We start from the raw sequence: 230,686 nt of genomic DNA on the forward strand, positions 1-230,686 counted from the left end.
AGGGCGACTGCACGCTCGCCGACGGCTTCGGCGCGGTCACCATCGGCGCGATCGAGAAGAACATCGTCGACCTCGCCTTCAAGCAGGGCTGGCGGCCGGACCTGTCCAAGGTGCGGCCGAGCGGCCGCCGCGTGGCGATCGTCGGTGCCGGCCCGGCCGGCCTGTCGGCGGCCGACCGCCTCGTGCGCGCCGGCGTCGCCGCGACCGTGTACGACCGCTACGAGGAGATCGGCGGCCTGCTCACCTTCGGCATTCCGCCGTTCAAGCTCGACAAGGACGTCGTGCGACTGCGCCGCCAGGTGCTCGAAGGCATGGGCGTCGAGTTCCGCCTCGGCGTCGAGATCGGCCGCGACCTGCCGTTCGCCGACCTGCTCGGCGGCTACGACGCGGTCTTCCTCGGCACCGGCGCCTATCGCGAAGTCGCCGCCGATCTACCCGGCGACGACCTGCCCGGCGTGCTGCCGGCGCTGCCGTTCCTGATCGCCAACGTGCGCCGGCTGCTCGACGGCGGCGCGCCGACGGACGCGCAGCTCGACCTGCGCGGCAAGCGCGTCGTCGTGCTCGGCGGCGGCGACACCGGCATGGACTGCAACCGCACCGCGATCCGCCTCGGCGCCGCGTCGGTGACGTGCGTCTACCGCCGCGACGAGGCGAACATGCCGGGCAGCCGGCGCGAGGTGAAGAACGCGCGCGAGGAAGGCGTGCGCTTCCTGTTCAACCGCCAGCCGCTGGCCGTGCTCGGCGCGGAGCGCGTCGAGGGCCTGCGCGTGGTCGAGACGCGCCTGCTCGCCGACGGCCGCGGCCGCGCGCGGCCGGAACCGGTCGCCGGCAGCGAGGAAGTGCTGGCCGCCGACGTGGTCATCGTCGCGTTCGGCTTTCGCGCGAGTCCGCCGCCGTGGTGCGCCGAGGCCGGCATCGAACTCGACGACAGCGGGCGCCTGCTCGTCGGCGGCGCCGGCCGCCTGCCGTTCCAGACGACCCATCCGCGCGTGTTCGCCGGCGGCGACACCGTGCGCGGCGCCGATCTGGTCGTGCGCGCAGTGCACGACGGGCGCGAGGCGGCGGCGGCGATGCTGGAATTCGTCACGGAGTCGGCGGCGAAGCGTCGAGCGAAGCCGATCGAAGTTCCGGCCGCCTGAAGCGCGATCCGAAAGACGTCGTCATTCCCGCGAATGCGGGATGACGACGATCGACGTTTTCCGACTTACCCCGAAACCGCTCAGGCAGCGCCGGCGGCCTGCGGCGCGAACTCCAGCGCCGCCGAGTTCAGGCAGTAGCGCAGCCGCGTCGGCGGCGGCCCGTCCGGGAACACGTGGCCGAGGTGGCCGTCGCAGCGCGCGCAGCGGATCTCGGTGCGCACCATGCCGTAGCTGGTGTCGCGCACCTCGCGGATGTGCGCCGGATCGAACGGCTCGTAGAAGCTCGGCCAGCCGGTGCCGGACTCGAACTTCGTCGCCGAGCGGAACAGCGGCAGCGCGCACAGCCGGCACTGGTAGACGCCGGTGCCTTTTTCCTCGAGCAGCCCGCCGCAGAACGGCGGCTCGGTGCCGTGGTCGATCATCACGCGGCGCTCCTCCGCGCTGAGACGCGCGGCGAGGCGCTCGCGCTCGGCGGCGGACAGCGGGGTGAGGTCATAGCCCGATGCGGAAACGTTCGTCGCGGACGTGCTCATGCCAGACCTCCGTCGCGCGGGCTGTCGCTGCGCAGCCAGTCGCCGAACTGCTTGCGCAGCTTGGCCACCTTCGGCGCGGCGACCGCGGCGATGTAGGGCTGCGCGGGGTGCTGCGCGGCGTAGTTCTGGTGGTAGGCCTCCGCCTGGTGGAACGCCTCCAGCGGCACCAGCTGCGTGGCGATCGGCGCGCTGAAGGCCTTCGCCTCGTCGAGCTGGCGGATGTAGGCGGCGGCGATCGCGCGCTGCGTCTCGTCGATGTAGAAGATCGCCGAACGGTACTGGCGGCCGCGGTCGGCACCCTGGCGGTCGACCTGGGTCGGGTCGTGCGCCACGGCGAAGAACACCTTCAGCAGCTTGGCGTAGCTGATCCGCGCCGGATCGAAGCGGATCGAGATCGCCTCGGCGTGGTCGGTCCTGCCGCTGCACACGGCCTCGTAGTTGGCGCTGGCGGCGTTGCCGCCGCTGTAGCCGGAGGTCACGCCGAGCACGCCGTCGAGCTCGCGGAACACCGCCTCGACGCACCAGAAGCAGCCGCCGGCGAGCACGGCGAGCTGCTCGCCGGACGTCGCCGGCGCCGGATCGAAGGCGGGATCGGGGAACTGGCTGCGCTCGATCGCGAGCGCGGCGCCGGGAAGATCGCAAGTCTCGTTCATGGCTGGCTCCTTCGCAGGGGGAAACCCGTCGGCTGTCGCCGCATGCGCGACGGACAGGACAGGCGGAACGGGGATGTTCTTGCAGATGGCGGCGGCGGGGCTGGACGCAAGAGCGGAACTCCGCCGCGTCGGCCGGCCTCCAAGGCGGCGGCGCGGAGCATGTAAAGACGGATTTACTCGGCTGCAACGCCGTTTTCGCCGCGCCGCTGCTAGCCTTCACCTGCCGCTCTGCAAAGGACTCGCCCGCATGTCGCGTTGGAAAATCGCGCTCCTCGTCGTCGTTCTGCTCGTGCTCGGCGCGATCGGCTGGCGCCTGTTCCACGGCAGCGCCGGACCGGGACCGGGTACGCGCGGCGGCATGGGCGGCGCGGACGCGCCGGTGCCGGTCACCGTCGTGCCGGTCGAGCAGAAGGACGTGCCGGTCTATCTGAGCGCGCTCGGCACGGTGCAGGCGCTGAACACGGTGACGGTGAACTCGCAGGTGACCGGCCAGCTGAAGGCGCTGCACTTCACCGAGGGCGAGGAGATCGCGCAGGGCGCGCTGATCGCCGAGATCGACCCGCGCACGTTCCAGGCCGCGGTCGACCAGGCGGTGGCGAAGAAGAACCAGGACGCGGCGCAGCTGTCGGCCTCGCGCAGCACGCTCAAGCGCTACGAGGAGCTGATCGGCAAGCACTTCGTCTCCGCACAGGACCTGGAGAACCAGCGCCAGACCGTGCGCCAGCAGGAAGCCCTGGTCGCCGCCGACGATGCGGCGATCACCTCGGCGCGCACCCAGCTCGGCTACACGCGCATCACCGCGCCGATCGGCGGCATCGCCGGCATCCGCCAGGTCGACGTCGGCAACCTCGTCACCGCCAATGGCAGCACCGGCATCGTCACGCTGACCCAGGTACATCCGATCAACGTGATCTTCACGCTGCCCGAGCAGAACCTCGGCGAAGTGCGTGCCGGCCAGGCCGAGGCGCCGCTCGCCGCCACCGCGCTCGACCGCACCGACGCGCATGCGCTCGGCGACGGTGTGCTGAAGGTGATCGACAACCAGATCGACACCAGCACCGGCACGTTCAAGCTGAAGAGCGAATTCCCCAACGCGAACAACGCGCTGTGGCCGGGCCAGTTCGTCAACGTGCGGTTGCAGATCCGCACCGTCAAGAACGGCCTGGTGGTGCCGGCGACGGCGCTGCAGCGCGGGCCGGAAGGCAACTACGTCTATGTGCTGCACGCGGACGACACCGTGGCGATGAAGACCGTCGTCACCGCCGGCGAAGCCGCCGACAACGGCGTGCTGATCGGCAGCGGCGTCGCCGCAGGCGAGAAGGTCGTCACCGAAGGCCAGTTCCGCCTCAAGCCCGGCAGCAAGGTGGTCGCGCTGGCGCCCGGCCAGGCGGCGCCGGCGACCAGCGAAGCGGAGCTGTCGAAGCTGAAGGAACAGGACAAGGGCCAGCAGCGGCGCGGTGGGCGGCGTGGCGGATAGCAGCGCCTCCTTCCGCGTTCACCTCTCCCTCGCGCGGGAGACGGCGAACTGCGGCGAAGAACCGAAACCGACGGCAATCCTCCTCCGCTCGACGTCCAGGGCCGAACTCCCGTGAGCTTCTCCTCGATCTTCATCCAGCGCCCGATCGCGACCTCGTTGCTGATGGCCGCGCTGCTCCTGCTCGGCGCGATCGGCTATCGCGCGCTGCCGGTCGCCGCGCTGCCGGACATCGACGCGCCGAGCCTGGTGGTCACGACGCAGTATCCCGGCGCCAGCGCCTCGACCATGGCCGCGCTGGTGACCACGCCGCTGGAACGCCAGTTCGGCCAGATCTCCGGCATCGCGGCGATGAGCTCGGACAGCTCGGCGGGACTGTCGACGATCGTGATCGAGTTCGACCAGGAACGCGACATCGACGCCGCCGGCCAGGACGTGCAGTCGGCGATCAACGCCGCGCGCGGCACGCTGCCGAACAACCTGCCGTATCCGCCGATCTACAACAAGGTCAATCCGGCCGACGCGCCGATCCTGACCCTGATGCTGACCTCCGACTCGCGCCCGCTGCGCGAGGTCAACGACTACGCCGACAGCATCCTCGCGCAGCGCCTGTCGCAGCTCTCCGGCGTCGGCCTGGTGTCGATCGCCGGCAATGTGCGGCCGGCGGTGCGCGTGCAGGTGAATCCGGCCCAGCTCGCCGGCCTCGGCCTGACCCTCGAAGACGTGCGCAGCGCGCTGACCCAGGCAAACGTCAACGCGCCGAAGGGCAGCCTCAACGGCACCGTGCAGAGTTTCTCGATCGGCACCAACGACCAGCTCGCCGACGCCGCCGAGTACCGCTCGACGATCATCAGCTACAAGAACGACGCGCCGGTGAAGCTGTCGGACATCGCCCAGGTCATCGACGGCGTCGAGAACGACCAGCTCGCCGCCTGGGCCAACTCCAAGCCGGCGGTGCTGCTCGACATCCGCCGCCAGCCTTCGGCGAACATCGTGCAGACGGTGGAGGAGATCCGCAAACAGCTGCCGAGCCTGCAGGCGCTGCTGCCGGCCGACGTGCATCTGGAAGTGTTCTCCGACCGCACCGTCACGATCCGCGCCTCGGTCGAGGACGTCGAGTTCACCCTGGTGCTGACCATCTGCCTGGTCATCGCGGTGATCTTCGTGTTCCTGCGCCGACTGTGGGCGACGGTGATCCCGTCGGTGGCGGTGCCGCTGTCGCTGCTCGGCACGTTCGGCGTGATGGCCTTCGCCGGCATGTCGCTCGACAACCTCTCGTTGATGGCGCTGACCGTCGCCACCGGCTTCGTCGTCGACGATGCGATCGTGATGATCGAGAACATCGTGCGCTACATCGAGCAGGGCAAGCAGCCGAGGGAGGCCGCCGAGATCGGCGCGCGCGAGATCGGCTTCACCGTGCTGTCGCTGACCGTCTCGCTGATCGCGGTGTTCCTGCCGCTGCTCTTGATGCCCGGCGTGACCGGGCGCCTGTTCCATGAGTTCGCCTGGGTGCTGACGATCGCGGTGGCGATCTCGATGCTGATCTCGCTGACCCTGACGCCGATGATGTGCGCGTACCTGCTCAAGGCCGACGCGCTGCCGGCGGGCGACCACGTCGAAGGCGAGCGGCCGGCGCAGCGCGACCTGTGGACGCGCATTCTCGACGGCTACGGCCGCACGCTCGACTGGGTGCTCGCACGGCAGCCGCTGATGCTGCTAGTCGCCTCGGCGACGGTGGTGGTCACCATCGCGCTGTACATCGCGATTCCGAAGGGACTGTTGCCGGAGCAGGACACCGGCATGGTCACCGGCGTCGTGCAGGCCGACCAGAACATCGCCTTCCCGGCGATGGAGCAGCGCACCAAGGCGGTCGCCGACGCGCTGCGCGGCGTGCCCGGCGTCGCCGGCGTCGCCGCCTTCATCGGCGCCGGCTCGGTCAACCCGACCTTGAACCAGGGCCAGCTCAGCATCGTGCTGAAGCCGCGCAACCAGCGCGGCGGGCTCGACGTGGTGCTGCCGGCGCTGCAAGCCGCGGCCGCGCCGATTCCGGGCGTGGCGCTGTACCTGAAGCCGGTGCAGGACGTCACGCTCGACACGCGCGTCGCGCCGACCGAGTACCAGTACGCGCTGTCGGAGGTGAACTCCAAGGAGCTCGCCGGCTTCGCCACGCAGATGACCGAAGCGCTGAGGAAGCGCCCCGAGCTGGCCGACGTCGACAACAACCTCGCCACGCAGGGCAACGCGCTGAACCTCACCGTCGACCGCGAGAAGGCGAGCCGCCTCGGCGTGCCGATGCAGACCATCGACGACACGCTCTACGACGCGTTCGGCCAGCGCCAGATCTCGACCATCTTCACGCAGTTGAACCAGTACCGCGTCGTGCTCGAGGTCGCGCCGGAGTTCCGCACCAGCTCGGCGCTGCTGAACCAGCTCACCGTGCGCGGCAACGGCAACGGCGCGCTGACCGGCAGCAACGCGACCACGCTCGGCCAGGCCACCTCCAGCAACTCGGCCACGCCGTCCGGCATCGGCAGCACCGGCAACGTCGGCATCGCGCTCGGCGGCGGCGGCACGATCCCGCTGTCGGCGCTGGCCAGCGCCGAACAGGGCAATGCGCCGCTGGTGGTCAGCCATCAGGACCAGCTGCCGGCGGTGACGATCTCGTTCAATCTCGCCGCCGGGCACTCGCTGTCCGACGCGGTGCGCGCGTTCCGCGAAGTCGAGGCGCAGCTGAAGTTTCCGCCGCAGGTGCGCGGCCAGTTCATCGGCAAGGCGGCCGAGTTCTCCGCCTCGCTGACCGACGAGGTCCTGCTGCTGCTCGCCGCGGTGATCGTGATCTACATCGTGCTCGGCGTGCTGTACGAGAGCTACATCCACCCGATCACGATCATCTCGACGCTGCCGCCGGCTGGCGTCGGCGCGCTGCTCGCGCTGATCGTGTGCGGCATGAGCCTGTCGGTCGACGGCATCGTCGGCATCGTGCTGTTGATCGGCATCGTCAAGAAGAACGCGATCATGATGATCGACTTCGCGATCGAGGCGCAGCGAGCCGGCATGCGCGCGCACGATGCGATCCGCCGCGCCTGCATCCTGCGTTTCCGCCCGATCATGATGACCACCGCCGCCGCGCTGCTCGGCGCGCTGCCGCTCGCGCTCGGCAGCGGCATCGGCTCGGAGCTGCGCAAGCCGCTCGGCGTATCGATCGTCGGCGGCCTGCTGCTGTCGCAGCTGATCACGTTGTACACGACGCCGGTCATCTACCTCTACTTCGAGCGGCTGTCGGACTGGATCGCGGCGCGGCGCGAGCGGCGCGCGCTGGCGCACGGCAGCGCGACATGAATATCTCCGGCCCGTTCATCCGCCGCCCGATCGGCACCTCGCTGCTGGCAATCGGCTTGTTCGTGCTCGGCATGATCTGCTACTTCCTGCTCGGCGTCGCGGCGCTGCCGAACCTGGAGTTCCCGGCGATCTTCGTCACCGCGAGCCAGCCCGGCGGCAGCGCCGACGTGATGTCCTCGACCGTCGCCGCGCCGCTCGAGCGCCACCTCGGGCAGATTCCCGGCATCGACTCGATCAGCTCCTCGAGCAGCGAGAACAGCGCCTCGGTGTTCCTGTCCTTCGACGGCAAGCGCACCGTCGACGACTACGCGCGCGACGTGCAGGCGGCGATCAACGCGGCCGCGCCGGACCTGCCGTCCGGCCTGACCAACGCGCCGACCTACCGCAAGATGAATCCGAACAACCAGCCGGTGCTGATCCTCGCGCTGACCTCGGACACGGTGCCGCTGTCGAAGCTGTACGACTACGCCGACTCGCTGCTCGCGCAGCGCATCCGCCAGTTGCCCGGCGTCAGCGACGTCGAGGTCGCCGGCGGCGCCACGCCGGCGGTGCGCGTGGATCTGAACTTACGCGCGCTGAGCTCGATGGGCCTCTCGCCGGACCAGCTGCGCAACGCGCTGATCGCCGCCAACGTGACCTCGCCGCAGGGATTCCTGTCCGACGGCAAGACCACCACCGCGGTGGTCGCCAACGACGCGCTGCGCACCGCCGCCGAGTTCGCCGACGTGGTGATCTCGGCGAAGAACGGCGTACCGGTGCGGCTGAAGGACGTCGCGCGCGTCTACGACGGCCAGCAGGACCAGTACCAGGCGGCCTGGTTCGGCACGCGCCGCGCGATCTTGCTGTTCGTGCGCAAGCAGGCCGACGCCAACGTGATCGCCACCGTCGACAGCGTCAAGGCCGACATCCCGCTGATGCAGACCTGGCTGCCGGCCGGCGTCGAGCTGGACGCGTTCTTCGACCGCACGCCGATCATCCGCGCCTCGGTCGACGAGGTGCAGGTGACCTTGCTGATCAGCCTCGGCATGGTGATCCTGACCATGGCGCTGTTCCTGCGCCGACTCGCGCCGACGCTGATCGCGGCGACCGCGGTGCCGCTGTCGGTCGCCGGCGCGTTCATCGTGATGTATCTGCTCGGCTACACGCTGGACAACATGTCGCTGATGGCGCTGGTCATCGCGATCGGCTTCGTCGTCGACGACGCGATCGTGGTGATCGAGAACGTGATCCGCCACGTCGACGCCGGCATGCCGCGCCTGGAGGCGACCCTGCTCGGCGCGAAGGAGATCGGCTTCACGATCGTCTCGATCACCGCCTCGCTGGTCGCGGTGTTCGTGCCGGTGGTGTTCGCCGGCGGCATCACCGGCATGTTCTTCAAGGAATTCACGGTGACCTTGATCGCGGCGATCGTGTTCTCGGCGATCGTCTCGCTGACCTTGACGCCGGCGCTGTGCGGTCGATTCCTGAAGCCGCACGCGGAGGCGACGCCGTCGCGCTTCGGCCGCCGGCTCGACGCGTTCCACGCCGGCATGCAGGACCTCTACCGCCGCGCGCTCGACCATGCGCTGCACTGGCCGCGCCTGACCGCGCTGCAACCGCTGCTGCTGATCGTGATCACGATCTTCCTGATGCGCTTCGTGCAGGGCGGCCTGTTCCCGCAGCAGGACACCGGCATGCTGTTCGGCCGCACCACCGCGGGTTCGGACGTGTCGCCGTCGCGCATGATGGAGCAGCAGCAGAAGATCGCCGCGCTGGTGATGAAGGATCCGGCGGTGGCCAGCGTCGGCTCGCGCCTCGGCGGCGGCTGGGGCGGCGGCGGCGGCGGTTCGGGCCAGCTCTACATCAGCCTGAAGCCGCTCGCCGAGCGCGGCGGCGAGTCGACCTTCCTGGTCATGACGCGCCTCAACAAGATGGCCGGCGAGGTGCCCGGCGTGCGCCTGCGCCTCAGGCCCGTGCAGGACCTGCCGAGCGGCGGCGGGGGCGGTGGCGGCGGTACCGGCGGCCAGTACCAGGTGCAGCTGAAGGGCAACGACATCGTCAGCCTGCAGGAATGGACGCCAAAACTGGTCGAGGCGCTGAAGAAGCTGCCGCAGCTGCGCGACGTCGGCAGCGACGTCGACGAGGCCGGCCCGCGTCAGCTGCTGCGCATCGACCGCGACACCGCCGCACGTCTCGGCGTCAGCGTCGGCGCGATCGACAGCGCGCTGTACGACGCGTTCGGCCAGCGCCAGGTGTCGACGATCTACTCGGACATCAACCAGTTCAAGGTCGTGGTCAGCGCATTGCCGAACCAGGCCACCGACCCGGCCTCGCTCGAGCGCATCTACGTGCGCGCGAGCGGCGGCAACATGGTGCCGATCACCGCGGTGACGAAGATGGTCGACACCGTGGCGCCGACCGAGATCGAACACGAGGACCAGTTCTCGACCATCAGCCTCAGCTTCAATCTCGCGCCGGACGCGACCATGAGCCAGGCGCAGAAGCTGATCCAGGACACCATCGCCGGCCTGCGCCTGCCCGGCGACATCCGCATGGATTTCGCCGGCGACTTCCGCAACTTCCAGAAGCAGCAGGGCGACAACTCGATCCTGATCTTCGGCGCGATCATCGCCGTCTACATCGTGCTCGGCATGCTCTACGAGAGCCTGATCCATCCGGTCACGATCCTGTCGACGCTGCCGTCGGCCGGCGTCGGCGCGCTGCTGGCGATGGTCGTCACCGGCACCGAGCTGTCGGTGATCTCGATGATCGCGATCGTGCTCCTGATCGGCATCGTCAAGAAGAACGCGATCATGATGGTCGACTTCGCGCTGGTCGCCGAACGCGAACGCGGCCTGTCGCCGTTCGAGGCGATCCGCGAAGCCTCGCTGGTACGCTTCCGCCCGATCATGATGACCTCGATGGTGGCGATCTGCGCCGCGCTGCCGCTGGCGATCGGCTTCGGCGTCGGCTCGGAACTGCGCCGCCCGCTCGGCATCGCGATGATCGGCGGCCTGATCGTCTCGCAGAGCCTCACCCTGCTGTCGACGCCGGCGATCTATCTGCTGTTCGCGCGCCTCAGCGAACGGCGGCGCAAGCGCAAGGAAGAGAAGAAATTGAGAAGCGCGGCGATCGGAGCCCGCGGCTAGGTCGCCCGAAGCCGGAAGACGGGGAACTCGACCGCGTTCCGGACAGCAAAGGCCTCGGACGGCCCGCGAACGAAAATCGTCGGGCCAAGCCTGACGGACCAGCCATGGGAAGCGGGACATTCCATCGACGCGCCCTGTCCGCGAACGCGGGCACCGCTTTCCTCACGAACCGTCCGGCGGCAGGTCCTGCGTCCCGTCGCCGTAGGGCGTATCGAAGCCGTCCTTGAACACCACCAGTGTATTGGTGTCGATCAGCGGCGCGGCCCCGACGGCGATCACGCCGAGCATGGCGGTCGTCTCCGGCGTCTCGGCCACGGTCGGCACGCTGACCACCCAGCTGACGCGCGCGCCGGGCGGCAGCACGGGCGTGTCGTGCAACGGGCCGCTGCCGCTCGCCGTGCACGTCGCGCCGTCGGCGCCGGGATAGCACACCCAGCTCGCGCCGGCCGGATCCAACGCCGGCGACAGCTCCATCGACAGCGGCGTGGCCGCGGTCGCATCGCCGTCGTTGGTCAGGGTGACGATGTAGTCGAGCGTCTGACCGTAGCGCACGAAGTCATGGCCGTCGGCGAGGGTCAGGGTGAGCGCCTGGCCGGCGGTCGCCGCCGGCAGCCACGCGGCCAGCACGCAGGAAAGAAGGCGGAGAGACGTCATCGGTTCACCTCGCAAGGATCGTGTCCTGTACACCGTCGAAGCCGTCGCGGAACAGCACGATCGTCGCGTGGTCGACGACGGGGTCCAGGCCCTCGGCGGAAAATTCGAAATCCAGCGTGCCGGCCTGCGTGGCCGTCGCCACCGGTACGTGGATCAGCCAGGTCATCGACACGCCCGGCGGAATCGTCACGGCATCGTCGATCGGGCCGTTGCCGGCCGTGGCGCAGGCCGCCTCGACGCTGCCGGCGATGCATTGCCACGTCGCCGCGCCGACGTCCGCGCCGCCGCCGAAACTCGCCTGCACGGCATGGCCCGTCGCCGTCGCGCTGCCGCTGTTGCTCAGCGTGACGACGTAGTCGACGATCCGGCCGTAGGTGACGTAGTCCGGACTGCCTTGCGTCAGGGTGAGCGTCAGGTTCGCCGTCGACGACGACTGCACCACGCCCGCGCCGAGGTAGGTCAGCTGATGGAACGGGTACGCTGCGGCCAGCGTCACGCCCGCGCCGCCGACATGGGCGACGGCACCGGCCGCGAGGCCCGGATCGGCGAACCACGTCGGCGCGCCGTCGACCCAGGCACCGGCGTCGTTGCCGTCCTGGTCGACGACGGAATACGAATCCACGGTCACCGCCGGCACGCCCTGCGTCACGTGCGCGCCGTGCGCGAGCACGAGCACGTAGGGAAAACCGTTCAACACCGGATACGGATATCCCGGGACCCAGCCGTTGGCCGGGTTCCACAGGCCCGTCGCGACCGGGCCCTGCGAGAGCCAGCGTGAGCTGGAAAGTCCGGCGGTGCCGGCGCTCAGGCCGCCCGCGGTGTCGGCCGTGCCGACGCCTTGCCCGACCAGATCGATGTTCCAGAAGCCGTTGCCGATCAGTCCGCCCGACGCATCGGCGTTGTAGCCGACCAGGCCGGCGGCATTGGGGCCGGACACGCTGCCGGTGGCGTAGACGTCGTGGAGATTGCCTGCGTTGCCGCCCAGCACGCCGCCGACGTAGGGGCCGGTGCTGGACACGTCGGCGCTGGCGTAAGCGTTGCTGAGGCTGCCGCCCTGCATCGCGCCGATGATGCCGCCGACCGCGCCGGTGCCCGATACGCTGCCGGTGACGTAGACGTTGCTGACGACCGCGCCCTGGCTCAGGCCGATCAGGCCGCCGACCTCTTGCGTGCCCGTGATCGAGACGTGGGCCATCCCCAGATTCTTCACGATAACTCCGCCGGTCTTGCCGAACAGGCCGACCCAGGAGTCGATCGCCGGCCGGTTGATCGTGAGGCCGCTGATGACGTGGTACTGCCCGTCCAGGCTGCCGAGGAACCGCGACCCGTCGGTGCCCACGCGCATGAAGCCGGTCTGCGCCCACATGCCGTTGCTGTTGGCGGCCGTGCCGTCGTTGCGGCCGGTTTCGCCGGCGTCGACGTGCCTGCCGAGCACGTAGGCCGCGTCGAGCTTCAGGCTCATCAGCTGCAGCTGGTGCGCATTGGTCAGCGTGGTCTGCCATTCGCCTTGCAGGAACGGGCGCGTGCCGTCGAACGCCGTCCAGGTGCCGCCGAAATCGAGGCTGGCGTAGGCGCCTTGCATGAAGGCGTAGTTGGCCGCGGCGCTTTGCGCCGGATCACTGGTGACGGCGGTGATGTTGCTGACGTTAGCGCCGGCGCTGACGACGCCCACGCCATCGCCTTGGCCGGTGCTGAAACGGTCCCAATGGCTGTCGGTGACCGTGCCGTTCATGGCCAGCCCCACCAGGCCGCCGACGTTGCTGCCGCCGCCCGTCACCGGGCCGCTGGCCCAGACGTGCCGGATTACGCCACGATTGCCGCCGGTCAGGCCGCCGGCGTCTTCGCCGCTAACCGTTACGCTGCCGGTCGCGTAGGCGTTGCCGACGTTGCCCGTGGTGAAGCCGACCAGGCCGCCGCCGCTCTCGCCCGCCGCCACGGCGACGGCGGCGTAGGCGTTGCTGATCTCGCCGGCATCGTTGTAGCCGACCAGGCCGCCGACCGCGATGCCACCCGCAATGGCGCCGTCGTCCACGCCCACGTTGCGCACCACGCCGCCGATGCCGAGGCCGCCGAACAGGCCCACGCAGATCGCGTCGACGCGGTGGATGAAGAGGCCGCCGACCACGTGCCCCAGTCCGTCGAAGCGACCGTCGAAGCCGCCGCTGCAGTTGCCGATCGGCACGAAGCCCGCGCCACCGTTCCAGGTGCGGGTGATCGTGGCGTCGATATCGTTGAACAACGCGAAATGGCCCGCCAGGTCGTCGGTGATCGCCTGCAACTGCTCCAGCGTGATCACCGGCGTGTAGACCTGCGCGTCGGCTGCGCTGGCGCTTTCCGCCTTCACGTACACCGCGCCGGGCAGGGATTTGAGGTACGGCGTGGTCCTGCCGTTCTGGTTGGCCCATACGGTCGCGTCGAAACCGCCCGGCAACGCCAAAATCAGGTTCGCCAGAGAAATCGCCGTGCCCACGCCATTGTCCGGGTGAGCGCCGGATGTGTCGCTGGCGAACCAGCCATCGCTGACGCTGCCGCCGGCGCCGGTTTCGTTGTGGCCCACCAGACCGCCGACATAGCTGTTGCTGCTGGCCGAAACACTGCCGGAGGCAAAGACGTGCTCGACGAGGCCTTGGTGGTTGTAGCCCACGAGGCCGCCGACCTCGAGGCTGCCCGTAACATTGCCGGTGGCATAGGCGTTGCGCAGGGTACTGCCGAGGTCGGCGGTTCCCACCAGCCCGCCGATGCTGGACGCGGTGCCCGTCACGTTGCCGCTGGCCCAGACGTTGTCGATGGCACTGCCGGGATAGGTGGTGCCCACGAGGCCGCCGACCGCGCCCGTGCCGGTCACGTTGCCGCCGGCCCAGGCATCGGCGATCAGGCTGCCGCTGCCTTGGTGGAAGCCCACCAGACCGCCGACGAACAGAGTGCCCGAGACGTCGGCCGTGGAATAGACGTGGGCGATGACGCCGGAGCTGTTGCCGACCAGCGTACCGACCCACCCGCCGCCCGACACGCTGCCGCCGCGCACGCCGAGGTTGCGGATCACGGCGCCTCCGTCAGCGCTGGAAAACAGTCCCGTATCGTCGGTATTGCCGGGGATGGCGAGATGGAGCAGCTGATGGCCTAGGCCGTCTAGCCGGCCGCTGCCGCCGAGGGTACCGAGCGGCGTCTGGCTGGCGGCGCCGCTCCAGTCCACATCCGCCGCCAGCGCATAGGTGCCGGTGATGGCGCCGCTGGCCGGACGGATGGCTTCCAGTTCGGCAAGGGTATGGATCAGCGTGTAGGCCGTACCGTTGACGCGGTAGCTTTGCCCGGTTCCCGTGAAATCCACGCGCCCGGTGAAGCCGCCGGCCGTCAGCGCCATGACCACGCCGCCGTCGGCTTCCGACGCATCGGTTTCCAGCGACAGGCCGGCCGAGCCCGAGGCCGTCATCACTGCGTTCACGTTGACGCTGCCCGATGGTGCCGAGAGCGTGAGTGTGTGCGCGCTCCAGTTCACCGTGTCGGCGACGACGACGTCGCCCGACGCCGCGGTGAGCGTGACGTCGCCGTCGGCGAGCTGCGCCGACAGGCGTGCGCCGGAGATGTCGCCGCCGGACGGTGCGATCACGTAGTCGGCGAACGCCGGCGTGGCGACGAGCGCCGCGAGCGCGGCGAAGAAACGCAGGAGTGTGGTCGATCTCACGAAAGCGCCTTCGGAGTTCATTGGCCGGCCCCGTCGAAACCGTCGCGGAACAGCACGATCGTCGCGTGGCCGGTGACCGGGCTCAGGCCTTCGGCGGAGAACTCGAAATCCAGCGCGCCGGCCAGCGTGTCCGGTGCCACCGGCACGTGGATCAGCCAGGTCATGCTGACGCCGGGCGGGATCGTCACGGCATCGTGGATCGGACCGTTGCCGACCGGTATGCAGCTCGCGCCGATGCTGCCGGCGATGCATTGCCATTGCGCGTTGCCGACGTCGGCGCCGCCGCCGAATGTCGCATCCACCGCGAGGTTCCTCGCCGTGCCTTCGCCGTCGTTGACCAGCTGCACGACGTAGTCGACGACTTCGCCGTAGCCCACGTACTCGCGGCCGCCGTCGTCGAGCGTGAGCGCGAGCGAAGGCAGCCCCGCCTCGACCGCGCCGAGGTCGCAGTGCGGCCCCTGCGGCCGCGTCACGCCGCGCTGGTCGTCCGGCGCGCAGGTCGCGTCGTCGCCGGCGTCGACGGCCGAGCTTCCGGCACGCGGCAGGTGCGTCGGTGTGTCGCCGCCGTTGTCCGCCAGCGGACCGAGCACCGGATCGGCGGCGAGGATCGCGCCGCCGCAGGCGACGCCCGTCGGACAGCCGCCCTCGACCACGGCGTGGTCCAGCGTCAGCGCCGCGCCGTCGCTGGCGATCTCCGCACCGGCGCCGCCGGCGCTGTCGCCCCACAGGATGACGTTGCGCAGTGCCGGCGCGTTGACCGCGTCGGTGGCGACGGCTTGGACCGCGCCGCCGTCCAGGTCCGCGTGGTTGTCGCTGAAGGTGATGTTCGTCAGCGACGGATGCAGCGCTCCGGCGGAGGCGGCCTCGACCAGGATCGCGCCGCCGCGGCCGGAACCGGCGCCGTCGCCGGCGCGATTGCCGCTGAACGTGACGTTGGTCAGCCGTGGCGCTCCGGTGCCGCCGCCGGCCACGCGGACGTGCATCGCGCCGCCGCCGGCGAGCGCGACGTTGCCGGCGAACGTGATGCGTTCCAGCGCGGGGCTGCTGCGACCGGCCTCGTTCTCGAACAGTGCGCCGCCGCCCTGGCCGGCGCGGTTGCCGCGGAACAGCGCGGTCCCGATCGTCGGGCTCGCCTCGCCTCCGGCGCCGCCGTCGGCATGCAGCGCCCCTCCGCCCAGCGCCGCGAAGTTGCCGCTGAAGACCAGGTTGCGCAGCGCGGGATTGCACGCCTTGCCCGCGCCGCGGCCGTCGCAGGCCAGTCCACCGCCCTTGCCGTCCGCCGCCGCACCGTCCGCATGGCCCGCCGTGACGATGAAGCCGTCGAGCACGGTGGTGGCGTCGACCGCCAGGTCGGTGCCGTCGATCGCGAGCACGTGGAGGCTGTTGTCGCCGACGGAGGCGTCCGTCGGCACGTCCGGATCCACGCCGTCCACGGCGCCGCTGTCGTCGCCGGCGAGATCGCCCGACAGCACGGTGGGATGGGCCGCCGGATCGCGCGCGTCGAGTGTGTCCTCGCTGCCGGCGAAGCCGCCGTACAGCGCCGTCCGCGGCGGCACCCGGAAGGTGGCTGCACGTTCGGCCGCGGTCACGTGGTCGGGGTCGGCCGGTACGACCGGCCGGTAGATGCCGCGCGCGACCCAGATCTCGGCACAGCCCGCGTCCGCCAGCGCCGGTTGCAGGTCGGTGTAGGCGTCGGCCCAGGAGCTGCCGTCGTTCGCGCCGCTGGCCTCGCGGCGAACGTGGCAGCGGCGCGGATCGACGTAGGTGTAGCGGTCGGCGACCGTCGGCGCGCTGGCGCCGCCGGGTGTCGTCACGACGACGTCGACCGTCCCGGCCGCGTGCGCCGGCGCTACGGCCGTGATCCGCGTCGCGTCGTTCACGACGAACGACGTCGCCGGCGTCCCGCCGAAACTCACCGCGATCGCGCCGGCCAGGTCCGAGCCGCCGATCGTCACGCTCGTGCCGCCGAGGACCGATCCGCGATTCGGCACGACGCTCGTGACGGTCGGCACGGCGACATAGGTGTAGGCGTTCGCCGCGCTGCCGGTGCCGCCGGCCGTCGTCACGGCGACCGCGACGGCGCCGGCCGCGTGCGACGGCGCCGTTGCGGTGATCCCGGTCGCGGTATTGCCCGTGATCGTCGCCGCGGCGCCGCCGAACGTCACCGACGTCGCGCCGGCCAGATTCGTGCCGGTGATCGTCACCGCCGTGCCGCCCGCGGCCGGACCTTGCGCAGGCGCCGCGCTCGCGATCGTCGGCATGGCGACGTAGGTGTAGGCATTGGCCTTGCTGCCGCTGCCGCCGGGCGTCGTCACCGCGACGGTTACCGCACCGGCCGCATGCGCTGGCGCGGTGGCGACGACCTGCGTCGCGGTGTTGCCCGTGATCGTCGCCGCGGCGCCGCCGAACGTCACCGATGTCGCGCCGGCCAGGTTCGTGCCGGTGATCGTCACCGTCGTGCCGCCCGCGGCCGGGCCTTGCGCCGGCACCACGCTCGTCACCGTCGGCGCGGCGAGGTAGGTGTAGGCGTTGGCCTTGCTGCCGCTGCCGCCGGGCGTCGCGACGGCAACCGCCACTGCGCCGGCCGCATGCGCGGGTGCCGTCGCGGTGATCTGCGTGGCGCTGTTGACCGTGAACGCGGTCGCCGCGGTGCCGCCGAACGTCACCGACGTCGCGCCGCTCAGGTTCGCGCCGGTGATGACGATGCTGGTGCCGCCCGCGGCCGGGCCTTGGGTCGGTGCCACGCTCGCCACCGTCGGCGCGGCGAGGTAGGTGTAGGCGTTGGCCTTGCTGCCGCTGCCGCCGGGCGTCGTCACCGCGACGGTCACCGCGCCGACCGCATGCGCGGGCGTGGTCGCGACGATCTGCGTCGCCGTGTTGCCCGTGACCGTCGCGGCCGTGCCGCCGAACGTCACGCTCGTCGCGCCGGCGAGGTTCGTGCCGGTGATCGTGACCGACTGTCCGCCGCCGGCGGGGCCGGCACCGGGCGAAACGCTGGTGATCGCCGGCGCGGCGAGCGCGGTCAGGACGACGTCGTTGCCGGTGCCGCCGACGTAGCTGATCTTGAATCCGGCGCCGCCGGAATTGAACACGGCGCCTTCGGCCAGGCCCGCGAACGTGCCGGTCACGGCGCCCGCGCTCTGCTTGTCGACGATGCGCAGAACGGTGCCGGCCGGAGGCGGCGTGCCGCTGTTGACGGTGAGCTGGGCGCCGCCGAGGCTCATGTTGCCGGCCACGGCGGCCTGGCTGACGGCGGTCCCGTTGACGGTGATCTCGAACACGCTGCCGGACTGCATCGTCAGCGTCGAGCCGAACGCCAGCGTGCCGGTGCCCAACCCGTGCCAGTCGATGTCGTAGGCGCCCGGGTGCAAGACGCCGCCGCCGGCGACGCTGGTCGCGCCGCCGACGTGGCCGGCGCCGGCGAGGGTCGCGCCGCCGCCCACGCTGACGCCGCCGCTGTGGCTGCCTTCGACCACGAAGGTGCCGGCCTGCACGGCGAACTGGCCCGCGCTGGAGCCGCCGGCGAGAACCAGGATGCCGGGCCCGGTCTTGTCGACCGTGGTGGCGCCGGCCGCCATCGCGATGCTGGAGCCGGCCGCCACCATGAGTCCCTCGTCGCCCACCGTCGTGTCGAAGCGCGTGTGGTCGGCGAGGTTGAGCGTGGTGCTGACGATGCGCGCGAGAACGCCGCCTTGCGTTCCGGTCTGGATGTAGGGCGTGGTGCCGCGCAGTTGCAGCGTGCCGCCGTTGCCGGTGAGCGTGAAGTTGCCGCCCGCCGCGTTGATGTTGGTGAAGCGCAGACGGTTGACGGTGTAGGTGCCGCCGGCGAGATCCGCCGCGCCGACGAAGCCGGGCGAGTAGGGCAGCATGCGCGCGTCGGCGGTGGCGCTGTTGGGATAGGTGTTCGGACAGCAGGCCGGCGGGCTCCACACCACCAGCTCGTTCCATCGGCCGGGATAGCCGCTCGCGGGCTGCCAGCTCCAGGTGTTCACCTGCGCCGACAGCGGCAAGGCGCACAAGGAGAGGACGGCGGCGAGGATCAGGCGCGCGACGCGACGCGCAGCGATGCGGATGGAGCTCACGAGTGGTCCTCGATCATGCGCGTGTTTCGGTCGTTCGCGTGCCCGACCATCGCGGCGCCGATCGAAGCCGCGCGGCCCGTCGAGCGGACGATGCGGGCCATGAGACGGCACGATGTGTCGAACGCGGCACCCTGTGCCGAATGTGAAAAAGAGTAAACTCGCCAGCGGTCGGGGCAATCCCACTTTGGAGTGAGTCGGATGCAGCCGGCGGATTCCGCGGACACCGTGCGCAGCCGGTTCGAGCGCCGCCTCATCGACCTGTACGCCGCCGAGCCGGACCTGCACACGCTGCCGCGCGAGGTGTTCGCCTGCATCGAGGCCGCGGCCGATTGCGAGATCGCGGGCTTCTCCGAGTTCCACTACGGCAGCGGCGAGTTCCGCGTCGAGTACTCGCACCCCGATCCCGACCCGCAGCGCCGCGCCACGACCACCGCCGCCTACCTGAAGCACGCCGGCAGCCATCCGTTCTGGGGCAAGGACCCGGCCTTCTTCGGCGAACGCGCGCTGCGCGAGTCCGATTTCTTCAGCGACGAGGAGTTCATGCGCCTGCCGATCGCGCACGAGGTGTTCCTGCCCGCGAACGCGCACCGGCAGATGACCGCGATGATCGTGCAGGAAGGCTACGCGGTGTCGATCTCGGCGCACCGCGTGGTCGGCCGGCCGGCGTTCTCCGACACAGAACGCGACCGCATGCAGGAACTGCGCGGCCACGTCGCGCGCGTGTACCGGCAGGCGCTGGAGCGCACGGTGCAGTCGATGGCGCCGGTGGAACGGCTGATCCATCTGTGTCCCGACCTGTCGCCGCGCCAGCGCGAGGTCGCGCGCTGGATCGCCGCCGGCAAGTCGAACGAGGCGATCGCCGAGCTGCTCGGCATCCGTCTCGACACGGTCAAGAGCCACGTGCGCGGCGTGTTCGAGAAACTCGGCGTCGACGACCGCCTCGGCGCCGCACTGGCCGTGCATCGACGACCGCCGTTCACGCAGTTGCCGCCGATGTGGACGCTGCCGGGCTCGCGCTGGAGCCCGGCGGGACTGCGCACCACCGTCGCGGCGGCGCTCGCCTGACGCACGCCGCCGGGAATCCCCCGCGCCGCGTCAGTCGAAGTCGTCGTGGAAGATCCGGTCGGTGTCGACCGGCATGTCGAGCACGCTGACCGCGATCGTCTCGGTAGCGAGGCCGTCGGCCGAAACCTCGATCGTCGCCGCGTCGTCGACGGTGTCGGCGTCGGGCGCGGCGGCGAAGCGCACGGTCTGCGGCTGCATCCAGTCCGCCGGCGTGAAGGTCAGCGTCGCCCCGCCGAGGACGGCGACGTCGGCGTCGCCGGCGCTGCGCGCGACGGTGACCTCGACCGCCGCGGCCGGTGCCCGCGCCAGGCGGATCGAGGTGGCCACCTTGCCGCCCTCATCCATGCGCAGGTGGCGGTTGGCGACGACGATTCCCTGCGCGTCGGCGGCGAACGCCGCGCGATGGATCGTGTTGGTCGAGTTGCCGATGTAGTACAGCGCACCGTCGGGGCCGGCGGCGACGTCGACCTGACCGGGAATGCCGCTGGCCCAGTGGTCGACGCCGATCACCGCATTGGTCGCCTCGTCGATGCGCGCGCGCATGATGCGCCCGGAATTGCAGTCGCCGTAGAAGAAGTTGCCGCGGTATTCCGCCGGGGCCAGCGTCGCGTCGTAGAACGCGCCGCCGGTGAGGCAGCCGCCCTGGTCCAGCGTGGTCGCCTGGCCGCCGCCGCTGCTCGCGTCCGGGCCCGCCTGCGGCGCGGTGAACGTGGTCGGCGAGGGCACCGAGGCGACATAGAGAGCGGACTGGTCGAACGACGCATCGCCGACGCCGTCGATCGTGAGATGGCTGCCGACGCGGAAGCCGTGCGGTGCGGCCGTCGTGAACGTGACCACGTCGTCGCTGCGCACGGCGTCGATCAGATTGCGCGTGTCCACGCCGTTGGTGCGATAGACGATCTTCGGCATCAGGTAGCCGGCGGGCTGGTTGTTCTCGTAGTCGTCGTAGCCGCCGTGGCCGCGACGCTCGACCACGAACACCTGCTCGTAGCCGGTGCCGACGACGTTGAGCCAGATCTGGCCGGTCGACGGCTGGATCTGCATCGTGAACGGATTGCGGAAGCCGCGCGCGAAGATGTACTCGTTGTTCGGGCCGACGCCGTCGTAGAACGGATTGTCCGACGGCGCCGTGCCGTCGCGATTGGCGCGGCCGACCTTCGACGCGAGCGAGGTCAGATCGTGGTCCACGCCGGTGCCGTTGCCGAGGTCGCCGATCGACCAGTACAGCTTGCCGTCCGCGGCGAAGCCGATGCCGCCGCCGTCGTGGTTGGCGCCGGCGGTCGGCAGGCGATCGCGGATCACGGTGCGCCCGCTGCCGGTGTCGGCGCGACCGCGGTAGCGGATGATCTGCTGCTCGCCGGGGCCGACGGTCACGAAGAAGTAGACGAAGCCGTTGCTGGCGAAATCCGGATCGAAGGCCATGCCGATCAGGCCGCATTCGCTGTTGGTGTAGATCGGGTCCATCGTCGCGAACGTGGACCAGGTCGGCGACGCCGTCGTCAACGCTCCCGACAGCAGGCGCACGCGGCCGCCCTTCTCGAGCACGAACAACCGGTCGCTGCCGTCGGGCGCCCAGGCGAGGCCGGTGTGCTGCTTGGGCGAGTTGTCGTCCGGCGCGTCGCGGTTGATCGAGAAGACCGTTTCGCTCCAGTTCGGATCGTCGACCGCCGCGACGGCAGAGAAACTCGCGCCGGAAGCGGCAATGCAGAGACAGGCGGCCATCGGGCGCATCGGCAGGATCCTCGCTGGAAACCTTCGATCATACGGACGGGCCGCAGGCCTTCGTGAGCGCCGCGTCGGATTTCGGCACTCGCGCACGCATCCAGCGCGACTACGCCGTCACCCCGAGCGCGCGCCGCAGCGGATCGAGCAGCGTGCCGTAGCGTTCGGCCAGCGCCACGCCGCGCTGCAAGGGCCGGCGCACCTGCGCCGCGCTGGCCGTGTGCACTTCGCGGCGTACCTCGTGGAAATTCAGGCAGGCCGCATCGAAGTCGAGGCCGCAGGCGTCGAGCAGCGCGCTCGTGCGCGCCTCCGGCTGCGCCAGCAGCGCCTCGTGCGCATGCGTGTGGATCCAGCCCGGATGACGCGCGTCCCAGGTGCGCATCGCGCGCGCGCAGTCGCGGGAGAATGCGCCGAGATCGGCGAAGTCGTAGGCGAAGAATTGCGCTTCGCCGAAGTGGTGCTTGTAGCAGCTCCATGCCGTCTCCAGCGGATCGCGCACGCAATGCACGATGCGCGCGCCGGGCAGCATGCGGCGGATCGCGCCGAGCGTCTGCCAGTTGGTCAGGGTCTTGTCGGTGAAGTGCGCGCGACCGCCGTGCCAGGTCGCGCAGCGCCGCAGGTATTCCTCGCCGAGACGCCGCCAGTCGGCCGCGTTCGCTTCGCCGACCCAGGTCGGAAAGCGGCGGCCGCGGCGTCGGGATTCTTCCTGCAGGATGCGCGCGACGTCCTCGCGCTCGCCCCCGCTGGCGACCTCCGGATGCGCGGCGAGGATCTGCTCGGCCAGCGTCGAGCCGGAACGCGGCATGCCGACCAGGAAGATCGCGCCGGCGCCCCGATCGGCCTCGTCGTGTTCCTCCTCCGTTTCGTGCGAAGGCGCGAACGCGGCGAGGATGTCGTCGATCAGGGCGCTGACTGCCGCGGCGTTCCAGCGCACGCGCCGGCGCTTGGCGGCATTCGCGGCCTGCAAGGTCGCGAACGCCTCGGCGTAGCGTCCCGCGTCTTCGAGCATCGTGCCGTAGACGAAGCCGAGATCGATGCGCTGCGCCTCGTGCAGATGAGGATCGGCGTACAGGCGCGCCACGGCGTCGAGATCGCCCGGCGCGAGCGCGCGCAGATTGGCCAGCCCGACCCAGGCCGCGACCGTGTCCGGCGCTTCGCGCAGCACCGCGCGCAATGCATCCTCGGCTTCGCGCAGCCGGCCGAGCTGCTTCAGGCATTCCGCGCGCAGGATGCGCGACGGCCGATGCCGCGGGTCGACGCGCAGCGCCTGGTCGAACGCCGCCAGCGCCGCGGCAGCCTCGCCGCGCAGGTCGAGCGCGCGGCCGAGGTTGTAGGCGGCGCCGATCGAGTTCGAGTCGAGGTCGAGCGCGTGGCGGAACGCGGCGATCGCCGCCTCCGACTGGCCGGCCTCGGCCAATGCCGCGCCGAGATGGTTCGCCAGCGCGGCGTCGTGCGGAAATTGTCGATGCAGGTGGCCGAACAAGGCGACCGCGTTGGCGACGTTGCCGCGCCCGCGTTCGAGCACGGCGCTCAGCTGCAGCAGCGCCGGATGTCCCGGCTGCGCCTGCAGAGCCTCGTTGAGCGGCGCCACCGCCTCGTTCCACGCAGCGCGCTCGATCGCGCGCTGCGCGCGCTGCGCGAGCGCGGCGACGTTCGGCGGCAATGGCGGGAAAGCGGAGTGCGCGGCGTTCATCTCACGCAGTATGCCCGGCGGCCGAACCCGACGGCACACGCGCGGCGGCGATCCGGCTAGCGCGACGGGCGCGGATCGCGGGCGTCGTGCCAGATCAGGGTTTCCTCGCGGCGTTGCTCGAAGAAGTCGAGGCAACGATCGTCACCGCCGGCGAAGCCGCCGTCCGGCGTGCATAGACGCCGCCCCTCGGCGTCGTACAACGCGCTCGGCACGTCGCAGCAGCGCGCCGGCACGAAATAGACGAGCTGGCCGCGATAGCGATAGCGCACGATGCTGGCCGGCGGACGACCCACGGGCAGAGCGTTGAAGCCCTCGATCAGACCGTCGACGAACGGCGGCCGCGGCGCGGGCGGTGCCGCGGCGGCGGCGAAGGACAGTGCGGCCACGAAGGGAACGAGGATCGGCGGCATCGGGGCGGACTCCTGGGCGACGGTACCGCTGCAACGCGCGACGCGATCGCCTGGGGTCGAGCGCGCGGAATCGAAGCGCGGGCGCTCCGTGTCATCCGGACGGTCGCGCCTCGTCGCGTGGTACCGGCGCGCGACTCATGTGTTCGTAGCGATGCCCGGCCAGGCGGCGCTCGCCGTCGACGACGAAACCGAGTCTGGCGTAGAGGCGCTTCACGCCCGGCTTGTCGAGATCGACCAGCAGGCCGACGCGGTCGTAGCCGGCCTGCGCCGCTCGTGTGCAGGCCGCCTCGATCAGCCGCTCGGCGTGACCCGCGCCGCGGTGCCGCGGCGCGACCGCCAGCGCGTCGAGGTAGAACTCGTCCGCCGCGCTTTCGGGCTCGTGACGCCAGTCCGCCGCGGGATCGCGAGCGCGGCAGGCGGTGAGCACGGGGGCGGCGAGCGCGGCTTCGTCGTGGCCCGGGTAGGCGAGGATCGCCGCGGCGATCTCGCCGTCCGTTTCGAGCACGAGCACGTGTTCGTGGCTGTAGCGGTTGCCGCGCGCCGCGAAGCAGCGCGCGAAGAACGGCACCGCGCCGGCGTGGTCGTCGGCGCCGCTGAGCTTCAGCGCCAGATGGTTGATCGCCTCGACCAGCAGCGGCACGGCCTGCGCGGCGTCGGCGGGGCGCGCGGAGCGCACGCTCGGATTGATCCCGGGATCGGCGTTCGCACTCATGCGCTTCGGTCTCGCTTGCTCCTTGGTGATTCGCCGTCGCGGAATTCGCGGCGACGCCGCGCGAACTCCTCGCTCACATTCCCAGCATCGCACGCTCGAGCGCACCGGCGCCGCGCGGCCGGGTGTCGAATCGGCGCGACGGCGGCAGCGCGGTGCCATTCGCCAGATGCGCCCACAGCGCGTCGAGCGCGGCATAGCCGTACGGCAGCAGCGGCACGTGGCGCTCGCCGAAACCGGGCAGGGCGAGGAAAGCGTCGAAGTGCTGCGCATGCGGCACGCGCCAGTAGGTCGGCGCGCGGCCGGCCGCGGCGAGCGCCTGCACGTACGGCGCACTCGAGAACATGATCGGCAGCAGACCGTCGCCCTCGCCCTGCGCGATCAGGATCGGCAGATCCGCGCGCGGCACCGCCGCCGCCGTCGCGGCGACCGACGCGCGCAGGCGCAGCGCCTCCGCGCTGTCGCCGCGCCACAGCGCACGCAGGCCGTCGAGGCCGATCCAGGTCGGATCGTCCGAGGCGTCGCTGCCGCCGAGCAGGGCGACGCCGTTGCCGGGCGGAATGCCGGCCGCGTCCGACCACCAGGCCGCGCGCGTCGCCGCATCGGCCGCGACCGCGGTGCCGCGCGCGTCGACGGCGGCGAAACGGAATCCGCACGGCATCGCATCCGCCGGCGCGCGCAGGTAGGCCGAGGTGTAGGTCGCGCCGACCGCGCGCCACAGGTCGAAGGCGGTGCTGCTGGCGGCGGTGGCGAGGGTCGGCTCGTCCCAGCCTGCGGCGAACAGGCGCTCCAGCGCGCTGGCCGATTGCGCGGCGACGTCGCCGCCGGCGACGAGCCCGGCTTCGCGCAGGCGCGCGCCGCGCGCGCGCCAGGCCGGCAGCAGCGTCGGCACGCGCGCGAACGGCGCCGCGTCGAAACGCACGTCGAGCAGGGCGCAGGGCAGGTACAGCGCCGCTTCCGTCACGTAGTCGAACGCGGCGCGGCCGTGGCCGTCGACGTGCACGTTCGGCTCCAGCGCGACCACGCCGGACAGCAGTCCGACCTGATCGAGTCCGGCGGCCTGCAGCACCGCGCCGCCGCCGTTGGACAGGCCGACCGCGATCACGCGCGTGTTCGACGGCGTGAACGGCGCGGCGGCCGGAAATGCGCGGTCGAGCATCGCCAGGCCGAACTGCGCGGCCTGCAGCACGTGCCGGCCCCAGTCGGCTTCGGGATGATCGCCGGAGTGCGCGTGCTTGATCGCGACGCCGTGTCCGGTCGCGGATTCGAATTCCAGCGGTGCGTCGCCGCGGCGCGCGCGCGCGCCGTCGAGACGCACGCCGGTCTGCGAATCGGCATCGAAGTAGCCGGTGCCGGCGCCCTTGTCGGTGTAGACCACCGCGCAGCCACGCGGCAAGCCCCAGGCACCGGCCAGCGCGATCGCGCCGTAGACGCCGCGCGAGCCGGATGCCGGCGCGATCAGCAGGCAACGCGCGCGCGCATCGAATGCGTCGGGGATCTGCGCCAGCACGCGATGCGGCGAATGCGCGCCGGGAATCCACGCGAACGCCTGGTACTCGCGTCCGGGCACGTTCGGCACGCCGCCGTAGAGCGTGCCGTAGCCGCCGAGCGGACCGAGATCGGCGATGCCGTTCCAGTTCGCATGAATCGCACGGCGGCGCAGTTCGTGCGGCGTCGGCGCGGCCGCGTCGGCGAATGCCGGCGGCTTCGCGCGCAGGCCGCTCGAACCGAGGCCGGCGCTGAGCAGGTCGTCGCCGTCGCGGTGCGCGGTTTCGCGGATGTCGCCCAAGGGGCGATGGATGGTCGTCATCGGTGTCGGCAATGCTATCGCGTGGCGCCGACGGAAAGCGCTGCGCGGTGTGCACGTCGGCGTGCGCAGTTCCTCCGCGCGCGGTCATCGTTTCGATACGCAAGACATCGGTGCGCAGACGAAATTCGGCGTCTTTGCCGTACGACGTGCGTGCTAAGCTGCCGCCGTCGACCGGCGACCTCTCCGCTCGCTCGATCCGTCGCCCCGCTCGCCGTGAACGTCGCCGAACTCAAGAAACACTGCCTGCGCCATCCCGGCGCGGAATCGAAATTGTCCGGCCCGCCGAGCAATGTCCTGGTCTATTCGGTCGGCGGCAAGTCGTTCGCCTACTTCAAGACCAGCGAACCCGAGCGCTGGCGCTTCAGCATTCGCGTCACGCCGGAACGCTTCCTCGAACTCACCGACGTGCCGGGCATCAAGCCGGCCCGCTACATGGCGCGCTTTCGCTGGGTGACGATCGTCGACGTCCGTACGGTGCCGCAGGACTATCTGATCGAGCTGGTCGCCTGGTCCTACGACAAGGCGCTGAGCGGCCTGACGAAGAAGCAGCAGGTGGCCATCGCGGCGAACCGATCCCGGCCCGAGCGGCGACCGCGTTCGCCCGACTAGGCATCGGCCGCATCGCCACATGCGCGTGCCCGGCAAGCCGGTTCCGGCGGGTCCGCGCGAACCCGTGCCGGCGGTGAAGTGGTAGCGTGCGCGCTACTGCACCGACTCGAATGGAGACTGCGTGCGCATCGACGGCCAATGCCACTGCGGCAACCTCTCCTTCGTCCTCGACTGGCGCGGCGATGCCGACGCGATTCCGGCGCGCGCCTGCGATTGTTCGTTCTGCCGCAAGCACGCGGCGGTGTGGACCGCCGACGCATCCTCCGCGCTCGACGTGCGCGTGCGCGAGGCGTCCGCGCACTCGCGCTACCGCTTCGAGACCGGCACCGCCGAGTTCCACGTCTGCGCACGCTGCGGCGCGGTGCCTCTTGTAACTAGCGACATCGACGGCCGCCTCTACGCAGTGGTCAATGTCCACACCTTCGAGAACGTCGCACCGTCGCGGCTGCGCCACGCCGAGGTCAGCTTCGACGGCGAGGAAACCGAGGCGCGCCTGGCGCGCCGCCGGCGCGGCTGGATCGGGCAGGTACGTTTCGTGCGCGCGGACGGCTAGTTCGCCTTCGTCGCCGATACTTCGCGCATGACCTCGGCGATCGCCTTCGCCACTGCCTCCGGCCGGTCTTCCTGGATGTTGTGGCCGGACTTCGCCACCGCTTCGACGCGGCCACGCGTCGACAGCGCGGCGATGCGGCGGTGCGCCTTGGCGTAGGCCGCCTCGGCGATCTTGCGGTCATGCGGCTCGATCCATTCGCGATTTTCGGCACTGAGCACGATCAGCGGCAGCTTCGCCAGCGACCGCGTCTGCGCCGCTTTCACCGCAGCGATGTTGGCGGCGTCGGCGGCGCGTTCGGACAGGGCCGTGTCCCAGTAGGTCGTGGTGCGGAAGCGCTGCAGGATCGAATCGCTGAGCTTGTCGCTGAGGCCGGGGATCGGCGGCGGCACGCAGGCCTGCGCGGCCGGGGTCGGCTTGTCGAGATCGCCCTTGCGGGCGGCCTCCGCGCACTGCTTTCCGTAGTCGGTGTTCTTCGCGCTGGCCTCGGCCTCGCGCGCGGCGTAGCCGGGGGCGTCTTCGGCCAGCGTCTCGGAAACCGGATCGACCAGCACCAGGCCGGCCACTTCGCCCGGATGTTCGGCTGCGTACAGCCGCGCGACGTAGCTCGCCATCGAATGCCCGACCAGCACCAGCGGCGGCGCCAGCTCGGCCGCGTGCACCAGCGCGGAGAGATCGGCGGCGGCGGCCTGCGCGGTACGCGGCAGCGGGCCTGGATCGCTGAAACCGAGGCCGGCGCGGTCGTAGGCGCAGACGCGGTTCGTCTTCGCGACCAGCGGCTGCAGCTTGCGCCAGGACATCGAGGTCATGCCCTGGCCGGCGTCGAGGATCACCGTCGGCGCGCCGCTGCCGCTGCAGCGCAGGTTCACGTGCCGGCCGGCGCCGATGTCGATCCGCTGCGCGGGCTCGGCGTAGACGTCCAGCGCGGTGTCCGGCGCGGGCTTCGCCGCTGGTGCCGGCGCGGCGCCGACGAGGGGAGCGAACGACGCGAGCACGACGGTGAGCAGGCGCATGCAGAGCCTCCGGATCGGGAGCACGCATCGTTGCCAGGCGGCGCGCGGGCGTCCAGTCCCGCGGGTCGCGGGGAACGCGCGGCGTTCAGCGCGCGGCCAGCTCGAACGACGACGGCGCCTGCAGCGGCCGCGGCAGGATCGCCTCCTCGTCGGAGCGCATGCGTTCCAGCAGCGCCTGCAACTCCTCGCCGTCCAACGGCTCGCTGAACCAGTAGCCCTGGCCTTCGGTGCAGCGGTGCCGGAGCAGCCAGTCGAACTGGCTTTCGGTTTCCACGCCCTCGGCGGCGACGCGCAGGCCGAGCTCGCCGGCGAGGCCGATCACCGCGTCGACGATCGCCATCGAGTCGGCGTCCATGCCGATGTCGCGCACGAAGGACATGTCGATCTTGATGCGGTCGAACGGGAACAGGCGCAGCAGCTGCAGCGACGAATAGCCGGTGCCGAAATCGTCTAGCGACAGACGCACGCCGTAGTCGTGCAGTTCGTGCAGCGCCGTGCGCGTGGCGACGTCGCGCGCGAGCAGGGCGCTCTCGGTGACTTCCAGATCGAGCCGCTCGGGCGCCAGCCCGGCCTCGCGCAGCGCGGTGACGATCTCGTGCACCAGCCCCGGCTTGCGCATCTGCAGCGGCGACAGGTTCACGCCGATCTTGATCGGCCGCGGCCAGCGCGACGCGGCGAGGCAGGCCTCGCGCAGCACCCAGGCGCCGAGCGGGCCGATCAGGCCCATCTCCTCGACGATCGGCACGAACACGCCGGGCGACACGTCGCCGTGGCTCGGATGGCGCCAGCGCAGCAAGGCCTCGACGCCGATCAGCGCGTTGGTCTCCAGCGCCACGATCGGCTGGTAGACGAGGCTGAACTCGCCGCGATCCAGCGCGCCGCGCAGCTCCTGCTTCAGGCTCAGGCGCAGCTGCACCGCGGCTTCCATCTCCGGCGCGAAGAAGCGGTGCGTGTGGCCGCCGTCGTTCTTCGCCGCGTACAGGGCGAGATCGGCGCGCTTGAACAGCTCGGTCAGCGGCATCGCGCCCGAGCGCGTCTGCGCGATGCCGACGCTGGCGCCGATATTGACGCGCGCGTCCTCGACCTCGAACGATTCGGCCAGCGTGGCGACGATCTGGCGCGCCAGCGTGCTGCCGTCGCGGCCGCCTTCCTCGCAGGTCTGCACGACGGCGAACTCGTCGCCGCTGAGTCGCGCGGCGAACGCGTTCGCGCCGACGCAGGCGGCGAGGCGCCGTGCGACCTGTTCGAGCAGCAGGTCGCCGATGCGATGGCCGTGCAGGTCGTTGACGCTCTTGAAGTCGTCGAGGTCGACGTAGTGGATGTTCAGCACGCAGCCGGACGGCAGCGCGGCCAGCGCCTGCTGCGCGAGGCGCAGGAACTCGCTGCGGTTGGGCAGGCCGGTCAGCGTGTCGTAGTAGGCGAGCTGGTTGATGCGCGCCTGCGTCTCCTCGTGCGCGATGGCGATCGCGCACAGGTGCACGCAACGCTCGACGATCTCGCGCTCCAGCTCGCTCGGACCGCGCGGTTCGCGGTAGTAGAACGCGAACGTGCCGACGACGACGCCCTCGTGCGTCTTGATCGGGCTCGACCAGCAGGCGCGCAGGCCGATCGGCAGCGCCAATGCCCGGTACGAGGTCCACAGCGGATCGTTCTCGATGTCGACCACCTCGACCGGCTCGCCGCGGTACGCGGCGGTGCCGCAGGAGCCTGCTTCCGGACCCATCGGCATGCCGTCGAGCGCCTGCGAGTACGCATCGGGCAGGCTCGGCCCCGACAGCGGATGCAGACGCCCTTGCGCGTCGACGGTGAGGATCGAGCAGATCACGCCCTCGGCCAGGCGTTCCGCGCTGGCGCAGATGTGGTCGGCGATCGTCGCCATCGGCTCGCCGCGCGCGACTTCTTCGAGGATCTGCCCCTGCAGGTGCAGCAGCGAGGCGGTGGCGCTGGCGTCGATCATCGCGCGCACCCTCCCGTCCGCCGGCGAAATCGGCTCGTCGACCGGCGCGGGCGGCTCGGTGCCGCCGCTTCTTCCTGCAACCTTGTCCAGCCTTGCATGACCGATCTCCGGCCGATCACGGCAGACGCGTGACGCTTCCTGCGCTCCCGCTGCGCGGCTTCAACCCGCCGCAGCGCCCTGTGCCGACTCCTCGTCCGGCTCGATCACGAACTGATGCAGATCCACGTGCGCGGTCGGCACCGGCTTGTAGTCCGGCCCGAACGCGACGTCGCCGAGCTTCCAGCCCGCCGGCGTCCACAATGCGCCCCAGAAGCGCCGGAACGCACCCCACTGCATCGCCACCAGGCCGCGTTCGTTGTCGACGTCGACCATCGGATCGCCGACGCCGGTACGCCGCGGCGGCTCGCCGTACAGCGCGGTGCCGAACAGCACGTCCCAGATCGACAGTACCTGACCGTAGTTGCAGTCGTGCAGGCGCGGCCGCTCGGGATCGACGATCATGTGGTGCAGGCGGTGGAACTTCGGATCGACGAAGACCCGTTCCAGCACGCGACCGAAGCCGAAGCGCACGTTCGCGTGCGAGAAATTCTGCACCAGTTCGGCGATGAACAGCAGCAGGGCGAACTGGTCCGGCTCGATGCCGATGAACAGCGCCACCGTCGCCAGCACCATCGACTGCAGGAAACCGTCGACGTAGCTGCCGCGGTCGTTGGTCCAGCAGCTCATCTGGCGCTGGCTGTGATGCATGCTATGCAGCGCCCACCACCACGGGATCGCGTGCTGGGCGCGATGCATCCAGTAGTAGACCAGGTCGTAGATCAGGTAGTAGACGAAGAACAGCAGCAGCGGATGCTGCTGGAACCACGGCACCCAGTGCGAAAGGCCGGTGGCGATCTCGTCGCTGCCGGTCGCCACCGGCACGCCGCCGGCGAACCAGTTCGCCAGCGGCGTCAGCACCAGGTAGGCGAACAGCGGATTCAGGCCGAGCAGCATCACCAGCGTGTAGGTGCGGTCGATGCGGGTGTGGCGGCGGTCGGCCCAGTGTTCGGCCGGCACCAGACTTTCGAGCGGACGGAAGAGCAGGCCGATCACCAGCACCTGCACGATCGCGATCAGCAAGGCCTCGGCGATCTCGCGCGGGTCGCCGGCGAGCTGGTGCAGATGGACGAAGTCGACGAACGGCGTGACCGCGTAGGCGTTCAACGCATCGACGGCGTGGGACCAGAGCTCCTGCATGCGGCGATTGTAGCGCTGCCATGGCGCGGCGCGGCGGGCGTCCGCGCGCGCGGTGCGGGCGTCACCGAACCGTCACGAACCGCGGCTGGCGCCGCTTCAGGCCGCCACCGGCGCGGGGGCGGGCGCCGGCCATTGCCTGAACACCACGCAGACGTCGGTGGCGTCGCGCACGGCGAATTCGAGCGCGCCCCAGGGTTTCTTCGTCACGGTCGCGCTGTCCGGATGCAGCAGGTCCGGCCGGCGCGAGCGGATCTCCACGTGCAGCACGCCGATGGTGTCGGTCTCGATCGCGAACTCCGGCCGGTTCGCGACCGCCTGCCCGGCGCTTTCCACCAGGCAGGCCTTGGCGCCGTCGCGCTCGACCACCACCATGCCCTGGTCCTGGTGCAGAACCTGGAAGCCGAGGCCGTCGACGAAGAAGTCGAAGCCCTCGTCGAGGTGTTCGTAGAAGATCTTCGGAATCAGCTTCTGCAGCATCGCCACGCCTCCTTCATGGCTCGCATCATCCGCGACGGAGCCGGGGCGAAGCTGCGTAAACGGTCGCAAATCCAAATCTCCATTCTTCACAGACGCTTCGCGAACGGGGCTCATGCGACGTCGAGCTGCGGTTCAGTCCGGCAGCGGGCCGATGAAGTCCGTTTTGCCGATCTCCACGCCGCTGTGGCGCAGGATCGCGTAGGCCATGCTGACGTGGAAGTAGAAATTCGGCTGCGCGAAGCCGAGCAGGTAATCCAGTCCGTTCAGGACCAGCTCGCGGCCGCGCACCGGCACCGTGACGTCGCGCTCATCGCTGCCTTCGAAGCGGGCCGCGTCCAGTGACTTCAGGTAGTCGATCGTCTTGGCGATGCGCGCCTGCAGCTGCTCGAAGGTCGACTCGTCGTCCTCGAACACCGGCCGCTCGGCCCCGGCCAGCCGGCCGCTGCCGTTCTTCGCGTGGTCGGTCGCGATCTGCACCTGCCGTGACAGCGGCAGCATGTCCGGATACAGGCGCGCGCCGATCAGTACCGTCGGCTCGATCTTCTTCGCGGCCGCGTGGATAGCGGCCTTGTCGAGGATGGTCGCGAGGTGGCTCAGGTTGCGGATGAAGACGGGGACCGAGGCCTGGTACATCGAGAGCGTCATGGCGAATCCTGTGCTGGGTGGAGCGAGCGACGTTGAGGCCGTCGCGGGTCGTTGCAAGAGCCCGGTCGCTGCTACCCTCGCCTGCCCCGTTCCGCCCGGCCGTCGACGGCCGCTGCCGCCATGAAGATCTGGGTCGACGCCGACGCCTGCCCGAAGGTGATCAAGGAAATCCTCTATCGCGCCGCCGAACGCGTGCGCGTGCCGCTGGTCCTGGTCGCCAATCAGCCGCTGGCCGTGCCGCGATCGGAGCTCATCAGCAGCCGCAGCGTGGCGCAGGGCCTGGACGCCGCCGACCAGGCCATCGTCGACTGGGCCGAGCCGGGCGACCTGGCCGTGACCGCCGACATTCCGCTGGCCGCGCGCCTGGTCGAGAAGAACGTGCTCGCGATCAACCCGCGCGGCGAGCTGTACAGCCGCGAGAACGTGCGCCAGCTGCTGTCGATGCGCGACTTCATGGACGAGCTGCGCGGCAGCGGCGTGCAGACCGGCGGCCCGGCCGCCTTCCACGCCCGCGACCGGCAGGCGTTCGCCAACCAGCTCGACCGCCTGCTGGCGCGGCGTGCGCCTTAGCGCTTTCCCCGCCCCCAGGTCGCCGCGCTGGAAGAGCGTTTGACGCGGATCAAGGCGCATGTACGCGGATAGAGCCAATTTAGTGTCTGCTCCATCCGCGTTTTTCCGCGTCGATCCGCGTCCCGGCTTTCCTGGCCACGCGTGCGCCCGACGCCGATGCTTCGCAACTTCTGAGACGTCGCGGCGCATACTGGCGCGCAGATGAAATCCGCCTCGTCCTCCTTCAGCCCCGACCGCATCGACGCGCCCGCGCGCATCAAGGGGCGCGGCGCGGCCTCGAATCCGGAAGGCCGCTTCGAATCGCTGGAGAAGACGCGCGAGGACGACGGCTGGCACCGCGAGGAAGCCGCTGCACCACGGCCGCCGACCCACGTCACCGAGGAACGCGCGCGCTCGATCATCAGCCGCAACGACTCGCCGGACATCCATTTCACGCAGTCGATCAACGCCTATCGCGGCTGCGAGCACGGCTGCGTCTATTGCTACGCGCGCCCGTCGCATTCCTACCTGAACCTGTCGCCCGGCATCGACTTCGAGACCAAGCTGTTCGCCAAGACCAACGCGGCCGAACTGCTGCGCAAGGAACTGGCCAAGCCCGGCTACGTCTGTTCGCCGATCAACCTCGGCGCGAACACCGACCCGTATCAACCGATCGAGCGCCGCTACCGCATCACGCGCTCGGTGCTCGAAGTGCTGCACGAATGCCGCCATCCGTGCACCGTCATCACCAAGAACGCGCTGATCGAACGCGACCTCGACCTGCTCGTACCGATGGCGCAGGCCGGGCTCGTGCACGCCTTCGTGTCGGTGACCTCGCTCGACAACCGCCTGTCGAGCACGCTGGAGCCGCGCGCGAGCGCGCCGCATCGGCGCCTCGAAGCCGTCGCCGCGCTGAACGCGGCCGGCGTGCCCTGCGGCGTGATGGTCGCGCCGATCATTCCGATGGTGACCGACCGCTGGATCGAGCAGATCCTCGAACGCGCCGCCGCCGGCGGCGCGCCGATCGCCGGCTACACCGTGCTGCGCCTGCCGTACGAGCTGAAGGACCTGTTCCGCGAATGGCTGGACCTGCACGTGCCGCAGCGCGCCGAGCACGTCATGAGCCTGATCCGCCAGATGCGCGGCGGGCGCGAGAACGATCCCAACTTCGGCTCGCGCATGCGCGGCGAGGGCGAGTTCGCCGAGTTGATCCGGCAGCGCTTCCAGCTCGCCTGCCGCAAGCACGGCATCGGTCGCGGGCGTGAAGTGCGGCTCGACACGAGCGCGTTCAAACCACCGCGTGCCGCGTCGCCGCAAGGCGAGCTGTTCTAGGTCTTCTCCATCCGCATCACCGGCGTCGCGATGCCGAGTCGGCGCGCCAGCCACGTGTCGAGACTGGCCTTGCCCGGCCCGGCGATCAGCAGCCAGAAGAAGATCAGGATGTAGACGAACTCGTCGAGCTCGACCAGTTCGTCGAAGCTGCTCACGTTCTTGATCACCACCAGCGCGATCGCGACGATCATGTTGACCGCCATCGCCGCCGCGGTGAGGCGCGTGAACAGGCCGAGCATCAGCAGCAGGCCGCCGACGAAATCGGTGCCGGCCGACAGCGCCGCGCTGAGCGCCGGGAACGGAATGCCCCATTCGACGAAGCGTTCGGTGAAGCCGTCGAGGTGCTGCAGCTTGGCCCAGCCGGTTTCGAGCCAGAAGTAGCCGAAGAACAGGCGCAGGACCAGCGGGCCCAGCCAGTGGACGCGGGTCAGCGCGCGCAGGACGGCCTCGCAGCCGCGTGCGATCGTGTCGGACATGGATGACTCCCGTAGCAGGAATGACGCGGGGAAAACCTGCCGATCGTCGCAATCGCCGGCGGCCGGCGATCGCGGTTGCAACCTATTCACGTTCGGCGTGTACAAAGACCCGGGCCGGCGGGGAGTCCTTTCACGACGGGCACGCACGGCTTCGCTGCGCTGCGGCAAGCGGAGCGTGAAAGGACTCGCGCAGAATGCCGTTCCTCTGCCTGCCGGCCGACAGGCGCGATGCGCGACGGAACGGCGACTTCAGCGGTACACGACAACCATTCGAACCCACTACGGAGTACGTCATGGAAACCAACGTTTCGAAGCTGACCGGCATCGCCCTCGCCACCGCCGTCGCCGGCCTGTTCACCCTGGCCGTCGCCGCGCCGGCCCACGCCGCCGACGAAGCCAAGGTGAAGTGCGAGCATTCCTCGTCCTGCAAGGGCCACGGCGCCTGCGCGACGGCGAAGAACTCGTGCAAGGGCCAGAACGCGTGCAAGGGCGAGGGCTTCACGATGCAGAAGGACGACGCGGCCTGCAAAGCGGCGCAGGACGAAGCCAAGAAGGCCGAAGCCAAGAAGTAAGACCCGTCGCGCTGCGTGACCCGCCGCCGGCGGGTCACGCGGTTCGCCCACCGCGATGTCGAACTCCGATCCCCGCCATCCTCCGCTCGGCTACGGTCTCGGCCTGCGCGTGGAGCACTACGAGGAACTGCTCGGCGGCGATCCGGCCGTCGACTGGCTCGAGGCGCTGAGCGAGAACTACCTGGTTCCCGGCGGCCGCCCGCTCGACTACCTCGCGCGCCTGCGCGAACGCTGGCCGGTGGTTCTGCACGGCGTGTCGCTGTCGATCGGCAGCAGCGATCCGCTGAACCGCGACTACCTCGCGCAGCTGCGCCGGCTGGCCGAGACGGTCGAGCCGGCCTGGATGTCCGATCACTTGTGCTGGACCGGCGTCGACGGCAGCAATCTGCACGACCTGATGCCGCTGCCCTACACCGAAGAAGCGATCGACCACGTCGCCGCGCGCGTGCGCGAAGTGCAGGACTTCCTCGGTCGCCGCATCCTGCTCGAGAACGTTTCCAGCTACGTCGCCTTCCATGCCTCGCAGCTGTCCGAATCGCAGTTCCTCGCCGAGATCGCGCGCCGCGCGGACTGCCTGATCCTGCTCGACGTCAACAATATCCACGTCAGCGCGCACAACCACGGCTTCGACGCGCGCGGCTATCTCGACGAGATTCCGTTCGAGCGCGTGCAGCAGTTCCATCTCGCCGGCCACGAGCACAACGGCGCGCTGATCGTCGACACGCACGACGCCGCGATCGTCGACCCGGTATGGGATCTGTACGCCGATGCCGTGCGTCGCTTCGGGCCGGTCTCGACGATGATCGAGCGCGACGACCGCATTCCGCCGCTGGCCGACCTGATCGCCGAACTCGACCGCGCCCGCGCGATCGCCGAGCCGATCCTGCGGGCCGCGGCATGAGCGCACTGGCCGAACTGCAGCGCGAACTGCAAGCGCACGTGCTCCGCGACGATCCGGCTGCGCTGCGCGCCGTGGTCGCGACGACGGGCGCCGATGCGACGCAGCGCCTCGGCATCTACGCGCATGCGTATCGCGCGCGCCTGCTGGAGGTGCTGCGCGGCGATTTTCCCGGCCTGCTCGCCCTCGCCGGCGAGGAGGATTTCGAGCGCCTCGCGCTCGCCTACGTCGCGGCGACGCCGTCGCCGCACTTCAACGTGCGCTGGTACGGCGACCGTCTCGCCGCGTTCGCGCGCGAACGAACGCCGTGGTCTGCGCGTGCGGAACTGGCCGAGATGGCCGAGCTGGAATGGAAGCTCGGCCTCGCCTTCGACGCGGCTGACGAGGCGAGCGTCGATTTTCCCACGCTCGCCGCGCTCGCGCCGACCGACTGGCCGGCCCTGCGCCTGCGCCCGCACGCCTCGCTGCAACGCGCGCTGTTCATGCGCAACGTCGATACGGTCCGCCGCGCCGTCGACCGCGAGGAAGCCGTGCCGGCACTGGAGACGTTCACCCCGCCGCAAGGCTGGGCCGCGTGGCGCAAGGACTCGATCGTGCGCCACCGCCGCCTCGACGAGGACGAAGCCGCCGCGCTCGACGCGGTCGCGCAAGGCGCGACGTTCGCCGACCTGTGCGCGCACCTGTGCCGATGGCACGCGGCGGAAGATGTCGCCGCGCGCACGGCGACGCTGCTGCGTCGTTGGGTCGAGGACGGCTGGGTCGCGGCGTACGACTTCGCCGTCGGGTGAGTCCGCGAAGCGTCCGAGGCTCGAAGCAGGGTTCTCTCGCAGAGGCGCAGAGAGCGCGGAGAACAGGAAAAACGAACTGCGCGCGCATTGAAGAATTTCGAGCGCCGTCATCCGCGCGTACGCGGCAAGCGCTTTCTTCAGCGATCGTAGGGCTGGTCGTCCACCTGGTCCTCGATCTGACCCACAGCTACATCAAAAGGGTCCGCGCGTTCACGGGGATGACCCCATTGCCGACCGTGCAGAGGGGCTAAATTCTTCTGAGCGCTTTCTTCGCCTTTCTCCGCGCCCCCTGCGCCTCTGCGAGAGAAAGCTTTCTTATGCAAACTCGAGACTCTGCCTCGAGCGGAAGCGCGCTCACCAAGGCCAGAAGATCGCCAGCGCCAGCGCGCCGAGCAGGCCGAACTTCAGCGTGTAGTAGAGCTTCTTGTGCGACTTGCGCAGCCGCTTGGCCCGCGCACGCACCTGGTAGAACGAGGCGAACGCGCGGTTGAGTCCGCCGGTGGCGTCGCCTTCCATGTTCGGCGAAGCGGCGGCGGCGACGAAGCGGCGCGCGACGAAGCGGTTCAGCGCGGTCGCCCAGCGGTACTTCATCGGCCGCTCGACGTCGCAGAACAAGATGATGCGGTCGCGCTCGGTGCCGTTCTCGGCGCGATGGATGAAGGTCTCGTCGAACATCACGCTCTCGCCGTCGCGCCAGCTGTAGCGCTCGCCGTCGACCTCGATGTAGCAGCGGTCGTCGCCCGGCGTGAGCAGGCCGAGGTGATAGCGCAGGGAGCCGGCGTACGGGTCGCGATGCTTGCGCAGCTCGCTGCCCGGTGGCAGTTCGGCGAACATCGCCGCCTTCACGCTCGGGATCGAGCGCAGCAGCGCCGTCGTGCGCGGGCACAGCGTCGCCGCGGACGGGTGCGCGTCGTCGTACCACTTCAAGTAGAAGCGCTTCCAGCCGCGGCGGAAGAACGAATTGAAACCGACGTCGTTGTACTGGTCGGAGGCCTTGATCTGCTGCGCCGCGCGCAGCGCCAGCGCCTCCTCGCGGATCTCCTGCCAGCGCTCGCGCAGCGGCGCCAGCTCGGGAAACTGCTCGATCGGGATGTAGCGGCTCGTCGGCACCCGCGAGCAGGCGTACATCAGCACGTTCAGCGGCGCCATGAAGCTCGAGTGGTCGGTCAGCTGGCGCGACAGGCGCAGCCGCACGCGGCCGCGCAGATGGATGTAGGCGGCGCAGCCCACGAAGATTGCCAGGATCAACCACTTCATCGGGAAAGGACGTCGGATTTCGCAGACCACGTAGTTTACCTTCTGCCCATCGCCGCCGTTATGTCGACGATCCACTAAGATCGAACGCCGTTCAGCCGCCGCGATCGCGCATGTCCGACCACGATCTCCTGCGCCGCATCCTGACCGCGCGCGTCTACGACGTGGCGCGCGAGAGCGAACTCGACTTCGCGCCGAACCTGTCCGCGCGCCTGGGCAACCGCGTGTTCCTGAAGCGCGAAGACAACCAGCCGGTGTTCTCCTTCAAGCTGCGCGGCGCCTACAACAAGATGGCGCAGCTCGGCCCGGAGCAGCGCGCGCGCGGCGTATTCGCGGCCTCGGCCGGCAACCACGCGCAAGGTGTCGCACTGGCCGCGCGCAAGCTCGGCCTGCGCGCAGCGATCGTGATGCCGGTGACCACGCCGGCGGTGAAGATCGACGCGGTGCGCGCGCACGGCGGCGACGCGGTCGAGGTGGTGCTCGCCGGCGAGTCCTACAGCGACGCCTACCGCGCCGCGGTCGAACTCGGCGAACAGCGCGACCTGACCCTGATCCACCCGTTCGACGACCTCGACGTGATCGCCGGCCAGGGCACGGTCGCGATGGAGATCCTGCGCCAGCACCAGGCGCCGATCCACGCGATCTTCGTGCCGGTCGGCGGCGGCGGGCTGATCGCCGGCGTCGCCGCCTACGTCAAGGCGGTGCGGCCCGAGATCCGCGTGATCGGCGTGCAGACCGAGGACTCCGACGCGATGGCGCGCTCGCTCGAAGCCGGCAAGCGCGTCGAGCTGGCCGAGGTGGGGCTGTTCTCCGACGGCACCGCGGTCAAGCTCGCCGGAGCGGAAACCTTCCGCCTATGCCGCGCGCACGTCGACGAGATCCTGCGCGTGGACACCGACGCGCTCTGCGCCGCGATCAAGGACGTGTTCGCCGACACGCGCAGCCTGCTCGAACCGGCCGGCGCGCTGGCCGTCGCCGGCGCCAAGCGCTATGCCGAGCGCGAGCGGCTCGCCGGCGAAACGCTGGTCGCGATCTGCAGCGGCGCGAACCTGAACTTCGATCGCCTGCGCTTCGTCGCCGAGCGCGCCGAAGTCGGCGAGGCGCGCGAGGCGCTGTTCGCGATCACGATTCCGGAGGAGCGCGGCAGCTTCCGCCGCTTCTGCGCGCTGCTCGGCGAACGCAGCATCACCGAGTTCAACTACCGCATCGGCGACCCGCACCAGGCGCGCCTGTTCGTCGGCGTGCAGACCCGCGGCGCCGGCGAGAACGCGGCGATCGCCGCCGACTTCGCGCGCGGCGGTTTCGACGTGCTCGACCTGACCCACGACGAACTGGCCAAGCTGCACCTGCGCCACATGGTCGGCGGCCGCTCCGAACTGGCCGCCGACGAGCTGCTGTACCGCTTCGACTTCCCCGAGCGCCCCGGCGCGCTGGCGCGCTTCCTCGCCGCGCTCGATCCGGCCTGGAACATCAGCCTGTTCCACTACCGCAACCACGGCGCCGACTACGGCCGCATCCTGGTCGGCCTGCAGGTGCCCGAGGCTGACCGCACCGCGCTCGCCGCGTTCCTCGCCAGGCTCGGCTACGCGCACCGCGACGAGAGCGACAACCCGGCGTATCGCCTCCTGCTGCGCGCCTGAATCGCGGGAGCGGCGCCGGCCGACCGGTCCGGCCGTTCCCCGACGTGACACTCGGCGACGGCGTCTTGCGAGTGTCGACCATGCGCGCTCCTTCCCGGGCGCGATTGGGGAACGAACATGAACCGACGGCTTGTCCGGTTCGGGCGGCTGCTCCGCCTCGGCCGCCCGTATCTGATCGCGCTCTTCGTCGCGTCGCACGCGGCGACGGCTGCCGCGCAAAGCTCCGACTACATCCATGCCGACGGCTTCGACGGCGGCCTGCCGTGCGTTCAATTCGCCGCCGGCCAAGGGTGGTCGCACCAATCGCTCCCCGCCCAGCAGGGCGACTTCGCGATCCAGTTCGACGCGACACCCTCGGCGGACCACATCGACTCGGTGATCGGCCTTTCCGACGGTGCCGCCGACGCGTTCGACGATCTGGCCGCCGCCGTGTCCTTCCGGCCGGAAGGACACATCTCCGCGCGCAACGGCAGCGCCTATCCGGGCACGTCCATCGCCTACAGCGGCGGCGGCCGCTACCGGTTCCGCGTCGTCGTCCACCTGAGGCCGAGGGTGTATTCGATTTACGTGACGCCGCCGGGCGGCAGCGAACGGACGCTCGGCTCGAACTTCGCCTTCCGCACCCAGCAGGCGACCGCGTCGCGGCTCGATCAGCTCTCCAGCATCGTCGCCGGCCCCACGGGCTCGACTTCGGTGTGCGGTCTGCGCCTGGAAGCCGCGCCGCCGGCCGCACTCGAATACGGCTACCTGCCTCCGGTGCAGATCGTCGGCGGCGGAACGAACCCCGAGCCGGTGCCGGCCGGCTACATCCACCAGACGGCGTGGGACCTGCGCGACGGCGGGCCGGACATCGAAGGCGTCTACGCCCACGACTTCGGCAATTGGAAGTCGCTGGTCTGGCGCTGGGCCGATACGCGGCGCGTGGATTCGATCCAGCGCGTCCATCCCGGCCCTGGCACCGAGGCGCCGGTGTACCGCTTCGAACTGACCCAGGCCGACCGGCCCTCGTCCGGCACGGACGGCAATCATCCGCGCGCGGAGTTCTTTTCGGTCGATCCGGAAGAGGACCGCCGCGGACGCGTGCCGCCGCGCGAGAACATCATCCGCGACGGCGACGAGTACTGGGCCACCTACGCCCTCTACCTGCGCGGCGATTTTCCGCTGAACCATCAATGGGCCACGCTGGGCCAGCGCAAGTTCCAGAACGGCCGCAGGAATCCGGGGCAGTGGTTCACCTTGAACGTGCACCGCAACAACCTGGACTACAACGTGCCGCTCGGCGGACAAAGCGACTACCACTTCATCGCGAACGTGTCCGACGTGCTCGAGCGCTGGATCCAGGTGACGATCCACGAAAAGGCATCCTCCGGCAGCGACGGCCTGTTCGAGCTGTACATCGACGGCGCGCGCGTGGAGCGACGCGAGGGAGCCACCCTCGACCCCGGCGACATCAACTACAACTTCCACATCGGCTACTACCGCGAGAACGACGGCGGACCTTCCACCAGGCCCGGCACAGGCGTGGTCTACATGACGCCGCTGCTGATCCTGCGCGGCGCCAATCCGGCCGGCATGGATGCGGTGCCGAGCCTGCCGTGATGTAGAGGTCGCAGCCGGCGCACCGTCGCCGCGACGGTGGCGGTGCGCCGAAGCCGGAGCGCGAATGCGCCGTCGTCCCCGCGATCGCGGCGCCGGGCTGGACGCCGGCGCCGCGCGCGCGCAGGATGGGAAGTTTCCCCACCGACCGCATCGCGTTCGCGCATGGACGAATCGACCTTCCGGCTGTGGCTGTCGCAGCGCGCGGAATCCGCGCTGGGCCTGTCCACGCTCGAACAAGGCGCCGACTATCTGCGCCGCGGTCGCGTGCGCCGCACCTGGTACGACCGCAGCGACGCGAAGACCGGCGCGCTGCACGGCAGCGTGCAGGGCAGCGCGCCGGAGCCGTACACCGCCACCGTGCGCATCGCGCTGAACGGCTCGGCGCAGCCGCATCTGTACACGCAGTGCACCTGCCCGCTCGGCGGCGACTGCAAGCACGTCGCCGCGCTGGTGCTGAAGGCGCTCGACGCCGCCGCGCCGGTACCGCTGCTGCCGGTCGATCCGCCGCTCGGTCCGTGGGCGAGCTGGCTGGACACGCTCGAAGCGCCGGCCGCCGCTCCCGCCGAGAAGACGGCGGGGCCCGAGCGCGTGTTCGGTTTCGTGCTGCGCCTCGGCGCCGGCGCGCTGCCGGGCCTGCAGGCGCAGCCGGTCTGGCTGACGCCGGGCAAGCGCGGCGGCTTCGTCGCGCCGCGGCCGATCCAGCCGCATCTGGTCGGCGATCCGTGGGCCGGGCTCAGCGCGGCGCAGTTCGAGCACGTCGCGCAGCTGCGCATGCGCACGCCGGCGTCCGCCGGCGCGTATCTGCTGACCGAAGCGCGCGACGAAGCGCTGCTCGAAGCGCTGCTGGCCGACTATCCGTGCTTCATGGACCGGCCGTCGGCGCAGCGCATCGTGCTCGGCCCGCAGCGCGCGCTCGGCTGGCAGTGGCAGAGCTACGAGGACGGCAGCCAGAAGCTGATGCCGGTATTGGCCGAGGCCTCGCCGAAGGCGCGCCTGCTGCGCATCGGCCGGCTCTGGTACTGGGAACCGGCGCAGCGCGCGCTCGGCCTGGTCGACGCCGACGCCGAGGTCGCCGAGGCCGCGCTGCGCGCGCCGGTGCTGCTGCCCGAACAGGCCGCCCTGCTCGACGAACGCTGGCAACGCAGCCCGCGCCTGAAATCGCTGCCGGCGCCGACGCCGGCGGCGCAGCTGGAAACGCACAAGGTCACGCCGACGCCGGTGCTGACCCTGCGCGCGGTGCCGGCGCAGGCGCTCGGCCAGCCCTACCAGGCCGGCGGCGTGCGCCTCAGCTTCGACTACGACGGCCCGCGCCTGAAGTTCGCCGCCGCCGCCTCGCGCGAGCGGCGCCTGCACGACGGCCGCCTGCTCGAGATCGTGCGCGACCGTGCCAGCGAGATCGCCGCGATCGAACGCCTCGACAGCGTCGGCTTCGTCGACGCCGAACTGCTGCCGCGCATCGCCGGGGTCGCGCGCGGCGCTTTGCGCCAGGGCGACTTCGTCATCGAACACGGCCGCGGCCAGCTCGCCGCAGCGGATCAGGTGTTCGCGCTCGCCTCGCGCCTGCGTGAGCTCGGCTTCCGCATCGAATCGGAAGCCGATTTCCCGTTCGAGCTGGTCGACGAGCCGGACGACTGGTACGCCGAGATCGAGGAGTCCGGCAACGCCTGGTTCGACCTGCGCTTAGGGGTAGACGTCGGCGGCGAACGCGTCGACCTGCTGCCGATCCTGCATCGCCTGCTGGCTGACCCGCAGTTCCCGTTCACGCCGCGCAAGGGCGAGGCCGAGGACGCGGTCTGGCTGGTGCCTATCGACGCGCGCCGGCGCATTCCGCTGCCGCTGACCAAGTTGCGCGAACTGATCTCGCCGCTGCTCGAATGGCTGCAGACCACCGGCAACGAGGTCGCCGACGGCACGCTGCGCCTGCGCCGCTCGCAGGCCTCGGTGCTGCAGCAGCTCGGCCCGGACCTGCCGTGGCGCGGCGGCGAGCGACTGCGCGCCGAACTCGAGCGCCTGCGCGACGCGCGCATGCCGCTGGCCGAGCCGGAAGGCTTCCGCGCGAGCTTGCGCGGCTACCAGCGCGACGGTCTCGCCTGGCTCGGCTTCCTCGCCGACGCCGGCCTCGGCGGCATCCTCGCCGACGACATGGGCCTCGGCAAGACCGTGCAGCTGCTCGCGCATCTGCTCTCGGAAAAGCACCGCGGCCGCCTCGACGGTCCGGCGCTGATCGTCGCGCCGACCAGCCTGGTCGCCAACTGGCGCGAGGAGGCGGAGCGCTTCGCGCCGGATCTGTCGGTGCTGGTCCTGCACGGGCCCGCGCGCGCGGAACTGCATGCGGAGATTCCGCGGCACGACCTGGTCATCACCACCTATCCCCTGCTCGCGCGCGACGAGGACGCGCTCGCCGCGCACACCTACGCCCTGCTCGTGCTCGACGAGGCGCAGGCGATCAAGAACGCCAAGAGCCAGACCGCCCGGTCGGTGCGCAAGCTGCCGGCGCGACGGCGCCTGGCGATGACCGGCACGCCGCTGGAGAACCATCTCGGCGAGCTGTGGGCGCAGTTCGACGCGGTCGAGCCCGGCCTGATCGGCAGCGAGAAGAACTTCACCAAGTTCTATCGCACGCCGATCGAGAAGCGCGGCGACGTCGAACGTCGCGAGCGCCTGCAGCAGCGCATCGCGCCACTGCTGTTGCGCCGGCGCAAGGAAGACGTGCTCGACGACCTGCCGCCGAAGACCGAGATCGTGCGCAAGGTCGAGCTCGACGGCGCGCAGCGCGAACTCTACGAGACGCTGCGCCTGGCCCAGCACGAGCGCGTGCTGGCGGAGGTGCGCAAGCGCGGCATCGCGCAGAGCGGCATCGTCGTGCTCGACGCGCTGCTGAAGCTGCGCCAGGCCTGCTGCGATCCGCGCCTGGTCAAGCTCGAAGGCGCGCGCCGCGTCGACGGTTCGGCCAAGCTGGAACTGCTGCTCGATCTGGTCGACAGCCTCGTCGACGAGGGCCGCCGCGTGCTCGTGTTCAGCCAGTTCACCGAGATGCTCGGCCTGATCGGCGGCGCACTCGCCGAGCGCAAGCTGCGCTGGCAGATGCTGACCGGCGACACGCCCGCGCGCGAGCGCGGCGGCCTGGTCAAGCGCTTCCAGGAAGGCCGCGTGCCGCTGTTCCTGATCAGCCTCAAGGCCGGCGGCGTCGGCCTCAACCTGACCGCCGCCGACACCGTGATCCACTACGACCCGTGGTGGAACCCGGCGGTCGAGACACAGGCCACCGATCGCGCCCATCGCATCGGCCAGGACAAGGCCGTATTCGTCTACAAGCTGATCTGTTCGGGCACCGTCGAGGAGAAGATCCAGGCGCTGCAGCAGCGCAAGGCCGAACTCGCGCAGGCCGTGCTCGAAGGCGGCAGCACGCAGAGTCTGCGCTTCGACGAGGAAGACCTGGCCGAGCTGTTCGCGCCGTTGTAGTACGCGACCAGTCCGATCCGCTGGCGCGAGTCGTGGCCGAACCGATCGCGCTCGCGTCGACGAATGGCGCGATTGGGCACGCCGTTACCCACCTCGAAGTCCGCAAGCGAGAGGCTTGGCCGAGCGATTCGCCTTCGTCGACCGGACGATTCATCAGCGTGAATCGCGACGCAATCGACGCCCGCTGATAACAGCGTGATAACGCCGAGCCGACGCGACGCTCATGTCGCCGGCGCGAGACTGCACCCATCGTGCAACGAAAGGAGAAGCAGCAATGAAAACCTTGCTGAATCGCCTCACCTTGTCGGCCGCCGCGCTGGGCCTGCTGTTCGCCCTGGCGGGTTGCAAGCCGCCACCCGATCAGCAGCCGGCGCCAACACCGCCGAGCGGACAATCCAGTCGCTGACCTCGCATTCGCGACGCCGCCTCAGGCGGCGCCGCGTTCGAGCAGATCGACGTATTGGAAACGCCCGTCGCGCAGCACGCGCTCGCCCTGCGTGAGCGCGAGCGGTTCGGGCCACAACGGTCCGGCGTAGACGCAGGTGTGGAATTCGCCGTTCTCGCCGCAGGGATCGACACCGGGCGGTAAATCTTCGAGCAGGTGAGTGTCGTATTCGCGGCCGCAAAAGTCGGCCGCGAGCTGCCTCGTGTCGACGCAGCACAGGATCGCGCGATAGCCGCGGTCGACGAAATCCTGCGCGAGGCGCGCCGTGTCTTCGCCCCATAACGGAAACACGCCGCGCCAGCCGTGGCGGGCGAGCTGCGCTTCGCGCCAGGCGCGCACGTCGGCGAGGAACAGATCGCCGAATGCGACGGTGGCGAGTTCGGGTTCGACTTCGCGCGCGGTGGCGAGCGCGTGAGCGAACGCCGTCTCGTACGCGTCGTTGTCGGCATCTGCTGCGAGCTCGGCGACGTACAGCGGCAGGGCGAGGCTGGCTGCCTGGCGATGCAGGATCGAACGCCGCACGCCGTGCATGGCGATGCGGCCGTAGTCGGCGGTAACGGTGGTCAGCAGTCCTGCGACGCGATAGCGCGTGTCGGCGAGCAGGCGCTCCAGCGTCAGCGTCGCATCCTTGCCGCCGCTCCACGACAGCAGTACCGGCTCACTCACCGCACGCGACGCCACAAGCGCAGGCGGTTGTTCGCCGGCATCGCCACGTCGTCGACGAGATCGAATCCCGCCGCCGCGGCGAGCGCGTCGACCTCGGCCGCGTCGCGCAGGCCCATCTGCGGCGAGCGTGCCTTCAGCGAAGCGTCGAACGCGGCGTTGCTGTCGCTGGTGTAATGGCCGGCATGGTTGAACGGGCCGTAGATGGCGAGTTTCGCGTCCAGCGTCGTCGCCGCGGGCAGCGCGGCGAACAGCATCTGGACTTCGGGCCAGCTCATGATGTGCAGCGTATTGGCGCTGAACACGGCGTCGTAGGTTTCGCGCGGCCACACCCCGCCGACCTCGAGCGTCAGCGGCGGCGGCGTGTTGGCGAGATTGGCGTCGTCGAGCCACGCCTGCAGACCCGGCAGCGCCTCGGCGCGTTCGGACGTCTGCCAGCTCACATGCGGCAGCACCGGTGCGAAATACACGGCGTGCTGGCCCGTGCCGCTGCCGATCTCCAGCACGCGGCGGCGGTCGGCGAACCAGTCGCGCAGCACGGCGAGGATCGGATCGCGGTTGCGTTCGCAGGCCGCGGAGAAGGGTTTGTCGGGACGGCGGTCGTCGGTCATGCGTCAGTGTGCCCGGGTGGGGGGGGCCACGCGCATCCTACTTCGCTTCGAACTCGCGCTTGGCGGTGTCGAACCACGGCGTGCACAGCATCTTCTGCTTGCCGACGACCTCGAAGGACGCGCGCCACAGCTCGACGCCGTCGATCTTCTGCCGCGAGGAGAACAGCTCCTTGTCGAACGGCGCCACGCCGAGGCAGTAGCGCAGGCGCGCGGCGTCGCCGACGTCCACCAGCACGTCGCCGCCGAGTTCGGCGCCGGCGGCGACCCTCGCCGCGAGCGGCACCGGCGGCACGGTCGGCGCCGGCTTGCGCAGCGGCACGGCGCGGTGCAGCAGCGTCAGGCCGTCCTTGTCCTGCTCGGTCGTCGGCGCGGCCGGCGTGGCGGCCTTGAGCCGTCCCTGGGCGACGGCGAGGCTGTTGCCGCGATCGAACATCGCGACCGCCTGTCGGCTGCCGTTGTGCAGGAGATAGCGCAGGCGCAGCTCGCGCTTGCCGGCGTCGAAGCCGAACTGCGCGGTCAGGCGCAGCGCGCCTTCCTCGACGGTCGCGCTCGGCAAGGTGTCGTCCGTCATCGGCGGCGGATCCGGCAGGCGCTGCGCCGCGGCGGTACTCACCGCCGTGGCCAGCAGCAACGGAATGATCGCGTTCACGCGCCGAGCTTAGACGCGCGAATGTTCAGAGCGCGTAATGCAGGCGCAGATCCAGGCCGAGTTCGGCGCGCAGGCCGTTCTCGCTCAGCGCGACCGGATTGGCGGTTGTCTTCGGCGTGGACGGGTCGCGGTCGAAGTCGAACTTCACGCCGCTGTTCTCCAGGCCGACGGCCTGGCGCTCGGAGTTCGGCACGCCGGCGTTGCGGTCCTGCGCGTCGCTGCCGCGATAATCGCCCGGCTGGAACGTGCCGGTGACCGCGTTGTAGGCGTGCGACATCTCGTGGAACAGCACGCCGACCGGCGCCGGGAACGCGTCCATGTGGAACGAGGGGTTGTAGGCGATGACTGCGTCGTCGCCCTTGCCGGCGCGGCCGCGGGTGATCTCGGTGTCGGCCCAGGTGCCGCCGGCGGCGACGTCGGGCATGGTGTAGCCGTTCTCTTCGTTGGACAGCTCGCGGATCGTCACGCTGTTGCCGTTGGCGGCGGCGCGGTCGAACTCGGCCAGCATCTGGCGGCCGACCGGCGAGGCCTGCAGGAAGTCCATGTCGGCCTGCACGCGCTGCACGAAGGCCGGCGAGCCTTCCAGCTTGACGCCCTTGGCGCCCGGCGAGCCGGTCAGGTCGACGTTGACGACCTGGTTGCTGGCGCCCTTGGCCGCGGTGAAGGTATCCACGCCCTGCTGCGCGTAGACGACGTCCTTGCCGGCCGCGTTGTCGACCGTGTCGGTGCCCGCGCCGGTGTAGACGCGGTCGTCGCCGGCGCCGCTGATCAGGGTGTCGTCGCCGACGCCGCCGGAGAGCATGTCCTGGCCGTCGCCGCCTTCGAGGCGGTCGTTGCCGGCGCCGCCCTCGAGGTAGTCCGCGCCGGCGCCGCCGAGCAGGGTGTCGTCACCGTCGCCGCCGTAGACGACGTCGTTGCCGGCGCCGGCGTCGATGACGTCGTTGCCGCTGTTGCCGAAAACGTCGTCGCTGCCGGCGCCGGTGGAGATCTTGTCGTTGCCGAGGCCGCCGTCGACGATGTCGTTGCCGGCGCCGGTGGTGATGGTGTCGTCGCCCGCACCGCCGTCGACGATCAGGTTGACCTTGACGTCGGAGGCGACGTCGATGGTGTCGTTGCCGTCGCCGCTGCGCACGGTCAGCGCCTGCGCGTCGGCCATCTCGAACTGGTAGGCCTTCCCGTTGACGTCGACGGCGAGCGAGCCGTCGGTGTTGTTCTTCACCGCGATGCGGTCGTCGCCGCGACCGGTGGTCACCACCAGCTGGTCGGAACTGACGTACTGGCCGCCCTGGCCGTCGTCGGCGAGGGTGCGCTCGCGCGCGATGGAGACGTCGCCGTCCTGGTGCAGCGGATCGACCGCGATGGTCTTGCCGTCCGGCGTCTGCCGCGTGGTGCGCGCGCCGCTGTTGCTCGCGTTGCCGTCGATGCGCGTGCTGGTGTCACCGGTCGCGCGCGCCGCGCCGAGGTCCAGATCGCCCGCCTTGGCGTACTGCGTGGCGCTCGGCTGCACTTCGCGGAAGGAGGATTCGTTCGGACGGACGGCGGAAACCGGAGACATGGCGTACCTCGACGTTCGATTCGGAAATTCTGGGGAAACGCCGTCCGCTGGCGAGGGTGGATCACACCGTACGCCCGCGTACTGGCCACGTCAGCCTCGGGCGTACCCGAGTTCGGGTTTTCCCTAGGCCGGGCGAGTCGAGCCGGCGCGGGTGACGCGCGCGCCGCGACCCGCTTAGGATGCCGGCGCGGCGCCTCGCCGCTCGGCGACCGTCTCGATGCTCAACCGTCTCTGGCTCGGCTTCTTCCTGACCGCCACCGTCGCCGCGCTGGCGCAATGGCTGGTCGGCGGCAACGCCGGCGTGTTCGCCGCGATGGTCGGCAGCCTGTTCGAGATGGCCAAGCTGTCGGTCGAGGTGATGATCCTGCTGTTCGGCACGCTGACTCTCTGGCTCGGCCTGCTGCGCATCGCCGAGGCGGCCGGCGTCGTCGACGTGCTCGCGCGCTGGCTCGGGCCGCTGTTCGGGCGGCTGATGCCCGAGGTGCCGCGCGGCCATCCGGCGATCGGGCTGATCACGCTGAACTTCGCCGCCAACGCGCTCGGCCTCGACAACGCGGCGACGCCGATCGGCCTGCGCGCGATGCGCGAGCTGCAGACGCTCAACCCGAGCGCCGACACCGCCAGCAATGCGCAGATCCTGTTTCTGGTGCTGAACGCCTCGTCGCTGACCCTGCTGCCGGTGTCGATCTTCATGTACCGCGCGCAACAGGGCGCGGCCGACCCGACCCTGGTGTTCCTGCCGATCCTGCTCGCCACCAGTGCCTCGACGCTGGTCGGCTTGTTCTCGGTCGCGTTCATGCAGCGCCTGAAGCTGCACGACCCGGTGGTGCTGATCTGGCTCGCCGTGGTCGGCCTCCTGCTCGGCGGCTTCATGGCGGTGCTGGCGACGTTGTCGGCGACGGCGCTGGCGGGGCTGTCCTCCCTGCTCGGCAACCTGACCCTGTTCGCGATCGTGATCGCGTTCCTCCTCGCCGGCGCCTGGCGCAAGGTGCCGGTGTACGAGAGCTTCGTCGACGGTGCCAAGCAGGGTTTCGAGGTCGCGAAGAACCTGCTGCCGTATCTGGTCGCGATGCTCTGCGCCGTCGGCGTGCTGCGCGCGTCCGGCGCGCTCGATTTCGCCCTCGACGGCATCCGCTGGCTGGTGCACGCGTTTGGCTGGGACACGCGCTTCGTCGACGCGCTGCCGACCGCCCTGGTCAAGCCGTTCTCCGGCAGCGCCGCACGCGCGATGCTGATCGAGACGATGAAGACCCACGGCGTGGACAGCTTCCCGGCGCTGGTCGCGGCGACCGTGCAGGGCAGCACCGAGACCACCTTCTACGTGCTGGCGGTCTATTTCGGCGCCGTCGGCATCCAACGCGCGCGGCACGCGGTCGGCTGCGCCCTGCTCGCCGATCTCGCCGGCGTGATCGCCTCGATCGCGGTGTGCTACTGGTTTTTCGGTTGATCGCCGCCGTCGCGCTCAATCGCCGAAGCGACGCTCGCAGTAGGCCATCTCGGGAACCGATTCGAGGTAGCGGCAGAAGTAGAACGCCGCCTTGATCTCGCCGCCGGCGTCGCGCTCGATCGTCCACTTCTTCTTGGACAGCTTGCGGCAGGCATCGGCGACGTAGGCGCTGCCCGGCGTCACGTTCACCGCCTGCCCTTCGGGCGCTCCCTCGTGCACGCTGTGCAAGGTGCAGAAGCGGACCTGGCCGTCGTCGCCCGGGACCAGCTTCAGCACGACCGAGTAGCCGCTTTCCGGCGGCAGGTCCTCGGCGAAGCGGGGCGGCGCCGCAATCGCCGAGGCGGCGACGCAGGTCAAGACGAGCGCAATGCTCTTCATGCGGTTCGGTCCGGCCGTACGAGCGGACGCCAAGGATGCCGGTTCCGGCTAGAACGAGGAACCCGGCTGGCGCAGGAATTCGCTCTCCGCCTCGGTCGAGGCGCGCCCGAGCGTCGCGTTGCGGTGCGGAAAGCGGCCGAAGCGCGCGACGATGTCGCGATGGCGCACGGCGTAGTCGAGATAGTCGTCGCAGCGCGCGCGCAGCGCGGCGGGCGCGGCGTTGCGCAAGGTCGTGAACAACGCGACCGAATGCTGCTGGTCGGCCAGCGATTCGGAATGCTCCAGCGGCAGATAGAAGAACACGCGCTCGCACAGGCGCAGGTCGCGGTCGATGCCCAGGCGCAGGCCGTCGTCGACCCAAGCGCGCGCCAGCGCATCGTGCGCGAACGCGCGCGCAGCGCCGCGGAACAGGTTGCGGGAAAACTGGTCGACCAGGATCACCAGGGCGAGCCGACCGTGCGGCACGGCGAGCCAGGGATCGAGCTCGCCGGCGACCGCCTCGTCGTGCAGCGCGGCGAATCGCGCGCGGATCTCCGCGTCGACGGCCGCACCCGCGCCGAACCACAGCGCGCCTTTCTCGGCGAACACGTCGGCATCGTCGACCGACGTGCCGAACCAGTGGTCGAGCACGTCGCGTGCGCGCGGATCGAGTGCGGCGTCCATGCCGTGCCGCCTCAGCGCGTCGCCGGTCGTCCGCCGAGCAGGCGTGCCGGCAGCAGGATGATCGCGCGCAGCAGCTCGAACACGCCCTCGACGGCGAAGCCGATCAGGCGGAACGGCAGCAGCAGCAACCAGACGATCGGGTACAGCACCAGCGCCAGCAAGGCCAGCGGCCAGCAGAACACCAGCAGCAACACCCAGAGCAGAAAAGTCAGCATCGGCATTCCTCGCATCGATCTCGACGCATCACGACGATGCCCAAAATGGGGACGATGCGGGAGTGCCGAAAGGGGTGCTGCGGCCGCCGTTACGGATTGCTAACCTCGATTCGTCTACGTTACCGGCGAGGACCACGCGCGATGCTCCGACTCGCTACCGCCAGCCTGCTCGCCTTCTCCGCCGCGACGTCGATCGCGGCGCCGGCGAAGGACGACGCCGAGCCGGTACAGGTCGAACTGGTCGCCGAGCACACGGCGCTGGTGCCGGGCCAAGCGGAACAGTTCGGCCTGCTGCTGCGCCACCAGCCGCATTGGCATACCTACTGGGTCAATCCCGGCGATTCCGGGTTGCCGACGACGCTGGAGTGGACGCTGCCGGCCGGCTTCCAGGCCGACGCGATCGCCTGGCCGGTGCCGAAGCGCTTCGAGGTCGGCGGCCTCTACAACTTCGGCTACGACGGCGAAACGCTGCTGCCGATCTCGATCGCGGTGCCGGCCGAGGCCACCGTCGGTTCGACCGTGCGCGCCACGGTCACGGCGAAATGGCTGATGTGCCGCGAGGAATGCATCCCGGGCAAGGCCAGCCTCAGCATCGAACTGCCGGTCGTGCGCGAGGACGCCAAGCCCGACACGCGCTGGATCCGGCAATTCTCCGACGCCCGCCTGGCGCAGCCGCAGGCGACCGCCTGGAAGGCGAGCGCGCGCGAGGACGGCGATCGCTTCGTCGTCACGCTGAGCGGTCCGGGCCTGCCGCCGGCGGCGGCGACACTCGACGCGTTCGTCGCACAGAGGAAGGTGTTCGACAACAAGCCGCCGACGATCCGCCGCGACGGCGACGCGGTGATCGTCGAAGCCGGCAAGAGCGAATACTTCACCACCGCGCCGTCGGACATCGAGCTGTGGCTGACCGCCGACGGCGTCGGAGGACCGCGCGGCTGGCGCGTGCGCGCGCCGCTCGCCGCGAATCCGCCGGCGACCGCGCCGTGACGTCGTTGCCCCTTCCCCGAACGAGAGAACCCTCATGAAAGCGATTCGCCTGCTTTTCTCCACCGCGCTCAGCCTCGCCGCCGTGCCGGCGATGGCCAACGTCGCGGTCGGCCAGCCCGCGCCGGATTTCAGCGCGACCGACAGCCACGGCTACACGCAGACCTTGTCGCAGTACAAGGGCAAGACCGTCGTGCTCGAGTGGAACAATCCCGGCTGCCCGTTCGTGCAGAAGCACTACTCCAGCGGCAACATTCCCAAGCAGCAGGCCGACGCGGTCAAGGACGGCGTCGTCTGGCTGACGATCAATTCGGGCGCGGACGGCAAGCAAGGCCATCTCGACACGAAGGGCGCGCAGGAATTCCTCACGCAATACCACGCCGCGCCGACCGCGTACCTGTTCGACGGCGACGGCAAGATCGGCCATGCCTACGGCGCCAAGACGACGCCGCACCTGTACGTCATCGACGGCAGCGGCACGCTGCGCTACATGGGCGGCATCGATTCGATCGCCAGCGCGGACAAGGAAGATCTCGCCAAGGCGACACAGTACGTGCCGCAGGTGCTGGCCGAGCTGAAGGCCGGCAAGGCGGTCAGCGTGCCGACGTCCGAGCCGTACGGCTGCAGCGTGAAGTACGCCCCCTAGGACCGCACTCGGGGCGACAGAATTACACGGGCGGCTCGGCCGAGCCGCCTGCTTCGAGGTGCGCGTGGCCCATTTCCTGGTCAGGCTCGGCGATGCACGGTCTGAGAAGATGACTCCCTCCCTGGTGCAGGACCACGTCGCCTGGCTTGCCGGCTTGTCGAACGCCGGCACAGTGATCCTGTGCGGCCCGTGCAGCGATGGAACTGCGATCCTCGTGCTGCAGTGTCCGACGCAGGAGGAGGCGGAGAGGATCGCCGGAAGCGATCCTTTCGCCAGGGAGGGCGCGTATGCCGAACGATCCGTCATCGGTTTCCGCCTGGCCTCACCCGAGAACCATTTCCTGCTGGGCTGAGCCGTGAACCGCTCGGCCTTCAGCGCGCCTCGTCGGTCGCGGGCCGCACGTCGAGTTCGGCCTTCTCCGCGACAGCCTCCGGCGCGATCGTCGCGATCGGCATCGCCGGGGCGATCGCCGTCGGCAGCGAGGCGGAAGAACGCGCGGCGAGCAGCCATGCGGCGCCGACCATCACCGCGGCGAGGCCGAAGGTGATGCCGGCCCAGGCGTCGTGCAGGTTCGCGTCGGTGACGGCAGCGAAAGTGCGCGTGAACAAGGTCGGCGCGAGGATGCCGGCGACGCTCGACAGGCTCGCGATCGCGCCCTGCAGGCGGCCCTGCTCGGTCGGGTCGACCTGGTGCGAGATCAACGCCTGCGCGGCCGGACCGGCGACGCCCCACAGCGCGGCGATCGGCGACGCCGCCCAGAACCAGTAGCCGGTCGGCGCGAGGCCGTACAGCGCGAAGCCGAGCGTGCCGCAGGCGAGGCCGATCAGCAGCGTGCGCCGCTCGCCGAAGCGCGCGACGATCTTCTTGACCAAGCCGCCCTGCACGATGATGCCGAGCACGCCGACCAGACCGAGCGTGTAGCCGACCATCTTCGGGCCCCAGCCGAAGCGGTAGTCGGCGTACAGCACGAACGTGCTCGGATAGACGATATGCGCGAGCGCCATCAGGAACAGCACGCCGATCAGACCCCACACCTGCGGATAGCGGCGCAGCAAGCGCAGCGAACCGATGGGGTTGGCGTGGCTCCAGTCGAAGCGCGGCGAGCGTTTCTCCGGCGGCAGGGATTCGGGCAGCACGATCAGGCCGTAGAGGAAGTTCGTCAGCGCCAGACCCACCGCGAGCCAGAACGGCAGCCGCGGATTGACCTCGCCGAGCACGCCGCCGATCGCCGGTGCGATGACGAAGCCGATGCCGAACGCCATGCCGATCATGCCGAACGCGCCGGCGCGCTTTTCCGGCGGCGTCACGTCGGCGACGTACGCGTTCGCGGTGCTGAAGCTCGCCGCGGTGATGCCGGAGATCAGGCGACCGATGAACAGCAGCGGCAGGCTGTTGACCAGCGCCATCATCAGGAAATCGAGACCGAGGCCGAGGTTGGAGAGCAGGATCACCGGCCGCCGTCCGAAGCGGTCCGACAGCGCGCCCTGCACCGGCGTGAACAGGAACTGCATCGCCATGAACGCGGTGGCGAACCAGCCGTACCAGACCGCCGCTTTCGAGACGTCGCCGTTCAGGAAACCTTCGATCAGGTGCGGCAGCACCGGGATGATCAGGCCGAACGATAGGATGTCGATCAGCACGGTCACGAAGATGAAGATCAGCGCGGCGCGCCGCGGCTCGGTGGGGGAGGCGTTCAAGCGGGTATCCGGCGGTCGAGGGCGGCGTGGGCGCGCAGCTTAGCCGATCGCGTGTCGCGCGGATTGTACGAATCGGCGATCGCCGCCCGTGCCGTCGACGCCGTTGCTCGGCACGGCGCGATGCAGTTTTCGCCGCCGGCCGGGCCGGTGCCGGCCGATCGCGGCGCTCCGGAAGTGCGCGGCAAGATCCAAGCGTCGGGCGGCGGCGCCCGACGTGCGGTCAACGGTTGTGGATGTCGATGAAGCGCAGGAACTCGGCGCGCGTGCGCGCGTCCTCGCGGAAGCTGCCGTGCATCTGACTGGTGATCATCGACACGCCGCGCTTGTGCACGCCGCGGGTGGTCATGCACTGGTGCACGGCGTCGACGACGACGCCGACGCCGCGCGGCTTGAGCACGTCCTCGATGCAGTGCGCGATCTGCGCGGTCAGTTTTTCCTGCACCTGGAAGCGCCGCGCGTAGGCATCGACCACGCGTGCCAGCTTGCTGATGCCGACCACCTTGTCGGTCGGCAGGTAGCCGACGTGGGCGCGGCCGATGATCGGCGCCATGTGGTGCTCGCAGAACGATTCGAACTCGATGTCGCGCAGCACGATCATCTCGTCGTAGCCGGCGACTTCCTCGAAGGTGCGGCGCAGGTAGTCGGCCGGATCGGTGGCGTAGCCGGAGAACCAGTCGCGATACGCCAGGGCCACGCGCTTGGGCGTGTCGAGCAACCCTTCGCGCGCGGGATCCTCGCCGGCCCAGCGCAGCAGGACGCGGATCGCGTCCTCGGCCTGCGTCTGGCTGACCGGCTCGATCTTCTTCACGGACGGCTTGGACTTCTTCATGCGGCTGCCTTGCGAACTGCGAGCGCGAAGTCTAGCAAGATGTCGCGCGCGGGCCGCGCCGTCGTTCCCGCCGGCGCGGCCGCGATCAGGCGCTGCGCTGGCGTTTCTTCGGTGCCGCCTCGCCGCGACGCGCCGGGCGCGCGTCGATCGGCGCCAGCACCCACGACAACGCGATCAGGCGCCCGCCGCGCTTCTTGCGCGGTTGCTGCAGCAGGTCCATCAGGCGCGTCAGCAGGCGATTGATCTCGGCGAGGTCGTCCGCGCCGACCCAGCCCTTGCCGCGCGCCGCCCACAGTTCGCGCCGCGGCCCCTCGACGACCGAATCGCCGTCGGCGATCGCGCGCGCGAAGTCGCGTCCGGCCACGCGCAGCACGCTGGCGGCGACGCGTTCGACCGCCTTGGCGTTGGCGGTGGCGCCGGGCCGGTAGCGCAGACGCAGGCGGTCGCCGCGGCGCGTGCGCGTGCGATAGCGCCGGCCGTCGGCGGCGATCTCCTCCTCGATCAGCCCGCCGGCGGCGAGCTGGCGCAGATGGTAGTAGAGCCCGTCCGCGGGACGTCCGAGCTGGGCCGCCAGCTCGGCCACCGAAACGGCGCCGCCGAGCGCCTCCAGCGTGTCGACGATCTCGATGCGCGCCGGCGAGGCCAGCAGGCCGATCTCGTCGGCGGTTTCCAGTACCGCCCGCTTCCTCCGTGCCATCGGTTGGGTTGCCTCTTTTGAAATTTCATTGAATTATTCAAATAACGGCGCCGCTATGCAAGCGCCGCCGAATCACCACGGAGAACGACGATGTTGAAGCACGTTTGTGCGAGCCTGCTGCTGCTCGCGGCGGTTTCCGCCGGTGCGCGGAGCGCGCCGGCGGACGACGCGGCCGCGCTGTTCGCGCGCTACAAGGAAGCCAGCGGCGGCGCGCACTGGGACGCGGCGAAGACGCTCGAAAGCCACGGCAGCCTGAGCGCCGGCGGACTCGACGGCACGTACCGCGCGATCCAGGACCTGGTGCGCGGACGCTCGGCCAGCCAGTACCGGCTCGGCCCGATCGAGGGCGCCGACGGCTACGACGGCCGCATCGGCTGGACCCGCGATCCGGGCGGCGAAGTCGCGCTGCTCGACGCCGCCGAAGCCAGGCGTCGCGCGTCGAGCCAGGCCTGGCTCGACGCGCACGGCTACTGGTATCCCGAGCGCCATCCTGCGCGTCTGGATCGGGCCGAGGTTCGCGAAACGGACGGGCATCGCTACGACGTCGTCACCGCGACGCCGGACGGCGGCGACCCGGTCGGCCTCTGGTTCGATCCGGCCACGCACCTGCTCGCCCGCGTCGTGCAGCGCCAGGGGCAGGACACCGCCACCACCGTGTTCGACGATTGGCGCAACGTCGACGGCCGGCGCCTGCCGTTCCGCTCGGTCACCGATCTCGCCGACGCCGACGGCCGCATCGAGCCGCGCCAGCGCACCGAGGTGCGCATCGAGCGCGTGGCGTGGAACGTGCCGGTGAAGGACGCCGACTTCGCCGCGCCGGCGATGGCGCCGACGGCGCGCATCGACAATGTGGCCGGTGTCACGCGGATCCCTTTCCAGCTGGTCAACAACCACATCTATGTCGACGGCGAGCTGGACGGCAGGAAGGCGCGCTTCCTGGTCGACACCGGCGGCGCGAACCTGCTCACGCCGGCGGCGGCGGCGAAGTTCGGTCTGAAGGGCGAAGGCAAGCTGGCCGGGCGCGGCGCGGGCGACGAAACCGTCGACGTCGCGTTCGCCCATGCGAAGGAAGTCCGCGTCGGCGACGCCAGGCTGGCCGAGCCGGTGTTCATGATCATGGATCTCGGCTCGCTGCCCGCCGTCGAAGGCTTCGAGAGCGACGGTCTGGTCGGCTACGAGATGTTCCGCCGCTTCGGCGTCACCATCGACTACGCCGCGCACGAGCTGATATTGGCCGACCCGGCGAAGTTCACGCCGCCGCCGGCCGCCACCGCGGTGCCGTTCGAGCTGGCCGAGCGCATTCCGATCGTCGCCGGCAAGCTCGACGGCGTGCCGCTGCGCATCAGCGTCGACACCGGTTCGCGCGTGTCGCTGACCATGCACTCGCCGTTCGCGAAGGAGCACGGCCTCGCGGCGAAGTACCGCGCCGCGCCGGAGGCGGTGATCGGCTGGGGTGTCGGCGGCGCGTCGCGCGGCCGGCCGGTGCGCCTGGGTCGGCTCGAACTCGGCGCGGTGGCGATCGACGGCGTCGCCGGCGATCTCTTTCTCGGCGAGAAGAGTGCGTTCGCCGCGGTCGATCCGCAGGCCAATCTCGGCGGCGGCGTGCTGAAGCGCTTCACGGTCGCGTTCGACTACGCGGCCAAGCGCATGTACCTGGCGCCGAATGCGGACTTCGCCAAGCCCGACGCGTTCGACCGCAGCGGCCTGTGGCTGCTCGGCGCCGGCGAGGGACTGAAGATCGTCGACGTCGCCGCCGACAGCGCCGCCGCGCGCGCGCGACTGCGCGACGACGATCTGATCACGGCGATCGACGGGGAAGCGGTCGCGAAGCGGTCGCTGTCCGAATGGCGCCAACGCCTGCGCGATCTGCCGGCCGGCACGCACCTGGCCGTCGACTATCGCCGCGGCGACCGGTCGATGCGCGCGGAGCTGGTGCTGGCCGACCGCATTCCGGCGACGAGTCCCGCTGCCGGCAAGTGAAGCATCGGGAAGTCCTCGTCATCCCCGCTTTCGCAAGGATGACGAGGATCCGGATTTTCCGGTGCGCCGATTACTCGACGCGGCAGAGCGCGGCCTTGAGATAGCGCGATTCGGGCACGTGCGCCTGCCACGGATGATCGGGGCCGGCACCGCTGACCTTGAGCACCTGCACCGTGCGGTTGGCATAGAACGCCGCGCGGCGCAGCATGTCGAGGAACTGCTCCTCGCTGACCAGCCCGGTGCACGAGCAAGTCAGGAAGATCCCGCCCGGCTTGACCGCGCCGAGCGCGAGCTTGTTCATGTCGAGGTATTTCTTCAGCGCCGGAATGACCTGCTCGCGATCGCGTGTCATCTTGGCCGGATCGAGGATGACGACGTCGAACTGCTTGGCGTTGTTCGCCGCCGCGTCGCGCAGCCAGTGGAAGATGTCGGCCTGCACGAAGCGCACGCGCGCCTTGTTCAGGCGCGCGTTCTTCTCGGCGATGCCGAGGATCTCCTCGTCGAGGTCGACGCCGACCACTTCGTCCGCGCCGCCGATGGTCTTGGCGTAGATGCCGAAGCCGCCGGAGTTGCAGCACAGGTCGAGCACGCGCTTGCCGGCGCAGAACTCCGACAGCGTCTTGCGGTTGTCGCGCTGGTCGGCGAAGAAACCGGTCTTGTGCTTGGTGCCCGGCGCGGCGTGGAAGCCCACGTCGTGCTCGCGGATCACCGTCGGCGTCGGCGGCGAGGGAATGCCGCAGTCGAAGCTTTCCTGCTTCTGCACGTGCTCCTCGGCGAACCAGTACAGATTCGCGTCGGGGAAGTGCTCGAGCAGGCAGCGCCGGATCAGGTCGCGCTGGCGGAACATGCCGGCGGAGAAGTATTCGATCACCAGCGTGTCGGCGAAGCGGTCGACGACCAGGCCGGACAATCCGTCGCCTTCGGAGTGGATCAGGCGATAGGCGTCGGTGACCGCGTCGAGCTTCAGCACCTCGCGCCGCAGCGCGACGGCCGCGGCGATGCGACGGGCGAAGAACGCCTCGTCGACGGCCTCGTCCGGATCGGCGGTCAGGACGCGCAGCGCGATGCGCGAATGGCCGTTGTAGAAACCGCGGCCGGCGAACGTGCCCTCGCGATCGACAATATCGACGATCGTGCCAGGTTTCGGCTTGTTCGCCGGCTTTTCGACCATTTTCTGGAAGATCCAGGGATGGTTCGAACGTCGCTCGGTCTTCAGCTGGATCAGGGGCAGGGCGCCCGCGGCGGTATGGCTCATGCCGCGAATGATACCGAAGCGCTCGTTCAGCCGTCCGGAAAGCGGCAGGTCCGGCGTCGCGGCTTAGGGTTTTCCCCAATCCCTCCCGTCTTTTGCTTGCGGTATAAGACCCACTCCACCCGTTCGTTCCGTCCAGACGAGGCCGAAAGTCATGGGCTTAAATGTAGGCCGAGGAGGCGGTATCGATCCCGCCGTCGCCGCTGGGCTCCAGGGAACCCAGCACGTGCCCGACGGAACCCGTTCCGGCGGTGGCGTCCAGAACCAGAACGACCAGGGCCAGAACGTCGACGACGGCGGTACCGACAACGACGGGCAGAACGTCAACCGACAGCCCTCCGAGCGCGACCCCGAGAATTCCAAAGGGGATGTGACGCAGCGCTCGGGCGTGCGGGATACGCCGCGCCAGGAAGGCCGGCCACCGCCGTCAAATCCGTCGAACACCGGTGGACCGCCCATCAACACGGGTGGGCCGCCGGTCAACAACGGCGGAAACATCCCTCGCGGCAACGCCTTCGGCGTGCAGAACCAGATGCATCCGGGTCAGCAGATGGAGACCCTGAGCGGAACCCTGGGCGGCGTCATCAAGACCGTCGGCGGCGTGCTCGATACGACGCTGGAAGGTGTCGGCCGCTTGCTCGGCGGGGGAAACCAGCTCAATCCGGACACCTCCTCCTCCAGGATCACACCGGACGACCAGGGCCAGAACCATCAGGGGCCGAACGGCCACAATCACGGGCATCCGGATACGCCCAGGCCCATCGGCGCGCCGGCCCATTCGGAGCGGACGCAGCCGAATCTTCCGGGCGGGCCGCACAACGAGGGCGGCCCTCCGTCCTCCAACCGCGCGAACGACGGACGGCCGACGACGCCGATGGGCGGCAACGAAGGCGCATCGAATCCGACTTCCAGCCGGGGCGGCAACGTCACCGAGCTGCGCACCGGCCAGCCGCAGGCATCGCCGTCGTCTGCGCAGACCTCGCCCTCGTCCCAGACGTCCCAGCCTGCGCAAACCCAGGCGCAACAGGCGACGAACCGCGCCGCTACGCCGATGGCGCAGCCCGTGCCGTTGAGCGGCTTCGTGGGAACCGGGCAGGCCGCAGGCGTCCTGGCGCAGGCGACCGCGCAGGGTGCACTGCCGTCCTCGATTCCCGGACAACTGGCGAACCTGGCCGCCGGCGCGGCGGGGTTGCTCGGCCAGCAGACCGCGGAAGCCCGCCAGGCGTCGACCACGGCCACTCCGCAGCAATTGCCTGCGCAGAACGAGAACGCGGCGCGCGACCTGCGCAATTCGCCGACGCAGCTGCCGCAGGCGCCGGCCGACGCCAAGCGTCCGCCGGACATGCCCGCCGACAAGGCGCTGACGAAGACCCCGAACGAAGCGCAGACTCAGCAGCAGGCGCGCACGCAGAACGACGCGCAGACGCGGCCGCAGACCGATCTGCGCACCGTCAACCAGCAACGTCCCGCCGACGCGCAGCAGACGCTGCGCACCGAAGGCGACGCTAAGGCCCTGCGCGAGGGATTGGAGAAAACCAAGCTCGTGCAATCGGCCGAAACGGCGCGCACCAGTCCGCTCGGCGAGGACGCGAAAAAGGCCGCTCAATTGGCCACGAACGCCACCGGGCGCGCCGCGGCCGGCACCGTCGAGTCGCTGCGCCAGGCGCTGGACTGGGTCGGCCAGCAGGTGCGCGGCGTCGGCGCCGATCCCAAGACCGACTCCGAAGGCGTCACCGCGATGCGCGTCGTCGCCGGACTGGTCATCGCGGCCACGGTCGTCGGGGTCGCGATCGCCGTGCTGTACGCGATCCGCATCGCCTTCGTGCCGTAACTGGCTGTCCGCGGGCCCGCTCGCGGACGAATAACCCCCTGAACGCGCGTGCCGCCACTGGCACGCGCGTGGAGCTTGCCACGGCACGGTCGCGCCGCTATTGTCGCGACCGCAGAAGGGGAGTAGCTCCCGCTGCCGCGATCGTCAGCACGAGTCTCGATTCTCACGCGAATCGAAAACTCCGGTCCGGCAGGCAGGTTCCAGCGAACCTGCGAGCGAGACCTTCGCGGACTACGGTGAAGGTGCGCCTTGCGAAAACGCAAAGGCCCCGCGTGCCGTCGGTTCGCGGGGTCTCGTCTTTTCGGAGCACGGCATGCACAGCATCGGAACCACCAGTCTCTGGACCGCCTTCACGTTGATCGTGCTGGCGGCGTTGGTCGTCGACTTTCTCGTCCTGCGCAGCGGCGGCCCGCACCGCGTCTCCTTTCGCGAGGCGCTGGTGTGGAGCCTGGCCTGGGTCGGCCTCGCGCTCGCCTTCAACCTGGGACTGTGGTGGTGGCTCGACGGCCAGGCCGGCCGGGCGGTGGCCAACGACATCGCGCTCGAGTTCCTCACCGGCTACGTGGTCGAGAAGTCGCTCGCGGTCGACAACATCTTCGTGTTCCTGATGATCTTCAACTACTTCGCCGTGCCGGCCGAGCAGCGCCAGCGCGCGCTGATGCTCGGCGTGCTCGGCGCGATCGTGCTGCGCGCGATCCTGATCTTCATCGGCGCCGCGCTGGTGGCGAAGTTCCACTGGATCCTCTACCTGTTCGGCCTGTTCCTGATCGTCACCGGCGTGAAGATGCTGCTCGCGGCGAACCAGGAGCCGGATCTGGAAGCCAACCCGATGCTGCGCTGGATACGCAAGCATCTGCCGCTGACCAAGGAATTCCACGGCAGCGCGCTGCGCGTGCTCGACGGCGGCAAGCACCGCTACACGCCGCTGTTCGTGGTGATGCTGCTGATCGCCGTCACCGACGTGATCTTCGCGGTCGATTCGATCCCGGCGATCTTCGCGGTCACCGAGGATCCGTTCGTCGTGCTGACCTCGAACGTGTTCGCCGTGCTCGGCCTACGCGCGATGTTCTTCCTGCTCGCCGGCGCGGCGGAGCGTTTCCACCTGCTCAGCTACGGTCTCGCCGCGGTGCTGCTGTTCATCGGCACCAAGATGCTGATCGCCGACGTCTACAAGATCCCGATCGGCATCGCGCTCGGCGTCGTCGCGCTGCTGATCGGCGCCTCGATCGTCGCCAGCCTGCGCTTCCCGCCGCGCCGCGACGCCGGCTGAACGCGGCGCCGGCTTGAGGCGGCGCGGCCACATCCCCATGATGCCGGCATGGACCTCGCGCGCCCCGTCCCGGAACCGACCGCCACCGTCGTCGCCAACGATCGCGAGCGCGTGCGCTACGCCGTGGTCGGCGCGATGGCGCTGCTCGCCGGCATCTGGGTCGCCTGGGGCCTGGCCTGGCTGCTCGGCTGGCCGCTCGATAGCCTCGGCGTGCGGCCGCGCCAGTTCGACGGCCTGATCGGCATCCTGACCGCGCCGTTCGCGCACGCCTCGTTCGACCATCTGATGTCGAACACGCTGCCGCTGGCGCTGCTCGCGACCTTGACCCTCTACTGCTATCCGCGCGCGGCGCGGCTGGCGCTACCGGCGATCTGGCTCGCCTCCGGTCTCGCCGTCTGGCTGTTCGCGCGGTCTTCCACGCATGTCGGTGCCAGCGGCATCGCGCACGGGTTGATGTTCTTCCTGTTCGTGATGGGCCTGCTGCGGCGCGATCGCCTCGCGGTGGTCGTCTCGCTGGTCGTGTTCTTCCTCTACGGCGGCATGCTGATGACGGTGCTGCCGCGCGAGGCGAACGTCAGTTTCGAATACCACCTCGCCGGCGCGGTCGCCGGCCTGATCGCCGCCGTGCTGCTGCGCGCGCGCGATCCGCTGCCACCGCGCAAGCGCTATTCGTGGGAAGACGAGGAAGCGGTCGAACCGCTGCCCGACGAGGAACTCGAACTGCCGCGCGCGGCGAACGTTCCGGTGCTGTGGCAGCGCAGGCCGGAAGACGACCAGCGCGGCCGCGTCATCGTGTTCCGCCCGCGTCCGCGCGAGGACAGTCCGCCGACCGTGCACTGACGGCGCAGCGCCGGTCGAACCGCGCTAAGCTTCGCGCCTACCCCTGAAAGACGCGGCGACGGACGGCCGCTCCCGATATTCGCGATCACGGACGAGCGCACAGGAAATCACGTCATGAACGCCACGCCGCGCCGCGTCGAACACCAGCAGACCGACAAGGGCTACGTGCCGGTCTACACCACCGCCGTGGTCGAGCAGCCCTGGAACAGCTACTCGCGCACGGACCACGAAACCTGGGCGATCCTGTTCGAACGCCAGCGCGAAGTGCTGAAGGGCCGAGCCTGCCGCGAGTTCATCGACAACCAGCAGCGCTTCGGCATGACGCCGGACGCGATCCCGCGCTTCGACGAACTGAACGAGGTGCTGGCGAAGACCACCGGCTGGGAACTCGTCGGCGTCGAGGGCCTGTTGCCCGAGCTGACCTTCTTCGATCACCTGGCGAACCGCCGCTTCCCGGTCACCTGGTGGATCCGCAAGCCCGAGCAGATCGACTACATCGCCGAACCGGACCTGTTCCACGACCTGTTCGGCCACGTGCCGCTGCTGCTCAATCCGGTCTTCGCCGACTACATGCAGGCCTACGGCCGCGGCGGCGTGAAGGCGCACGGCGTCGGCGCCGAGGCGCTGGTCAACCTGACCCGTCTGTACTGGTACACGGTCGAGTTCGGCCTGATCCGCCAGGACGGCGGATTGCGCATCTACGGCTCCGGCATCGTGTCGTCGAAGGGCGAGTCGATCCACTGCCTCGAATCGGCCGCGCCGAACCGCATCGGTTTCGATCTGGCGCGCATCATGCGCACGCGCTATCGCATCGACACCTACCAGAAGACCTACTTCGTCATCGACAGCTTCGAACAGCTGATCGACGCGACGCGGCCGGACTTCACGCCGATCTACGCCGAACTGGCGGCGCTCGACTCGGTGCCGGCCGGCTCCGTGCTGGACAGCGACCGCGTGTTCCAGCGCGGCAACGGCGAAGGCTGGGCGCAGGACGGCGACGTCTGAACCGAAGCGCCGTGCGACGCGCACCGCTTCCGGTTCTGCGTCGCCTGCTCGGGTTCGCGCTGAGCGTGCCGGCCGCGGCATTCGGCGCCGGTGAACGGAACCAGCAAACGATCGTCGACACGGCCTACGCCGCGCCGCAACGGCTGGTCGACGTCGGCGGCGGACGGCGGCTCAATCTTCACTGCGTCGGCGCAGGATCGCCGACCGTCGTCTTCGACGCGGGACTGGCCAACTGGAGCCAGATCTGGGGCCTGGTGCAGCCCGTCGTCGCGAAGACCACGCGCGCCTGCGCCTACGATCGCGCCGGCCTCGGCTTCAGCGATCCCGCGCAGCGGCCCGGCACCAGCGCGAACATCGTCGACGACCTGCACCGGCTGCTGCAGGCGGCGGCGGTCGAACCGCCCTATGTGCTGGTCGGACATTCCTACGGCGGCAGGAACGTGCGCTTGTACGCGGACATCTATCGCGCGGAAGTGGCCGGCCTGGTGCTCGACGACGGCTCGACCGAGGAGTACCACTGGCACGAGGCGTTTCGAGCGCGTGCGACGCCGGAAAGAATCCAGGCGCGCCGCGCGCGCACCCTCGCGGAAGCGGAGCCGTGCATCGAAGCGGCGCGACGCGGCTTCGTTCCAGGCACGCTCGACCACGCGCGCTGCGTGACGGCCGCCCTCAATGGGCGTTACGCCGACGCGATCAGCCGCGTCTACATGCGGCTCGAGCAAACGCCGAGCTTTCTGCAGGCGCGCCTGTGGGAGACGCTGGCCTACGACGAAGACAGCCCCTATCAGCTGCTGCTCGGATGGCGGCCCTACGGCGACCTGCCGATGATCGTACTCACGCGCGCGCTGTCGGAGACGCCGAGCGGCCTGCCCGACGACGAAGACGGCCGACGCACGCTGGAGCAGCAGCGCAACGTCGCCGGCTTGTCGACGCGCGGCGTCCAGCGCATCGTTCCGAACGCGAGCCACGACATCCATTTCGATCAGCCGCAGGCGGTGGTCGCGGCGATCGAAGAAGTCGTCGCGGCCGCACGCGAATCGGCCGGTGCGGCGCGGCCGAAGCGGCCCTAGCGCTTGCGCGCCAACTCAGTGACTTCGAGCACGGCCGCGATCCGCTCGCCGTCCCAGCGGTAGATCAGGTGCTGCGCCTGCACGCACGGTGCGGCGAGATCCGGATAGAACAACGCGACGCACTCGCCGCCGGCGTGGCGCACGCTGTCGTAGACGACGCCGTCCGAGCCGTCCTCGCGCAGCGTGCGCGCGAGCGCCTGGCTGGCGGCGTAGTCGGTCGGATCGTGCATCGCCTTCCAACCGCCGCGCAGATCGTGCAGGCGGCCGTGGATCGCGGTTCGATAGCACCGCATCTCGACGTCGAGCGGCGCTTCACGGGTGGCGCGCAGGAAGCGCTCGCGGTGATACACCGTTTCCTCGACCGCGGTGGCGACGCTGTGCGCGGCGTAGAACACGCCCCAGCTGCCGTCGGAGAAGCGGCTGCCGTCGGGATTCAAATGCGTGAACGCGGCCATGATCGGCGTCGTGCCGGGACCGCTGACGCGCCGCTCCTTCGGCAGCATCGACAGACTGCCGAGTTCCTCGCGCAGGCGCGGATTGGTCAGCGCCTCGATCTCGTACAGCGCGTCGAGATCGGCTGGATCGGCGACGCGATCGAACACGCCGACCGGCGGAAAGCGGCTCGGCACGATGCGGTAGGCGCGCGTCCAGCGAATGCGCTTCTCGGGCGGCGGCGCCGGCGACATGTCAGTTCCAGCCGCGCTGCGCGTCGAGGTACTGGCGCACGACGTACAGATCGGCGACGTTGCCCGACAGCATGCGCTCCAGCGCGGACTGGCCGCCGAAGGTCGGCGCCTCGTTCGGCTTGCGCACCCAGGCATCGGCGCGCTCGGCCTCCGGAAACAGGATCTGCAGGTTCTTGTAGATGCCGAGCACGTAGCTGATGCGTTCGAGCACGTCGCGCGACAATGCGCCGGCGCGCTCGCGCTTCCACTTGTAGAACGTCGATTCCGGCGGGTCGCCGAGCAGGCGGCGCTGCTCGGCGATGCGCAGGCCCCAGTGCTCGGCGATGGCGAAGAACGCGCGCAGCGCCGGACCGCCGAGGTCGGCGGAAGGGGCCGGTTGGCGCAAGGCCAGGTCGCTCATGCGTGACTCCATGAATGAAGTACGGATTGATATTACTTCATATGGGCAGTTTTCGCCAAGGCACCGCGGCTTGCGCGAAACTATTGCGCCGCGGTGGCGTCCATATAGCGCCCCGAAACATCTGCGGCAATGCGCGGCTCGCGATCCAGTGGCCATGCTCACCCGGCACGGCGGCTTGTGCACTTGATCCGCACCCCAATTCGTAGAATCGCCCGCGCGGCGACTTTCTTCGAAGACACCCCGCCCGACGCGTCGACTGGAATCTTCCGATGAAACGAATCCCGCTCGCTGCCCTGCTCGCCTCGCTGTCCGCCTTCGGCGTCACGGCCAACGCCGAAGTCCGCCAGGCCGCCGCCGACGGCTTCTTCGTCGCCTACTCCGAGCAGGTCGCGGCGACGCCGGCGAAAGCCTACGCGGCGATTGTCGCGGTGCCCGCGTGGTGGAGCGGCGAGCACACCTGGTCCGGGCAGGCGTCGAACCTGAGCCTGAAAGCCGAAGCCGGCGGCTGCTTCTGCGAGCGCTGGCCCGGCGGCAGCGCCGAGCACGGCCGCGTGATCATGGCGCTGCCCGACAACCTGCTGCGCCTGGACGCCGCGCTCGGCCCGCTGCAGGAATTCGCGCTGAAAGGCATCCTGAGCTTCTGGATTCGCAGCAACGACGACGGCTCGACGCGCATCGACGTCGAATACCGCGTCAACGGCGCCGGCGCGAGCGGACTGGACGCGCTGGCGCCGCAAGTCGACGAGATGCTCGGCACGCAGGTCGCGCGGCTGAAGCGCTACCTCGACACCGGCAAGCCCGACGAGCCGCCGCAGGCGGCCGAACTGACCCCGACACCCGACGCGCTGCGCGCCGCCATGCTCGAGCAATGGAAGCGCGAGGCCGAAGCGGCCAAGGCGGGCGACGCGAAAGCGACGCCGGACAAGCCGACGAAGGCGAAACCGTCGAAACGCGATCCGGCGCCGAAGCCCTGATGACCTCGCCGCTGCCGTTGCTGGCGAACATCGACGTCGACGATCTCGACCGGGCCGAGGCGTTCTACGTCGATGCGCTCGGCTTGCGCGTCGGCCGCCGCTTCGGTGGCGAGGTCGTCGAATTGCTCGGCGCGAGCTCGCCGCTCTACCTGCTGCGCAAGGACGCCGACAGCATGGCCGGCGACGCGACCTCGCAGCGGCGCGACTATCGCCGCCACTGGACGCCGGTGCATCTGGACTTCGTCGTCGCCGATCTCGACGCGGCGCTGCAGCGCGCGCTCGACGCCGGCGCCATGCTCGAAGGTTCGCCGCGCACGGCCAACTGGGGACGCGTCGCGACGCTCGCCGATCCGTTCGGCCACGGTTTCTGCCTGCTTCAATTCCTCGGTCGCGGCTACGACGAAATCGCGGATTGACGCGACTCGGACCGAATCGGCACCGACGGAAAATCGCGCGGACGCACATCACCGCGAGCCGCGCAACGGCAAACGCGGAACGATTTTGTAATCCCCCTCGTACATTCCTGCAATGCGCGACAGCTTTGTGCACCTTTTTACAAAGGAACTGTGACGCGCCATACCTTTTTCACCGTTTTTCCGAGGCACGGCGTTTGCTAGCGTTCCGGGCGGCGCCGGGGGAGCGCGACATTCCGTCGCGGACGTGGCGCCGTCAATCACGGAGGAACGACTGATGAGATGCAAAGCGATCGTGTTGGCGTCGAGCCTGGCGGTTTTCGCCGGCGGCGCGCAGGCGACGGAGGCCGGCGACTGGGTGGTCAAGCTCGGCGCGCACCAGGTGTCGCCGAAGTCGAACAACGGCCGCCTGGCCAACGGTGCACTGAAGGCGGACGTCGGCGACGACGCGCGCCCGACCGTTTCGCTGGAGTACTTCTTCACGCCGAACTGGGGTTTCGAAGTGCTGGCCGCGCTGCCGTTCGAACACGAGGTCAAGCTCAACGGCGCGAGAGCCGCATCGGTCAAGCACCTGCCGCCGACACTGAGCGTGCAGTACCACTTCATGCCCGGCGCCCAGGTCTCGCCCTTCATCGGCGTCGGCCTCAACTACACGCGCTTCTTCAGCATCAAGGAAAAGGGACCGCTGGCCGGCGCCAATCTCGACCTGGGGGATTCCTGGGGCGGCGCGGTGCACGCCGGCGTCGACGTGAAGATCGACGAACGCTGGTCGTTCATGGCCGACGTGCGCTGGATCAGCATCGAGACCGACGCCAAGGTCAACGGCGCCAAGGTCGGCACGGTGAAGATCGATCCGTGGGTCTACGGCGTCGCGGTCGGATATCGGTTCTGACGCCGGGTCGGCCTTGAGCGATATCTCGCTTTCGGCAGCGCCGATCCGTTCCGTGCCTTTCCTTCTCCTGCTCGCAGGAGAAACGTCGGCAGCAGGGTGGAAGAACGCCACGCAACCGCCCGAAGGGCGAAGGCCAAGGATGGCCCGCGTGCACATGCTGACGGCGGATGAGGGAAACGGAGCGCAATGCTCCGACTTCCCTCACCCGCCGCGCGTCGCGCGTCGACCTCTCCCGCGAGCGGGAGAGGCGAGTGCGGCGACGCCGTGACGGCGAAGCGCTTCGACGCGAACTGTCCTCTCACGCCTTCTGCTTGGCGATCCACGCATCGATCTGCCGCTCCAGCACCGGCAGCGGTACCGAGCCCAGTCCCAGCAGCGCGTCGTGGAACGCGCGCAGGTCGAACTTCGGCCCGAGCTCCTTCTCGGCGCGCGCGCGCAGCTCGACGATCTTGATCTCGCCGAGCTTGTAGCTGAGCGCCTGGCCCGGCCAGGAGATGTAGCGGTCGACTTCGGTCTCGACCTCGTGCCGGCTCAGTGCCGTGTGCGAGGCGAGGTACTCGATCGCCTGGTCGCGCGTCCAGTTCTTGTGATGCACGCCGGTGTCGATGACCAGGCGCGCGGCGCGCCACATCTCGTAGGTCTCGCGGCCGAATTCCTCGTACGGCGTGTGATAGATGCCCATCTCCTTGCCGAGCTTCTCGCAGTACAGCGCCCAGCCCTCGCCGTAGGCGGAGATGTAGTTCTTGCTGCGGAAGTCCGGATAGCCCTTCTGCTCGTCGGCCAATGCGCCCTGCAGCGAATGGCCGGGCGAGGACTCGTGCAGCGTCAGCGCCGGCAGGTTGTAGAGCGGGCGCGACGGCAGGTCGTAGGTATTGACCCAGTAGGTGTGCGCACTGCCGCGACCGGCGGTCCAGAACGGCGCGATCGAGGCCGGCACCGGCTCGATGCCGAAGCGCCCGCGCGGCAGCAGGCCGATGAACTGGCCGACCTTGGCGTCGACCTGCTTGGAGATCCACGCCGCGTGCATCAGCAGTTCTTCCGGCGTCTTGGCGTAGAACTGCGGATCGGTGCGCAGGAATTCCAGAAATGCCGGGAAGTCGCCCTTGAAGCCGGTCTCCTTCATCGTCGCCTGCATCTCGGTGTCGATGCGCGCGACTTCTTTCAGGCCGATCTGATGGATGTCTTCCGGACTGAGATCGAGCGTCGTGTAGTCCTTGATCTGCTGGCGATACCACGCCTTGCCGTCAGGCATCGCCTCGGCTGCCAGCGTCGTGCGCGCCTTCGGCACGTATTCGTCGCGGAAGAATTTCAGCAGCTTGGCGTAGGCCGGAATCACGCGCTCGCGGATCGCGCGCGCGCCGTCGGCACGCAGGCGCTCCTGCTCGTCGGCCGGAATCGACGCCGGCAGCGACTTCAGCGGCTTGTAGAACTCGCTGTCCTCCGGCGACTTGACCTCGGCGTAGCTCGCGATCGAAACGTCGCGTCCGTTCAACACCGCGCGCGGCACGCTGAAACCGCGCTTCAGTCCGGCGCGCATGTTGACGGTCTGCTGGTCGAAGTAGCGCGGCACGTCCTCGAGCTTGGCGATGTAGTTGCGCGCGGCCTCGGCGTTCTTCAGCGACCGCCGCGTCATGAAGCCGAGGTCGGACCAGAACTGCGAGTCGCTGTTGAACGGCATCTCGTAGTCGCGGAAACGCGGACCGGCGGCGAGGTTCTCGATCTGCGGCCGATACACGGCGAGGTTGACCTGGTTGTCCGCCGACAGCTCGCCCGCCGGGATCGCGTCGAGCTGCTTGAGCACGTCGTCCCAGTAGGCCACGCGGCGGTTCTGCGTCGCCGCGTCGACGTCCGGCAGGCGCCGGTCGCGCGCATTGGACTGGCGGTCCTCGTCGTCGTAGCCGGCGAACTGCTCCTGCCGCCAGCTCCACTCCTTCTTGTACAGCGCCTCGAAGCGCTGATCGGCGCTTTCGGCGTGAACGAAAGTGCTCAAGGCGAGGCCGGCACAGAACAAGGGCATGGACCAGGATTTCATCGCGTCCTCCGTCGACGGAAAACGCGGATGATCGCACCGAATCCCGGCCACGGCAGTGCCAATGGTCAGGCGTCAGCCGGCGGCGAACCAACCGTGGAAGCCGAGCGGGAACGTGTGCGGCAACCACGCCTGCGCCAGCGGCCCGTCCTCGATGCGCTCGGCATCGAGCACGGCCAGGCCGCTGCGACCGCGCCTGGCGTCGAGCAGGGTGCCGAGCAGCCAGCCCTGACCGACGCGGCGGCGGCCGGGCTTGGGCACGAACACGTGTTCCTCGGCGAGCACGTCGGCGCCGTAGCGATGCACGCGGCGGCGGCCGCCGTCGATCGCCGCGACGGCGTTGAAGTACGGCGAGGCGGCAGGCTCGATGCGCAGCGGCGCGAACACGCGCGCCGGCTTCGCCGCCTCGTGGCGATGGTCGAACACCGGAAATTCCAGCCCGTGCACGCCGCGCGCCTCCCAACGCGCCGTTCCCTTGGCCGGATCGATGCGCAGCAGCGCCAGTTCCGTCCGCGCGCCGCCGCCGCGTTCGCCGCGCATCGCCGCGGCCATCGGCGAGCGCATGTCGTCCGGATCCGTGTGTCGCACCGCCTGCACGAGGATCTCGCCGGCGCGCTCGTGCGCGTCGGCGAAGTGGTAGACCGCACCGAACTCCGCCTCGAACCAGCGCGGCGCGTCGAGCGCGTCCTTCGGCACGACCGCGATGCGGCAGGGCTGGTCCGGCGCGAACTGCAGGCGTTCGAAGAACGCCGCCGCGTCGCGATCGGCGATACGGTACGGCGTCAGCACGAACACCAGGTGGCGGTCGGTCATCGCGAACGCGTGCAGATAGCCGCGCCGCTCGTTCGGCAGCAGCGCGGTGCGCAGCGTCTTGCCGTCGGCGCCGATGTGCCAGAGCAGCAGACCGGAACCGCCGAGCAGGTCGAGCGAACCGAAATTCCACAGCGAGCCGTCGCGGTCGAGCAGCGGATGCGCCGAGAACGGCGCGGCGACCAGATCCTCGCGCCAGGTCACCGGCCCGAGCGTGCGCAGGTCCGCCGGGTCGAGCTCGATCGCCGAGCCGCCTTCCCAAAGCGCGAACAGACGGCCGCCGAAACGGATCACGGCGGTGTTTGCGGTGTTGAGGTCGTCGTTGTTGCGGATCGGCACCGCGTCCGGGATCGTCGTTCCCGCGGCGGGCAGCAGAAAACGTCCGGCGGACTGCTCGCGCGTGTACTTGGAGGTCGCGACCATGCGCGCGCGATGCTCGACGCGCCCGCCCGCAAAACGCCACGCGTGCAGCATGCCGTCGCCGTCGAACCAGTGCCGGTAGCGCAAGCCGGCGCGATCGAACAGCGCCGGACCGTTGCGGTACAACGTGCCCACGAGGTCCTTCGGCCAGCGGCCTTCGATCGTGGCGACGCTCGGACCCAGCGATTCGGCGGCAACGCTGTTCCATCCGGCCAGCCACGGTTCGCGCGCGAGCGCTTGCGCGAAGCGCCGGCTGTCGTCGGCGACGGCGACCTCGGCGCGCAGCAGGCGCGGTGCCAGCGCGAACGCGGCGGTGCCGGCGAGGAATTGACCCAGGAAGCGGCGGCGATTCACGTCGGGCCTCAACGCAGATGGATCGTGATCGCGCGACCGGCGGCGCCGAGCTCGACCTTCGCTTCGTCGAAGGTCGGCCTGCGCATCACCTGCGGATCGTTGCTGATGCCGTAGGGCTCGGTCGGCATGCCCATGAAGTTCGTATCGAGCTTGCCGTTGTCGTTCTCGTCCTGCATGACGCGGACGGCATAGGTGCCCGCCGGCAGATTCGGAAAGTGGAACGTCTCGGCGGCGCCGTTCGCCTTGCGCGTGGCGGCGGCGACGGGTTTGGCGCCGCCGTCCCAACCCGCCGCCGAATCGACGACGGCGATCATCAGCGCGCCCCTGGCGGAGCGCACGTCGGCGACGGTGACGTCGAGATCGGCGGCCTGCGCGCCGGTGCAGGCCAACGCGGCGAGGAACAGGGACTTGGCGATCGGGGACATGGCGAACTCCGGGTGCGGTCGAGGAAAGGTGTGATCGAGCGATGCGGATCAGCCGGCGATGGTGCGCGCGGGAGCGTCACGCCAGGCACGGGCGAACAGCAGCCCCCAGCTGACGAAGTAGCCGGCGCTGAGACCGGAAACGACGACGTCCCAGCTGAGCAGACGCGAGGCGGCACCAGGGCTGATGACGGCCGCGACGTGAAGCAGGTAGTGCGCGCCGAAGATCGCCAGATTGCGCAACAGCGGAATCAGGCTGCCCGGCTGGAGGATCGTGCCGGTGGCGCGATCGACGGATGGTGCGGGCTCGATCCGGTGACCGATCGCGATACCGACCGTTGCGCCGACGATCCAGCAGGCCAGCGTCGACGACAGCGATCCTTCGCGCCCGGCCAATCCACTCAGGCCCCAGGCGATGAACAGCAGCGGTGCGATCCAGGTGCTTTGCACGTTGCGCACGCGCGGGCGCAGGCGCCATGCGCCCATCCAGAGCAGATAGGCGAACAGCACGTAGACCCAGATCGGCGTACCGCGCAGGATGTCGACGAGCATGGCGGGAACTCCCTTCGAGAATGGGTCGGTCGGCGCCGCTCACGCGGCGGCGGGTGATGCGAGATCGGACAAGTGCTTGCGCAGCAGCAGGAACAGCGCACCGATCACGACCGCGTGGGCGATGACGAGACCGGGCCAGGCGGCGCTGCCGAGCGACGCCAGCGCGCCGCCGGCAAGCAGGCGATTCGCGCCGGCCAGCCAGGCGATCACGAACAGCAGCGGCAGGCCGTAGAACGCGGCGAACCATCGCGGCCGGTCCTGCGGCACCAATCGACGCCAGGCGACCACCAGCGGCGGCACCGTCAACGCCAGCGCGAGCGCGATCGCCAGCGCGCCTGCGGCACCTCGACTCAGCGCATCGCCGGCGATGCGACGCACGAACGAATACTCGTCGGCGGTCGAGCCGGTGACGAACGCGGCGACGATCTGCGGCAGCAGCCGGCCGAGCGGCAGGCTCGCGAACAGCAGAGCGAAACCGAACGCCTGCGTGTGCGGAACGGCGCGGCCCATCAGCGCGGCGCCGAGCCACAGGCACGCGTACGAGAACAGCGGCGCGGCGATGTCGACGACGGCGAGCCGTCCTGCGGCACAGCCCGGATACGGCAGCACGTTGTCGAACGTGCGCCCGGCCCAGCCGCCGCACAGCGCGCGCGTCGCCAGCGCGTGTACCTGCTCGTGCGCTTCGACCAGCAGCAAGGTCAGGCAGAGGAAGGCGGCGATCGAGGCGAATGCGGAGCGAATGCGCAGCGGATCGGGCATGACGGGTGGACATCGGCACCACGGCGGCGGATGTCGACATCGTCGACGTCGCACCGCGGCGTCGATAGATGCCGCCGGTCACGATTTCGACCTGCCGGAAGTCACCACTTCGCGCCGCGGGCTTGAGTCGGCGCCGGCGAGGCGCTACACCAGCGCATCCGCCCGCCGAGCCAGGCCATGTCCGATCGCCGCCACCGGCTGTTGTCGCCCCTGCACTGCGCCGCCTATCTGACCTGGGCCACGGTGCTGGCTTCGCTGTTCGTCGGCGGCTTCAACGAGCCGGCCGGCGGCGGGCACGGTGTCCGCGTCGCGGTGGTCGCGCTGATGCTGGTGTTCCTCGCCGGCTTCGTCTTCGATTCGTGGTGGTCGTCGCGCTCGCCGCACCGCATCGTCAGCGTGGCGGTGCTCGCGATACAGGTACTGGCGACGCTCGCCCTGGTCGCGCTGACCCGCGACGGCAGCGCGCCGGTGCTGCTGATCATCGTCGTCGCGCAGGCGGTCGAACTGCCGCATCGCTGGCTGATCGCGCTGGTCGTCGCCGCGAATCTCGGCTTGCTGGCGGTACTGCTGTCGGCCTGGCCGCTGCCCAGCGCGCTGATCGTGTGTCTGCTCTTTCTCGGCTTCCAGGCGTTCGCCGGGCTGACCGGCTACTACGCGAAGCAGGCCGAGCGCTCGCGCGACGAACTCGCGCAGGTCAATGCGCATCTGCTGGCGACGCGCTCGCTGCTGGAGGAGAGCGCGCGCGATGGCGAACGCCTGCGCCTGGCGCGCGAGCTGCACGACGTCGCCGGGCACAAGCTGACGGCGATGAAACTGCAGCTCGCCCTGCTCGCGCGCGGCCCGGGCGGTGCGCCGCCGGCCGTCGCGACGGCCGCCGGACTCGCCGGCGAGCTGCTCGACGACCTGCGCGGCGTGGTCGGCCAGCTGCGCCGCCACCAAGGCCTCGACCTGAAGCGCGCGATCGAGGAACTCGCCGCGCCGTTGCCGCGGCCGCGCGTGCACATCGAGATCGCCGAGGACGCGCGAGTCGACGACGTCGTGCAGGCGCAGGCCCTGCTGCGCACGGCGCAGGAAGCCCTGACCAACGCGGCGCGCCATTCCGGCGCGGATCACGTCTGGTTGCGTCTCGCGCGCGAGGACGGGCGCATCGTGCTCGAAGTGCGCGACGACGGCCGTGGCAGCGCGACGATCCGCCCCGGCAATGGACTGGCCGGCATGCGCGAACGCCTCGAAGCGCTCGGCGGCGGCGTGGTGCTCTGCGGCAAACACGGTTTTCGCGTCGACGCCTGGGTGCCGCTGGCATGAGCGCGACGGGCGCGGAGTCGCCGACGCCGGATTCCACGGCGCCCATCCGCATCGCGCTGGCCGACGACCAGGCGCTGGTGCGCGCCGGACTCAAGGCCTTGCTCGAACAGTTCGGCGATCTCCGCGTCGTGATCGAGGCGGAGGACGGCGAGGCCCTGCTCGCCGCGCTCGCCTCGACCACGGTCGACGTGGTGCTGTCGGACATCCGCATGCCGGGCCTGACCGGCACCGACGCGCTGCGGGCCTTGCGCGCGCGCGGCGACGCGACGCCGCTGATCCTGCTGACCACCTTCGACGACAGCAGCCTGCTGCTCGACGCGGTCGCCGCCGGCGCGCAGGGCTTTCTGCTCAAGGACGCCGCGCCGGAGGACCTGCGCGACGCGATCCAGGCGGTCGCGCGCGGCGAGTCGCTGCTGCAGCCGGTGGCGACCGAGCCGGTGCGCGCGCGCTACGCGTATCGCGAGACCGACGCGCCGAAGGCGAACTTCAGCGAGCGCGAGGTGGCGATCCTGCGCCTGCTCGCCGGCGGCTATTCGAACAAGGAGATCGCGCGCTCGCTGTTCCTCGCCGAAGGCACGGTGAAGAACTACGTGTCGGACATCCTCGACAAGCTCGACACGCGCGATCGTACGCGCGCGGTGTTGAAGGCGATCACGCTGCGCGTGATCTGAGCGGACGCTCGCGCGCATCGCGTCGATCGCCTCCCGCGCCGGCTCCCGGCAACCACCATTCGACGCTCCGCGACTGCGACGCAGCGCACACGACGAACGCGCCCGAAGGTGGGGAAAACCCGCAATCGACGAGGGTCCGGAGCGTGGCTAGTCTCGACCTTCGCGCCGCGTCCGGGGAGCTGTGCGACGCGGCCGGCCTTCGCGCGGGGCAGCGTCGTCGCAGTCGGGCGCTCCGCCACGGTGATTCCTGCAACTCCTCTGGATCCTGGAGACGAACGCATGCGCATCAACCGACTTGTGCTTGGATTCGCCCTGCTGTCGTGCACGACCGTTCCGGCCTTCGCGCAGTCGCGCGACGCGACTTCCGCCGAATGGCAGGCCGCCGACGGCGCCGCGCTGACCGCGGCGCGCGCCGGCTGGCCCGCGCTGTTCGACGCGGCCTACGCGCGCTATCCGCAGCTGCCGCGCGGCGTGCTCGAATCGATCGCCTACGTGCAGAGCCGTTGGGTCATGCTCGACGGCGTGCGCGCGCCGGATGCGGAGTCCGCGCCCGCGGTCGGCCTGATGGGCCTCTACCAGGGCGACGGCTTCGCCGACCAGGTCGGCGACGCGGCGGCCCTGCTCGGCGTGTCCCGCGCGCAGGTCGAGCGCGAGCCGCGCTGGAACATTCTCGGTGCGGCGGCGCTGCTGGCGGAAGCGGCGCGACGCTTGCCGCCGGACGCGAGCGAAGCCGACCTGCTCGCGGCGTACGCCGGTTTCGATGCGAGATCGCGTGGCGCGATCGACGCGTTCGCGCGAGAGAGTTTCGCCTACGACGTGCTGCTCACGCTCGACCGCGGCGTCGACGACGGCGGTATCCGCGTCGAGGCGCGCGCGATCGAATGGGAGCGCCAGTTCGCGCCTGCGGCATTGGTGCGCCAGCACGCGCCGTTCGTGCGCCTGGATCTGTCCAAGGGCAGCGTCGAAGCGGACGGCTACACGATCGACGCGCGCGAGGAGACCCTGCACGCGTCCGGCCGCCTCGGCGGCGGCACCGGCGTCGACAGCGGCAACGGCCTCAACAGCACCGACTACGCGCCCGCGCTGTGGGTCGCCTCGCCGTATTTCCATGCGCGCAGCGGATCGACGACGGCGGTCGCGATCCACACCATGCAGGGTTCCTACGCGGGCAGCATCTCCTGGTTCCAGAGCAACCCGTCCTCGGTCAGCGCGCACTACCTGATCCGCAGTTCGGACGGCCAGGTCACGCAGATGGTGCGCGAGGCGCAGGCGGCGCACCACATCGGCAGCGAGAACAGCTACACGCTCGGCATCGAGCACGAGGGTTACGTCGACAACGCGGCCTGGTACACCACCGCGATGTACAACGCCTCCGCCGCGCTGACGCGGCACTTCTGCGCGCGCTATGCGATCCCGTGCTCGAGCGCCTACAACGGCGCCGCCGGCAGCGGCATCAACGTCCTGCCCGCGTCGGTCAAGATCAAGGGACACCAGCACTACCCGGGCCAGACGCACACCGATCCCGGCATCAACTGGGACTGGCGCCGCTACTACACGCTGCTCAATCCGGGCAGCGGCGGCACCGCGCGCACGCTGGACGGCTTCGAGAGCAACGAGGGCCATTTCGACAGCACGCCGGCCTACTCCGGCAGCACCACCGGCATCGCCGCCAGCTCCACCGCGGAGCGCGACTGCACCGTCGCGCGCGTCGGCAGCTGCTCCGAGCATCTGCGCCTCGTCGACAACCCGTCGGACACTCAGCCCTGGGCGGTGCGCTTCCTGTCCGGCAGCGGCACGCCGTCGGCGAACACCAGCGTGGCGCGCGACGGCAAGCTCGGCTTCTGGGTCTACGTCGCCGGCAGCGGCTTCAGCGTCGGGCTCGGCGTGGACGATTCGGACGGCACCGAGCGCTCGACCCTGCGCGCGGTCCCGGCCGACACCTGGACCTGGGTCGAATGGAACCTCGCCGATGCGGCCGTGTGGAACGCGTGGGTCGGCGGCAACGGCGCGATCACCGCGGCGAACGTGACGCTGGATGCGATCTGGCTCGAGCGCGCGCACACGGCCTATACCGTGAATGTCTATCTCGACGAGGTGCGCTGGACGCCGAACTGACGGCGCACACGGCGGCCGGCGCGTCGTGCGCCGGCCGCCGCGCGGATCACGCGTCGAGATCGGGGATCAGCTTGTTCTCGAGATAGGCGATCATGTCCTTGAGCCTGAGCTTGCGCTTCTTCATGCGCGTCAGCTGCAGCTCGTCGCAGCCGGGGCCGCGCGGCATGTTCGCGATGGCGGTGTCGAGGTCGCGATGTTCGATGCGGAGTTCCGCGAGACGGCGGACGATGGCGGCAGGGTCGTCGGTGAACATGAGGGCGCTCGACTGCGTTGCGCGCAGTGTAGCGCCGCGGCACGGCGGCCGGGTTGCGACGCCGGGAATTCGCGGCGCGTTTCGACGCGCGTTCGCGATCGCGTCATCCCGCGCGCGATGCGCGCAGCGATGCGCTCAGCTCGGCGAAACTCGAAATCACCGCGTCGCAGTCGATGTCGCCGATCGGACGGCCCTCGGTGTAGCCGTAGTCGACTAGCACGACCGGCATGCCGGCGGCGCGCGCGGCGCGCGCGTCGTTGGCCGAGTCGCCGAGCATCAGGCAGGCGTCGGCCGCCACTCCCAGGCGCTGCGCGGCGTGCAGCAGCGGCTCGGGCTGCGGCTTGCGTTGCGGCAGCACGTCGCCGCCGAGCGCGAATTCGAAATACCGGTCGAGGCCGAACTGCGCGAGCAGCGCGTCGGTCGGCGCTTGCGGCTTGTTGGTGACGCAGGCGAGACGCAGGCCGAGCGCGCGGAAGGCGTCGAGTCCTTCGACGACGCCGGGATAGAAGCGCGTGCGGCGGCCGTTGGTCGCTGCATAGGCGGCGGCGAACGCGCGGCGCGCCCGCGCGTGCAGGCCGGGCTCGACCTGCGCGTCGAAGCCGCCGCCGAGCGCGCGATGCAGCAGCACGTCCACGCCCTGGCCGACGTAGCCGGCGACGACGCGTTCCTCGAGCGGCGCGCGGCCGAGTTCGAGCAGCACCGCGTTCACCGCCTCGGCGATGTCGGGCACCGTGTCGAGCAGGGTGCCGTCGAGATCGCACAGGATCGCGGCCATGGCGCTCCACGGTGAAGAAGTGGCGGAAATCACCGCTGTCATCGGCTCAAGGAACATTTCTCGCAGAGGCGCAGAGAACGCAAAGAAGAGCTTTTACCTCTGCGTTCTCTGCGCCTCTGCGAGAGATTCGCTTCCGCGCCTCACTCACCCTTGGCGATGCGCGCGACGTTCTCCGGCGTGAAGCCGAAGAACTCGAACAGCTTGCCGGCCGGCGCCGATTCGCCGAAGCGGTCGATGCCGACCACCGCGCCGTCCAGGCCGACGTACTTCCACCACAGCGCCGTGGTGCCGGCTTCGACGGCGATCTTGCGCACGTCGCGCGGCAGCACCTCGGCGCGATACGCGGCGTCCTGGCGGTCGAAAGCCTCGGTCGACGGCATCGAGACGACGCGCGTCGCGATGCCCTCCCCTTCGAGCAGCTTCTTCGCCGCCAGCGCGAGACCGACTTCCGAGCCGGTCGCGATCAGCACGCGCTGCGGCACGCCGCCGTCGGCTTCGGCCAGCACGTAGCCCCCGCGCTCGATGGCGGCGATCTGCGCCTCGCTGCGCGGCACGAACGGCAGGTTCTGGCGCGACAGCGCGAGCGCGGTCGGCGCGTTCTTGCACAGCAGCGCGAGCTTCCAGGCGACCGCGGTCTCGACCGTGTCGCACGGACGCCAGACTTCGAGATTCGGAATCAGACGCAGCGAAGACACCTGCTCGATCGACTGGTGCGTCGGGCCGTCCTCGCCGAGGCCGATCGAATCGTGCGTGAAGACGTGGATCACGCGCAGGTTCATCAGCGCGGCCATGCGGATCGCGTTGCGGCTGTAGTCGCTGAAGGTGAGGAAGGTGCCGCCGAACGGAATGTAGCCGCCGTGCAGCGCGATGCCGTTCATGATCGCGGCCATGCCGAACTCGCGCACGCCGTAGCTGATGTGACGGCCGGTGCCGCCGCCGCTGAGCAGCGGCGCGCCCTTCCACAGGGTCAGGTTCGAGTGCGTCAGGTCGGCCGAGCCGCCGAGCATTTCCGGCACGGCCGGCGCGAGTGCCTCGAGCGCGTACTGGCTGGCCTTGCGCGTGGCGACGGTCTCGGCCTTCGCGTTCGCGTCGGCGACGAGCTTGGCGGCGAGCTCGGCGAAGTTCGCCGGCAGCTCGCCGGCGAGGCGGCGCTCGAACTCGGCGGCCGGCGCCGCGTGCGACTTGCGGTACGTCACGAGACGCTCGTTCCACTGGGATTCGGCTTTCGCGCCGGCGTCGCGCGCGTTCCACGCGGCGTAGAGGTCAGCGGGAATCTCGAACGGCGCGTATTCCCAGCCGAGCGCCTTGCGCGTGGCGGCGAGCTCGTCGGTGCCGAGCGCCTCGCCGTGCGCCTTGGCGGTGCCGGCGCGCGTCGGCGCGCCGCGGCCGATCGTGGTGCGGCAGATGATCAGGCTCGGCTGCACCAGGTCGGCCTTGGCCTGCTCGATGGCGCGGTCGACGGCGTCGACGTCGTGGCCGTCGATCGGTCCGATCACCTGCCAGCCGTAGGCGCGGAAGCGCTCGGCGGTGTCGTCGGTGAACCAGCCCTTGACGTCGCCGTCGATCGAGATGCCGTTGTCGTCGTACAGCGCGATCAGCTTGCCGAGCCGCCAGGTGCCGGCCAGTGCGCAGGCCTCGTGCGAGATGCCTTCCATCAGGCAGCCGTCGCCGAGGAAGACGTAGGTGTGGTGGTCGACGACGAGCGCATCGTCGCGGTTGAACTCGGCGGCGAGCAGCTTTTCCGCCAGCGCCATGCCGACCGCGTTGGCGAGGCCCTGGCCCAGCGGGCCGGTGGTCGTTTCGACGCCCGGCGTGACGTGGATTTCCGGATGCCCCGGCGTCTTGGAATGGAGCTGGCGGAAGTTCTCGATCTCCTGCAACGACAGGTCGTAGCCGGTCAGGTGCAGCAGCGCGTACTGCAGCATCGAGCCGTGCCCGTTCGACAGCACGAAGCGGTCGCGGCCTGGCCACTGCGGATTGGCCGGGTTGTGGCGCAGATGCCGCGTCCACAGCGCGACGGCGATTTCGGCCATGCCCATCGGCATGCCGGGGTGGCCGGATTTCGCCTTCTCGACCGCGTCGGCGGCGAGAAAACGGATCGCGTCGGCCATGCGGCCGGTGTCGACGGAAGAACTGCTGCTCATTGCGCTGCGCTCCGGAAGTGTGCGACGCCCGGCCTGGAGCGTTCGCGGAACGCGGCGGACGTACGACGGAAAGGGGGGCTCGGGATCCATCCCGGTGCGCCGGACGGCGCGAAGACGGCGAATTTTGCCGCATCGGCGGCGGCGGCGAAAGTGAATCTCGGAACTTGAAACCCGTGCGACTAGAATGCGGAGTTTCCCTCTGCGCTCCGCCTCGACCGCGAAGGTCGGGCAGCGACCATCCCATGAACGCGATCCCTTCCCGCAAGCACGAATACGAGGCCGGCAAGCTGGCCAAGCGCCTGCGCCACCAGGTCGGCCAGGCGATCGCCGACTTCAACATGATCGAGGACGGCGATCGCGTGATGGTCTGCCTGTCCGGCGGCAAGGATTCCTACACCCTGCTCGACATCCTGCTGAAGCTGCGCGCGAAGGCGCCGGTGCATTTCGACCTGACCGCCGTGCACCTCGACCAGAAGCAGCCCGGCTACGATCCGGACGTGCTGCCCGGCTATCTGCGCAGCGTCGGCGTGCCGTTCGAGATCCTCGAGCAGGACACCTACAGCGTCGTCAAGCGCGTGATCCCGGAAGGCAAGACGATGTGCAGCCTGTGCTCGCGCCTGCGCCGCGGCTCGCTGTACACCTACGCGGCCGAGAACGGCTACACCAAGATCGCGCTCGGCCATCATCGCGACGACATCGTCGAGACGCTGTTCCTGAACCTGTTCCACCAGGGCACGCTGAAGGCGATGCCGCCGAAGCTGCGCTCGGACGACGGCCGCAACGTGCTGATCCGCCCGCTCGCCTATTGCGCGGAAGAAGACATCGCCGAGTACGCCGGCAGCCAAGGCTTTCCGATCATGCCGTGCAACCTGTGCGGCTCGCAGGAGAACCTGCAGCGCAAGACGATCAAGGCGATGCTCGGCGAATGGGAGCGCAAGCATCCCGGTCGCGTCGAGAACATCTTCCGCGCGATCGGCAACGTCGCGCCGTCGCAGCTGGCCGACCGCACGCTGTTCGATTTCGCCGGACTCGGCACTGCCGTCGGCGGCGCGCGCGCCGACGCGCACGCGTGGCTGGCCGGCGAGGCGCGTGAAACGGCCGAACCTTCCTAGCATTCGCCGGCCGCTCGACGGCCGCCGTCTCGTTCCACGCGCAAGAGCGATTTCCCACCTGCGCGGAACGACCTCCGCGTCGCTTTTCGCTCCACCGAATCACCAATCCCGAATCCCCAATCCCGGCCCTTCCATGCTCTTTCGCAATCTCAGCCTGTTCCGTTTCCCCGAAAGCACCTCCAAGACCCTGAAGAAGCTGGAAAAAGGGCTCGAAACCCAGCGCCTGCGCGAGTGCGGCCCGCTGGAAATGGAGACGCGCGGCTTCGTGTCCCCGTTCGGCCGCGACAGCGAGGCCCTGATGCACCAGATTGGTGAATTCAGCCTGGTCGCGATCGGCGCGGAACAGCGCCTGCTGCCGAGTTCGGTGGTCAACGAGGCGCTCGCCGAGAAGATCGACGCGATCGCCGCCAAGGAGGGCCGCCGACCCGGCGGAAAAGAGCGCAAGCGATTGAAAGAAGAGGTAATTTCTGAACTCCTGCCGCGCGCCTTCATACGCCCGTCACGGCTGTCTGCTTATCTGGACGGCGAGGGCGGCTGGTTCGTCGTCGACAGCGCCAGCCGCAAGGCGGCCGAGGACGCGGTGAGCCAGGTCCGCGAGGCTCTGGGACGCTTTCCGGCCACGCCGATGGCACCGGAAGAGTCGCCGCGGGCGTTGATGACGGACTGGTTGATTAGTGGCAAGCTGCCGGCAGGATTGGTCCTCGGCGACGAGTGCGAACTGCGCGATCCGGCCGAGGCCGGTGCCGTGGTGCGCTGCCGGCGTCAAGACCTTGAATCGGACGAGGTGCGGGAGCATCTGAAGTCGGGCAAGCAGGTGTTTCAGCTCGGCTTGGAATTCGACGAACGGATCAGCTTCGTGCTCGGCGAGGATCTCGTCGTGCGCAAGCTGCGCTTCCTCGACGTCGTGCTCGATCAGCTCGACCGCGACAACATGGAATCGGCGCAGGCCGAACTGGACGCGAGCTTTGCATTGATGACGCTGGAACTGAAGAACGTGTTCGAGCGCCTGGAAGAATGGTTCGGATTGCCCCGGCCGGGAGACCGCGAATAGCGCACCCCACGGGATCGCAGGAGTAGAAGACGGTGGATGTCGCGAACGACTATCTGGAATTGGCCACTCCTGCGGGCGAAACGATCAAGGTTCTGCGCAAGAGCCATCCGCAGGCGCGCCGTCTGCGCCTGACCGTGACCTCCGGCGGCGCGCGCGTGACCTATCCCGAGGGTACGCATCCGGCCCAGGTGTTCGCGTTCCTGCGCAAGCACGGCGAGTGGCTGGAACGCAAACTCGACGAACTCAGTCTCGGCTCCGCGCCGCCGCCGCTGAAGCCCGGCGCGGCGACGGTGATTCCGCTGCGCGGCGAGACCACGCGCCTGTCCTGGCGCGACGGCGCCTACCCGGCGATCGAACAGCAGGACGACCGTCTGCTGCTGACCCTGCCGCGTCCGCACGGCAAATCCACCCTGTCGGCCGCGCGCGCGCTGCTGCGCTCGTTCCTCGAAGCGCAGATCCGCCGCGACGTCAGCCGCTATCTCGCGCGCTACTGCCCCGAACTCGGCCGCGCGCCGACCGCGGTCAAGCTGCGTCCCTTGAAGAGCCTGTGGGGAAGCCTGGATACGCGCGATCGCGTCACGCTCGATCTCGCGCTCGCCTTGGCGCCGCCGGCCGCGCTGCGCTACGTGGTCGTGCACGAGCTCTGCCATCTGCGCATCCGCAGCCATTCGCCGCGCTTCTGGGCGCTGGTGGAAAACCTGTATCCGGAATGGCGCGAGCAACGCGACTGGTTGCGCCTCAACGGCCAGGCGCTGAAGGCGGAACTCAATCGCCTGATCCGCGCCGACGCGGAGTGATCCGCGCGCGCCGCCTTCGTGCGGCGTCCGCGACGACGGCGCGAGACTTGCGCGCTTTCGCCGCGATCCGGTGATATCGACTCCTGATCCCCTTCCCTTCGCTCAGGAGTTTTCCATGCTGCGCATCGCCGTCCGCTCGCTGCTCGTGCTGTCTCTCGCCAGCGCCGCGACCGCTCACGCCGCGGAGGAATGCGGCTTCCTGCCGACCTCCGACGTCGACGCGGCCTTCCCCGAATTCGCTCCGTGGCACACGATGGTCGGCGGCGCGGTCGGCCACTGCACGTTCCTCTCCGACGAAAGCGCGCCGCCGAACTCGGTCAGCTTCATGCAGCAGTTCAAGTCGTCCGCGGCCGATGCCGGCCGCATCTACGACGGGATGCGCCAGGGCCTGACGGGCGAATACGCGATGACCGACGTGGCCGGCCTCGGCGATCGCGCGTTCCGCTATCAGCCGAAGGACGACGCTGCCGAAGGGCCGCGCATGACCTCGATCGTGGCGCAGAAAGGCAAGCTCGTCGTGACGATTTCGCTGATGCTGCAACGCCCCGTGCAGGAGACCGACGTCCGCGCCGCGGCCAAGCTCGGCCAGAGCGCGCTGCGCGGCGCCGACGATGCGGCGACGGCGCGCAAGGCGTCCTCGTGTCCGTGGTTGAACGAAGCCGGCTTGAACAAGCTGTTCGGCGGCAAGCCGCACGAGGTGCAGGTCTACGGCGAGAACAGCTGCATGGCGGCGGACCAGCAATCGCGCGCGCTGCTGGTTTCGGCGATGAAGATGCAGGACGGCTTGTCGCTCGACGCGATGCGCTCGCCGGATTGCCAGTACCGCGACCTGCCGGAACTCGGCCAGGACGCGAAGCTGTCGTTCGGCTGCACGAGCGGCAACCCGCGCGCTGGCGTCGGCTTCGTCGCGAACGGCCTCGCCATCGAACTCACCTGGACCGCCGCCGGCGCCGAGCCGGGCGAGGCGGAGAAAGCGGCGCTGGTGGAACTGGCGAAAACCGCGCGCGCCGCCGAAACCGCGCGCTGAGCGCTCAGCGTCGGAACGCTTGGATCGCCGCGGCGACCGCCTCGGCGTCTTCCAGGTGCAGATGATGGTTGCCGGGCAGCCGCACGACGCGGATGCCGGCGACCTGCGCCGCGCGCGCGTCCATCATCGCGGTCGGCAGATAGCTCGTCGCAGGCGTCGCCAGCACGAGCAGGGTCGGCGCGCGGATGCCCGACAGCATCGCCAGCACCTGCGCCTCGGTGAAGCGCGACGGGCTCGCCAGGGTCAGACGCGGATCGCTGGACCAGACGTAGCCGCCGTCGACCGCGACCACGCCGCGTTCGACGATCGCCCGCGCGGCCGGCTCGCCGAGCCCGTTCGCGGCGACGCGTGCGGCAACGGCCGCCGCCAGGTCGGGGAACACGCGCAAGGGCCGGCGCGTGGCGAAAGCGGCGCGCTGATCGAGCGCGCGGCGCAGCTGCGCGAGTGCGTCCTCCGCCGCGTGGGTCAGCGGGCCGAGCGCTTCGATCAGCAGCAGTTCGCCGACGCGCTCGGGATACAGCGCCGCGAACAGGCTCGCCAGCGTGCCGCCGAGCGAATGGCCGAGCAGATCGGCCCGCGCCCAGCCGAAATGATCGAGCACCTCGCGCAGTTCGTCGAACCGGTCGACGTAGTGATACCAGCCGCCTTCCGGCAGATGCGCGGAGCGGCCGTGGCCGCGCAGGTCGAGCGCGACGACGTAGCGCTCGCGCGCCAACAGCGGCGCGAGCCGGTCGAAACTGCCGGCATTGTCGAGCCAGCCGTGCAGGGCGAGCAGCGGCGGTCGCGCCGGATCGCCCCAGGCCTTCGCCGCCAGCGCGCCTTGCGCCAGCGGAATCTTCAGCTCCTCAGCGCCGCCCATCGCGCAGCTGCTCGTAGCGCTTGTGCGCGGCGATCTGCTGCGCCGAGGCGCGGCCGGCATCCCAGGCCGGATCGAACTCGCTCCAGCCCTGGCCCTGGCGCAGGATCAGCTCCGTCAGCGCGGTGACGTGGTCGTCGCCGGCGTTCAGCGCCGGGATGTAGTCGAAGCGCTCGCCGCCGGCACGCAGGAAGCGCGCGTGATTGGTCAGCGCGATTTCCTCGAGCGTCTCCAGGCAGTCGATCGAGAAGCCCGGACACAGCACCTGCACGTGCTTGACGCCCTCCTCGGGCAGCGCCTCCAGCACGGCCTCGGTGTAAGGCTTCAGCCAGGCCTGGCGGCCGACGCGCGACTGGAAGCTGACGATCAGCTCGTCTTCGCCGAGGTCCAGCCGCTCGCGCAGGCGCCGCGCGGTCGCCTGGCATTGGCAGAAGTACGGATCGCCCTTGCGGAAGTATTTTTCCGGAATGCCGTGATAGGACAGCAGCAACCGCGGCGCGCGGCCGTGGCGCTGCCAGTGCGCCTCGACGCTGCGCGCCAGCGCCTCGATGTAGCGTGCTTCGGCATGATAGTCGGCGACGAAGCGCAGCTCCGGCACCCAGCGCCAGCGCGCGAGTTCCGCGCCGACCGCGTCGAGCACGGAAGCGGTGGTGGTGCCGGAGTACTGCGGAAACAGCGGCACCACCATCAGTTTGCGCGCGCCGGTCGCGGCCAGCTCGCGCAGGGTCTCGCCGATCGCCGGCTTGCCGTAGCGCATCGCGTAGCGCACCGCGATCGGGCCGGGCCGCTGCGCCTTCAACGCCTCCTGCAACCGCGCGCTCAGCGCGGCCATGCCGGTCTGCAGAGGCGAGCCTTCCGGTGTCCAGATCTTCGCGTACAGCGCGGCGGAGCGCGCCGGGCGCAGGCGCAGGATCACGCCGTGCAGGATCGGCTTCCACAACTTGCGCGGCAGCTCGACGATGCGCGGGTCGGACAGGAATTCGGCCAGATAGCGCCGCACGGCGCGCTTGTCCGGCGCTTCCGGCGTGCCGAGGTTGACCAGCAGGACGGCGGCGGACGACTCGCCGCCGTGACGATGTGGGGTAGGTCCGTAATAGCGCGGCATGAGCAGGGGAATGAGCGCGCGGCGCACACAGCGATCGTGCGCCTAAGACGTTGACGAGCTTGGATTTGCTGCTAGACTCCGAAGCGCTACCGCGGACCACCGCGGAGCGACGACTACCATAACGATAACATGCCGCCATGCGCCCACTGACCTGCTTCATCGCGGCAGGGATGCTTGCCGTTTCCGCGTTGCCCGCCTGGGCTGCGCCGACGACAGCCTATGGAGAGGCGTTCGACACCCTGTACAAGATCGACATCGGCGCCCGCCAGGCGACCGAACTCGGTCAGTCCGGCAGTTACCGCGGTCAGCTCATCGGCAACATCAGCGGATTGACCACGACTACCGACGGCGCGCTGTACGCCGCCGCGGGCGGGGTCAAGATGCTGGTCAAGATCGACGCGGGCAACGGCAGCGCCAACATCATCGGCAGCTTCGGCCTCGACGGCCAGGGCGACCCCGCGCGCAACGACGCGCTCGACCTGAACATGGTCGCCGGCTGCGACGACACGCTGTGGCTCTCGTCCGCGTTCGCCGGCAAGCTCTGGAAAGTCGATCCGGCCAGCGGCGCCGCGACCCTGGTCGGCACCACCGGCCGCACCATCACCGGCCTCGTCGCGCACGGCGACAAGCTGTACGGCGCCGGCGGCCGCGGCGACAACACCTTCTACGCCATCGACACGGCGAGCGGAGCGGCGACCCCGATCGGTTCGTTCGGACCCGCCGTGACCCGCTGGGTCAATTCGATCTCGATGAGCTTCGACGACGACGGCGTGCTCTGGGCGGTCATCAACTACGTGCCGCCGCAGGACGGCTCGCAGCCGGTCGTCGACTGGAGCGACCTCGCCACGATCGACCCGGCCACCGGCACGGTCACCATGCTCGGTCCGGTCACCGGTCCGGACTCGCTGCGCCAGATCGGCATGAAGGGCTTCACCGTCGGCCCGCCGCAGTGCACGCGCGGCAGCGTCACGCCGCATGCCGCGCCGATCGGATCGCCGTGGGCGCTCGGCCTGCTCGGATTGCTGCTGGCGCTGGCCGGCGTGTTCGGCGCGCGCCGCGCCCTGCCCTGATTTCCGCAGGCGGCTTCATCGCAGACTCATCTCGGGCTGCTAGCCTGCGCCTCTGACCCGCCCCCGGAGCCGACGATGCGCCAAGCCGCCCTTGCCCTGCTGTTCACTCTGATCGCGACGACGGCGCTGCCCGCGCGTGCCGGCGAGGACGAAGAAAAACGCGCCGAGAACGCCGTGCGCGTGCTGAAGGAAGTCATGGAAGCGCCGGACAAGGCGGTTCCGAAGGATCTGCTGCAGAGCGCGCACGCGGTCGCGGTAGTGCCGGACGTGATCAAGGCCGGCTTCGTCGTCGGCGGCCGCCACGGTTCCGGCCTGATTTCGGTGAAGTCGCGCGACGGCACCTGGTCGAATCCGAGCTTCATCAGCATGACCGGCGGCAGCCTCGGCTTCCAGGCCGGCGTCTCCTCGACCGACGTGATCCTGGTGTTCCGCACCCAGCGCGGCGTCGATTCGATCGTGCACGGCAAGTTCACGCTCGGCGCCGACGCCTCCGCCGCCGCCGGCCCGGTCGGCCGCACCGCGCAGGCCGCCACCGATGCGCAGCTGAAGGCCGAGATCTACTCCTACTCGCGCGCACGCGGCCTGTTCGCCGGCGCCGCGCTCGACGGCACCGCGATCACGATCGACAACGACGCGAACCAGGCGGTGTACGGCAAGGGCGTGACGGCGCGCCGCGTCTTCGACGGCGGCGTCGACAAAGTCCCCAACGCGATCGTGGACTTCCGCGATCGCCTGGAGGAGTACACTACGAAGTAACGTGACGCCTAGCGTCCGCAATTCGTTCAGAGAATCGTTATGGGTGCTTGGGGTATTGGACACTGGTTGGTCGTATTGGCGATCGTGGCGCTGCTGTTCGGCACCAAGAAGCTGCGCAACATCGGCGAAGACGTCGGCTCGGCGATCAAGGGTTTCCGCAAGGGCATGCAGGAAGGCGACGCTCAGCCGCAGCTGAAGGCCGATCCGCCGGCGCAGCCCGGAACCGCGGAAACCAAGTCCGAGCGCGACTCGGTCTGATCTGACGCGGATCGCGCGGCCAAGTCGCGCGATCCCACGAGGCGCCATGTTCGATATCGGCTTCAGCGAGATCGCCCTGATCGCGGTCGTCGCCCTGCTCGTGCTCGGGCCGGAGCGGCTGCCGCGCGTCGCGCGCACCGCCGGCGCGCTGCTGCGCCGCGCGCGCAACAGCTGGCAGGAAGTGCGCGGCGAGATCGAACGCGAGCTGGCCGCCGAAGACCTCAAGCGCACGATCCGCGACGCGCAGCAGAGCGCCGACGTGCGTAGCGAGGTGCGCAACGCCGCCAGCGAGATCGAAAACTCCGTGCGCGGCGCCGCCACGCCGCCTCCGGCCGGCACCGATGAGCGACACTGAACACCCCGACGACGGCGAGCAGTCTCTGATCTCGCACCTGATCGAGCTGCGTTCGCGCCTGCTGAAATCGGTCGCGGCGGTGATGCTGGTGCTGCTCGCGCTGCTGCCGTTCGCCAACAAGCTGTACGGCTGGCTCGCGCTGCCGCTGATCAAGCATCTGCCGCAGGGCGGCACGATGATCGCGACCGAAGTCGCCTCGCCGTTCCTGACGCCGCTGAAGCTCGCGTTCTTCGTCGCGCTGTTCGTCGCGATCCCGGTCGTGCTGTACCAGCTCTGGGCGTTCGTCGCGCCGGGCCTGTATCGCCACGAGAAGCGCCTGGCCGTGCCGATCCTGATTTCCTCGGTGCTGCTGTTCTACATCGGCTGCGCGTTCGCCTATTTCCTCGTGCTGCCGGCGGTGTTCACTTTCATGACCGCGGTCGCGCCGGCCGGGGTCGCGGTGATGCCGGACATCAGCCACTACCTCAGCTTCGTGCTGATGCTGTTCCTCGCCTTCGGCCTCTGCTTCGAGGTGCCGGTGGTGCTGGTGATCCTGGTCGCGCTCGGCGTGGTCACGCCGACGCAACTGGCCGAAGGCCGCCGCTACGCGATCGTCGGTTCGTTCATCATCGCCGCCGTGTTGACGCCGCCGGACGTGTTGTCGCAGACGATGCTGGCGGTGCCGATGTGCCTGCTCTACGAAGTCGGCATCATCGGCGCACGCACGCTGACGCGACGCGACGATTCCTCCGAGCACGCCTCGACGACGAATTGAGCGCGTCGTCGCGACGCGCTCCGCAATTGGCGTACACATCCGCTGCACGGATGTTACAAATCGTCACACTGCATTACGCGAACGTGCCCCGAACGTCGCGGAGCGGGCAGTACACTTATCCACGAGGCACACAATTGACAGCCCGGCAAGCCGCTCAGGGGCAACTATGAAAAAAACCATTGTGGAAAACGACGACGCGCGCGACGCCAGCTTGCGCGTTTCCAAGCGCGTACGCGACAGCCTCAAGGCGGCCGCCGCCGTGATGGGTCGTCCGCTGTACGACGTGACCAACGAAGCGATCAACGACTATCTGTCGAGCCTGAAGCTCGGCGACCCGCTGGCGGCGATCCGCCGCGGCAACCGCTCGCGCAAAGCCGTGGCCTGACGCGCTCGCGCGGCGCCGTCAGCGCCGCCGTTCAGCGACGCCGCAACGCCGTTTCGCGGAAGCGCCGCAGCAATCCCCGCGCCAGCGGCGTCGGCTTGTAGGCTCGCCCGTCGCAGCATGGCGTCGAACAATCGCCGTTCACGGCCGGTCGGCGCGCCTCGAGATAGCCGCGCATGATCTCGACGCTGAATTCCGGATGGAACTGCAGCCCCCACGCGTTCGGCGCGTAACGCACCGCGTGATGCGGATCGTGCGCCGAGCTGGCGAGCACGGTCGCGCCGCGTGGCAGTTCGAGCACGCTCTGCTGATGCGAAGCGTGCGCCGGAAACCGGCTCGGCAGGTCGGCGAGCAGGGCGTCGTCGTTGGCCGCATCGAGCCGCTCGATCGTGATCGTGCCGATCTCGCGCCCCGACGGGTGATAGTCGACCCGACCGCCGAGCGCGTGCGCGATCAACTGATGTCCGTAGCAGACGCCGAGCACCGGCACCTCGGCATCTATCGCGCCGCGCAGCCATGCCGCCGCGTCTTCACTCCAGCGCTGGCGTTCGCTGACCATCGCCGGCGAACCGGTCACGATCACGCCCGCGTGCGCGCCGGCGCGCGGCAGCGCCTCGCCGAGATCGGCGCGCACCACCTCGACCTCGGCGCGCGCGAGGCCGAGGCTGATGCGGAACCAGTGCGGGAAATCGCCGAAGCGCGCGCGGATCCTCGGCAGCGTGCTGCCGGTCTGTACGATGAGCAGCGTGGCCTTGCCTGCAGCACGCGCGAACGGGGAATGGAAGGACATCGACGGTTACCGAGCCGAATGCGGATTCGTAGCCTCGCGTATCGCCCGGTGTGATCGCACCCGAGCGCTGCCGCGCGACCGACGGCACTTTTGGTGTCCGGGCAAGCGCCTGTCAAGAGAATCCGCCGTCACCCCTCCTCGACATCGAGGCATCCGCGTTGCCGGGCGCGAAGCGACCGCAGGCGCTGCGTGACTCGCGCCGACGCAGCACCCGGCGATGTCGCGCCGTCCTACATGGGCTCGGGGAGCGTCGGAATCGACGCATCGACACCGTCGCGGAAGAGCGCGTCCGGATCGAGCTCGAACGCGCCGATGTCGGTTTGACTGCCTACCGTGCGCAGGAACGGATAGCCACGCTGGTCGTACGTCTGCCCGGCCGGCGCGCTGCCGGCATCGACGTCCGGATCGGTCGCGCGCAGGGCATGGGTGGGACTGGAGGCACCGTTGAGCGCGAGCGGCGACAGCTGTATCGCCGTGGTGAGGGTTCCTGACGGCAATGCGAGCGTCGATCCCGATATGTGGTCGTTGCTGCCGGCCAGTACGGCGCCCGAACTGGCACTCAAGTTGATGCTACCGGTGATGTCGGCGGAGCCGGCCAGGTTGCCGGAAATGATCGTCGAGATGATGCTGTGGCTGCCGCTGCCCAGATCCAGGCCACCGCCGACGATGCGTCCGCCGGACTGCCCGTCGGTCGACGTGTTGGCGGTGATCGTGCTGCTGGCGATGACGGTCGGACCGCTGCAGGTGAGTCCACCCACGCGCAACGCGCTGTTGCCCGAGACGGTGGTGTTGGTAATCGCGCTGGCGCTGCTGACAGGCGGATGGATGTGCGCGCCACCCGAGGTGTGCGCCTTGTTGTTGACGATGGCCGAGCCGACGATCGTGACCGCGCCGGCCGTGGTGAAGCCGCCGCCCCAGCTGTTGCTCGTCGACTCCGCCACGTTCGCGGCGATCACGCTGCGATCCGCGTCGACGCCGCCGCTCGCGTACACGCCGCCGCCGCTCGCGTATTGGCCGCCCGTGGACGTCGCCAGGTTGCCGCTCACCTCGCTCAGCCGCAGCGTCGTCAGGCCGGCGGAGAACACGCCGCCGCCGAGGCCCTGCTCGAAGCCGATGCCCTTGGCGGTGCAATGGGTGATGCGCGAGTTGTTGATCGCCACGTCGTTGGCGCCGTAGACGCAGCCGCCTTGCGCCGGTCCATCGCTGCGGTACTTCTGACCGCCGGTCAGGGTCAGGAACTGCAGGTTGAGCTGACCGGAACCCAGATGGCGGATCAGGCCGTCCTGGACGCCGGGGGCGGCGGTGATGATGGTGCGGTCCGCGCCCAGACCGCGGATGTCCAGGTCGGTCTGGCCGAAGATCAACGACGACTGCAGGGTGATCGTGCTGCACGAGAGCGTCGGCGAGGCCCGTACCGAATCGCCGGACGCCGAGGCATTGATCGCCTGGCGCAGGCTGCCCATGCCGTCGTCGTCGCAGTTGGTGTAGAAGCGCACCGTTGCGGTCGGCTCGGTCACCTCGTTGCCGACCAGTGCCAGCGCAGCCGCCGCGTGCGTCGAGGTCGCGGTTGTCGGCAACGGGGATGCCGGGCCGTCCGCAGCCGCGGACGGCCCGGCGATAAGGGCGAAGATGAGACTGGCCAGCGGCAGCCGGCGCAGATCGGGATTGCTGCGGTTCATGACGATCTCCATGCGCGAAGTCCGAAGTCGCGGCCGGCGGTTCGTGCGGACTTCACCGGACGCTCCCTGGCGATAGACGCTGAAACGCGGTCGGCTGTGCCATCGACGGGCGCACGCGGCACCGTGCGCCACCAGCGAGCCCTGGCGGGGAAGGGGGCCGGCTGCCGGACAGCGCTCGCAGCCCGGCGCGCGGCCTGCAGCAACAAGGGGGTGCCGCCCGAGTCCGACCTCGCGCACGCCGGCTTCCGCGGCGAGACGCGTTGCGGAGGCGGGGGCACAGGCCGATCCATGCAGTGCTCGAACCAGCGGCTCAGGTTGGATGGCGGCGGCATGCCGCACTGGACCCGATGAGGCGCGTCAGGCGCCGAACGCGCGCGCGCTCGCCTCGCAGGTCGGGTGGGGCGCACGGTGCGTGCCGGTCAGGGCATCCACTGCTCGCGCAAGCAGGCCGGGCGAACTGCCAGCCGCGGTCGCGGATCGCCTGCGGATCGTCGCGTTTGCACAGGTCCAGATAGACCCTCGTGGAAGAGCGCGGTGGTGTCGAGCGTGGCCTGCGCACCGAGTCGACGTCGCTCGCGCCGCGCCAGGCCGTGCAGCTTCTGGTAGACCGGTTCGAAGGTGGCGTCGCGCGCCGGCGTGCCCGTTTTCGACTCCATCCCGCCGGCTTCGAACCCGGCGCCGCCGGCTCCGTCGGCCGGTCCGGCAGCTGCGCGGGGCCGCTACGCGTTCATTCCGTCGGCGGCAGCACGTGGACGACCTCGGCAATCGTGGTGACGCCGCGCGCGACCTGCGCCGCGGCCGAGGCGCGCAGCGGCTGCATGCCTTCGGCGTAGGCCTTTCCGGTCAGTTTGGAGAGGTCCATGTCGGGCTGGATCAGCGCGCGGATCGTCGGCGATATGCGCAGCATCTCGTAGATGCCGGTGCGGCCGAGGAAGCCGGTCTTGCGGCATTCCAGACATCCCTTCGGTCCGTAGGTCTTCGCCGGCGGCGCCAGGTGCCAGCGATGGGTCAGCGCGGCCCAGGCCTGCACGTCGAGCGCGATCTCGCCCTTGCAGTGCGGACACAGCGTGCGCACCAGACGCTGCGCGACGACGCCGGTCAGCGTCGACTGGATCAGGTAGTTCGGCACGCCGAGGTCGAGCAGGCGCGTCAGCGCGCTCGGCGCGTCGTTGGTGTGCAGCGTCGACAGCACCAGGTGCCCGGTCAGCGAGGCCTGCACCGCCATCTGCGCGGTTTCCAGGTCGCGGATTTCGCCGACCATGATGATGTCGGGATCCTGCCGCATCAGCGTGCGCACGCCGGCGGCGAAATCCAGATCGATCGCCGCGTGCACCTGCATCTGGTTGAACTCGGGGCTGACCATTTCGATCGGATCTTCGACCGTGCACACGTTCAGGTCCGGCGTCGCCAGCACCTTCAGCGTCGAGTACAGCGTGGTGGTCTTGCCCGAGCCGGTGGGGCCGGTGACCAGCACGATGCCGTGCGGACGATCGACGAATTCGCGCCAGGTCTTCTCCTCGGTCTCGGAGAAGCCGAGCTGGCGGAATTCCTTGACCACGATGTCCGGGTCGAAGATGCGCATGACGATCTTCTCGCCGAATGCGGTCGGCATCGACGACAGGCGCAGCTCGACCTCGCGCCCGCCGGCCGAGCGCGTCTTGATGCGGCCGTCCTGCGGCCGGCGCTTCTCGGCCACGTCCATGCGCCCGAGGATCTTGATGCGCGCGGTCACCGCGGTCATCACCGGCGTCGGCAGCTCGAACACCTTGTGCATGACGCCGTCGATGCGGAAGCGGATCGGGCTCGAATCGCGGCGCGGCTCCAGATGGATGTCCGACGCGCGCTGCTCGAACGCGTACTGCAGCAGCCAATCGACGATGTGCACGACATGGCGGTCGTCGGCGCCGAGTTCGCCGCCCTTGCCGAGTTCGACCAGCTGCTCGAAGTTGAGGATCGCGCGGCCGTCGTGGACGTCGTTCTTGGCGTCCTTGGCGCGCTGGATCGAACGCTGCACGCCCCACCATTCGGTCAGGTAGCGGCCGACGTCGAGCGGATTGGCGACCACGCGCTGCACGTCGCGGCGCAGGATGTGACCGAGATCGGCCAGCCAGCGCGTGTCGAACGGTTCGGACGTGGCGAAGACGACCTGCAGCTCGCTCACCGCGACCGGCAGGATGCGGTAGCGCTGCGCGTAGGCGTGGCTGACGACCTGGGTCACCACGGCGACGTCGATCTTCATCGGATCGATCTTCAGGTACGGCAGGCCCGCGCGCGCGGCCAGCCATTGCGTCAGCACCTCGAGGCTGAGCGGCTTGTCCGGCTGGCGTGCGTCGGCGAGCTTGAGGTTGGCGACCAGGGTCAGCGGATGCAGCTCGGTGCGGCCACGCGCGGTGCGCACGTCGGCGCGCACGCGCTTGACGTCGGCCTCGGTCAGCAGGCCGTCGGCGAGCAGGGCGGCCAGGGTCTCGTCGAGTTCGAGCCGGCGATGCAGGCCGAGCGGACTGGCCGCCGAGGTGCTGGAGAGCTGCGTCACGCTGGCCATGCAGAAAAAATCCCGGGCGTCGCCGACCGCTATACTAGCGCGCTTTTCGCGCGCAACTTTGTGAGCTTCCGCATGCCCGGACCGACTTTCCAGGACGTCATCCAGACGCTCAACCGCTACTGGGCCGCGCAGGGCTGCGTGCTGATCCAGCCGCTCGACACCGAGGTCGGCGCCGGCACCTTCCACCCGGCCACCTTCCTGCGCTCGCTCGGCCCCGAGCCCTGGGCCGCCGCCTACGTGCAGCCCTCGCGCCGGCCGACCGACGGCCGTTACGGCGACAACCCGAACCGCCTGCAGCACTACTACCAGTACCAGGTGGTGATGAAGCCGAACCCGGACGACATCCTCGATCGGTACATCGGCTCGCTGAAGGAACTCGGCGTCGATCCGCTCGTGCACGACCTGCGCTTCGTCGAGGACAACTGGGAATCGCCGACGCTCGGCGCCTGGGGCCTCGGCTGGGAAGTCTGGTTGAACGGCATGGAAGTCACCCAGTTCACCTACTTCCAGCAGGCCGGCGGCCTGGAATGCAGGCCGGTGACCGGCGAGATCACCTACGGCCTCGAGCGCCTGGCGATGTACCTGCAGAACGTCGACAACGTCTACGACCTGGTCTGGACGCACGGGCCGCACGGCGCGGTCACCTACGGCGACGTGTTCCACCAGAACGAAGTCGAGCAGTCGACGTACAACTTCGAGCACGCCAACGTCGAGAAGCTGTTCGCCTGGTTCGACACCTGCGAAGCCGAAGCAAAAAAACTCGTCGAGGCCGGCCTGCCGCTGCCGGCCTACGAGCAGGTCATGAAGGCCAGCCACACCTTCAACCTGCTCGACGCGCGCCGCGCGATCAGCGTGACCGAGCGCCAGCGCTACATCCTGCGCGTGCGCACGCTGGCGCGCAGTGTCGCCGAGGCGTACTACGCGCAGCGCGAGAAGCTCGGTTTTCCGGGCTTGCGCAAGACGCCGGCTGCCGCCTGAAACCCACCGAACCCAGCACTGACGTCATGCCCGCGAACGCGGGCGTCCATCGAGAAGCCTTTGGATTCCCGCTTGCGCGGGAATGACGGCAAGGAAAACAACGCCGCCATGAGCCAAGACAACGCCTCCCTGCTGATCGAACTCGGTACCGAGGAACTGCCGCCGAAGGCGCTCGACGAACTCGCGGCCGCGTTCGCGACCGGCGTCCGCGACGGCCTCGGCAAGCGCGGCGTCGCCGCCGACGTCGCCGGCGCGAAGACCTATTGCTCGCCGCGCCGCCTCGCCGTGCTGGTGCCCGGCGTCGCCGCGCAGCAGCCGGCGCAGAAGTCCGAGGTGCTCGGGCCGTACCTCAACATCGGCCTCGACGCGAACGGCGCACCGACGCCGGCGCTGAGCGGCTTCGCCGCGAAGAACGGCGTCGCCGTGGACCAGCTGCAGCGCATCAGCGATGCCAAGGGCGAGCGCTTCGTCGCGCGCAGCGAGAAGCCGGGCCAGGCGACCTCCGCGCTGATTCCGGAGATCGTCGCCGAGGCGCTGAAGGCACTGCCGATTCCCAAGCCGATGCGCTGGGGCGACCACGACTACGCCTTCGTGCGCCCGGCGCACTGGCTGGTGATCCTGCACGGCAATGCGATCGTCGACGGCGAGATCCTCGGCCTGAAGTCCGGCCGCATCTCGCGCGGCCATCGCTTCCATCATCCGCAGCCGGTACACGTCGCCGACGCCGATTCCTGGCTCGACAGCCTGCGCGCCGCCAAGGTGCTGGCCGATCCGGCCGAACGGCGCGCGCGCGTACGCGACGAAGTCGCGCGCGCAGCGAAGCAGACCGGCGCCGTGCCGCGTCTGTCCGACGCGCTGTGCGACGAGATCGCCAACCTGACCGAATGGCCGGTCGCGATCGCCTGCGCGTTCGAGCGCGACTTCCTCGCCGTGCCGCAGGAAGCGCTGGTGACGACGATGGAGACCAACCAGAAGTTCGTTCCCTGCTTCGATCGCGACGCCGCCGACGCCGGCGCCAAGCTGACCGAGCACTTCATCGGCGTCGCCAACATCGACTCGAAGGACCCGGCCGAGATCCGCAAGGGCTACGAGCGCGTGATCCGCCCGCGCTTCGCCGACGCCAAGTTCTTCTGGGACGAGGACCTGAAGGCGAAGCTCGCGGCGAACCAGGAAGCGCTGAAGAACGTGACCTACCAGCAGGCGCTCGGCAGCGTCTGGGACAAGAGCGTGCGCGTGGCGGAACTCGCGCGCGTGATCGGCAACCGCGTCGGCGTCGACGCCGGACTGGCGACGCACGCGGCCGCGCTGTCCAAGTGCGATCTGATGACGCGCATGGTCGGCGAGTTCCCCGAGCTGCAGGGCGTGATGGGCCGCTACTATGCGACCGCCAACGGCGAGAACGCCGAGGTCGCGCAGGCGCTCGACGAGTTCTACCGGCCGCGCTACGCCGGCGATGCGATCGCGCAGGGCAAGGTCGGCCAGGTGCTCGCCGTGGCCGAGCGCATCGACACGCTGGCCGGCATCTTCGCCGTCGGCCTGAAGCCGTCCGGCAACAAGGATCCGTTCGCGCTGCGCCGCGCGGCGCTGGGTCTCGCGCGCACGCTGATCGAGGCGCCGCTCGCGCTCGACCTGCCGGCGCAGCTCGCCGAAGCGCTGGCCGCGCTGCCCGAAGCCGCGCTCGTGGCGGGCCTGCCGAAGGCCAAGGACGGCAAGCCGCCGGTGCTCGACGCCGGTGCGCGCCGTGACGAACTCGCGCGCGAACTCTACGACTTCGTCCTCGACCGCCTGCGCGGCTACTACGCCGATCGCGGCATTTCCGGCGACGCGTTCGAAGCCGTGCGCGCGCTGGCGCCGGCCGACCTGAGCGACTTCGACCGGCGCCTGCGCGCCGTGGTCGAATTCGCCCGGCTGCCGCAGGCACAGGCGCTGGCCGCGGCGAACAAACGCATCGGCAACATCCTGCGTCAGGCCGGCGAAACCGGCACCGGCGCGATCGACGAGAGCCTGCTCGAAGCCGGCGCCGAGCGCGAGCTCGCCGCCGCACTCGGCGCGGCGCAGACCGATGCCGCGCCGCTGATCGCAGCGCGCGACTACGTCGGCCTGCTGACGCGCCTGGCCTCCCTGCGCGACGCGGTCGACCGCTACTTCACCGACGTCATGGTCATGGCCGACGACGCCAGGCTGCGCGCGAACCGGCTCGCCCTGCTGGCGAGTCTGCGCAGGCTGTTCCTGCGCGTCGCCGACATCTCGCTGCTGCCGGCCGGCTGATCGCCGCCGACGGCGGCGAAAAAGCGCGGTTGTTGCAAGGATTGTGAACTTCCCGCTAAGCCGGCGGAAACACGGGTACCGTCGCGCAACCGGCGTAAGCTGCTGCCGCAGGAGGATTTGCGCACAGCGCCGGGGCGGATTATCGTCGTCGCTTCAGGAACGTGCCGGCCGCCCCGATTCCAGCCCGCGGCCGGCGTCCCGACCCCGATGCGCCTTGCGTCGCGTTGATCGCACGGGGCAGGTCGTCGCTCCCGATATACGATTGTCTTCGTCATCAGTTTGGAGGTTTGCCATCATGCGCAGTCAATGGATCGCGGTCGTCGCCGCGCTGGTCTTTCTCGGCGGATGCGATTCCGCGAACCAGAACGGCGCCGGCGCGCCGGGCAAGAACGGCGCACCGGCCGCGCCGGCGATCGCGCCGGGCACCACGATCAACGGCACGGTCACCTTGCACGATCCGATCCCGGTCGCGCAGGGCGCCAAGCTCGACGTCAAGCTGGTCGACGTCGCGCAGCCGGAAGTCGCGATCGCCGAGAAGGAATTCGAGGTCGGCGGCGCGCCGCCGCCGTACACCTTCGCGCTGGATTTCGATCCGGGCAAGATCGCCGCGACGCGCACCTACGTCGTCAACGCGCTGATGACCGACGGCCCGCGCCGCTTCGTGCCGGCGCTGAGTTCGCCGGTGCTGACGCACGGCTCCGGCACCACCGTGCAGGTCGTGATGAATGCCGAAGCGACGCCGGCGGAGAAGCTGAAAGAGGAATACAAGAAGCTGCAGGCGCACATCGGCGGCATGAAGAAGGTCGACGGCACCTACACCACCGACACCGCCTCGATCGCCTGGGACGCCTTCTCCGAAGCCGGCGCGGTGCGCTACGTGCGCGTCAACACCGTGCTCGACGCGGGCGGACGCAGCGCCGTGTTCTACGCGTTCACCAAGGACGGCAAGCCGATGATGGTGCAGCAGAAGGGCGGCTCGGAGGTCGGCTGGGGCGAGGACGGCCACGTGCTCGTCAACGAGAAGTCCGGCGGCGGCACGGTGGCCGACGCCGAGATCAAGTCGATGAGCGAAACCGCGGCCAAGACGCTGCAGATGGCGCAGGAAAAGGTCGACGCGGGCAAGCGCAAGTAAGTCGCTTTTCGGCGCGGCGCTCCGACGCCGCGCCGCTCACTCCCGCTCGCCGACGATCAGCGGGAACAGCAGCGGCAGCAGGTTCAGGGCGATCAGGGTCGCCGACACGATGCCGCCGACGATGACGACCGCGAACGGTCGCTGCGTCTCCGAACCGATGCCGTGCGACAGCGCGGCCGGCAGCAGACCGAAACCCGCCATCAGCGCCGTCATCAGGATCGGCCGCAGACGCTGCGCCGCGCCTTCGACCACCGCCGAGGCGAGCGCCACGCTCCGGCGCCGCAGCGCCTCGATCTGCTCGACCATGATCACGCCGTTCTGCACCGAGATGCCGGCGACCGCGATGAAGCCGACCGCCGCCGAGATCGACAGGTGCAGGCCGGCCAGCGCCAGCCCGGCCAGTCCGCCGATCAGCGTGAACGGCACCGTCGCCAGGATCAGCAGCGCCTTGCGGATCGAGCGGAACGCCCAGAACAGCAGCACGAAGATGCCGACCAGCGACAGCGGCACGATAACCATCAGCCGCGCGGTCGCGCGTTCCTGGTTCTCGAACTGGCCGCCCCAGGCGATGCGGTAGCCCGGCGGCAGCGTCACCGCGTCGGCGACGCGGCGCATCGCCTCGGCGACGAAGCTGCCCTGGTCGCGGCCGAGCACGTTGGCCTTGACCGCGGCGATGCGGCTGCCCGATTCGCGCAGCACGCGCGCCGCGCCCTGGCGCTCCTCGATGCGCGCGATCTCGGCCAGCGGCACGACGCCGGCGCCGCCGGGCAGGCTGACCGGCAGCTCGCCGACCTTCTCGACCGAATCGCGGTACGCCTCGGCCAGCCGCAAGGTCACGTCGAAGATGCGGTTGCCCTCGTAGAAGCTGCCGGTGGTGGCGCTGCCGAGCGCGGTCGCGACCGTCGTCGCGGCGTCGTTGACGTTCAGCCCCAGGCGCGCGAGCGCGGCGCGGTCGAGCGTGACGTCGAGTTCGGTCTGGCCGCCGATGCGCACTTCCTCGACATCGGCCGCGCCGGGCACCCCGCGCAGCACGTCGACGATCTCGCGGCTCTTGGTCGCCAGCACGTCGAGATCGGGGCCGAACACCTTGATCGCGATCTCGCCTTTGACGCCGGACAGCGCCTCCTCGACGTTGTCTTCGATGTACTGCGAGAAGTTCGTCGGCACGCCGGGCATCGCGTGGATCTTCCGCTCCATGTCGCGCACCAGCGCTTCCTTGTCGGGGAAGCGCCATTCGCCGTGCGGCTTCAGGTCGGCCATGATCTCGATGTTGTTCGGCCCCTTCGGATCGGTGCCGTCGTCGGGCCGGCCGGTCTGCGTGATGACCGAGGCGACTTCCGGATACGACAGCAGGATCGTGCGGATGCGCTGCTCGATCTCCTGAGTCTTCATCAGCGCGGTCGACGGCGGCAGGTCCACCGTCAGCCAGATGTTTCCCTCGTCGAGCTTGGGCAGGAATTCGCTGCCGAGCAGCGGCGCCAGCGCCAGCGCGAGCGCCAGCACGGCGACCGCACCGCCGACGACCAGGCGCGGATGCGCGGCCCAGCGCGCGAGGTCGGTGCGGTAGCGCTGCTGCAGCCACGCCATCCAGCCGCTGTGGCGTTCTTCCATGCCCGGCTTGCGCACCGCCCACGACAGCAGCGCCGGCACGAAGCTCAGCGTGAACGCGACCGCGCCGAGCAGCGCGAACGCGAGCGTCATCGCCATCGGCGCGAAGATCTTTCCCTCGACGCGCTGGAAGGTGAAGATCGGCAGGAACGCGAGGATCAGGATCGCCTTCGAGAACACCACCGGCTGGCCCAGCGCGACGGTGGTCTGGCGCAGCGCGTCGAGCCGCGTCGTCGCATCGGCGCCGCCATGCGCGGCGTCCAGCGCGAGGCGCACCATCAATGCCTCGACCAGCACCACCGCGCTGTCGATGATGATGCCGAAGTCGACCGCGCCGAGCGAAATCAGGTTCGCGTCGACGCCGCGCAGGCGCATCAGCAGGAACGCGGTCAGCAGCGCCAGCGGAATCACGCAGGCGACGATCAGCGCGGCGCGCCAGCTGCGCAGGAACACCAGCAGCACCGCGATCACCAGCACCGCGCCGGTGGCGAGGTTCTCGCTGACCGTGTCGACGGTGTGCCGGACCAGCTCGGTGCGATCGTAGATCGGGCGGATCTTCACGCCGGGCGGCAGCTGCGGCTGCAGCTGCGCGATATGCGCCTTCAAAGCGGTGATCACCTTGGCCGGATCTTCGCCCTTGGTCATCACGACGATGCCTTCGACGACGTCGTCCTGGTGGTCGTAGCCGACGATGCCGCTGCGCTGGCGATGGCCGATCGCGGCCTCGCCGATGTCGCGCACCAGGATCGGCTGGCCGCCGCGCACGGCGACCGGCACGCGCGCGATGTCCTCGACACCGCGGAACAGGCCGATCGCGCGCACCACCAGGTCTTCGTCGCCGCGCTTGAGCAGGCCGCCGCCGGTGTTCGACGAATTCGCCTGCAAGGCCTGCGACACCTGCTCCAGCGAGAGGCCGTACTTGCGCAGCAGGTCCGGATGCACGTGCACCTGATACTCGCGGATCGCGCCGCCGAAACCGCTGATGTCGGCCACGCCGGGCACCTGGCGCAGCGCCGGCTCGATCGTCCAGTCCTGGATCGCGCGCACCTCGTCGAGCGGCATCGACGGCGGCGCCTCGACCAGGTAGCGGTAGATCTCGCCGACCGCGGTCGACAGCGGCGCCAGGCTCGGCTGCACGCCGCTCGGCAGCGTGATCTGCGACAGCTTCTCCAGCACCTGCGCGCGCGCGAAGTAGTCGTCGGTGCCGTCGGCGAAGGTCATCGTCACCACCGACAGGCCGCTCATCGAGATCGAGCGCAGCTGGGTCAGCTTCGGCACGCCGTACTCGGTGCGCTCGATCGGCAGCGTGACGACGCGCTCGACCTCCTCCGGTCCCTGTCCGGGCACCAGGGTGATGATCTGCACCTGCACGTCCTGCACGTCCGGGAACGCCTGCACCGGCAGGCCGGCGAACGCGTACAGCCCGGCGATCGCGATCATCGCGGTGATCGCGACGACGAACACGCGCTGCTTCAGCACGAACTCGACCAGCGCGTTCACGCCGCTACTCCGCCTGTCCCAGCTCGGCGTCGAGCAGCAGCGCGCCGCGCGTGACCACGCGCTCGCCGGCGGCGAGGCCGGAACGCACGAAGGCGCGCTGCTCGCCGACCACGCCGAGTTCGAGCGCGCGCCGCTTCAGCACGCCGGGCGCTTCTTCCACGAAGGCGTAGTGGTGCAGGCCGACGCTGACCAGGGCGGAATTGGGCACCGCCACCTGGCGACTGCCGCCGTCGGCGAGCGGACTGACGCGCGCGAACAGCTCGGGCTTCAGGCGCGCATCGCCGTCGAGGAGTTCGACGCGCACGGCGATGCGCCGCGTGGCCGGGTCCAGCGCGGCGCCGATCGTGGTGACGCGGCCTTCGAAGGAGCGGTCGGCGAAGCCGTCGACCTCCACGCGCACCGCCTGGCCGACGCGGACCTTGCCGAGGTCCTGCTCGGCGAGCTCGAAGCTCACCCACAGCCGCGTCGGATCGGTGATCACGAACAGCGGCGCGCTGGCATCGGGCCGCACCTGCATGCCGGGATTGATCGCGCGGTCGACGACGATGCCGGCGATCGGCGCGCGCAGCGCGTAGCGCGGACTGGCGCCGGACGGGTCGAGATTCTTCAGCACGGCGTCGGCGCGCTCGAGCTCGGCGCCGGCCTGGGCGAGGTCGTCTTCGGCGCTCTCCAGGTCCTTGCGCGCGAGCACGCCGAGGTCGGTCAATGCGCGCGCGCGTTCCAGCGCCTTGCGCTTCAGCGCGTGATCGGCCTGCGCCTTGCGCGCGTCCGCGCGCGCCTGCGCGAAGTCCGGCGAATCGAGCCAGGCCAGCACGTCGCCGGCCTTCACCGCGGTGCCGGGCTTGGCCACCAGTTCGCTGACGCGGCCCTGCACCGGCGAGGCGACGCGCACGGTGCGGTCCTCGTCGAACGCGAGCTTGCCGGGCAGGGCGTCGAGCGCCGGCGCCGGAAATTCGGCGGCGGGCTCGATGTCGAGAAAGCTCAGCTGCTCGGCGCCTGGCGGGTAGCGCAGCGTGTCGGCCGGCGCTCGCGGCGGCGCCGCGGCCGCGAGCGGCGCCGGCCGCGAAGCGGCGCGCCAGGCCGCCACGCCGAACACGAGGGCGGCGAGCACAACAATGATGGCGATCAGGCGCGACCGGCTCATGCGGAAGGCTTCTCCATGGAGGCGCTCGCCGCGGCGAGCGCGGCCAGCGCTTCGGCGAAGTCGGCGCGCGCGTCGGTGGCGTCGTCCTCGACCGCCTTCAGCTCGCGCCGCGCGTCGAGCAGTTCGATCAGCGCGAGGCCGCCGCGCGCGTAGGCGGTCTCGGCGGTGCGCTCGACGCGTCGCGCGCGGTCGACCAGATCGCCGTCGTAGCGGCGCAGCCGCTCGTTCGCGCTGCGCACGTCGGCCAGCGCGCGGCCGAGGTCGGCGCGCGCCGCCACCTGCGCCCGCGCGAGCTGCGCGCGGGCGGCGTCGATATCGGCATTGGCGCGCGCGATCTCGCCGTCGTAATGATTGCCGGTGAACAGCGGCACCGAGACGCCGAAGCCGAGCAGCGTGTGGCCGAACGGAGCCGGATTGTGCTCGTAGTTCGCGCTGACGGAGATGTCGCGCTTGCGCTGCGCATGCGCGAGGTCGAGCGCGGCCTGCGCGGCGGCGATGCGGCGTTCGGCCGCCTGGACGTCCGCACGGCCGTTCGCGGCATCCGCTTCCGGCGCGACGAAGCCCGGACCCGGCCAGTCGTCGACCGCTTCGAGCGCATCCGCGTCCTGACCTGCGTCGAGCAAGGCCGCCAATGCGACGCGCGCGTCCTCGCGCGCGGCGTCGGCCTGGCCGGCCGCGTTGTCGGCCTCGGCCGCGCCGATGCGCAGGCGCTCGACGTCGAGCGCGGCGATGTCGCCGTGGCGCAGGCGCGCTTGCGCCGCATCCAGCGAACCGCGCGCGAGAGCGGCGAGGGCATGCGCCGATTCGCTCTTCTGCTGCGCGCGCTTGAGTTCCCAGTACGCCTGCGTGACCACCAGGCGCTCGCGCCGCACCACGTCGTCGTAGTCCGCCTCGCTGGCGTCGCGGTTCGCCGCGGCGGCGGCGAGGCGGTGACGGCGCTTGCCGCCGCGCTCGAACGGCTGCTGGATGCTGACGATCGTGTCGAAACTCTTGTCCCAGAGCGAGCCGGGACCGTTGTGACCGGCCGGGTTGATCTTCGAGGTGCCGTAGCTCAGTGTCGCGTTGGGTCGTTCGCCGGCGCTGATCTCGTCGGCCGCGGCCTGGTCGACGGCGGTCTGCGCGACGGCGAGGTTCGGATCGTGCGTGCGCATGCGTTGCAGCGCCTGCGACAGAGTCAGGCCGGCTGCGGCCTGTTCGGCGAACGCCGTCGGCGTGGCCAGCGAAATCATCCAAAGCAACCGCAGCGCGGTCGACCGGTCCATGTTCGTCGCTTCAGGCGGAAAAGGTTCCAGAGGCTTCCGGATCGCGCACGTCGCGCAGGTGCTCGTGCGGAAAAAAAAGGCGGCCCACCTGGGGAAAATGGGCCGCCTCGGGCTGGTGCGCGAGTCGCCCTCCTGGGGATGAAAGCGACCGGGGGTGCACACCGCGGAGAAAGTCTACGGCGCGGAAGCTTTCAGGAACCTGACAAGTTGCGGACGTTCGTCGCGGCGGTGAATTCGACGCGCACGCACACGCCGCGCGCGCCGGATCCGGTGCGGATCGAGAAGTCCGCCTCGTGCGCGCGCGCGATCTCGTCGACGATCGCGAGGCCGAGGCCGCTGCCGTTGCCGTCCGCGCCGGGCATGCGATAGAACCGTTCGCGCACGCGCTCGCGCTCGTGCTCGGGAATGCCGGGACCGTCGTCCTCGACTTCGAGGAAGGCGCCGTCGAACGGCGCGCCTTCGATCGCCGCGCGGCCGCAGCGTACCGTCACGCTGCCGCCGGCCGGCGTGTAGTTGAGCGCGTTGTCGACCAGGTTCGCGAGCAGTTCGCGCAGCAGCCAGGCGCTGCCGGACACGCGCACCGGAGCGGTGTCGGCACCGAGGTCGATGCGCGCGGCGAGCGCGCGATCCAGGTGCGCGGCGACGGCCTCGCCGACCAGCGCCTCGAGTTCGATTTCCTGGAAGTTCTCCGGCACGTTCGCTGCCGGCTCCGCACGCGCCAGCGCGAGCAGCTGGTTGGCGGTGTGGGCGAGGCGGCGGCTGCTCTGATGCAGCGCCACGATGCGTTCGCGCACCTGCGCGGCGGCCGCATCGCGTTCGAGCAGTTCGAGCTGCGCGATCATGCCGGTCAGCGGCGTGCGCAGCTGGTGCGCGGCGTCGGCCAGGAACCGCTGCTGCGAACGCGCCGAGGCGTGCACGGTGGCGAGCAGGTTGTTCAGCGCACCGACCAGCGGCCGCACCTCGTCGGGCACCGGCGTGTCCAGCGGCGCCAGGTCGCGCGGCGAGCGCTGGCGGATCTGCGCGCCGAGCGCGCGCAGCGGACGCAGGCCGTAGCGCACGCCGAACCAGATCAGCAGCAAGGTCGCGGCGAGCTGCACCAGGTCGGTCAACACCACGCTGGCGAGGATGCGCGTGGTGGCGGCGCCGCGCTTGCGCGTGGTCTCGGCGATCGCGATGACGACGTCGGTGGCGCCGACCTGCGTCGCGTAGCGCGCGACGCGCGCTGCGTGCCCGCGGAAATCGACGTCGCGGAACGAGGGATTTTCCGCGCGCGCCGCGCCGGTCGGCAGATCGGCGTCGCCGCTGATCAGGGCGCCGTCGGCGCCGCGCACGGCGTAGTAGATCGAATCGACGCTGTCGGCGCGCAACACCGCGACCGCCTGCGGCGGCAGGTCGGCGTCGATGCGGCCGTTGCCGTCCTCGTCGCGCAGATGCGCGGCGATCGCCAGCGCGTCCTCGCGCAGCGCGCGGTCGTAGGCGCTGCGGATCGCTTCGGCGCCGGCGCGGTAGTCGATGTAGATGCCAATGCCGAGCAACGCGGTCAACGGCACCAGCAGCAGGAACAGCAGGCGACGTCGGATCGACGGCGCGCCGATCGCGACGGCGTCGTCCGGCGCATTCATCCGGCGTCGTCGAGCCGGTAGCCGAGGCCGCGCACGGTGAGGATCTGCAGCGCGCTGCCGAGCTTGGCGCGCAGGCGCGAGACGTAGACCTCGATCGCGTTCGCGCCGATGTCCGCGTCCCAGTTCGCGATCGCCTGCATCAGCCGCTCCTTGGCGACGACGCGGCCGGCGTTCAGCGCGAGGCATTCGAGCACGGCCCACTCGCGCCGCGTCAGGTTGACCGGCGCGCCGTCGACCTCGGCGCGATGCGCGGCGAGATCCAGGCGCAGGCTGCCCAGCGCGAGCGCCGCGCTGCTGACCGAACGACTGCGCCGGATCAGCGCGCGGCAGCGCGCGATCAGCTCCGGCAGCTCGAATGGCTTGACCAGGTAGTCGTCGGCGCCGATGTCGAGCGCGCTGACGCGGTCGGCGAGGCCGTCGCGCGCGGTCAGGATCAGCACCGGCAGCGCCGAGCCGTTGCGGCGCATGCGCTGCAGCAGGGTCAGGCCGTCGGCGCCGGGCAGGCCGATGTCGACCACGGCGAGATCGAAGCTTTCCGCCGCCAGCGCGCTCGAGGCGTGCTCGGCGGAGTCGACGTGGTCGACCGCGTAGCCGGCCTTGTCCAGGCCGCGGCGGATCGCATCGGCGACCAGCGCATCGTCTTCGACGACCAGGATGCGCATGGCGGCGCGGCGTCAGGCGGCGCGGCGGCCGCCGCCGCGCTTGAGGTGGATCAGCAGCAGCGACACGGCTGCCGGCGTGACGCCGGAGATGCGGCGCGCCTCGCCGATCGTCTGCGGCCGCGCGCCGGAGAGCTTGGCCAGCACCTCGGCGGAAAGGCCGCGCACCTTGGCGTAGTCGAACGCGGCCGGGATCGCGGTGTCGTCGTGGCGGCGGTTGCGCTCGATCTCCTCGCGCTGGCGCTCGAGGTAGCCGGAGTACTTGACCGACACCTCGACCTGCTCGGCGACCGCGACCTCGTCGGCGCCGGGCGCGATGCCGTCGACGCGGACCAGGTCGCGATAGGCGATCTCCGGACGGCGCAGCAGGTCGAGCGCGTTCGTCTCGCGCGAGACGGCGACGCCGAGCGTGGCTTCGACGGCGCGGCCGAGCGCGTTCGCCGGCGTCGCCCACAGTGCGCCGAGGCGCGCGGTCTCGCGCTCGATCGCGTCGCGCTTGCGGCGCAGCGCGTCGTGGCGTTCCTGCGCGACGCAGCCGAGTTCGAAGCCGATTTCCGTCAGGCGCAGGTCGGCGTTGTCCTCGCGCAGCTGCAGGCGGTACTCCGCGCGCGAGGTGAACATGCGGTACGGCTCGCTGGTGCCGTTGGTGATCAGGTCGTCGATCAGCACGCCGATGTAGGCCTCGTCGCGGCGCGGCGTCCACGGCTCGCGCTGCTGCGTCGCGCGGGCGGCGTTGAGGCCGGCGATCAGGCCCTGCGCGGCGGCTTCCTCGTAGCCGGTGGTGCCGTTGATCTGGCCGGCGAAGTAGAGGCCGGCGACGGCCTTGGTCTCGAGCGAGGCCTTCAGGCCGCGCGGGTCGAAGTAGTCGTACTCGATCGCGTAGCCCGGCCGCGTGATGCGCGCGTGCTCCAGGCCGCGGATCGAGCGCACCAGGTCGAGCTGCACGTCGAACGGCAGCGAGGTCGAGATGCCGTTCGGGTAGATCTCGTTGGTCTCCAGGCCTTCGGGCTCGATGAAGATCTGGTGCGAGGCCTTCTCGGCGAAGCGCACGACCTTGTCCTCGATCGACGGGCAGTAGCGCGGGCCGGTGCCTTCGATGACGCCGCCGTACAGCGGCGAACGGTCGAGCGCGCCGCGGATGATCTCGTGCGTGCGCTCGCCGGTGTGCGTGATCCAGCAGCTGACCTGGCGCGGATGGTCGGCGCGCGAGCCGAGGAAGGAGAACACCGGCGCCGGCTCGTCGCCGGGCTGCTCTTCCAGCTGCGTGTAGTCGATCGTGCGGCCGTCGATGCGCGGCGGCGTGCCGGTCTTCAGGCGCCCGACCGCGAAAGGCAGTTCGCGCAGGCGCTCGGCCAGGGCCAGCGAGGGCGGATCGCCGGCGCGGCCGCCGGCGTGCTGGGTCAGCCCGACGTGGATCTTGCCGGCGAGGAAGGTGCCGGCGGTCAGCACCACCGCGGGAGCGCGGAACTGGAGGCCCGATTGCGTCACCACGCCGGCGACGCGGCCCTGCTCGACGATCAGCGCGTCGACCGCCTGCTGGAACAGGTCCAGGCCATCCTGTGTCTCGACCCGACGCCGGATGGCCGCTTTGTACAAAACGCGATCGGCCTGGCAGCGCGTCGCGCGCACGGCCGGGCCTTTGGAGGCGTTCAAGGTGCGCCACTGGATGCCGGCGCGGTCGGCCGCCGCGGCCATCGCGCCGCCGAGCGCGTCGATCTCCTTGACCAGGTGGCCCTTGCCGATGCCGCCGATGGCCGGATTGCAGCTCATCTGGCCGATCGTCTCGATGTTGTGCGTCAACAGCAGCGTGCGCGCGCCGGTGCGCGCGCTGGCGAGCGCGGCCTCGGTGCCGGCATGGCCTCCGCCGACCACAATGACGTCGTAGTTGTACATGGCTGCTGCTCGGTTCGAATCCGGCGCGAGGGCGCGGCGCTTGCGTAAGGGCGTCATTCTAGCAACGCGCCGGCGCGGCGCTGGCATGGAATCTGCTGCATCCCGGAGTACTCCCACCGGCGCCCGACGTATGCGAGCACGTCGCTGATCGGAATTCAGGGGCCGGTTGCGCGTCGGTGGGGGTATTTTTCTTTTTCTTGGCGGCGCCCCTGACTTAGGCGTGCGCGGCCCTTTCCGGTGCAAGGCGATCTCTCGCAGAGGCGCGGAGAACGCCGGGAAAGCCCCCGCCGGAATCCCTTCTCCAATCTTCCTTCAGCTCTTCTCTGCGCTCTCTGCGTCTCCGCGAGAGTTCTTCTGGCGTTTCGCGATTCTGCGATCGCCACGACCGGCAGCGGCAGGACAATCTCACCAACCCTTCCGGCCGCGCTTTCGACCGAGCCGATGCCGGTCCAAGACCGCACTTTTACAAAAGCGCAGGTTTGGAGAAGTTCGGCGTAGGGAGGCTGGCGCCCGGCGGTCGTAGGAACAGGGGGGATCCAAGAGGACCGTTTGCCGGGCGCCAGTGAGCGCTGAAACCTTCGATCTGCAGCGCCCGCGAAGATCGCTTCCGCGGCGCTGGCAGACTGTGACGTGGATCGCGAACTCCTGCCGCTCCCTGCAGCCAGACCGCGCTTGCGGTCAATTTGCGACGAACGACGTCACCACGGTCGCGATGATGCGTGCGCCGATGAGGCTTGGCAACGAATCGGCATGCCCGCGAAACGATTTGTGACGCCTGGCACGCCGCTTGCTATCTCCGTGCAGCAGCAAGATCACCGGAGTCGATCCCATGAATGTCGCCAACGCCAGCTTCAATCCGCTCTTCCTCCGGCACGATCTGATGATCGAACTCGGACGCCTCGAGATGGCCATCGACCAGGCACGCGAACGCGACATCGCCGCGAACGACACCGTCGATCAGCTCGAGACGCGCTGCGCACGCATCAACGAAGCGCTGGCCAAGCTGCCGGCCTGACCGGAACCAGCCTGCCTGAGAACAGGGTGTAGGAACAGGGGCTTTGAGGGCCGCGGACTCCGCGGCCCTTTTCTTTTGTCCTCGAACGAGCCTCCGCGGTCATCGGGACAGGTCCACGCGGAATCCGGCGGCGGCCAACGAGGCCGGGTCGTCCGGCCACCGTCATCCATGCCGCGCCTCCCGGCGATTCAGCCGGCCAGGCTTCGCGCCACGATGTCGGCCAGATCCGGCGACAGGGTCTCTCGCGCCGCCAGCCGCTGCAGCTCGCGATGCATCAGCGCGCGGCGCACGGGTTCGAGGCGGCGCCAGCCACCGAACGCGGTGGCGAGGCGCGCCGCGACTTGCGGGGTCAGAGCGTCGAGCCGGGCGATCGCTTCGGCGACGAAGCGGTAACCGGCACCGTCGGCGCGATGGAACGCGCGCGGATTGCGCAGCGCGAACGCGCCGATCAGCGCATAGACGTTGTTCGGATTGGTCCAGCGGAACACCGCGTGCGCGGTCAGCGCCGCGACCCGTTCGACGGTGTCCGCGCGCGCCTGCGTCGCCTGCAGCGACAGCCACTGGTCCAGCACGAGCGCATCGCCGGCGTAGCGTGCCGCGAACGCGTCGAGGGCCGCGGCGGCGGCGGCGGACTCGGTGCTGAGCAGCACCGACAGCGCGCCGATGCGATCGGTCAGATTGCGCGCCTGCGCGAACTGCGCTTCGGCCAGCGGCAACTGCGCCGCGTCGGCGCGGCACAGCGCGGCGAGGCAGACGTTGCGCAACCGCCGGCGCGCCTGCGCCGCCGGATCGGTCGCTTGCGCGTCCAGCGCGCCGGACAGCGCGCGATAGCGCCGCGCCAGCGGCTCGGCCAGCGCGCGCGCCAGCGCGGTCTCGATCGACGCGCGCGCCAGGTGCACGGCCTCCGGATCGATTTCGGCCAGCTCCTCGGCCAGCGAATTCGCGTCGGCGACGGTCAGCATCTCGGCGGCCAGCGCCGGATCGAGCGCATCGTCGTTCAGGGCCTCGGCGAGGCTGCGCGTCCACACCTCGAGCGAGCGCGCGTCCGAGCCGCCGGCCGCCAGCGCCTCGGCGAACAGGCGCCGCGCCAGCGCGTCGGCGGCGAACCAGCGGTTGAAGCCGTCGTCGTCGTGGCGGATCTGCACGGCCAGATCCACCGCATCGGCGCTCCAGCGCAGGCGCACCGGCGCGGAATAGCCGCGCAGCAGCGAGACGACCGGCCGCACCGGCACGTCGACGAAGCGGAACGTCGCGCGGTCCGCGTGGAGCGGCAGTACCCGTTCCTGGCCGGGCGGCGCGGCATCGCCGTCGAGCCGCAGCGGCAGGCGCGCGCCGTGCTCGTCGAACAGCGCGACCGCGACCGGGATCGGCAGCGCCTGCTTGCGCGGCTGGCCCGGCGTCGGCGCGGTGTGCTGCGCCAGGGTCAGCTCGTAGCGGCGCGTGGCCGCGTCGTAGCGTTCGCTGGCCTCCAGCGTCGGCGTGCCGGCCTGGCCGTACCACGCCAGCCACGGCGAAAGATCGGTCGCGTTGGCCTCGCCGAGCGCGGCGAGGAAATCCTCGACCGTGGCGGCCTCGCCGTCGTGGCGTTCGAAATAGAGGTCGAGCCCGCGGCGGAATCCGTCGCGGCCGAGCACCAGGCTCAGCATGCGCACGATCTCGGCGCCTTTCTCGTACACCGTCGCGGTGTAGAAATTGTTGATCTCGCTGTAGCGATCCGGCCGCACCGGATGCGCGAGGGGGCCTGCGTCCTCGGCGAACTGCGCGCGCCAGAGCATGCGCACGTCCTCGATGCGGCGCAGCGTGCGCGAGGCGAGGTCGGATTCGAATTCCTGCTCGCGGTAGACCGTCAGGCCTTCCTTCAGCGACAGCTGGAACCAGTCGCGGCAGGTGACGCGGTTGCCGCTCCAGTTGTGGAAGTACTCGTGGCCGACCACGGCGAGCACGTGGCGATAAGCGTCGTCGGTGGCACGCTCCGGATCGGCCAGCAGGTATTTCGCGTTGAAGACGTTGAGGCCCTTGTTCTCCATCGCGCCCATCGTGAAATCGTGCGTGGCGACGACGTGGAACACGTCGAGGTCGTAGCAGCGGCCGAAGCGCTGCTCGTCCCAGCGCATGGCGAGCTTCAGGCACTGCATCGCCCAGTCGCAACGGCCGATCGCGTCGGCCTCGGCGTGGATGGCGAGGCGTACGCGGCGGCCTTCGGCGGTGACGAAATGGTCCTCGATCGTTTCGAGCCTTCCGGCGACGAGGGCGAACAGATAGCTCGGCTTGGGATGCGGATCGACGAAGCGGGCCCAGTGGCGCCCGTCGTCGAGTTCGCCGGCGCCGTCGGCGTTGCCGTTCGCCAGCAGCAGCGGAAAACGCTGCCGGTCGGCGCGCAGCGTGACCGTGTAGCGCGCCAGCACGTCGGGCCGGTCGGGGAACGGCGTGATGCGGCGGAATCCTTCCGCCTCGCATTGCGTGAGCAGGAAGCGCGCGTCGTCGCGACCGCTGGTGTAGAGCCCCTGCAGGGCGGTGTTGGTCTCCGGCGCGATGCGCACGCGCGTCTCGACGCGCGCGTGGTCGCCGGCGAGCGGAATCGTCAGCGCTTCCGCGTCGAAGCGGTATTCCTCCGCCGCGAGCGCGCGGCCGTCGATACGCAGCTCCAGCAACTCGACCTGCTCGGCGTCGAGGCGCAGCGGCTCGGCGGGTGCGACGGCGACGGAACGCTCGACGAGCAGGCGCGCGACGACGATCGTCGCGGCGGGATCGAGGTCGAATTCGAGCTCGACTTCGGCGACGCGCCAGGCCGGCGCGCGATAGTCGCGCAGCAGCACGGGCGGCTTGGCGGAATCGGAAGACATGCGAAGAATGTCGAGGAAAGTGACGACCGGCAGGCTAGCATGCGTGCTCCGCGCGCGTGTATCGTCGCGGCCTCTCGCGAGGCTCCTTTCGACCGATGAACGCTTCCTTCGACCTGCCCGAATTCGCCGACGTCGAAGCCGCCGCCGCGCGCATCGCGCCGCACGCGCAGCGCACGCCGGTGCTGCGCTCGCGCTCGCTCGACGCGCTGGCCGGCGCCGAGCTGCACTTCAAGTGCGAGAACCTGCAGCGCGTCGGCGCGTTCAAGTTCCGCGGCGCCTGCAACGCGGTGTGGTCGCTGCCGGAAAACGTCGCCGCGCGCGGCGTGGTCACGCACTCCTCCGGCAACCACGGCGCCGCGCTGGCGCTGGCGGCGAGGACGCGCGGCATTCCGGCGCACGTCGTCGTGCCCGAAGGCGCGGTCAAGTCCAAGCTCGCCGGCATCGAGGCCTACGGCGCGATCCTGCATCGCTGCGCGCCGACCCTGGCCGCGCGCGAGGCGACCGCCGAAGCCGTGCGCGTCCGGACCGGTGCGACCCTGGTGCATCCCTACACCGATCCGCGCGTGATCGCGGGGCAGGGCACGGCCGCGCTCGAACTGCTGCGCGAAACCGGCCCGCTCGACGCGCTGATCGCGCCGGTCGGCGGCGGCGGCCTGATCGGCGGCAGCGCGATCGCGGCGCGCGCGCTGGCGCCGCGGATAGCCGTCCATGCGGCCGAACCGGAAGGCGCCGCCGACGCGTACGAATCCCTGCGCCGCGGCGCGCGCGTGACCGAACTGGTGCCCGACACGATCTGCGACGGCCTGCGCGGCCTGCTCGGCGAGATCAATTTCGCGCTGCTGAAGAAATACGAGGTGACCGTGCTGCCGATCGCCGACCGCGCCACCGCAGCGGCGATGCGCCTGCTGTGGGAGCGGCTCAAGATCGTCGTCGAGCCGTCCTCGGCCGTCGCGCTGGCGGCGATCCTGGCGCATCGCGAACGCTTCGCCGGCCGCCGCGTCGGCGTGATCCTGTCCGGCGGCAACGTGGACCTGGAGACGTATTTCAGCGGTCTTCCCTGATCGCGCGAATCGACAAGCAGCCGTCCGCGGCTATCCCGTTCCACTCACATCGCACGACGTTGCGAGCCCAAGGAGTCCGAGCCATGTGGACCGACGCGATCCTCGCCTACCTGCACTTCGCCGCGATCTTCAGCCTGATCTGGTTCCTGGCCAAGCAGTTGACCCTGCTGCGCGCGGGCGTCGACGCGCTCGATCTCGAACGCGTGGCGAAGGCCGACGCCGGCTACGGCATCCTCGCCGGCCTGGTGCTGCTGACCGGCGCCGCGCGCGCCGTGTTCGGCCTCAAGGGCTGGTCGTTCTACGCGCACAACCCGGTGTTCCATCTGAAGGTCGGCCTGTTCGTGCTGGTCGGCCTGCTTTCCATCGCGCCGACGCGCGCGATCCTGCGCTGGCGCAGGACGCGCCGCGCCGAGCCGGGCTGGCGCGTGCCGGAATCGGAATGGCGCCGTACGATACGTTTCGTATTGATCGAGCTGCACCTGATCGCTATCATCCCCCTCGCCGCGGTCGTGATGGCGCGTGGCCTTCGCTGACAGCCGCCTCCATCCGGGCTGACGGCCCTCGCGACGCACCGCTCCTCCGCATGGCTCCCTCGGGGCCGGGCTGGCCTCGTTTCGAGGAGACGGTCATGAATGCGAAGTCCGTTACTTTGCTGCTCGGTCTCGCGGTCGCCGCCGGTGCGGCGCAGGCGGCGACCGGGCCCATGCGCGCCGATGATCCCGGCATCGTCGACAACGCGGGATTCCTGCGCGCGCACCCCGACCAGCGCCTGCGCCGCTCCGGCATGCAGTCCTACGAGCGCCGGCATTTTTCCGATGCGCTGCGCGACTTCAAGGAAGCCGCCCGCTACGCCGACAAGACCTCCCAGGCGATGGTCGCCGAGATGCTGTGGAAGGGCGAAGGCGCGGCGGCGGATCGGCCGCTGGCCTACGCGTGGATGGACCTCGCCGCCGAGCGCAACTACCCCTCGCTGATCGTGATGCGCGAACGCTACTGGTCGCAGCTGAGCGCGGCCGAGCAGGCGCGTGCGATCGAGATCGGCAAGGGCGTCTACGCCGAATTCGCCGACGACGTGGCCAAGCCGCGCCTCGAGAAGGAGCTGGCGCGCGCGCGTACGGAAGTGACCGGCAGCCGTGTCGGCCACGTCGGAACGCTGTCGATACCCGGATCCGGTGCCGGCGCGAAGAAGGTGGATCAGATCACCGGCCTCAACGACATGAATCGGTTCACCGACGGCTCGAAGTACTACGCGGACCAGTACTGGGATGCGCAGCAGTACTGGCAATGGCAGGACGCGCAGTGGCGCAGCCTCGAACGAGGCAGCGTCATCGTCGGCGCGCCACAGGGCGTGGGCAAGATGAACTAGACGTCTAGGCGAGGGGCCGCGACGGCCTCTCCACGGAGGAAACCATCATGAACGCAGTCTCCCGCAGTGTGTTGCTCGCGATCGCCTTCACCGTCGTCGGCGCTCATGCCTCGCCCGACGGCATGCGCAGCGACGATCCCAAGATCGTCAACAGCGACGCCTTCATCCGCGCGCATCCCGATCTGCGCTTCCGCCGATCCGGCATGGAAGCCTACGAACGCAAGCGCTTCAAGGAGGCCTTCGGCTACTTCCAGGACGCCGCCCACTACGCCGACAAGACCTCGCAGGCAATGGTCGCCGAGATGCTGTGGAACGGCGTGGGCGTGGCGCAGGACCGATCGCTGGCCTATGCCTGGATGGACATGGCCGCCGAACGGAACTACCCGTCGCTGATCGTGCTGCGCGAACGCTACTGGTCGCAGCTGGATGCGACCGAGCAAGCTCGCGCCGTCGAGGCCGGCAAGCCCGTCTTCGCCAAATACGCCGACGACGTGGCCAAGCCGCGCCTGGAAAGGGAGCTCCAGCGCGAGCGCTACAAGGCCACCGGCAGTCGCCTCGGTCGTGTCGGCACGCTGTCGCTGCCGAGCCAGACGCACGTCTCCAAGCAGCAGCCGCAGGTCGACGGCGGAAAGGCGACCGACGCGATGGGCACCTTCAGCAATTTCGTCGACGGATCGAAGTACTACGCGGCGGAGTACTGGAACCCGAAGGAATACTGGCGCTGGCAGGATGCGCAATGGCAACGCCTCGGCGACGGCAGCGTCATCGTCGGTGCGCCGCAGGGCGTGGGCAAATGGAACTGACGCGCGCCTAGCCGCTCAAGAGGCCCGCGGCCGGCGCAGGTTGACGATGACCAGCGCCGCCGCGATCAGCGCGATGCCGACCGCCTCCATCGGCGACGGTCGCTCGCCGAGCAGGATCCAGGCGAACGCGATGCCGGCGATCGGCACGCTGAGGCTCGACAGCCCCACCACGCTGGCCGGCAGCTTGTCGACCACCCACGACCACAGCAGCCAGGCCACCCCGGAAGCGAGCACCGCGTTGTAGGCGAGCGCGCCGAGCAGGTAGTTCGACCACACGATCGGCTTGTGCTGCGTGAACGGCAGCAGCGCGAGCAGCGCGAGCGCGCCGAACGCCATCTGCCAGGTCGTCAGCGACAGCGCGCTGATGCCGCCGCGCCGGAACAGGCGCTTGCTCAGCACCGTTCCGATCGCCCAGCACAGGCCGCCTCCGATCGCCAGCGCCGCATTGCCGGCGCCCTCGATGCTGCGCCACGGTTCCAGCACGAACAGCAGCCCGATCGCGGCGACGGCGAGGCTGAGCCACTGTCGCGGACCCGGACGATCGGCGAGCAGCCACCAGGCCAGCGGCACCACCCAGAACGGCATCGTGTAGGCGAGCAGGGCGGTGCGTCCGGCGCCGCCGTCGACCAGCGCCCATTGCACCAGCGCCTGGAACCCGGCCGTCTGCGCCAGGCCGATCAGCACGGTTTGCCCCAGCGGCGGCGGCCGCAACGACTCGCCGCGCGCGAGCATCAGCGCGAACAGCAGCAGCACGGCGAGGCCGAAGCGCAGCGCGGAGAAGTCGAACGGGCCGATCCAGGTCAGCACCTGCTTCATGACGATCCAGTTGTAGCTCCAGATCAGGATCGGCAGCAGCAGCACGAGCAACGCGCCGCGGCGCGCATCAAGGGAAGCGGACATCAGGGCGTCGCGCCGGGCGCGTGGAAGCGGACGAAGCTTCGTATGATACGCGGGCGAGGAACCCGTCCTCGCCGTCCGCGAATGCGGATCGCGGGGCGGCGAAGGAGCCGATCATGCAGGACAAGACGCGCTGCGCCTGGGCCAGCCGCGAGAACGCGACGATGCAGGCCTATCACGACGGCGAATGGGGCGCGCCGCTGCGCGAGGATCGCGCGTTGTTCGAGTTCCTCTGCCTGGAAGGCGCGCAGGCCGGCCTGTCCTGGCGCACCGTGCTGGAGAAGCGCGACAACTACCGCCGCGCCTTCGCCGACTTCGACATCGACCGCTGCGCCCGCCTCACCGACGCACGCATCGAAAAGCTGCTGACCGACCCCGGCCTGATCCGCAACCGCCTGAAGATCACCTCGGTGCGCGGCAACGCGCGCGCCGCGCTGGCGGCGATCGAGGAGTTCGGCAGCCTCGGCGGATATCTTTGGTCCTTCGTCGACGGCGCGCCGCTGCAGAATGTCTGGCGCGACGTGCGCGAGGTGCCGGCGACGACGGCGGTGTCCGACCGCATGAGCAAGGAACTGCGCAAGCGCGGCTTCCGCTTCGTCGGCTCGACCATCTGCTACGCCTTCATGCAGGCGACCGGCATGGTCAACGACCACCTGGTGGACTGCTTCCGCCACCGCGAGTGCGCGCGGCTGGCCGAGCGCTGACGGTCGGCGCGCGAATGTTCGTCACCGACCCGCGCGACTTCCTCGCCGCGTTCTCGCGCGAGCGCCTTCCCGTGCGTCACGCGGCGAGCGCACGCGCGGCGTTCCTGGTCGCGCCGGCGAGCGACGCGCTGGCCGCCGAATCCGCGCGCGACAACCGCTACATGGCCGCGGCGACGGCGCTCGATCTCGACCGCGCCGCGAGCCAGCACGGCGAACTCGCCCGGCGCCTCGGCGACGACGTGCCGGTGCTGACCTTTCCCGGCGATCCCGCCTGCCCGGACGGGCTGTTTCCGAACAACGTGTTCGCGACCGCGCACGGCCGGCTGATCGTCGGCCGCATGCGCCACGCCGTGCGCCGGCGCGAGGCCGGACGCGGCGACGTGCGCGCGTTCTTCCGCGACGTGCTCGGCTACCGCACGATCGACCTCTCGCAGCGGCAGGACTTGGTCGCCGAGCTGACCGGCGCGCTGGTGATCGATCGCGCGCGCGGCATCGGCTATTGCGGCCTGTCGGAACGCTGCGACCTCGCCGGCGCGCGCGCGATGCACGAAGCCTTCGGGCTCGCGCTGACGTTCTGCTTCGAACTGGCCGCCGGCGAATATCACACCAACGTGGTGTTCGCCCTGCTCGCCGGCCGCCTGCCGCTGCTCGCGGCGGACGGGTTCCGCGACGCCGCGGTGCCGGCCGCGATCGCGCAGGTCTACGGCGACGCGGTCTGGCTCGACGCCGCGCAGAAGCACGCCTTCGCCGGCAACGCGATCGCCCTCGCGCCGCGGCGGGCGTGGATGAGCGCCTGCGCAGCCGCGTCGTTGCAACCGGCGCAGCTCGCCGCGATCGAGCGGCACGGCTTCGCGCTCGGCGAGGCGCCGCTCGATGAAATCGAGAAAGCCGGCGGCAGCCTGCGCTGCTGCGTCGCCGAGATTTTCTAGTATCCGGCAGCGATACCCCGACGCGCCGACTCTCCCTGCGTCGTTCCCGCGAACGCGGGAATCCGGATGACCGCAAGCCGGTGAATCCCCGCTTTCGCGCGGATGCCGTCGACTCGAATCGAGCGTGGCGACGGAACGCTAGCGCCGCGCTTCGCCGCGATCGCGCACCAGGCCGGCGACGAGCCCGACCAGCGCGAACGCGAGCGCCGCACCGACGACCAGATGGCCTTGCTTGGCGACGTCAGCGAGGCCGTCGCCGAGCACCGTGATCGCCAGGGTCGCCAGCATCGTCGCGACCGTGAGCGTGGCGTAGTCGAGCGCGCGCGATCCGCGCCGCAACCCCGGCCGCCACAGCAGCACGAGCAGGGCCAGCGGCGGGATCGCCAGCAGCACCAGCTGCAGCGACGGAACGGCGTGCAACACGCGCCCCACGCTCGGCTGTCCGTCCGACATCCGCGCGAAGTCGCCGCCCTCGACCTGGCCGAGGTTCTTCGCGATCCACGGATCGAGGCCGAGCACGCCCTGCACGGCCAGGCGCAGGGCGAGGTGCGGATGTCTGGCCAGGGTCTTCAGCTCGTCGCCGCGCGAGAATTCCGACAGGCCGTGGCACACGTTCTCCGGCAGGTCCGGAAACTCCCAGGCGTGATGCGCGTTGTAGATCGCGCAGGCCGGGTCGATGCCGAGTTCGGTCAGCAGCGCGGCGCGATCGTCGGCGACCGGCAGCAGCGCCGTGAACACCACGTCGGCGCGGTTGTACTGGTCGATCGCCGCCATCATCGCCCCGTCGCGCTGCAGCTGCGCGAACTGCAGGCCGAAGCCGGCGACGGCGCCGAGCGCGAGCGCGACGCCGCGCCAGGCGAAGCGTCCCAGGCGCAGGCGATCGAGCGCGAGCACCAGCACCGCCAAGGCCGTCGGCAGCAGCAGGTGCTGGATCTTGCTCGTCGCGAGCAGGAAGGCGGCCAGCGCGAGCAGGACGAAGCGACGCCGGTCGTACGGCGCGTCGCGCCACAGCAACGTCAGCGCGAACACAGCGTAGACGGCGAGCAGGGCCGTCCACTCCGCGTAGAACGTGTTCAGGTACAGCGTGTTGCCCGGATCGGCGAACAGCAGCGGCAGCAGCGCCGCGTTCGCCAGCGCCGCGCGCACATCGCCGCGGCGCAGCCAGGCCAGCGACAGCGCGATCGACATCGCCAGCAGCGCGAGCCAGCGCAGCGCGCCGACCCAGCGCACGTCGTGCGTCGCGTTGCCGCCGGCCCATTCGCCGAGCTTCCAGATCGCGGCGGTCGCGCCGGTGAAGACGAGTTCGCTCGACCAGTAGCACATCGGATCGCCGGTGGCGATGAAGCGGTAGTCCGAGTACGGCGCCTGCGGACTGTTCTGCTGCGGCGGGATCGCGTCCGGCCGGTCCGGATAGAAATGGAAGCAGTTGGTGTAGCGCGTCTGGTCGTAGCTGTTGGCGTACGCGTACAGCGGATCGTGCGCCCACAGCGCGAACGCGCGCAGCGTGCCGACGAGCCAGAGCAGGACCAGCAGGGCGAGGATGAATCGTCGCGTGACCGTCGCCGTGGCGTTCATGCGGACAGTCTCCGACGCGGCGGCGCATTCGCCAACCCGGCCAGCGGGATGCACAGGCCGGTCAGCGCGCAGGTGATCGCCAGGTGCGCGTGCTTGCCGAAGTCGACGTCGCCGTCGCCGAACAGGGCGACGACGACGGTGGCGGACGCGCTGACGGCGCACAGCAGCGCGAAGGCGCGCGCCTCGGCTGCGAGCGGCAGCAGCCAGCACGCGGCGACGACCAGCCAGGGCACCAGCAGCAGCAGCCAGGCGATCGCGACGGAACCGCCGAACAGCTGATTCACGCTCGGCGAATACCACGGCAAGGAACCGTGGTCGACGCCTTCGACGACGCCGAGATACGGCGGCTGCCACGGCAGCAAGGAATGGGGAACGTGCAGCAGCGCGCGCGCCAGTGCCGGCGGGTCCGCGACGAGGTGCTTCCACAGCGTGCCCTGGCTCCACTGCGGGAGGCCGGGACACACCGACTCGATCGGACGGGGCAGCACGTACACGTTCTTGCCCGCGTACGACGCGCATTCCGCGCCGATGCCGAGCCGCTGCTCGAGCGCGGGCGCGTCGCTGCTCTCCTTCAGCAGCAGGGAAAGGAGGAAGTTGCCGCGATTGGTGATCGACATGCCTTCCGCCGGCGACGCGGCGCGCCAGCCGTTGGCGATCTGCACCGCGCCGCCGATCAGCCCGCCGACGGCAAGCGCCAGCGCGATCCGGCGTCCGCCGCCGCGCATCGCGAACAGCACGGCGACCGCCATCGCCGCCGGAAGCAGGATGTGTTGCAGCTTGCTCGCGGCGAGGATCGCCGCGCCGAAGGCGATCGCGGCCACGGCGCCCCGCGTCGGTCGCACGAGTGCCGCGACCACGCCGACGGCGGCGAGATACCAGCCGAACACCGCCGAGGGTTCCGCGTAGAAGGTCGCCCAGTACAGCGTGTTGCCCGGATCGAAGCCGACCAGCCCCAGCCAGAGCAGGTGCGCCGCGGCGAGGCCGAAGCGCCGCTCGCGCAGGAAGAACGCCGTCGCCCAGGCCGCGACCGCGAGCCAGGCCAGCAGGCGCAGCTCCGCCAGGCGTCGCACCGAATGGATCGGCCGGCCGCCGAAGGCTTCGCCGATGCGCCAGCCGAGCGCGACGGGCGCCGTGAACAACAGGTCCGAGGTCCACAGGCAATTGCCCGGCGGAATCGGCTGGAAGGCGAAGCGCAGCTGCGGCGCTGCGGCACTGCCGACGCCGGGGTCGACGCCGGGCCGCCACGGCGCCAGATCCAGGCAGGCGGTGTAGCGGATCTGGTCGTAGTTGTTGCCGAGCGCCAGCAACGGCTCGTGGCGAACGAGCAGCAGCGCCCGTCCCACCGCGAGGACGGCGAGGGCGAGCAACAGCAGGCGAGCCCAGGCGGGCAGGCGCGAAAGTACGGGCATCGGACGGGCCGGTCGGCGAACGGCCGAGTGTAGGCGGCGGACTGCGTCAGTCTCAATCTCGGCCGCGATGCCGGCGACAGTCGATCGCCAGGCGCTGGCCGAGGCTGCGCGCGCCGCGATCGTCGACACGCTGCGCCGTCGAGGCGGAACGCGGCTGACGCCGATCGCCGGATGCGGCCGGCGGCGCGATAGCGATTCGCGCCCTTTCGCGTAAGGTGGATGGAGAGCCGGAGATTTCGTTCCTGCCGCAGGAGACCTGCATGCGCATGCCCCGATCGTTCCGCCGCACCGTCGCGCTGCTGCTCGCGCTGTCGGCCGGCATCGCCGGTGCCGACGGCGGCGAGCGGACGAACGGCGCCGCCGTGCTCGCGACCTACGCGTATCCGAAGTACGACCGCGCCGCGGCGCTGCAACCGCTCGCCGACGTGCTCGCGGCGCGGCTGAAGACTCCGGTGACGGTGCGCCTGTTCGACTCGCCGCGCGCGCTGGTCGAGGCGGTGCGCTCCGGCGCCGCCGATCTCGCGGTGACCAACACCTTCGCCGGCCTCGCCCTGCTCGATGCGGCGCAGGCGCAGCCGCTCGCCGTGTTCGAGGTGCCGCGCGCCACCGCCGAACGCTATCGCGGCGTGCTGCTGGCGCGTGTCGGGGCCGGCCCGGACGACGACGGCGCGCTCGCCCGCACAGCCGCGCAATGGCGCATCGCGCAGGCCGTGCGCGGCTCGACCTCGGGCGGACTGGTGCAGGACCTGCACCTCGCCGCGCTCGGCCGCCGCGCGGACTACGCCGCGCTGAACTACGCCGGCACCCACGAAGGCGCGCTTGCCGCGCTGCGCGCGGGCGAGGCCGACGTCGCGGCGCTGGCCGAGACGCCGTGGCGCGACGCGCTCGCGCGCGAACCGGCGCTGGCCTCGCAGGTGCGCGAGCTGTGGCGCTCGCCGCCGATTCCGCCGGGACCGCTGGTCTGCCGCGACGGCGGCCGCCTCTCCTGTCCGGCGGCCCGCGCACTGCTGCTCGAACTCCACCGCGAGGCGCCGGCGGCGCTCGCGGCGCTCGCCGGCGCCTGGTCGGAAGCCGCCGGCGCGACGCGCCTGGTGGCGGTCGATCGCGCCGGCTACCTCGATCTGGCCCAGGGATTCCGCTCCGCCGGCGAGCGGGAAGCCGCGCTGCGCCGCCTGCTGGACTGAGCGGCGGTCGGATCGACGGCGAACGCCTGCGTGGGATCCGGCTGAAACCATCGCGGCGATGACCCACAATCGGCGGCCTGACGGCAAGCCGGATGTCCGCATGACCCGATCGACACGACGCGAACTGGCGATGCTCCCGCTGGCCGCCTGCCTCGCGCTTGCGCTCGCCGGCGCGACCGCGACCGCCGCGGATCCCGCTCGGCGAAGCCTGGCGCGCAGCGTGGACAGCTGCGCCGACGACGGCCCCGGCAGCCTGCGCGCCGCCGTCGCCGCGGCCGCGAGCGGCGACACCATCGACCTGTCGACGCTGACCTGCGGCACCCTCACGCTGGCGACCGGCGCGATCGTGGTCGCGCAGGACGAGCTGACGATCGCCGGACCCGGCGCCGCGGCGTTGACGCTCGACGCCGCGCTGGCCGATCGCGTGTTCCGGCACACCGGCACCGGCACGCTGCATCTGCGCGGCCTCGGGCTCGCGCGCGGACGCACGGATTCGAGCGGCGGCTGCCTCGCCTCGACGGGCAACCTCGAACTCGACCGCGTCGACGTCGCCGACTGCGCCGCGCGCGACCTCGCCGACGGAGCCCTCGTGCGCGGCGGCGGCGTGCACGCGAACGGCGACGTCGTCCTGCGCGACAGCCGCGTGCATGAGTGCAGCGCGTACTCCTCCAACAGCAGCGCACTCGGCGGCGGCATCTACGCGCGCGGCACGCTCGACCTGCAGCACAGCACGGTGTCCGGCAACGACGCGACCTCGATGGCGCCGACCGGTACGCTGATTCCCGGCGGAGCTGCCTACGCCGGCGCGTTCGGCGGTGGCGTCGCGAGCTACCGCGCGCTGACGCTCGTCGCCAGCACGATCGCCGCCAACGACGCGCTGGCGCCGAACAACCACGGCGGCGACCAGGCCAACGGCGGCGGCGTGTTCGTCGCCTACGGCTCGGCGACGGTCCGCGACTCGACCATCGACCACAACCACGCCGACCACCTCGGCGGCGGCGCCGCGTTCATCCATTTCGGCAGTTCGCTGACGCGCATCGAGAACAGCACGATCTCCGGCAACCACGCCGGCGGCGACGCGGCCGGCGTGTTCACGCAGCCGTCGCTGAACCTGACCGGCAGCACGATCGCGTTCAACCACACCGACGGCCCGCGCGCCGGCGGCGTGCTGGTCGGTTTCGACCACACCGGCCGGATCGACAGCTCGATCCTCGCCGGCAACACCGCGGGCTCCGGGCCGTCCGATCTGGGGCAGGACTCGCGCAGCATGCTCTGGGGCGCGCACAACCTGATCGGCGTCGGCGGCGATACGCTCACCGGCACGCTGCACGCCGATCCGCGGCTGGGGCCCTTGCAGGACAACGGCGGCCCGACGCGGACCCATGCCTTGCACAGCGGCAGCCCCGCCATCGACGCCGGCAGCAATCCCGCCGCGCTCGTCTACGACCAGCGCGGCGAGCCGCACCCGCGCTTGCTGGGTGCGGCGGTCGACATCGGCGCGTTCGAGTTCGACGCCGCGGAGACGATCTTCTCCGACGGCTTCGACTGACGAGCCGCGGCGGCGATGCGGAGCGCGAACCGCGCCCGCGCGTCGGTCAGGGCGACGGCGCGTTGCGAAAGCACGGCGCGATCGGGCAGTAGTCCAGGTCGCGCTCGATCGCCACGCGCTCGACGCAACCGACGCGCGACGACGCGGCGGACACCGGCATCGCTTTGAGCCCCACGCGCACGTCGCGACGCGAGTAGTAGACGTAGCCGGGCGGCAGGCCGGCTTTGGCCACGTCGGCCGGCGCCTTCGGAGCGAACTGCATCGCCTTCAGCGCATCCGCGTAAGCCTGCATCGTCGGCGCGCAGACCGCGCCCGGATCGGCGCCGCGCCCGGCGTTGGAGAGTTCGTAGGCGACGGACTTGTTCTCGAACGGATACGCGCGCTCCGGATCGTCCTCGTACACCAGCGCGTAGTGCCAGCCCGACTCGGGCAGGTGCATGGTGAAGCTGTGGAGGTGGGTGCCGGGGCTGGAACCCAGTTCCACGCCGAAGCGTTGTTCGATCCGCGACTGCGACAAGTCGTCGATCCATTGCAGGCTGTCGGCGAGCGTCAGGAGACGCCGGCCCATCTCTTCCGGCGTCAATTCCGGATAGCCCTCGGCGCTGGGAACGTGCGGCCGCACGCTCGCATCCGCATCCGACTGCTCGCTGCCGTGGTTGTCGGCCGCCTGCGGCTCCGGCGCCGCGCCCGGCTCCGGCGACGATGTGCATCCGAGCAGCAGCAGCGCGACCGCGACCGCCATCGCCGCTGCCATCGCCGGGAACCTGCGGTATCCGCTTCGCATCGTCTTCTCCGATCGAGCGCGTTCCGCGACGGCCGCGGACCTACAGCGCCGCCAGGTTCGCGTAGGCGAGCACCAGCCGCTTGCGCCCCACCTCGGCGAAGTTGACTTCCACCAGCGTGTGCGCGCCGGCGCCCTCGTAGCTGAGCACGACGCCTTCGCCGAAGCTCGCATGGCGCACGCGCTGGCCGAGCTTGAACGGTGCCCCCGGTTCCGGCGCGCTCGTCGCGAGGCGGCCGGCGAACGCGGGCCGGCTGACCTGCACGCGCGGACGCACTTCGTGCAGCAGCTCGGGCGGAATTTCGTTGAGGAAGCGCGACGGCCGCGCGTACGACTCGACGCCGTGCAGGCGGCGCGACTCGGCGTAGCTCAGCACGAGTCGATCGCGCGCGCGCGTGATGCCGACGTAGGCGAGGCGGCGTTCTTCCTCGAGACGGCCGGCTTCCTCGGTCGATTTCTGGCTCGGGAACAGGCCGTCCTCCATGCCGACCAGGAACACCAGCGGGAATTCGAGTCCCTTGGCCGAGTGCAACGTCATCAGCTGCACGCAGTCCTGCCACGCCTCGCCCTGGCCTTCGCCGGCTTCGAGCGCGGCGTGCGCGAGGAAGGCGGAGAGTTCGGACAGGTTGGCTTCGAGGTCTTCCGGCGTGCGCCGGAAGCGCGCGGCGACGTTGACCAGTTCGTCGAGGTTCTCCACGCGCGATTCGGCGCTGCCGCGGCTGTCCTTCTCGTAGAAGTCGCGCAGGCCGGAGCGTGCCAGCGCGTGTTCGATCTGTTCGGAGAGAGGCAGCGAATCGGGAGCGTCGGTTTCGTCGATTCCCGATTCCCGATTCCCGATTGCCGGCTTGTCGAGACAATCGCGCGCCAGCGCTTCGATCAATTCGAGGAACGCGCGCAACGCGTTCTTCGCCCGCGCGGCCAGGGCGCCGACGCCGAGCTCCGCCAGCGCCGATTCCCACAACGACGAGGCGTCGCGGCGCGCGCGCTGGCGCAGAAGGTCCAGCGTGCGCTCGCCGATGCCGCGCGGCGGCGTGTTGACCGCGCGCTCGAACGCCGCGTCGTCGTGGCGGTTGGCGACCAGGCGCAGGTACGACAGCGCGTCCTTGATTTCGGCGCGATCGAAGTAGCGCAGGCCGCCGTACACGCGATAGGCGATGTCGTGCTGGATGAGCTGTTCTTCGAAGTTGCGCGACTGCGCGTTGGAGCGGTACAGGATCGCGACGTCGGAGGCCTTGGCGCCTTCGCGCAGGTGCTCGCGGATGCGCTCGACGACGTAGCGCGCCTCGTCCTGCTCGTTGTAGGCCGCGTACAGCTCGATCTCGGCGCCGGCGTCGCCCGCCGTCCACAGCTGCTTGCCGAGCCGGTCCGGGTTGTGCGCGATGACCGCGTTGGCGGCGGCGAGGATGTTGCCGGTGGAGCGGTAGTTCTGTTCGAGGCGGATCGTCTTCGCCGCCGGAAAATCGCGCAGGAAATGCTGCACGTTCTCAACGCGCGCGCCGCGCCAGCCGTAGATCGCCTGGTCATCGTCGCCGACCACGAACACGTTCCCGGTGGTGCCGGCGAGCACGCGGATCCACGCGTACTGCAAGGTGTTGGTGTCCTGGAACTCGTCGATCAGAAGGTGCCGGAAGCGCTCGCGGTAGTGCGCCAGCAGCGCGTCGTTCTGCAGCCACAACTCGTGCGCGCGCAGCAGCAGCTCGGCGAAGTCGACCAGGCCGCCGCGCCGGCAGGCTTCCTCGTAGGCGCGGTAGATGTCGATCAGCACGTGGCTGTCGGAGCGGTAGCCGGCTTCGAGCGCGTCCGGCCGCTTGCCCTCGTCCTTGGCCGAGTTGATGAACCAGGTCGCCTGCCGCGGCGGGAAACGCGACTCGTCCAGCCCCATGCCCTGGATCGTGCGCTTGACCAGGCGCTGCTGGTCGTCGGCGTCGAGGATCTGGAACGTCTCCGGCAGCTTCGCCTCGCGGAAATGCCGGCGCAGCAGCCGGTGCGCGATGCCGTGGAACGTGCCGATGGTGAGGCCGCGCGCACCGCCGACGATCAGGTTCTCGGCGCGACCGCGCATCTCGCCGGCGGCCTTGTTGGTGAAGGTGACCGCGAGCACTGACCACGGCGACACGCGCTCGACCTCGAGCAGCCAGCCGATGCGATGGGTCAGCACGCGCGTCTTGCCGGAACCGGCGCCGGCGAGCACGAGGTGGTGTCCTGCCGGCGCGGTCACGGCTTCGCGTTGCGCCGGATTCAATCCGTCGATGAGGTGGGAAACGTCCATAGGGGGATTGTAGCGGGCGCCGCGCCTGCGCTTGCCGTCACGATGCCACAGGACACATCAGCGCGGCGCATCGCGTGACGTGATGCAGACGCGCCTTTCCCTTGGATGTTGGCCGCGCTCACCGCCGCCGCACAAGCCTCGGAGCATCGCTTGCTCAATGAGCCGAGCGCTGAGCGGCAGGATGCACGCCCTCTCGATACCCTCGATATGAGTATGCATACGCCGATGTCCAGAGAGCCGGGCATCCGGGCGCTTCGTTACTCGAGCGCATGCTTCGCCGCGCTCTTCAGAGGCAATGGTTGCACTGCCGATCTGAAACGCTGTGTCGACTCCATTCCTCGACGGAGGGCGCCACCGAGAACGCGGCGTTAGACTTCACTTGCCAACCACATGGTGGCTTACGGTCACGGGGACTCATGAAATATCTATCGCCTGCCCGACTACTGTTTTTTGCGGCATTCGCTCTGGGGAGGGCCGCGCACGCACAAACGCAGCTGGGCCCAGCCCCGGGCGTCTGCGACGCCCCTCTGACAACGGCGCAATCGCGGGTTGTCGATGCGACAGCATTCATGCTGCCGAACAGTTGGGTCCACCCGAACCCCGATGGGACATATTACATAGACCATTCGCCCTGGACCGTATCCACAGCCGAAAATTCATCCATTCCTGTTTGCACAGACTCTTTATTTTTCGGAATTGAAAGCGCCGGCGTCGGAAGCTCGCACGCAGGACGAACGGCAGTGTGGATAGGTGGGAATAGTTTCGTCACTGCCGCGCACCGCAACGATTTTGATCCGTCCGCATATACAATTGTCTTCGGCCCCCTGTACGACGGCCAGAATTGTCAGGAGTTCTCCTGGAGCAACATCCCCTACAGAAACGTATATACCGCGACGTCCACGGGCGCCGTAAACTTCCTCAACATAGATTCTAGATATGATTACATTACGTTCAACGTAAATAGGTATGTATCCGGCCGAAAACCCGTGAAGATTCGCCGATCTGGCAAGCCGACCCCCGGAGACCCTCTTATTATGGTCGGCCACCCTCAATGGGCAAAGACAAGTGTTGAAGTCGATGGGGAAATGACTGGAATTGCTGACTATCTCCTTGGTAGCTATATGTATACCAACTTGTTCCCACTCCAAGGAAGCTCCGGAAGTGCAATTTACAATTTGCGGGACGAGGTCATCGATACGGGCGTTTCCGCGCCTCTACTGGGTAAATACGATGTCGTAAACGGCTGCGCGGATATTTTTCGCCATGCACCAACCTACTCCGGCAGAACGAACGCGCCGATTGTAGATCTTCAGACAGATATTCCCCGACATGAAATATTGGTTTCTCCAATCGACGAAGTCGTACATATAGGTGATGTCGGCGGCAACTTGACTAATTCGATCACGAACTACGAACTACGAGCCGGCCGGGTTAGCACCCTTTATACTGTCTCGCCAGTATCAGGCACGTCACCCAATGGGCCTTCTTTGACCACGAACCCCATTGCAGGAACCTACTCCCTGAGTCCTACACAGCCATCCTCCCTTACCCTGTCGGCAAGCGCACCGAATGTAACGACCTGCGGTATTTGGGACTACTCCGTAGATGTTCAGGACGTCGGAAATGAGCAGAACAACTATCTTCGACACCGATTCGAGATTGGCATGAAGGAAATCTCGGTCGAGCCGTCCGACGGATGGAGCGTGGAAATCTTTGGCGCTTCGGTGCCGGCGAGCAAGTCCTACAAGGTGACCAATCTGCGACCGACGGCGACCACTGTGCGTGCGCGACTCGTCGAGCGCAGCCCGACGATCGGCCTTCCTTTTTTCCTGGTCGACGGCGCGCGATTGTCCACGTTCACGCTCGCACCGAAGGGCCAGCCCGGCGATCAGAAAGACGTCGAGATCGCAGTCAACAGCGCAGCGACCTTGCCGCCTCCTGGAACGGCCTACAGCGTCAACGCGTCGATCGACATTCCTGATACCGCGTGCGCACTCACGGATCCGTTGACCTTGCCACTCACTCTGAAGACGGGGCATCAGCGGTTCCTCGCCCAGGCTCCTGATGACCAACTCTTTGCCCCTTCGCAAGGACAACCGCTTGGTACACCGGTGATTCTTGATCTCCCGGTGTCCGGAACCGCCGGGTGGTGCGTTGGCAATGCGAAGCTCGATCTGGGGTTCAAGCAGATATCGAGCACCGGAACAGAACTACCTGGTATCAGTTCCGTGCTGGACGTGACCCTGGTATCGCCTGACGGTACTCGGGCGCATCTGTGGGCTTTGAATGCGATTCCTGCACAGCAGGTACCCAGCTATGTAGCCACTGAAATGTTCGATTTTTGGGAAACCCCGACGGAGACGCATGTTCTTCGTCTCGATGATGGCGTGACGCCACCGCTAGGCCCCGATCTGTTGTCGACGCTCGCGTCTCACCCGGTGACGGGAACATGGCATGTTGAGCTACGCCGTAGCTCGGGAAGCGGCGTGGTCCTCCCTGCTTTCGCGCGCTTGAATATCGACGGCGCGTCGTGCGGACCGTGAGTGGCTGGGTGCCATGAAGATAAAGAAGGGCGGCTCCGGCCGCCCTTTCTTTTAGACTTGGTTAGAAGCGTGTGCTCTGACGTCGAGCGCCTCGCAGCGGCTACACCGGCGGCGGATTGCGCTCGGCGAACCCGCGCTGATGCCAGTACGGATACGCCAGCGTCTTCGCGCTCGCCGCGTCGAGCCGTGCAACCTGATCGGCCGTCAGGTTCCAGCCGATCGCGCCGAGGTTCTGCTTCAGCTGTTCCTCGTTGCGCGCGCCGACGACGACAGTGGCGACGGTCGGCCGTTGCAGCAGCCAGTTGAGCGCGATCTGCGGGATGCTCTTGCCGGTTTCCGCGGCGATCTCGTCGAGCGCGTCGACGACGCGGTACAGGTATTCGTCCTCGACCGGCGGGCCGTAGTCGGCGGTCGCGTGCAGGCGGCTGGTCGACGGCAGCGGCTGGCCACGGCGCAGCTTGCCGGTGAGGCGGCCCCAGCCGAGCGGGCTCCACACCACCGCGCCGACGCCCTGATCGAGGCCGAGCGGCATCAGCTCCCATTCGTAGTCGCGGCCGATCAGCGAGTAGTAGGTCTGGTTGGCGACGTAGCGCGGGTAGCCGTAGCGGTCGGCGACGCCGAGCGATTTCATCAGGTGCCAGCCGGAGAAGTTCGACACGCCCGTGTAGCGGATCTTGCCGGCGCGCACGAGCGTGTCGAGCGTGGACAGCGTTTCCTCGACCGGCGTCTTCGCGTCGAAGCCGTGCAGCTGGAACAGATCGAGGTAGTCGGTGCCGAGGCGGCGCAACTGCTCGTCTACGGTCTTCAGCAGATGGAAGCGCGAGGAGCCGACGGCATTGGATTCCTCGCCGAAACGGAACGTGGCCTTGGTGGAGATCAGCACCTTGTCGCGGCGGCCCTTGATCGCTTCGCCGAGGATCGATTCGGAAGCGCCCTTCGAGTAGATGTCGGCGGTGTCGAACATCGTCACGCCGGCGTCGAGACACAGGTCGATCAGGCGACGCGCCTCGGCGACGTCGGTCGCGCCCCAGGCCGAGAAGAGTTCGCCCTTGCCGCCGAAGGTGCCGGTGCCGAAGCTCAGCACCGGTACGACAAGCCCGGATGCGCCCAGTTGACGGTATTCCATCGTCGCGTTCCTCGAGGAGTTCGAGGAATCTGACTGGGGCGGCCGGCGCGCCGATTCAAGTCTCGCCCGCACGGGGGGCGACGGCGCGCCGCCGGTGAGCCTCAGTGCGCTTCCGCGCCCTTCGAGCGCGTGCCGGTACCGTTCATCAGGCGATCGGTCCAGGCGATGCCGATGGCCGACAGGATGAAGACGCAGTGGATGATCGTCTGCCACATCACGCCGATCGGCGTCAGCGTGCTGCAACGCGGAGCGGCGACCGCGGTGTCCTTGATCAGCGCGAATTCCTCGGCGCTGCAGAACGGCAGCCCGCCGTCGCCGAGCGCGCCGGCGGCGATGAAGGTCTTCAGCAGGTGGATCGAGCTGATGCCGATGATCGCCATCGCCAACTTGACCTTCAGCACCGAGGCGTTGACGTGGCTGAGCCATTCCGGCTGGTCCGGATGGTTTTCCAGCTTCAGGCGCGAGACGAAGGTCTCGTAGCCGCCGACGATGACCATGACCAGCAGGTTGGAGATCATCACCACGTCGATCAGGCCGAGCACGATCAGCATGATCTCCTGCTCGCCGAAGTTCACCGCGCCGTGGATCAGGTGCCACAGCTCCTTGATGAACAGCACCACGTACACGCCCTGCGCGACGATCAGGCCGAGATACAGCGGCAGCTGCAGCCAGCGCGAGGAGAAGATCAGCGCCGGCAGCGGCGACATCGGGGAGGGGGCACGCGACATGCGGATTGCGCCAGTGAGGATGCGGGACACGCGATTCTAGCGGGCGTCCGTGCCACGCGCATGACTCGCGCGTTCAGTCGAAGCCGTCGCTGAAGATGCGGTCGGTGTCCGTGGAAACGCCGGCCAGATCGGCCAGCACCGCCACGTTGGTCTTCAGGATCGCGCCGCCCATCGCCTGCGCGTGCGGGCCGATGTGATCGGGCGTGTCGCCGCTCGCGTGGTAGTAGGGATAGGCGTCGTAGTCCGATTCGATGCCGAGCGCGGCCTGCTCCACGTTCGCGTCGAGGTAGGGCATGTGGTCGGAGCCGAACGGATGCAGGCTGGTCGTCACGGCCAGCTCCGGCGCGTAGGTCGCCGCGGCGGCGCCGAAGCGGTCCAGATAGGCCTGCGAATAGCTTTCGTAGTCGGCGTTGAGCCGGGCGTCGGCGCTGTAGGCGATCATGTCCATGACGACCACGCCCTTGACCTTGTCGAGATCGCCGCTGGCCTGCAAGGCGTCGACGTGCGCCTGGCTGCCGTACAGGCCCTGCTCCTCGCCGGCGTAGCACATGAACACGATCGTGCGCTGCGGCTGCGACGGCAGCAGCGCGCGAGCCAGCTCGATCACGCCGGTGCAGCCGCTGGCGTTGTCCTCGGCGCCGGGCGTGTTGCTGGTCGAGGACCACGATTCGTTGCGCGAATCGTAGTGTCCGCCGACCACGATCCATTCGTCCGGAAACGTGGTGCCGGTCCAGCGTCCGATCACGTTCTGGCGCGTGATCGAACCGCCGCCTGCATCGGGCATGGTGAAGTCCGGGGTCTCGACGTCGAGGCCGAGACCGGCGAACTGCTGGCCGATCCAGTCACGTGCGGCGAACAGCTCGGTGGTGCCGTAGCTGGAGCGATCCCACGACGCGAGCTGGCTCAGATCGGCGAACCAGCGTTGCGTGTCGATGCGACTGACCACCGCCTGCACGTCCGGATCGGGCGGCGCGCCGACCGGCGCGTCGAGGCGGTACTGCCGCGCGATCACCTCGTTCGGCCGCACCGCACGCCAGCGTTCGTGCGCGTCGGCCGTCTGCGGCAACGGCGCTCCGGCGGCGAGTCGGCGCAGCTGCCAGCGGCCGCCACGCGCGAGCAGTTCGCCCGGCGGATCGGCGTGTTCGTTGCAGCCGACTGCGCGCAGGGCGAGTTCGTCGAGACGCAGGTCGGTCAGCTCCTCCAGCACCGGCGCCGAGCGCGACGACGGCGTGGTCGCCGGGAGATCGCCGGCGACCAGCAGGCGGTTGCCGAGTTCGAGCCACCAGCGCACGCCGGTACCGTGCCTGAGCGCTTCGACCTCGGCGGCGGAGGCGGCGCGGATGTCGATCAGCGCCGCGCGCTCGGCGGCTGGCGTGGCGGAGACGGAAAGAGCGAACAGCAGCGGAAGAACAGGGGACACGAGGCGAGATCCACGACGGCGAGTCCCTCAGTCTAGCTACCGGCGCGCAGCACGGGGACTGATCAATCGAAGCCGTCGATGAAGATCGAATCCGTCAGCAGGCAACCATAGGCGACGCGCTGGCCGCGCACCTGCTCCGCGTCGGCCCACGCGACCAATGCGGCGCCGCGCTCGCGCGCGGCGGCGACGGCGAGGTTGGACGAGACGGTGTCGGACAGCGCGAGCGGCGCACCTGCCAGCGTGTCCGCCGGCGACAGCAGCTGGCCGTACAGCGTCGCGCCAATGTCGGTGCCGCGAGCGGTCCAGAACAGCGCGGCGGACGCGGTGGCGTCGTCGTAGGCGACGGCGGCGGCGACGAGGCCGGCTCCTTCGGCCACGGTCTGCGGCGCGGTGCCCACGCCCGCCGCGTCGACGCCGAACCAGCGCACGGCGGTTTCGTCGAAGTTTCCGTACAGCGCGAGATAGCGATCGTCGGCGACGCGATAGTCCAGGCGCGCGGCCGTGCCGCTGGCCGGGAACTCGTCCGCGTACGCCACGATGGCACCGACGACGCTGCCGCCGGAAGCGCGCCGGCCGACGAGCCGGTCGTTCTCCTGGTCGCGCCACAGCGCCAGCGCCTGCCCGCTCGCATTGATCGCGAGGGCGCCGTTCGGCGCCGCGACGGGGTCGGTGCCGGTGGTCAGGTCCAGCCCGTCGCCGACCAGCGCACCGTCGACGCCGATCCGCTGCGCCCACACGCCCATTCCGCGCCCGCTGAAGAGGAATTCTTCGTTGGCCGCGCCGTAGACGAGCGCCGGCTCGGCGCCGCTCTCGCCGATCACGAAGAGATCGCCGTGGGCGCTGCCGTCGCCGTCGAGCAACTGCCCGCGCGCTCCGTTGAAGGGAACGTTCTGCGTCTGCCAGACGACCAGGTAGCGGTCGTGGCCGGCGGCCGTGGCGACCACCGGATCGATGATGGCGTTGGTGTCGTGCGCCAGCTCGAGCTCATCTCCGAGCGGCGTGCCGTCGGCCGCCACGCGGCGGGCGCGCAGGCGGTGCTCGCCCGCGGCGTAGACATTCCAGACCACCAGGTATTCGCCGCGATCGGGGTTCCAGACAGCCGACGTGCGGTTGGCTTCGGCGGCGGCGATCGTGAACGGCTCGCCGCGGACGGCGATGCCGCTGGTGACGCAATCCTCGGCCGCCGCCGGTGCGACGGCCCCGATCAAGGCCGCCAGCAGCGACGCGGTGGCGAGGGAACGCGGGTTCGGGGCCATCGGAGTGCTTGCCGAAAAGTGGTTGTTTCCACTTTTATCATATTACCGGCGACGGCAGCGCCGGCGCGGCCTGCGTCAGCGCCGCGCGCTCGGATCGGCGTAGAGCTGCTCGGCGCGCTGGAACAGCACCCAGGACGTCGCGATGTACTTGTTGCCGTTCTTCGGCTTGTTGCCGCGATGGGTGTGCGTGAATCCGGCCGGCGCCAGCAGCAGCGAGCCGGTGCGCGGCACGATCTTGCGCCGCTGGTAGAGGAACTCGGTCTCGCCCTCGTCGAAGGCGTCGTTGAGGTAGATCGTCCACAGCAGCACGCGATGCAGGTTGTCGTCGCTGTCGGCCTTCGGCGAGATCTCGCTGTGCCAGTACGGATAGCCGCCTTCGTCGGCGTAGTAGCGCTGCAGGTTGACGCCGCCGGGCCGGAACAGCTGCGTGACCAGGCGTTGCAGCTCGGAGTCGTTCATCGCGCGAACGTCGTCGATGCCGAGCATCGTCGTCTCGCCGTCCGGCCGCTTGCGGTACAGCGCGGTCGGCGCAAGCGCCAGATAGCCGTGCTTGCGCACGTAGGCCATCAGTCCGCGCAGCATCACGGTGTTGAGCCCGGTGACCACCTGGTTCCATTCCGCGTGCGCGCTGATGTTGATGTCCCAGCTGTCCTTCAGCCGCGTGTTGACGCCGCCGGAGGTGGCGCCGCGCGTGAGCTTGTCGCTCGCCTCGAACGCGTCGACGATCCGGCGGCAGGCGCCGGCGTCGAGCGCGTTCTCGTAGACCTCGATGAAATCGGTCTCCGGCGCGGCCTCCGCGTTCACGCGGTCGCCTCGCGATGATAGGCGGTGACGCGCTCGACTTCGTTCCTGGAGCCCAGGAACACCGGCACGCGCTGGTGCAGCTGCGTCGGCTGCACGTCGAGGATGCGCTGGAGCCCGGTGGTCGCCGCGCCGCCGGCCTGCTCGACGATCATCGCCATCGGGTTGGCCTCGTACATCAGGCGCAGCTTGCCGGGCTTGGACGGGTCCTTGAGGTCGCGCGGATAGATGAAGATGCCGCCGCGGGTCAGGATGCGGTGCACGTCGGCGACCATCGAGGCGACCCAGCGCATGTTGAAGTCGCGCCCGCGCGGGCCGGTCTTGCCGGCCAGCAGCTCGTCGATGTAGCGCCGCATCGGCGGCTCCCAGTGACGGATGTTGGACATGTTGATGGCGAACTCGGAGGTGTCCTCCGGGATGCGCAGATTCGACTGCGTCAGCGGGAAATCGCCGTATTCGCGGTCGAGCGTGAACTGGTGCACGCCGTCGCCGAGGGTCAGCACCAGCACGGTGCTCGATCCGTACACCGCGTAGCCGGCCGCGACCTGCTTGGTGCCCGGCTGCAGGAAGGCCGACTCGTCCGGATCCTTGATGCCATCCGGGCAGCGCAGCACCGAGAAGATCGTGCCGACGGAGATGTTGACGTCGATGTTCGAGGAGCCGTCGAGCGGATCGAACACGAGCAGGTATTCGCCCTTCGGATAGCGGTGCGGGATCGGATGCGGATCGTCCATCTCCTCCGACGCCAGCGCGGCGAGATGGCCGCCCCATTCGTTCGCCTCGAGCAGCAGCTCGTTGGAGACCACGTCGAGCTTCTTCTGCGTCTCGCCCTGCACGTTCTCGGTGCCGGCGCTGCCGAGCGCGCCGCCGAGCGCGCCCTTGCCGACCGCGATCGAGATGCGCTTGCAGGCGCGCGCGACGACTTCGATCAGGAGGCGCAGGTCGGCGTTGATATGGCCCTTCTCGCGCTGCTGCTCGATCAGGAAACGACTCAGCGAGATGCGAGCGCTGGACGACGTGGACGACGACATGCCGGAACCTCCGCGACGAAACGCGCATTGTCGCCGCGGCGCCGCGCCCGCGCCAGCCGCGGCGCCGCGCGATTGACCCGCCGCCGGGCATTTGGCATACCTGCGACCCCTGGTCCGCCGCTCGACGAGCGAGAGTCTCGTGTCGCCCCGCTCGACCTTCCGCTTCGGCGCTCACGTCATCGACCTGCGCGGACGCCGCCTGCGCTCGACGCACGCCGACGTGCCGCTCGAACCGAAGGTGTTCGACTGCCTCGCCTATCTGATCGAGCAGCGCGGCCGCGCAGTCGGTCGCGACGAGCTGATCGCGGCGGTGTGGGGCAAGGTCGACGTCAGCGACGCGATGCTCGGCCAGGCCGTGCTCAAGGCGCGCCGCGCGATCGGCGACGACGGCCGTGCGCAGCAGGCGATCCGCACCGTCTCGCGCTTCGGCTACCAATGGGTCGCGCCGATCGAGGAGATCGAGGCGGCCGACGAGGCGCCCGAGGAGGCGCGGGCGGTGCCGGAGGAGGAGGCGCCTGCGACCGAGCCGCCGTCGCACCCGGCGCCGCCCACACCGCCTCCGTCATCGCCGCGATCGCGACGCGGAATCGCGGTCGCCGCGGTGACGCTCGCGGTAGCCGCCGCCGTATTCGGCGCGACCTATCTGCAACGACGAAACGCACCTGCCGCCGCGATCGACGCACCGCAGTCGACCCCGCACCGCGGCCGCCTCGTGCTGGCGCTGCCGATGCGCGTGCGCAGTGCGATCGCCGACGACGCCTGGCTGCGCCTCGGCCTGCTGGCCCTGCTCGAACCGTCGCTGCGCGGCGTGCCGGGCGTCGAATTGATGTCGGCCGACGCCGCCATCGCGGCGGCCGGCAAGGACGACGCGCCGCCGGATCTCGCCGCTTTGCGCACACGCACGCGCGCCGCGGTCGTCGTCACCAGCGAGGCGCAGCATCGCGGCGCCGGCTGGGCGATGTCGGCGAAGATCGACGACGGCGCCCGCACGCAGCAGGTCGAGGCCGAAGGCAGCGACGCGGTCGGCACCGCCGCGGCACTGGCCGACCGCATCCGCCAGGCGCTCGATCCGCGGCCGGGCGGCGGCGAGCGACGCTCGGCCGATCCGGCCGTGCGCGAACTCGCCGCGCGCATGCAGGCGGCGCTGTACGCCGGCCAGGGCAGCCGTGCGCTGGAGCTGGCCGACGCCGCGCCGGCGACCGCGGCCGCGCCGGACATCGCCGCGCTGCGCGCGCAGGCGCTGCTCAACCTCGGCCGCTATGACGAGATGCAGGCGGCACTCGGCGCGCTCGCGCTGTCGCCGGACGCGCATTGGCGCGCGACCGCGCTGGTGCTGCGCGCGAAGTCCGAGGTCGAACGCGGAACGCCCGAAGCCGCCCTGCGCGACCTGCGCGCGGCCATCGACCTGCTCGATCCCGCCGACGACCGCCCGCTGCTGGCGCGCGCCCTGAGCGGTCTCGGCCTGACCCAGTTGCAGACGGGCGACGTCGACGCGGCCGAAGCCAGCCTGCTGCGCGCGCGCATGACGGTCGAGCCGGCGCAGCAGCCGCTGGACATGGCGCGCAGCGACCAGAACCTCGGCATCATCGCCGTGCGCCGCGGACGCCACGACGAGGCCGCGGCGATGTTCCAGCGCGCCGCCGACGCCTTCGCGGCGTTCGGCATGGTCGAATCGGAAACCGCCGCGCTGATCAACGTCGGCATCGCCGACCTGCAACGGCTCGACCACCCCGCCGCGATCGCCGCCGCGGAGCGCGCCGGACGGCTCGGCGCCGGCCTGGAGACCGGCGAGCTGCGCCTCGAAGCCGGCCTGCTCGAAGCCGATGCGCTGGCGCAGTCGGGCCGCCTGGCCGACGCCGACGCGCGCTACGCCGCGATCGAACACGAGGCGCCGACCACGGCGGCCGAGGTGCGCACGTGGGCGCAGCTCGGCCGCGCGAGCCTGGCGCTCGGCCGGGGCGACGCTCCGGCGGCGCGTGCCTCGCTCGACGCCGCCCCGCGAGCGGACGACCCGCGCCTGCGCGTGCGTGCCGCCGTGCTGCGGCTGCGCCTCGCGCTGGCCGCCGGCGATCGCGGCGAAGCGGCGGCGCTGGCCGGTCGAGACGAACTGCGCGAGCCTCCGCCCGATGCCGGCGGTCCGGACAGCGTCGCCGCCCGCGTCGCTCGCGCGCAGTGGCTGGCTTCGGTCGACGACGCGAATGCCGCGGCCGCGTTCGACGCGGCGTTGGCGCTGGCGCGGCGCATCGGCTCGCCGCTGGCGATCCGCGACGCGGCGGCGCCGTACGCGGATTTCCGCCTCGCGCGCGGCGACCTCGACGCGGCGCGCACGCTGGCCGCCCTGGTCGCGCCGTATGCCGAACGCGACTTCGACTGCGCCCGCAGCGCGTTCGAGGTCGCCCGCGCCGGCGGCGATCTGCTCGCCGCCGAGCGCCAGGCCGACGCCGCGCGGCGCCTGGCCGGGGAGCGCCCGTTCGCTCCGGAGCGGACGCCGGACGGCGCCGGGCAGGGGACCGCGCGGCCGCCTCCGGCCGCCGCGGCGCATCCATAGCGGCTCCATAGCGGAACCGTGATGCCGCGCCGGAGCGGCCGTGGCATCACTGGTCCGTCCGCCCGCCGGCGGCACATCGAATCCCGGCCGCACCGGCCCTCTCCGCAGTCCGCGAGGAATCCTCCATGCCGCTTTCCCTGACCCGCCACCTCGTTCCGCTCGCCCTGGCGCTGGCCGGCGCCCCGGCGTTCGCCGGCACCTGCCGCGTGGACGGCCCGTACCAGCCGCACGTCGCCTGCGCGGCGCGTGCCGCGGCTCCGCTGGCGCGCGGGCCGCTCGGCGCGCCGCCGGCACTGCCGTCGTTCCTGATGGAGATGGGGCGCCCGGGCGGCGGCGGCAGCTGGTTCATGCGCGGCTGGTGGTCGTTCGACCTCGCCGACCTCTACGGCACGATGGTGCAGACCGGCGCCGCGGTTCCGGTGGTCGACGCCTGGGATCTCTCCGCCGACGCCACCACCACCTGGTACGTGCGCGCCGGCGCCGACTGGGGCACGCAGTCGCCGGACGGCCCGACGCAGTCGCACGGCGGATTGACCGCCGACCCGATCGATCCGGCCACCACCTCGCTGACCGACCTCGCCATCGACCCGCGCGACGGCAAGGGCTACGTCGCCGCGATCCGCAACGACGCCGACGCGAACACCGCCTACTCGGAGCTGTACGCGTTCGACACCGACGCCGGCGCGCTGAGTCTGATCGGCCCGATGAGCGCCGATCCGGCCAAGGTCACGGCGCTGGCGATGTCCTGCGACGGCGTGCTGTACGGCTACGACATCGTCACCGACCAGCTGGTGAGGATCGACACCGCCACCGCGGCGATGACGCCGGTCGGCGGACCGAGCGGGCAGGCCGCCGCGATCAACTCGCTGCAGAGCCTCGCCTTCGACCGCCGCGACGGCACGCTGTACGGCATGCTGTTCCTCGACAACGACACCGGCGACAACGTGTTCGGCCGCTTCGGCGCCGACGGCGCGTTCACGCCGATCGCGCCGCTGCAGCCGCCGTCGGCCCAGCCGGGCATCTTCCGCATCAAGCTGCCGACCACCTGCGCCGTCGCCACGGACACGATCTTCGCCGACGGTTTCGACGCCGCCACGTCGCCCTGAGCATCGCCGCGCCGGATGCTCGCGCATCCGGCGCCGGCCCTGCTGACACCAGGTTGGCAGCAGGCCCCCGCCACACTTCCCGGCGTGCGAATCACGCACTTTGCGGGAGTGTGTTCCATGTTGAATCCGAACGTGCCGGCCTGGTTCGAAATCCCGACCGGCGATCTCGACCGCGCACAGGCGTTCTACGAGGCCGTGCTCGGCGTCGAACTCGTCCGCGAAGACTTCGGCGGCTCCACCCTGGCGATGTTCCCGTACGGCGGCAAGCCGAACGCGAGCGGCGCGCTGATCGCGCAGGACGACTGCACGCCGTCGGTGCAGGGCAGCATCGTCTACCTCAGCGTGGCGGACCTGAAGCCCGCGCTGGAACGCGCCAACCGGCACGGCGGTGACACCCTCGTGCCGCGCACGGCATTGCCCGAGGGCATGGGCTATTTCGCGCAGTTCCGCGATTGCGAAGGCAACCGCGTCGGCCTGTGGTCGCCGGTATGAACGCGGAGCGGAGGCCTCTGCTGCAGTCCGCCGCCGGCGGCGCGCTGCTCGCCGACGCGCTGCGCGCGCAGGCGGCGCATGCGACCGCCGGGCGGGACGCGGCGGGCGCCGACGCGCCCGACGGCTCGCGCGATTTCGACTTCTGGTTCGGCCGCTGGCACGTCGCCAACGAGCGGCTGAAGCAACGCCTGGTCGGCTCGACCGAATGGGAACACTTCGAGGCGACGCAGGAATGCCAGCCGATCCTCGGCGGCATCGGCAACATCGACGACTTCCAGACCGACTGGGGCGGCGGCTTCGTCGGCATGACGCTGCGGCTGTTCGATCTCGCGCGGCGCGAGTGGAGCATCTACTGGGCCAGCAATCGCGACGGCCTGCTGCAGCCGCCGGTGGTCGGCCGCTTCGAGAACGGCGTCGGCACCTTCTTCGGCCGCGACGTGCACGAGGGAAGGCCGGTGCTCGTGCGCTTCCTCTGGTCGCACGACGCGCCGCACCGCGCGCTGTGGCAGCAGGCGTTCTCGACCGACGAGGGCGCCAGCTGGGAGACCAACTGGATCATGCGCATGACGCGCATCGCGGCGGCGGGAGCGCAGGCATGAGCGCGCTCGCCGATTGCCGCGACGCCGCCGACGCGGGCACCTGCTGCGCGATCGTCGAACTGCGCCAGTACACCCTGCATCCGGGACGGCGCGACGACCTGATCGCGCTGTTCGAACGCGAGTTCGTCGAATCGCAGGAGGCCTGCGGCATGCGCCTGCTCGGCCAGTTCCGCGATCTCGACGATCCCGACCGTTTCGTCTGGCTGCGCGGCTTCGCCGACATGCCGCGCCGCGCCGAGGCGCTGGCCGCGTTCTACAACGGCCCGGTCTGGCGCGCGCATCGCGAGGCGGCGAACGCGACGATGGTCGATTCCGACGACGTGCTGCTGCTGCGTCCGGCGCGGAGCGGTTCCGGCTTCGCGCTCGGCGACACGCGGCGCGCCGCGTTCGGCGCGGTCGCGCCGCCCTGCGGGATGGTGGTGGCGATGATCTGGCAGTTGCCGCTGCGCGTCGGTGCCGATTTCGTCGAGCTGTTCGAGCGCCGCGTCGCGCCACGGCTGCTCGACGCCGGCGCCACGCCGCTGGCGAGCTTCGTCAGCGAGCACGCCGCGAACACGTTCCCGGCCTTGCCGGTGCGCGAAGGCGAGAACGTGCTGGTCTGCTTCGCCGGCTTCGACGACGAGGCGCACTGGCGAAGCCGCTTCGGCGACCTGCCGCGCGGCTCGAACGCGCGCCGCGGCGCGGCCGGCGATCCGCACATCCTGCGCCTCGCGCCGACCGCGCGTTCGCTGCTGCGCGGCTGACGCATCCATTTCCGAAGGAGTCCGACGTGAAGAAGACCTACCACGGCAGTTGTCATTGCGGCGCGGTGCGTTTCGAGGCCGAGCTCGACCTCAGCGCCGACAGCTACAAGTGCAATTGCTCGATCTGCACCAAGTCGCGCAACTGGGGCGTGCTGGTCAAGCCGCACGAGTTCCGCCTGCTCGCCGGCGAAGAAGCGCTCAGCGACTACAGCTTCGGCACGCACAGCAATCATCACCTGTTCTGCCGGCACTGCGGCGTGCGCCCGTTCGGCCGCGGCCACATCGAGGAGATCGGCGGCGACTACGTCTCGGTCAAGCTGGCCTGCCTCGACGACGTCGACGCGAGCACGCTCGCCGCCGTGCCGGTGCAGTACGCCGACGGCCGCAACGACAACTGGTGGAACCCGCCCGCCGAGACACGGCACCTGTGATGCCCGCGTCCGGCCGATATCGAGGAGCACGACCATGTCCCGTCTGCTGCAACTGCTGATTCTCGCCTACCTGCCGCTGGCGGCGCGGCATCTGTTCGTCGGCGCGGCGTGCGTCTCGTCCGACGACGAGCGCGACGGCGGCTCCCTGCAGGCCTGAGCCGGACGAGCCGCGATGCCGCCGCCGATCCTTAGACCTCGACGATCCCCACGGCCGCCCGGCCCGGCCGGGCGTCGCGCTCGACGACGCGAAGGGCGAGCGAGGCGCATCGCGATGCCCGCGTCTTTGCCAGTGAGACCGGCGCGCGCGATCATCGCCGGATGCGTCGCGCCGATCGCCTGTTCCTCATCATTCATGCCCTGCGCGGTCGCCGCACCGCGCTGCCGGCGCGCCAGCTCGCCGAGACGCTGGGCGTCTCGCTGCGCACCGTCTACCGCGACGTCGCCGATCTGCAATTGTCCGGCGTGCCGATCGAAGGCGAGGCCGGCGTCGGCTACGTGCTGCGCAAGGGCGCGGACATTCCGCCGCTGATGTTCAACGCCGACGAACTCGAATCACTGGTGGTCGGCACGCGCTTCGTCCGCGCCTTCGCCGGCAAGCGCCTCGCCGGCGGCGCCAAGGCGGCGCTGCTGAAGATCGAGGCGGTGCTGCCGCCGGAGCTCAAACAGCGCGCGTCGCGCTCGCGCATCCTCGCCCCGGCGAGCTGGTATGAAGCCAAGTCCGGTCTGATCGACCGCCTGCACGAGGCGATCGCCGCGAACCGCGTGCTGCGCCTCGCCTATCGCGACGAAGCCGGCCGCGAGAGCGCGCGAGAGGTCGAGCCGCTCTGCCTCGCGTTCTGGGGCGGCGTGTGGACGCTCGGCGCCTGGTGCCGGCTGCGCACCGATTTCCGCAACTTCCGCCCCGATCGCATCGCGAGCTTCGATCCGACCGGCGAGATCTTCGCCGAGACCGTCGAACGCGGCTTCGCCGCCTACCTGCGCGCGACCGGCGGCGCCGACGAGGCCGCGCTCGACGTCTGACCGGCGCGACGAACCGACCGTCGGCATATCCCGGCCGTCGCGATTCGAGCGCCGGGCGAAGTGCTTCGGGCCGCCCTGAAACCGGCGCGACGCCGCATCGCGGACACGAAGCGTTTCCTTCCCCCGCGCTTTCGACGCGGCCCACGACTAGAATGCGCGCGTCATGATCGATCTCGGCTCTGGTCTGGCCATCCCGGAAGACGAACTGGTCGAGCGCTTCGTGCGCGCCGCCGGTCCGGGCGGGCAGAACGTCAACAAGGTCGCCAGCGCGGTCGAGCTGCGCTTCGACGTCGCCGCCTCGCGCGCGTTGCCCGACGCCGTGCGCGCGCGCCTGCTGGCGCGCCGCGACCGGCGCCTGACCGACGAGGGCGTGCTGGTCATCCAGGCCAACCGCTTCCGCGACCAGGCGCGCAACCGCGAGGATGCGCGCGCGCGGCTGGCCGAGATCGTCCGCGCGGCGCTCAGCGTGCCCAAGCGCCGCGTCGCGACGAAGCCGACGCGGGCGTCGAAGGAGCGGCGCATCGAGGCGAAGAAGACGCGTTCGGCGATCAAGCGCGTCCGCAACACGCGCAGCTGGAGTTCGGAGTGAAGGACGGCGCCGGCCTGGCGCCACTGCCTCCGGACGTCCCGCAGTACCCATCGAACGGATTTCGCACAGCGTGCGCCTGGCTGCTGCGCCGCTGCGGCTGGCGCATGGCCGGGACGTTTCCGAACGTGGACAAGCTCGTGCTGATCGCCGCGCCGCACAGTTCCTGGTGGGACGGCGTCTGGGGTCTGCTGCTGAAGGTCGCGCTCGGCATCGACATCGCCTTCATGGGCAAGCGGGAGCTGTTCCGCGGTCCGCTCGGCTGGCTGCTGCGCCGCCTCGGCGGCGTCCCGATCGAGCGCAACGCGACGCACGGCGTGGTCGAGCAGATGGTCGCGCGTTTCCACGCCAACCCGCGCCTCTGGCTGGGCATCGCGCCGGAAGGCACGCGCAAGCGCGTGGAGAAGTGGAAGACCGGCTTCTGGCACATCGCACACGCGGCGAAGGTGCCGATCCTGCCGGTCTATTTCGACTATCCGTCGCGGACCATCGGCATCGGACCGCTGTTCCAGCCGGGCGAGGATCTCGACGCCGACCTGGCCGCGCTGCGCGAGTTCTATCGGCCGTACCGCGGGCGGCATCACTCCGTCTGAGCGAACGCCGCCGCGTATGCGTTGCGCCTGCCAGCAGGCGCAACGGAAGAACCGCACCGGTACGAAAACACGGTAGACGAAGAAGTGCGCGCGGGGCGCTGTGGAGCATGCAAAGGTCGCATTCGACCTCGATCGACTCGGCCTCGAGCTCCAGCGTCATTCGCTTGTCGACCACGAGCTGCATCACGCGCCGACTCTGTGGATCGGCCGTAGCCCGATAGCGTGGCCGGGAATCCGCCATGAGCAAAACAAGCGCTCGGTGACGTCTTCCGCGGTCGGATCGTCGCGCGCGCAGGTGGAGATGAATCCCGCGTCCGAGCCGGCACAACTGCGGTCGAACACGCCGGAGGATACCGACGCGGATCATCCGCGTGGCGAAGGATCGCTCGGCTCAGTGGGCGGCGGACGAAACCGGAGACTCCGGACGTCCACCAGCGATCGAACGACCGCGTGATCGGAGGGGAAGAACCGCGGAGGCCGCACGGGCCTCCGCGGAAACGCCTGCTGACGGCGTGGCGCGTCGCTCAGTCGAGCAGATCGGCCGGCACGTTGCCGCCGTTGGCGGCGATGCGCGCCAGCACGGTCTTGTGCAGCCACATGTTCATCTTGGCCGAGTCGGCCATCAGGTCGGCTGGAATGCCCAGCTCGTGCGCCAGCTCCTTGCGCGCGGCGAAGCTGCTGTCGATGTCGAGCAGTTTCAGCAGGTCGACGATCGAGGTGCGCCAGTTCAGTTTTTCCGGATGCTTGGCGGCACGCTCTTCCAGCTGCGCGACGACGTCGACGACCTCGATCGGCTTCGGCGGGGGTGGCGCCGCCGGTGCGGCCTGCGGAGCCGGTGCGGGTTCCGGCGTGGCCGGTGCCGTCGCGGTCGGCGCCGGTGCCGCGGGCGCCGGCTCGGCCGCCTTGGCGCTGCCGAAGCCCAGCTTGGAAAGAACTTTGTCGAAGATTCCCATGAAACACTCCTGTGTCGGTCGTAGGCGAACCGTCGCGACGCGCGGCGCGCGCGGCGAGGTCGATCGACTATGCAGCAGATCGACGACACGATGCGTGTCGCGTAACACGACGTATCGTTTGGTCGAGCCCGGTTGCAAACTGTTACCGACGCGGGCCGCGAAACGGCGGCGCCGTCATCGAAGCGTCATCCGCCGGGCGACTTCGCGCGCGGTCGGGGGACCTAGGCGAAACCGGCGAACGCCTCGATCGCACGCTCGATCGCCGCGTCGTCGACGTCCAGATGCGTGACCAGCCGCACCGACGGCAGATAGCCGATGCTGGCGCGCACGTCGTGCGCCTTCAGGTGCGCGTCGAGCGTGCGCAGGTGCGCCGGCTCGACCTCGATGAAGACCATGTTCGTGTACTGCCCGACCACGCGCACACGCGAGCGAGCGCGCAGGCCTTCGGCGAGGCGCGCGGCACGCGCGTGATCATCGGCGAGGCGCGCGACGTGATGGTCGAGCGCGTGCAGGCAGGCCGCGGCGAGCAGGCCGGACTGGCGCAGGCCGCCGCCGAGCATCTTGCGCCAGTGCCGCGCCTCGCGGATCAGGTCCGCGCTGCCGAGCAGCACCGAGCCGACCGGCGCGCCGAGCCCCTTCGAGAGGCACACCGACACGCTGTCGAACGGCGAGGCGAGTTCGCCGGCCGTCTTGCCGCTGGCGACGGCGGCGTTGAACAGGCGCGCGCCGTCGAGATGGACGGCGAGACCGCGCGTGCGCGCCCAGGCGGCGGCTTCGATCACGTAGTCCTGCGGCAGCACGCGGCCGTGCCAGGTGTTCTCGAGCGCGAGCAGGCGCGTGCGCGCGAAGTGCTGATCGTCCGGCTTGACCGCTTTCTCCAGCGCGTCGAGCGGCAGCGAGCCGTCCGCGGCGTGGACGATCGGCTGCGGCTGGATCGAACCGAGCACGGCGGCGCCGCCGCCCTCGTACTTGTAGGTGTGCGCGTCCATGCCGACCAGGTATTCGTCGCCGCGGCGGCAATGGCAGAGCATGGCGAGCAGGTTGCTCTGCGTACCGCTGGGCACGAACAGGCCGGCCTCGAATCCCAGGTCGCCGGCCAGACGCCGTTCGAGCCGCGTGACGGTGGGATCTTCGCCGTAGACGTCGTCGCCGACCTCGGCCGCGGCGATCGCCGCGCGCATCGCCGCGGTGGGTCGGGTCACGGTGTCGCTGCGCAGGTCGATCGTCATGGTCGAAGTCCTCCGGAAACCGCCAGCGTAGCGGGACGCGCCGGCGCGCGGCAGCGGCGGAAAGTCACGTTCGGCGGAAATGGGGCAGATCATGGCGCGAACGATCGCGACGCAAACGCGGGTGGGATTCGACCGGCGTCGGCGGCCGGCGCAACGTCGGGCCGATCAGTTGCGCGGTTTTCCGAACAGCAGCACGCGCAGCCAGCGTGCGCGCCACGACAAGAGGAAGGCGACCGCCAGCGCCGCGGCGGCCAGGCTCATCACCCAGACCAGCGCCGCCATCGACGGATGGTCGACGTACAGGCACAGCGCCAGAGAAGCGGTCAGGGCGATCGTCCCCGCTGCACGCAGTCGCGCGGCCGGCGGCCCCGCGGCCTCGCTGCAGGCCTGCCGCCAATGCGTCTCCATCGCGAGCGCGAACCATCCCATGCCGGCGAAGCCGGCGAGCCATGCGGCGAGCAGCAGCACTCCGTCAGACATGCGCGGGCTCCGTCCGTGCGCGCGGCGGCGTGCGCCGCGCCAGACGGCGCGCGACGAGGAACGCGATCGCGGCGCCGGCCAGCAGGGACAGGTCGACGCCGGCCACCGGCCAGTAGCCGGCGCGGATCGTGCGGATCAGGTGATCGCCGGTGGTCGCCCAGTTCAGCAGCGCGGCGAGGACGGCGAGCGCGCCGACGGCCAGTACCTGCTCGCGCCAGGCCGGATTGCGTTCGCCGCGCGCGACCGGCGCGCCGCGCCAGAACGCGTGCGTCATCGCCAGCGCCCAGGTGCCCCAGAAGACGTAGCGTTCGAGGTCGCCGCGTCCGGGCCAGCCGTCCGGCGAGGTTTCCGGCAGCAGGCGGTTCGCGATCAGGATGCCGAGCGTGGCGAGCAGCATGCCGGTCACGGTGGTCACCGCCATCGCATCGACGAGGCGCGCGCCCCGACTGTCCTGCCTGGCGTGCTGGCGCTTGCGCTTCTCGACGAAGAACACGAATCCGGTGGTGATGCAGACGCAGCCGGTGAGACCGCCGAGCACGTAGAACCAGCGCAGCAGCCAGTGGCGGAAATGCTGTAAATGCAGGCCGGTGAGGAACTCGTTGACGCTGTCGACCGTCGTCGCCGGCGGATCCTCGCGCAGCAGTTCGCCGGTCGACGCCTTGAAGTGGATGCCCTCGCCGGTCAGCGCGATGCGGTCGGTGCCGGCGCGGTAGACGCTGACGTAGGCGTTGGCGTCGCCGACGTGCTGCACCGAGAGGAAGCCGACGTCGCCGGCCATGCCGCGCGCGTGCCAGCGGCGCTGCGCCTCGGCGACCATCGCGTCGACCGAGGCGAGCGGCGCGGCGACGCCGGCGCGATCGTGCGGCAAGCCGGTTTCGGCCGCCTCGATCCGCTCGTGCCGGTCGTGCAGCGGCTTGAGCTGTGTTTCGGTGAGCGGGAAATAGATGCCGGCGAAGATCACCAGGCCGGTGAAGGCGAAGAAGAAGTGGAACGGCAGTGCGACCACACCGGTCATGTTGTGCAGGTCGAGCACGCTGCGCTGGTGCTTGTCCGGCCGGAACGTGAACAGCTCGCGGAAGAGCTTGCGGTGGATGACCACGCCGCTGACCAGCGCGACCAGCATCATCAGCGCGGAGAAGCCGACGATCCAGTAGCCGATCTCGCGCCATTCCAGCGTCAGGCTGTAGTGCAGCGGATAGAAGAACTGGCTGCCGATCTTGAAATGGTCGTCGGACAATACCCTGCCGTCGCGCGGATCGATCGTGCGCTCGCCCCACACCGCTTCCTCCGGGTCCTTCGCGTTCGGCACCTCGTAGCCGGCGAACAGGCCGAGCACCGGATCGCGGTGCGTGGTGTAGGCGCTCCACTGGCGCACGACGTCGAAATGTTCCGGCATCGGCCCGTTCACGCGGTCGCGCATCAGGTCCACGCTCTCGCGCGAGGGCTGCATGCTCTCGAACACCGGACGCAGCACACGATCGAACGACGGCATCGGCTGCGGCGCGAAGCGCGATTCGGGAATCGCCCAGCGGTCGATCTCGCGGTCGAACACCGACAGCGAGCCGAAGAAGAACACGACGACCAGCACGAACCCCAGCAACAGGCCGAACCAGGTGTGCAGCCAGGTCATCGCCTGGCGGAAGGTCTGGAACATGCGCGTCTCTCCGCTAGGCGAGGATCAGGTGCTGCAGCCACGACGCCGCGGCGGCCATGGCGGCGCCGCCGCCGGCGAGCGCGAGCCACGCGCGCCGCAGGCTCGGCGTGACGAAGGCCCAGCAGAACGCCGTGAGGTAGAGCAGGAAGGCGAGGATCGCGCCCAGATGCTCGGCGTCGTGGAACGCCATGCCGAGCGCGTACAGCCCCGCCACGGCGAGCGCGATGAAGCCCCAGCAGAAGACGTAGCCGCCGAGCACGGCCGCGGCGCTGCGCAGCACGATCGCGGAACGCGAGGTGGAAGCGGTGAGAGTCGCCATGTCGATGGATCCCGGATCGGTGGCGCGAGATGCGCGTTCGGCTGCTGTTGCCGCCGCGAGCCCGCAACGGGCCGCGGCGGCGGGTCGATCGTCAGAACCGGTACGTCACGTTGAGGCTCACGTTGCGCGGCGTGCCCCAGGTGTAGGTGCTGTACCAGCTGAAGATCGTGTAGTACTTCTTGTCGAGCAGGTTGTTGACCGTCAGCGCGGCCGACAGGCGTTCGTCGAACTGGTAGCGCGCCGACGCGTCGAGCACCCAGTAGTCCGGTGCCGTGTGTCGCTGCGGCACGCCGGACGGCGTGGCGATCTCGCCCCAGGTCTCGTCCTGCCAGCGCGCGCCGCCGCCGAGGGTCAGCCCCTTCAGCCGGCCGCCGGGCTGGTAGCTCGCATACAGCGTGAATTCGTTGGCCGGCGTCAGCGTCTGCACGCGGGCGCCCTGCTGGCGCGAGACGTGGTGCGAGTAGCCGCCCTGCAACTGCCAGCCTTCGGCGATGCGGCCGGACACTTCCACTTCGTAGCCTTCGGTCTTCACGCCCTGGATCGCCTTGTAGGCGACGCCGCCGGTCGGCGTCCGGCCGCCGGACTCGACGCCGAAGTTGTCCTGCTCGAGACGGAACACCGCCGCGGACGCGTTGAGCCGGCCGTCGAAGAATTCCGCCTTCGCGCCGATCTCGTAGTTGTTGCCTTCCAGCGGAGCGAGCACGCGGCCACGCTCGTCCTGCAACGACTGCGGCGAGAAGATGCTGGTGTAGCTGGCGTAGAGCGACCAGTGCTCGCCGAGGTCGTAGACCGCGCCGACGTAGGGCACGAACACACCGGACTCGTCGAGGCCGGCGACCGGGTTGCGGTACCACGACCAGCGCCCGCCGGTGATCAGCTTGAGGTCGTCGCGCAGGTTCCAGCGCGCCGCCACGTATGCGCCGCGTTCGCGCGTGACCTCGTCGTTGGTGAAGTCGGGCACCGCACCCCACCGCGGCCGCGGCACGTCGCCGATCCAGCGGTAGTAGTCCTCGACGTCGAAGCGGTAGTCGGGGAGGTTGTACCAACCCTCGTTGCGCCAGCGGCGCCGCGCCGAGGACACGCCGACGACCAGCTCGTGCTCGCGGCCGGCGAGCTGGAACGGCCCGTTGACGAAGCCGTCGAACGCGTCGCTGGTGGTGCGGCCGATGTACTGGCCGACCCACATCGTCACGCCCGAGCCGTCGGCGGGATTCGGGAAACCCGCGGCGGCCGCGCCGAGGTTGGCGTCGTAGCCGTTGACCTGGTGGTTGTACTGCAGCTTGGCGACCCAGCCGTTGGCGAAGGCATGGTCCAGCGTGGCGAAGCCGGTGCGCGTGTACTGGTCCCAGTGGCTCCAGTCGGCGCCGTTGTTGAACGAGCGCGGCATCGCGTTGAAGGCGCCTTCGGAGTTCAGCAGCGGGATGCCACCCCAGGTCGACGCCTCGGGTTTGTTATCCTGCTTGTCGCCGCCGATCGTCAGCAGCGTGTCCGGCGTCAGGTCGGCTTCGAGGATGCCGTAGAACACCGAGGCCTGGCGCGAATAGCGGTCGAGGTTGGAGCCGCGGTCCTCATACGCGGCGACACCGCGCGCGCGAAGGCTGCCGCTCTCGTTGAGCGGGCCGCCGACGTCGACCTCGCCGCGATAGGCGTCCCAGCGGCCGGCGCCGAGCTGGAAGTGGCCGGAGAGGTCGCGCGTAGGCTTCTTGCGGATCAGGTTGATCGTCGCGCCGGGCGTGCCGCTGCCGGTCAGCAGGCCGGTGGCGCCCTTGAGCACTTCGATGCGGTCGTAGATCGCCATGTCGCTGAGCGTGTTGCCGGCGGAGTACGACGAGTCGCGCATCATCGGGATGCCGTCGTACTGGAAGTTCTGGATCGCGAAGCCGCGCGCGTAGTACTCGGTGCGCTCGCTGTCGTAGGTCACGATGGCGATGCCCGGCGTGTGCTGCATGACCTGGTCGATGGTGGTCAGGTTGAAATCGTCCATCACCTGCCGCGTGATGACGCTGATCGACTGCGGCGTCTGCCGCGGCGTCAGCACCATGCGCGTCGCGGTCGCGATCGCCCCGGGCGTGTACGAGCCGCTGCCCTCGGTGATCTCGCCGAGCAGGTTGGAGACGACGGTGACCGTCGGCAGCGTGGCGTCGGCGTCCGGCGTCGCGCCGGACGGATCCGCCGCGGCGGAGGCGGCCTCGACGGCATAGCCGCCGCGCGAATCGGCCACCGCGCGCAAACCCTGGCCGCGCAGCAGTTCGGCGAAGCCGTCGGCGATCGTGTAGCGGCCGCCGAGGCCCGGGCTGACCTTGTCCTGCACCAACGTCGCCGGCGCCGTGAGCGTGGTGCCGGCTTCCATCGCGAAACGCTCGAGCACCGCTGCGAGCGAGCCGGCCGGGATCGCATAGGTCCGCGATTCCGGCGCGGCCGCCGCGGCCTGCGCCGTGGGACCATTCACCACCGACGCCGCCGCGAACAGCACGCCGGCCGCGCCGACGGCCAGCGCGAACGGGCGTGAAAGCCGCGGGGAGGCGAGCGGAAGATCGGTTCGCGGACGGGACATGCCGGGGTTTCCTTGGAGAAAGCTTCGAAAAGGCGCTGTTGCGTCCGCGTCGCCGCCCGCAGACGTCCGGGGATCGGCCGGTTCATCGACTGAGGCAACTTACTTGCGGATGAGAATCATTCTCAGAATGATAGTTGGTTCATATCGGCGCCGGCAATCGAAACCTGCCGGGCGCGCACGCGACGGGCGGCCGTTCCGCGCTCGCGACTCGCGGGCAGCGTGCCGACCGCTCGCCCAGCCATCGTTTTCCGTTCCGCCGATCGCTTCGCGTGGCGCGATCCGCGACGCACGGCGTTCGCCGCGTGCGTGAATCCATCCGCAGTACCGTTCCCCGACGCGCTCCCCCGAACCCGCGCGCACCGAGCGTCACGCCCGCTCCGCTACACTTGACCGATGAAGATCGCGAGCTGGAACGTCAACTCCCTGAACGTGCGCCTGCCCCACGTCGAGCAATGGTGCGCCGAAGCGCGGCCGGACGTGCTCGCGTTGCAGGAAACCAAGCTCGAGGACGCGAAATTCCCGGTCGCCGCGCTGGAAGCGGCCGGCTACCGCAGCGCGTTCTCGGGACAGAAGACCTACAACGGCGTGGCGATCCTCGCGCGCGAGCCGATCACCGACGTGCAGCACGGCATCGCCGGTTTCGACGATCCGCAGCGGCGCATCCTGTCGGCGACGATCGGCGACGTGCGCGTGGTCAATCTCTACGTCGTCAACGGCCAGGCCGTCGGCAGCGAGAAGTACGCCTACAAGCTCGACTGGCTGGCCAAGGTCACCGCCCATCTCGCCGAGGAGATCCAGCGCCATCCGCGCCTGGTCGTGCTCGGCGACTTCAACATCGCGCCGGACGACCGCGACGTGCACGACCCTGCCGCGTGGCACGAGCAGATCCTGTGCTCGACGCCGGAACGCGACGCCTTGAAGCGCCTGCTCGACCTCGGCCTCGCCGACAGCTTCCGCCTGTTCGACCAGGACGCCGGCCACTACAGCTGGTGGGACTACCGCCAGGCGGCGTTCCGCCGCAACCTCGGCCTGCGCATCGACCTGGTGCTGGTGTCCGAAGCGCTGCGCGCCTCCTGCCGCGCGGCGGCGATCGACCGCACGCCGCGCACATGGGAGCGCGCCTCGGACCACACCCCGGTGCTGGTGGAGCTCGACGATGGCCGCTGACTGGACGACCTCGCCGACCGACGGCGAGCTGGAGGAGCTCGACCGCTTCCTGCGCGCGCACGGCAGCGACGAAGACCTGCTGCTCGACGGCGTGCACGGCTTCCTGACCGCCCTGGCGATCGGCCCGACGCCGGCCAAGCCGGACGAATGGCTGCCGGAAATCCTGCACGAGCCGTTCGCCGATTCGGACGAGGGCGAGCGCGTGCTGACCCTGCTCGCGCGCCTCAACGACGCGATCGCGCCGGAGCTGGAAACCGGCACCTACGAGCCGATCCTCGGCGAGCTCGACACCGACGACGGCCATCCGGCGTTCACCGCGCGCGGCTGGTGCGAGGGGTTCTCGCGCGGCATCGACCTGCGCGCGCCGTCGTGGGAAGGCCGGCTCGGCCACGATTCGGAATTGATGGAGCTGCTCGGCCCGATCATCGCGCTGGCGATCGACGACGGCGTGTTCGAGAGCGACGGCGACTTCGCGCCGCTCGGCGAGGAAGACTACGACGAATGCCTGGCGCAGATCCCGCAGGCGGTCGGCGCGGTCGCCGAGTACTGGCGCGAGCATCCGCTCAAGCCCGAGGAGCGGAGCGCACCGGCCGGCGAAACGACCGCGCCGCCGCCGCGGCGTCGCGGCGGTCGCTGGGTGCATTGACCTTCCTTCGCGCAGAACGCCACACGCATTGGGTGATCGTGCTGGTCGTGTGCGCCACCCTCACGATTCCGTTCGTGAAGCTGTTCCCGCACGCCGGACTGCCCGCCTGGCTCGGCGTGTTCGGCATCGTGCCGTTCGTGGCGCCGATCTTCCTGTGGCTGCTCTTCCTGTGGCCGCTGGCGTTCAAGCGCTGGCCCGGCGATCCGGCCTGATCGCGCCGCGCCGGCCTCAGGCGTCGGCGACCCGCACCACCTGCTTGCCGAAGTTGCGTCCTTCGAGCAGGCCGATGAACGCCGCCGGCGCGTTTTCCAGTCCCACGGTCACGTCTTCGCGCAGCTTGATGCGTCCTTCGGCGACCCACTCGCCCATGTCGCGGCGGAACGCGTCGAAACGCCCGGCGTAGTGGTCGAGGATGATGAAGCCCTGCAGGCGGATGCGCCGCTGCAGCACGATCGACATCGCCAGCGGCAGGCGGTTCGGCGCGGGCGGCAGGCGCTTGTCGTTGTAGTGCGCGATGACGCCGCAGACCGGCACGCGCGCGTGATCGTTGAGCCGCGGCAGCACCGCGTCGAACACGGCGCCGCCGACGTTCTCGAAATAGACGTCGATGCCGTCCGGGCAGGCCGCGGCGAGGCGTTCGGCCAGCGCCGCCTCGCGATGATCGAGGCAGACGTCGAAGCCGAGTTCCTCGACCGCGTAGCGACACTTGTCGGCGCCGCCGGCGATGCCGACCACACGCGCGCCCTTCAGCTTGGCGATCTGCCCGACCGCGCTGCCGACCGCGCCGGTCGCCGCGGCGACGACCACGGTTTCACCCGACTTGGGCTGGCCGATGTCGAGCAGGCCGACGTACGCGGTGAAGCCGGGCATGCCCAGTCCGCCCAAGGCCAGCGACGGCTGCGCCATCTCGCCGAGCGGGCGCAGGTCGCGGCCGTCCGACAGCGCGTAGTCCTGCCAGCCGGCGTTGCCGAGCACGAGATCGCCGACGCGGAACTGCGGATGTTCGGAGGCGACGACGCGATTGACCGTGCCGCCGACCATCGTCTCGCCGAGCGGCACCGCCGGCATGTAGCTCGGCCCGACCTCGTCCATCAGGTTGCGCATGTACGGATCGAGCGACAGGTGCAGCGTGCGCAACAGCACCTGGCCCTTGGCCGGGACCGGCACGTCGACCTGTTCGAGGCGGAAATCCTGCGGCTTCGGCGCGCCTTCGGGGTGCGCGGCGAGAACGATGCGGCGATTGACGGCAGCGGTTTGCGGCATGGCCGGAGTCCACGGAAAGGGACTGATGGAGCTTGCGATGCTTTCGCGCGAATCAAGCGTTGCGCGACGGCGATCGGCGAGCCGGGCGCTGCATCGAGTCCGCGGCAGCTTCGCCTCGGGTAGCGCCACCGCTTTCGTCCGGCCGGCTTCGCTCCGATCGTTCGATCGGACGGCCGGCGACCGGCCGACATCACTGTCTTCCTGCCGATCCAATCCGTTCACGCGGCGGCGCTTGTCGCGCCCGCGGCGCGGGCGCATCTTCGCCTCATTCCTGATCGGAGACTTCCATGAACGCAACCGCCACCACGTCCCGTCGCGTCGCGCGCACGTTCCGCGGCCAGCCGACGTCGGACGGCGCCGGGGTCAAGCTGACGCGCGTGATCGGCCAGCGCGACCTCGACATGCTCGATCCGTTCCTGCTGCTCGACGAGTTCCGTTCGGACCAGGCCGGCGACTACCTCGCCGGTTTTCCGAATCATCCGCATCGCGGCTTCGAGACCGTCACCTACATGCTCGCCGGCCGCATGCGCCACGGCGACAACCAGGGCAACTCGGGCCTGCTGACCTCCGGCAGCGTGCAGTGGATGACCGCCGGACGCGGCATCGTGCATTCGGAGATGCCCGAGCAGGAGAACGGCCTGATGGCCGGCTTCCAGCTCTGGGTCAACCTGCCGGCGAAGGACAAGATGAGCGCGCCGCGCTACCAGGACATCGCGCCCGAGCGCATTCCCGTCGTCGACGCCGCCGACGGCGTGCGCGTGCGCGTGATCGCCGGACGCTATGGCGAAACGACCGGTCCGGTGTCCGGCATCGCGATCGACCCGCTGTACTTGGACGTCGAACTCGCGCCGGGCGCACGCATGGCGGCGACGATCCCGTCCGGCCACAGCGCGTTCGCCTACGTCTACGAAGGCGCGGCGGATCTGGGCCCGGCGGAAACTGCGCAGCGCATCGCCCGCGGCGAGATCGCCGTGCTCGACCGCATCGGCGAGGAACTGCTGGTCACCGCCGGCGACGCGCCGACGCGGCTGATCCTGGTCGCCGGCCGGCCATTGAACGAGCCGGTCGCGCGCTACGGACCGTTCGTGATGAACACGCCGGAGCAGATCGTCGAGGCGATCCGCGACTACCAGTCCGGCAAGTTCTGAGTCCCGGGGCGTCGGCGCGCGCGAGCGCGACGGACGAATGACGATGACCCCGCGGCGGTCGCGCGACCGCCGCGGGGTTCGCCGTTTCTAGGGAATCGTGATCGCGTTGCCGCTGCGATCGTAGGCGTAGTCGAGCACGGTGGCCGGGAATCCGGCCCCGCCGCCGGCGCGCAGGTGCACGTAGCCGTAGTTCACCTGCCCGGTCTGCTCGTTGTAGAACTGGATGCCGAGATAGCCGGTCGCGCCGGCCAGCCAGTTGTCGAGCGATGTCGAGGTCGGCGCGAAGAAGACCGTGGAATACTGGCCGATCTGCGCGCCGCTCTGCAGCACCGAGTAGCGGATGCCGCCGGAACCGTCGACGTCGACCACCCCGCCGACGCCCGCCTGGGTGACCAGATCGGAATACCAGTACACATACAGCGCCTCGCCGCTGCCGTCGTCGTTCGCGTACAGGTTGATGTCGGCGACGGTGTCCTCGCTCCACGGCCCGTGCGCGCCGGTGACGAGGTCGATCGCGATGCCGTCGAGATCGACCGGCACCGGCCAGTTCAGCGGACCGCTGCGGACCACGTCGCCGACCACGGTGCCGGCGCCGCAGCGGCCGTCCTCGCCGGATTCGAAGCCGCTGCAGAACAGGCCGTCGCTGGCGGGAGACGCCGTGACGGTCGCGGTGACCGGCACGCTGAACAGCGCATGCTCGGGATCGCTCGTCGTGATGCAGAGCACCGCCGAGTGGTCGCCGGGCGGCAAGGAACTTGCGTCGACCGCGACCCACAAGCGGGTCGACGCGCCGGCGGCGAGCTGGCCGGCGGCCGGCGTCGAGCTGAGCCACGACACGCCACCCGGCGCGGCGCAGTCGCTGGCGGCGAACGCGGTGGAATAGTCGAGCGCGGCGGCGCCGACGTCGGTGAGCACGATCGGCTCGGCCACGGTCGCGCCGGCCGGTGCGGCGAGCGCCAGGCTCGCCGCCGAGAGCGCCGCCGCGGGACCGCTCGGGCCGGCCGCGCCCAGCGTCACGGAGTCGATCCACCAGCCGTTCGCACCGGGCGCCGACACCGTCGACTGGTCGGTGCCGAAGCGCCAGCGGAACTGCACCGCGTGCCCGGCGGCCGCGGCCGGCAGCGTCACGCGGGTGTTGAGGAAGGTCTCCTGCGTGCGACCGGCCCAGGCCTCGCGCGCGCCGAGCGGATTGCCGCCGCAGCAGCCGAACATCGTGTTCGTATAGCCGCCGGAGACGAAGCTGCCGCCGGCCGCGAGGATGTCTTCGAACGGCGCCCCGTCGATCGAGATCTCCAGCACGCCGCCGTCGTAGGGACTGGTCTCCAGCGCCCAGCGATGGCGGAACGCCAGCTCGGCGCCGGCCGCCGGCGTCACCACCGGGCTGTACAGGCTGGCCTCGCCCGGCTCCAGCACCTCCGGCACGTGCGCGGCGTTGGGAGCGCTGTCGAACACGTCGGTCTGCGTGGTCCACGCGCTGTCGCCGCCGTCGGCCGAGGTGCTCCAACCGGTCGGCAGCGCCGGCGCGGTGACGTCGTCGAAGTTCCACGCATGGCTCTCGTTGGACGGCGCCGCGGTGGCGATCGCCAGCGCCCAGATCTCGCTGCCGCCGTTCGGCGTCGGGCCGAGTTCGGTCACCGCGCCGCTGGCCACGTCGACCGTGTAGACCTTGCCCTGAAACGCGCCGCCCGCGCCGAGTGCGCCGAACGCGGCCCAGTACAGCGTGTCGGTGCTCTTGTCGAAATCCAGGCCCTGGGCGTAGGCCGCGTTCACGCCGGTCGGACCGATCACCTGCACGTCGCCGGTGCCGGTGTCGATCTTGATCAGGTAGTTGTCGTACGGGTCGATGATGCTCACCGCGTACATCTCGCCGGCCGAGTTGATCGCGACGTCGACCGGCAGGTAGTCGGCCGAACCGCCGGCGAGCGGCGCGACCAGGGCGACCGCCGCGGTGGCCGGATCGATCGTGTACAGGTGGCAGCCGACGCCGACGACGTGGTTGCAGGCGACCGCGAAGACCTTGTCGGTGGTCGGATCCCAGCGCATGCCGACCCAGTATTCGCCCTCGTCGGCCGACGGCGCGGCCGCGCCGATGTCGGTCACCGTCGCATCGGCGGTATCGATGGTGCGCAGCACGTTCTGGTCGCCCAGCACGTACTGCTTGCTGAAGTCGTTGCCGACGAACGTGGAGGTCCACAACGTGCCCTCGCTCGGCTGCGGGCCGATCGCCGTCGAGTTCGCCGGCGAGGAGATGTCGAACGTCGAGTACTGGCGCGAGAACGAAAGCGTCATCTCCAGCGCGTACGCTGGCACCGCGCCGAGCAGCTGGTGGATCGCCCGCGGCGTCGGTTGCGGGGCGGCGGCGACGCCGGTCTCGCGCGCCGGCTGCGGCGACGGCAGCGTGGTGCGCGTGCGGAAGGAGGCGCCGTCGTCGGCCTGCGCGGCGCAGGCCAGCGTCAGTGCCGCGAAGGTCGGCAGGAAGAGAGGGATGCGTCTTGCCACTTGGATTTGCCCCGGGCTGGATGGAAGGCGTTCGCGTCGCCGCGAGCGGGTCGATGCCGATCAGAGGCCAAGAGTCCCTCCCGATACGCCGCCGATGCGTGAGCGGTCCGTTGTCGAATCCGACAATCGCCTGAAAACATTGGATTTGTTGCGAGAGTGCGCGACCGCCTCTCAGCGCAGCTGAGTGGACGCGGCGAGCAGGTCGCCGGGCAGCGGACGCTCCCCGGCGAGGCGCCGCGCCGTGGCGTACGCGCGGGCGAAGGCTTCCGGCTGGCGCAGGGCGAGGTACAGGTGCGCCTGCAACACGGCGCAGGCGAAGTCCTCGCCGGCCCAGTCGGCGACCTGGCCGACCACGGTCGTCGCCTTCGACGCCTGGCCGGCGCGGATCAGCGCCATGCCCCACGAGACGACGACTTCGGCGATGTCCGCCGGCGCGCCCGACGCCTTCGCCGCGGCCAGGCTCGCCTCGTAGGCGCGCGTGGCGGCGGCCGGGTCGGCGGGCCAGCGCGTTTCGGCGTCGACGAGGTTCCGGTAGATCGCGCCGATGCCGGCCTCGCTCGGCGACGGGCCGAGGCGCTGGAGTTCGGTTTCGGCCGTCGCCGGCGCGGTCGCGCGCAGGCTGCGGCTCAGCACCAGCCAGCCGCTGTTGCGGATGCGCGCGTACAGGGTCGAGGCCAGCGCCGGGTCGGCCAGGGCGCGCATCGCCGCTTCGGCACGCCGGGCCGCTGAACCGGCGTCGCCCTGCTCGAAGTCGAGCTGCGCCAGCTCGACCTGCACCGCGGCGGACATGCCGACGATCTCGGCCGCGGCCGCGCTGCCGAGCAGCGACTGGAATTTCTCGCGCGCCTCGCGCGTGCTGCCGTTCAGGGCCAGCACGCGCGCGAAGGTGAAACCGAACAGCGCCTCGCTCAGCGGGTGGTCCAGCCGCGCCAGCCAGGGTTCGGCGCGCCGGACCGTGGCCAGCGCGCCCTGCGGCTGCAACAGGTACAACTGCTCGGTGGCGCAGTTGCCGAGCGCGTCGACGAATTTCTCCGCGTCGCCGAAGCGCTCGAAGCGGTCGGCGGCGGCGTTCCACATCGCCAGCGATTCCGCGTGGCGGTTGCGCAGCGCCAGCAAGGTCGCCTGCTGGCCCTGCAACCGCGCCAGCTGCAGGCTGTCGCCGGCCAGCTCGAGGGCGATGCGCGCCTGCGAGAAATCCGCCTCGGCGCCGTCGAGGTCGCCCTGCACCATGCCGAACAGGCCGCGGCCGTAGAACGCCTCGCCGAGCAGCTGCGGCGCGTTCATGCCGCGCAAGAGGGCGATCGCCTCGCCGAGGCTGCGCTGTGCGGCCGCCAGGTCGCCCGCCTGCGCGACCGGTCCGGACAGGCCGATCAGCGCGCGCGCATGGGTGGTCGCGTCGATCGCCGGCAGCCGCGCGAGCAGTTCGAGGTAGCCCGAGCGCGCCGCCTCCATGCGCTCGGTGGCGAGATCGACGTCGGCGCGGCGCAGCAGCCAGGCCGGCGTGTTGCGCAGGTCCGCCGGCGCCTCGTCGAGCAGCCGGCGCGCGGTGGCGAAGTCGGTGTCGAGCACGGCCGCGTCGATGCGCTGCAGCCATTGCTCGCTCGGCGCGTCGCCCTGTTCCACGTCCGTGCCGGCCGGACGGCCGAGCGCCAGCAGCAGGCGCTTGCTGGCCTGCCGCGTCGCGGCGACGGCCGAATCCCCGTTCGCCTCGACCTCGCGCAGCACGCGTCCCGCGTCGCGCCATTCGATGCGGCTGACCCAGCCGGCGGCCACGCGGCGCGTGGTGGCAACGACGAAGCGCCCCGCGCCGGTCGCGGCGCCGACGCGCTGCTCGCCGAGCAGGGGCGTACCGTCGTTGCGGGCGGTCGCCGCGATGTTTCCGCTCGGCACCACGCGCAGGCCCGCTTCGCGCAGGCGTTCGGCGATCTGGTCCATCAGGCCCAGCCGCAGCCAGGCCGATTCGGGATCCGCCTCGGGCTCGACCGCGACCGGCAGCACCGCGACCGCGTCCTTCGCGTCGAGCGCCGGGGGTGCGTACCAGGCCCAGGCACCCAGCACCAGCGCGAGCGCGAACACCGCGGCAGCCACCACGGCGACGATCCGGCGCGACCCGCGGGCCGGCGGCGGCGGGGATTGGGCGAGTGCATCGCTAGGGTCGACGACCTTCGTTTCCGCCACCCAGCGATAGCCGAAGCGCGGCACGGTGCGCACCATCGACTGCCCCTCGCCGGCGTCGCCGACGACGCGGCGCAGCTTGCGCATCAGCTGGCCGAGCTGGGCGTCGGTGACGTCGACGCGGCCCCAGATCGCCGCGATCAGTTCGTCGCGGCCGACGGCGCGCTCGCGGTGCTCGATCAGCCACACCAGGCCGTCGAATACCTTCGGCGACACCGTCAGCAGCTTTCCGTCGTCGTGCAGTTCGCGCGCCGCCACGTCGAGGCGGAACGTGGCGAAGCGATAGACGGATCGACTCATTTCGGGGGCGGCCGGCGCGGCATCGGGATCGTCGGGCGAAGCATTGCGCCCGATTCTGCACGAACGCCGGCCGCCGGCGTGCGGCAATGCGCGTCCCCGCGACGATGGTCGCCCCCGGCAGCGGCATCCGGCGAGGAAACTTCCTTGCCGGCCCCTCGCCGGACGCGCGCATTCCGCACCCTCTCGACGTCATGCCCGCGAATGCGGGCATTCATCGGCTCCGGATCCCGGTTTGCGCGGAATGACGGCTTTCCTGAAAGCGTTCTCTCGCAGAGGCGCGGAGATCGCGGAGGAAAAACTCTCTGTGGTTCTCTGCGATCTCAGCGCCTCTGCGAGGAAATGCCCTTCGCGGCGTCGCTCACCGACGCCGCGATCGCTCCATCACGTCCCGTCGAAGCCGTCGCCGAAGATCGCGTCGGTCGGCGTCGCGGTGCAGTCGCGGTACCACGGCGCGATGCCGGTGATCGTGTCCCAGGCCGGCGACTCGACGTGGTCGAGCGCGTTCGGGCAGAGCTCGCCGCCGTACTCGCCGAGGCCGGCCGGCGGCGCCGGCGGCGGGCCGCTGAGGTGGTTGTTGCCGACGAAGAAGCCGGTCAGCGCGGGCAGGCCGTCGAGCGACGGAATCGTGCCGCTGAGCTGGTTGCCGGAAGCGGAGAACCAGGCCAGTGCCGGCAGTTCGCCGAACGGCGGGATCGCGCCGTCGAACTGGTTGCCGAGGAACGTCGCCGATTGCAGCGCCGTCAGCCCGGCGAGCGAGGGCAGCGCGCCGGTGAGACCCGTGTTGCGCACGTCGATCGTCTGCAGCCCGGTCATCCCGGCGAGCGAAGGGAACACGCCGCCGAGCTGGGGCTGGTCGGCGATCTGCAGGCTGACCAGCCCGGTCAGCTGGTTCAGGCTCGGCGGCAGCGTGCCGACCATGTTGGTGAAGCCGAAGCTGAGTCCCACCACGTGCGCGCCGGCCTCGTCGCAGGTCACGCCGGTCCAGCTGCATTCGCTGCCGGGTTCGCCGAGCCAGCCGTTCATGTCCCACCAGCCGGCGCCGCCGGTGCTGTCGTAGAGGTCGACCAGCACCGCGCGCTCCGACGCCGGAATGCCATTCGACGCACGGCGATAGAAATATGCCGCACCCTGCTGGTAGTGGTCCCAGTCCGGCGTGTAGCCGTACATGCCGATCAGCGCTTCGTCGCCGTCGAGCGCGACGGCGGCGCCGAAGTACGGCGACACGATGCCGTCGTACTCGGTGAAGGTGTGCGCGCCGCCGAACGTCCCGCCGGAACGGCGGAACAGATAGGCCGCGCCCTGTCCCTCGGTGCCGCTGACGGTGACGTTGCTGGCGCCGACCAGCGCGGTGTCGCCTTGCAGCGCCAGCGTGATGCCGAAGTTGTCGGTCGGCGGCAGGCCGATGCCGTCGACGCCGCGCGCGGCTCCATCGCTCGCCGCGAGCCGCTGCTGCTGGGTCCAGTCGCCGCCCGCGCCGCCGAACACGTACACGACGCCCGCACCGCCCTCGCGCCACATCGCGCCGATCAGTGCGGTGTCGCCGTCGACCGCGAGCGCGCTGCCGAGCTGGTCGTTCTCCGCGCCTTCGGCGACGACGACCTTCTGCCGCTGGGACCACGCCCCGTCGGTACGGACGAACCGGTACACCGCGCCTTGCGCATGGCGGCCGCCGATCTCCGCGCCGGGCGAGCTGGCCAGCAGGGTCGAACCCGACAACGCGATCGCGAAGCCGAAACCGTCGCCGACGTCGCCGTCGGCGGCGACCAGCTGCTGCGTCTGCGTCCACGTGCCGCCGACCTGGGTGAAGACGTAGAGCGAGCCGCGCATCATCTGGTCGTTGTAGTGCGCGCCGTAGGCGGCGACGACGATGGTCTCCTCGTTCATCGCCACCGCGCTGCCGAACCAGTCGACCGAGGTGCCGTCGGCGGCGACGAGCTTCTGCGTCTGGGTCCACACGCCGTCGTCGCCGCGCACGAACACATAGGCCGCGCCCTGCGAGTTGTGCTCGCCGATCGTCGCGTTGATCGCGCCGATCACCGCGACGCGGCCGGACACCGCGACCGACCAGCCGAATTCGTTGAAGGCCGCGCCGTCGGCGGCGGTCAGGGTCTGCGTCAGGTTCCACGCACCGTCGGCGGCGCGCTCGTAGACCAGCACCTTGCCTTGCGCGGAGTGGTCGCCGAGGGTCGCCTCCGAGGCGGAGACCAGGGCGACCGAGCCGGACATCGCGACCGCGCGGCCGAACTTGTCGTAGCCGAGCCCCTGCGGATCGAGCACGCGCTGCGTCGACCAGTCTTCGGCGTGCGGCGCGACGGACGCCGCGCGCGCGGTCATCGCGGCGAGCAGGAACGCCGCGATCAGGAGCAGGCTGCATTGCAGGAAGCGGCTGGCTGTCCGATGGACAGGGAGCAAGGCCATGGGGAATCGTCTCCGGAAGAGTGGGTCAGGGGACCGACCGGCCGGCAGGACGCGGCGGGCGGCAACGGTCGCCGCAGCGTGCGCGCGCCGCCCCGGCGCTTCACTCGCGCTCCGTTATCGCTGCATTTCCGCTTCGTGAATCTCTTTGGATTCAACGATTTGGAATCGCACCTCCGGGTGCGGCCAGTACCGGCGCCGCGACCTCCGGGGGAATCACGCGTTCGCCGGCCAGGCGCTGCGAGCGCAGCAGCGCACCGCGCCAGGCCTCGTCGCGGCCGAGCGCGCGATACAGCCGCGCCTGCACCACGCTGGACGGGAAGTCGGCGTCGGCCCAGCGCTGCACGCGCCCGACCACGGTGCTGGCACGCTCGGTGTCGCCGACGTCGATCAGCGCATTGCCCCACGACACCGCGACCTCGGCGACGTCGGCCGGGATGCCGCCGCGCTCGGCCTGCGCCAGCGCGCGCTCGTAGGCCGCCGACGCCGAAGCGCGCTGCCCCGCCCATTGCCGCTCCGCCTCGGCCAGCGTCGCCAGCACGGCGGCGGCCGGCACCTGCACGCTCGCCGACCAGTCGAGCAGGCGCTTCGCCTCGGCGGCCGCGTCGTCGTCGCGCGCCGACGCCCGCAGCGCGCGCACCAGGGTCAGCCAGGCGCCGGCACGCGCCCGCGCGCGATCCGGTCCGGACAGCGCCTCGACCGCGGCGCGCGCGTGCCCGCTCGCCGCCTGCGCGCGACCGGTGGCCAGCTCGATGCGCGCCTGCTCCGCACGCGCATGGCCGAGCACCGGCAGGTCCTGTCCCGGCGTCATCGCGTCGGCGATCTCCACCAGCAGCGCCGCCGCCTCGCCGAGACGGCCGTTCGCCGCCAGCGCGCGCGCGTGCTGCACCTTCAGCGAGCGCTGCAGGTCGGCGTTGCTGATCTGCGGCAGCAGGGCCCAGCTGCGCTCGCTGGTCGCCAACGCCTCGACCGGCTGCAGCAAGGCGAGCTGCGAGTCGATCTCGTCGTCGATCGCCATCATCATCTCGTTGCGCCCGCCGAGGCGGCGGAAGCGCTCCTCCGAACGACGCATGATTGCCAGGCCTTCGGCGTAGCGGCCGCGCGTGTTCTCCATCAGTCCTTCGTTGGCCTCGATGCGCGCCAGCGAAAGCGCATCGCCGGTGATCTCCAGCGCGACGCGCGCCTTGGCGAAATCGCTCATCGCCTCGTCGAAGCGGCCGCCGACCGCTTCGGCGATGCCGCAGGCGGTGTGCGCGCGGCCGAGCACGCCCGGTTCGTTGCGCTCGGCCAGCAGCGCGACCGCCTCGCGGCAGTCGCGCCCGGCCGCCGCGGTGTCGCCGAGGTGGATCATCACCGAGCTCGACACGGTCAGCACCAGCGCGCGCAAAACGGGATCGCGCTCCGCGCTCACGTCGGCGAGCAGGCGGTCGAGTTTCTCGCGCGCCGCCGCCATGCGGCCGCTGCGGAAGTCGACCTGGGCCAGGCGCAGGCGCAGTTTCGGCGCGTCGCGCAGTTCCGGCGGCGCGGTCTCGATGATCGCGCGCGCGCGGTCGAGTTCGTCGGACAAGAGGGCGGCCTCGGCGCGCTGGCGCACGTCGTCGAGCGCCGGCGTCGCCGCGTCCGCGTCGGCGGCGACTGGCTTGCCGAGCCGCATCAGCAGCTGCGCGGCCGCCGCGCGCGCCGCCGCCGCGGCGTCGGCCTGCTGCGCCTCGACCACGACGTCGTCGGCGCCGGGTTCGCGCAGTTCCAGGCGCACGCGCCAGCCGTTCGCGCTGCGCTGCACGCCGGAGACGAGCAGACGGCGCGCACCGGTCGCCGCGCGCACGGCGCGCGCGAACGACGCCGCGTCGGCAACGGCGCCGCGCATCAGCGCGACCATCGTCTCGTTCGGCACCACCGCGAGGCCGGCGCCGCGCAGGCGTTCGGCGAGGAGGTCCATCAGGCCCAGTCGCAGCCACGACCATTCCGCCGCCGCGTCGACCTCGACCGGCAGCACCGCGATCGCCTCGGCGCCGAGCGCCTGCGCGGCGTCGGTCGACGCCGGCGGCGCGGCGCGGCGGCCCAGCACGTAGGCCGCGGAGGCGATCGCCAGCAGCGCGAGGATCGCAGCGGCGAGCAGGACGCGTGAACGTGCAGCGCGAGCCGGCGTCGGCGCGACGCCTGCGGTGCCGGTCGCCGTCTCGACGGCGCGAATCGCTTCGGTTTCGACCGGCGGCGACGGCGTCGCATCGGCGTCGGCCGTGCGCGGCGGATCGGCGCGTTCCTCGACCTCGACCTCGGCGACCCAGCGATAGCCGAACCGCGGGATCGTGCGGATCGCGTGCTGCTCCTCGCCGGTGTCGCCGATCGCGCGGCGCGCCTTCAGCACGACCTGGCCGAGCAGGGCATCGCTGACGTCGACGCGGCCCCACACCGCCGCGATCAGCTCGTCGCGGCCGACCGCGCGGTCGCGATGGTCGATCAAGTAGGCGAGCACGTCGAAGACTTTCGGCGACAAGGTCGTCGGCGCGCCGGCGCGGCGCAGTTCGCGCGCCGCCGGATCGACGCTGCAATCGCCGAAGCGGTAGAGGAGGCGTGCCATCGTGCAAGGTTAGCCGGCTTGACCGGATTGTGTGCCGGGCGGCCGCCGCGTGGCCTCGACGATCTCGCCGCGGCGAAATCCGCTCACGCGGGCTTCCCGTCCCCGCACGGCATCCTACCCGCTTCGCCGGACGCCGAGCGGCCGCGGGCATTATGGAGAAAGGGCAAAGTGGCGCCGCTCAGAACGCGGCGATGACGATCGCGCCGGCGAGGATCAGCGTGCCGCCGATCGCCACCGGCCAGCTCAGGCGCTCGCCGAGGAACAGCACACCGAGCACGATGGCGAACACCACGCCGAGCTTGTCGATCGGCGCGACCTTGCCGACCGGGCCGAGCTGCAGGGCACGGTAGTAGCACAGCCACGACAGGCCGGTCGCGACGCCGGACAACACCAGGAACAACCAGGTCTTCGCGTCGATCTCCGACGGCGTGCGCCATTCGCTGCGCCAACCGAGGATCGCCGCGGTCACGCCGAGGATCACCACGGTGCGGATGAAGGTCGCCAGGTTCGAATTGATGCCGGCGACGCCGACCTTGCCGAGCACGGCGGTGAGGCCGGCGAAAAACGCGGAACCGAGCGCGTAGATCAGCCACGGCTGGCGAAGATTCATGTCCGGGACTCCTGCGCTGCGAAGCGGCCGATCACGTCGCGACGGAACCTGTGCAGCCGGCCGGTCGACGGCGCCGGCCCGTGCCGGTCGACGTGGACGAGAGCGCCGATCGCCGTGCTCACGTCTTACTTTCCGCCCGACGCTTCGGCAGCCGCCGGCTTCAGCTTGGCGTCGAAGAAATTCGCGATCAGCGTGTACACGTGCTTCTTCATCGCAGGCTGTGACAACCCGTGCTTGCCGCCCGGATAGGTCATCAGCTCGAACTGCGTGCCGCGCTGCTGCAGCGCGGCCATCAGCTTGGTGGAGTTGGCGAACAGCACGTTGTCGTCGGCCATGCCGTGCACGAGCAGCAGCGCATCGGAGCGGATGCCGTCCAGCCAGTGCAGCACGCCGGACTGCTCGTAGCCGTCCGCGTTGTTCTGCGGCGTGTCGAGATAGCGCTCGGTGTAGTGCGTGTCGTACAGGCGCCAGTCCGTGACCGGCGCCACCGCGACGCCGGCGGCGAACGACTGCGGATGGGTCGCCAGCAGCATCAGCGTCTGGTAGCCGCCGTAGCTCCAGCCGAACGCACCGATGCGTTCGGCGTCGACCCAGGGCTGCTGCGCCAGCCAGGCGACGCCGGCCATCTGGTCGGCGACTTCGGCCTTGCCCAGGCGCTTGAAGATCGCATCGGAGAACGCGCGCCCGCGCCGCGGCGTGCCGCGGTTGTCGAGCGCGAACACGACGTAGCCGTGCTGCGCCATGTACTGCTCGAAATGCGCGCCCCAGGCCTTGTTGACGTACTGGCGGCCGGGGCCGCCGTAGTAGGTCATGAAGACAGGGTATTTCTTCTTTTCGTCGAAGCCGAGCGGCTTGTAGAAACGGTACTGGAGGCTCTGGCCGTCTTCGCTCTTCAGCGCGCCGAATTCCGGCGCGATCTGCGTCTGGCGATACGGCCAGTACGGATGGCCTTCCTTCAACTCGTTGCGCTCGATCCACGCGATGCGGCTGCCGTCGGGCCGGCGCAGCGACACCTGCGGCGGCGTGCGCGGATCGGAGTAGGTGTCGATCCAAGCACTGGCGCCTTCGCCGAACACCGCCTCGTGCCAACCCTCGCCCTCGCTGAGGCGCACGGCACCGTCGGCCTGGCCGCCGTCGAGCGCGGCCGCGTAGACCTGCTGCTGCAGCGGATCCTCGCGGTTCGCGGCGAAGTACACCTTGCCGTTCTTCTCGTCGAGCGCAAGCAGCTTGTCGATCTCCCAGGTGCCGCGGGTCAGGCGGCGGCGTTCGCGGCCGTCGAGGCCGAACACGTACAGATGCTTGTAGCCGTCGCGCTCGGACGCCCACACGAAGGCGTCCTCGTTCTTCAGGAAGCGCAGGTCGTCGTGCAGGTTGATCCAGGTCGCGCTGGTCTCGGTCAGCAGCGTGCGCTGGCGCAGCGAGCCGGTGTCGACGGCGACCAGATCGAGGCGGCGCTGGTCGCGGCTCTGGCGCTGGTAGACCAGCCCCTTCGCCTCCGGCATCCAGTCCACGCGCGCGAGGTAGAGGTCCGCGCCGCCGTGCTCGCGATCCTCCAGGTCGATCCAGCGCGTGCGTCCGCCGCGCGGCGCGACCAGGCCGAGCTTGACCGTCACGTTCGGCCGGCCGGCGGCCGGGTAGCGCTGTCCGATCGTCTCGCTGCGATCGGCGTAGACCTCGGTGCGCTCGACCACGTCGACCAGCGATTCGTCGTAGCGCTCGAACGCGATCGCCGAATCGTCCGGCGCCCACCAGTAACCGCTGGCGCGATCCATTTCCTCCTGCGCGACGAACTCGGCCTCGCCGTTGTGGATCGGCCCCTTGCCGTCGCGCGTGAGCTGGCGGACCTTGCCGCTGGCCAGTTCGATCGCGTAGAGGTTCTGCCGGCTGACGAAGGACACGTAGCCGCCGCGCGGCGAGATCTTGGCGTCGGTGACGTCGAAACCTTCCGGCGTCAGCGCGCGCGCTTGCGAACCGGGCTCGGCGGCAAGGTCGTACAGCCACAGGCGCTCGCCGACGGTGAACAGCAGCTTCTTCGAATCCGGCGCCCAGCGATAGGCGACGATGCCCTTCAGCTGCGCGATGCGCTCGCGTTCGCGGCGCGCCTTCTCCGCGTCGGAGAGTTCCGCCTGCCCGGCCAGCGTCGCCGAATCGACCAGGCGCTCGGCTTCGCCGCCGGCGACGTCGTACTGCCACAGGTCGAGCTGGTTCTGGTCGTCCGCGCGGCCGCGCAGGAAGGTCACGCGGCTGCCGTCCGGCGCGATCTTCAGCGAGCGCGGGCTCGGGCCGTTGAGATCCGGATCGGAGTAGAGGCGGTCGATGCTCAGTTTTTCAGCCATGGCGGGAGTGGAAATCGCAAGGGCGATCGTCAGGAATGCGCGCATTGACTCCTCCTGGGAAGGTACCGATTATCCGGTAGGTCCTTGCCGCGCGCATCGTCGTCGTGGCGCGGATCGAAACATCGACGAGGGGTCGACTATGCGATGGGGAGTTCTCGTTCTGCTGGCGGCGGTCGGTCTCCTCGGCTGCACGACGCCTGCGCCCAGGCCTGCGTCCAAACCAACCTCGGCGTTCATCGAGGAAACCGCGATCGACGTTCCGGAGCGAAGCGGTGATGCGGTCCTCGTCAACGCCTCGCGGGCCGGCATCGTGGCCGCCGGGATCGATGCGGTCTACCGAAGCGACCGGTTGACCGGCGCGTCGATCGATCTGTTCGTCTATCCGGCCGGAAGGATGCAGCCGGAGGAGGGGCTGTTGCAGGGTCAACGCGAGTTCCGCGAGTCGCTGGATGAGGCGCAGAACCAGAATCTGTTCCACGATCTTCAGGTCGACGAACCCGAACCGTTCCCTTTCGCGGGGGCCGATGGTGTTCCGCGGTCCGCGTACAAGAACCGGCTGCGTTTCTCCAAGCCTCAAGGTCTGCTGGAGTCGCGCGCCTGGCTGACCTACAAGCAGAACTACTGGTTCAAGCTGCGCATGACGGCCACGCCCGAGCTGGCGTCCGACCTCGATGCGATCGGCGATGAGATCGCTCGCGACGTATTCAGCCGCGCCGAGGCGCTGAGCAAGGGAAACTGCGCATCGATCACCCTCACGCTTCCGCCGCAACCCACCTTCGAGCAGCTCACCGAAGCCGCAATGGCCGGGATGAAGCAGCGTCGCGCAGCAGGCTGCGTGGAGAAGGACTACCCGGAACTGCCGCCCGGCTACCGCCGCACGGTCCTGCTTTTCGAGCCGGACTCGTGGTCGGAATCGTCGCCCGCTCGATGATGCGAGCGGCGCGAAGTCAGGCCTTGGGCCTCCCTCCGAACAGGATCTTCTTCTCTTCCTCGCTGAGCGGCTTGCCCGCCGACGGATTCACTTCCGGACCGCGCGCATAGGCGCGCTGCGTCGCCGGACGCGCAGCGATCGCGGCGTGCCAGCGGCGCACTTCGGGGAAATCGGTCAGGTCGATCGGCGCCTTCGCGTACGGACTGATCCACGGATAGGCGGCCATGTCGGCGATCGTGTAGTCCTCGCCTGCGATGAACGCGCGTCCGGCGAGGCGCCGGTCGAGCACGCCGAGCAGGCGGCGCGCTTCGTTGGTGTAGCGGTCGATCGCATACGGAATCTGTTCCGGCGCGTAGACGGTGAAGTGGCCGTACTGGCCGGTCATCGGTCCGAGGCCGCCCATCTGCCAGAACAGCCACTCGTTCACCTCCGTGCGACCGCGCAGGTCCACCGGGAGGAAGCGTCCGATCTTGTCGGCGAGATAGATCAGGATCGCGCCGGACTCGAACACGCTGATCGGCGCACCGCCGTCGGCGGGAGCGTGGTCGACGATCGCCGGCATCTTGTTGTTCGGCGAGATCGCCAGGTAGTCGGGCTTGAACTGGTCGCCCTTGCCGATGTCGACCGGCACGATCCGGTACGGCAGGCCGGCTTCTTCCAGGAACAGGGTGATCTTGTGGCCGTTCGGCGTCGGCCAGTAGTGCAGATCGATCATGGGAGGCTCGCGGATTGAGGGCGGGGATGATCCTTTTGGGGGCGATTGTGCGTTGTATCAATCGACGCCACAGACCCGCCTCGTTCCATGCCGACCCGCCACGACCCGTTCCGAACCCTCGGCTCGCGCGCGTTCCTGCTCGCGACACTGGTTTCCGCGCCGCCGGCCGCGGAGGCGGAGCCGCGGCAGGCGATCGAACGCGCGGCTCGCGACCTGCTCGCGCGGGCCGACGCCTTGCGTCCGCTGCTGGTCGGCGAAATCCACGGCACGCAGGAGATCCCCGCGCTGCTGACGTCCATGCTGCGCCAGGGCGGCGACAGGCCCTGGCTGCTCGGGCTGGAGATTCCGCGCCCGGAGCAGGCGCGCATCGACGCCTTCCTGCATTCGGACGGCGGCCCGCACGCGCGCGCCGCGCTGCTCGCCGGCGCTTTCTGGACGCGCGAGGCGCAGGACGGCCGCTCCAGCGCGGCCATGCTGCGCCTGATCGACGCCGTGCGTGCGCTGAGCCGCAGCGGCCGCGACATCCGCATCGTCTGTTTCGACGATCGCGCGGCGGCGGACGACGGGCACGACCGCGACGCGCGCATGGCCGCCGCGCTGCGCGATGCGCTGAGCGCGCAGAAGCGGCGGCGCGCGGTTTCGCGGGGGGCGGGCGACCATCACGCGCGCGGCGGCCCTGGCGTTAAGCCGTCGCAGGAATTCCCCGCCTGGCCTCCGCGCGACCGCGAGCCGCTGCCGGTCGACCTCGGCGCATCGAGCTGGGTCTGCGACGCCGATGGCGGCGTGTACGTGTTCGGCGAGCCGCGCGCGCCCGGCGACGGGGCGCGGCGCGTGGACGCGCAGGCCGGAGAGAACGGCTAGTCCGCCTCGCCCGCGCCGCCGCCGGCCGCCGCACCGTCGACACCTTCGCGCAGGAAATCCGCCAGGCCGCTGTAGCGCTCGACGCGGCGCGCGATCGACGCGCGCAGGATCGCCTCCTCGCCGTGCACGGCGAGCGCGCGGCGAGCGCGCGTGACCGCGGTGTAGAGCAGTTCGCGGCCGAGCACCGCGCTCGGCGAATCCGGCAGCACGATCGCCACTTCGTCGAACTCCGAGCCCTGGCTCTTGTGCACGGTCATCGCGAACGCGCTCTCGTGCGCGGGCAGGATCGACGGCGCGAAAGCGCGCAAGGCGCCGTCGTCGCCGGCGAACCAGACCTCGAAGCGCCCGTCCGGCGCGCGCCAGGCGACGCCGATGTCGCCGTTGAACAGGCCGTGGCGATAGTCGTTGGCGGTGATCATGACCAGGCGCCCGTGGTACCACGCGGCGCCTTCGCCCAAGTTCGCCTCGATCGCGCGATTGATCGCGACGCAGCCGAACGGACCTTCGCGCAGCGCGCACAGCACGCGCAGCCGCGTCGCGGCGTCCAGGGCCGCGCGCGCATCGGCGGCGGCGGCGAGTTCGCCGAAGCGCGGCGTCCAGCGCTCGCGCGCCACGCGCGAGACCTGCGCGCGGTCGAGCGGCTTCCAGGCGACTTCCGCGTCGCCTTCGCGCAGCCGCTCCACTACTGCCTCGGCGTCGCCGGCGCGGATCGCGCGCGCGAGACGGCCGATGCCGCCGCCTTCGGCGTAGCGGTGGCTGCGCTGCAATTCGACGAAGGCGTCGCCGAGCGGATGCGCCGGCGATCGCGCCGACGGCAGCACGAAGCCGGTCGCCGCGCGCAGGTAGTCGGCGGTCGCGGCGGAATAGCGGTTCGCCTCCTCGTCGGGCGGCGCGATCGAGGCGAGCACGTGGCCGGCCTCGACCGAAGCGAGCTGGCCGATGTCGCCGAGCAGGATCAGGCCCGCCTCGTCCGGCAGCGCGTCGAGCAGGTGCGCCATCAGCGGCAGGTCGATCATCGAGGCCTCGTCGATGACCACGATGTCGGCGGCGAGCGGATGGGCGCGGTCGTGGCGGAAGCCCGCGCGCGGACGAAACTTGAGCAGGCGATGGATCGTCGCCGCCTCGTCCTCGCGGATCGCCGCGCGCACCGTCTCGCTGCAGGCGAGCGTCGCCTTGCGCGCGCGGATCGCCTCGCCGAGCCGCGCGGCGGCCTTGCCGGTCGGCGCGGCGAGTCGGATGCGCGGCAGTGGCGCGCCGGCCGCTTCGGCCTGTTCGAGCAGCGCGACCAGCAGCCACAGCACGCTGCTGGTCTTGCCGGTGCCGGGACCGCCGCCGATCACGGCCAGACGCGAACGCAGGCCGAGCGCGACCGCGACCGCCTGCCAGTCGGTGTCGCCGTCGAGCGCGAACGTTCCGGCCAGCGAAGCGCGCACGCGTTCCGCCGTCGCCAGCGGCCGCACGGAGCGCGCGCGACGCAGCAGGCCGGCGGCGACGCGACGCTCGTAGTCGCGGTAGCGACGCAGCCACAGGCGCTCGTGCTCGTCGAGCAGCAGCGGCGGCGCCGCGTCGCCCGTGCCGACCATGGGCGACGTGCGCAACGCGGCGAGCACGGCGGCGCGATCCGGCAGCGCGCCGCGCAACGGCGCGGTGGCGGCGGCGGCGAGTACGTCGTGCAACGCGTTCAGCGGCAGGCAGCTGTGGCCCTGCGCGAGCGCCTGGCTCGCCGCGGCCGCGGCGAGCGCGAGCGCCGCGTCGTCGCGGCCGTCCAGGCGTGCGATCAGCCGTGCGAACTCGACGTCGATCGCGCGCAGCGCGCCGGCCTGGTGCAGACGACTCAGCATCGCGCATGCTCCCCGGCCGGCGCCAGCAGCACGTCGAGCGCGTCGATCAAGGCGCGCGGCGGACGATCGACGTGCACGCCGGCGCTGCCGTCGCGCGCGAGTCCGCGCAGGAACAGGTACACCGCGCCACCGAAGTCGCGTTCGTAGTCGAAGCCGGCGCCGAGCCGCGCGCGCAGCCAGCGATGCAGCGCCAGCGTGTAGATCAGGTATTGCAGGTCGTAGTCGTGCTCGCGCACGGCAGCGGCGAGCGCCTCGCCCTGGTAGTCGGCGCGGCGCGGACCGAGCCAGTTGGTCTTGTAGTCGACGATCCACCAGCGTCCGTCGTGGCGGTAGACCAGGTCGACGACGCCGGTCATCAGTCCGGCGAGCTTTCCCGGCACGCGCGCGAAGCCGGCGCGCTGCTGCTGGTAGCCGTACTCGCGCAGCAGCGCGATCAGGCGTTCCGGCAGGGCGCCGCCGATCGCGAAATGGAACGGCAGCTCGGCGCGCCGCGCGTTCGCCGGCAGGTCGGCGAGCACCGCGCCGGCGGGCAGGCGCACGTTCAAGGTGGCGCCGATCATGCGCGCGACGACACGTTGCAGTTCCTGCTCGCGCTCGGGCGGGGCGAGCGCATGGCGGCGCAGGCGCGCGCGGATCGCCTCGCGTTCGCTCGCCGGCGCGAGCGCGTCGGCATGATCGCGCCAGGCGGCGAAATCGGTGCGTTCGAGGATCTCGTGCACCGCGGTGCCGAAGCGCTCGCCGCGCGGCCAGTCGGCGATGCCGGCGTCGGGCGTGGACGCGTCGTCGTCGCTCTCGGCGAGCTTGCTTCCGACGGACGCTTCGTCGTCGCTGCCGGCGCGATCGTCGAGTTCCACGCGCTCGCCGTCGCGCAGTTGCGAGAAGCTCGCGATCCACCAGCTGGTGTCGATGTCCGTGGCGAAGCGGCGCGCCGGCGGCAGCGGCGCCGTCGCCGGCGCATCGAGGCGATCCGTTTCCGCGGCCGGCAAGGCGTCGATGCGCACCACGGCCGGCGCGCCTTCCTGCAGCCGCGCCAGGGCCGCGCGCGCTTCGCCCGTGTCCTTCGGCATCGCGCCGCCGTGCCAGAGCTGGGCCAGTGCGGCCGGCGCGTCGCCCTTGCCGATCGCATCCCACGACAGCCAGCAGGCGTAGCGCGCGCGCGTCAGCGCGACGTAGAACACGCGCACGCGCTCGGCCAGTTCCTCGCGCTCGGCCTGCGCCTTGGCCGCGGCGAAGTCGGCGTCGTCAACATCGGCCTGCGTGCGCAGCCAGCGCTGACGCGCGCCGTCGGCGTGCCATTCGAGCAGGCGCGGATAGCGGTTCGGCCGCGCCGGCGCCAGCGCGGTGAACGGCAGGAACACCAGGTCGTATTCGAGCCCCTTGCTGACGTGGATCGTCGCGATCTGCACGCGATCGGCATCCGATTCCAGGCGCAGCTGTTCTTCCTCGTTGCGCTCGTCGGCCTCCTCGATGCGGCGGCGCAGCCAGTCGATCAGGTCGGCATGGCCGAAGCGATGCGCGCTCGCCGTCTGCAGCAGCTCGGCGAGCTGCAGATAGTTGGTCAGGCGCCGCTCGCCGCCGCGGCCGTCGAGGATCGCCGCCGCGCGCATTTCCAGCACACGCTCGAACAGCGCGAGCACGCCGCGTTCGTGCCAGAGCCGGCGCAGCGTGTCGAGGGTCCGCAGTTCGCGTTGCCAGAGTTCGGGCCGCGCCGGATCGGCCAGCGCCGCCAGTGCCTGCGCGTCGCGACCGAGCAGGCGCGTCGCCAAGGCCGCGCGCAGGCCGGCCTCGTCGTGGCTCTCCAGTCCGCGCAGCAGCACCAGGACGTCACGCGCTTCCTCGCCGGCGAACACGCTGTCCTGGCGGATCGTCGCGCTGGCGACGCCGCGCGCAGCGAGCGCGTCCTGCATCAGCAGCGCTTCCTTGTTCTCGGCCACCAGCACGGCGAGATGGCGCGGCGTCAGCGGTACCCGCTCGCCGTGCTGCAGCACCGTCGCCTCGCCCGCGCGCGCCTTGCGCAGCAGCTGCACGATCGCCTCGGCGCAGCCGGCGGCGAGCAGCGCGCGCGCGTCCTCCTTGTTCGGCCGCGCGTCGAGATCGGGCAGATGCCAGACCGTCAGCGGCACGATCGGCGCGCCGTCGACGCGGACGTCGTCGTCGCGCGCGCGGCCGCCGGCCTCGACCGGCTGGAAGCGGATGCGCGCGTCGACGAAGGCGTTCTCCGCGTCGCCTTGCGAGAACGCCGCCGCGACGGCATCCAGCATGGCGGGCGAAGAACGGTAGTTGCGCATCAGCGCGTGCCGTTCGGCCGCGTCGGCCGCCGCGCGCAGATAGGCTTCGATGTCGCCGCCGCGGAAGCGGTAGATCGCCTGTTTCGGATCGCCGACCAGGATCAGCGCACCACCCGGCCGCGCCGCGTGCTGGCGGCGGAAGATCTCGAACTGGCGCGCGTCGGTGTCCTGGAACTCGTCGACCAGCACGACCGGATGCCGGTCGTGCAATGCCGCGGCGAGCCGCCCGCCCTGCTGCGGATCGACGATCGCCGCGTGCAGGCGCTGGATCAGGTCGTCGTAGCTCTGCCGCGCCGCGCGCCGCTTGCGCAGGTCGAGCTGCTCGCGCGCGTGCGTGCGCGCCTCGGCGAGCAGGACCGGCCAGCGCAACGCGCGCGCGGCGGCGAGCGCCGCGGCGGCGTCGGACCAGGCGTCGACGGCATCGGTGAAGGCGTTCGGCAGATCCCCGAGCGCCGCCTTCGCCGCCGCGCCGAGCTTGCGCGTACCGAACCAGGCGAGTGCGCCGCGATCCTCCGGCAACTCGCCAACGTGCAGCGGTGCGGCGCAGGTCTCGATGCGCGCGGCGACCCAGTCGTTGCGATACGAGCGGCCGTCGAGGCGCTTCGCCTGCGTATGCGCGCGGACGCCGTCGAGCGTGCCTTCGCCGAATTCGCGCCAGGCCGCGAACAGCCGTGCGCGCGCGGCTTCCTCCGCGCGTGCCGCGGCCGGCAGCTGGTCGGCGTCGACGGCGAGCGGCGCACGCGGATGCACGAGCAGGTCCGCATCGAGCAGCGGCGCGAGCGAACGCGCAAGCTGCGCGGCACTGCCGACGCGTTCGACGAGGATCGCGAAATCCGCCGCGCGTGTGGGCTCGCTCGCGTTCAGACGCCAGAAGTCCGCCGCGATCTGTTCGAGCAGGTCGCGATCGGAGCCGATCAGTTCGCCCGCGTCGAGCGCTTCGCCGGAGGCGAACGCCTGCTCGCGCAGCACGCGCTGGCAGTAGCCGTGGATCGTATGGATCGCGGCCTCGTCCATGCCGACCGCGGCGAGACGCAATCGCCGCGCGAGGCGCTCGATGCCTTCCTCGGCCAATCCACGCACGATCGCGTGCGCCGCGAACTCCGTCTCGGTGTCGGCGCGGGCGAGCGCCTGTTCGCGCACGTCGCGGAGATGGGCAGCCGCCGCGGCGGGTCCCGCGCGCAGGGCTACCTCGGCGAGATCGGCCGCCTGCGCCAGTCGCCGCCGCAGGCGTTCCTTCAGTTCGTCGGTGGCCGCGCGCGTGAAGGTCACGACCAGGATCTCGCGCAGTTCGAGCCGGCGCTCGATCAACGCGCGCAGGTACAGGCCGGCGATGGTCCAGGTCTTGCCGGTGCCGGCGCTGGCTTCGATCAGCTGCGTGCCGGCCAGCGGCAGGTCGAGGGCGAGGCTCATCGCGATGCCTCGTGCACGAGCCCGGCCAGGGTGCCGAAGACGCGCGCGGATTCGCGCTCGAACGCGGCGAGCAGGTCCGCGTCGGCGAACGGTTCGCGATCGCGCAAGGCCAGCGCGGTCCACGCGTCGGCGCTCTCGAAGCCGTCGACGAACTGCCGGCGCGCGGCGTCGAGCGCCGCTTCGAGCGTAGCGGCGCTTGCGAGTTTCTCAAGGTACGTCCAGGCCGCTTTCGGGTAGAACGCGAGCGGCGCGCGCTGGCCGGCGCGCCAGCCGTCGAGCAGCGCCGCCAGCTCCGTGCGCGCGGCAGCGGCGTCGAGACCGCGCAGCGGGCGCACTTCGGCACCGCGCTTGCCGAGCGCGATCAGCGTGCCGTGCGCGTCGGCGTCGAAGCCGAGCCGCTCGCGGTCCTCGCAGGCGAGCAGGGCCAGCGTCTCGATCCACGGCCGCAGCCAGTGGCGGCCGTGCATCCGGCCGGGGATCCAATGCAGCAGTCCTTCGCGATACGCATCGCGCAGGGTGCATTCGAGCACGCAGCCGTCCACGACGAGTTCGAAGCTCACCGGCGGCAGCGCGTGCTTGCCGCGCCGCCAGCGCTCGACCTCGGCGGCGACGCGCGCCGAGGCCAGCGCCTCGCCGCGATACGCCGCGGCGCCGGCGGCGCCGATCGGCAGTTGCAGGCGCACCTGCGCGTCTTCGTCGAACTCGCGCATCGCCGCGCGACCGCGCTCGAGCGCGTCGGTGACCAGCGCGCGGCGCAGCTCGGAAGCCTCGAGCGGGCCCAGCGCGAGCGGATCGTCGTCGCCGAGGAGTTCGTCGCGTTCGTAGAGGTCCAGGTGCAGCACGTCGCGCAGGAACGCGCGCTGCGGATGGCGCCAGAACTCGATCAGCCGCTCGAGCGGCAAACGCTCGACCGCGGCGGCGTCGCCGAGCGGGAGCGCGGCGAACGGCTGCGGTCTGCCGCGGCGGCCGGCCGCGGCGGCCGCGCGCCATTCGTCGCGATAGGTGAAGATTTCCGGAGCGCTGCGATCGAACACGCGCCGCGCGAACGGCTGCAGCGGATGCTCGACGGTCAATGCGCGGCGCGCCGCGTCGGCGTCGAGGTAGTAGTCGCGCGCGACGACGTCGAGCAGTTCGCCGACCAGGGCCGAGGCTTCGCGCGGCTTGCCGCTGCGCTGATCGCGGCCGACGTAGGACAGATGCAGCACCGCGTCGGCCGAGGTCAGGATCTGCAGGAACAGATAGCGATCGTCGTCGCGCACCGAACGGTCGCCGAGGCGGCGCGCCTGGCGCAGTTCGCGTTCGAGCCGGCTGATGCCGAGCGCGGGTTCGCGGCGCGGGAACGCTTCGTCGTCCAGGCCGAGCACGGCGATCACGCGGAACGGAATCGCGCGCAACGGCACCATGCCGCAGAAGCTGACGCCGCCGGCGAGGAAGCGCTGCTGCGGATCGGCCTCGGCCAGGCGCTCGCGCAGGAACTCGCGCACGCAGGTCCAGCCGAGTGCCTCCTCGCAGCCGCCGGCGGCGGCGTGCTCCGCCAGCGCCGCCAGCGCGCCGCGGATCGCGGCCAGCGCGCGGCGCTCGTCGCGGTCGCCGCCGTCGCTCGGAAACAACGCGGCCAGGGCGCGCAGGTACACCGCCTGCCATTGCGCCGGCGGATGCGCCTGACGTTGCGCGGCGGCGAGATGTTCGAGTTCGCGCAGCAGGGCGAGCGCCTGGCCGAGCGTCGCCGCCGCGTTGCCTTCGACGATCGGCAGCGGCGCGACGCCGGCGATGCCCTGCTCGTCGCCGCTGGCCAGGCCGAGCAGCAGGCGCTCGATGCCTTCGGCCCAGCTGAAGGCGCGATAGCGGCCGGCGCCGAAGGCGACGCGCGTCGATTCGTCCAGGCCCCAGCGCACACCGGCGCGATCGAGCCAGTGGCGCAGATCGGCGAGCGCTTCGCCGTCGAAGCCGAGCCGGCGCTGCACCGCCGGCACCGCGACCAGGTCGAGGAATTCGTTCGCGCTCCAGCGCGAGGCCGGCAGGCCGAGCAGGCGCAGGAAGGCCTCGACGATCGGATGCTCGTCTTCCGCGCTGCGGTCGGCGATCGTGTACGGGATGCGGCGCGGATCGCCGTCGGCGAGCGCGCCGAACACGGCCTCGACCGCCGGTGCGTACGCGGCGACGTCCGGCAGCATCACCGCGACGTCGCGCGGCGCGAGGCTCGGGTCGCGCTCGAACAGGGCGAGCAGCCGGTCGTGCAGCACCTCGACCTCGCGCAGCGGCGAGTGGCACACGTGCACGCGCAGCGAGACGTCGTCGGGATCGGGCGCTGCCGCGCGCTCGTGCGCATCCGGGCGCCGCAGCGCGAGCACGTCGGCCTGGATGCGGCCGAGCAGGTGCGCGCGCGACGGTTCGCGCAGCACCGCCTGCTCGTCGGCCGGCTGCACTTCGTCGTAGGAGAACACCTGCTCGAAGAATTCGCGGCCGACACGGCCCCACGATGCGAGCAGCGGCTGCTCCGGCGCCTCCAGCGGCGAGGCGCCGGCGCGCAGGCGTTCGCGCAGGCTGCGTTCCTCGCCCCAGTACTCGGCGCACGGCGAGGGCAGCAGGAAATCGACCTCGATGAACTCGCCGAGCGTGCCGAGCACGCGCAACGTGTCGGGCGAGATGTTCAGGCAGCCGAACACGGCCAGTCGCGGCGGCAGGCCGTCGGGTCGCTCGGCGCCGCCGGCGTGGCGCGCCAGGAAGTCGCCGATCAGGCGCGCGCGATGCGGCTCCTCGCCGGTGCGCGTCAGACGACGCCAGGCTTCGGCCTGCCAGTCGTCGCGTTCGGCGCCGCGCTCCCATTCCTCGAGCATGCCGCGCCGGTAGGCCTGATAGCGTTCGAGCGCGGCGGCGAATTCGCGCGCGAGCTGCAGGCGCTTCAATTCGGCCGCGTCGCCGCGCAGGTAGTGCGCGAGCGGCGCACCGACGGGTTCGCGCGCGAGCTCGGCCAGCAGCGGAAACAGCCGCCAGCGCAGGACGTCGCGATCGTAGATCGATTGCTGGCGCAAGCCGGCGTGGTTGGCGCGCAGCACCTGCCAGACGAACTCGCCGGGCAGGCGGAAATCGACGTTGGCGGCGATGCCTTGCGCCTCGGCCAGCTCGATCTCCAGCCAGCGCCGCATGCCCGGATGCGGCACCAGCACGACTTCCGGCGTCAGCAGCGCGTCGACGTCGGCCACGGCGATGCGCTCGCCGAGGACACGGGCGAGTCCGCGCAGGTCATTGCCGTAGTGGAGATGGAACACGCGCTGGTGAGGTTCCCGATTCGAGCCGGCCGATCGGGCCGATTATCCGGCAATCGATCTCAGTGGCGGAGACATGGGGCGCTCTCCAGCTCATTGCGATGGATGGGATGCGGGGAATCCGGGGGAATGCGAAGAAGATTTCTCGCAGAGGCGCAGAGACGCAGAGGTAAAGCGCTTCTCTCCTCTGCGTCTCTGCGAGATCGCTTTCCGGAACTTCCCCGACATGCGATGAAAGTGGATGCCGCTCCCACGGGCACGACGTCGTGACGTCCACGGGATCTTTTCCGAAGCAGGCGGCGCCAAAAAGCAAAGAGCCCGGGTTTCCCCGGGCTCTTTGCGTCCAGCTTCTTCTTCGAACTCAGTTCGGCAACAGCGACAGCCACGGCGCGCCGTCGACTTCGCGGATGCGCAGGCGGACCAGGCGGCTGGCGTCGCTGCGCTCGGTCGCCTGCAGCGAGGCGCTGCCGGCGGCGAGGCGGACGTAGCCGTCGGCCGCGGCCGGCGTGGCCGACTGCCAGGCGAGATCGAGCGGCGCGGCGGCCAGGTCGACCGTGCGCCATTCGCCGCGCTGCGGGCGGCCCTGCGCGTCGCGCAGCGTCAGGCGCAGCGCGTGCTGCGTGCCGAAGCGCGCCAGTTCGATCGCGAACGCGGACGTGCCGTCGGTCGTCTCGCCGCGCGCGACCTCGACCGGCATCGCGCCGAGGCGGTCGAGCAGGGCGGCCTCGACCTGCAGCTGCGCGCTGACGAAGCCCGCACCGTCGCCGGCGAGCGGCTGCGTCGCGGCCGCGTCGTCGAAGCCGTCGCGGAAGATCACGATGATCGTCGCCGGCGTGTCGGTGGCGCTGTTGTTGGCCGGGTTCGGATCGACCACGCCGCCGCCGACGGTCGCGCTGGCGCTCTGCACGATGACCTCGCCGGCGCCGCCTTGCACGGTCGCCGAGTAGGTGTAGATCGCGCGCGTGCCGGGCGGCAGCGTGGCGCTGTCGCTGAGCGTGTCGCCGTTGCCGCCGGCGCAGGTCGCCGTGCCGGTCGGCGCGCAGGTCCAGCTGCCGTCGCCGAGCTCGGCCGGCAGCGCGTCGTGCACGTTCACCGTCGCCGTCGCGGTGCCGCCGACGTGCTTGACCTCGATCACGGTGTTCAGCGTGTCGCCGACCTGCGCGTACTCGCGCGCGTCGGTGATGCTGACCTCGATGTCGGCCTCGGCGGCGACGCCGGTGCCGCTCAGCGTGAACGCGCCGCTGCTCGCCGCGTTCGTGCCGAGGGTGAAGCTCTGGCTGGCCGGACCGGTCGCGCTCGGCGTGAAGACGTAGGCGAGGTCGCAGCTCGCACCCGGCGCCAGCGTGATCGGCATGCTCATGCCGCAGCTGCCGCCGTTGCGGGCGAACGGTGCGGTCGCTTCGGTGAGGCTGGTCACGTCGAGCGCGGCGTTGCCGCTGTTGCCGAGCGTGATCGTGCGCAGCGTGCTGCTGCTGCCGACGGTCTGGCTGCCGAAATCGACCGCGTTCGGCGTGACCGTGAGCTGGCCCTGCGGCGCGGCCTGGACCTGCGTGGTCGCGGTCGCGCTGTTGTTGGCCGTGCTCGGATCGTTGGTGCTCGAGCCCGCGGTCGCGGTGTTCGTCAGCTGCGCGCCGCCGGCGACGTGCGAATCGACCTTGACTACCAGCGTGAATGCGGCATTGCCGGGCGCGAACGTGGCGTTGCTGCACGAGACGGTGCCGGCCGCGCCGACCGCCGGCGTGGTGCACGACCAGCCCGCCGCCGGGGCGAGCGAGACGAAGGTCGTGTCGGCCGGCAGGGTGTCGCTCAGGGTCGCCGCCGCGGCGACGCTCGGGCCGGCGTTGGTCAGCGTGATCGCGTAGCTGAGATTGCTGCCGGCGACGACCGGATCGGGCGTGTCGGTCATCGTCAGCGAAAGATCGGCGCGGGTGTTGATCGTCGTCGTCGCGAGCGCCGAGTTGTTGGCGGTATTGGGATCGTTCGCCGCACTGGTGTTGAACACGCTTTGCAGCGTGGTGCCATTGGCGAGATCCGGCGCGATCGAGACGGTCAAGGTGAACTGCGCGCTACCGCTGGCGAACGAGGCGATGCTGCAGTCGACCGTGCCGGCGGCGCCGACCGCCGGCGTGGTGCACGACCAGCCGGCCGCCGCGCTCAGCGAGACGAAGCGCGTGCCGCTCGGCAGCGGGTTGGTCCACGCCGCCGTGGTCGCCGCGGCCGAGCCGCTGTTGGCGACGGTGACGGTGTAGACGAGCTGGCCGCCGGCGGTGGCGGGGTCGGGCGCGTCGACGACGGTGATGGCGACGTCGCTGGTGCCGCCGGCGGCCGGGAACAGGCCGATCAGCACCGGGTTGTGGTCGGAGGCGCGATACGGCGAATTCGGGATCCACAGGCTGCGCGGCGGCGTCAGCGCGGAGCCGTCGGGCTCTTCGTCGAACGTGGCCTCGCCGACGTCCTTGATGTCGTCGTTGTAGTCGAACAGCGGCACTTCGTCGGCGTTGATGTGCCAGGTCGCCGCGCCGGTGACCTGGCTGGCGAGGCTGGTGCTGGCCAGCGCGTAGTCGATGTGGCCGAGCTGGCCGTCGAACAGGTAGGAGTACTCGCCGGGAGCGCCGTGGCTGCTGACCAGGTCGTCGTACCCGCTGGAGGCGAGCGTCGTGATCGGCGTTTCCTTCGCGTTCGAGTTGAAGTCGCCGAGCAGCAGCACGTCGGCGTCGCCGCCGGCCGCCGGGATCACGGTCGAATTGATCCAGCTCACCAGGCGGTTCACCTGCTGCGTGCGCCGCGCGGCGTAGCAGGACTGGCCGTCGCCGGTGTCGACGTCGGCGCCGCTGGCGTCGGTGCAGCGCTTGGACTTCAGGTGGTTCGCGATCGCCGTGAAGCGCTGGCCGACGGCCGGGTTGGCCGTATCGACGACGTCGAAGGTCTGCGCCAGCGGCGGACGGTCGTGGATCGAATTGGTGTCGATGCGCGCCGAGCCGAACGGGGCGACCACGCCGGTGCGGTAGATCATCGCGACGCGGATCGCGTCGGTACCGATCGAGCCGCCGGTGTCGACGCGGGTGTAGGCGTGGCCGTTGGCGCAGCGCGCGTTGACCGCGGTGACGAGATCGTTGATCGCGTTCTGCGCCGGATCGTTTTCGATTTCCATCAGCGCGATGACGTCGGCGTTCAGTCCGCACAGCGCGATCGAAGTCCGCTCGCGCTGGCGCACCAGCTCGGCGGCGCTGTCGGCGCCGCGGCAGTCCATCGTGCCGGACGGGCCGCAGCTGCCGGACGAGGTGCTGGCGGTGGTGTCGATCGTGGTGAAGTAGTTCAGCACGTTGGCGCTGGCCACCTTGATCGCGCCGCCGACCGTCGGCGCCGTCGTCGGGCGCGGATTGGCCGCGGTGAACGTGGCCGGACGCGCGAGCGTCGGCCGGATGCGCCACGCGTCGGTGCCGCTGGCGCCGGCGAAGGACCAGTGCAGCACGCCGGTCAGACTTTGCACCTTGTCGCCGCTGCGGAAGAAGTCGGCGCCCTGCGTGCCGGCCGAGAAGCCGCCGTTCGCGTGCGGGTGGTAGACGTACTGGCTGCCTTCGGGCAGCGTCAGCGGCCAGTTGTCGACGTTGTTGGTGTCGTCGAGGATCACGCGCTTGCGCGCCAGCGTGTCCAGATGCGCGGTGTAGCCGGCGGTGCTCGGCGCGTTGGTCTCGGTGAACTGGTACGGCTGCGAGCCCGGATACAGGATGATCTGGCCGAAGCGGGCGAGCTGGAAGAATTCCGACACGAGCAAGGTGTCGGTGTAGGTGACCAGCATGCCTTCGCGCGCTTCGTAGAACGCATCGAGGTTGCCGCTGATCGGCAGCGTGATCGGCGTCGGCGTGACTTCGGAAAGGTGATTGCCGGCCTCGGTGACGAGCACCGCGGTCGGCGTCGAGGCGGTGATCTGGGTCATGCCGAAGTATTCCGACACGGTGCCCGACGCGCGCACGCGCTGGCCTTCGGCGACCGCGACCGGACAGGCGCCGCAGAACACGAAGATGCCTTCGGAAGTGGCCGGATCGGCGTCCGCGTCGGCGTCCTCTTCCTGCAGGAAGAAGCCGGACAGACCGCCGGTGCCCTGGTAGCTGGCGGTGACGACGCCTTCGACCGACACGTTCGCGCCGACCATCGGCGAGGTCGCGCCGTTGCCCTGCACGTCGTGGATGCGTTCGCCGTCCGGCACGTCGTCGTTGACGATGGTGCCGACGCCCTCGCCGTCGGCGACGAGCGCGCCGACGACGTTGGTCACGCGCACGAAGAAGCGCTCGTCCGGCTCCGGCGTGGTGTCGCCGTTGACGGTGACGTCGAAGGTGTAGGTCGAGGTGCCGGCCGCGATCGTCTGGCCGGTCAGCGATTTGGCGATGTAGTCCGACGGCGCGGTCGCGCTGTCGTCGGCGGTGGCGATGTCGAACGTGACGCCGCCGGTCGGCGCCGGCGCGGACAGGCTGACGGTGAAGGTGTAGGTGGAGCTGCCGCTGTTCAGTTCGTCGTGGCTGACGTCGTCGATGCTGAGCATCAGCCCGCCGTCGTCGTTCTGGATCGTGCCGATGCCGGTGCCGACCGACACCGTCGCGCCGACGACATTGAACAGGTTGACCGAGAACTGCTCGTCCGGCTCCGGCGTGGTGTCGCCGTTGACCTGGACCTCGAAGGTGTAGCTGGTGGCGCCGGCGGGAATCGTCTGCGCGGTCAGCGAGCGCGCGGCGTAGTCGGACGGCGCCGTCGCGGTCGCGTCGGCGGTGGCGATGTCGAAGGTGACGCCGCCGGCCGGCGCCGGTTCGGAGAGGGTGACGGTGAAGGCGAATGCAGTGGTGCCGCTGTTGCCTTCGAGGTGCGAGACGTCGTCGATCGAGATCGACGGCTGCGCGGCGCTGCCGTGCGGCGTGACCGAGAAGTCGTCGATCGACAGGCCGTGGTCGGCGCCGGACTGGTCCGGGTCGGACCAGCGCAGCAGGATCTCGGCACCGTCGGGAATGTCGAGGTCGCTGATCGTCGCCACGCGCGCGAGGCGGTTCGCGGCGAGGTTGCCGTTCAACGCGCCGGCCGTGCCGCCGGTGACCGGACTGGTGAAGTCCAGCGCCGCGATCGCGGTGCCGGCGGCCTGGAAATCGGCCAGCGAGCCGGTGACGGTCGGCGTGCCGATCAGGTACGAGAAGGCCACGGTCTGCGCGGCGGCGGCGCTGTTGCGCCACTGCTCGCCGGTGTAGGCGACGTCCAGCGAGGTGATCGTGCCGCCGGTGTGGTTCTGCAGGCGCACGCCCCAGAAGAAGTTTCCGGCGGCGGCGTTGCTCGAACCGACCGAACCGAGCGCGCGGTCGGAATCGCCGGCCGTGCCGTAGCTGTACAGGTTGCCGCTGTTGCTGGCACCGGTGTCGGCGACGATCGTCGTGCCGCTGCCGGTGCGCGCGTGGAACCAGCCCGGCAGGGTGGAATTGTTGGTCCAGGTCGCGTTGCCGCTGGCGGGCAGCGTGTTGAAATTCTGCGTGTAGGCGACGTCGAGCGCGGTCAGCGAGACCTGCGCGAACGCCGGCGTGGAAGCCAGCGCCAACACGGACAAGGCGAGCACGCGCACGGGCGTACGCCAGGCAATGGCTCGCGACCACGGCGAGCGCGGAGGACTGAACAAGTTCACGAATGCACCCCGAATCAAGACGGAAACGATGAAATCCCCAGGCCCCTGCCGAAGCGTCGGCCGTCGCCATCCGGCGATGACGCGACCCGCTGCCCGCAACGAGCGCGCCTAGGTTACCTGCTAAGCATGGCGGGCGGATACGACAGGGCGGTTACGCTGTGTGGCGACGCGCGGCCGCCGCGTCTGGCGAGTTTCGACGCGAAACGGCGTAGTTCCGGCAAAGCAGGTCCGTCGCGGACCTGCGCTCGCCAGGGAGTCCGCCATGTCCCGCTGGAATCCGTTTCCCGCCTGCGTCCCGCACCGTCCGTCGCAGGCGTTCCGCGCCGTCGCGCTGGGACTCCTGCTCGCCGCCGCGCCGGCGCTGCAGGCGGTCGAACTGGACCCGGACTACGATCCGAGCGTCAACGGCCTGGTCTACAAGATCGCGTTGCAGCCGGACGGCAAGGCCGTCGTCGCGGGTTCGTTCACGACGGTCGGCGGGCAGCCGCGCGCCGCCGTCGCGCGCCTCGGCACCGACGGCAGCCTGGATGGAAGCTTCAACTCCGCGATCGCCTCCGGCACCGCCTTCGACGCGATCGTGCAGGCGGACGGCAAGATCGTCATCGGCGGCAGCTTCGCCAGCAATCTCGCGCGGCTGACGCCGAGCGGCACGGTCGACTTCAGCTTCGCCGCGATCGTCAACGCGACGGTGCGCACCGTGTTCCAGCAGGACGACGGCAGGATCCTGATCAGCGGCTATTTCAGCCAGGTCAACAGCACCCCGCACAGCTACATCGCGCGCCTGAACAGCGACGGCAGCCTCGACGACAGCATGAGCCTGTCGCTCGACGACGTGGCCTACGCCGTCGCGCAGCAGGACGACGGAAAGCTGCTGATCGCCGGTGCTTTCACCCAGGTGGGCAACAGCGCGCGAAAGAACCTGGCGCGCATCAACACCGACGGCAGCCTCGACACCGGCTTCGTTCCGCCGGACCTGGGCGGCGGAAGCTACGCGATCGCGGTGCTGCCGGACGGCAAGATCATGATCGGCGGCTGGTTCGCCACGCAGCGCCACTACCTCGCCCGCCTGAACGCCGACGGCAGCCTCGACACCGGGTTCAACCTGCCGTTCAACAGTGCGGTGTACTCGCTGCATCTGCAGCCGGACGGGAAGCTGCTGGTCGGCGGCGATTTCACCAACATCGGTCCGCTGAGCGTCACCCGCATGGCGCGTCTGCTGGCCGACGGAACTCCGGACACCGCGTTTCCCGTGAGGCTCAACAGCGGCCTCTACAGCATGGCCGCGGAACAGGGCGGCCAGCTCCTGATCGGCGGAAATTTCAGCTCGGTGAACGACACCGCCCGCAGCGGCGTGGCGCGTCTGCTCGACAGCGATCGCCTCTTCGCCGACGGGTTCGACGGCGATGGAGCGCGCGGACGGGAATCGTCGATGCAATGAGCGCGCAGCGCGCGCTCATTTTCCGATGCAGAACGAGGCGAAGATCTCGCCGAGCAGGTCGTCGCTGCTGAACTCGCCGGTGATCTCGCCGAGGAATTGCTGCACCTGGCGCAGCTCCTCGGCGGCGAGCTCGCCGGCGCGCTGCCGGTTCAACGCGTCATCGGCGGCGGCGAGGCGCGCGCGCGCGCGTTCGAGTGCGGCGACGTGACGCGCGCGTGCGCTGAACGCTCCGCCGGCGTCCTCGACGCCGGCGCGGCGCTTCAGCTCGGCGGCAAGGCGGTCGAGCCCGGCGCCGCTTTTCGCCGACAACCACAGATGCGTGCGTCCTTCGCGCTGCTCGACGCGCGGGTGGTCGCCGGCGAGATCGATCTTGTTGTGCACGACCAGACGTTCCACCTCGGGCGGAAGCTCGGCGAGCAGGTCGAGATCGTTCGCCACGTGCGCATCGTCGCTGACCAGGATCGCCAGATCGGCGCGTTCGAGCTCGGCGCGCGCGCGGCGGATGCCTTCGCGCTCGACGTGATCGCCGGCCTCGCGCAGGCCGGCGGTGTCGACCAGGGTCAGCGCGACGCCGTCGAGGTCGATCGTCTCGCGCAGCACGTCACGCGTGGTGCCGGCGACGTCGGTGACGATCGCGCGTTCGCTGCGCGAGAGCGCGTTCATCAGGCTCGACTTGCCGACGTTCGGCCGGCCGACGATGACCACGTGCAAACCGTCGGCGAGGCGCACGCCGCGGCGCGTGGCGGCGAGCAGCTCGTCGAGGCGCGTCCGCAGCGCGGCGAGATCCGCGGCCAGCTCGGGCGTGGCGAGGAAGTCGATCTCGTCTTCGGGGAAATCGATCGCCGCCTCGATCCACACGCGCAGGCGCACGACCGCTTCGACCAGCGCGTGGACGCGCTCGGAGAATTCGCCGTCGAGGCTGCGCTGCGCCGCGCGCGCCGCCGCGGCGGAGCCGCTGGCGACGAGGTCGGCGACGGCTTCGGCCTGGGCCAGGTCGAGCTTGCCGTTCAGGAAGGCGCGTTCGGAGAACTCGCCCGGCCGCGCATGGCGCGCCCCGAGTTCGAGCGTTCGCGCGAGCAGCAGGCGCAGCACGACCGGGCTGCCGTGCGTGTGCAGTTCGAGCACGTCCTCGCCGGTGTAGGAACGCGGCGTGGGAAAGAACAGCAGAAGGCCGCGATCGATCGGGTCGCCGGCGACGTCGCGGAACGCAGCGTAGTGCGCGTGACGCGGACGCGGTTCGCGGCCGAGCAGGGTTCGCGCGATGGTCGGCGCGAGCGGACCGGATACACGCAGCACGCCGACGCCGCCGACACCGGGCGCGCTGGCCACGGCGGCGATGGTCTCGGAGGGAACCACGGCGTTCGTCCCTGAATGCGGCGTCGAAGTCGCGCGAGCGGAATGGGAGTTCGGCTGCATTCGAGGAGTCCGCAGCGGCCATCCGTGGCCGCACGTTTCACCGTCAGGCTTTGGCGGCTTTCGCCTCGCCCGCTTCGACGCGCTTGGTGATGATCCACTGCTGCAGCAGCGAGAGGCCGCCGTTCGCGGTCCAGTACAGCACCAGGCCGGCCGGGAAGAACGCGAACAGCACCGAGAAGATCACCGGCATGATCTTCATCATCTTGGCCTGCGTCGGGTCCATGCCGGTGGTCGGGCTGAGGAACGAGGTCGCGACCATGACCAGGCCGTTGAGGATCGGCAGCACGTAGTACGGATCGGGCGCGGACAGGTTCTGGATCCAGCCGAGGAACGGCGCCTGACGCAGTTCGACGCTTTCCAGCAGCACCCAGTACAGCGCGAAGAACACCGGCATCTGCACCAGCATCGGCAGGCAGCCGGCGAGCGGATTGGCCTTCTCCTTCTGGTACAGCTCGAGCATCGCCTGGTTGAGCTTCTGGCGATCGTCGCCGTAGCGCTCCTTCAGCGCCTCGATGCGCGGCTGCAGCTTGCGCATCTTCGCCATCGAGCGGAACTGCGTTTCGCTGAGCTTGAAGAACGCGGCCTTGATCAGCAGCACGAGCAGGATGATCGCCAGGCCCCAGTTGCCGGTCAGCTTGTGCAGCTGGGCGAGGATCCAGTGCAGCGGTTCGGCGATCACGGTGAAGATGCCGTAGTCGACCGTCAGCGACAGGCCGGGGGCGACCTGGTCGAGCGTGCTCTGCAGTTTCGGGCCGACGTAGAGGCGCGCGTTGTCGGATTTCGTCTCGCCGGGCGCGATCGTGATCGACGGCGACAGGGTGCGGATCAGATAGCGCTTGGTGTCGCCGACCGGCACGATCTTGGTCGCGTACTGGTCGGTCTCGCCGGACGGCGGAATCCACGCGGCGAAGAAGTAGTGCTGCAGCATCGCGGCCCAGCCGCCGCTGACGCTCTTGTCGAGCGGTTCCTTCTCGAAGTGGTCGAACTTGAGTTTCTGGAACTTGTCGGCGGCGCTGTACCAGGCGGCGCCGGCGAAACTGTAGTGCTCGGTGTTGGTGTAGCCCTTGATGCCGCTGGTGTCGTACACCGGCGGCACGCGCTGCAGCTGGCGATAGGCGTTGCCGCTCCAGTTCGACGCGGTGCCGTTGGTGATCTCCTGGCGCTGCTCGACGACGTAGCTGGCGCGCTTGAACACCAGCACCTTGCGCACGGTCAGGCCCGAGGCGTCGGTCCAGGTCAGCGGCACTTCGAGCGTGTCGGCGCCGTCGGCGAGCGCGTAGGCGTTCTTTTCCGCGGTGAAGGTCGCCTGATGATCGGGCGCCGCGCCGTTCGCGCTGACCAGACCGCTCTGCGCGACGAAGTAGGTCGGCGCGCGGTCGTCGAGCAGGCGCACCGGATGGGCGAAGTCCTTCGGCTGCTGCGGATAGGCGAGCAGCTCGGCGACGACGACGTTGCCGCCGCGCGGGTTGATCTCCACGCGCAGCACGTCGGTCGTCACGACGACGTTGGGCAGGTTCGCCGCCGCAGGCGTCGCCGCCTCCGGCACGCCCGGCGTCGCGGCCGGCGAGGGCGCATCCGCGCTCGGCACGTCGGCGCCGGACGGCGGCGTCGCGGCGGGCGCGGCCTGGCCGTCCGTGGAGGCGGTGGTCGCCGGCGCGGATGCCGGTTTGTTGTAGTCCTCCTGCCACTGCATCCAGAGCAGGTAGCCGAGGAACAGCAGGGCGATCAGGAGAAAATTGCGGGGACTGGTCATGACACGATGCTGTGGTCGCGAAGGCGATCGCCTGGGCAGCGCCGGTTTCACGCGGCGCGTGTATGGCCGAAACGATCGTTGAGGGCGTGTGGCCCGCGCAGGCGGGCAGCGCGAGGTCGGAGGAGTCAGTCGCGCATTGTGCCGGTGGCTTCGGCGGCGTTCAACGTCGCGATGCGTCGCCACAGGCGTTCGAGTTCGAGGCGAAGGGCGGCGTTGGCTTCCAGATCCGCGCTGGTGCGTGCGATCAGGAGGATGTCGACCGCCGGCAGTTCGCCACGCACGTGGCGGAAACTGTCGCGCGCGATGCGCTTGATGCGGTTGCGTCGCACGGCCTTCTTGGAGACTCGGCGCGAGACGGCCAGGCCGAGACGGGCGCCGTCGCCGTCGTTGCCGGCGACCTCGGCGCTGAAATGACGCGAGCCCACCCGGCGGCTGATGCCGCGCAGGCGGGCGAAATCCTTCGGGGTGAGCAGACGCGCTGCGCGCGGGAACGTGACCGGCGCGCTCACGCGTTCGAGCGCGGAATCAGACCGCGAGACGCTTGCGGCCCTTGGCGCGACGCGCGTTGATGACCTTGCGGCCACCACGGGTCTTCATGCGGGCGCGGAAGCCGTGGTCGCGCACGCGCTTGAGGTTGCTCGGCTGATAGGTGCGCTTGGTGGCCATCGCAGTGAGGTCGAAGGTTGCAAAAAAGGGCGCGGATGATAGGCCTCGGCGAAGCGCCGCGTCAAGTAGGGACCGCCGGACCGGCAGGCTTCGGCGGGCGAGGCGCGCGGCGGACGGACGATCCGCGTTCCGCCGCTCGCGCCTTCGGGCCGGCTCGCGGCAGCCTGATAGACTTCCGCTTCTGTCCGCCGCGCCGCTCGCCGCCGCCGGCGCTGCCCGCCTTTTCTGCATTTCCGGAACCGCACGACCCATGAGCGATCTTTGGCGACGCTGTCTGTCCCGCCTCGAGGCGGAATTCAGCGTCGAGGACGTCCAGATGTACCTCGCCCCGCTGCAAGTCAGCGAGAGCGAGGGTGGCCTTACCTTGTGGGCGCCGAACGCCTACACGATGGAAACCGTGCGCGAACGGTTCCTCGACCCGGTGCTGCGCGTGCTCGAACTGATCGGCGGCGCGCCGGTCGCGGTCGAGCTGCAGGTCGGCGTCCGTCCGTCCGCGCGCGACGCGGCGAAACCCGCCGTACGCACCGTGAAGACGACGCCCGAACGCGGCGTCGAATCGAACCTGGAGCCGAGCTACACCTTCGAGAGCTTCGTCGAAGGCAAGTCCAACCAGCTCGGCAAGGCCGCGGCGATGCAGGTCGCGCAGAATCCGGGCCGCGCGTACAACCCGCTGCTCCTCTACGGCGGCACCGGCCTCGGCAAGACGCATCTGATGCACGCCGCCGGCAACCTGATGCGCGCGAACCGTCCCGACGTGAAGGTGCTGTACCTGCGTTCGGAGCAGTTCGTCAGCGGCATGGTGCGCGCGCTGCAGCAGAAGAACATGGACGACTTCAAGCGCCGCTTCCGCAGCGTCGACGCGCTGCTGATCGACGACATCCAGTTCTTCGCCGGCAAGAACACGACGCAGGAGGAGTTCTTCCATACCTTCAACGCGCTGTTCGAAGGCAAGCAGCAGATCATCCTGACCTGCGACCGCTATCCGAAGGAAGTGGACAACCTCGAGCCGCGGCTGAAGTCGCGGCTCGGCTGGGGCCTCAGTGTCGCGATCGAGCCGCCGGACTTCGAGACGCGCGCGGCGATCGTGCTGGCGAAGGCGCAGGCCAAGGGTGTCGAGCTGCCGGAAGAGGTCGCCACATTGATGGCCAAGCGCATGCGCTCGAACGTGCGCGATCTGGAAGGCGCGTTGAACACGCTGGTCGCGCGCGCGAACTTCGAAGGCCGCCGCATCAGCCCGGAATTCGCCCAGGAAACCCTGCGCGATCTGCTGACCGTGCACGCGCAGGCGATCACGATCCCCAACATCCAGAAGACCGTGGCAGACTACTATCAGTTGCGCCTGACGGACCTGTTGTCGGCCAAGCGCAGCCGCTCGATCGCGCGTCCGCGGCAGATGGCGATGGCCCTGGCGAAGGAACTGACCGAACACAGCCTGCCGGAAATCGGCGACGCGTTCGGCGGGCGGGACCACACCACCGTATTGCATGCCTGCCGGACCATCCGCGATCTGCGCGAGACCGACGGCAAGCTGCGTCAGGATTGGGAAAAGCTGTTGAGAACGCTGACCGAGTGAAAGCCGGTGGGAAAGCCGCGGCACTGGTTGTGGACAAGCTGTGCGGATTTTCGCCGCCCAGTATTATCCACAGATGTTCCACAGCGGACCGGATCGTTTTTCCAGCTGGTGGAAATCCAACAAGCCTTTGAAATAAAAAGAAATTTCAGCTTCGAAGCGGTTGTGCACAACGCCAACCAAAACAAAACGTTCCACATATTCAAGATACTAACGACAGGGACCGGAACACCATGCGATTCAGCATCCAGCGCGAGGCATTCCTGAAACGATTACAGCATGTCGTCGGCGTGGTGGAACGTCGACAGACGTTGCCGGTGCTGGCGAACCTGCTGGTCGTCGTCGACGCGAATGGCGTGTCGCTGACCGGCACCGATCTCGAAGTCGAAATGATCGCGCGCACCGAAGCCGACGATCTGGCGGCCGGCGAAGTCACCATTCCGGCACGCAAGCTCTTCGACATCTGCCGCGCGTTGCCGGACGGCTGCCGCATCAAGCTCGAGCAGAACGGCGAACGCGTGACGGTCAGCGCAGGGCGCAGCCGCTTCACGCTGGCGACGCTGCCGGCGACGGAATTCCCGGTCATCGAGAGCATCGACCTGGTCGAGCGCGTCAGCCTGCCGGAAGCGACGCTGAAGGAACTGATGGATCGCACCGGTTTCGCGATGGCGCATCAGGACGTGCGCTATTACCTCAACGGCATGCTGCTGGATCTGCGCGAGCACGCGCTGCGCTGCGTCGCGACCGACGGCCATCGTCTGGCGCTGGCCGAGACGCGCATCGAAACCAAGGTGGCCGCGCCGCGCCAGGTCATCGTGCCGCGCAAGGGCGTGATCGAGCTGCAGGGCTTGTTCGAAGCCGGTGAAGGCAACGTCGAGCTCGAGTTCGCGCGCAATCACCTGCGCGTGCGTCGCGGCGAGGTCACCTTCACCTCGAAGCTGATCGACGGTCGCTTCCCGGACTACGAAGCGGTCATTCCGATCGGTGCCGACAAGGAAGTGCGCGTGCAGCGCGACGACCTGCGCTCGGCCTTGCAGCGCGCGGCGATCCTGTCGAACGAGAAGTACCGCGGCGTCAAGCTCGAAGTCGGTCCGAACCGCCTGCGCATCGTCGCGCACAATCCCGAACAGGAAGAGGCGGTCGAGGAGGTCGAGGCGAAGACCGGGGTGTCCGAGCTCAGCGTCGGTTTCAACGTGAACTATCTCCTCGACGCGCTCGGTGCGATCGGCGGCGAGGAAGTCCTGCTCTGCCTGCGCGACGGTCAGTCCAGCTGCCTGATGCGCAAGCCGGAAGCCGAGGACACCCGTCACGTCATCATGCCGCTGCGTCTCTGACGGCGCGCGTGCGCCTTCACCACGGTCCGCGGATGCGGTCTAGCCCGATCCGCCCGTGCAGCTCACGCATCTTCGCATCGAGAACCTGCGCCTGATCGAGGCGCTGGATCTCGATCTCTCTCCCGGCTGGAACCTGTTTCTCGGCGCCAATGGCGCCGGCAAGACCAGCCTGCTCGAAGCCGCTTTCCTGCTTTCGCATGGCCGTTCGTTCCGCGGCGCCGCGCGGGACGCTTTGACTCGTCGTGGTACGGCGGGCTATGCGGTGTACGGGGAACTGAGCAAATCGAACGGCTCGACCGAGCGCGTCGGAGTCGCCCGCGCCGGCGGCCGGCTCGAGGCGCGACTGAACCGCGAATCCGTTCCCGTCGGCGAACTGATGCGGCACACCGCCGTGTCGTGCTTCGAGCCCGGCTCGCACGAGCTGATCGCCGGTGCCTCCGAGCAGAGGCGCCGCTTCCTCGACTGGGGCGTGTTCCACGTGGAACCATCCTTCCTGTCCGACTGGCGCCGCTATCAGCGCGCATTGCGACAGCGGAACGCGCTGCTGCGATCCGGAGGCGACGTCGCGGCCGACCTGGATGCCTGGGACCACGAGCTCGCCTCGGCCGCGGCGCCGCTGACGGCGATGCGCCTCCGCTATTTCGCCGCCCTGCAGCCGCTGCTGGCCGAACTGGCGCGGGAGCTGTTGGCCGAACTGGGCGAACCACGGCTGCAGTTCCAGCCCGGATTCGATGCCGAGCAGTCCTTGCCGGACATCCTGGCCAGCCAGCGCGATCGCGATCGCGCCCGTGGTCATACCGGCGCCGGGCCGCATCGGGCCGACTGGTCGGTGGTGTTCGAAGCGGCCCCGCGGAGAGAGCACCTGTCGAGAGGGCAGGAGAAGCTCTGCGCGTTCGCCTGCGTGATGGCGCAGGCGCGCCTGTATGCGGCGACGGCGGGTGAATGGCCGGTCATCGGCATCGACGATCTGGCCGCCGAGGTCGATCTCGACCACCAGCGCAAGCTGCTGGCCGTGTTGGCGGCGAGCGGGGCGCAGCTTCTGGTCACCGGGACCGAGGAGTCGCCGGCCCTGGCCGCTGCGGGTCCGTCGATCGCAAGGTTCCACGTGGAACAAGGCCGTGTGACGAGACTGCTATAATTCGCAGATTCCCGATCCTCCGATCCGCCCAGCGTTTCGCGCGCCGCCCGGCGCGTGGTGGAGCCTCATGAACGACCAGTACGATTCCAGCAAGATCAAGGTATTGAAGGGCCTCGAGGCCGTACGCAAGCGGCCCGGCATGTACATCGGCGATACCGATGACGGCACCGGTCTGCACCACATGGTGTTCGAGGTCGTCGACAACTCGATCGACGAGGCGCTGGCAGGCTACTGCGACCATGTGATCGTGACCCTGCACGCGGACGGCTCGGCCAGTGTCGTGGACAACGGTCGCGGCATCCCGGTCGGCATCCAGGAGGAGGAGGGCCGCTCGGCGGCCGAGGTCGTCATGACCGTGCTGCACGCCGGCGGCAAGTTCGACGACAACAGCTACAAGGTCTCCGGTGGTCTGCACGGCGTCGGCGTTTCCGTCGTCAACGCGCTGTCGGACCATCTCTGGCTGACGATCTACCGCGACGGCCTCGAACACCAGCAGGAGTACTCGCTCGGCGAGCCGCTGTATCCGCTGAAGGTGGTCGGCCCGTCGACGAAGCGCGGCACCACCGTACGTTTTCATCCGAGTCCGGCGACGTTCTCGACGATCGAGTTCCACTACGACATCCTGGCCAAGCGCCTGCGCGAGCTGTCGTTCCTGAATTCCGGCGTGAAGATCGAGCTGATCGACGAGCGCGTCGATCGCCGCGATGTGTTCGAGTACGAAGGCGGCATTCGCTCCTTCGTCGAGCATCTGGCGCAGCTGAAGACGCCGCTGCACCCGAAGGTCATCACCTTCACCGCGCAGAACGACGGCACCACGGTCGACCTCGCGATGCAGTGGACCGACGCCTACCAGGAAACGGTGTTCTGCTTCACCAACAACATCCCGCAGAAGGATGGCGGCACGCACCTGGCCGGCTTCCGCAGCGCGCTGACGCGCACGCTGTCGAACTACATCGAGAAGGCCGGCCTGCAGAAGACCGCCAAGGTCGCGCTGTCCGGCGACGACATGCGCGAGGGTCTGATCGCGGTGCTGTCGGTCAAGGTGCCGGATCCGAAGTTCTCCTCGCAGACCAAGGACAAGCTGGTCTCCAGCGAGGTCAAGGGCGTCGTCGAGGCGGTCGTCAACCAGAAGCTCGAGGAATTCCTGCTCGAGAACCCGAACGAGGCGCGCGCGATTGCGGCCAAGGTCGTCGACGCCGCGCGTGCGCGCGAAGCCGCGCGCAAGGCGCGCGAGATGACGCGCCGCAAGGGTGCGCTCGACATCGCCGGCCTGCCGGGCAAGCTGGCGGACTGCTCGGAAAAGGATCCGGCGCTGTCGGAACTGTTCATCGTCGAGGGCGACTCGGCCGGCGGCTCCGCCAAGCAGGGGCGCAACCGCAAGAACCAGGCGATCCTGCCGTTGAAGGGCAAGATCCTCAACGTCGAGCGTGCGCGCTTCGACCGCATGCTGAGCTCGGCCGAGGTCGGCACGCTGATCACCGCGCTCGGCACCGGCATCGGCAAGGACGAGTTCAACGCCGACAAGCTGCGCTATCACCGCATCATCATCATGACCGACGCGGACGTCGACGGCTCGCACATCCGCACCTTGCTGCTGACGTTCTTCTACCGCCAGATGCCGGCGCTGATCGAGCGCGGTCACGTCTACATCGGCCTGCCGCCGCTGTACAAGCTCAAGCAGGGCAAGCAGGAGCTGTACCTGAAGGACGACGCGGCGCTCAACGCCTACCTGATCTCGAACGCGGTCGACGGCGCGGAGCTGGTCTACAGCGCCGACGCGCCCGGCGTCAGCGGCGCGGGTCTGGAAAAGCTGATGGCGGCCTATCGCGTCGCGCTGGACCAGATCGAGCGACTGAGCTTCCGCTTCGATTCCGCCCTCCTGCACGCGCTGCTCGACGCGCCGTTGAGCGTGGAGGCGTGGAACGACGCCGCGGCGATGGAGGCCTGGGTGGCGCGCCTGCAGGGTTCCCTGGCCGCCTCCGGACTGGGGCGGCCGCGCTACGCGCTGCGCATTCAGCCGGCCTCCGCCGAACAGAACGCGGCGCTCGTCGTCGATCGCGACCAGCACGGCCTGCGCCACACGCAGACGCTGCCGGCGAGCTTCCTCACCGCACCCGAGTTCAAGCCGATCGTCGATGCCGCCGCGCAGCTCGCGGGCCTGATCCAGGCCGGGGCGAGCGTGCGTCGCGGCGGCAAGTCGCAGCCGGTGACGAGCTTCGCGCAGGCCTACGAATGGCTGATGGACGAAGCCCGCCGCGGCCGCACGATCCAGCGCTTCAAGGGCCTGGGCGAAATGAACCCCGACCAGCTCTGGGACACCACGGTGAACCCGGATACGCGTCGTTTGCTGCAGGTCAGCATCGAAGACGCGGTCGCCGCCGATCAGATTTTCTCGACCCTGATGGGCGACGTGGTCGAACCGCGCCGCGATTTCATCGAGCAAAACGCGCTGCGTGTCGCCAATCTGGACGTATAGCAGTCCAAACGGCCATTGCTCGACGCGCTCGCTCGCGCAGCGCGCATGCTGCTTCGCAGCATCATGAGAGCAATTGGCGCGCTTGTGCCTGCCGTCGCCGGGGCGTTACGCTCTGCGCCCTTTTTTCCGTCGGCTGCGGCAAACTGCGACGGTCTTCGTAGCTCTATCGAGGTGCTCCCATGAAATTCTCGAAATGGATTCCTGCAGCGGTCTGCGCGCTCGGCCTGGTGATGGCCGGTGGCGTCTGCGCCAAGGACTACAAGAAAGCCGAGAACGAGTATCCGAACGCGACGCGGCAGGAGCCGAAGCCGGACATGTCGTCCAGCGAGCAGCGCGACTTGAGCAAGGCCGCCGAGCTGGTCAGCGACGACAAGGGCGCCGAAGCGCAGCCGCTGGTCGAGAAGATCATCGGCAACGCGCGCGCCAGCAAGTACGCCTCCTCGTTCGCGCATCAGCTGCTCGGACAGATCTACTACGACCAGGACAAGAGCACCGAAGCGCTGGCCGAATACCAGAAGGCGGTCGACACCGACGGCCTGCCGAACGCGCAGCATTTCTCGATCCTCTACAACATCGCCCAGCTGCAGCTGCAGGACGAGAAGTACAAGGAAGCCCTGGCGACGCTCGACCAGTGGGAGAAGCTGACCGGCAAGCAGACCGCCGAGGAGCTCGCGGCCAAGGCGAACATCTATTACCGACTCGAGCAGTACCAGCCGGCCATCGACACGATGAAGAAGGCGATGTCGATGACCGACAAGCCGAACGACAGTTGGACGCAGATCCTGATGGCGAGCTACTTCGAGCTCAACCAGTACGACCAGGCTGCGCAGATCGTGCAGCAGCAGATGGCGAAGGATCCGACCAACAAGAAGCTGCTGAACCAGCTCGCGACGATCTACATCCAGGCCGACAAGCCGCAGCAGGCGCTCGACCTGATGGCGAAGGCGAAGAGCGACGGCCTGATCAACACCGGTGACGACTATCTGCAGCTGACCAAGCTGTACGCGTCGGCGGAGAAGCCGAAGGAAGCCGCGGCGACCTTGAAGGAAGGTTTCGCCAAGAACCTCGTGCAGCCGTCCTACGATTCCTACAAGCTGCTCGGCGACGTCTGCCAGCAGTCCGAGGACGACGCGTGCGCGATGGAGGCCTACACTAAGGCCGCGCCGATGGCGAAGGACGGCAACGTCGACTTCCAGCTCGGCTATCTGCTGTTCTACGCCGACAAGTCCAAGGACGCCGTCGAAGCGCTGTCGCGCGCGATCTCGCGCGGCGGCCTGCGTCAGGAAGGCGAGGCCTACCTGCTGCGCGGCGACGCGCAGAACGATCTGAACCAGAGCGGCGCCGCAATGGCCGACTGGCAGAAGGCGGCCGGCTATCCGAGCACGAAGACGATGGCCGAGCAGCGCATCAAGGCGGCCAAGGGTGGCGTGAAGGTGCAGAAGGCGACGAAGAAGAAGTAAATTCGATCGACTTCGGGCGACGGCTCCGCGCTATCATCGTCATCGCGAGAAACGATTCGCGTCGTCGGGTTTTCCCGGCGACGGATCGCCCGAGCGGCGGTTCGCGAGACTCGTGGGGAGTCCTAAATTCGGGTGGTTTTCGCCGGCATCAGGAAGGGTCGGCGGTGCCATCGCGTCACGAAACACAATGCAATGATCGTATGGCGTTCGGCGACTTCCGCACGCGCTTGTGGTAAGGGCATCGGGTGTTGTACCGTGCTCCGCTCCCTCAAGCGAACCCGAGTGGTTCGGGGGATGGAAGTCAAGAAAACGTCGTCGAGCAGCCGCTAAAGACTCACTGGTCAAACACTGATGGCAGACAATTCTCAATCGCGCGGCGACTCTTCTTTCAGCTGGCGGCGTGTCACGGCGTTCACCTGCGCATTCGCGCTTCATCTGTTCGCCTTCGCGGTGATGCTGACGCCTGTGGCGCCGCCGCCGCCGAAGGAGAAAACTCTGGACAAGAAGGTGATGGTGGAGTTCATCGAACCGCCACCGCCACCGCCGCCGCCGCCACCGCCGCCGCCGGAGCCGCCGAAGAAGCCGCCGCCGAAGGTGGTGGAGAAGGTGCAGCCGCCGCCGAAGGCGCCGCCGCCGCCGCCGGCTCCGGTCGTCGTCGAGGAAGCCTCGCCGATGTCCACCCCGGCACCGCCTCCGGCTCCGCCCGCACCGCCGGCTCCGCCCGCGGATATCGCGCCGAGCGAGAACATCAGCTACCGTAAGATGCGTCCGCCGAAGTATCCGCCACAGGCGGTGCGTCAGCGGCAGCAAGGCAAGGTCATGCTGAAGGTGCTGGTTGGCCTCGATGGCACGCCGGAAGAAGTCACGGTCGAAAAGTCCAGCGGTTCGCGTTTGCTGGATCAGGCCGCGATCGACGCAGTGAAGACCTGGAAATTCAATCCGGGTTCGAAGGGTGGGCAACCCAGTCGCGGGTATGCCTTGGTTCCCATTGAATTCAATCTGAGTGAGTAAGGGTAGCGCCATGCAGCAAGATCCGTCCCAGACCCCAGCAGCCCAGCCGGCTGCCATCCCCGGTGGCGGCGGCAATGCCGCTGCCATGAGCCAGATGGGCTTTAGCGACCTGATCCACAACTTCGACGCTCTGGGCTGGATCGTGTTCATCACGCTCTGCCTGATGTCGATCATGTCGATCTACTTCATCGTCGCGAACTTCCTGCGCAACGCGATGATTCGTGGCCGCATGGACCGCGTAATCAACACGTTCTGGGAAACGCCCTCGGCGCAGGACGCCGTGCGCTTCCTGGAAGAGCAGCCGAAGGGCGAACCCTTCTCGAAGATCGCGCTCGACAGCGCCTCCGCCGCGGCTCACCACCAGCGCAACGAAGGCAGCCGTCTGGTCGAGGCGCTGAACCGCTCCGAGTTCATCGACCGCGCGCTGCGTCAGGCCGTGGCCCGTGAAAGTCTCCGCCTCGAAGGCGGCATGACGGTGCTCGCGACGGTCGGTTCGTCCGCTCCGTTCGTCGGCCTGCTCGGCACGGTGTGGGGCATCTACCACGCGCTGATCAAGATCGCGGCCTCCGGCAACGCGTCGATGGAAGCGGTGGCCGGCCCGGTCGGCGAGGCGCTGATCATGACCGCGTTCGGTCTGTTCGTCGCGATTCCCGCGGTGCTCGCGTACAACTTCTTCGTGCGCCAGAACCGCGTGATCTACGCGAAGTTCGACGAGTTCGCGCATGACCTGCACGATTTCTTCGCGACCGGTTCGCGAGTCGAAGGCGGCGTTGCGCCGGTTGCCGCGAGGAAGTAAGCCATGGCGATGAGCACAGGCGGTGGCGGCGGCCCGATGGCGGAAATCAACGTCACGCCGCTGGTCGACGTGATGTTGGTGCTGCTGATCATCTTCATGATCACGGCGCCGCTGATGTCGCACAAGATCCAGATCAACCTGCCGCAGGCGAACCCGAACACGATCGACACCAATCCACCGGAGCCGATCGACCTGGCGGTGAAGGAGAACGGCGATCTCTACATGAACGACGAGCCGGTCACTTCGGCGATCCTCGAAGCGCAGTTGCGCGTCGCGGCGCAGAAGAACCCGCAGCCGGAATTGCAGATCCGCGCCGAGAAGACCACGCAGTACCAGAAGGTCGCCGAGGTCATGGCCGCCGCCAAGCGCGCCGGCATGGTCAAGATCGGCTTCCTGACGACCGGCGCGAACGAGTAGTAGGCTCCCGCCCGTCGCAAGCGACGCCACGAACGGCACCGCGGAAACGCGGTGCCGTTTGCTTTTGTGATCGCCCGTTGGCGAGCGGACCGAATGATCGTCCGTTCCGTCGGCCGCCGGTCATTTCATCGCTGTCCGCAACCGCCGCCCCACCGGCCGCGGCTCGCCCGTGCCGACGGCCCGCTCATCTCACGAAATTCCTGACGCGCACGATCGTTGCCGCGGCGTAGCCTGGGATCGCCGTTCCCACCCGAGGAGATCGCGCGATGAGTGTCCGTTCCCTGCAGAGCTATGCGCCGACGCCGGTACGCGCCGAGATCAACGTCACTTCGCTGATCGACGTGCTGCTGGCCCTGGTACTGATCCTGATGGTGACCGCGCCGCTGTCGATGCACCGCATTCCGCTGCCGCTCGGAGGCCACTCCACCGGCGACGAGCCGACGATCCTCGGCCTGTCGGTCAAGACCACTGGGGAGCTCTACCTCAACGGCACGGCGGTCAGCCGGGCGCAGCTGTCCACGGCGCTCGAGACGGCCGCGAACAGCGCTTCGCCACCGATCCTCGAAGTCCGCCCCGAGGCGAGCACGCGTTACGACGACGTCGCCGCGGTGCTGGCGCTGGCCAAGCGCAGCGGCCTGCCGGCGATCCGCGTCGAAGGCACGCGAACGGCGGACTGAGCGAGTCTCAAGCCGCGCCGCGTGCGTCGGCGAGAATCGCGAGGTACTTGCGCACGGTCGGCGCGAGGCCGTCGTAGATCGACTCGCCGATCAGCGCGTGGCCGATCGAGACTTCGGCGAGAAACGGAATCGCGCGCAGCAGCGCACCGAGATTGCGCTGATCGAGATCGTGACCGGCGTTGACGCCGAGACCCGCCACGCGCGCGCGCTCAGCCGTGCGCGCGCAGGCGTCGAGCGCTCGGGCATACTCGCCCGCGGCGAACGCGGACGCGTACGGCTCGGTGTAGATCTCGATGCGGTCGGCGCCAATTTCGGCGGCGCGTTCGACGTCTTCGCAGCCTGCGTCGACGAACAGGCTGACGCGACAGCCGAACGACTTCAATTCGCGCACGAGCGGCCGCAGACGCTCGGCGTCGCGGCCGAGATCGAAGCCGTGATCGGAGGTCAGCTGCGCATCGCCGTCCGGCACCAGCGTCGCCTGCGCCGGCCGCGCCGCGCGCACGAGTTCGAGATAGCCCGGATAGCTGCCGCGGGCCGGCGCGAACGGGTTGCCTTCGATGTTGAATTCGACCGAACCGACGACCGCACCGATGCGCGGAACGTCGTCGGCCCGGATGTGCCGCTGGTCCGGCCGCGGATGCACGGTGATGCCGTGGCAGCCGGCTTCGATCGCGACGCGCGCGGCGGTAACCGGATCGGGTAGCGCGTGCCCGCGCGAGTTGCGCAGCACGGCGATCTTGTTGACGTTGACGCTGAGTGCGGTCATTGCGCGCCGGAGCCGAACGGGAGCGCAGTATATCGACGCGAAGCGCCCGGGCCGTCAGTTGCAGGTTTCCGACGTGGTCCTCCAGACCACCGGATCCCAGTACGCACCGTCGCGCCACTCGGTGCGCTTGTCGTCGTTGAGCCGTGCGGCGACGAACAGGGTCGTGTTCGGCGCGACCTCGACTTCGATCGTCTTGGATCGCGGTCCGGGGCCGGCGTTGCGCAGGCGGTCGTTGAAGGGGAGATAGCGCGGCTCGATCTGCTCGGAGATCTTCAGCACATGGCGGCCGGCCGGCACCTGGTACGACTTCGAGCCGGTCGGTCCGGGCAGTTCGTCGTCGATGCTGAGGACCTTCGCGCCGTGCAGGTGCTGCTGCCGCGGCGCGACGTCGAAGTCGCTGATGCGGCCGCACCCCTGCGTCGCCGCGGAGGCGGCCGGAGGATCGACGGCCGCGACCGGAGTCCCGCCGCCGATGGTCAGGTGCATCGCCGGCAGCTCGATGCTGGACAGCGTGCCGGAGAACGTCTGCGTGTGACCGTCGCGCCTGACCTCGAACGCGAGTGGACTGCCGTTCGGCAAGCCGTCGACGGTCTGGCGCAGCACGCTCGCCGCATTGCCGGTACCGCCGAGACGTGTGCCGTTCAGTGCCGTCACCACGTCGCCGGCGCGCAGGCCCATGCGCTCGGCGCCGCCGCCCGGCGTCACCGCGAGGACGTGCAGGCCGTCGCGATGATCGCGGGCGCTGTCGACCAGCAGGCCGAGATTGCTCACGCGCTGCGCCGGGCTGTCGACGGCGAGCGAGATCTCGCGCGGCGAGCGATCGCCGAACGCGCCGCTCTCGACCAGCTCGCTCATCAGCGCGCGCAGTTCCTCGCGCAGCCTCTGCTCAACGGCGGCGTTCGTGCCTTGCGTCGTCGTCTGGGTGGACGGCGCGGTCGACGGCGCGCCACCGTCGGCCTGCGCGGTACCGCCCAGGGCGAACAGCACGGCCCAGGCCAGACAGGATGTCCGCATCCGCAGGAAGTTCATCGCCATCTCGTCACCTCGTCTCATCAAATGCGCGTGACCAGACTCGCGTCACGCGTATTCGCGTCCTGGAACCGCGCGATCAATCCGCGCAGTGCCTCGTTGCGTTGCTGCCACAGCGGTACGACCTCGCTCGCGTCGCCGCCGCGGTCGTAGGCGGCCTGCAGCGCGGCGTCGATCGAGCGCAGTCGCGTCAAACCGATCGTCGTCGGCCGGCCGCCGTCGGCGAGCCGACGCCATTCGGCTTCGAGCGCCTGCGACTCGCGCTGGGCGTCCGCCCATTGCGGCGACGGCGGTTGCGGCGCACGCACCAGCAACGCGCCGGCGACGCCGAGCAGCACCGTCGCCGCGGCGGCGAAACCCCATTGCCGCAGGCGCCGCCGCCGCAGATGCGCGGCGGCGATGCGCGACCACAGCGCCGGGTCCGGCTCGAACACCGGAAGCCGGCGTGCGTCGAATGCCGTGGCAGGAATCTCACGCATGGTCCATCGCCTCCTTCGATCCCGGCTCCGCGACGACGTCGTTGAGTCGCTTCAGCGCGCGTGCCAGGATCGATTTCGAATAACTCTCGCTTTGCCCGAACAGTTCCGCCATTTCCTTGTGCGTGTAGCCTTCCACTTCGTGCAGGATCACCACTGCGCGCGCTCGCGGCGGCAGCCGCATCAGCATCGACCAGGCATCCGCGCGATCCTCGGCATCCGCCGCCAACGCCGGCATCGCCTCGAACAGCGCGTCCGGATCCTCGTCGCGGAAGCGCTGGTGCGCGCGCAGCGCGTCGATGGTCGCGTTGGCCGTCATGCGCTTGAGCCACGCGCCGAACGGCGCATCGCCGCGAAATCCGCGCAAGCTGCCCATCAGCTTGAGGAAGATCTCCTGCACGATGTCTTCCGCTGCCGCCGGTTCGCCGAGCACGCGCAGGGCGAGGTTGTAGCAGGGGCCGCCGAAGCGTTCGTAGATCGCCGCGAAGGCGGTCATTTCGCCGCGCCGCGCGCGTTCCAGCGTGACCCGGTCCAGCTCGAGTCCGAAGCCGGAAGGTGCGCGAATCTCGCTCACGGAGCTGGGGTTCCCGTCGGCCATTTCGCTTCCAAGGACGGCCGAAAGCTTCCCAGCGTTGCAGCGGAGGCGCTCATAGGGGCAACGTAAAGGTTTGCAAAGGCCGCTCCGGCCCGCGCCAAGCCAGTGCGCCGACCAGCCCGGGCGCCGGCGCGAGCGCGCACAGACGCCAGTCCGCGGGGGCGCCGGCTTCCTCGGCGATGCGGTGCAGCGCGCCGACTTCGCCGTCGCCGTCGATCGCGAACGCGAGCCGATCGAGGCCGAAATTCAGGCCCTGGCCGAGCGCCTTCAGCACCGCCTCCTTGCGTGTCCACAAGCGCAGGAAGCAGGGCAGGCGGGCCGCATCCGGCAGGCGCTCCAGCGCGTCGGCCTCGTCCGCGGCGAAGAAGCGTCGCGCGATCTCGATCAGCGAGAGGCGCCGCTCGTCACGTTCCAGATCGACGCCGAGCGCCTGGCCGCGCGCGAACGCGAGCAGCACGTGATGGCCGGCGTGGCTGAGATTGAAGTCGAGCCCCGCGAAGGCCGGCGCATACGGCTTGCCGTGCCGGCCGCGCGCGATTTCGATCGGCGCATCGGTGCCGGCATAGAAGCGCAGCAGGCGATCGAGCACGACGCGCGCGGCCTCGGTGACGGCCCGCGGCGTCGCCGTCGCGTCCAGTGCGATCGAGCACACGTGGATCTCGTCCGGCCGCAACGGCGGCGGTCGGTCGCGGGGGGCGAAGGCGGTGGCGGTCAGCTCGGACATCGCGTCCATGGTGGCGGCGGCGGCGCGCACGTCAAGCGGCGGCATCGCGCGGCGTGCGTCTTAGAATGCTTCCGAGTCGTGCGACCATGGACGGCCGCGGCCGGAGCCGCCGGCGCTGCGGTCCGGATCGCCGTTTCGGTTCACGCCGACGGCAGCCGTCCGGGACGGATCGCAACGACGACCCGCTGTCGCCGAGGAGATGCGCATGATCGCCGCCTGGCTGCTGATGCTGGTGTCCGTGCTGTACGTGGCCGCGCTGTTCGCGATCGCGTACTACGGCGATCGCCGGCCGCTGTATCCAGCGCGCGCGTGGCTGCGGCCGATCGTCTACAGCCTCGCCTTGGCGGTGTACTGCTCGTCGTGGACGTTCTACGGCGCGGTCGGCACGGCCGCGCGCGGCGGGCTCTCGTATCTGCCGATCTACGTCGGCCCGATCCTGCTGTTCCTGTTCGGCTTCGGCCTGCTCGAACGGCTGGTGCTGGTGGCGAAGGAACGCAACGTCACCTCGATCGCCGACTTCATCGCCTCGCGCTTCGGCAAGTCGCATGCGCTCGCCGCGCTGGTGACGGTGATCGCGGTGATCGCGGCGATTCCGTATCTCGCCTTGCAGCTGAAGGCGGTCGCGCTGAGCTTCGACGTGCTCTCCGGCGCGCCGAACAGCGCGGGCCTGCCGCCGCTGCTCGGCGACAGCGCGTTCTACGTCGCCTTGCTGCTGGCGATGTTCGCGATCCTGTTCGGCACGCGCGGCATCGACGCGACCGAACACCATCACGGCATGATGCTGGCGATCGCGGCGGAATCGGTGGTCAAGTTGCTCGCCTTCGTCGCGGTCGGCGTCTACGCGCTGTACGTCGGACGCAACCTGGAAGCGGTCGCCGCGCCGCTGACGCGGATCGCCGACAGCGGCCTGCCACCCGGCTTCCTCGCACAGAGCGCGCTCGCGTTCGCCGCGATCTTCTGCCTGCCGCGGCAGTTCCAGGTCGCCGTGGTGGAATGCGAGCACGCGGGCGACCTGCGCCGCGCACGCTGGATGTTTCCGCTCTACCTCGCGGTGATCTCCGCCCTCGTGCTGCCGATCGCGACCGCCGGCATGCACGCCGCGCAAGGCAGCGCGGTCGCCGCCGACGCCTACGTGCTGTGGCTGCCGCTCGCACACGACAACCGCTGGCTGGCGGTGTTCGCCTACATCGGCGGCTTCTCCGCCGCGACCGGCATGGTCATCGTCGCGTCGGTCGCGCTGTCGACGATGGTCAGCAACGACCTGGTGATGCCGGCGCTGCTGCGCGTGCGCGCGCTGAAGCTCGAACAGCGCACGGATCTTTCCGCCATCGTGCTCGGCGTGCGCCGCATCGCGATCGTCGCGCTCGGCCTGTTCGCGTTCCTGTACTACCGCTTCAGCACGCAGGCGCAGAATCTCGCCGCGATCGGTCTGCTGTCGTTCGCGGCGGTGGCGCAGTTCGCGCCGGCGATCGTCTGCGGCCTGTACTGGCGCGGCGCCAGCCGGCTCGGCGTGATCGCCGGCCTGCTCGCCGGCTTCACCGTCTGGGCCTACACGTTGTTGCTGCCTTCGCTCGCCGTCGCCGGCTGGCTGCCGACGGCGTGGATCGAGCAAGGTCCCTACGGCATCGACTGGCTGAAGCCGCACGCACTGTTCCTGATGAGCGGCTGGGAGCCGGTCACGCACGGCGCGTTCTGGTCGCTGCTCGCCAACGTCGGTGGCTGCGTCTTCGTCAGCCTGCGCTTCCGGCCCGGCGTCGAGGAACGCCTGCGCGCGGCGGCGTTTCTCGATCCGTACGCGACGCGCGCGACCGGCATCGGCGGCTGGCGCGGCCGCGTGCGCGTCGCCGATCTCGCCGCGATCGCCGAGCGCATCGTCGGCGAGAAGCTCGCCGCGCGCGCGTTCGCCGAATACGCCGAGTCGAGCGGCAAGCCGCTGACGCCGGAATCCTCGGCCGAACGCGCCCTGGTGCAGCACATCGAGCGCGTGCTCGCCGGCGCGATCGGCGCCGCGTCGGCGCGGCGCATGCTGACCAGCGCGTTGCGCGGCACCGGCCTGGACCTGTCCGAGGCGGCGACGCTGCTCGACGAGACCTCGCAGGAACTGCGCTTCAACCGCGAGCTGCTCGCGGTCACCTTCGACAACATGCTGCAGGGAATCAGCGTGGTCGACCGCGACCTGCGCATCGTCGCCTGGAACCGGCGCTACCTGGACCTGTTCGCCTATCCCGATGGCTTCGTCTACGTCGGCCGTCCGGTCGCCGATCTGATCCGCCAGAACGCCGCGCAAGGCCTGCTCGGTCGCGGCGATCTCGAAACGCAGATCGAACGCCGCCTCGATCACCTGCGCGCCGGCACGCCGCACGTGTTCGTGCGCGAGCGACCGGACGGACGCGTGATCGAAACGCGCGGCGAGCCGCTGCCCGGCGGCGGCTACCTGACCACCTTCAGCGACATCACGCCGTACAAGCACGTGGAGAACGCGCTGCGCGACGCGAACGAGACCTTGGAGCAGCGCGTCGCGCAACGCACCGGCGAACTGGAACTGGCGCTCGTCGCCGAGCAGCGCGCGGTGCGCCAGGCGGAAGCCGCGAACCAGTCGCGCACGCGCTTCCTCGCCGCCGCCAGCCACGACCTGCTGCAACCCTTGAACGCGGCGCGGCTGTTCACCTCGGCGCTGCGCCACCAGCCGCTCGACGAGGAAAGCGGTCGTCTAGCCGAACGCATCGACACGGCGTTCAAGGCCGCCGAGGACCTGCTCGACGCGTTGCTCGAGGCCTCGCGGCTGGAGGCGGGCAAATATCAGGTCGAGGTTTCCGACTTCGCGCTCGGCGAACTGATGGAGTCCCTCCAGCAGCAGTTCGGCGTGCTCGCCGCGACGCGCGGACTGCGCCTGCGCTTCGCCGCCTCGCATGCCTGGGTGCGCAGCGATGCGCAGCTGCTGCGCCGCATCCTGCAGAACTTCCTCGCCAACGCGCTGCGCTACACGAAGAGCGGCGGCGTGGTCTGCGGCGTGCGCCGCGCGGGCGCGAACCTGCGCATCGAGGTCTGGGACAGCGGCCCCGGCATCGCCGACGACCAGCTCGTGCACGTGTTCGACGAGTTCCGCCGCGGCAGCCACGCCTCCCCTTGGGGCGAAAAGGGACTCGGCCTGGGCCTGGCGATCTGCGAGCGCATGGCGCGTCTGCTCGACGCACGCATCGACGTGCGTTCGCAACCCGGCCGCGGCAGCGTGTTCTCGGTCGAGGTGCCGCGTGCGTCCGCGCGCTCTTCCACGCCGCGGACGCGCATCACGACGGACGACACCACGGCACTGGCCGGCGGGCTGCATGCGCTTTGCCTCGACAATGATCCGGCCATCCTCGACGGCATGTCGGCGCTGCTGACGCGCTGGGGTGTTTCCTGCGATCTCGCTGGTACGCCCGGCGAGGCATTGGCGGCGCTGCAGCGGCGCCGTCCCGACCTGCTGCTGGTCGATTTCCACCTCGACGCCGCACAGGACGGCCTCGAGGCGCTCGGCGCCTTGCGCACCGCCTGCGACCCGCCGCCGCCGGGCGCGCTGATCACCGCCGACACCAGCGCCGAACTCGCCGTGCGCGCGCGGGCACTCGGCTACGCGCTGCTGCGCAAGCCGGTCAAGCCGGCGGCGCTGCGGGCGTTGATCATGCAGCTCGGGCGCAACACCGAGAGAAGACCGGCCTAGCTGGTCGCCGCTGCCTGCTCACGCCTGCGGCCGGCGATCGCGTCGATCGCTCGCGCTTCGAATCGACTCTCCGCGATCACCACGGCTGCGAAGCGAGTCACGTATGACACAAGCGAATTGAAGGACATTGCCTTGCCGCAGTCGCGGCACGAAGGAAGGGGGCAACGGGCAACACCTCGCCCGACGGCGAGGATGGATGCGACTTTCAAGGAGACGTTCATGAAGAAGCTGACACTTGCGGTACTGATGGCATTCGGGCTGCCGACGATCTCGTTCGCGGGGAGTTTCGTCACGTACGAAGGGCATCCGGTCGTCAAAGGGGAATACATCGTCGTTTTCGAGTCCGACTCGAAAAAGGCCGGCGCAGCCGAGAAAGCGATTCTCGCGCTGGTCGGCAAGAATTCGATCAGGATCGATCAACGATGGAATGCCGCATTGCACGGCATGGCGATATCCAACGTCGACGAAGCCACGGCGAAGGAGATCGCCGCCACGGAGGGCGTCGAGTCGGTATCGCAGAATATCGTCCTCCATCCCAGCACCGTACAACTCAATGCACCGCCCCAGCTGGATCGAATCGACCAGCCCAATCTGCCTACGGACGGCAAATACGACTATCTGTACATGGGAACCGGCGTCAACGCCTACATTCTCGACGGGGCGATTCGAACGACGCACAACGAGTTCCGCCCTCCCGGCAATCCGACCGGCCCCAGTCGCGCAACCAACGACGTGGATATCGCCGGTGCCGGAACCACGCCGTCGAGGCACGGCACGTTGATCGCATCCCTCGTAGGAGGCGTGGTCAGTGGCGTGGCCAAGAATGTCCGCATCCACGGCGTGACTGTGGCCAAGTCGGAGAACCTCAGCAGTGCGGCATGGCTGCTCGGCGGAGTCGACTGGGTTGCACAACACGGAACACGTCCTGCGGTGGTCAACATCAGCTTCAATCACCCGCCGTCGCCCCCGCCGGGATTGAAAACAGCGATCCAGAACCTGGTGACAGCGGGGTTCTTCGTCGCTGCTTCCGCGGGCAATTCCGCCGGGGACGCGTGCAGCGATCCGATCGCCGGCGCGAGCGGCGTATATACCGTCGCCGGATTGACCAATTCCGACGAAAGCTGGGACTTCCAAACGGATTGGGGCGCGACGGCGACCGGACCTTGCGTTTCGGCCTACGCCAGATACGCCGTCACCGGAGCCGCTCATCTGGCGGACAATGCCATCTCCGGCGACATCGGCACTTCCTACTCCGCTCCGATCGCAGCCGGTATCGCGGCGCAGATCCTGCAAGTGTTTCCCGGCGTGTCGCCCGCGACGGTAACGGCGGAGATCAACGGGCGTGCGACGCCGAACAAAGTCACCGGAATACCGGCCGTACCGGCCGGGACACCGAATCGCATTCTCAGATCCTGGCCGTAGTTCAACTGCTCCCCGCGGCGTCGGCACAAGGACGTGCCGTCCCGCGTCTTCAGTCCGGGAGGTTTCCAGCGATCAGCCGTTCCGCCAGTGCAGCTTCGAGTCCGCCGTCGCGGGAGGCGCGCAGGCGTGCCAACTCTTCGCGCGGCCATTCATGCACGAGCCGGCCCTCGTGCAGCAGCGACACTCGGTCGGTCCAGTGCTCGGCGATGTCGATCGCATGCGTCGCCAGCAGCACGCCGCAGCGGCCGGCGTCGACGCGCGCGCGCAGGTGGCGCTTCAGCAGCAGGCCACTGGCCGGGTCGAGGCCGTTGAAGGTTTCGTCGAGCACGATCAGCTCGGGTTGGCCGAGCAGGGCGAGCAGCACGCCGAGTTTCTGCCGCGTGCCGTAGGACATCAGCGCGACCGCGTCGTCGAGCCAGGGCGCGAGACGCAAGGCCTCGGCGAGTTCGAGCACGTCCGCGTCGATCGTCGCGAGGCGCTTCGCCGCGGCGTGCACAGCGAGGCATTCGCGCGCGCTCAGCAAGGGCGGCAATCGCTCGGGCGCGACGGCGTAACCGAGCTTCGCCTTCGCCGCGACCGCGTCGGTGAGGATCGAATGCCCTCCGATGCGCACCGTCCCGGAAGCCGGCGCCAGACGGCCGACGCAGACGTCCAGCAAGGTGCTCTTGCCGCTGCCGTTCGCACCGAGCAGGGCCAGCCATTCGCCGCGGGCGAGACGCAGATCGACGTCGCGCAGCACGGCGCGCTCGCCGTAGCCGGCGCGCAGGGCGGAGATCTCGAGCACGGCGTCGCTCATGCGCGCCTCGCTCGCCACGCGTCGCGCCACCACAGCATCGGCAGCGCGATCGGCAGCAGCCACCACGCGCTGCCGAGCAGGGCGAGCACGGCCAACGCCAGCGCGATGCGCTCGCCGCGTGCGCGCTCGGGTCGGTGGCGCGAGGCCAGCGCATTGCCGATCGCCGTGACGCACCAGGCCGACGCGACGGCGCCGAAAGCGAGAATCGCGCTGCGCGAAGCGCCGAGCGCGAACAGCAGCGACGTGGCGAGAACGATCGCCGCGAGCAGCGCGCCGCCGCTGCGCAGACATAGGGTGCGCGCCAACACAGGCAGTGGCATCGGCGTCGCGCGCAGCCAGCCGGCAGCGTCCGGAATCGTCGCCAGCAAGGCCTGCAGCAACGCGTGGGCGGCGATCAGGCTCGCCGCCAGCAGCACGATCAACAGCGCAGTCGACGGCGGAATGCCCATCGGCAACATCAGCAGCACGCCGGCGACGAGTTGCGCATGCTGGCGCGGATTGGCGTCGGCCAGCAGCCGTGCGAACGGCCAGCGGGCGAGTGCGGCGACGCCGGCGGCGTTCGACGTCGTTGCACGCGCCGCCGACAGGCGCGGCGACGCGGCGCTCACGGAAACATTCGTTCGCGTACCGGAGCGCCAGCCGGTCAGCGCTCCGACGAGGAAGCCGCCGCCGATCAAGGCCAGGCTGCGCCGAGCGTCGGCGCCACTTGCCGCCATCGCCGCCAGCGGCACGGCGAGGCTCGCGGCGAGCACCGGCAGCACGCGGAGGGCGACCTGGCGCCGTGTCGCGGCGAGGATCTCACGCGCATCGAGCGGCGTCGTCGCCAGCCACGACGTGGCGAAGGTCTTCTGCGCGCGGCGACGCGCGGTGCGCGTCAGGTTCCAGCCGAGCGCAACGCTCGCGATCGCGACGAGGACCGGCTGCGCCTCGAGCACGGCGAGCAGGGCACGGCCATCGGCCTGGAGACGACGCCAGAGGACGAACGCCACGGCGACGACCAGCGTTCCGGCGAGCGCGCACAGGAATGTGCGCGCTTGCCACTGCCGCCATCGCGCGTGCGCTTCGAGCCGCGCTTGCAGGCGCAGCGCCGGCATCGGCGTGGTTTCGATCGAAGGGGAGCGCATCGGACGCCTGGCGGAAAGGTCCGATTACGATCGCATCCCGCGCATCGAAGTTCAGTGCGGGTCCGTGGCCAGCATCGCGTCGCCGCCGGCCAGCGCGTCCGCGTCGACCGCGAGATGGCTCGCGAGCAGGGCGACTTGCGTGCGGTTGGAGACGCCGAGCTTGCGCATGATCGCGGTCATGTGCGCCTTGACCGTCGCCTCGGAAACGCCGAGTTCGTAGGCGATCTGCTTGTTCAACAAGCCTTCCGCGATCATGTTCAGCACGCGGAACTGCTGCGGCGTCAGCTGCGCGACCTGCGCGGCGACGTCGGCTTCGGCGGGTTTCAGCGGCACGCCGCCGCCGCGCACGGCCATCGGCACCCACAGGTCGCCGCCGAGGACCTTGCGCACCGCCTCGACGATCGTCTCGACGGAAGCCGATTTCGGGATGTAGCCCGACGCCCCGTGCGCGATCGCGCGGCGGATGACCTGCGCTTCCTCGTGCGCGGAGACGACGATGATCGGCAGGCCCGGATGCTGCGCGCGCGTGTGCACCAGCGCCGAGAACCCGCTGGCGCCGGGCATGTGCAGGTCCAGCAGCAGCAGTTCGATCTCCGCGTGCGCTTCGATCTCGGCATGCAGCGCGGCGACGCTGTCGACTTCGTGCAGTACCGCGCCGGGCAGCGCCTGCAGCACGGCGCGCTTGAGCGCGTCGCGGAACAGGGGATGGTCGTCGGCGATCAGGATTTCGCGCACGGCGCGTTCGTCTCGCAGGGACGGCAAGGCTGCAGCTTGCCGGCTGCGCGCCGGCGAGGCAATTCGACTTTCGGTCAGCGCGTGGCGGAAGGGCGAGGCTGGAGTCCGCGCGATCGCAGCGACGAACCGCGCGCGCATCGCGCGGCGCGGCGAGCAGGCCCGGCCGGCCTCAGCGCAGCAGACGCTCGTCGACCAGGTTCTGCACCACGCCTGGGTCGGCCAGCGTGGAAGTGTCGCCGAGCTGGTCCGGCGCGTTCTCGGCGATCTTGCGCAGGATGCGGCGCATGATCTTGCCCGAACGCGTCTTCGGCAGGCCCGGCGCCCATTGCAGGAAGTCCGGCGAGGCGATCGGGCCGATCTCCTTGCGCACCCAGGCGATCAATTCCTTGCGCAGTTCCTCGCTCGGTGTCTCGCCGGATTTCAGCGTGACGTAGGCGTAGATGCCCTGGCCCTTGATGTCGTGCGGGCAGCCGACCACGGCGGCCTCGGCGACCTTCGGATGCGCGACCAGCGCGCTTTCGACCTCGGCGGTGCCGAGGCGATGGCCGGAGACGTTGATGACGTCGTCGACGCGGCCGGTGATCCAGTAGTAGCCGTCCTCGTCGCGGCGTGCGCCGTCGCCGGTGAAGTACATGCCAGGGTAGGTCTTGAAGTAGGTGTCGATGAAGCGCTGATGGTCGCCGTAGACCGTGCGCATCATGCCGGGCCAGCCGTCGGTGAGGACGAGGTTGCCTTCGGTGGCGCCGTCCTGGATCGCGCCGCCCGCATCGACGATCGCAGGCGTGATGCCGAAGAACGGCAACGTCGCCGAGCCCGGTTTCTGGTCGATCGCGCCGGGCAGCGGCGTGATCAGGATGCCGCCGGTCTCTGTCTGCCACCAGGTGTCGACGATCGGGCAGCGGCCGTCGCCGACCACGCGCCAGTACCACTCCCAGGCTTCCGGATTGATCGGCTCGCCGACCGAGCCGAGCACGCGCAAGCTCGCGCGCGAGGTCTTCTTCACCGGCGCCTCGCCTTCGCGCATCAATGCACGGATCGCGGTCGGCGCGGTGTAGAACAGCGTGACCTTGTGCTTGTCGACCACCTGCCAGAAGCGCGAGGAATCGGGATGGTTCGGCACGCCCTCGAACATCACCGTGGTGGCGCCGTTGGCGAGCGGGCCGTACAGCAGGTAGCTGTGGCCAGTGACCCAGCCGACGTCGGCGGTGCACCAGTAGACGTCGTCCTCGCGCAGGTCGAACACGCATTCGTGCGTGTAGCTGGCGTAGACCGAGTAGCCGCCGGTGGTGTGCAGCACGCCTTTCGGCTTGCCGGTGCTGCCGGAGGTGTAGAGGATGAACAGCGGATGCTCGGCCTCGACCGCGACCGGCGCGTGCTCGGTGCTCTGGCCGTCCATCAACGCCGACCACCAGCGGTCGCGCGGCGTCTGCATCGCGACGGCGCCGCCGGTGCGCTTGACCACCAGCACGGTCTCGACGCTGTTGGTGTCCTTGCGTTGCAGCGCCTCGTCGAGGTTCACCTTCAACGCCACCTTCTTGCCGCCGCGCAGGCCTTCGTCGGCGGTGATGACCAGCTTGCAGCCCGCGTCGGCAATGCGGCTGGCCAGCGAATCGGGCGAGAAGCCGGCGAACACGACCATGTGGATCGCGCCGATGCGCGCGCAGGCGAGCATCGCGACCGCGACTTCCGGAATCATCGGCAGGTAGATCGCGACGCGGTCGCCTTTCCTCACGCCGAGGTTGGTCAGCAGGTTGGCCGCCTTGCACACCTCGGCGTGCAGCTCGCGATAGCTGATGCGGCGCGAATCGTGCGGGTCGTCGCCTTCCCAGATGATCGCGGTCTTGTCGCCGCGCTGCTCCAGGTGCCGGTCGAGGCAGTTCGCGGCGAGGTTCAATTCGCCGTCCTCGTACCAGCGGATGCGGAAATCGTCGGCGTCGAAGGAGACGTCCTTGATCTTCGTGTACGGCTTGCTCCAGTCGAGCCGCTGGCCGATGCGGCGCCAGAAACCTTCCGGATCGCGCACCGATTCGGCGTAGTCGCGCTGGTAGGCGGCCTTGTCGACGCGCGCGCGCGCGGCGAATTCGGGCGAGACGGGGTGCAGGGTCGACATGGGCTCCTCTCCTCTTCTTCCTATCTCAAAGGCATTTCCGATCGGCATGCCGTTTCCGGCCGCCTCTCCCGTGTGCCGGCAACGGGCTTCGACGCGGGCCGGACGCAATGTTTGCAGTGCAACACGGACGGCCAGTGTGCCACGCGCGATACGCGACGCGCGCCGGCGCGGAGGTTCGACTTTGGTCGCGACCACGACCAATGGCGAATGGTCGCTCGCCGGACCGCCGCGCAAGCTGCGGGAACGCTTGGCCGATCGGGAGGGATGGCGATGACCGTCAAGAGAGTGCTCGTCAGGAAAAGTACGCTCGCGCTGGCCTGTCTGCTCGCCCTGCCGGGCGCGGCGCTGGCCGATTCGAAACGCGAGGCGGCGCTGGAGAAACGCGTCGACGAACTGGAACGCCAGTTGCAGGAACTGATGACCGAGGTGAAGGCGCAGCGCAACGCGCCGCCGCAGATCGTGCAGGCGCCGCCACCTCCGCCGCCCGCACCCGCGGCGCCGGCGAAGGAGGCGCCGCCGACCTTCACCACCGCGCCGGGCCTGTCGGTCGCCTTCCACGGCTTCGTCAGCGCGACGGCGTTCACGCAGGACAAGAGCTTCCGCTTCGGCAACGGCCAGAACGCGGAGACGCCGATTCCCGGTTCGCACGGCCGCACCAGCGGCTTCGACGTGCGCAATACGCGCTTCTGGCTCGACATCACCGGCGCGAAGCTCGACGACGACTGGCGCGGCGGCGGCCGCATCGAGATGGACTTCTTCGGCGGCTTCAACGGCACCGGCCCCTACAGCCGGCAGCAGCCGACGCCGCGTCTGCGCCAGGCGTATCTCGATCTGGACAACGCTTCCACCGGCAGCAAGATCCGCATCGGCCAGCAGTGGGACCTGATGTTCCCGCTCGACAACGTGCCGACCTCGCTGTCGCACCTGGCTTTCCCGCTCGGCTACGGCGCCGGCTTCGTCGGCTGGCGCTTCCCCGGCGTGGTGTGGATGCAGGACCTCAACCACGGCGGCGAAGGGACGAAATGGCGCGTCGACGTCGGCGCGTTCGACGGCTCCTGGAACGGGCCCGGCGACAACGTGAATTACCTTTCCGCCGGCAACGCCGACTTCCAGCCGCAGATCGAGGCGCGCATCCGCGCGCAGGGCGAGGACTGGATCGCCTACGCGGCCGGCCACTACAGCAAGGTCGACCTGCGCGGCGTCGACGGCGCCGCGCCGACGCCGATCAAGTCGAGCCTGAAGAGCACCGGCGGCGAAGTCGGCGGCATCTGGAAACCGGGCCCGTGGAACTTCAAGGCGCTGGTCTACGGCGGCAAGGGCCTCGGCCAGATCTTCGGCAACCTGTCGCAGTTCGGCGACATCGGCGAGGTCGGCGGCTTCGCGCAAGCCGGCTACAGCTTCACCAAGCACTGGAGCGCCAATGCGTTCTACGCCTACCAGAAGTCCGACGAGGACGACGTGGTGCGCTGGATCGGCAACGGTTCGACCGGCCTGTTGAAGAGCCGCCAGGCGGCGCTCGGCGTGCAGTACGCCAGCGGGCCATACCAGCTCGGCATCGAATGGCTGCACGCCAAGCTCGATTCGACCAATGCCGCCCTCGAACGCAAGACCACCAGCGGCAACCAGCTCAGCCTGAGCGCGCTGTACACGTTCTGATCGGTCGGCGAGCGATCGGGACCCAATCCTGGGGAAATCACATCATGGCAACCGTGGCATCTTCGATCCCGTCCGGCGGCGGACTCGGCACCAACCACCGGCGCGTCATCGTCGCCTCCAGCCTCGGCACGGTGTTCGAGTGGTACGACTTCTACCTCTACGGTTCGCTCGCCGCGATCATCGGCAAGCAATTCTTCGGCGGCCTCAACGACACCAGCCAGTTCATCTTCGCCCTGCTCGCGTTCGCCGCCGGCTTCGCCGTGCGGCCGTTCGGCGCGCTGGTGTTCGGGCGGCTCGGCGACATGATCGGGCGCAAGTACACCTTCCTCATCACGATCGTGCTCATGGGCCTGTCGACCTTCCTGGTCGGCGTGCTGCCGAGCTACGCGACGATCGGCATCGCCGCGCCGGTGATCCTGATCACCCTGCGCCTGCTGCAGGGCCTCGCCCTCGGCGGCGAGTACGGCGGCGCGGCGACCTACGTCGCCGAGCACGCGCCGAACGGCAAGCGCGGCCTCTACACCAGCTTCATCCAGACCACCGCCACGCTCGGCCTGTTCCTGTCGCTGCTGGTGATCTGGAGCTGCCGCAACTACTTCGGCAAGGAAGCGTTCGAGGACTGGGCCTGGCGCATTCCGTTCTGGGTGTCGGTGATCCTGCTCGGCGTGTCGGTGTGGATCCGCATGCAGCTCAACGAATCGCCGCTGTTCCAGCAGATGAAGGCCGAGGGCAAGCAGTCGAAGGCGCCGATCACCGAGAGCTTCTTCTCCAAGAACGGCAAGATCGCGCTGCTGGCCCTGCTCGGCGCGACCGCCGGCCAGGCGGTGGTCTGGTACGGCGGCCAGTTCTACTCGCTGTTCTTCCTGACCAAGACGCTCGGCATGGACGGCAACCAGGCCGACATCTACATCGCGATCGCACTGGCGCTGGCCACCGCCGGCTTCATCTTCTTCGGCTGGCTGTCGGACAAGATCGGCCGCAAGATCATCGTGCTCGGCGGCTGCCTGCTCGCGGTGCTGACCTACTTCCCGGTGTTCAAGGCGCTCACGCACAACGTCAATCCGGCGCTCGAGGCGGCGGTCGCGGCGGCGCCGGTGACGGTCACGGCCGATCCTTCGCGTTGCGCGTTCCAGTTCGACCCGGTCGGCAAGGCGACCTTCAAGCAGTCCTGCGACATCATCAAGTCGGCGCTGGCGAAGAAGGGCATTCCGTACACCAACGCGCCCGGCGCGGCCGGCAGCATCGCCACGGTCAGCATCGGCGGCGCGACGCTGACCAGCTTCGAGGGTGAGGCGCTGTCGAAGGAGGATTTCAAGACGCAGTCCGACGCGTTCGGCAAGCAGCTCGGCGACGCGCTGAAGAGCGGCGGCTACCCGAGCGCGGCGAATCCGGCGCAGATCAACGCGCCGATGACGGTGCTGCTGCTGACCTACCTGGTGCTGCTGGTCACGATGGTCTACGGGCCGATCGCGGCCTGGCTGGTCGAACTGTTCCCGACGCGCATCCGCTACACCTCGATGAGCCTGCCGTACCACATCGGCAACGGCTGGTTCGGCGGCTTCCTGCCGTTCACCGCGTTCGCCATCGTCGCCGCGACCGGCAACATCTACAGCGGCCTGTGGTATCCGGTGATCGTCGCCGCGATGACCTTCGTGATCGGCATGCTGTTCCTGCCGGAGACCAAGGACGTCGACATCACCAAATAGTCCCGTCCTTTCGCGCAGAAAAAAAAAGGGCCGGAATTCCGGCCCTTTTTCGTTGCGGCTTGCGACCGCGCGACGATCAGGCTCGTTTGAACAACCCGATCAGGAACAACAAGATCACGGCGCCGATCAGCGCGTTGATGATCGCGGCGATGATTCCGCCGCCGATGGCGAGACCGACCTGCGGCAGCAGCCAGCCGGCGATGAACGCGCCGATGATGCCGACGACGATGTTGCCGACCAGGCCGAAACCATGCCCCTTGACGATCTGCCCCGCGAGCCAGCCCGCTACCGCACCCACAATCAGGAAGACGAGAATCGCTTCGATGCCCACGCCAACCTCCCGCGATGATGTCGCTCGTGCGACCGCCGGATTGTGCCGCAGTCCAGTGACAGACGCATGGTGCGGCGCAGTGAAGCGCGCGCGTCGGTGACGAAAACGGAGGCGGGAGCGGCGGCCGCGTGCCGGTGCGGCGCCTCTCTCAGGACGCGTCGTCGTCGCGTCCGGCGGGAGCGCGCGTGGGCGCGGCGCGGGAATCGGGCGCCGCGCCGCGCGGCTTCCTCAGCGCGACGAGTTCCTCCACCGAGGCCATCGCCGTATCCGGCCGCGCGTTCTCGGCGATGCGGTCGGCGGCCAGGCCCAGCACGAAACCGATCGTGCCGATGAAGCCGAGCAGCAGCCCGATGCCGAGCAACCCCGGCGACTTCGCGATGAAGGCGAGCGCGAGTCCGAGCAGGGCCAGCACGAGCAGAATCCAGCGGAGCATGGGAGAGGCGAGGGCCGTGGCGGGAGCGTCACGCTAGCAGAAACCCGCTGCGGCGCAGCGCCGCCGATCGGTCCGCCGCTGCCGATCGTTCGCCGGCCGGTGCAACGGATCGTTAAGCTGGTACGTCGTAGCATCCGCCTTCGCGGAGGACATCCCCCATGGACTCGTTGTCGCAACTCGCTCTCGCCGGCGGTCTGGCCTGGGCCAGTGGCATCCGGCTGTACGTGACGATCTTCATCGTCGGCCTGCTCGGGCGCTACGGCTACCTGCAACTGCCCGAGCAGCTGGCCGTGCTGCAGCACGCCTGGGTGCTGGTCGCGGCCGGCGTGATGGCGGTGGGCGAGTTCCTCGCCGACAAGCTGCCGGGCTTCGATTCGGTGTGGGACGCGTTGCACACCTTCATCCGCATTCCGGCCGGCGCATTCCTCGCCTGGGGCGCGATGGGCGATTCGACCCCGGCGGCGCAGATGGCTGCGGCGATCGTCGGCGGCCTGATCACCAGCGGCACGCATCTGGCCAAGAGCGGCGGGCGCGCCGCGATCAATACCTCACCGGAGCCCTTCACCAACTGGACCGCCAGCGCCGGCGAGGACGGCCTCACGCTCGGCGTGTTGTTCCTCGCGATCCAGCATCCGCTCCTGCTGCTCGGCGCGCTCGCGCTGTTCCTGCTCGTGCTGATCTGGTGGCTGCCGAAGCTGTTCCGCTTCCTCTCGCGCATCCTGCGCCGCTTGAACGGACGCGACACGGCGGCGCTGCCGAGCCCTGCGCCGCGGTAGCGGAAGGCGAAAAAGCCGGACGCGGATCAGAGCGCAAAAGGCACGGACAAGAAAAAGGAAATCTTCCGCTCCATCCGCGCTTCTTGCGCCCTGATCCGCGTCCGGCTTCCTGCTTTCCCCGCTCAATACAGCGCGCGATCGGCGACGACGATGCCATCGGCGTCGGCGTAGAGCCAGGCACCGGGCGCGAAGCGGACGCCGGCGAATTCGACGATGCGCCCGGCGTGTCCGGAGTGCAGCCCCTTCTCGCTCCTGCGCGGATGCGTCGCCAGCGCCTTCACGCCGATCGCCAGCGCGGCGAGTTCGGCGCGGTCGCGCACGCAGCCGTGGACGAGGACGCCGGCCCAGCCGTTGTTCACGCCGAGCATGCCGAGCTGGCCGCCGACCAGCGCGCAGCGCAGCGAACCGCCGCCGTCGACGACCAGCACGCGGCCTTCCCCGGGCCGCTCCAGGGTCGCGCGCACGAGCGCGTTGTCCTCGAACACCTTCAGCGTCGCGATCGGCCCGTGGAAGGCGCCGGCGCCGCCGTAGTCGTGGAAGACCGGCGCGCAGACCTGCAGGTCCGGATGCGCGTCGCAGAGGTCGGTGGTGGCGAACATTCGGGCGGGCTCCGCTGCACGCCGCCTGGCGCGGACGCGATCGCGATGCTACCAGTCCTCCTGGCCCTCGCCGGCGAACGTCGCCCGCTCGAAGCCGTCGTGGAAGATGCGGTCTTCGCCGATCGGTGCGTAGGCGTCGACGAAGCGCCAGCGGAGAATGTCGTGCGCCTCGTACGATCCGCCGGTCGCGGCGGTGAATCCGGCGAACGCGGTGGTGCCGCCGAGGGTGGCCGGCAGATCGAGCAGGTAGGACATGCGCCTGCCCGCGGGACGCTCGGGAGTGCGGCTCGCGCGGACTTCGAGCGTCGCGCCGTCGTAGTCGATCCAGGCGTACCAGATCCCGCCGTCGTTCAACGGCGCTTCCGCGATCGTTACCGCACGCAGCGAATCGGTCGAGCCGTCGAGATCGACGCCGAGATGGTTGCCGTTCGGTTCGGTGGCGGACGTGGACAGGGTGAAGGTGTCGAACTCGATCCCGAGGCTGTTGGCGATGCCTCGATAGCCCAGCCCGTCGCCGCCGTCGCCGGTGGCCGTCGCCGCCAGCGGCTGCAGCACGAACACGAAGCCGTCGGCGCCGAGTCCGGAGTCGTCGGCGAACGGACCGCCGCCGTCGTGAAGGCGGAACGAGAACGCGGTGCTGAAGGCGGCATCCGCGCCGAGCGCGATCGGCACGACCGGAAACGCGCTGCCGTCGCGAAGCTCCAGTGCGGGGGTCAGGCGCAGAACGTCGTCGACGCAGACCGCGTCGTGATTGAGCTGCAGCGTCGAGCAGTCGCCGAAGTCGGCGAAGTCGACGACGGTGGCCGCGGTCGTCGGGAACGACGCGAGCAGGGCGGCCAGCGTGCCGGCGAAGGGGCGTGATTTCACGGGAGTTCCTCGGCAGATCGATGCGGGAGGTGCGGATCGAAGCCGTCCGCGAAGATCGGATCGACGAAGCGCGACGGCAGCGCGGCCAGCCCCTTGCGCCGCTGCCCGCCGATGACGTCGAAGGAGCCGCCGGCGACGAGGTTGCCGGCGGCGTCGAACGCGAGCGCGGCGATGCCGGAATTCGCGCCCGGATTCCAGTCGGGATCGGCCGCGCCGTCGGCGGGCAGGAGCTTGGCGACGAAGTCGCGATCCGTGCCGCCGATGTGCTGGAAGAATCCGGCGGCGTAGACGTCGCCCTGTGCGTCGACGACGAGCGCGTTGACGGCGTCGCCGGCGGACGCGTTCCAGTTCGCATCGGCGCTGCCGCCGGCCGACAGTTTCGCGATGCGGTCGCGTGCCTGTCCGCCGATGCGGCTGAACGCGCCGCCCACGAAGAGGTTGCCGAAGGCGTCGAGGGCGAGCGCGCCGACGTCATCGTCTGGTGACGGATTCCAGCTCGTGTCGACCGCCCCGGTGACGGAAAGCCGGGCGAGGCGGCTGCGTGCCTCTCCGCCGACGGTCGAGAAGTAGCCGCCGACGTACAGCGTGCCGCTCGTCGTCAGCGCCAGCGCCACGACGCTGCGGTCGGCCGATGCGGCCCAGGACGGATCGGCGAGGCCGCTGGCGGCGAGCCGCGCCAGGCGGTTGCGTGCCGCGCCGCCGATGCGACCGAACGCGCCGCCGACGTAGACGTTCCCGGCGCCGTCGGCGGCGAGCGCGGCGACGCTGTCGTCGGCGGACGGGTTCCAGGCCGGATCGACGGCGCCACCGCTGCCCGCGAGCTTGGCGATGCGGCCGCGTTCGAGGCCGCCGATGCGCAAGAAAGCGCCGCCGGCGTAGACGTTGCCTGCGCCGTCGCCGCCGAGCGCCAGCACGACGTCGTCCGGCGCCGGATTCCAGCCGGTGTCGAGCGTGCCGTCGGGTTTGACGCGCAGCAGGTTCTTGCGCGGCAGGCCGTCCGCTTTCTGGAACGCGCCGCCGACGATCAGGCCGCCGTCGGGCTGGCGCCACAGCGCGTTCACCTGCGGCGGCGTCTCCGCGTCGACCGCCGCGCCGACCGTGCCGGCGGCGGAGACGACCGCGAAGCCGAGTCGCGCCGCGCCACCGATCTCGCCGAAGATGCCGCCGGCGTAGACGCGATCGGCGCTCGTCGCCAGCGCCGAGACGTGGTCGTTCGCGCCGACGTTCCAGCTCGAATCGACCGCGCCGCTGCCGGATGCGGCGAGCCGCACGAGACAGGCGTGCGCGTCGCCGTCGACCGTGGTGAAGCCGCCGCCGGCGTAGAGGCGACCGTCGGCATCGAGCGCGATCGCGTCGACGAAGACCGGATCGCCGCCGCGCTCGAAGCGTGGGTTCCAGGTCGCATCGGCACGGCCGTCGGCGAGCAGCCGGGCCAGTCCGGTGCGCGGCTGCGCGCCGATGTCGCTGAACGAGCCCGCGACGTAGAGATGTCCGCCGGCGTCGCCGACGAGGGCCGCGACGTCGCGATTGGGACGCGGATTCCACGCGGCGTCGGCCGCGCCCGGGCCGCTGACGGACAGCTTGGCGAGGTTGCGCCGGCTCTGGCCCCCGATCGAGGTGAACCAGCCGCCGGCGTAGACGGAGCCGGCCGGGTCGATCCAGATCGCGCTGACGGTTCCGTCGGGCGCCGGATCCCACAGGGGATCGACCGTGCCGGCGGCGGTGGCGGAGAGCTTGGCGAGACTCGCGCGCGACTGCCCGCCGATGCGACCGAAGCCGCCGCCGGCATAGAGGGCGCCGTCGCGGTCGAGGGCGAGTGCGCGGACGTAGCCGTCGGCGGACGGGTTCCATTCCGCATCGGCTGCTCCACTGCCGCTGCCGGACAGCTTGGCGAGGTTCTGTCGCGCCTGTCCGCCGATGTGCGTGAAGGTGCCGCCGACGTAGACGTCGCCGGCGGCATCGGCGGCCAGGGCGCTGACGGTGCCGAAGGACAGCGAGCCACCGCTGTTGTCCGGCGCCGGATTCCAGGTCGGGTCGAGCGTGCCGTCCGGCCGCAGCTTGGCGAGATAGGAACGCGGCGTGCCGTTGACGGAGGAGAAGTTTCCGCCGAACACGACGCTGCCGTCGGGCAGACGCACGATGTCGAGCACCTGGCCGTTGGTCGCGATGTTGAGGTTCGGCCGTCCCAGGGCGGCGGGCGTCTGCGCGCCCGCCGACGCCGCCAGGCAACAGAGCGAGGTCAGCGCCCAGCGCGCCCAGCGCCGCGGAGATTTCCGCCGCGCGCGCGCCGCCGCGCCGGGAACCGGCGTGCCGCTCGAGCTTCCGAACATGATTCACCCCTTTTCTTCGCGCACGACGCGGCGCGAGTTCGGAGGAGATGGCGCGAAACGGCGCCAGCCTGTCGCACGACGCGTTCGATCGTTCGAAGCGGAATGCCGGCGCTGCGCGCCGGTCGCATCCGTCAGTGCGTGCGTGCCGCGATTTCGGTCGCCGCCGCGAGCGTCGCCCGCGCCTTTTCCTGCCGGCCGGGTTCGAGCGACTTCGCGCGCGCGTACACCGCCAGCGCGATCTTCGCTTGCGCGGCCGCCGCCGGCGCATCGCCGCCGGACAGGAACACGGCGGCGGCGCGCTCGTGTAGGTCGCCCAGATCGGCGTCGTCTTCGGCGAGCAGGCCCGGCGCCAGGCGCAACGCTTCACGCATGCTGCCGCCGGCGTCGACGTGGCGGTCGACGCCCGCGTAGTACTCGGCCAGGCTGGTCAGCGGCCGCACCAGTTGCGGCCAGTCCGGCCCCATGACCTTGCGCTTGAGCGCGACGGCACGTTCCTGCAGCGGCACCGCCTCGGCGAGTCGATCGAGCTTCTGCAGCAGGCGCGCCTGGTTGTTGAGGTTCACCGAGATGGCCAGCTCGGGCATCGGCACGACCGACTCGAACAGGCGCGTCGACCGCGCGAAGGCGTCCTGCGCGGCGTCGAACCGACCGAGGCCGACGCGGATCGCGCCGAGGTTGGACCAGGTCGTGGCCAGGTTCGACGGATCGACGCCGCTGGCGCTTTCCTGCAGGCGCAGCGCTTCCTCGACGAACGGCAAGGCTTCGGCCTGCCGCCCCGTGCCGCCGAGCACGACGCTGTAGTCGCTCAGGTTCGTCGCGCGCTGTTGCAGGTCGCACGGATCGCGCCGGCACGCGGTCATGGCCTGCTGCACGAGACGCTCCGCGGTCGCGGCGTCGTCGCGCCGCCACGCGAGCATTCCCTGGAGGTCGAGCGTGGAGGCGTACTCGGTGCCGCCGCTCGGCGCGAACAGTACCGCCGCGCGCGCCAGCTGCTGCTCGGCTTCGTCGAGGCGGTCGAGATTGGTGTAGGCCTCGCCGAGGATCTTGCGGATGCTCGCTTCCAGTTCGGGCTGATCGGAGAGCTTGGCCGGAATCTGCAGGGCTGCGTAGTCGAGCGCGTCGACCAGCCGAACGGACTGATTGCTGACGCGCGGATCGGAGTAGCCGATGATGCTGACCAGGAACTCGTTCGCGCGTTCGGCGCGTTCCGCCGCGGCGCGCGCGCGCTGCGCCTGATACAGCGCGGCGGCGCCGCCGAGTACGAGCGCACCGAGCGCGGCGCCGGCACCGGCGACGGCCCAGCGGTTGCGCCGCGCGAACTTCGCCGCCCGGTAGCCGAACCCGCCCGCGCGCGCCTGCACGGGACGGTGCGCGAGCCAGCGCTCGAGATCGTCGGCGAAGGCGCGCGCCGAGTCGTAGCGGCGGTGCGGCTCGGCTTCGAGCGCCTTCAGCACGACGCGATCGAGATCGCCGCCGAGGCGCTTTTTCCACTCGACCGCGGCGCGCGGCGGTAGCGCCAGCGCCTGCGCGTCCACGCGCGCGCTCGGCCGCGTCGGCGACGACGCTTCGATGCGCCGCATCCGTTCGGTCGGCGCGACGCCGGCGTGCAGCATGCGGCCGGTCAGCAGTTCGTCGAGCACGAGGCCGAGCGCGTAGACGTCGCAGGCCGTGGTCAATGGCCGATCGAGCAGCTGTTCCGGGCTGGCGTACTCGGGCGTCAGCGGCATCAGGCCGGTGCGCGTCGCGCCGGCGAGGCGGCCGTCGAGCGATTTGGCAATGCCGAAGTCGAGCAGCTTGGCCTGGCCCTGGGCGTCGACGAGGATGTTCGCCGGCTTGATGTCGCGGTGGATGATCAGCGCGCGGTGCGCGGCGTCGACCGCCGCCAGCACTTGCAGGAACAGCTCGATGCGCGAACGCAGGTCGAGCGCGCGCGTGCGGCACCAGGCGTCGATGCGTTCGCCGTCGACGTATTCCATCACCACGTACGGTTGTCCGTGCGGCGTGGCGCCGCCGTCGAGCACGCGCGCGATGTGCGGATGATCGAGCCAGGCGAGGAACTGGCGTTCGCTTTCGGCGCGGCGGATCGAGTCGGCGTCGCCAAGCACGCTGGCCAGTACCTTGATCGCGACGCGCTGTTCGAACGCGCCGTCGCGGCGTTCGGCCAGCCAGACCTGGCCCATGCCGCCGCGGCCGAGCGGTTCGAGCAGCCGGTACGGCCCCAGTTGCGTCGGCGTCGATGCGGCTTGCGGCTCCAGGAATCCGGCGCTGGCCCCGTGTGCGTCGAGCAGGCGCAGCGCCGCGGCGCATTCGGCCGGGCTCGCGGCGGCGGCTTCGATCCAGGTGCGCCGCTCCGCCTCGGGTCGCTCCAGCGCAGCCTCGAACAGCTTCAGGGCGACGACGGAGTCGTTCGCTGCGGTCGTCATGGATCCCCTTCCCGTCGGCGTGTGCGACACCCGGCGTCGATTCTGCGCCTCTCCGCACAGTGCCGCGAGTTCCGCATCCGCCGTCGGCAACCGGCGAGGCGGAGTTCGCGCAACGACCTCCCACGACGACGAGAAGCCCCGTGCGCAGCTCCCACACCGCAGTCCTGTTCGTTCTCGCGGTCGCCGCATCGACCGCGGTCCTGCATTGGTTCACGCGCGACGGCGATCCGGCGCCGGAGCGTTCGTTCGCGGCCGCCGCGCGAATGCCGAACGCGCCGCCCGGCTATCCGATGCCTTCGGCTCCTCCGGCATACGGCGCGCCGCCGCCGTCGTTCGCCGCTCCGTCCGCGCCGCCGGGAATGGCGCCGCCGCCGGCGTCCTTCCCGTCCGGCCAGCCGATGAATTCGCGCAGCGGTCCGCTGCCGGCGAATCCGGATCCGCGCGTGCCAGTCGAACGCCAGGATTTCGGTGTTCCGCCGACTGCCGAACTGCACGCCGGAGCGATGCACGGACCGACGCCGGCGTCGGTCCCAGGCGGCCAGGTGGTCACCACGCCGGGCCTGGTCGCCCTGCTCGGCGACCGTTCGCTCGGCGCGCGCGTGTTCGACGTGCTCGGCGGGCCGGAGACCTTGCCCGGCGCGATCGCGGCCGTGCCGGCGAGCCAGCCCGGCAGCTTCCAGGACGCGACGCAGCAGCAGTTCGGCCAGTTCCTGCAGCAGACCACGCAAGGCCGGCGCGACGTGCCGCTGGTGTTCTATTGCGCCTCGTCGCAGTGCTGGATGTCCTACAACGCCGCCCTGCGCGCGATCCGTCTCGGCTACACGAACGTGCTCTGGTATCGCGGCGGCCTGGAAGCGTGGCAGGCCGCAGGCCGGCCGACGCAGCGCGCGCAGCCCGCATCGATGGCGCCGGGCGCGGCGTCGCCCGTGGCCGATCCGCGCGCCGGCTGGAACCGGTGACGCGGCGGCGTGCGACACGGGCGCGCCGTTTCGCGCCATCCCGACGAACCTCGATTCGCAAGGCCGTCCCGGAGGACACCGACATGTTCCGTATCGCCGCAATCCTGCTCACCGTCTCGTTCGCTTCCGCAGTCTCCGCCCAGGTCCAGTACGGCGGCTACGACCTCGGGCCCGACTACGGTGCGATGATCCGGCAGGTGCAGCAACAGCAGCAGGCGATGAACGCGCAAATGCAGCAGCGGACGCAGACCCTCGTCGCGCAGGCGATGCAGGATCCGCAATGCCAGGCCATGTACCGGCAGCATCTCGCGAACGGCGGCAGGCTGTCGTTCCCCGATTTCGCCTACCAGTATCTGGCGACCGGGCATTTCAGCGCGCCGGGCATCGCCCGCTATCGCCAGACGGAAGGGGACAACCAGCGTCGCGAGAGGGCCGCCTACGCCGGCGTGCGCGAGGCCGAGCGGAACCTCTCCAACGCGATTGCCGACGGCAACGCGCACTTCTCCGACAACCAGGCGTCCTTCCGCCAGGTGCTCGGCGGCGAGCGCACCTGGGTCGATCCCGGCAACGGCAATCGCGTTTCGCTGCCTTACGTCGGCGACGCCGCGCCGTACACCGACCAGAACGGCTACGTCTATCAGCGCGACGTCGACGGCCGCTATTTCGTGCGCGATCCGAACGGCGACGTGTACGAGATGACGCCCGAGCAGTGACGTGAGCCTCGGCGTTCCCCGCGCCGTGCACGGCACACGATCGTCGCCGGCTCAGGCGAGCGCCTGATACAGGAAGGTGCGCGCGACGTCCCAGTCGCGCTGCGCCGTCGCGCGCGAGATGCCGAGCACTTCGGCGATGTCGCTCATGTCCAGGCCGCCGAAGTAGCGCAGCTCGACCACCTGCACCTTGCGCGCGTCGAACGCCTGCAATTGCTCCAGCGCTTGTTCGAGCGCGAGCAGATCGACGCTGTTTTCCTCGCCGGTCGTCAGCGAGGACAGCGTGACCGCTTCGCGCGCGGGACCGCCGCGCTTGGCCGCGTCGCGCTGGCGCGCGTGGTCGATCAGCACCTGGCGCATGCGCCGCGCCGCGATGGCGAAGAACTGGCGGCGGTCGGCCGGCGCCAGCGTGTCGTCGCCGTCGAGCCGCATCCACGCCTCGTGCACCAGGGCGGTCGGCGACAGGGTGTGTCCTGCACGTTCGCCGCGCAGATGGCGCGCCGCGATCGCGCGCAGTTCGGCGTAGACCAAGGGCAGCAGTTCGGCCTCGGCGCGCGATTCTCCGCGCGACAATCTGTGCAGAAGCGAGGTGATTGCGTCGGATTCGGCCACCGTCCGGTTCCCTGGCGCAGACCGGGCGATTGTAGCGGCGGTCGCGCCGCGTTCGGCGACCGGCGCGGCGGCATGCGGCATCCACGCCTCGTCGCACGCCCGTGCCGGCGCACGGTCCCCGTCTCGCGCCCGAAGGCACGGCGTTCGTCGACGGCCGTCCGCGCGGGCAGGGGCTGAAGAGTTTTTCGTCACCGAACAGCGGTTGCGGCCGGGCCTGTATCGAACCGACGGATGCGCCGCGCGCCCATGGCGAGCATCGGGGCGATCCGGCCCACCTCGGCCGTTGCTTTGCCACCCCACCTTCGCCGATGCTCGGAAGCGCCAATGAGGAGGAAATTGGGATGCCTACCGTCATCGCGCAGCCGGTCGTCTCCGGACTCACGCGCGCCGCGATTTTTCTGGTCGTCACGCTGAAGCCGGCGCCGCGCGGCGACGAGGCCGTGAAAGCGCTCTGCGGCGACCTCGCCTCGCTGACGCGGGCGGTCGGCTTCCGCGATCT

190 protein-coding genes and 1 pseudogene (2 of these 191 only partly in view) are annotated in these 230,686 nt (G+C 70.0%); 91 read left to right on the forward strand and 100 right to left on the reverse strand.

Features of this window, described 5'->3' with window-relative positions; all coding sequences use genetic code 11:
- Positions 1 to 1,139: the 3' portion of an FAD-dependent oxidoreductase gene (locus J7520_RS00920; protein ID WP_291182839.1), read on the forward strand. 313 nt of this gene lie to the left of the window's left edge; 1,139 of the gene's 1,452 nt are visible here — the last part of the coding sequence; the start codon falls outside the window, past its left edge; it ends in the stop codon at positions 1,137 to 1,139.
- 80 nt (positions 1,140 to 1,219) lie between these two features.
- Here J7520_RS00920 and msrB read toward each other — a convergent pair whose 3' ends face one another.
- Both msrB and msrA read right to left on the reverse strand, forming a co-directional pair.
- Positions 1,220 to 1,672: a peptide-methionine (R)-S-oxide reductase MsrB gene (gene msrB / locus J7520_RS00925; protein WP_345776896.1), complete on the reverse strand. Its 453-nt coding sequence runs from the start codon at positions 1,670 to 1,672 to the stop codon at positions 1,220 to 1,222.
- Positions 1,669 to 2,325, reverse strand: coding sequence for a peptide-methionine (S)-S-oxide reductase MsrA (msrA, locus tag J7520_RS00930; protein ID WP_291182841.1), 657 nt, complete (start codon positions 2,323 to 2,325; stop codon positions 1,669 to 1,671). Before msrA ends, msrB begins: the two co-directional genes overlap by 4 nt.
- 247 nt (positions 2,326 to 2,572) lie before the next feature.
- Here msrA and J7520_RS00935 point away from each other — a divergent pair, with 247 nt between their 5' ends.
- The 3 genes from J7520_RS00935 (at position 2,573) to J7520_RS00945 (ending at position 10,266) form a co-directional block, all read left to right on the forward strand.
- The gene (locus J7520_RS00935) at positions 2,573 to 3,802 is read left to right on the forward strand and encodes an efflux RND transporter periplasmic adaptor subunit (RefSeq protein ID WP_291182843.1); all 1,230 of its coding nucleotides are present in this window, start codon (positions 2,573 to 2,575) and stop codon (positions 3,800 to 3,802) included.
- A gap of 111 nt (positions 3,803 to 3,913) precedes the next feature.
- A complete protein-coding gene (locus J7520_RS00940) occupies positions 3,914 to 7,138 on the forward strand; it encodes an efflux RND transporter permease subunit (RefSeq protein ID WP_291182845.1) in 3,225 nt (1,074 codons plus the stop codon).
- Positions 7,135 to 10,266 carry an efflux RND transporter permease subunit gene (locus J7520_RS00945; protein WP_291182847.1) on the forward strand — a complete coding sequence of 1,044 codons (3,132 nt, stop codon included), beginning with the start codon at positions 7,135 to 7,137 and terminating at the stop codon, positions 10,264 to 10,266. Before J7520_RS00940 ends, J7520_RS00945 begins: the two co-directional genes overlap by 4 nt.
- A gap of 162 nt (positions 10,267 to 10,428) precedes the next feature.
- On the opposite strand, the gene J7520_RS00950 is transcribed toward J7520_RS00945, so the two are convergent.
- The 3 genes from J7520_RS00950 to J7520_RS00960 are packed head-to-tail and all read right to left on the reverse strand — an operon-like array spanning position 10,429 to position 18,684.
- On the reverse strand, positions 10,429 to 10,920 hold the full coding sequence (locus J7520_RS00950; protein ID WP_291182848.1) for a hypothetical protein: 492 nt from the start codon (positions 10,918 to 10,920) through the stop codon (positions 10,429 to 10,431).
- A 4-nt stretch (positions 10,921 to 10,924) separates the two neighbouring features.
- Positions 10,925 to 14,602 (reverse strand): GLUG motif-containing protein, encoded by a 3,678-nt coding sequence (locus J7520_RS00955; RefSeq protein WP_291182850.1) that lies wholly within the window; start codon positions 14,600 to 14,602, stop codon positions 10,925 to 10,927.
- 17 nt (positions 14,603 to 14,619) lie between these two features.
- Positions 14,620 to 18,684 (reverse strand): IPT/TIG domain-containing protein, encoded by a 4,065-nt coding sequence (locus J7520_RS00960; RefSeq protein WP_291182852.1) that lies wholly within the window; start codon positions 18,682 to 18,684, stop codon positions 14,620 to 14,622.
- 198 nt (positions 18,685 to 18,882) lie between these two features.
- Between J7520_RS00960 and J7520_RS00965 the strand changes: the two genes are divergently transcribed.
- The gene (locus J7520_RS00965) at positions 18,883 to 19,749 is read left to right on the forward strand and encodes a helix-turn-helix transcriptional regulator (RefSeq protein ID WP_291182854.1); all 867 of its coding nucleotides are present in this window, start codon (positions 18,883 to 18,885) and stop codon (positions 19,747 to 19,749) included.
- A 30-nt stretch (positions 19,750 to 19,779) separates the two neighbouring features.
- On the opposite strand, the gene J7520_RS00970 is transcribed toward J7520_RS00965, so the two are convergent.
- The 5 genes from J7520_RS00970 to J7520_RS00990 all read right to left on the reverse strand — a co-directional run bounded on the left by J7520_RS00970 (position 19,780) and on the right by J7520_RS00990 (position 26,093).
- Positions 19,780 to 21,480 carry a PQQ-dependent sugar dehydrogenase gene (locus J7520_RS00970; protein WP_291182856.1) on the reverse strand — a complete coding sequence of 567 codons (1,701 nt, stop codon included), beginning with the start codon at positions 21,478 to 21,480 and terminating at the stop codon, positions 19,780 to 19,782.
- Between the two features lie 100 nt (positions 21,481 to 21,580).
- The gene (locus J7520_RS00975; protein ID WP_291182858.1) at positions 21,581 to 23,164 is read right to left on the reverse strand and encodes a tetratricopeptide repeat-containing sulfotransferase family protein; all 1,584 of its coding nucleotides are present in this window, start codon (positions 23,162 to 23,164) and stop codon (positions 21,581 to 21,583) included.
- A 56-nt stretch (positions 23,165 to 23,220) separates the two neighbouring features.
- Positions 23,221 to 23,574, reverse strand: a complete 354-nt coding sequence (locus tag J7520_RS00980; protein ID WP_291182860.1) for a hypothetical protein — start codon at positions 23,572 to 23,574, stop codon at positions 23,221 to 23,223.
- A 91-nt stretch (positions 23,575 to 23,665) separates the two neighbouring features.
- The gene (locus tag J7520_RS00985; RefSeq protein WP_291182862.1) at positions 23,666 to 24,286 is read right to left on the reverse strand and encodes a GNAT family N-acetyltransferase; all 621 of its coding nucleotides are present in this window, start codon (positions 24,284 to 24,286) and stop codon (positions 23,666 to 23,668) included.
- Between the two features lie 73 nt (positions 24,287 to 24,359).
- Positions 24,360 to 26,093, reverse strand: a complete 1,734-nt coding sequence (locus tag J7520_RS00990) for a 3-hydroxybutyrate oligomer hydrolase family protein (RefSeq protein WP_291182864.1) — start codon at positions 26,091 to 26,093, stop codon at positions 24,360 to 24,362.
- Between the two features lie 213 nt (positions 26,094 to 26,306).
- Between J7520_RS00990 and J7520_RS00995 the strand changes: the two genes are divergently transcribed.
- Together J7520_RS00995 and J7520_RS01000 are read left to right on the forward strand one after the other, a co-directional pair.
- Positions 26,307 to 26,702, forward strand: coding sequence for an MmcQ/YjbR family DNA-binding protein (locus J7520_RS00995; protein ID WP_291182866.1), 396 nt, complete (start codon positions 26,307 to 26,309; stop codon positions 26,700 to 26,702).
- Between the two features lie 121 nt (positions 26,703 to 26,823).
- The gene (locus J7520_RS01000) at positions 26,824 to 27,255 is read left to right on the forward strand and encodes a hypothetical protein (protein ID WP_291182868.1); all 432 of its coding nucleotides are present in this window, start codon (positions 26,824 to 26,826) and stop codon (positions 27,253 to 27,255) included.
- On the opposite strand, the gene J7520_RS01005 is transcribed toward J7520_RS01000, so the two are convergent.
- The 5 genes from J7520_RS01005 to J7520_RS01025 form a co-directional block, all read right to left on the reverse strand.
- A complete protein-coding gene (locus J7520_RS01005) occupies positions 27,252 to 28,265 on the reverse strand; it encodes an alpha/beta hydrolase (RefSeq protein WP_291182870.1) in 1,014 nt (337 codons plus the stop codon). The genes J7520_RS01000 and J7520_RS01005 overlap by 4 nt on opposite strands.
- An 85-nt stretch (positions 28,266 to 28,350) precedes the next feature.
- Positions 28,351 to 30,222: an EAL domain-containing protein gene (locus J7520_RS01010; RefSeq protein WP_291182872.1), complete on the reverse strand. Its 1,872-nt coding sequence runs from the start codon at positions 30,220 to 30,222 to the stop codon at positions 28,351 to 28,353.
- 159 nt (positions 30,223 to 30,381) lie between these two features.
- Positions 30,382 to 31,458 carry a sterol desaturase family protein gene (locus J7520_RS01015; RefSeq protein WP_291182873.1) on the reverse strand — a complete coding sequence of 359 codons (1,077 nt, stop codon included), beginning with the start codon at positions 31,456 to 31,458 and terminating at the stop codon, positions 30,382 to 30,384.
- 96 nt (positions 31,459 to 31,554) lie between these two features.
- Positions 31,555 to 31,935 (reverse strand): hypothetical protein, encoded by a 381-nt coding sequence (locus J7520_RS01020; protein ID WP_291182875.1) that lies wholly within the window; start codon positions 31,933 to 31,935, stop codon positions 31,555 to 31,557.
- Between the two features lie 132 nt (positions 31,936 to 32,067).
- Positions 32,068 to 32,580, reverse strand: a complete 513-nt coding sequence (locus J7520_RS01025; protein ID WP_291182877.1) for a DUF1993 domain-containing protein — start codon at positions 32,578 to 32,580, stop codon at positions 32,068 to 32,070.
- Between the two features lie 120 nt (positions 32,581 to 32,700).
- On the opposite strand from J7520_RS01025, the gene J7520_RS01030 reads away from it, so the two are divergent.
- Positions 32,701 to 33,150 carry a YaiI/YqxD family protein gene (locus J7520_RS01030; RefSeq protein WP_291182879.1) on the forward strand — a complete coding sequence of 150 codons (450 nt, stop codon included), beginning with the start codon at positions 32,701 to 32,703 and terminating at the stop codon, positions 33,148 to 33,150.
- A gap of 201 nt (positions 33,151 to 33,351) precedes the next feature.
- Complete coding sequence (locus J7520_RS01035) at positions 33,352 to 34,461, forward strand: PA0069 family radical SAM protein (RefSeq protein WP_291182881.1); 1,110 nt, start codon at positions 33,352 to 33,354, stop codon at positions 34,459 to 34,461.
- Here the strand turns inward: J7520_RS01035 and J7520_RS01040 are convergent.
- Positions 34,458 to 34,937, reverse strand: a complete 480-nt coding sequence (locus J7520_RS01040) for a DoxX family protein (protein ID WP_291182883.1) — start codon at positions 34,935 to 34,937, stop codon at positions 34,458 to 34,460. The genes J7520_RS01035 and J7520_RS01040 overlap by 4 nt on opposite strands.
- Before the next feature lie 293 nt (positions 34,938 to 35,230).
- Here J7520_RS01040 and J7520_RS01045 point away from each other — a divergent pair, with 293 nt between their 5' ends.
- The 3 genes from J7520_RS01045 to J7520_RS01055 are packed head-to-tail and all read left to right on the forward strand — an operon-like array spanning position 35,231 to position 37,195.
- Positions 35,231 to 35,509, forward strand: coding sequence for a hypothetical protein (locus J7520_RS01045; RefSeq protein WP_291182884.1), 279 nt, complete (start codon positions 35,231 to 35,233; stop codon positions 35,507 to 35,509).
- A 55-nt stretch (positions 35,510 to 35,564) separates the two neighbouring features.
- Complete coding sequence (locus tag J7520_RS01050; protein WP_291182886.1) at positions 35,565 to 36,410, forward strand: DUF692 domain-containing protein; 846 nt, start codon at positions 35,565 to 35,567, stop codon at positions 36,408 to 36,410.
- On the forward strand, positions 36,407 to 37,195 hold the full coding sequence (locus J7520_RS01055; protein WP_291182888.1) for a DNA-binding domain-containing protein: 789 nt from the start codon (positions 36,407 to 36,409) through the stop codon (positions 37,193 to 37,195). The genes J7520_RS01050 and J7520_RS01055 overlap by 4 nt, the downstream gene beginning before the upstream one ends.
- A gap of 354 nt (positions 37,196 to 37,549) precedes the next feature.
- Here the strand turns inward: J7520_RS01055 and lpxO are convergent, their stop codons facing one another.
- Positions 37,550 to 38,452 carry a lipid A hydroxylase LpxO gene (gene lpxO / locus J7520_RS01060; protein ID WP_291182890.1) on the reverse strand — a complete coding sequence of 301 codons (903 nt, stop codon included), beginning with the start codon at positions 38,450 to 38,452 and terminating at the stop codon, positions 37,550 to 37,552.
- Between the two features lie 110 nt (positions 38,453 to 38,562).
- On the opposite strand from lpxO, the gene ilvA reads away from it, so the two are divergent.
- The 5 genes from ilvA to J7520_RS01085 all read left to right on the forward strand — a co-directional run bounded on the left by ilvA (position 38,563) and on the right by J7520_RS01085 (position 45,556).
- Positions 38,563 to 40,089, forward strand: a complete 1,527-nt coding sequence (gene ilvA / locus J7520_RS01065) for a threonine ammonia-lyase, biosynthetic (protein ID WP_291182892.1) — start codon at positions 38,563 to 38,565, stop codon at positions 40,087 to 40,089.
- 117 nt (positions 40,090 to 40,206) lie between these two features.
- Positions 40,207 to 41,688: a heparin lyase I family protein gene (locus J7520_RS01070; protein WP_291182894.1), complete on the forward strand. Its 1,482-nt coding sequence runs from the start codon at positions 40,207 to 40,209 to the stop codon at positions 41,686 to 41,688.
- A 162-nt stretch (positions 41,689 to 41,850) separates the two neighbouring features.
- On the forward strand, positions 41,851 to 45,150 hold the full coding sequence (locus J7520_RS01075; protein ID WP_291182896.1) for a DEAD/DEAH box helicase: 3,300 nt from the start codon (positions 41,851 to 41,853) through the stop codon (positions 45,148 to 45,150).
- A gap of 32 nt (positions 45,151 to 45,182) precedes the next feature.
- Complete coding sequence (locus tag J7520_RS01080) at positions 45,183 to 45,338, forward strand: hypothetical protein (protein WP_291182899.1); 156 nt, start codon at positions 45,183 to 45,185, stop codon at positions 45,336 to 45,338.
- Positions 45,339 to 45,424: 86 nt separating this feature from the next.
- The gene (locus tag J7520_RS01085; protein ID WP_291182900.1) at positions 45,425 to 45,556 is read left to right on the forward strand and encodes a hypothetical protein; all 132 of its coding nucleotides are present in this window, start codon (positions 45,425 to 45,427) and stop codon (positions 45,554 to 45,556) included.
- 21 nt (positions 45,557 to 45,577) lie between these two features.
- Here J7520_RS01085 and J7520_RS01090 read toward each other — a convergent pair whose 3' ends face one another.
- Genes J7520_RS01090 through J7520_RS01105 form a run of 4 tightly spaced genes read right to left on the reverse strand, consistent with a single transcriptional unit; the run spans position 45,578 to position 49,073 of the window.
- On the reverse strand, positions 45,578 to 46,261 hold the full coding sequence (locus J7520_RS01090) for an ATP-binding protein (protein ID WP_291182901.1): 684 nt from the start codon (positions 46,259 to 46,261) through the stop codon (positions 45,578 to 45,580).
- Positions 46,258 to 46,869 carry a DUF938 domain-containing protein gene (locus J7520_RS01095; RefSeq protein WP_291182903.1) on the reverse strand — a complete coding sequence of 204 codons (612 nt, stop codon included), beginning with the start codon at positions 46,867 to 46,869 and terminating at the stop codon, positions 46,258 to 46,260. The genes J7520_RS01090 and J7520_RS01095 overlap by 4 nt, the downstream gene beginning before the upstream one ends.
- 37 nt (positions 46,870 to 46,906) lie before the next feature.
- Positions 46,907 to 47,518 carry a hypothetical protein gene (locus tag J7520_RS01100; protein WP_291182905.1) on the reverse strand — a complete coding sequence of 204 codons (612 nt, stop codon included), beginning with the start codon at positions 47,516 to 47,518 and terminating at the stop codon, positions 46,907 to 46,909.
- Between the two features lie 25 nt (positions 47,519 to 47,543).
- A complete protein-coding gene (locus J7520_RS01105) occupies positions 47,544 to 49,073 on the reverse strand; it encodes a M91 family zinc metallopeptidase (protein WP_291182907.1) in 1,530 nt (509 codons plus the stop codon).
- Positions 49,074 to 49,290: 217 nt separating this feature from the next.
- On the opposite strand from J7520_RS01105, the gene J7520_RS01110 reads away from it, so the two are divergent.
- The gene (locus tag J7520_RS01110) at positions 49,291 to 50,520 is read left to right on the forward strand and encodes a spore maturation protein (protein WP_291182909.1); all 1,230 of its coding nucleotides are present in this window, start codon (positions 49,291 to 49,293) and stop codon (positions 50,518 to 50,520) included.
- A 15-nt stretch (positions 50,521 to 50,535) separates the two neighbouring features.
- On the opposite strand, the gene J7520_RS01115 is transcribed toward J7520_RS01110, so the two are convergent.
- The 3 genes from J7520_RS01115 to J7520_RS01125 are packed head-to-tail and all read right to left on the reverse strand — an operon-like array spanning position 50,536 to position 51,776.
- Positions 50,536 to 50,898 (reverse strand): hypothetical protein, encoded by a 363-nt coding sequence (locus J7520_RS01115; RefSeq protein WP_291182911.1) that lies wholly within the window; start codon positions 50,896 to 50,898, stop codon positions 50,536 to 50,538.
- A 48-nt stretch (positions 50,899 to 50,946) separates the two neighbouring features.
- Entirely contained in the window at positions 50,947 to 51,561 is a 615-nt protein-coding gene (locus J7520_RS01120) for a DUF924 family protein (protein ID WP_291182913.1), read from the reverse strand.
- A gap of 11 nt (positions 51,562 to 51,572) precedes the next feature.
- Positions 51,573 to 51,776 carry a hypothetical protein gene (locus tag J7520_RS01125; RefSeq protein WP_291182915.1) on the reverse strand — a complete coding sequence of 68 codons (204 nt, stop codon included), beginning with the start codon at positions 51,774 to 51,776 and terminating at the stop codon, positions 51,573 to 51,575.
- A 141-nt stretch (positions 51,777 to 51,917) separates the two neighbouring features.
- Between J7520_RS01125 and J7520_RS01130 the strand changes: the two genes are divergently transcribed.
- The 3 genes from J7520_RS01130 (at position 51,918) to J7520_RS01140 (ending at position 53,758) form a co-directional block, all read left to right on the forward strand.
- Positions 51,918 to 52,763 carry a protein-disulfide reductase DsbD domain-containing protein gene (locus J7520_RS01130; protein WP_291182917.1) on the forward strand — a complete coding sequence of 282 codons (846 nt, stop codon included), beginning with the start codon at positions 51,918 to 51,920 and terminating at the stop codon, positions 52,761 to 52,763.
- A gap of 34 nt (positions 52,764 to 52,797) precedes the next feature.
- Positions 52,798 to 53,406: a redoxin domain-containing protein gene (locus J7520_RS01135; protein WP_291182919.1), complete on the forward strand. Its 609-nt coding sequence runs from the start codon at positions 52,798 to 52,800 to the stop codon at positions 53,404 to 53,406.
- 64 nt (positions 53,407 to 53,470) lie between these two features.
- Positions 53,471 to 53,758 (forward strand): YciI family protein, encoded by a 288-nt coding sequence (locus J7520_RS01140; RefSeq protein WP_291182920.1) that lies wholly within the window; start codon positions 53,471 to 53,473, stop codon positions 53,756 to 53,758.
- Between the two features lie 19 nt (positions 53,759 to 53,777).
- On the opposite strand, the gene J7520_RS01145 is transcribed toward J7520_RS01140, so the two are convergent.
- The 3 genes from J7520_RS01145 to J7520_RS01155 all read right to left on the reverse strand — a co-directional run bounded on the left by J7520_RS01145 (position 53,778) and on the right by J7520_RS01155 (position 56,629).
- A complete protein-coding gene (locus J7520_RS01145; protein ID WP_291182922.1) occupies positions 53,778 to 55,103 on the reverse strand; it encodes a TCR/Tet family MFS transporter in 1,326 nt (441 codons plus the stop codon).
- 220 nt (positions 55,104 to 55,323) lie between these two features.
- Complete coding sequence (folE, locus tag J7520_RS01150; RefSeq protein WP_291182924.1) at positions 55,324 to 55,932, reverse strand: GTP cyclohydrolase I FolE; 609 nt, start codon at positions 55,930 to 55,932, stop codon at positions 55,324 to 55,326.
- 85 nt (positions 55,933 to 56,017) lie between these two features.
- A complete protein-coding gene (locus J7520_RS01155) occupies positions 56,018 to 56,629 on the reverse strand; it encodes a helix-turn-helix domain-containing protein (protein WP_291182926.1) in 612 nt (203 codons plus the stop codon).
- 90 nt (positions 56,630 to 56,719) lie between these two features.
- Between J7520_RS01155 and J7520_RS01160 the strand changes: the two genes are divergently transcribed.
- A complete protein-coding gene (locus J7520_RS01160; protein WP_291182928.1) occupies positions 56,720 to 58,609 on the forward strand; it encodes an aspartyl protease family protein in 1,890 nt (629 codons plus the stop codon).
- A 70-nt stretch (positions 58,610 to 58,679) separates the two neighbouring features.
- Here the strand turns inward: J7520_RS01160 and J7520_RS01165 are convergent, their stop codons facing one another.
- Positions 58,680 to 59,864, reverse strand: a complete 1,185-nt coding sequence (locus tag J7520_RS01165; protein WP_291182930.1) for a class I SAM-dependent rRNA methyltransferase — start codon at positions 59,862 to 59,864, stop codon at positions 58,680 to 58,682.
- Between the two features lie 223 nt (positions 59,865 to 60,087).
- On the opposite strand from J7520_RS01165, the gene J7520_RS01170 reads away from it, so the two are divergent.
- The 5 genes from J7520_RS01170 to J7520_RS01190 all read left to right on the forward strand — a co-directional run bounded on the left by J7520_RS01170 (position 60,088) and on the right by J7520_RS01190 (position 65,877).
- On the forward strand, positions 60,088 to 61,692 hold the full coding sequence (locus J7520_RS01170; RefSeq protein WP_291182932.1) for a hypothetical protein: 1,605 nt from the start codon (positions 60,088 to 60,090) through the stop codon (positions 61,690 to 61,692).
- A gap of 313 nt (positions 61,693 to 62,005) precedes the next feature.
- Entirely contained in the window at positions 62,006 to 62,962 is a 957-nt protein-coding gene (locus J7520_RS01175) for a TerC family protein (protein ID WP_291182934.1), read from the forward strand.
- 48 nt (positions 62,963 to 63,010) lie between these two features.
- Positions 63,011 to 63,802, forward strand: coding sequence for a rhomboid family intramembrane serine protease (locus tag J7520_RS01180; RefSeq protein ID WP_291182936.1), 792 nt, complete (start codon positions 63,011 to 63,013; stop codon positions 63,800 to 63,802).
- 114 nt (positions 63,803 to 63,916) lie between these two features.
- Positions 63,917 to 64,807, forward strand: coding sequence for a phenylalanine 4-monooxygenase (gene phhA / locus J7520_RS01185; RefSeq protein ID WP_291182938.1), 891 nt, complete (start codon positions 63,917 to 63,919; stop codon positions 64,805 to 64,807).
- Positions 64,808 to 64,818: 11 nt separating this feature from the next.
- On the forward strand, positions 64,819 to 65,877 hold the full coding sequence (locus J7520_RS01190) for an alpha/beta hydrolase (RefSeq protein WP_291182940.1): 1,059 nt from the start codon (positions 64,819 to 64,821) through the stop codon (positions 65,875 to 65,877).
- Here the strand turns inward: J7520_RS01190 and J7520_RS01195 are convergent.
- Together J7520_RS01195 and J7520_RS01200 are read right to left on the reverse strand one after the other, a co-directional pair.
- Positions 65,874 to 66,563, reverse strand: coding sequence for an RES family NAD+ phosphorylase (locus J7520_RS01195; RefSeq protein ID WP_291182942.1), 690 nt, complete (start codon positions 66,561 to 66,563; stop codon positions 65,874 to 65,876). The genes J7520_RS01190 and J7520_RS01195 overlap by 4 nt on opposite strands.
- Position 66,564: 1 nt before the next feature.
- The gene (locus J7520_RS01200; protein ID WP_291182944.1) at positions 66,565 to 66,963 is read right to left on the reverse strand and encodes an MbcA/ParS/Xre antitoxin family protein; all 399 of its coding nucleotides are present in this window, start codon (positions 66,961 to 66,963) and stop codon (positions 66,565 to 66,567) included.
- Positions 66,964 to 67,232: 269 nt separating this feature from the next.
- On the opposite strand from J7520_RS01200, the gene J7520_RS01205 reads away from it, so the two are divergent.
- From J7520_RS01205 to J7520_RS01215, 3 genes are all read left to right on the forward strand, one after another.
- Positions 67,233 to 67,937, forward strand: coding sequence for a hypothetical protein (locus tag J7520_RS01205; protein ID WP_291182946.1), 705 nt, complete (start codon positions 67,233 to 67,235; stop codon positions 67,935 to 67,937).
- Positions 67,937 to 68,353 carry a VOC family protein gene (locus tag J7520_RS01210; protein ID WP_291182947.1) on the forward strand — a complete coding sequence of 139 codons (417 nt, stop codon included), beginning with the start codon at positions 67,937 to 67,939 and terminating at the stop codon, positions 68,351 to 68,353. Before J7520_RS01205 ends, J7520_RS01210 begins: the two co-directional genes overlap by 1 nt.
- A 274-nt stretch (positions 68,354 to 68,627) precedes the next feature.
- Positions 68,628 to 69,242, forward strand: coding sequence for an OmpW family outer membrane protein (locus J7520_RS01215; protein WP_291182949.1), 615 nt, complete (start codon positions 68,628 to 68,630; stop codon positions 69,240 to 69,242).
- 298 nt (positions 69,243 to 69,540) lie between these two features.
- Here the strand turns inward: J7520_RS01215 and J7520_RS01220 are convergent, their stop codons facing one another.
- The 5 genes from J7520_RS01220 to J7520_RS01240 all read right to left on the reverse strand — a co-directional run bounded on the left by J7520_RS01220 (position 69,541) and on the right by J7520_RS01240 (position 74,588).
- Entirely contained in the window at positions 69,541 to 71,259 is a 1,719-nt protein-coding gene (locus J7520_RS01220) for a DUF885 family protein (RefSeq protein WP_291184863.1), read from the reverse strand.
- An 87-nt stretch (positions 71,260 to 71,346) separates the two neighbouring features.
- On the reverse strand, positions 71,347 to 72,855 hold the full coding sequence (locus tag J7520_RS01225) for a carotenoid oxygenase family protein (RefSeq protein ID WP_291182951.1): 1,509 nt from the start codon (positions 72,853 to 72,855) through the stop codon (positions 71,347 to 71,349).
- An 8-nt stretch (positions 72,856 to 72,863) separates the two neighbouring features.
- Positions 72,864 to 73,280, reverse strand: coding sequence for a DUF2141 domain-containing protein (locus J7520_RS01230; RefSeq protein WP_291182953.1), 417 nt, complete (start codon positions 73,278 to 73,280; stop codon positions 72,864 to 72,866).
- 48 nt (positions 73,281 to 73,328) lie between these two features.
- A complete protein-coding gene (locus tag J7520_RS01235) occupies positions 73,329 to 73,829 on the reverse strand; it encodes a DUF6622 family protein (RefSeq protein WP_291182955.1) in 501 nt (166 codons plus the stop codon).
- A gap of 39 nt (positions 73,830 to 73,868) precedes the next feature.
- On the reverse strand, positions 73,869 to 74,588 hold the full coding sequence (locus J7520_RS01240) for a hypothetical protein (protein ID WP_291182957.1): 720 nt from the start codon (positions 74,586 to 74,588) through the stop codon (positions 73,869 to 73,871).
- Between the two features lie 177 nt (positions 74,589 to 74,765).
- Here J7520_RS01240 and J7520_RS01245 point away from each other — a divergent pair, with 177 nt between their 5' ends.
- The 3 genes from J7520_RS01245 to J7520_RS01255 all read left to right on the forward strand — a co-directional run bounded on the left by J7520_RS01245 (position 74,766) and on the right by J7520_RS01255 (position 78,679).
- Positions 74,766 to 75,893 carry a sensor histidine kinase gene (locus J7520_RS01245; RefSeq protein WP_291182959.1) on the forward strand — a complete coding sequence of 376 codons (1,128 nt, stop codon included), beginning with the start codon at positions 74,766 to 74,768 and terminating at the stop codon, positions 75,891 to 75,893.
- On the forward strand, positions 75,890 to 76,564 hold the full coding sequence (locus J7520_RS01250) for a response regulator transcription factor (protein ID WP_291182961.1): 675 nt from the start codon (positions 75,890 to 75,892) through the stop codon (positions 76,562 to 76,564). The genes J7520_RS01245 and J7520_RS01250 overlap by 4 nt, the downstream gene beginning before the upstream one ends.
- 279 nt (positions 76,565 to 76,843) lie before the next feature.
- Positions 76,844 to 78,679, forward strand: coding sequence for a peptidoglycan recognition family protein (locus J7520_RS01255; RefSeq protein WP_291182963.1), 1,836 nt, complete (start codon positions 76,844 to 76,846; stop codon positions 78,677 to 78,679).
- 46 nt (positions 78,680 to 78,725) lie between these two features.
- Here J7520_RS01255 and J7520_RS01260 read toward each other — a convergent pair whose 3' ends face one another.
- The 3 genes from J7520_RS01260 to tkt all read right to left on the reverse strand — a co-directional run bounded on the left by J7520_RS01260 (position 78,726) and on the right by tkt (position 81,851).
- Positions 78,726 to 78,932, reverse strand: coding sequence for a DUF465 domain-containing protein (locus J7520_RS01260; protein ID WP_291182965.1), 207 nt, complete (start codon positions 78,930 to 78,932; stop codon positions 78,726 to 78,728).
- Positions 78,933 to 79,035: 103 nt separating this feature from the next.
- On the reverse strand, positions 79,036 to 79,707 hold the full coding sequence (locus tag J7520_RS01265; protein ID WP_291182967.1) for a phosphoglycolate phosphatase: 672 nt from the start codon (positions 79,705 to 79,707) through the stop codon (positions 79,036 to 79,038).
- 140 nt (positions 79,708 to 79,847) lie between these two features.
- On the reverse strand, positions 79,848 to 81,851 hold the full coding sequence (tkt, locus tag J7520_RS01270) for a transketolase (protein ID WP_291182969.1): 2,004 nt from the start codon (positions 81,849 to 81,851) through the stop codon (positions 79,848 to 79,850).
- A gap of 242 nt (positions 81,852 to 82,093) precedes the next feature.
- Here tkt and ttcA point away from each other — a divergent pair, with 242 nt between their 5' ends.
- From ttcA to J7520_RS01290, 4 genes are all read left to right on the forward strand, one after another.
- Positions 82,094 to 82,963 (forward strand): tRNA 2-thiocytidine(32) synthetase TtcA, encoded by an 870-nt coding sequence (gene ttcA, locus J7520_RS01275; RefSeq protein WP_291182971.1) that lies wholly within the window; start codon positions 82,094 to 82,096, stop codon positions 82,961 to 82,963.
- A 133-nt stretch (positions 82,964 to 83,096) separates the two neighbouring features.
- A complete protein-coding gene (locus J7520_RS01280) occupies positions 83,097 to 84,014 on the forward strand; it encodes a recombination-associated protein RdgC (protein WP_291182973.1) in 918 nt (305 codons plus the stop codon).
- A gap of 32 nt (positions 84,015 to 84,046) precedes the next feature.
- Positions 84,047 to 84,811, forward strand: a complete 765-nt coding sequence (locus tag J7520_RS01285) for a SprT family zinc-dependent metalloprotease (RefSeq protein WP_291182975.1) — start codon at positions 84,047 to 84,049, stop codon at positions 84,809 to 84,811.
- A 115-nt stretch (positions 84,812 to 84,926) separates the two neighbouring features.
- Positions 84,927 to 85,838, forward strand: a complete 912-nt coding sequence (locus tag J7520_RS01290; RefSeq protein ID WP_291182977.1) for a hypothetical protein — start codon at positions 84,927 to 84,929, stop codon at positions 85,836 to 85,838.
- A 4-nt stretch (positions 85,839 to 85,842) separates the two neighbouring features.
- On the opposite strand, the gene J7520_RS01295 is transcribed toward J7520_RS01290, so the two are convergent.
- Positions 85,843 to 86,697: an alpha/beta hydrolase gene (locus J7520_RS01295; RefSeq protein WP_291182979.1), complete on the reverse strand. Its 855-nt coding sequence runs from the start codon at positions 86,695 to 86,697 to the stop codon at positions 85,843 to 85,845.
- The gene (gene hemH / locus J7520_RS01300; protein WP_291184865.1) at positions 86,684 to 87,799 is read right to left on the reverse strand and encodes a ferrochelatase; all 1,116 of its coding nucleotides are present in this window, start codon (positions 87,797 to 87,799) and stop codon (positions 86,684 to 86,686) included. The genes J7520_RS01295 and hemH overlap by 14 nt, the downstream gene beginning before the upstream one ends.
- A gap of 137 nt (positions 87,800 to 87,936) precedes the next feature.
- On the opposite strand from hemH, the gene J7520_RS01305 reads away from it, so the two are divergent.
- The 6 genes and pseudogenes from J7520_RS01305 (at position 87,937) to J7520_RS01330 (ending at position 91,377) form a co-directional block, all read left to right on the forward strand.
- A complete protein-coding gene (locus tag J7520_RS01305; RefSeq protein WP_291182980.1) occupies positions 87,937 to 88,869 on the forward strand; it encodes a hypothetical protein in 933 nt (310 codons plus the stop codon).
- 75 nt (positions 88,870 to 88,944) lie between these two features.
- Positions 88,945 to 89,625, forward strand: coding sequence for a lipid-binding SYLF domain-containing protein (locus J7520_RS01310; protein ID WP_291182982.1), 681 nt, complete (start codon positions 88,945 to 88,947; stop codon positions 89,623 to 89,625).
- A 39-nt stretch (positions 89,626 to 89,664) separates the two neighbouring features.
- Positions 89,665 to 89,883: a Sec-independent protein translocase subunit TatA gene (tatA, locus tag J7520_RS01315; RefSeq protein WP_291182984.1), complete on the forward strand. Its 219-nt coding sequence runs from the start codon at positions 89,665 to 89,667 to the stop codon at positions 89,881 to 89,883.
- A gap of 46 nt (positions 89,884 to 89,929) precedes the next feature.
- A pseudogene (tatB, locus tag J7520_RS01320) lies at positions 89,930 to 90,136 on the forward strand (Sec-independent protein translocase protein TatB); the annotation flags it as partial.
- Positions 90,137 to 90,224: 88 nt separating this feature from the next.
- Positions 90,225 to 90,992 (forward strand): twin-arginine translocase subunit TatC, encoded by a 768-nt coding sequence (gene tatC / locus J7520_RS01325; protein ID WP_291182986.1) that lies wholly within the window; start codon positions 90,225 to 90,227, stop codon positions 90,990 to 90,992.
- 166 nt (positions 90,993 to 91,158) lie between these two features.
- Positions 91,159 to 91,377, forward strand: coding sequence for a hypothetical protein (locus J7520_RS01330; RefSeq protein ID WP_291182988.1), 219 nt, complete (start codon positions 91,159 to 91,161; stop codon positions 91,375 to 91,377).
- Positions 91,378 to 91,408: 31 nt separating this feature from the next.
- Here J7520_RS01330 and J7520_RS01335 read toward each other — a convergent pair whose 3' ends face one another.
- The 3 genes from J7520_RS01335 to J7520_RS01345 form a co-directional block, all read right to left on the reverse strand.
- Positions 91,409 to 92,164, reverse strand: coding sequence for a glutamine amidotransferase (locus tag J7520_RS01335; protein ID WP_291182990.1), 756 nt, complete (start codon positions 92,162 to 92,164; stop codon positions 91,409 to 91,411).
- 230 nt (positions 92,165 to 92,394) lie between these two features.
- Complete coding sequence (locus tag J7520_RS01340) at positions 92,395 to 93,843, reverse strand: choice-of-anchor Q domain-containing protein (protein WP_291182992.1); 1,449 nt, start codon at positions 93,841 to 93,843, stop codon at positions 92,395 to 92,397.
- Positions 93,844 to 94,570: 727 nt separating this feature from the next.
- Positions 94,571 to 96,385: a GspE/PulE family protein gene (locus J7520_RS01345; RefSeq protein WP_291182994.1), complete on the reverse strand. Its 1,815-nt coding sequence runs from the start codon at positions 96,383 to 96,385 to the stop codon at positions 94,571 to 94,573.
- A gap of 72 nt (positions 96,386 to 96,457) precedes the next feature.
- On the opposite strand from J7520_RS01345, the gene glyQ reads away from it, so the two are divergent.
- From glyQ to J7520_RS01360, 3 genes are all read left to right on the forward strand, one after another.
- Entirely contained in the window at positions 96,458 to 97,363 is a 906-nt protein-coding gene (gene glyQ, locus J7520_RS01350; RefSeq protein ID WP_291182995.1) for a glycine--tRNA ligase subunit alpha, read from the forward strand.
- A 108-nt stretch (positions 97,364 to 97,471) separates the two neighbouring features.
- Positions 97,472 to 99,631: a glycine--tRNA ligase subunit beta gene (gene glyS / locus J7520_RS01355; RefSeq protein WP_291182996.1), complete on the forward strand. Its 2,160-nt coding sequence runs from the start codon at positions 97,472 to 97,474 to the stop codon at positions 99,629 to 99,631.
- Between the two features lie 295 nt (positions 99,632 to 99,926).
- On the forward strand, positions 99,927 to 100,763 hold the full coding sequence (locus tag J7520_RS01360) for a YbaY family lipoprotein (RefSeq protein WP_291182997.1): 837 nt from the start codon (positions 99,927 to 99,929) through the stop codon (positions 100,761 to 100,763).
- A gap of 36 nt (positions 100,764 to 100,799) precedes the next feature.
- On the opposite strand, the gene J7520_RS01365 is transcribed toward J7520_RS01360, so the two are convergent.
- The 3 genes from J7520_RS01365 to J7520_RS01375 are packed head-to-tail and all read right to left on the reverse strand — an operon-like array spanning position 100,800 to position 106,244.
- Positions 100,800 to 103,871 carry a CusA/CzcA family heavy metal efflux RND transporter gene (locus tag J7520_RS01365; RefSeq protein ID WP_291182998.1) on the reverse strand — a complete coding sequence of 1,024 codons (3,072 nt, stop codon included), beginning with the start codon at positions 103,869 to 103,871 and terminating at the stop codon, positions 100,800 to 100,802.
- A gap of 4 nt (positions 103,872 to 103,875) precedes the next feature.
- Positions 103,876 to 105,015, reverse strand: a complete 1,140-nt coding sequence (locus tag J7520_RS01370; protein WP_291182999.1) for an efflux RND transporter periplasmic adaptor subunit — start codon at positions 105,013 to 105,015, stop codon at positions 103,876 to 103,878.
- A complete protein-coding gene (locus J7520_RS01375) occupies positions 105,012 to 106,244 on the reverse strand; it encodes a TolC family protein (protein ID WP_291183000.1) in 1,233 nt (410 codons plus the stop codon). The genes J7520_RS01370 and J7520_RS01375 overlap by 4 nt, the downstream gene beginning before the upstream one ends.
- Here J7520_RS01375 and J7520_RS01380 point away from each other — a divergent pair.
- The gene (locus tag J7520_RS01380) at positions 106,228 to 106,419 is read left to right on the forward strand and encodes a hypothetical protein (RefSeq protein ID WP_291183002.1); all 192 of its coding nucleotides are present in this window, start codon (positions 106,228 to 106,230) and stop codon (positions 106,417 to 106,419) included. The two genes, J7520_RS01375 and J7520_RS01380, sit on opposite strands and share 17 nt — an antisense overlap.
- A 49-nt stretch (positions 106,420 to 106,468) precedes the next feature.
- Here the strand turns inward: J7520_RS01380 and J7520_RS01385 are convergent, their stop codons facing one another.
- The 4 genes from J7520_RS01385 to J7520_RS01400 form a co-directional block, all read right to left on the reverse strand.
- A complete protein-coding gene (locus tag J7520_RS01385; protein WP_291183004.1) occupies positions 106,469 to 107,899 on the reverse strand; it encodes a sensor histidine kinase in 1,431 nt (476 codons plus the stop codon).
- On the reverse strand, positions 107,896 to 108,561 hold the full coding sequence (locus J7520_RS01390) for a response regulator (protein WP_291183006.1): 666 nt from the start codon (positions 108,559 to 108,561) through the stop codon (positions 107,896 to 107,898). The genes J7520_RS01385 and J7520_RS01390 overlap by 4 nt, the downstream gene beginning before the upstream one ends.
- A gap of 12 nt (positions 108,562 to 108,573) precedes the next feature.
- A complete protein-coding gene (gene mnmG, locus J7520_RS01395; protein ID WP_291183008.1) occupies positions 108,574 to 110,451 on the reverse strand; it encodes a tRNA uridine-5-carboxymethylaminomethyl(34) synthesis enzyme MnmG in 1,878 nt (625 codons plus the stop codon).
- Positions 110,452 to 111,129: 678 nt separating this feature from the next.
- Positions 111,130 to 111,267 (reverse strand): hypothetical protein, encoded by a 138-nt coding sequence (locus J7520_RS01400; protein ID WP_291183009.1) that lies wholly within the window; start codon positions 111,265 to 111,267, stop codon positions 111,130 to 111,132.
- A gap of 13 nt (positions 111,268 to 111,280) precedes the next feature.
- Between J7520_RS01400 and J7520_RS01405 the strand changes: the two genes are divergently transcribed.
- Complete coding sequence (locus tag J7520_RS01405; RefSeq protein ID WP_291183012.1) at positions 111,281 to 111,466, forward strand: hypothetical protein; 186 nt, start codon at positions 111,281 to 111,283, stop codon at positions 111,464 to 111,466.
- Positions 111,467 to 111,654: 188 nt separating this feature from the next.
- On the opposite strand, the gene pepN is transcribed toward J7520_RS01405, so the two are convergent.
- Complete coding sequence (gene pepN / locus J7520_RS01410) at positions 111,655 to 114,309, reverse strand: aminopeptidase N (RefSeq protein WP_291183014.1); 2,655 nt, start codon at positions 114,307 to 114,309, stop codon at positions 111,655 to 111,657.
- 95 nt (positions 114,310 to 114,404) lie between these two features.
- On the opposite strand from pepN, the gene J7520_RS01415 reads away from it, so the two are divergent.
- The 4 genes from J7520_RS01415 to J7520_RS01430 all read left to right on the forward strand — a co-directional run bounded on the left by J7520_RS01415 (position 114,405) and on the right by J7520_RS01430 (position 117,539).
- Positions 114,405 to 115,370, forward strand: coding sequence for a pyridoxal-phosphate dependent enzyme (locus J7520_RS01415; protein ID WP_291183016.1), 966 nt, complete (start codon positions 114,405 to 114,407; stop codon positions 115,368 to 115,370).
- 83 nt (positions 115,371 to 115,453) lie between these two features.
- Complete coding sequence (locus tag J7520_RS01420; protein ID WP_291183018.1) at positions 115,454 to 115,903, forward strand: DUF2214 family protein; 450 nt, start codon at positions 115,454 to 115,456, stop codon at positions 115,901 to 115,903.
- Positions 115,904 to 115,998: 95 nt separating this feature from the next.
- Positions 115,999 to 116,736 carry a hypothetical protein gene (locus J7520_RS01425; RefSeq protein WP_291183020.1) on the forward strand — a complete coding sequence of 246 codons (738 nt, stop codon included), beginning with the start codon at positions 115,999 to 116,001 and terminating at the stop codon, positions 116,734 to 116,736.
- 47 nt (positions 116,737 to 116,783) lie between these two features.
- The gene (locus J7520_RS01430) at positions 116,784 to 117,539 is read left to right on the forward strand and encodes a hypothetical protein (RefSeq protein ID WP_291183022.1); all 756 of its coding nucleotides are present in this window, start codon (positions 116,784 to 116,786) and stop codon (positions 117,537 to 117,539) included.
- Between the two features lie 15 nt (positions 117,540 to 117,554).
- Here J7520_RS01430 and J7520_RS01435 read toward each other — a convergent pair whose 3' ends face one another.
- Positions 117,555 to 118,439, reverse strand: a complete 885-nt coding sequence (locus J7520_RS01435; RefSeq protein ID WP_291183024.1) for an EamA family transporter — start codon at positions 118,437 to 118,439, stop codon at positions 117,555 to 117,557.
- A gap of 113 nt (positions 118,440 to 118,552) precedes the next feature.
- Here J7520_RS01435 and J7520_RS01440 point away from each other — a divergent pair, with 113 nt between their 5' ends.
- The gene (locus J7520_RS01440) at positions 118,553 to 119,140 is read left to right on the forward strand and encodes a DNA-3-methyladenine glycosylase I (RefSeq protein WP_291183026.1); all 588 of its coding nucleotides are present in this window, start codon (positions 118,553 to 118,555) and stop codon (positions 119,138 to 119,140) included.
- A gap of 14 nt (positions 119,141 to 119,154) precedes the next feature.
- Positions 119,155 to 120,069, forward strand: coding sequence for an arginine deiminase-related protein (locus tag J7520_RS01445; protein WP_291183028.1), 915 nt, complete (start codon positions 119,155 to 119,157; stop codon positions 120,067 to 120,069).
- A 138-nt stretch (positions 120,070 to 120,207) separates the two neighbouring features.
- Here J7520_RS01445 and J7520_RS01450 read toward each other — a convergent pair whose 3' ends face one another.
- Positions 120,208 to 121,644: a hypothetical protein gene (locus J7520_RS01450; RefSeq protein WP_291183030.1), complete on the reverse strand. Its 1,437-nt coding sequence runs from the start codon at positions 121,642 to 121,644 to the stop codon at positions 120,208 to 120,210.
- Complete coding sequence (locus tag J7520_RS01455; protein WP_291183031.1) at positions 121,641 to 123,053, reverse strand: hypothetical protein; 1,413 nt, start codon at positions 123,051 to 123,053, stop codon at positions 121,641 to 121,643. The genes J7520_RS01450 and J7520_RS01455 overlap by 4 nt, the downstream gene beginning before the upstream one ends.
- A 260-nt stretch (positions 123,054 to 123,313) precedes the next feature.
- Between J7520_RS01455 and J7520_RS01460 the strand changes: the two genes are divergently transcribed.
- Positions 123,314 to 124,237, forward strand: a complete 924-nt coding sequence (locus tag J7520_RS01460) for a PhnD/SsuA/transferrin family substrate-binding protein (RefSeq protein ID WP_291183033.1) — start codon at positions 123,314 to 123,316, stop codon at positions 124,235 to 124,237.
- Between the two features lie 100 nt (positions 124,238 to 124,337).
- Complete coding sequence (locus tag J7520_RS01465; protein ID WP_291183035.1) at positions 124,338 to 125,786, forward strand: choice-of-anchor Q domain-containing protein; 1,449 nt, start codon at positions 124,338 to 124,340, stop codon at positions 125,784 to 125,786.
- 46 nt (positions 125,787 to 125,832) lie between these two features.
- Here the strand turns inward: J7520_RS01465 and J7520_RS01470 are convergent, their stop codons facing one another.
- Both J7520_RS01470 and uvrD read right to left on the reverse strand, forming a co-directional pair.
- The gene (locus J7520_RS01470; RefSeq protein WP_291183037.1) at positions 125,833 to 126,570 is read right to left on the reverse strand and encodes a hypothetical protein; all 738 of its coding nucleotides are present in this window, start codon (positions 126,568 to 126,570) and stop codon (positions 125,833 to 125,835) included.
- 40 nt (positions 126,571 to 126,610) lie between these two features.
- Positions 126,611 to 128,836 carry a DNA helicase II gene (gene uvrD / locus J7520_RS01475; RefSeq protein WP_291183039.1) on the reverse strand — a complete coding sequence of 742 codons (2,226 nt, stop codon included), beginning with the start codon at positions 128,834 to 128,836 and terminating at the stop codon, positions 126,611 to 126,613.
- Positions 128,837 to 129,405: 569 nt separating this feature from the next.
- Here uvrD and J7520_RS01480 point away from each other — a divergent pair.
- Positions 129,406 to 131,379: a serine protease gene (locus tag J7520_RS01480; RefSeq protein WP_291183041.1), complete on the forward strand. Its 1,974-nt coding sequence runs from the start codon at positions 129,406 to 129,408 to the stop codon at positions 131,377 to 131,379.
- Between the two features lie 100 nt (positions 131,380 to 131,479).
- Here the strand turns inward: J7520_RS01480 and J7520_RS01485 are convergent, their stop codons facing one another.
- From J7520_RS01485 to J7520_RS01510, 6 genes are all read right to left on the reverse strand, one after another.
- A complete protein-coding gene (locus J7520_RS01485; protein WP_291183043.1) occupies positions 131,480 to 132,505 on the reverse strand; it encodes an aldo/keto reductase in 1,026 nt (341 codons plus the stop codon).
- Between the two features lie 101 nt (positions 132,506 to 132,606).
- Positions 132,607 to 133,233, reverse strand: coding sequence for a TIGR00645 family protein (locus J7520_RS01490; protein WP_291183045.1), 627 nt, complete (start codon positions 133,231 to 133,233; stop codon positions 132,607 to 132,609).
- A gap of 73 nt (positions 133,234 to 133,306) precedes the next feature.
- Entirely contained in the window at positions 133,307 to 134,653 is a 1,347-nt protein-coding gene (locus tag J7520_RS01495; RefSeq protein WP_291183047.1) for a M28 family metallopeptidase, read from the reverse strand.
- Positions 134,654 to 134,715: 62 nt separating this feature from the next.
- Positions 134,716 to 135,909, reverse strand: a complete 1,194-nt coding sequence (locus tag J7520_RS01500; protein ID WP_291183049.1) for a hypothetical protein — start codon at positions 135,907 to 135,909, stop codon at positions 134,716 to 134,718.
- A 75-nt stretch (positions 135,910 to 135,984) separates the two neighbouring features.
- Complete coding sequence (locus tag J7520_RS01505) at positions 135,985 to 136,713, reverse strand: 2OG-Fe(II) oxygenase (protein WP_291183051.1); 729 nt, start codon at positions 136,711 to 136,713, stop codon at positions 135,985 to 135,987.
- Positions 136,710 to 137,741 (reverse strand): class 1 fructose-bisphosphatase, encoded by a 1,032-nt coding sequence (locus J7520_RS01510; RefSeq protein ID WP_291183053.1) that lies wholly within the window; start codon positions 137,739 to 137,741, stop codon positions 136,710 to 136,712. Before J7520_RS01510 ends, J7520_RS01505 begins: the two co-directional genes overlap by 4 nt.
- Before the next feature lie 139 nt (positions 137,742 to 137,880).
- On the opposite strand from J7520_RS01510, the gene J7520_RS01515 reads away from it, so the two are divergent.
- The 10 genes from J7520_RS01515 to J7520_RS01560 all read left to right on the forward strand — a co-directional run bounded on the left by J7520_RS01515 (position 137,881) and on the right by J7520_RS01560 (position 145,859).
- Positions 137,881 to 140,289, forward strand: coding sequence for a winged helix-turn-helix domain-containing protein (locus tag J7520_RS01515; protein ID WP_291183055.1), 2,409 nt, complete (start codon positions 137,881 to 137,883; stop codon positions 140,287 to 140,289).
- A gap of 125 nt (positions 140,290 to 140,414) precedes the next feature.
- Positions 140,415 to 141,395 carry a hypothetical protein gene (locus tag J7520_RS01520; RefSeq protein ID WP_291183056.1) on the forward strand — a complete coding sequence of 327 codons (981 nt, stop codon included), beginning with the start codon at positions 140,415 to 140,417 and terminating at the stop codon, positions 141,393 to 141,395.
- A 117-nt stretch (positions 141,396 to 141,512) separates the two neighbouring features.
- Complete coding sequence (locus tag J7520_RS01525; RefSeq protein ID WP_291183058.1) at positions 141,513 to 141,887, forward strand: VOC family protein; 375 nt, start codon at positions 141,513 to 141,515, stop codon at positions 141,885 to 141,887.
- On the forward strand, positions 141,884 to 142,486 hold the full coding sequence (locus tag J7520_RS01530) for a hypothetical protein (protein ID WP_291183060.1): 603 nt from the start codon (positions 141,884 to 141,886) through the stop codon (positions 142,484 to 142,486). The genes J7520_RS01525 and J7520_RS01530 overlap by 4 nt, the downstream gene beginning before the upstream one ends.
- Positions 142,483 to 143,229 (forward strand): NIPSNAP family protein, encoded by a 747-nt coding sequence (locus J7520_RS01535; RefSeq protein ID WP_291183061.1) that lies wholly within the window; start codon positions 142,483 to 142,485, stop codon positions 143,227 to 143,229. The genes J7520_RS01530 and J7520_RS01535 overlap by 4 nt, the downstream gene beginning before the upstream one ends.
- 26 nt (positions 143,230 to 143,255) lie before the next feature.
- Positions 143,256 to 143,660 (forward strand): GFA family protein, encoded by a 405-nt coding sequence (locus J7520_RS01540; protein ID WP_291183063.1) that lies wholly within the window; start codon positions 143,256 to 143,258, stop codon positions 143,658 to 143,660.
- A 34-nt stretch (positions 143,661 to 143,694) separates the two neighbouring features.
- Positions 143,695 to 143,817 (forward strand): hypothetical protein, encoded by a 123-nt coding sequence (locus tag J7520_RS01545; RefSeq protein ID WP_291183065.1) that lies wholly within the window; start codon positions 143,695 to 143,697, stop codon positions 143,815 to 143,817.
- A 161-nt stretch (positions 143,818 to 143,978) separates the two neighbouring features.
- Entirely contained in the window at positions 143,979 to 144,680 is a 702-nt protein-coding gene (locus J7520_RS01550; RefSeq protein ID WP_291183067.1) for a YafY family protein, read from the forward strand.
- A 163-nt stretch (positions 144,681 to 144,843) separates the two neighbouring features.
- On the forward strand, positions 144,844 to 145,269 hold the full coding sequence (gene arfB / locus J7520_RS01555) for an alternative ribosome rescue aminoacyl-tRNA hydrolase ArfB (RefSeq protein ID WP_291183069.1): 426 nt from the start codon (positions 144,844 to 144,846) through the stop codon (positions 145,267 to 145,269).
- 104 nt (positions 145,270 to 145,373) lie between these two features.
- Positions 145,374 to 145,859, forward strand: coding sequence for a lysophospholipid acyltransferase family protein (locus J7520_RS01560; protein ID WP_291183071.1), 486 nt, complete (start codon positions 145,374 to 145,376; stop codon positions 145,857 to 145,859).
- A 524-nt stretch (positions 145,860 to 146,383) separates the two neighbouring features.
- On the opposite strand, the gene J7520_RS01565 is transcribed toward J7520_RS01560, so the two are convergent.
- From J7520_RS01565 to J7520_RS01590, 6 genes are all read right to left on the reverse strand, one after another.
- Positions 146,384 to 146,812 (reverse strand): DUF3597 domain-containing protein, encoded by a 429-nt coding sequence (locus tag J7520_RS01565; RefSeq protein WP_291183073.1) that lies wholly within the window; start codon positions 146,810 to 146,812, stop codon positions 146,384 to 146,386.
- A 221-nt stretch (positions 146,813 to 147,033) separates the two neighbouring features.
- Positions 147,034 to 148,041, reverse strand: a complete 1,008-nt coding sequence (gene ltaE / locus J7520_RS01570; protein WP_291183075.1) for a low-specificity L-threonine aldolase — start codon at positions 148,039 to 148,041, stop codon at positions 147,034 to 147,036.
- A 165-nt stretch (positions 148,042 to 148,206) separates the two neighbouring features.
- On the reverse strand, positions 148,207 to 148,521 hold the full coding sequence (locus tag J7520_RS01575) for a DUF3325 domain-containing protein (RefSeq protein ID WP_291183077.1): 315 nt from the start codon (positions 148,519 to 148,521) through the stop codon (positions 148,207 to 148,209).
- Positions 148,514 to 150,175 carry a PepSY-associated TM helix domain-containing protein gene (locus tag J7520_RS01580; RefSeq protein ID WP_291183078.1) on the reverse strand — a complete coding sequence of 554 codons (1,662 nt, stop codon included), beginning with the start codon at positions 150,173 to 150,175 and terminating at the stop codon, positions 148,514 to 148,516. Before J7520_RS01580 ends, J7520_RS01575 begins: the two co-directional genes overlap by 8 nt.
- A 13-nt stretch (positions 150,176 to 150,188) precedes the next feature.
- Positions 150,189 to 150,494, reverse strand: coding sequence for an iron uptake protein (locus tag J7520_RS01585; protein WP_291183079.1), 306 nt, complete (start codon positions 150,492 to 150,494; stop codon positions 150,189 to 150,191).
- Positions 150,495 to 150,585: 91 nt separating this feature from the next.
- A complete protein-coding gene (locus J7520_RS01590; RefSeq protein WP_291183081.1) occupies positions 150,586 to 153,048 on the reverse strand; it encodes a TonB-dependent receptor in 2,463 nt (820 codons plus the stop codon).
- A gap of 393 nt (positions 153,049 to 153,441) precedes the next feature.
- Between J7520_RS01590 and xth the strand changes: the two genes are divergently transcribed.
- Genes xth through J7520_RS01605 form a run of 3 tightly spaced genes read left to right on the forward strand, consistent with a single transcriptional unit; the run spans position 153,442 to position 155,073 of the window.
- On the forward strand, positions 153,442 to 154,215 hold the full coding sequence (xth, locus tag J7520_RS01595; protein ID WP_291183083.1) for an exodeoxyribonuclease III: 774 nt from the start codon (positions 153,442 to 153,444) through the stop codon (positions 154,213 to 154,215).
- Positions 154,205 to 154,861 carry a YecA family protein gene (locus tag J7520_RS01600; protein ID WP_291183085.1) on the forward strand — a complete coding sequence of 219 codons (657 nt, stop codon included), beginning with the start codon at positions 154,205 to 154,207 and terminating at the stop codon, positions 154,859 to 154,861. Before xth ends, J7520_RS01600 begins: the two co-directional genes overlap by 11 nt.
- Positions 154,858 to 155,073: a hypothetical protein gene (locus J7520_RS01605; RefSeq protein ID WP_291183087.1), complete on the forward strand. Its 216-nt coding sequence runs from the start codon at positions 154,858 to 154,860 to the stop codon at positions 155,071 to 155,073. Before J7520_RS01600 ends, J7520_RS01605 begins: the two co-directional genes overlap by 4 nt.
- Before the next feature lie 16 nt (positions 155,074 to 155,089).
- Here the strand turns inward: J7520_RS01605 and J7520_RS01610 are convergent, their stop codons facing one another.
- The gene (locus J7520_RS01610) at positions 155,090 to 156,124 is read right to left on the reverse strand and encodes an NADP-dependent oxidoreductase (protein WP_291183089.1); all 1,035 of its coding nucleotides are present in this window, start codon (positions 156,122 to 156,124) and stop codon (positions 155,090 to 155,092) included.
- Between the two features lie 287 nt (positions 156,125 to 156,411).
- Between J7520_RS01610 and J7520_RS01615 the strand changes: the two genes are divergently transcribed.
- Positions 156,412 to 157,272 (forward strand): pirin family protein, encoded by an 861-nt coding sequence (locus J7520_RS01615; protein WP_291183091.1) that lies wholly within the window; start codon positions 156,412 to 156,414, stop codon positions 157,270 to 157,272.
- A gap of 87 nt (positions 157,273 to 157,359) precedes the next feature.
- On the opposite strand, the gene J7520_RS01620 is transcribed toward J7520_RS01615, so the two are convergent.
- From J7520_RS01620 to J7520_RS01645, 6 genes are all read right to left on the reverse strand, one after another.
- Positions 157,360 to 159,771 carry a DUF4394 domain-containing protein gene (locus J7520_RS01620; RefSeq protein ID WP_291183093.1) on the reverse strand — a complete coding sequence of 804 codons (2,412 nt, stop codon included), beginning with the start codon at positions 159,769 to 159,771 and terminating at the stop codon, positions 157,360 to 157,362.
- Positions 159,772 to 159,942: 171 nt separating this feature from the next.
- Complete coding sequence (locus tag J7520_RS01625; RefSeq protein ID WP_291183095.1) at positions 159,943 to 162,246, reverse strand: winged helix-turn-helix domain-containing protein; 2,304 nt, start codon at positions 162,244 to 162,246, stop codon at positions 159,943 to 159,945.
- 381 nt (positions 162,247 to 162,627) lie between these two features.
- Positions 162,628 to 164,664, reverse strand: a complete 2,037-nt coding sequence (locus J7520_RS01630; RefSeq protein ID WP_291183097.1) for a hypothetical protein — start codon at positions 164,662 to 164,664, stop codon at positions 162,628 to 162,630.
- Positions 164,665 to 164,815: 151 nt separating this feature from the next.
- On the reverse strand, positions 164,816 to 167,242 hold the full coding sequence (locus tag J7520_RS01635) for a transcriptional regulator (protein ID WP_291183099.1): 2,427 nt from the start codon (positions 167,240 to 167,242) through the stop codon (positions 164,816 to 164,818).
- Positions 167,243 to 167,420: 178 nt separating this feature from the next.
- A complete protein-coding gene (locus J7520_RS01640; RefSeq protein ID WP_291183101.1) occupies positions 167,421 to 167,852 on the reverse strand; it encodes an EamA family transporter in 432 nt (143 codons plus the stop codon).
- A gap of 125 nt (positions 167,853 to 167,977) precedes the next feature.
- Positions 167,978 to 170,188, reverse strand: coding sequence for an alpha/beta fold hydrolase (locus J7520_RS01645; RefSeq protein WP_291183103.1), 2,211 nt, complete (start codon positions 170,186 to 170,188; stop codon positions 167,978 to 167,980).
- Here J7520_RS01645 and J7520_RS01650 point away from each other — a divergent pair.
- Positions 170,169 to 171,119: a hypothetical protein gene (locus J7520_RS01650; RefSeq protein ID WP_291183105.1), complete on the forward strand. Its 951-nt coding sequence runs from the start codon at positions 170,169 to 170,171 to the stop codon at positions 171,117 to 171,119. The genes J7520_RS01645 and J7520_RS01650 overlap by 20 nt on opposite strands.
- Before the next feature lie 16 nt (positions 171,120 to 171,135).
- Here J7520_RS01650 and J7520_RS01655 read toward each other — a convergent pair whose 3' ends face one another.
- Entirely contained in the window at positions 171,136 to 171,834 is a 699-nt protein-coding gene (locus J7520_RS01655; protein WP_291183107.1) for a glutathione binding-like protein, read from the reverse strand.
- An 87-nt stretch (positions 171,835 to 171,921) separates the two neighbouring features.
- Here J7520_RS01655 and J7520_RS01660 point away from each other — a divergent pair, with 87 nt between their 5' ends.
- A complete protein-coding gene (locus J7520_RS01660) occupies positions 171,922 to 172,695 on the forward strand; it encodes a hypothetical protein (RefSeq protein ID WP_291183109.1) in 774 nt (257 codons plus the stop codon).
- Here J7520_RS01660 and recD read toward each other — a convergent pair.
- From recD to J7520_RS01680, 4 genes are all read right to left on the reverse strand, one after another.
- The gene (recD, locus tag J7520_RS01665; protein ID WP_291183111.1) at positions 172,692 to 174,536 is read right to left on the reverse strand and encodes an exodeoxyribonuclease V subunit alpha; all 1,845 of its coding nucleotides are present in this window, start codon (positions 174,534 to 174,536) and stop codon (positions 172,692 to 172,694) included. The two genes, J7520_RS01660 and recD, sit on opposite strands and share 4 nt — an antisense overlap.
- Positions 174,530 to 178,234 (reverse strand): exodeoxyribonuclease V subunit beta, encoded by a 3,705-nt coding sequence (recB, locus tag J7520_RS01670; protein WP_291183113.1) that lies wholly within the window; start codon positions 178,232 to 178,234, stop codon positions 174,530 to 174,532. The genes recD and recB overlap by 7 nt, the downstream gene beginning before the upstream one ends.
- On the reverse strand, positions 178,231 to 181,503 hold the full coding sequence (recC, locus tag J7520_RS01675; protein WP_291183114.1) for an exodeoxyribonuclease V subunit gamma: 3,273 nt from the start codon (positions 181,501 to 181,503) through the stop codon (positions 178,231 to 178,233). Before recC ends, recB begins: the two co-directional genes overlap by 4 nt.
- 358 nt (positions 181,504 to 181,861) lie before the next feature.
- Entirely contained in the window at positions 181,862 to 187,156 is a 5,295-nt protein-coding gene (locus J7520_RS01680) for an ExeM/NucH family extracellular endonuclease (protein ID WP_291183116.1), read from the reverse strand.
- Positions 187,157 to 187,418: 262 nt separating this feature from the next.
- Here J7520_RS01680 and J7520_RS01685 point away from each other — a divergent pair, with 262 nt between their 5' ends.
- Positions 187,419 to 188,594: a hypothetical protein gene (locus tag J7520_RS01685; RefSeq protein WP_291183117.1), complete on the forward strand. Its 1,176-nt coding sequence runs from the start codon at positions 187,419 to 187,421 to the stop codon at positions 188,592 to 188,594.
- Between the two features lie 15 nt (positions 188,595 to 188,609).
- Here J7520_RS01685 and mnmE read toward each other — a convergent pair whose 3' ends face one another.
- The 4 genes from mnmE to rpmH all read right to left on the reverse strand — a co-directional run bounded on the left by mnmE (position 188,610) and on the right by rpmH (position 192,429).
- Positions 188,610 to 189,950, reverse strand: a complete 1,341-nt coding sequence (gene mnmE, locus J7520_RS01690; RefSeq protein ID WP_291183119.1) for a tRNA uridine-5-carboxymethylaminomethyl(34) synthesis GTPase MnmE — start codon at positions 189,948 to 189,950, stop codon at positions 188,610 to 188,612.
- Between the two features lie 103 nt (positions 189,951 to 190,053).
- Positions 190,054 to 191,763, reverse strand: coding sequence for a membrane protein insertase YidC (gene yidC / locus J7520_RS01695; protein ID WP_291183121.1), 1,710 nt, complete (start codon positions 191,761 to 191,763; stop codon positions 190,054 to 190,056).
- Between the two features lie 125 nt (positions 191,764 to 191,888).
- Positions 191,889 to 192,272, reverse strand: coding sequence for a ribonuclease P protein component (gene rnpA / locus J7520_RS01700; protein ID WP_291183123.1), 384 nt, complete (start codon positions 192,270 to 192,272; stop codon positions 191,889 to 191,891).
- A gap of 16 nt (positions 192,273 to 192,288) precedes the next feature.
- Positions 192,289 to 192,429, reverse strand: coding sequence for a 50S ribosomal protein L34 (rpmH, locus tag J7520_RS01705; protein ID WP_131993844.1), 141 nt, complete (start codon positions 192,427 to 192,429; stop codon positions 192,289 to 192,291).
- 250 nt (positions 192,430 to 192,679) lie between these two features.
- On the opposite strand from rpmH, the gene dnaA reads away from it, so the two are divergent.
- The 9 genes from dnaA to J7520_RS01750 all read left to right on the forward strand — a co-directional run bounded on the left by dnaA (position 192,680) and on the right by J7520_RS01750 (position 203,308).
- Positions 192,680 to 194,002 carry a chromosomal replication initiator protein DnaA gene (gene dnaA, locus J7520_RS01710; RefSeq protein WP_291183127.1) on the forward strand — a complete coding sequence of 441 codons (1,323 nt, stop codon included), beginning with the start codon at positions 192,680 to 192,682 and terminating at the stop codon, positions 194,000 to 194,002.
- Positions 194,003 to 194,232: 230 nt separating this feature from the next.
- On the forward strand, positions 194,233 to 195,333 hold the full coding sequence (gene dnaN / locus J7520_RS01715; protein ID WP_291183130.1) for a DNA polymerase III subunit beta: 1,101 nt from the start codon (positions 194,233 to 194,235) through the stop codon (positions 195,331 to 195,333).
- Between the two features lie 55 nt (positions 195,334 to 195,388).
- Complete coding sequence (gene recF, locus J7520_RS01720) at positions 195,389 to 196,471, forward strand: DNA replication/repair protein RecF (RefSeq protein WP_291183132.1); 1,083 nt, start codon at positions 195,389 to 195,391, stop codon at positions 196,469 to 196,471.
- Positions 196,472 to 196,538: 67 nt separating this feature from the next.
- On the forward strand, positions 196,539 to 198,947 hold the full coding sequence (gyrB, locus tag J7520_RS01725) for a DNA topoisomerase (ATP-hydrolyzing) subunit B (RefSeq protein WP_291183134.1): 2,409 nt from the start codon (positions 196,539 to 196,541) through the stop codon (positions 198,945 to 198,947).
- 179 nt (positions 198,948 to 199,126) lie between these two features.
- Entirely contained in the window at positions 199,127 to 200,407 is a 1,281-nt protein-coding gene (locus J7520_RS01730; protein ID WP_291183136.1) for a tetratricopeptide repeat protein, read from the forward strand.
- A gap of 351 nt (positions 200,408 to 200,758) precedes the next feature.
- Complete coding sequence (locus J7520_RS01735; protein ID WP_291183138.1) at positions 200,759 to 201,418, forward strand: energy transducer TonB; 660 nt, start codon at positions 200,759 to 200,761, stop codon at positions 201,416 to 201,418.
- An 85-nt stretch (positions 201,419 to 201,503) separates the two neighbouring features.
- Positions 201,504 to 202,214, forward strand: coding sequence for a MotA/TolQ/ExbB proton channel family protein (locus tag J7520_RS01740; RefSeq protein WP_291183140.1), 711 nt, complete (start codon positions 201,504 to 201,506; stop codon positions 202,212 to 202,214).
- 3 nt (positions 202,215 to 202,217) lie between these two features.
- The gene (locus J7520_RS01745) at positions 202,218 to 202,631 is read left to right on the forward strand and encodes a biopolymer transporter ExbD (protein WP_291183142.1); all 414 of its coding nucleotides are present in this window, start codon (positions 202,218 to 202,220) and stop codon (positions 202,629 to 202,631) included.
- A 266-nt stretch (positions 202,632 to 202,897) separates the two neighbouring features.
- Positions 202,898 to 203,308, forward strand: a complete 411-nt coding sequence (locus J7520_RS01750) for a biopolymer transporter ExbD (protein WP_291183144.1) — start codon at positions 202,898 to 202,900, stop codon at positions 203,306 to 203,308.
- Positions 203,309 to 203,315: 7 nt separating this feature from the next.
- Here the strand turns inward: J7520_RS01750 and J7520_RS01755 are convergent, their stop codons facing one another.
- The 5 genes from J7520_RS01755 to J7520_RS01775 form a co-directional block, all read right to left on the reverse strand.
- On the reverse strand, positions 203,316 to 204,074 hold the full coding sequence (locus J7520_RS01755) for a pyridoxine 5'-phosphate synthase (protein WP_291183146.1): 759 nt from the start codon (positions 204,072 to 204,074) through the stop codon (positions 203,316 to 203,318).
- 54 nt (positions 204,075 to 204,128) lie between these two features.
- Positions 204,129 to 205,103, reverse strand: a complete 975-nt coding sequence (locus tag J7520_RS01760; RefSeq protein ID WP_291183148.1) for a PDZ domain-containing protein — start codon at positions 205,101 to 205,103, stop codon at positions 204,129 to 204,131.
- A gap of 23 nt (positions 205,104 to 205,126) precedes the next feature.
- On the reverse strand, positions 205,127 to 205,582 hold the full coding sequence (locus J7520_RS01765; protein ID WP_291183150.1) for a hypothetical protein: 456 nt from the start codon (positions 205,580 to 205,582) through the stop codon (positions 205,127 to 205,129).
- Positions 205,575 to 206,153: an RNA polymerase sigma factor gene (locus J7520_RS01770; protein ID WP_291183152.1), complete on the reverse strand. Its 579-nt coding sequence runs from the start codon at positions 206,151 to 206,153 to the stop codon at positions 205,575 to 205,577. Before J7520_RS01770 ends, J7520_RS01765 begins: the two co-directional genes overlap by 8 nt.
- 73 nt (positions 206,154 to 206,226) lie before the next feature.
- Positions 206,227 to 206,943, reverse strand: coding sequence for a 4'-phosphopantetheinyl transferase superfamily protein (locus J7520_RS01775; RefSeq protein WP_291183154.1), 717 nt, complete (start codon positions 206,941 to 206,943; stop codon positions 206,227 to 206,229).
- Positions 206,944 to 207,103: 160 nt separating this feature from the next.
- On the opposite strand from J7520_RS01775, the gene J7520_RS01780 reads away from it, so the two are divergent.
- Together J7520_RS01780 and J7520_RS01785 are read left to right on the forward strand one after the other, a co-directional pair.
- A complete protein-coding gene (locus tag J7520_RS01780; protein WP_291183156.1) occupies positions 207,104 to 210,598 on the forward strand; it encodes a NahK/ErcS family hybrid sensor histidine kinase/response regulator in 3,495 nt (1,164 codons plus the stop codon).
- A 219-nt stretch (positions 210,599 to 210,817) separates the two neighbouring features.
- Entirely contained in the window at positions 210,818 to 212,020 is a 1,203-nt protein-coding gene (locus J7520_RS01785) for a S8 family serine peptidase (protein WP_291183158.1), read from the forward strand.
- A gap of 49 nt (positions 212,021 to 212,069) precedes the next feature.
- On the opposite strand, the gene J7520_RS01790 is transcribed toward J7520_RS01785, so the two are convergent.
- The 4 genes from J7520_RS01790 to acs all read right to left on the reverse strand — a co-directional run bounded on the left by J7520_RS01790 (position 212,070) and on the right by acs (position 216,785).
- The gene (locus tag J7520_RS01790; RefSeq protein WP_291183160.1) at positions 212,070 to 212,816 is read right to left on the reverse strand and encodes an ABC transporter ATP-binding protein; all 747 of its coding nucleotides are present in this window, start codon (positions 212,814 to 212,816) and stop codon (positions 212,070 to 212,072) included.
- Complete coding sequence (locus J7520_RS01795) at positions 212,813 to 213,940, reverse strand: hypothetical protein (RefSeq protein WP_291183162.1); 1,128 nt, start codon at positions 213,938 to 213,940, stop codon at positions 212,813 to 212,815. Before J7520_RS01795 ends, J7520_RS01790 begins: the two co-directional genes overlap by 4 nt.
- A 51-nt stretch (positions 213,941 to 213,991) precedes the next feature.
- On the reverse strand, positions 213,992 to 214,675 hold the full coding sequence (locus J7520_RS01800) for a response regulator transcription factor (protein ID WP_291183164.1): 684 nt from the start codon (positions 214,673 to 214,675) through the stop codon (positions 213,992 to 213,994).
- Between the two features lie 169 nt (positions 214,676 to 214,844).
- Positions 214,845 to 216,785 carry an acetate--CoA ligase gene (gene acs, locus J7520_RS01805; protein WP_291183166.1) on the reverse strand — a complete coding sequence of 647 codons (1,941 nt, stop codon included), beginning with the start codon at positions 216,783 to 216,785 and terminating at the stop codon, positions 214,845 to 214,847.
- 270 nt (positions 216,786 to 217,055) lie between these two features.
- Between acs and J7520_RS01810 the strand changes: the two genes are divergently transcribed.
- Both J7520_RS01810 and J7520_RS01815 read left to right on the forward strand, forming a co-directional pair.
- Entirely contained in the window at positions 217,056 to 218,441 is a 1,386-nt protein-coding gene (locus J7520_RS01810) for a hypothetical protein (RefSeq protein ID WP_291183168.1), read from the forward strand.
- A 44-nt stretch (positions 218,442 to 218,485) separates the two neighbouring features.
- Entirely contained in the window at positions 218,486 to 220,147 is a 1,662-nt protein-coding gene (locus J7520_RS01815; RefSeq protein WP_291183170.1) for an MFS transporter, read from the forward strand.
- Between the two features lie 76 nt (positions 220,148 to 220,223).
- Here the strand turns inward: J7520_RS01815 and J7520_RS01820 are convergent, their stop codons facing one another.
- Together J7520_RS01820 and J7520_RS01825 are read right to left on the reverse strand one after the other, a co-directional pair.
- On the reverse strand, positions 220,224 to 220,478 hold the full coding sequence (locus J7520_RS01820; protein ID WP_291183172.1) for a GlsB/YeaQ/YmgE family stress response membrane protein: 255 nt from the start codon (positions 220,476 to 220,478) through the stop codon (positions 220,224 to 220,226).
- 148 nt (positions 220,479 to 220,626) lie between these two features.
- The gene (locus J7520_RS01825; protein ID WP_291183174.1) at positions 220,627 to 220,911 is read right to left on the reverse strand and encodes a hypothetical protein; all 285 of its coding nucleotides are present in this window, start codon (positions 220,909 to 220,911) and stop codon (positions 220,627 to 220,629) included.
- A 158-nt stretch (positions 220,912 to 221,069) separates the two neighbouring features.
- Between J7520_RS01825 and J7520_RS01830 the strand changes: the two genes are divergently transcribed.
- Positions 221,070 to 221,687: a DUF4126 domain-containing protein gene (locus tag J7520_RS01830; RefSeq protein WP_291183176.1), complete on the forward strand. Its 618-nt coding sequence runs from the start codon at positions 221,070 to 221,072 to the stop codon at positions 221,685 to 221,687.
- A 122-nt stretch (positions 221,688 to 221,809) separates the two neighbouring features.
- Here the strand turns inward: J7520_RS01830 and rraA are convergent, their stop codons facing one another.
- The 4 genes from rraA to J7520_RS01850 all read right to left on the reverse strand — a co-directional run bounded on the left by rraA (position 221,810) and on the right by J7520_RS01850 (position 227,906).
- On the reverse strand, positions 221,810 to 222,286 hold the full coding sequence (rraA, locus tag J7520_RS01835; RefSeq protein ID WP_291183178.1) for a ribonuclease E activity regulator RraA: 477 nt from the start codon (positions 222,284 to 222,286) through the stop codon (positions 221,810 to 221,812).
- 48 nt (positions 222,287 to 222,334) lie between these two features.
- Positions 222,335 to 223,153, reverse strand: a complete 819-nt coding sequence (locus tag J7520_RS01840; RefSeq protein ID WP_291183180.1) for an L-type lectin-domain containing protein — start codon at positions 223,151 to 223,153, stop codon at positions 222,335 to 222,337.
- Entirely contained in the window at positions 223,150 to 225,483 is a 2,334-nt protein-coding gene (locus J7520_RS01845) for a delta-60 repeat domain-containing protein (protein ID WP_291183183.1), read from the reverse strand. Before J7520_RS01845 ends, J7520_RS01840 begins: the two co-directional genes overlap by 4 nt.
- Before the next feature lie 131 nt (positions 225,484 to 225,614).
- The gene (locus tag J7520_RS01850) at positions 225,615 to 227,906 is read right to left on the reverse strand and encodes a serine/threonine-protein kinase (RefSeq protein ID WP_291183185.1); all 2,292 of its coding nucleotides are present in this window, start codon (positions 227,904 to 227,906) and stop codon (positions 225,615 to 225,617) included.
- A 140-nt stretch (positions 227,907 to 228,046) separates the two neighbouring features.
- Between J7520_RS01850 and J7520_RS01855 the strand changes: the two genes are divergently transcribed.
- Positions 228,047 to 228,865, forward strand: a complete 819-nt coding sequence (locus J7520_RS01855) for a rhodanese-like domain-containing protein (RefSeq protein WP_291183187.1) — start codon at positions 228,047 to 228,049, stop codon at positions 228,863 to 228,865.
- A gap of 83 nt (positions 228,866 to 228,948) precedes the next feature.
- Positions 228,949 to 229,578, forward strand: coding sequence for a hypothetical protein (locus tag J7520_RS01860; protein ID WP_291183189.1), 630 nt, complete (start codon positions 228,949 to 228,951; stop codon positions 229,576 to 229,578).
- A gap of 51 nt (positions 229,579 to 229,629) precedes the next feature.
- Here J7520_RS01860 and J7520_RS01865 read toward each other — a convergent pair whose 3' ends face one another.
- Positions 229,630 to 230,187: an ECF-type sigma factor gene (locus J7520_RS01865; protein WP_291183191.1), complete on the reverse strand. Its 558-nt coding sequence runs from the start codon at positions 230,185 to 230,187 to the stop codon at positions 229,630 to 229,632.
- 341 nt (positions 230,188 to 230,528) lie between these two features.
- Here J7520_RS01865 and J7520_RS01870 point away from each other — a divergent pair, with 341 nt between their 5' ends.
- On the forward strand, positions 230,529 to 230,686 hold the 5' end (the start) of the coding sequence (locus J7520_RS01870) for a Dyp-type peroxidase (RefSeq protein ID WP_291183193.1). 772 nt of this gene lie beyond the right edge of the window; 158 of the gene's 930 nt are visible here — the first part of the coding sequence; it begins with the start codon at positions 230,529 to 230,531; the stop codon falls past the right edge of the window.

Origin of the sequence: Dokdonella sp. (assembly GCF_017744955.1) — a bacterium.
Lineage (GTDB): Bacteria > Pseudomonadota > Gammaproteobacteria > Xanthomonadales > Rhodanobacteraceae > Dokdonella_A.

Coding starts and splice junctions, on each gene's coding strand:
- J7520_RS01520 (WP_291183056.1), top strand. CDS start 140,415: ATGCCGCTTTCCCTGACCCGCCACCTCGTTCCGCTCGCCCTGGCGCTG.
- J7520_RS01265 (WP_291182967.1), bottom strand. CDS start 79,707: ATGGCCGCGATCCTGTGCGATCTCGACGGCACCCTGCTCGACACGGTG.
- J7520_RS01825 (WP_291183174.1), bottom strand. CDS start 220,911: ATGCTCCGCTGGATTCTGCTCGTGCTGGCCCTGCTCGGACTCGCGCTC.
- J7520_RS01095 (WP_291182903.1), bottom strand. CDS start 46,869: ATGACCGACGACCGCCGTCCCGACAAACCCTTCTCCGCGGCCTGCGAA.
- J7520_RS01445 (WP_291183028.1), top strand. CDS start 119,155: ATGTTCGTCACCGACCCGCGCGACTTCCTCGCCGCGTTCTCGCGCGAG.
- J7520_RS01655 (WP_291183107.1), bottom strand. CDS start 171,834: ATGATCGATCTGCACTACTGGCCGACGCCGAACGGCCACAAGATCACC.
- J7520_RS01455 (WP_291183031.1), bottom strand. CDS start 123,053: ATGCCCGTACTTTCGCGCCTGCCCGCCTGGGCTCGCCTGCTGTTGCTC.
- J7520_RS01740 (WP_291183140.1), top strand. CDS start 201,504: ATGAGCCAGATGGGCTTTAGCGACCTGATCCACAACTTCGACGCTCTG.
- J7520_RS01560 (WP_291183071.1), top strand. CDS start 145,374: ATGGCCGGGACGTTTCCGAACGTGGACAAGCTCGTGCTGATCGCCGCG.
- glyS (WP_291182996.1), top strand. CDS start 97,472: ATGAGCCAAGACAACGCCTCCCTGCTGATCGAACTCGGTACCGAGGAA.
- J7520_RS01005 (WP_291182870.1), bottom strand. CDS start 28,265: ATGCGCCTGCTCACCGTCGTGCTCGCGTCGTTCGCTCCCCTCGTCGGC.
- J7520_RS01615 (WP_291183091.1), top strand. CDS start 156,412: ATGAACGCAACCGCCACCACGTCCCGTCGCGTCGCGCGCACGTTCCGC.
- J7520_RS01755 (WP_291183146.1), bottom strand. CDS start 204,074: ATGACCGCACTCAGCGTCAACGTCAACAAGATCGCCGTGCTGCGCAAC.
- J7520_RS01645 (WP_291183103.1), bottom strand. CDS start 170,188: ATGGCTGAAAAACTGAGCATCGACCGCCTCTACTCCGATCCGGATCTC.
- J7520_RS01660 (WP_291183109.1), top strand. CDS start 171,922: ATGCCGACCCGCCACGACCCGTTCCGAACCCTCGGCTCGCGCGCGTTC.
- J7520_RS01240 (WP_291182957.1), bottom strand. CDS start 74,588: ATGCCCGATCCGCTGCGCATTCGCTCCGCATTCGCCTCGATCGCCGCC.
- J7520_RS01580 (WP_291183078.1), bottom strand. CDS start 150,175: ATGTTCCAGACCTTCCGCCAGGCGATGACCTGGCTGCACACCTGGTTC.
- J7520_RS01525 (WP_291183058.1), top strand. CDS start 141,513: ATGTTGAATCCGAACGTGCCGGCCTGGTTCGAAATCCCGACCGGCGAT.
- J7520_RS01230 (WP_291182953.1), bottom strand. CDS start 73,280: ATGTCCCCGATCGCCAAGTCCCTGTTCCTCGCCGCGTTGGCCTGCACC.
- gyrB (WP_291183134.1), top strand. CDS start 196,539: ATGAACGACCAGTACGATTCCAGCAAGATCAAGGTATTGAAGGGCCTC.
- J7520_RS01105 (WP_291182907.1), bottom strand. CDS start 49,073: ATGTCTCCGGTTTCCGCCGTCCGTCCGAACGAATCCTCCTTCCGCGAA.
- dnaN (WP_291183130.1), top strand. CDS start 194,233: ATGCGATTCAGCATCCAGCGCGAGGCATTCCTGAAACGATTACAGCAT.
- J7520_RS01850 (WP_291183185.1), bottom strand. CDS start 227,906: ATGACGACCGCAGCGAACGACTCCGTCGTCGCCCTGAAGCTGTTCGAG.
- J7520_RS01640 (WP_291183101.1), bottom strand. CDS start 167,852: ATGAATCTTCGCCAGCCGTGGCTGATCTACGCGCTCGGTTCCGCGTTT.
- J7520_RS01685 (WP_291183117.1), top strand. CDS start 187,419: ATGTCCCGCTGGAATCCGTTTCCCGCCTGCGTCCCGCACCGTCCGTCG.
- yidC (WP_291183121.1), bottom strand. CDS start 191,763: ATGACCAGTCCCCGCAATTTTCTCCTGATCGCCCTGCTGTTCCTCGGC.
- J7520_RS01290 (WP_291182977.1), top strand. CDS start 84,927: ATGCTGCGCATCGCCGTCCGCTCGCTGCTCGTGCTGTCTCTCGCCAGC.
- J7520_RS01530 (WP_291183060.1), top strand. CDS start 141,884: ATGAACGCGGAGCGGAGGCCTCTGCTGCAGTCCGCCGCCGGCGGCGCG.
- J7520_RS01010 (WP_291182872.1), bottom strand. CDS start 30,222: ATGATCGACGCCAGCGCCACCGCCTCGCTGCTGCACCTGCAGGGGCAG.
- J7520_RS01360 (WP_291182997.1), top strand. CDS start 99,927: ATGCGCAGTCAATGGATCGCGGTCGTCGCCGCGCTGGTCTTTCTCGGC.
- J7520_RS01305 (WP_291182980.1), top strand. CDS start 87,937: ATGCGCCCACTGACCTGCTTCATCGCGGCAGGGATGCTTGCCGTTTCC.
- J7520_RS01075 (WP_291182896.1), top strand. CDS start 41,851: ATGGACGAATCGACCTTCCGGCTGTGGCTGTCGCAGCGCGCGGAATCC.
- J7520_RS01610 (WP_291183089.1), bottom strand. CDS start 156,124: ATGCCGCAAACCGCTGCCGTCAATCGCCGCATCGTTCTCGCCGCGCAC.
- J7520_RS01450 (WP_291183030.1), bottom strand. CDS start 121,644: ATGAACGCCACGGCGACGGTCACGCGACGATTCATCCTCGCCCTGCTG.
- J7520_RS01565 (WP_291183073.1), bottom strand. CDS start 146,812: ATGGGAATCTTCGACAAAGTTCTTTCCAAGCTGGGCTTCGGCAGCGCC.
- J7520_RS01390 (WP_291183006.1), bottom strand. CDS start 108,561: ATGCGCATCCTGGTCGTCGAAGACGATGCGCTGGTCGCCGATGCGATC.
- J7520_RS01195 (WP_291182942.1), bottom strand. CDS start 66,563: ATGTCGCCGGCGCCGCCGCCCGAGAAGCGCATTCGCTGGACGCGCGCC.
- J7520_RS01735 (WP_291183138.1), top strand. CDS start 200,759: ATGGCAGACAATTCTCAATCGCGCGGCGACTCTTCTTTCAGCTGGCGG.
- J7520_RS01440 (WP_291183026.1), top strand. CDS start 118,553: ATGCAGGACAAGACGCGCTGCGCCTGGGCCAGCCGCGAGAACGCGACG.
- J7520_RS00935 (WP_291182843.1), top strand. CDS start 2,573: ATGTCGCGTTGGAAAATCGCGCTCCTCGTCGTCGTTCTGCTCGTGCTC.
- glyQ (WP_291182995.1), top strand. CDS start 96,458: ATGCCCGGACCGACTTTCCAGGACGTCATCCAGACGCTCAACCGCTAC.
- J7520_RS01860 (WP_291183189.1), top strand. CDS start 228,949: ATGTTCCGTATCGCCGCAATCCTGCTCACCGTCTCGTTCGCTTCCGCA.
- J7520_RS01085 (WP_291182900.1), top strand. CDS start 45,425: ATGAAAACCTTGCTGAATCGCCTCACCTTGTCGGCCGCCGCGCTGGGC.
- J7520_RS01465 (WP_291183035.1), top strand. CDS start 124,338: ATGACCCGATCGACACGACGCGAACTGGCGATGCTCCCGCTGGCCGCC.
- arfB (WP_291183069.1), top strand. CDS start 144,844: ATGATCGATCTCGGCTCTGGTCTGGCCATCCCGGAAGACGAACTGGTC.
- J7520_RS01050 (WP_291182886.1), top strand. CDS start 35,565: ATGTCGAACTCCGATCCCCGCCATCCTCCGCTCGGCTACGGTCTCGGC.
- rpmH (WP_131993844.1), bottom strand. CDS start 192,429: ATGGCCACCAAGCGCACCTATCAGCCGAGCAACCTCAAGCGCGTGCGC.
- J7520_RS01250 (WP_291182961.1), top strand. CDS start 75,890: ATGAGCGCGACGGGCGCGGAGTCGCCGACGCCGGATTCCACGGCGCCC.
- J7520_RS01575 (WP_291183077.1), bottom strand. CDS start 148,521: ATGTCTGACGGAGTGCTGCTGCTCGCCGCATGGCTCGCCGGCTTCGCC.
- J7520_RS01780 (WP_291183156.1), top strand. CDS start 207,104: ATGATCGCCGCCTGGCTGCTGATGCTGGTGTCCGTGCTGTACGTGGCC.
- J7520_RS00985 (WP_291182862.1), bottom strand. CDS start 24,286: ATGAGTGCGAACGCCGATCCCGGGATCAATCCGAGCGTGCGCTCCGCG.
- J7520_RS01730 (WP_291183136.1), top strand. CDS start 199,127: ATGAAATTCTCGAAATGGATTCCTGCAGCGGTCTGCGCGCTCGGCCTG.
- J7520_RS01510 (WP_291183053.1), bottom strand. CDS start 137,741: ATGTCGTCGTCCACGTCGTCCAGCGCTCGCATCTCGCTGAGTCGTTTC.
- J7520_RS01030 (WP_291182879.1), top strand. CDS start 32,701: ATGAAGATCTGGGTCGACGCCGACGCCTGCCCGAAGGTGATCAAGGAA.
- J7520_RS01375 (WP_291183000.1), bottom strand. CDS start 106,244: ATGATTTCGCTGGCCACGCCGACGGCGTTCGCCGAACAGGCCGCAGCC.
- J7520_RS01295 (WP_291182979.1), bottom strand. CDS start 86,697: ATGGGCGGCGCTGAGGAGCTGAAGATTCCGCTGGCGCAAGGCGCGCTG.
- J7520_RS01480 (WP_291183041.1), top strand. CDS start 129,406: ATGCTGCCGAACAGTTGGGTCCACCCGAACCCCGATGGGACATATTAC.
- J7520_RS01255 (WP_291182963.1), top strand. CDS start 76,844: ATGCGCATCAACCGACTTGTGCTTGGATTCGCCCTGCTGTCGTGCACG.
- J7520_RS01110 (WP_291182909.1), top strand. CDS start 49,291: ATGCTCAACCGTCTCTGGCTCGGCTTCTTCCTGACCGCCACCGTCGCC.
- J7520_RS01435 (WP_291183024.1), bottom strand. CDS start 118,439: ATGTCCGCTTCCCTTGATGCGCGCCGCGGCGCGTTGCTCGTGCTGCTG.
- lpxO (WP_291182890.1), bottom strand. CDS start 38,452: ATGAAGTGGTTGATCCTGGCAATCTTCGTGGGCTGCGCCGCCTACATC.
- J7520_RS01430 (WP_291183022.1), top strand. CDS start 116,784: ATGAACGCAGTCTCCCGCAGTGTGTTGCTCGCGATCGCCTTCACCGTC.
- J7520_RS01205 (WP_291182946.1), top strand. CDS start 67,233: ATGAAACGAATCCCGCTCGCTGCCCTGCTCGCCTCGCTGTCCGCCTTC.
- J7520_RS01330 (WP_291182988.1), top strand. CDS start 91,159: ATGAAAAAAACCATTGTGGAAAACGACGACGCGCGCGACGCCAGCTTG.
- J7520_RS01025 (WP_291182877.1), bottom strand. CDS start 32,580: ATGACGCTCTCGATGTACCAGGCCTCGGTCCCCGTCTTCATCCGCAAC.
- J7520_RS01795 (WP_291183162.1), bottom strand. CDS start 213,940: ATGCGCTCCCCTTCGATCGAAACCACGCCGATGCCGGCGCTGCGCCTG.
- J7520_RS01635 (WP_291183099.1), bottom strand. CDS start 167,242: ATGGCACGCCTCCTCTACCGCTTCGGCGATTGCAGCGTCGATCCGGCG.
- J7520_RS01470 (WP_291183037.1), bottom strand. CDS start 126,570: ATGCGAAGCGGATACCGCAGGTTCCCGGCGATGGCAGCGGCGATGGCG.
- J7520_RS01460 (WP_291183033.1), top strand. CDS start 123,314: ATGCGCATGCCCCGATCGTTCCGCCGCACCGTCGCGCTGCTGCTCGCG.
- hemH (WP_291184865.1), bottom strand. CDS start 87,799: ATGCCGCGCTATTACGGACCTACCCCACATCGTCACGGCGGCGAGTCG.
- J7520_RS01760 (WP_291183148.1), bottom strand. CDS start 205,103: ATGAACTTCCTGCGGATGCGGACATCCTGTCTGGCCTGGGCCGTGCTG.
- acs (WP_291183166.1), bottom strand. CDS start 216,785: ATGTCGACCCTGCACCCCGTCTCGCCCGAATTCGCCGCGCGCGCGCGC.
- J7520_RS01810 (WP_291183168.1), top strand. CDS start 217,056: ATGACCGTCAAGAGAGTGCTCGTCAGGAAAAGTACGCTCGCGCTGGCC.
- J7520_RS01590 (WP_291183081.1), bottom strand. CDS start 153,048: ATGTCCCGTCCGCGAACCGATCTTCCGCTCGCCTCCCCGCGGCTTTCA.
- J7520_RS01045 (WP_291182884.1), top strand. CDS start 35,231: ATGGAAACCAACGTTTCGAAGCTGACCGGCATCGCCCTCGCCACCGCC.
- J7520_RS01310 (WP_291182982.1), top strand. CDS start 88,945: ATGCGCCAAGCCGCCCTTGCCCTGCTGTTCACTCTGATCGCGACGACG.
- J7520_RS01215 (WP_291182949.1), top strand. CDS start 68,628: ATGAGATGCAAAGCGATCGTGTTGGCGTCGAGCCTGGCGGTTTTCGCC.
- J7520_RS00950 (WP_291182848.1), bottom strand. CDS start 10,920: ATGACGTCTCTCCGCCTTCTTTCCTGCGTGCTGGCCGCGTGGCTGCCG.
- J7520_RS01155 (WP_291182926.1), bottom strand. CDS start 56,629: ATGGCACGGAGGAAGCGGGCGGTACTGGAAACCGCCGACGAGATCGGC.
- ilvA (WP_291182892.1), top strand. CDS start 38,563: ATGTCCGACCACGATCTCCTGCGCCGCATCCTGACCGCGCGCGTCTAC.
- J7520_RS01600 (WP_291183085.1), top strand. CDS start 154,205: ATGGCCGCTGACTGGACGACCTCGCCGACCGACGGCGAGCTGGAGGAG.
- J7520_RS01055 (WP_291182888.1), top strand. CDS start 36,407: ATGAGCGCACTGGCCGAACTGCAGCGCGAACTGCAAGCGCACGTGCTC.
- J7520_RS01130 (WP_291182917.1), top strand. CDS start 51,918: ATGCTCCGACTCGCTACCGCCAGCCTGCTCGCCTTCTCCGCCGCGACG.
- J7520_RS01415 (WP_291183016.1), top strand. CDS start 114,405: ATGAACGCTTCCTTCGACCTGCCCGAATTCGCCGACGTCGAAGCCGCC.
- J7520_RS01815 (WP_291183170.1), top strand. CDS start 218,486: ATGGCAACCGTGGCATCTTCGATCCCGTCCGGCGGCGGACTCGGCACC.
- tatC (WP_291182986.1), top strand. CDS start 90,225: ATGAGCGACACTGAACACCCCGACGACGGCGAGCAGTCTCTGATCTCG.
- J7520_RS01200 (WP_291182944.1), bottom strand. CDS start 66,963: ATGAGCGACCTGGCCTTGCGCCAACCGGCCCCTTCCGCCGACCTCGGC.
- J7520_RS01745 (WP_291183142.1), top strand. CDS start 202,218: ATGGCGATGAGCACAGGCGGTGGCGGCGGCCCGATGGCGGAAATCAAC.
- J7520_RS01630 (WP_291183097.1), bottom strand. CDS start 164,664: ATGGCCTTGCTCCCTGTCCATCGGACAGCCAGCCGCTTCCTGCAATGC.
- J7520_RS01370 (WP_291182999.1), bottom strand. CDS start 105,015: ATGAGCCGGTCGCGCCTGATCGCCATCATTGTTGTGCTCGCCGCCCTC.
- msrB (WP_345776896.1), bottom strand. CDS start 1,672: ATGAGCACGTCCGCGACGAACGTTTCCGCATCGGGCTATGACCTCACC.
- J7520_RS00975 (WP_291182858.1), bottom strand. CDS start 23,164: ATGAACGCCGCGCACTCCGCTTTCCCGCCATTGCCGCCGAACGTCGCC.
- J7520_RS01220 (WP_291184863.1), bottom strand. CDS start 71,259: ATGCCCTTGTTCTGTGCCGGCCTCGCCTTGAGCACTTTCGTTCACGCC.
- J7520_RS01260 (WP_291182965.1), bottom strand. CDS start 78,932: ATGTTCACCGACGACCCTGCCGCCATCGTCCGCCGTCTCGCGGAACTC.
- J7520_RS01500 (WP_291183049.1), bottom strand. CDS start 135,909: ATGGCCCCGAACCCGCGTTCCCTCGCCACCGCGTCGCTGCTGGCGGCC.
- J7520_RS01385 (WP_291183004.1), bottom strand. CDS start 107,899: ATGAATGCGCCGGACGACGCCGTCGCGATCGGCGCGCCGTCGATCCGA.
- J7520_RS01830 (WP_291183176.1), top strand. CDS start 221,070: ATGGACTCGTTGTCGCAACTCGCTCTCGCCGGCGGTCTGGCCTGGGCC.
- rraA (WP_291183178.1), bottom strand. CDS start 222,286: ATGTTCGCCACCACCGACCTCTGCGACGCGCATCCGGACCTGCAGGTC.
- J7520_RS01135 (WP_291182919.1), top strand. CDS start 52,798: ATGAAAGCGATTCGCCTGCTTTTCTCCACCGCGCTCAGCCTCGCCGCC.
- J7520_RS01625 (WP_291183095.1), bottom strand. CDS start 162,246: ATGAGTCGATCCGTCTATCGCTTCGCCACGTTCCGCCTCGACGTGGCG.
- phhA (WP_291182938.1), top strand. CDS start 63,917: ATGAACGCCACGCCGCGCCGCGTCGAACACCAGCAGACCGACAAGGGC.
- tatA (WP_291182984.1), top strand. CDS start 89,665: ATGGGTGCTTGGGGTATTGGACACTGGTTGGTCGTATTGGCGATCGTG.
- J7520_RS01165 (WP_291182930.1), bottom strand. CDS start 59,864: ATGAGCCATACCGCCGCGGGCGCCCTGCCCCTGATCCAGCTGAAGACC.
- J7520_RS01550 (WP_291183067.1), top strand. CDS start 143,979: ATGCGTCGCGCCGATCGCCTGTTCCTCATCATTCATGCCCTGCGCGGT.
- J7520_RS01750 (WP_291183144.1), top strand. CDS start 202,898: ATGAGTGTCCGTTCCCTGCAGAGCTATGCGCCGACGCCGGTACGCGCC.
- J7520_RS01015 (WP_291182873.1), bottom strand. CDS start 31,458: ATGCAGGAGCTCTGGTCCCACGCCGTCGATGCGTTGAACGCCTACGCG.
- J7520_RS01490 (WP_291183045.1), bottom strand. CDS start 133,233: ATGTCGCGTGCCCCCTCCCCGATGTCGCCGCTGCCGGCGCTGATCTTC.
- J7520_RS01545 (WP_291183065.1), top strand. CDS start 143,695: ATGTCCCGTCTGCTGCAACTGCTGATTCTCGCCTACCTGCCGCTGGCG.
- J7520_RS01765 (WP_291183150.1), bottom strand. CDS start 205,582: ATGCGTGAGATTCCTGCCACGGCATTCGACGCACGCCGGCTTCCGGTG.
- J7520_RS01485 (WP_291183043.1), bottom strand. CDS start 132,505: ATGGAATACCGTCAACTGGGCGCATCCGGGCTTGTCGTACCGGTGCTG.
- msrA (WP_291182841.1), bottom strand. CDS start 2,325: ATGAACGAGACTTGCGATCTTCCCGGCGCCGCGCTCGCGATCGAGCGC.
- J7520_RS01180 (WP_291182936.1), top strand. CDS start 63,011: ATGGACCTCGCGCGCCCCGTCCCGGAACCGACCGCCACCGTCGTCGCC.
- recD (WP_291183111.1), bottom strand. CDS start 174,536: ATGCTGAGTCGTCTGCACCAGGCCGGCGCGCTGCGCGCGATCGACGTC.
- J7520_RS01425 (WP_291183020.1), top strand. CDS start 115,999: ATGAATGCGAAGTCCGTTACTTTGCTGCTCGGTCTCGCGGTCGCCGCC.
- J7520_RS00990 (WP_291182864.1), bottom strand. CDS start 26,093: ATGACGACCATCCATCGCCCCTTGGGCGACATCCGCGAAACCGCGCAC.
- pepN (WP_291183014.1), bottom strand. CDS start 114,309: ATGTCTTCCGATTCCGCCAAGCCGCCCGTGCTGCTGCGCGACTATCGC.
- J7520_RS01405 (WP_291183012.1), top strand. CDS start 111,281: ATGAATGTCGCCAACGCCAGCTTCAATCCGCTCTTCCTCCGGCACGAT.
- J7520_RS01345 (WP_291182994.1), bottom strand. CDS start 96,385: ATGGCCAGCGTGACGCAGCTCTCCAGCACCTCGGCGGCCAGTCCGCTC.
- ltaE (WP_291183075.1), bottom strand. CDS start 148,041: ATGACGATCGACCTGCGCAGCGACACCGTGACCCGACCCACCGCGGCG.
- J7520_RS01020 (WP_291182875.1), bottom strand. CDS start 31,935: ATGCTGCAGAAGCTGATTCCGAAGATCTTCTACGAACACCTCGACGAG.
- J7520_RS01775 (WP_291183154.1), bottom strand. CDS start 206,943: ATGCCGCCGCTTGACGTGCGCGCCGCCGCCGCCACCATGGACGCGATG.
- J7520_RS01245 (WP_291182959.1), top strand. CDS start 74,766: ATGTCCGATCGCCGCCACCGGCTGTTGTCGCCCCTGCACTGCGCCGCC.
- J7520_RS00980 (WP_291182860.1), bottom strand. CDS start 23,574: ATGCCGCCGATCCTCGTTCCCTTCGTGGCCGCACTGTCCTTCGCCGCC.
- J7520_RS01585 (WP_291183079.1), bottom strand. CDS start 150,494: ATGGCGACTCTCACCGCTTCCACCTCGCGTTCCGCGATCGTGCTGCGC.
- mnmG (WP_291183008.1), bottom strand. CDS start 110,451: ATGTACAACTACGACGTCATTGTGGTCGGCGGAGGCCATGCCGGCACC.
- J7520_RS01845 (WP_291183183.1), bottom strand. CDS start 225,483: ATGTTCGGAAGCTCGAGCGGCACGCCGGTTCCCGGCGCGGCGGCGCGC.
- J7520_RS01120 (WP_291182913.1), bottom strand. CDS start 51,561: ATGGACGCCGCACTCGATCCGCGCGCACGCGACGTGCTCGACCACTGG.
- J7520_RS01115 (WP_291182911.1), bottom strand. CDS start 50,898: ATGAAGAGCATTGCGCTCGTCTTGACCTGCGTCGCCGCCTCGGCGATT.
- J7520_RS01790 (WP_291183160.1), bottom strand. CDS start 212,816: ATGAGCGACGCCGTGCTCGAGATCTCCGCCCTGCGCGCCGGCTACGGC.
- J7520_RS01650 (WP_291183105.1), top strand. CDS start 170,169: ATGCTCAGTTTTTCAGCCATGGCGGGAGTGGAAATCGCAAGGGCGATC.
- J7520_RS00945 (WP_291182847.1), top strand. CDS start 7,135: ATGAATATCTCCGGCCCGTTCATCCGCCGCCCGATCGGCACCTCGCTG.
- J7520_RS01035 (WP_291182881.1), top strand. CDS start 33,352: ATGAAATCCGCCTCGTCCTCCTTCAGCCCCGACCGCATCGACGCGCCC.
- J7520_RS01040 (WP_291182883.1), bottom strand. CDS start 34,937: ATGTCCGACACGATCGCACGCGGCTGCGAGGCCGTCCTGCGCGCGCTG.
- tkt (WP_291182969.1), bottom strand. CDS start 81,851: ATGAGCAGCAGTTCTTCCGTCGACACCGGCCGCATGGCCGACGCGATC.
- J7520_RS01340 (WP_291182992.1), bottom strand. CDS start 93,843: ATGAACCGCAGCAATCCCGATCTGCGCCGGCTGCCGCTGGCCAGTCTC.
- J7520_RS01280 (WP_291182973.1), top strand. CDS start 83,097: ATGCTCTTTCGCAATCTCAGCCTGTTCCGTTTCCCCGAAAGCACCTCC.
- J7520_RS01785 (WP_291183158.1), top strand. CDS start 210,818: ATGAAGAAGCTGACACTTGCGGTACTGATGGCATTCGGGCTGCCGACG.
- J7520_RS01535 (WP_291183061.1), top strand. CDS start 142,483: ATGAGCGCGCTCGCCGATTGCCGCGACGCCGCCGACGCGGGCACCTGC.
- J7520_RS01210 (WP_291182947.1), top strand. CDS start 67,937: ATGACCTCGCCGCTGCCGTTGCTGGCGAACATCGACGTCGACGATCTC.
- J7520_RS01420 (WP_291183018.1), top strand. CDS start 115,454: ATGTGGACCGACGCGATCCTCGCCTACCTGCACTTCGCCGCGATCTTC.
- xth (WP_291183083.1), top strand. CDS start 153,442: ATGAAGATCGCGAGCTGGAACGTCAACTCCCTGAACGTGCGCCTGCCC.
- J7520_RS00965 (WP_291182854.1), top strand. CDS start 18,883: ATGCAGCCGGCGGATTCCGCGGACACCGTGCGCAGCCGGTTCGAGCGC.
- J7520_RS01125 (WP_291182915.1), bottom strand. CDS start 51,776: ATGCTGACTTTTCTGCTCTGGGTGTTGCTGCTGGTGTTCTGCTGGCCG.
- recB (WP_291183113.1), bottom strand. CDS start 178,234: ATGAGCCTCGCCCTCGACCTGCCGCTGGCCGGCACGCAGCTGATCGAA.
- J7520_RS01335 (WP_291182990.1), bottom strand. CDS start 92,164: ATGTCCTTCCATTCCCCGTTCGCGCGTGCTGCAGGCAAGGCCACGCTG.
- J7520_RS01175 (WP_291182934.1), top strand. CDS start 62,006: ATGCACAGCATCGGAACCACCAGTCTCTGGACCGCCTTCACGTTGATC.
- folE (WP_291182924.1), bottom strand. CDS start 55,932: ATGAAGAAGTCCAAGCCGTCCGTGAAGAAGATCGAGCCGGTCAGCCAG.
- dnaA (WP_291183127.1), top strand. CDS start 192,680: ATGAGCGATCTTTGGCGACGCTGTCTGTCCCGCCTCGAGGCGGAATTC.
- J7520_RS01070 (WP_291182894.1), top strand. CDS start 40,207: ATGAACCGACGGCTTGTCCGGTTCGGGCGGCTGCTCCGCCTCGGCCGC.
- uvrD (WP_291183039.1), bottom strand. CDS start 128,836: ATGGACGTTTCCCACCTCATCGACGGATTGAATCCGGCGCAACGCGAA.
- J7520_RS01235 (WP_291182955.1), bottom strand. CDS start 73,829: ATGCTCGTCGACATCCTGCGCGGTACGCCGATCTGGGTCTACGTGCTG.
- J7520_RS01160 (WP_291182928.1), top strand. CDS start 56,720: ATGTTGAAGCACGTTTGTGCGAGCCTGCTGCTGCTCGCGGCGGTTTCC.
- ttcA (WP_291182971.1), top strand. CDS start 82,094: ATGAACGCGATCCCTTCCCGCAAGCACGAATACGAGGCCGGCAAGCTG.
- J7520_RS00970 (WP_291182856.1), bottom strand. CDS start 21,480: ATGCGCCCGATGGCCGCCTGTCTCTGCATTGCCGCTTCCGGCGCGAGT.